Here is a 226,239-nt window from a genome sequence, read left to right on the forward strand (position 1 = left end):
CTGCATGTCACGTTCAATATAAATATCGAGGAACGAGGCCGTACGCCCCAGCGACATCGCCCCGCCATTTTGAGATTTCACCGCCGCCAGGTAGGCAAAGTAAACCCACTGCACAGCTTCCTGGGCATTCATCGCCGGACGAGAAATATCAAAGCCATAGTTCGCCGCCATCTGCTGGATCTGCAGCAGCGCACGCTTGTGTTCCGCCAGCTCTTCGCGCAGGCGGATCGTCGCCTCCAGATCTTCGCCGCGCTCCAGCCTACCCTGCAGATCCGCAAACTGAAGTTCGCGCTCGCGCACCAGATAAGCGATCCCGTACAACGCCACGCGGCGGTAATCGCCGATGATGCGTCCGCGTCCGTAACCGTCCGGCAAACCGGTCAACACGCCGGATTTACGGCAGCGCATCATCTCCGGCGAATAGACGTCAAACACCCCCTGGTTATGGGTTTTACGCAGGTCGGTAAACAGGTATTCAAACTGCGGATCCATTTCGCGGTCATAGGCTTCGAACGAGCTGCGGATCATGTTGATCCCGCCATATGGATGCAGGGCGCGTTTGAGCGGTTTGTCAGTCTGCAGGCCGACAATGGTCTCCAGATCCTGGTCGATATATCCAGGCCCATGCGCGGTAATTGTGGTGGCGATGTTAGTATCAAAATCCACCGGGGCATGGGTGGCATTCTCCAGGCGAATGCCGACCATTACCTTCTGCCAGAGCGCCGTCGTTGCAGGCGTCGCCTGCGCGAGGAAAGCTTCATCGCCTTCATAAGGGGTGTAGTTATGCTGAATAAAATCGCGCACGTTGACGGCGTTTTTCCATTCTTCACCGCGAAACCCGGCCCATGCGTCGCTGTATGGCGCGACGCCTGTATCAATTGTTACTTTCATTTGATTCTCGCTTTATCAGGCGTAAGCCGCAGCCGGAGTCACCTTCCCAAGACGGAGGGCATCCAGCGCGATCATTTTTTCTTCATTGGTAGGGATCACCGCGCAGACCACGCGGGACGAATCGGTGCTAATGACGCGCTCACCCGCACTGCCCGGCAGGGCGTTTTTAGCTTCGTCGAGGGTGATACCAAAGACCTTGAGATGGTCAGCCACCAGCGTACGGATGAGCCTGGAGTTCTCGCCAATACCGCCGGTGAACACCACGCCATCCAGACGATGCAGCGACGCTGCGTGACCCGCGATATGCCGCGCGATGCGGTGTACAAAAGTGTGTATTGCCAGTTGCGCCCGTTCATTGCCCTCGTGCCAGGCTTTTTCCAGCGCCCGCAGATCTGAGGAAATCCCGGAGATCCCCAGCAGACCGGACTCTTTGTTTACCACCCGCTCCAGATCCTCGAATGACTGACCCGTCTGCTGGGCAATCCACGCCATTGCGCCAAAATCCACATCGCCACAGCGCGTGCCCATCACCAGCCCCTCAAGCGGCGTCATCCCCATCGAGGTATCGACGCTTTCACCGTTGCGCACCGCGCAGATGGACGCCCCGTTGCCGAGATGGGCAATCACCAGGCCGCTGTCATCGGGGGACAGCCCGAGAAGCGTATGTGCCTGCCCGGCCACATAGCGATGAGAAGTGCCGTGGAAGCCGTAGCGACGCACGCCCAGCGCTTCAAAATAGCGGTACGGCAAACCATACAGATAGGCCTGCGGCGGCAGCGTCTGATGGAAGCTGGTATCGAACACTGCAACCTGCTGTATACCTGGGAACAGGCGCTCAGCGGCTTCTACACCGCTGAGATTGGCGTAGTTATGCAGTGGTGCCAGGGGAGAAACCTGACGGATCTGCTCAATCACCTTATCCGTAATCAGGGTCGACTCGCTGAAGAGGTCGCCGCCATGAGCAATACGATGGCCAATCAAGGCCACGCTGCTCATCAGGTCACGCTTCTCCAGTTCCAGGGCGATGGCAGCCAACGCCCCTTCGTAGTCATGGTGAGCCAGTGTGGTTGGCTCACCCCCATTCACGGAAATAAAGGCTTTTTCAGTGTTGATGCCGTCTGCAATCCCCGTCATCAGGGCATCGCAACTGCTGGCATCGAGCACCGAAAACTTAACAGAGGACGAACCGCAGTTAATAACCAGTACAACCGGAAACTCAATCATGGTGTTACTCCGCTCTTCCTGAGCAATGATTTAGAACAGTTTGTAAACGATATTCAGAATGGTCAGCAGGCCAACAACCGTAACGAAGATGTTCTCGGGTCTGCCCTTAAATTTCGCCATAGCCGGTGCTTTGCGGATGGCATACATCGGCAACAGACACAGCAGAGAGGCGATGATTGGCGCACCCATGGCTTCGATAAGGTCGAGAATGTTCGGGTTGGCGTAAGCCACAACCCAGGTGGAGCCCATGATGAATACCATGCTGATGGTGTTCAGCTTGCCTACAGAGACTTTCTTCTTATCGCCCTTGTAACCGAACTTGAGGATCAGACCGTTCAGCCCTTCCAGCGTGCCCAGGTAGTGACCGAAGAAAGATTTGAAGATAGCGACCAGCGCAATGATGGAAGCACCGTATTCCAGCACAGTAGCAAACGTCGATTTGGTTCCCGACATGGAGGCGAAGTGGTTCGCCAGGTATGAAAGCACCGGAATGTTCTGCGCTTTGGCATCCGCCATGTTCTGCGGAGAGAGCGTAAACAGGCAGCTAAAGGCGAAGAACATCACCACAGCGACCATCAGCATGCTGGCGCGACCGATGATTTTGGAGCATTTCTGCTCGGTAAATTCTTTACCGAACTCAGGTTCGTACTCTTCGCGTTTGGAAACCACGAATGAGGAGACAATCGGCGAGAAGTTAAAGGAGAAGACCATGATGGAGATCCCCAGCCACACCGTGACCAGAATGCCGTCATGCCCGGTGAAAGCAATATCGCTCAGGTTGACCTGGTCGATTACCGCTGAGTTCCAGTAAGGGATCAGCGACAGGGAGATCAGCACCAGACTGGCGATAAACGGGAACACCAGGAAGCTCATGACCTTCACCATCAGGTCTTTACCGAACCAGATAACAAAGGCCATCAACAGCAGCAGGAACAGCGCCACCACGCCGCGGTTAAGCGCAGGTAGCTGGAGCTGGTTTTCCCAGAAAGTCATAAAGGTGTTAGTTATGGTGACACCGTAAATCCACAGCAGCGGGCAAATGGCGAAGAAGTAAAGGAAAGTGATGACCACCCCGCCGGTCTTACCGAAATGCTCTTCCACCGTTTCGGTGATGTTGCCGGAGACGTTGCTGCCGGACAGACAGAGACGCGCCAGCGCGCGGTGGCAGTAAAACGCAATCGGGAACGCAAGAACCAGCATCAGCAGGATGGGGATCAACCCACCAAAGCCTGCGCGGATAGGGAAGAACAGCACGCCTGCGCCAATAGCGGTACCAAACAGGCCCAGGGTCCAGGTGGTATCAGACTTACGCCAGGAGGACGTCTTTGTCTGACCAACGATAATGCTTTCTGTGTTGCTCATAGGTCACCTTTATGCGTCAACGAAGCCGGTAATTTGGGAAACACGAGAGAGGTCGATATTGCCGCCGGAAATAATGCAGACGGTTTTACGACCCTGAATATAGTGGTCAAGTTTGCCGCTTAATAACGCGGCACAGGCCAGCGCGCCTGCGCCTTCCGTCACCACTTTATTTCGCTGAATAAGGGCTATCATGCTGTTACGAATATCATCTTCACTGACCAGCACAATGTCATCGACTAATTCACGAACAATTTCGAAGGTTAATTTACCCGGGCGAGAAACATCGCAACCGTCGGCTAATGTACCGGTGACGCGATGATTTATAATCTCTCCGGCCTGCCAGGAGGCCGCCATTCCGTGAACGTTTTCAGACTGTACGCCGATAATATTAATCGTCGGATTGATGGATTTAATCGCTGTCGCAATCCCGGCAATTAATCCGCCGCCGCCAATAGGAACAATCACGTTATCCACGTCGTACAAATCTTCGAGAATTTCCAGGCCGATGGTGCCCTGGCCGGCAATCACTTTCGGATCGTCGTAAGGCGGAATAAAAATACGCCCTTCCATCTCAACGATCTCACTGACTTTAGCGATGGTGTCGTTGAAATTATCACCGTGCAGCACGACTTCCGCCGAGTAGTCGCGCGTCGCGGCCACTTTGGATTTCGGCGCGCCCATTGGCATCACAACTTTGCCGTCGATGCCGAGCATGGCGCAGGAAAGAGATACCCCCTGTGCATGGTTTCCCGCGGAGCAGGCAACAACCCCTTTGCGTTTTTCAGCGTCAGTCAATGAGCTTAATTTGTTAAACGCGCCGCGGATCTTAAACGAACCGGTACGCTGCATGTTCTCAAACTTCAGGAATATTTCGCCCTTACAACGTTCACTGAGATAATTCGAACGCGGCATGCCGGTTTTATATATTTTACCTGCCAGTCGTTTTCTGGCGTCCTGAATATCTTCAATGGTTACCGGGAGATCGTAGGTAATGTGCATAATATCCTCGTTATAATAATTCATTCTTTTCGGGCAAAGTCAGGGTATCAGAGTATGAGTAAGACAAACTCTGGGTGCTTTAAAACAGGTTTAATACTTATCTGGATTTTATTAAATCATCGTCGTCTTTCACTGGTGAGTGAAGCATATTGTTTTGCCAGTTCCACTAATACTGACGCTGATTTTTTAATTCTGTAATTTTTCGACCACACGGCGGCATAACGCGCCACGGGTAATTCATCTTCCACTGGCAGGACAATAAACTGATCGGAGCCGAACGGTGCAATCATGTCGCGGGGAATGACCGTCAAATAATCGGCATTAAGCACAAGGTTATAAATGGTGACAACGGAATCGGTCTGGACGATGTTTTCAATGCTGATGTGATTGTCTTGCAGGGTGGTCAGGAGTTCTTTGTAGTAGCCCATATCGGTTTGCGGCATCACCCACTGCTCATGTGTGAGCGATGCCAGTGTTGTCGAACCGGTGCACGTTCGTGTTTTACTGGCGACGAGTACAAACTCAGACTCAAACAGTGGTTCAACGTGCAGATCCTGCAGAAGCATCTCATCGCTCAGCGTCCCGATGGCGAAATCCAGTCGACCGTCGCGAATGGCCGGGAGGAAGGATGACAGCTGCGCTTCATACATTGAGACACGCGCTTTCGGGAACACTTCCTTGAATTTTTTGATCATTTCGGAAAGGAAGGTAAAGCCGATCAGAGACGGATAGCCAAAGGAGACATCCATAACGGTGCTGAAACTCAGGCTGTTGATCTCGCTCACCATGTTTTTCATCTCACGCGTGATCGACTCTGAGTATGAGAGCAGAACCTGGCCTGCGGCAGTCAGTTTTACGCCGGTGTTTTTACGCACCATCACTTCCACGCCGAAGTAGGACTCGATATCGCTGATGATTTTGCTGACCGCGGGTTGTGTCAGACCCAGTTGTCTTGCCGCAGAACCTATGGAGCCACTTTTAATGACTTCCTGAAATACCACGAGGTGCTGTGTTTTCGGTAGAATAATAGTGTTCATAATATTCTGCGCTTATTTCCCTATGACGGGGTGGATTCTACTCAATATTGTTTAAAGGGGTATGTGCTGTTACTCACAATTTGCTTTCCAGGACCGCTAACCCTCCGTGCAAAACACCATCAAATAACTTAATTATCAATAAGTTAACACAAAAAAAATACGTCGATACGCTGATATTGATCAACAAAAATAGCGGTAATAAATTTATTTTATGGCGATAACCCTGATAAATTTCTTTGGTCTAAAAAAATCAATAAAGGCTATCTTTCAGGCAATTAAAGGGCAATTAATAACCATTATTTGGTTATAACATTCTTTCAATTTATCAAATTTTTCAGGGCTGAATTTTCGGGTTTCTGAAAAAGAGTGGAATGCATCACATATTCACGGGGTAAATGTATTTGATTTCTAAATACGCATATCAAATCAGAAAACATTAGAGATCATAATGACAATATTCATAACAAATCCATAACACTGAGAATTCAGAATTTCTTAGCGTGAAATTTTGTGATTTCGATCCTCTACCTAGCCAGGATTGAGTTATTAACCAATAAAATAGTGAAATGTGCTTAGCGTCGCAATTTTGAGAATTGATGTCATTTGTAAACATGACCAGGGTGGTACAGAAAGCAAAAACCCCGCCGAAGCGGGGTTTTAAAAGAAGTTGAAGCTGACCGATAAGCCGGCTTCGTTCAACCATATGTAAGGCATCTGCGGCGCTGGGGTTGTCGTGTGCCGTAGACTGTATCGCTGTTTGTGTTACAGTGCAAACTCACCGAATGAAGCACTTTTCACACCCAGCCATGCCTAATTGCTAACATTTGCAACACACCAATGATAAAAAACAACAGACTGACAACTGCCAAGTATATCTCCACGTAGAACGGGCCAATAAGCCGTTTTGGTAGCCCACGTATAAAGTCCTTGTCATCGTTTTTGGTCAGGATTGAGCTTTTATTCCACAACAGCGGCATGTATATAAAACTCACTTTTGTGCTGTATGCTACTTTGACATAAAGCGTGTTGACGTTCTCGAACAGCAATACAGCATCGGGCAGACTACCGTATTTTTCTTTGTACAGGATGCAGATCTCTTTAAATTTATCCCTGTTCAGAACTGAGGCTATGATACTGGCTATACCGAAGCCGAAAGCAAGTGCTCCGATGATTACTGTTGCCTTGGCACTAAGTAGATCATTAATGGTCATTGCTTATAACCTCATATAGAGATTCACCAACGAAGCCACCGAACGCAGATGTGGCTTTATCGCTCCCATATGCAATAGCGCCATTTACGCCGAGCGTACAAAGTAATGCTCCAGCACCTGCGGCTTCTATGGTTGCAGCTCCAAGCACTATCGCACAGACGGTATTTGCTGCGGCTGTACCCGCAATTTTTCCAGCTATAGCACCGCCGATCAGGCTACCGGAAAACTCACCAATGGAGGTAAACGAGGTTTTCGCACAATCTCGCCCCACGGTGCAGGCTTCAGTGATTTTCGCTGCGGTATCCAGAGCGGATAGACCGAGGCCAATCTTTCCGGTTGTTTCCATGAGCTTCACATACTTCGCCAGCTTTTCGATGTGGGTCGCGTAACCTTCAATATCGCGAACCCCTGTTTCATTCCAGCGATGGGGGATTGAACGACTGGACAGGCCAAGAGCGCTTTTTAGATCAGCATACTCGTTGAACATAAAACGGTGCTTCATGAACATTTTCAGCACGCTATCAAGTTGACCTAACAACTGACGCCGCTCAACGTAAAACTGTTCACCGATCAGAGTGCCACTGGTGATGTAATGGTTTTTATAGGTTTTCTCTATCTCGATAAGAATTTTCTCTACCTGTTCGAAATACCCCTTCGCGGCCTCGGTTGCTTGTCCTGAGTATCCATAAGTATCACTCGCCGTACTTGCTGCGGCAGAAAACATCTCAACAGTGTCTTTGTACTTGAAAAGAAAATTAGCTTGCTGGTGTGAGAGTGGAGCTAAAGCACTATCGATACGTTCTTTCGCTGCCTGCATATGGGCAATTTGTTCACTATCCTGCTTGTCCGGGTCAACAACTAACAGAATAGAACCGGCTTTGTATTCCTTACCTGCACCATTTAGAGCACGGTAAAGTTCGCGTGTGCCTGCCGGTGGCTCACTTTCGAATAACCAGGGCTCATATGCGCCAGTTTCAGCACCGTAAGGAAGTATGCAAAAACCAGCATCTACAGGTTCGCGTTTTGCTTCCTGCGGTTTTGGTTCTTCTTGTACATGTTTTTTAGCGGCCTGTGCGTGCTGCTCTGGCTCCGGAACGGTTTCTGTCGTTGATTTCACGGCTGCTGACACCGGGGCGGCTTTTGTTGATGCGACTGGATATGAACCATGCCATGCCCAGGTCTGCGAGGGAATGAAACGAGCCTTGCACGGACAGGTTGAGCGGCTATAAAGCGTGCTCGCAACATGCGTACCATCGACTATGTCACCAGGATGCCCCCCTGCTACGTGGAAGACTCCAGGGTGCTTTCCACAAGAGACTTTATGGCCATTCAGGGCTGCATAGTTACCAGCAAACTCTTTTCTTTTTGTTCCTTCGAGGATCTGTCCACCGCAAGTTGTCCTGTCCCCTTTGACTAACCAATGTCCCATTACTGGATCTCCTACAGTGCAACAGGGGTGAGAAAATTGGCAGGCATTGCGGGGCTGTTGTCCAGTTGGCACAGGAGAGCAAAATCTTGTGGGGTACTAATAATCACGTCACCGTTATCAAGCTGGCTTCCTACAAGAGCAAAAGAAACACCGTTTCCATTAGTTGCTGCTGATCCTGAGCCACTGATAATACGGGTGCGTGTTCCGTCCGGATAAACAACATAATCGCCAACCATTGCCCGATTAACCTTGCTCCCATCTTCAAGAGTAAATGAGTCGTTTGCGCTGGCTTGCTCAATCTTCCCACCGTTTCGAGTGAGCGATCCCGCAGTGGCAAAGCGCCAAATCGCCACTAAAGAACGGTCTTTCATTTCTTCAACATGAGAGTTGAAAATCTGGCGTTGTTCGGCGCTGAATGGATTCTTGAATGATGCGAGCACTGATGGCGTGAGTCCGTTGGTGTATTGCTGCATAAGTCCCTCTACTTGCTGTGAATTTATCTTCATACGTAAGCCATTGTACAAATAGCGCCCATGCTCAGGTAGTAGCTTTTCCTAAAAAATGAAACCGTATTTCAAATAATTCACATGGTGAATGTATTGGTGTTTTTCATTCACTATTTTCAGTATCAAAGGTCTCGCTGTATGGGCAGTGCTTCGATTTCATCAGGTAGGTAAACGTATAGATGCTATGGAATAAACGCACAGGGTTTGCCCATTTGCTGTGCTTGACTGTTACGGATTGCTCATCGTTATACGGGCCGCGTCAGCGTTGAATGCCGCCAACAGACCACAAAACATAACTGCGTAGCCTCGCATCTTCATCTCTCCTATGTCGGGGACGTTGGTGTATCAGTGGTGTAGTGCATAAATCTAGCGAACAGATGTCACCGGCAGAATATGAAAATCACTATTATCAACGGCTCGGAAGTGTCTAGATTACCCGTGGCAATTCTCTACCGCATAGTTGTTGGGATTTTTTTCACCGCAGCATAAAAGGTGGCCTGAACGCAAAGTAAATAATCATCAATGTCTTTTTGTTCTAATTTCTTCATTTTCTGCACTATGTCCAATAGTTGGGCTGGCTCTAGATTGGACGATTTTACAAAAGAAATGAACATAGAAAGGCGGGAAGATATAAATCTTGCTCTGCTGGCTAAATCGCAGCCCAGAGACACGCGGAACAAACCACCTGAGGGTAGTCTGAAATGAAGGCTGTAGCGATTGCCACGCTTTAGGATGTTGGGGATGGAACATCCGTTGGTGTGTCTCTTTTGTATCACAGTCTGTGTCACAGTTTTTCCTTAGAAAGCCTGAGACACACCAACGTATTGTTTTAAAATAAGTTGAAGCTGACCGATAAGCCGGGTTCTGTCGTGGACAGTCATTCATCTAGGCCAGCAATCGCTCACTGGCTCAAGCAGCCTACCCGGGTTCAGTACGGGCCGTACCATGTGAACCCCTATTTGGCCTTGCTCCGGGTGGAGTTTACCGTGCCACGGACTGTTACCAGCCGCGCGGTGCGCTCTTACCGCACCCTTTCACCCTTACCTGATCCCGCTTGCGCGGGCCATCGGCGGTTTGCTCTCTGTTGCACTGGTCGTGGGTTTCCCCCCCAGGCGTTACCTGGCACCCTGCCCTATGGAGCCCGGACTTTCCTCCCCTCCGCCCGTCTCCCCCGAAGGGGACGACGACGAAGCGGCGACTGTCTGGTCAGCTTCGGCGCGCAGTATAGAGGGTTTGCGCGCCGCTGTCACCCTCAGGTGTGGGCAAGATGTTATTAACGGGCGACTTCTACCTTCGCCAGTTTTTCGTAGTAGCACGCAATGGCACTGTGGTCGGCCGTCCCCATGCCATCGGCACGCAGGGCCTGCATCATTTCCATCACGGCGGCGGTCAGCGGCAGTTGCGCCCCAACACCGTGAGACGTATCCAGCGCGTTTGCCAGATCTTTAATATGCAGGTCGATGCGGAAACCAGGTTTGAAGTTACGATCCATCACCATCGGTGCTTTGGCATCCAGCACGGTACTCCCCGCCAGACCGCCACGGATTGCCTGGTAGACCAGGTCCGGGTTGACGCCCGCTTTAGTTGCCAGCGTCAGCGCTTCGGACATCGCAGCGATATTCAGCGCCACAATCACCTGGTTCGCCAGCTTAGTCACGTTACCCGCTCCGATGTCACCGGTGTGCACCACAGAGCCAGCCATCGCTTTCATCAGATCGTAGTATTTATCGAAGATCGCTTTATCGCCGCCGACCATCACCGACAGCGTGCCGTCGATCGCTTTCGGTTCACCGCCGCTGACCGGCGCATCCAGCATATCGACGCCTTTCACTTTCAACGCTTCGCTGATTTCACGGCTTGCGAGGGGGGCAATAGAGCTCATATCAATCAGTACCAGGCCTGGCTTCGCACCGTCGATAATGCCATTCTCACCCAGAGCGACCTCTTTTACATGTGGAGAGTTTGGCAGCATGGTGATGATGACATCGCACTGCTCAGCAATGGCTCTGGCTGTGGCGGCCGTTTCGGCACCCGCAGCAATGACCTCAGCCACAGCTTGCGGATTATGGTCTGAAACCACCAGTGAGTAACCCGCTTTGATGAGGTTCTTACTCATTGGTTTACCCATGATCCCCAGGCCAATAAAACCGACTTTCAGCGTCATAAACTGTTTCCTCAATGATGGTTATTTTTTAAAAGCGTCCGCTAATTTCTGCGTGGCTGAGCGGAATACGCCGAGGTCACTGCCGACAGCCACAAAGGTGGCGCCCCATTCCAGATAACGGCGAGCGTCAGCTTCAACCGGAGCCAGAATGCCGCACGGTTTGCCATGGGCTTTAGCGCGGGCAAAGATGTGTTGAATGGCATGCTGAACGTCCGGGTGACCCGCATTACCCAGGTGTCCCAACGCCGCAGCCAGGTCACTCGGGCCAACAAAGATGCCGTCGACACCATGTGTGGCAGCAATGGCGTCGACGTTATCAACACCCTGCTGGCTCTCAATCTGTACCAGGATGCTGATGTTGTTATTGGACTGCGCGAAGTAGTCCGGCACGGTGCCAAACATATTGGCGCGATGCGAAACGGATACACCGCGGATCCCTTCCGGGGGATAGCGCGTTGAGGCCACGGCTCGCGCCGCCTCTTCTTTCGTTTCCACAAACGGGATCAGGAAGTTGTAGAAACCGATATCCAGCAGACGTTTGATGATCACTGGTTCGTTGGTTGGCACACGCACCACCGGCGCGCTCTGGCTACCTTTGAGTGCCATCAACTGCGGAATAAAAGTATTGATATCGTTCGGCGCATGCTCACCGTCCAGTACCAGCCAGTCGAAACCGGCCAGGCCCAGCACTTCGGTGCTGATGGGATTTGCCAGCGCGGACCAGCAACCAATCTGGATCTGATGCGCCGCGAGGGACGCTTTAAACTTATTTGGGAAAATATCGTTATTCATCGCGTTTACCTTTTTAATTCCGCAGCCTTATTCCGTATATTTATTGCCAGCGTTATATTTATTTTCTGACTTAATTCCGGCGTTATAAAATCGTCATTCAGTATAATCCGCACATCACCGCGACACATTGTTTTAATGCTCAAGTATTGTTGTCCGTTTTGATAATATTTTGAGCATTTGCACGAATCACTGCGCGCTGATGCACAGAATCAGGCATTACGGGTTCTGGGGCGATCGAGATCACATTCTCGTTCCTTATCTCCTGACATGCTTTATTTCTGCCATAAGAAAATTGGCTGCATTTATTATCAGACTCTTGCTGGAGAATACTGAACAATGGCCGATATTGAAATTCGACAAGCGTCGCCGAGGGCGTTTTATATAAAAGTCCACGACACCGATAATGTGGCGATTATTGTCAACGACAATGGCTTAAAAGCGGGAACCCGTTTCCCGGACGGGCTGGAGTTGATTGAGCATATTCCGCAGGGACATAAAGTTGCGCTTGTGGATATCCCCGCTCACGGTGAAATTGTGCGTTACGGAGAGGTGATTGGTTATGCCATTCGCGCCATTCCTCAGGGTAGCTGGGTTGAAGAGTCGCTGGTCGAGCTGCCAAAAGCACCGCCCCTGAACACACTCCCGCTGGCAACCCGCGTGCCTGAACCACTCCCCCCACTGGACGGCTATACCTTCGACGGTTATCGCAATACTGACGGTAGCGTCGGCACCAAAAACCTGCTCGGCATTACCACCAGCGTGCACTGTGTGGCAGGCGTGGTGGATTATGTGGTGAAAATTATTGAACGCGACCTGCTGCCGAAATACCCGAACGTGGATGGCGTGGTCGGCCTGAATCACCTTTATGGCTGCGGTGTGGCCATCAATGCACCGGCGGCCGTTGTGCCTGTCCGTACCATTCACAATATCGCCCTAAACCCGAACTTCGGCGGCGAGGTGATGGTCATTGGCCTCGGCTGTGAAAAGCTTCAACCTGAACGCCTGCTGCAGGGGACCGAGGACGTGAAAGCTATCCCGGTCAGCGATGCCAGTATCGTGCGTTTGCAGGACGAGCACCACGTCGGTTTTAGATCGATGGTCGACGATATTCTTCAGGTGGCAGAACGCCATCTGGATAAGCTGAACAAACGCCAGCGTGAAACCTGCCCGGCCTCGGAGCTGGTGGTAGGAACGCAGTGCGGCGGCAGCGATGCGTTCTCAGGCGTGACCGCCAACCCGGCGGTAGGCTACGCGTCCGATCTGTTTGTTCGCTGTGGTGCCACGGTGATGTTCTCCGAAGTGACTGAAGTGCGTGACGCTATCCATCTGCTTACCCCTCGCGCCATCAATGAAGAGGTCGGTAAGCGTCTGCTTGAGGAGATGGCCTGGTACGATAACTATCTCGATATGGGCAAAACCGACCGTAGCGCCAACCCCTCTCCGGGGAACAAAAAAGGTGGACTGGCGAACGTGGTGGAAAAAGCCCTCGGCTCGATTGCGAAGTCTGGCCAGAGCGCCATTGTTGAAGTCCTTTCGCCGGGCCAGCGTCCAACCCGACGCGGCCTGATTTACGCGGCAACCCCGGCCAGCGATTTTGTTTGCGGCACGCAACAAGTCGCGTCTGGTATTACAGTGCAGGTCTTTACCACCGGACGCGGCACGCCGTACGGCCTGATGGCGGTTCCGGTGATCAAGATGGCAACCCGCACCGAACTGGCAAACCGCTGGTATGACTTAATGGATATCAACGCGGGTACTATCGCCACCGGGGAAGAAAGTATTGAGGATGTGGGCTGGAAGCTATTCCACTTTATTCTGGATGTGGCGAGCGGTCGCAAGAAAACCTTCTCTGACCAATGGGGATTACATAATCAGCTGGCGGTGTTTAACCCGGCACCCGTGACCTGATTAACATCGACCCTCTCCCCAATCGGGAGAGGGTCACAATTATTCCTTAACCAACACCACGTCTATCCCAATCTTGCGTAACCCTTCCAGACTTTCAGCCGGAATACCTTCGTCGACAATAATCATATCAATGCGTTGTGTATCAATGATTTTATGCAGGCTTGAGCGGTTAAATTTGCTGGAGTCAGTCACGACGATAATGCGTTCTGCCACTTCGCACATTTTGCGATTCAGACGGGCTTCATCTTCGTTATGCGTGCTTACGCCGCGATCGAGATCGATGGCGTCGACGCCCAGGAACAGCATATCAAAATGGTAATTCTGTAAGGATTGCTCCGCCTGGTCGCCATAAAAAGATTGCGACTGACGGCGTAAATGCCCACCGGTCATCAGCAATTCCACCCCTTCCGCTTCCAGCAACGCGTTCGCGACATTCATGCCGTTGGTCATAGCAATCACGTCCGTATGCTGACGCAGCATACGGGCGATTTCAAACGTCGTGGTACCGGAATCCAGAATGATACGGTGTCCTGGCTTCACCAGCTCAGCGGCCACCTGCGCAATACTGCGCTTTACGGCCGTATTCAATGAACTTTTATCTTCCACTGAAGGTTCAACACCTTGCGCATGACCTTCACAAATCAATGCACCACCGTAGGCACGCACGGCAATGCCCTGCTTCTCAAGGAAGGCCAGGTCGTTGCGGATCGTTACCGTCGAAACACCATATAAATGAGAAAGATCGTTAACCTGCACGCTTCCCTGCGCCCGCAACCGCTGAATAATTTGCTCTCGCCTTTCACTGGTGCCGGTGATGCGCTTTTCTGCGGATGAATCGGTGCTGCTCATGCGAGCTCCTTAATCAATAAACTTTCGTTTCATTTCGTTTTGCTTATTAAGGCCTTTCTTTTACGGGAATGCAAGCCCTGTCTGACGACCAGGGGAAAGCTCACCCGGCGCTGAAACCTTTCATTATGTTTCTTTTGTGAAACAGATCGGAAAACTATTATCTTTCGTTTTATTTTTATACCACCATGATGCAGGATTAAATGAAACAAAACGAAAGATTAATGCCATCACCATCCGAAATGGAGAGGAAAGTGAAACATCTGACAGAAATGGTGGAACAACATAAACGGGGGAATTCAAACGGGATTTATGCCGTCTGTTCCGCACATCCACTGGTACTTGAAGCTGCAATTCGTTACGCCCACTCGCATCAGACGCCGCTATTAATTGAGGCCACCTCCAACCAGGTGGATCAGTTTGGTGGCTATACCGGCATGACGCCCGCTGATTTTTACGGGTTTGTTTGTCAGCTTGCGGAATCCCTTAATTTCCCGACTTCACAGTTGATCCTCGGCGGGGATCATCTGGGGCCCAATCGCTGGCAAAATCTACCTGCGGAACAGGCGATGGCAAATGCCGACGATCTGATCAAAAGCTATGTTGCTGCCGGGTTCAAAAAGATCCACCTCGACTGCAGTATGTCTTGCGAAGACGATCCGGTACCTTTAACCGACGCAATCGTCGCAGAGCGTGCTGCACGTCTGGCGAAAATTGCCGAAGAGACCTGTCGTGAACAGTTTGGCGTGTCGGACCTGGTCTACGTTATCGGCACTGAAGTGCCTGTTCCCGGAGGGGCGCATGAAACCCTGAATGAACTCGACGTCACCACACCGGAAGCGGCACGCGCCACGCTTGAAGCACACCGTCACGCTTTCGAAAAAGAAGGTTTAAACGCTATCTGGCCGCGCATTATTGGCCTGGTCGTTCAGCCTGGCGTTGAGTTTGACCACGCCCATGTATGCGACTATCAACCACACAAGGCCGTCGCGCTGAGCAAAATGGTGAAAGCGTACGACACGCTGGTGTTTGAAGCGCACTCCACCGATTACCAGACGCCGCAAGCACTTCGCCAGCTGGTAAAAGATCACTTCGCGATCCTGAAAGTCGGCCCAGCTTTGACCTTCGCTCTGCGAGAAGCGTTGTTCTCACTGGCCGCCATCGAAGAAGAACTGCTGCCTGCCAAAGCCAGTTCTGGCCTGCGTCACGTACTGGAAAACGTGATGCTCGATCGCCCGGAATACTGGCAAAGCCATTACCACGGTGACGGCAATGCACGACGCCTGGCGCGCGGCTATAGCTACTCTGACCGCGTCCGCTATTACTGGCCAGACAGCCAGATTGACGATGCCTTTGAGCGACTGGTACGCAACCTGGCTGACGACCCTCTCCCGCTGCCACTGATTAGCCAGTACCTGCCGTTGCAGTACAGCAAAGTTCGCGAGGGTGCTCTCAAGTCAACGCCACGGGAACTCATCATCGACCACATTCAGGACATACTTCAGCAGTACCACGCCGCCTGCGAAGGCGTAACGACTCAACACGCATAATTAAAAAAGAGGAAAACGCTATGCCAAACATTGTTTTATGCCGTATCGACGAACGTCTGATCCACGGTCAGGTGGGTGTGCAGTGGGTGGGGTTTGCGGGGGCAAACCTGGTGCTGGTCGCTAACGATGAGGTTGCAGAAGATCCGGTTCAACAAAACCTGATGGAAATGGTGCTCGCGGAAGGGATTGCCGTGCGCTTCTGGTCGCTGCAAAAAGTGATCGACAACATTCACCGCGCTGCCGACCGCCAGAAAATTCTGCTGGTCTGTAAATCACCCGCTGATTTTCTGACGCTGGTGGAGGGCGGCGTACCTGTCACCCGTATCAATGTAGGCAACATGCACTATGCCAATGGCAAACAACAAATTGCCAAAACGGTCTCTGTCGACGCAAACGATATCACTGCGTTCAACGGTCTGAAATCTGCCGGAGTGGAATGCTTCGTTCAGGGCGTTCCAACAGAAACTGCTTTGGATCTCTTTAAACTGCTCTGAGGGATTCACAATGGAAATCAGTCTGTTGCAGGCACTGTCGTTGGGCGTTCTCGCCTTTATCGCCGGTCTGGATATGTTTAACGGCTTAACACACATGCACCGTCCGGTGGTACTCGGGCCGTTGGTTGGCCTGATTCTGGGCGATCTACACACCGGTATTTTGACCGGCGGTACGTTAGAACTGGTCTGGATGGGACTGGCACCGCTGGCAGGTGCACAGCCACCAAACGTGATTATCGGCACGATTGTAGGCACAGCGTTTGCTATCAGCACGGGCGTGAAGCCGGAAGTTGCCGTTGGCGTCGCCGTCCCGTTTGCCGTTGCGGTACAGATGGGGATCACGTTCCTCTTCTCGGTGATGTCCGGCGTGATGTCGCGCTGCGATCGCATGGCGGCCAATGCGGATACTAACGGTATTGAACGGGTCAACTATCTGGCACTGCTGGCCCTCGGTATCTTCTACTTCCTGTGTGCTTTCCTGCCGATTTACTTCGGTGCAGAACACGCGAAAACCGCCATTGATGTTCTGCCGGCACGGTTGATTGATGGTCTTGGCGTCGCGGGCGGCATCATGCCAGCTATCGGTTTTGCCGTACTGCTGAAAATCATGATGAAAAACGTCTACATCCCTTACTTCATTATCGGTTTTGTGGCCGCAGCCTGGCTCAAGCTTCCGGTACTGGCGATTGCCGCTGCCGCCCTGGCAATGGCACTTATCGACCTGATGCGTAAATCACCTGAACCGACAGCACCTGCGTCCCGGAAAGAGGAATTCGAAGATGGCATCTAATCAAACAACTTTGCCTGGCGTTTCTGAAAGCGAAGAGACCCTGCTCACTGGCGTGAATGAGAACGTCTACGAAGACCAAAGTATCGGTGCCGAGCTAACGAGAAAGGACATTAACCGCGTAGCCTGGCGTTCCATGCTGCTGCAGGCCTCGTTTAACTACGAACGTATGCAGGCCTCCGGCTGGCTGTATGGCTTACTGCCTGCGCTGAAAAAGATCCACACCAACAAGCGGGATCTGGCGCGTGCCATGAAAGGTCACATGGGCTTCTTCAACACCCATCCGTTCCTGGTGACCTTTGTTATCGGCATCATCCTGGCCATGGAGCGCTCCAAGCAGGATGTGAACAGCATCCAGAGCACCAAAATTGCCGTGGGCGCACCACTCGGCGGCATTGGTGACGCCATGTTCTGGCTAACTTTGCTGCCCATATGCGGTGGGATTGGCGCAAGCCTGGCGTTGCAGGGTTCCATTCTGGGCGCCGTGGTCTTTATCGTACTGTTTAACGTGGTGCATCTGGGCCTGCGTTTTGGTCTGGCGCATTACGCCTACCGGATGGGCGTCGCAGCGATCCCGCTGATTAAGGCCAACACCAAAAAAGTTGGTCACGCGGCCTCTATCGTCGGGATGACGGTGATTGGCGCGCTGGTGGCAACCTATGTCCGCCTTAATACCACGCTCGAAATAAAGGCCGGTGATGCCGTCGTCAAACTGCAGGCCGACGTTATCGACAAGCTGATGCCTGCCTTCCTGCCACTGGTCTATACCCTGACTATGTTCTGGCTGGTACGCCGTGGCTGGAGCCCACTGCGTCTGATTGGTATCACCGTGGTGCTCGGTGTTGTCGGTAAATTCTGTCACTTCCTGTAAAAGCAAAGAGGTTACGATGTTAGGCATTATTTTGACGGGTCACGGCGGTTTTGCCAGTGGGCTTGAGCAGGCGATGAAGCAGATCCTTGGCGAGCAACCGCAGTTTATCGCCATTGATTTTCCGGAGACCTCCACCACGGCGCGGCTGACCACCCAGCTTGAGCAGGCGTTGAGCGAGCTCAATGCAGAGCACGATATTGTATTTCTCACCGACCTGCTGGGCGGTACGCCGTTCCGCGTGGCGTCAACGCTCGCGATGCAAAGACCGGGCAGCGAAGTGATTACCGGCACCAACCTGCAGCTGCTGCTGGAGATGGTGCTGGAGCGCGACGGTTTAAGCAGCGAAGCATTTCGATTGCAGGCGCTGGAATGCGGACATCGTGGGCTGACAAGCCTGGTAGACGAGCTGGGGCGCTGCCGTGAGGAAGCGCCCGCTGAGGAAGGCATATGAGCCAGCTGTTACGCGCTCGCCGCGTGCTCACCGAACGGGGCTGGCTTGAAGACCACCAGCTACGTATTGAAAGTGGGATCATCACGGCGATTGAGCCAATCCCCGTGGGCATTGCGCCGCGCGATGCTGAGCTACTTTGCCCGGCCTATATTGATACGCACGTTCACGGCGGTGCGGGTGTGGATGTCATGGATGACGCACCCGACGTACTGGATACTCTGGCGATACATAAAGCGCGTGAAGGCGTGGGCGCATTTCTGCCCACTACCGTCACCGCGCCGCTGGAGGCCATACACGGCGCACTTATGCGTATCGCCCGGCGCACTCGCTCCGGCGGGCCCGGCGCGCAGGTTCTGGGTAGCTATCTCGAAGGTCCGTACTTTACGCCGCAAAACAAAGGGGCGCACCCGCCGGAGCTTTTCCGGGAGCTGGATATCACTGAGCTGAACGCACTGATTGAGGTTTCGCAAAACACACTACGCGTGGTGGCGCTTGCGCCGGAAAAACCTGGCGCAATACAGGCGATTCGCCACCTTAAACAGCACGGTTTACGCGTGATGCTGGGCCATAGCGCCGCCACTTACGATCAAACCCTTGCCGCTTTTGACGCAGGTGCTGATGGGTTGGTCCACTGCTACAACGGTATGACGGGGTTACATCACAGGGAACCCGGCATGGTTGGCGCTGGGCTGACAGACAAACGTGCATGGCTGGAGCTGATTGCCGATGGTCACCATGTCCACCCTGGAGCCATGCGTCTGTGCTGCTGCTGCGCGAAAGACCGCGTGGTGCTGATCACCGATGCAATGCAGGCTGCTGGTATGCCTGACGGGGACTATACCCTGTGCGGTGAAGAGGTCTGCATGCAAAATGGCGTCGTGCGTACCGCCACCGGTGGCCTGGCGGGGAGTACGCTCTCGCTGGATGCCGCCGTCCGCAATATGGTGGAGCACGCAGGCATCACCGCTGAAGACGCGATCCATATGGCCTCGCTGCACCCTGCAAGGCTGCTGGGTATTGATAACCAGCTCGGGTCGTTAGCATCAGGCAAACACGCCACGCTCATCGCGCTGGACGGTGGTTTACACCTCCAGCGGATCTGGATTCAGGGCCAGGCTCTTCCCCTTTAGCCCTTTCATTGTGTCTCCTGTTGGCCTTACGGCGCGAGATCGTAAGGCCTTTCTTTTCCTTTCCTTCTTCATTGCCTTTCCTTTTGCGATCACACTTTTCGTTTTATTTCTTTTATTTCATTGAACTTTCGATTTCTTTTCTATAGATTTTATTTAACTGCTCAAGTGAACAAGTGAAACGAAACGAAAGATAGCGACATATTTGCCAGCGTCTGATGTGGAATTCACACGACTAAGGACTGAGTTATGCCACAAATCACTACCGCCACAACCGGCACCTGGACCGAAGAAGAGATCCGTCAGCAACCAGCGAGCTGGATCCGATCGCTCAGCAACATTGATAGCCTGCGTTCGTCTATCGACGGTTTTCTGACTCCGCTGCTGCGCAAATCTGATCTGCAGATCGTTCTGACAGGGGCGGGCACATCTGCCTTTATCGGCGACATTATTGCGCCATGGCTTGCCAGCCACACCGGGAAAAACTTCACCGCCGTACCAACAACTGACCTGGTGACGAACCCAATGGATTACTTCAGCCCAGCGCATCCCTTGCTGCTGATTTCGTTTGCCCGCTCCGGCAACAGCCCGGAAAGCGTGGCGGCTGTAGAACTGGCTAATCAGTTTGTGCCGGAATGCTACCACCTGTCGATCACCTGCAATGAAGCAGGCAGTTTGTACCAGAATGCCGTCAACAGCGATAACGCCTTTGCCCTGCTGATGCCAGCCGAAACGCACGATCGCGGCTTCGCGATGACCAGCAGTATCACCACCATGATGGCAAGCTGTCTGGCGGTTTTCGCCCCGGAGACGATCAACAGCCAGACCTTCCGCGACGTAGCCGATCGCTGCCAGGCGATCCTGACGTCGCTCGGCGATTTCAGTCAGGATGTCTTTGGCAATGCGCCATGGAAGAGGATCGTCTACCTGGGAAGCGGTGGCCTACAGGGTGTTGCGCGTGAGTCAGCACTGAAGGTGCTGGAGCTGACAGCCGGGAAACTGGCGGCATTCTACGACTCCCCTACTGGTTTCCGTCATGGGCCGAAGTCGCTGGTGGATCACGAAACGCTGGTGGTGGTGTTTGTCTCCAACCATCCGTATACGCGTCAGTACGATCTCGATCTGCTGGCCGAACTGCGTCGCGATCGCCAGGCCCTGCGCGTGGTGGCTATCGCCGCTGAAACGGATCCGGTTATTGAAGCGGGTCCGCACATCCTGCTACCGCCTTCTCGTTCGTTTATCGATATGGAACAGGCGTTCTGCTTCCTGATGTATGCCCAGGTCTTTGCACTTTCCCAGTCGCTCAGCGTAGGCAACACCCCCGATACACCATCCGCCAGCGGCACGGTCAACCGTGTGGTTCAGGGCGTTGTTATTCATCCGTGGCAGGCTTAAGAGGATCTCATCATGAGCATTATCTCGACTAAATATCTTCTGCAGGACGCCCAGGCAAAAGGCTACGCCGTGCCGGCGTTCAATATCCATAACGCAGAGACGATCCAGGCGATCCTCGAAGTGTGTAGCGAAATGCGATCGCCGGTGATCCTTGCGGGCACGCCCGGGACGTTTAAACACATTGCGCTCGAAGAGATCTACGCCTTGTGCAGCGCTTATTCCGTCACTTATGACATGCCGCTGGCGCTGCATCTCGATCACCACGAATCACTGGACGATATTCGCCGCAAAGTGAATGCCGGTGTACGCAGCGCAATGATCGACGGAAGCCATTATCCATTTGAGCAGAACGTGAAGCTGGTGAAATCCGTGGTCGATTTTTGCCATCTCAACGACTGTAGCGTCGAGGCAGAATTGGGGCGTTTGGGTGGCGTGGAAGATGACATGAGCGTCGACGCCGAAAGCGCATTTCTCACCGACCCACAAGAAGCGAAGCGCTTTGTTGAGCTGACCGGCGTCGATAGCCTTGCTGTGGCCATCGGCACCGCGCACGGCCTCTATACCAAACGACCCAAAATCGACTTCCAGCGACTGGCCGAAATTCGCGAAGTGGTCACCGTACCGCTGGTGCTGCATGGCGCGAGCGATGTACCGGATGAGTATGTTCGCCGCACCATTGAGCTGGGCGTGTGCAAAGTCAACGTGGCAACCGAGCTGAAAATCGCCTTTTCTGACGCCGTCAAAGCCTGGTTTGCCGACAATCCGCAAGGTAACGATCCACGCTTCTATATGCGGGTCGGCATGGATGCCATGAAAGAGGTGGTCAGAAGCAAAATTACCGTTTGTGGCTCGGCAAATCGCTTGCTGCTGCCGGCAGAAGCCTGATTGAAAAGGATCTTACCCTGATGAAAAAAATCCTCTCCCTCTCAATGCTTGCCCTGTGTGTTTCTCATGTCGCGATGGCAGCAAACTACAGCCTTAATAACGACAATATTGCCCTGTCATTTGATGACGCAAACTCGACGGTCGTGGTTAAAGACACCAGGGCCAACCATCCTCTGACACCGCAGGAGCTGTTCTTTCTGACGCTGCCAGATGAGAAAAAAATCCACACGGCGGATTTTAAGATCAAGCATGTCGAAAAGCTGAACAACGGAATTGTCATCGACTTCACCCATCCGGACTTTAACGTCACGGTGAAGCTGAACCTGGTGAAGGGGAAATACGCCAGCATCGACTACACCATCGCAGCCGTCGGGCAGCCTCGTGAAGTGGCGAAAATCACCTTCTTCCCAACCAAAAAGCAGTCTCAGGCACCTTATGTAGACGGGGCAATTAACAGCTCGCCGATTATCGCAGACTCGTTCTTTATCCTGCCGGATAAACCCATCGTTAATACTTACGCCTATGAAGCGACGACCAACCTCAATGTGGAGCTGAAAACGCCCATTCAGCCGGCAACGCCAGTCAGCTATACCACCTGGTTCGGTACCTTCCCGGAAACCAGCCAGCTGCGACGTAGCGTAAACCAGTTTATTGATGCCGTCCGCCCGCGTCCGTATAAGCCTTATCTACACTACAACAGCTGGATGGACATCGGCTTCTTTACCCCTTACTCCGAGCAGGATGTGCTGGGGCGTATGGACGAATGGAACAAAGAATTTATCACCGGGCGGGGCGTAGCGCTGGATGCTTTCCTGCTTGACGATGGCTGGGATGATCTTACAGGGCGCTGGCTGTTTGGCCCGGCATTCAGCAACGGTTTTGGCAAGGTACGGGAGAAAGCTGACAGCCTGCACAGCTCCGTTGGCCTGTGGCTTTCGCCGTGGGGCGGATATAACAAACCGCGCGATACTCGCGTCTCACATGCAAAAGAGTATGGTTTCGAAACGGTCGACGGGAAGCTGGCGCTGTCAGGCCCGAACTACTTTAAAAACTTTAATGAGCAGATTAGTAAGCTGATAAAAAACGAGCATATTACTTCGTTTAAGCTGGACGGAATGGGTAACGCCAACTCGCACATTAAAGGCAGCCCGTTCGCCTCGGATTTTGACGCCTCTATTGCACTGCTGCATAACATGCGCAGCGCCAATCCGAATCTGTTTATCAATCTGACGACCGGAACCAATGCCAGTCCATCCTGGCTGTTCTACGCCGATTCCATCTGGCGTCAGGGTGATGACATAAACCTTTTTGGCCCTGGTACGCCGGTACAGCAGTGGATGACTTACCGCGACGCTGAAACGTACCGTTCCATTGTGCGCAAAGGCCCGCTCTTCCCACTGAACTCCCTGATGTATCACGGGATCGTCAGTGCAGAAAACGCTTATTACGGGCTGGAGAAAGTGCAAACGGACAGCGATTTTGCCGACCAGGTCTGGAGTTACTTCGCCACCGGCACGCAGTTGCAGGAGCTATACATCACCCCTTCAATGCTGAATAAGGCGAAGTGGGATACCCTGGCGCAGGCGGCGAAATGGTCGCGGGATAACGCCAGCGTGCTGGTGGATACGCACTGGATTGGCGGTGACCCAACTGCGCTTCAGGTTTACGGCTGGGCATCCTGGAGCAAGGACAAAGCAATTCTCGGCTTACGTAACCCGTCGGATAAGCCGCAAAGCTACTACCTGGATTTGACGAGAGATTTCGAAGTCCCGACAGGAAACGCGTCGCAGTTTAGTCTGAAGGCAGTGTATGGACGTAATTCAACCGTACCGGAGGCGTACAAAAACGCAGTGGTGATTACGCTGCAGCCGCTGGAAACGCTGGTGTTTGAAGCATTCCCAGAAAAATAAAAAGTGTTCAGTTGGCAGGTTAAACCATGACCTGCCAGCTTCCCCCTTTCCTTGCCCCCACGCGTTTTAATTTACCTTTTGATTGCAAAGAACGGAGATAACGTTCCGCAGTGCGGGAAGTTACGCCCAAAACAGATGCCAACATTACCGCAGTCATTTGCGGTTGAACGGTAAGAAGCTCAAGGATAGTATTTTCCTTTTCCGACAATTCTTCCGACATTTTTTCCGACAATACTGACGACATACCTATGCCTTCCCGCAAAGCTTCAGCCATATTTTGCAGCATAAACTCCACGAATGCCGTGCAATCACTGGCCCGATCGCATTGTCCTAATATCTGGTAATAGCGCGCCTGCTGAAAATGGATGAGTGTCTCGACGGGTAGCCATGCCAGTTCCGCACGCCACTGGCTTAAGATCAACGTTTGCCACAGCCGCCCCATGCGGCCATTTCCATCTGAAAAGGGATGAATAAACTCAAACTCGTAATGAAATACCGAACTGGCAATAAGCGGGTGGAGATCAGTTTGCTTAAGCCAGGACAGAAGATCGTCGATCAGACGGTTCATCTGGGAGGCAGGAGGAGCCATGTGGACTAACTGGTTTCCACGGTATACCCCTACATCTCCATTCCTGAGCTTTCCAGGGAGATCGACCAGACCAGTCATTAATAACCGGTGTGCATTGAGTAAGTCATTGAGCTTCCATGGCTTCCATTCAGACAATTTCTCATATGCCAGGATAGCATTGCGGACTTCCTGAATATCTTTTTCAGGCGCGAGCACGCGCTTGCCATCCATGATTGCCGTCACTTGCCCGGTAGTCAGCGAGTTGTGTTCAATGGCCAGCGATGCCTGGATAGTGCGGATACGGTTCTCTTTACGCAGTAAAGGAGATGTCCTTCCGGAATGAGCCGCCCAATGCCCCAGCAACTCACCAATCTCAACAACCTGATTGAGAATTGATGGCGTGATAGCGAATGGAGGCAGGTAGCGGCTCATACGTTTACTCCCCCTGCTGCTCCAGCGCATACTTATACAGCGCATTTTTCTTCACGCCGTGAATTTCCGCCGCTAGCGCCGCAGCTTTCTTCAGCGGCAGTTCCGCCTGCAGCAGCGCCAGCGTGCGCAGCGCGTCGGCTGGCAGCGCGTCTTCCTGCGCTTTATGTCCTTCGACAATCAGCACCATTTCACCTTTACGGCGGTTTTCATCTTCCTTCACCCACGCCAGCAGTTCACCCACCGGTGCACCGTGGATCGTTTCCCAGGTTTTGGTCAGTTCGCGCGCCAGCACCACGTAGCGGGCTTCTCCCCACACGGTCACCATATCTTCCAGGCTCTCAAGCAGGCGGTGCGTGGATTCGTAGAAAATCAGGGTGCGCGGTTCCGCTTCCAGGTCTTTTAACACGTCGCGGCGGCCTTTGGATTTGGCAGGCAGGAAACCTTCATAGCAGAAACGGTCAGACGGCAACCCCGCAGCGCTCAGCGCAGCAATTGCGGCGCAGGGGCCCGGTAAAGGTACTACCCGAATCCCTGCTTCACGGCAGGTACGCACCAGATGATAACCAGGGTCGTTAATCAGCGGGGTTCCTGCATCGGAAACTAACGCAATGTTCTGCCCCTCTTTCAGCTTCGCCACCAGCGTTTCGGCTTTTTGTTGCTCATTGTGATCGTGCAGGGCAAACAATCGGGCGGTGATCGCGAAATGTTGAAGCAGTAAACCGGTGTGCCGGGTATCTTCAGCAGCAATCAAATCAACAGCTTGCAACACGGTAAGCGCACGTTGGGTAATATCAGATAAATTCCCGATAGGAGTAGGTACAATATAGAGCTGGCCTTGAGAATTATCCGCCGTTTCGTGTTGTTTCATTGTTTAGTCCGTATTGCCGATTTAATATTGAGCATTGCGTAAAAAAAATCACTGGATACAGTATGGTACCGTTAACGTTTCTTCGAAAAAAAGCCACTCGCAGCGTGCCGCTTCTGCTGGCAGCGCTGATCTTTGCAGGCTGTGGCACCCAGGCACCTGACCAGAGCACTGCACATCTGCAGGGTTCCGATCAGGCTGATTCTGGTTTTTATCTGCAACAAATGTCGCAGAGTTCAAATGATACCAAGACCAACTGGCAATTACTCGCCATTCGTGCACTGTTGAAAGAGGGGAAAACCCAGCAGGCCGCCGAACTGTTCAATCAGTTACCGAAGGATCTTAACGACACCCAACGTCGTGAGCAGAGCTTGCTTTCCGCTGAGCTGAAAGTCGCACTGAAAGATTATGATGGCGCGAAAAAGATCCTGGGTAATATCGACGTCAGCGCGCTGGATAAAAATCAGCAGGCTCGCTTCTGGCAGGCAGGTATTGCCGCTGAGCAGGGTCGTCCTTCCCTGACACTGCTCCGTGCACTGATTGCCCAGGAACCGCTGCTCGGCGGTGCCGACAAGCAGAAAAATATTGATGCCACCTGGCAGGCGCTTGCCTCCATGACCCAGGAACAGGCGCAGGCACTGGTCATCAATGCCGATGAGAACGTACTGCAGGGCTGGCTGGATCTGCAGCAGATGTGGTTTAACAACCGCAACGATCCGAAGATGCTGAAAGCCGGTATTACTGACTGGCAAACCCGCTACCCGCAGAATCCGGGCGCGAAAATGCTGCCAACACAGCTGGTAAACGTGCAGAACTTTAAGCCCGCATCGACCAGCAAAATCGCCCTGCTTCTGCCGCTAAACGGTCAGGCGGCGGTATTTGGTCGCACTATCCAGCAGGGTTTTGAAGCGGCGAAAAACGGTACCACGCCGGTGACAGGCAGTGCCGTTCCAGCACAAGCAGCACAGGCAGCAAATGTGAACGATGTTGTCAGCCCGTCCGCAGCCGAAACCAGTGACCTGACCACCGCCCAAACCCCGGCGCAGGGCACGATGCAAAACCCGGTTACCGCACCAACGACACCTCCGGCAGCCGCAACTGCGCCTGCGCCTGCAACACAGGCTCCGGCTGAGACACAAGCGGCGCCAGCACCTGCGGCCACAGCACAACCGTCTGAACAGCAACCTGCGCAACCCGCAGCCCAACCTGCTGCACAGCCGCAAACCGTGGCAGCCTCCAGCGCCAACCCGGGTGCTGAGCTAAAAATCTACGACACCAGCTCACAGCCGCTTGACCAGGTTCTGGCGCAGGTTCAACAGGACGGTGCAAGCATCGTTGTCGGCCCGTTGTTGAAAAACAACGTGGAAGAGCTGATGAAGATCAATACCACGCTGAACGTGCTGGCGCTCAATCAGCCTGAGCAGGTTCAGAACCGCGCCAATATCTGCTACTTCGCACTTTCCCCTGAAGATGAAGCCCGCGATGCCGCACGACATATCCACGAGCAGGGTAAACAGGCTCCTCTGTTGCTCATCCCACGCAGTACGCTGGGCGATCGCGTCGCGAATGCCTTTGCCAATGAATGGCAGAAGCTCGGTGGCGGTATGGTACTGCAGCAGAAATTCGGTTCAGTCTCTGAACTGCGCGCTGGCGTAAATGGCGGAGCAGGCATCGCGCTGAACGGTAGCCCGGTAACCGCAAGCCTGCCGCAGCAGCAGGGCGTGACAATTGGCGGTCTGACAATCCCGGCCCCACCTACCGACGCACAAATCAGCGGTGGCGGTAAAGTGGATGCCGCCTATATTGTCGCCACGCCGCAAGAGATCGCCTTTATCAAACCGATGATTGCAATGCGTAACGGCAGCCAGAGCGGTGCAACGCTGTACGCGAGTTCACGCAGCGCGCAGGGCACTGCAGGCCCGGATTTCCGTCTGGAAATGGACGGTCTGCAGTACAGCGAAATCCCTATGCTGGCAGGCAGCAATCCGGCACTGATGCAGCAGGCGCTGGGGGCAGTACGTAACGACTACTCTCTGGCGCGTTTGTATGCGATGGGTGTCGATGCGTGGGCGCTGGCGAACCACTTTACCCAGATGCGTCAGGTGCCAGGCTTTGAGCTTAACGGCAACACCGGCGATCTGACCGCTACTCAGGATTGCGTGATCAACAGGAAGTTATCATGGCTCAAATACCAGCAGGGGCAAATCGTCCCGGCCAGTTAAGCCGTAAAGAGACCGGTGATGCGTGGGAGTTAAAGGCGCGTCGCTGGCTTGAAGGCAAAGGACTGCGCTTTATCGCCGCTAACGTCCGTGGGCGCGGCGGCGAGATTGACCTGATCATGAAAGAGGCTCAGGTCATTGTGTTTGTAGAAGTCCGTTTTCGACAGTCCTCCCGTTTTGGCGGCGCTGCCGCCAGCGTGACGCTCGCCAAACAACATAAATTATTACAGACTGCCCACTTGTGGCTTGCCCGCCATAATGGGAGCTTTGATACTGTGGATTGCCGGTTCGATGTGATAGCCTTCACCGGAAATGAGATCGAATGGCTTAAAAACGCTTTTGGCGAAGACGCATAATTAAGATTTAAAAGGGATAACGTGCTCGAAAGAATTAAAGTGTGCTTCACAGAAAGCATCCAGACTCAGATTGCCGCGGCGGAAGCGCTACCGGATGCGATCTCCCGTGCCGCGATGACGCTGGTGCAATCCCTGCTTAATGGCAACAAAATCCTCTGTTGTGGCAACGGAACGTCAGCCGCCAACGCACAGCATTTTGCTGCCAGCATGATCAATCGTTTTGAAACAGAACGTCCGAGTTTACCTGCCATTGCACTTAATACCGATAATGTGGTCTTAACAGCGATTGCTAACGATCGTCTGCATGACGAAATTTACGCTAAGCAGGTGCGAGCCCTCGGCCATGCCGGAGATGTACTGCTGGCAATATCCACACGCGGCAACAGCCGGGACATTGTTAAAGCCGTTGAAGCCGCCGTAACCCGGGACATGACTATCGTAGCTTTAACCGGCTATGACGGTGGTGAGCTGGCGGGTCTGCTGGGGCCGCAGGATGTGGAAATCCGCATTCCTTCTCACCGTAGCGCGCGTATTCAGGAAATGCATATGCTGACGGTAAATTGCTTATGCGACCTGATCGATAACACGCTTTTCCCTCACCAGGATGATTAAGGAGTTCTTATGAAGGCTTTATCGACCCTCGCAGTCCTTATGTCTGCATTACTGCTTCAGGGATGTATCGCTGCGGCTGTCGTGGGTACTGCTGCGGTAGGCACCAAAGCGGCAACCGATCCGCGTTCTGTCGGGACGCAGGTGGATGACGGTACGCTTGAGCTGCGCGTCAACAGTGCGCTGTCGAAAGACGAACAGATTAAGAAAGAAGCGCGCATCAATGTGACGGCTTATCAGGGCAAAGTGCTGCTTGCAGGCCAGGCCCCTAACATGGAACTCGCCTCCCGCGCCAAACAGATTGCGATGGGTGTAGAAGGTACGACAGAAGTCTTCAACGAAGTGCGCCAGGGACAGCCTGTCAGCCTGGGCACCGCATCGTCTGACACCTGGATCACCACCAAAGTGCGTTCCCAGCTGCTGGGTTCTGATCAGGTGAAATCTTCCAACGTGAAAGTGACGACGGAAAACGGTGAAGTGTTCCTGCTGGGTCTGGTAACCGACCGTGAAGGGAAAGCCGCGGCTGATATCGCCAGCCGGGTGAGCGGCGTGAAACACGTCACCACCGCGTTTACTTATATCAAGTAACAAAAAATACCCGGCAATGCCGGGTATTTTTTTGCCTTAAACCAATGCAAAACTTCCTACTACCACCCCACTCAACGCCACAAGCCCCGCAGTCAGCCACAGCGCTTTGGCCGGGAATGATTTACGCAGCATGATAAGCGACGGCAGGCTAATTGCAGGCAGTGTGATGAGCAGCGCCAGCGCCGGTGCGGTGCCCATGCCAGCCAGCATCATGGTCTGCACAATCGGGATCTCAGCCGCCGTTGGGATCACAAACAGGCAGCCTGCAACGGCCATCGCAATGACCCACATCAGCGTGTTGTCGATAGCGCCATCCGCATGTGGGAAAAGCCAGACGCGCGCAGCCCCCAGAACCAGTACCGCAAGGATATAGACCGGGATGGTGCTCCAGAAAAGCTGCCATAACGCCTGACCCCAGCGCATGAAGAAACTCCCCTGAGGCTCGCTGACGTTCAGCTCAACTGACGCCGGTTCAACGGCATTATCTTTCACCCATTTTTGTACCAGCGTCGCGACCACCAGCACCGTCAGCAATCCAGCCACCAGACGGATGAACGCAAAATGCCAGCCCAGAACAAAACCCATAAACACCAGCGTCGCTGGGTTTAACAGCGGGTTACCCATCCAGAAAGCCAGCGCGCCGCCCATCGAGACACGCTGGCGACGCATCCCCGCGGTAACAGGAGCCGCACAGCAGGAGCACATCATGCCCGGCAGAGAAAAAATTGTCCCCAGCAGCGTGCCCTGAAATCGCGACTGCCCAAGCGTTTTCACCAGCCAGTTACGCGGAATAAGTACCTGAATCAGTGACCCCAGAATGACGCCTAAAACGGCGGCTTTCCAGACGGCAAGGAAGTAGACCATGGCGTAATCCCACGCCGCCTGCAGCGGGCTGGCATCAGCCTGAGCGAGAATAGATTTACCGATACTGTGCGTTTCGGCGGCGGTGAAGGCTTTGCCGTAGTAGGGCTGCCATTTCACATACCAGAGGCCGATAATGACCTCAAGAAAGAAGAGCGCGGGCTTCCACCATTGAACAGGTGTTGCCGCCTGAGATGAAGACTGACCAGTCATAGCATTCCCCGGAGAGTAGTAGGTAATTAGCCGGGGGAGTTTACGCCTCGCCCTGCGCGATTTCACGCAGTTTTGCCGAAGGGATAATGTTTACCCCTTCCTTCGAAGGTGAAAGCGCCTCTTTCAGCATCGCGCGTGCGACATCCTGCGCCTCAATGGATTTCCAGTTCCCCGGAAGAATGCGGAATAGCGGTGCAAAAATAGATTCATTAAAACGCCGTTCGTCGCGGTGTCCCAGCAACATGGAGGGGCGAACAATCGTCAGGTAATCCCACCTCTGCGCAATCAGCGCGTCCTCCATTTTGCCCTTCACGTTGTTGTAGAAAAAAGGCGATCCGGCGCTGGCACCCAGCGCGCTGACCACCAGGAAATGTTTCGCCCCAAGCCTTTTGGCCGTGAGTGCCGTATCTACCACCAGTGTGTAGTCCGCATGCACAAACGCCTCTTTACTACCCGCCTCACGCCGGGTCGTGCCGAGACAACAAAATGCGATATCAATGGGGTCCTGCACCTGTGCCAGCGCGTCCGTCAGCTGCGGATCATGTGGGTTGAAGACGCCGGAGATATCTGCGAGCGGTCGCCGCGTCGGGGCGGCAATATAATTCACTTTGCGCTCCTGAATCAGCAGACGCAGTAAATACCCGCCCACCAACCCGGTTGCGCCTGTAAGCAGTACCTGGCTCATCTTTTCCCCTTTACAGAATTGTCCGTTTGCGAACTTAGCGTGGTCGACCACACTTAGATGTCTGTTACAGGTAAGTATTTACCACAAGCGGAGAAAAATCAGTCTGAAGCCAAAACAACGGAGGAAGCATGGGCAAAAAAATCGCAGTCTTGATTACCGACGAGTTTGAAGATTCAGAATTCACCTCTCCAGCCGAGGCGTTCCGCAAGGCGGGACATGAAGTCATCACCATTGAGAAAGAAGCGGGTAAAACGGTGAAAGGCCATAAGGGTGAGGCCAGCGTGACCATCGACGAGACTATCGATAACGTTAGCCCGTCAGATTTTGACGCCTTGCTGTTACCCGGCGGCCATTCACCGGATTCCCTGCGCGGCGACGAACGCTTCGTGACCTTCACACGGGACTTTGTCTCTACCGGCAAACCGGTCTTTGCCATCTGCCACGGCCCGCAACTGCTCATCAGCGCTGAGGTTGTACGCGGGCGTAAGCTCACGGCTGTGAAACCGATCGTTATCGATCTGAAAAATGCGGGAGCCGAGTTTTACGATCAGGAAGTGGTCAACGACAAAGACCAGCTGATCACCAGCCGAACCCCGGACGATCTTCCGGCATTTAACCGCGAAGCGCTACGCCTGCTCGGCGCGTAGCCAGTGCAGCTTCTTGCCAAAGCCCAGCGTGTTGTCGGTAAATTTCAGCTCATCAAGGCGGATTTCCCATACCGGGGCTTTTAGCGCAGCGGCAACCGGAAAGCGGCGCGTGTAAAGCTTACGACGCGCGTCGCTCTCTTCTCCGTCCAGACGACGGATTTCCCCTTTAAACTGCACCCCACGGATCAATGCGACCGTTTTAGGCTGGCCATTCACCGTGCCCGCGACCTCCGCCTGCTGGCCAGTCATCTGCGCATGACGTGTCTTATCTTCACTCATGATATAAAAGGCCACACGCTCCGGATCGTAGTAGTAAAACGCGTTTGCGCACCACATCTCACCCTCGCTGTACACGCACCAGGTGACGACATGCTGTTTCGCCAGCCAGCGGTTAATGGTGGCCAGTGTTTCCATTTTCATTCTCTCTCATGCTATGGTGCGTTCACCTTAACATACTGAATCTGTTTACCGTGTGCTGGTTTCTCTATCTTGTCCGAACCGCTGATAACGCACTCTACACCGGGATCACTACCGATGTGGCGCGGCGTTTTTTACAACATCAAACGGGAAAAGGGGCAAAAGCACTGCGGGGGAAAGGAGAACTACAACTCGCCTTTTCAGCACCTGTTGGTGACAGATCGCTGGCGCTAAGACTGGAATACCGTATTAAGCAGTTGACGAAGCGCCAGAAAGAGCGCCTCGTGAGCGGAGACGGCTCGTTTGAGGCGCTACGCGAGCACCTGATTAAAAGCGATTGAAATGGTCGTGGTACTCGACCAGGCCATTGACCCCGTTGAGCGCGTCGTCCGCCAGACGATGGACCTGGAAAGCAGATTCCGTACCCGGCCAGCGGCAGCGCAGATCGTAATGCGCGGCCTGCTCAAAGCCCAATCGTCCATAGAACGCCGGATCGCCCAGCGTGACAACGGCCGCATAACCAAACTCATTCAGCGAATCCAGCCCTTCATAGACCAGCTGACGTGCCAGCCCTTGCCCGCGATAGTTTTCATCTACCGCCAGCGGTGCCATTCCCACCCACTGAAGATCTTCGCCCTGAACGATGACCGGACTGAAGGCCACATAGCCGACCACCTGACCTTCGTCATCGGTAGCAACCAGCCCCAGCGTAATCAGGCCATCTTCACGGAGATCGTGGACCAGTTGGGCCTCGGCATCGCTCTCAAAAGAGCGGCGTAGCAACGCATCAATTCCCGGTGCATCAATCCCAATTTCAACTCGAATCAGCATGGCTCACCTACTGAAGTGTGTTTGCTTTCCGGCGGGCTTTTCAGCCCAGCCTCAACGAAATCTGCCATTTGCATCAACATGACACGCAGCGCTTTTGGCATCTGCTCCAGCTCAATGGCATCCATTAAATTCTTAACGTACAGGCCCAGCTCCGTATCGCCTTCAATGACCAGACGACGCTGGAAGAAGAGCGTATCCGGATCTTGCTTACGCGCGGCAATCATCAGCAGATCGCTGGCGTTGGCGCTAAAGCTCACATCCGCGTCAGCGGATTCACGTACGATCAGCTGATCATTCTCAACGGAGGTAAACCAGCGTAGCCCGATGTCACGCACTTCAATGCTTAGCCAGCGGCCTTCCAGGAACTCCAGCTCGCCGTCCTGCAGCGCCTGGCGGAACTGCCAGCTCAGGACCTGCTCCAGCACCTGTCGTTTAAGCGCGAACGGTGCCAGCTTGACCGGCACGCTCAGCATTGATGGACCAAATTGTACGAGACGTGAACGCAGTTTATCCAGCACGAGCTTTACTCCCTGATATCTATAGTCCTGCTATTTTGCCATATCCGAAGCGCAACATAGCGGCGTAAATCAACAAACCGTCGTCCGCCGTACCTCATTATTGGTGCCATCAATACGCCATTAGCTGCCTTAAATCAAAAATTGTCGCGTATGGGTTAATTAAAATCCCAGCTCGTTAACAATTTTGCGATCGACTACATCAGGATAAATTATGGAGCTGCTCTGCCCAGCCGGAAACCTTCCGGCGCTTAAGGCGGCCATCGAAAATGGGGCCGATGCGGTCTATATCGGGCTGAAAGATGACACCAACGCCCGCCATTTTGCTGGCCTCAACTTTACGGAGAAAAAGCTTCAGGAAGCCGTTAACTTCGTTCACCAGCACCGCCGCAAACTGCATATCGCCATCAATACTTTTGCCCATCCTGATGGCTATGCCCGCTGGCAGCGTGCGGTGGATATGGCGGCACAACTGGGTGCGGATGCGCTAATCCTGGCCGACCTCGCTATGCTTGAGTATGCGGCAGAACGCTATCCCCATATTGAGCGCCACGTCTCTGTTCAGGCATCTGCCACTAACGAAGAGGCCGTGCGTTTTTACCATCAACACTTTGACGTGGCCCGCGTGGTGTTGCCGCGCGTGCTCTCTATTCATCAGGTTAAGCAACTCGCGCGCGTCACGCCAGTGCCGCTTGAAGTTTTTGCTTTTGGTAGCCTGTGCATCATGGCTGAAGGCCGTTGCTATCTTTCCTCTTATTTAACCGGTGAATCGCCGAATACCGTCGGGGCCTGCTCCCCTGCCCGATTTGTTCGCTGGCAGCAGACGCCGCAGGGGCTGGAGTCTCGTCTGAATGAAGTACTGATCGATCGCTATCAGGACGGTGAAAACGCTGGCTATCCGACGCTGTGTAAAGGTCGCTATCTGGTCGATGGCGAGCGTTACCACGCGCTGGAAGAACCCACCAGCCTCAACACGCTGGAACTGCTGCCGGAACTGCTGGCGGCCAATATTGCCTCGGTAAAAATCGAAGGTCGCCAGCGCAGCCCGGCGTACGTGAGCCAGGTGGCGAAAGTCTGGCGTCAGGCCATCGACCGCTGCATGGCCGATCCGCAGAACTACGCCCCACAACCCGCCTGGATGGAGACGCTCGGCTCGATGTCCGAAGGCACGCAAACCACGCTTGGCGCGTATCACCGTAAATGGCAGTGAGATAACCATGAAATATTCATTAGGGCCGGTGCTCTACTACTGGTCAAAAGAGACGCTGGAAGATTTTTACCAACAGGCCGCCACCAGCAGCGCCGATGTGATTTATCTCGGTGAAGCCGTGTGTAGCAAACGCCGCGCCACTAAGGTCGGCGACTGGCTGGATATGGCAAAAAACCTGGCCGGAAGCGGCAAACAGGTAGTGCTTTCAACGCTCGCTCTGGTACAAGCCTCTTCCGAACTGGGGGAACTGAAGCGTTATGTTGAGAACGGCGAGTTCCTGCTGGAAGCGAGCGATCTGGGCGTGGTGAACATGTGCGCTGAACGCAAGTTGCCGTTTGTCGCGGGTCATGCGCTGAACTGCTATAACGCCGTCACCCTGCGTCTGCTGCTCAAACAGGGGATGACGCGCTGGTGCATGCCGGTAGAACTCTCCCGCGACTGGCTGGTAAACCTGCTGACTCAGTGCGAAGAGTTAGGCATTCGCAATCAGTTTGAAGTGGAAGTGCTCAGTTACGGCCACCTGCCGCTGGCCTACTCTGCCCGTTGCTTTACCGCGCGCTCGGAAGATCGCCCGAAAGACGAGTGCGAAACCTGCTGCATCAAGTACCCGAACGGGCGCAGCATGCTGTCTCAGGAGAATCAGCAGGTATTTGTTCTGAACGGTATTCAGACCATGAGCGGTTATGTCTATAACCTGGGCAATGAGCTGGCATCGATGAACGGGCTGGTAGACATGGTGCGTCTGTCGCCGCTGGATACCAGCGTGTTCGCAATGCTGGACGCCTTCCGCGCCAATGAAAACGGGACATCTCCGCTGCCGCTGACCGCTAACAGCGACTGCAACGGTTACTGGAAGCGCCTCGCCGGGCTGGAACTGCAGGCATAGCGATAAAGTGTAAAGGCTCACTTTGTTAACAACGGTTATTAATTTTTAATGCACTATTAAAAGATTCACCGTCGACAAAGTGAGCTGTTATGACTGATAAAACCATTCCGTTTTCGGTGCTGGATCTGGCGCCGATCCCACAAGGCTCCTCAGCGGGCGAGGCCTTTTCCCACTCTCTGGATCTTGCTCTTCTTGCCGAAAAACGTGGCTATCACCGCTACTGGCTGGCGGAACACCACAATATGGTGGGTATCGCCAGTGCCGCGACATCAGTACTGATTGGCTATCTGGCGGCGAACACTACCACGCTGCATCTCGGATCCGGTGGCGTCATGCTGCCGAACCATGCGCCCCTGGTGATTGCCGAGCAGTTTGGTACGCTCAATACCCTCTATCCAGGGCGCATTGATTTAGGGCTTGGCCGTGCGCCGGGCAGCGATCAGCCGACCATGCGCGCGCTACGTCGCCATATGAGTGGGGATATCGACAACTTCCCACGCGATGTGGCGGAACTGGTGGACTGGTTCGATGCGCGGGACCCGAACCCACACGTGCGCCCGGTTCCGGGCTACGGCGAGAAGATCCCGGTGTGGTTGCTGGGCTCAAGCCTCTACAGCGCACAGCTTGCCGCACAGCTGGGGCTGCCATTTGCGTTTGCCTCACACTTCGCGCCGGATATGCTGCATCAGGCGCTGCATCTCTACCGCACGAACTTCAAACCATCTGAACGTCTGGAAAAACCGTACGCGATGGTGTGTATCAACATCATTGCCGCCGACAGCAATCGCGACGCGGAATTCCTGTTCACCTCCATGCAGCAGGCGTTTGTGAAGCTGCGACGCGGCGAGACGGGTCAACTCCCGCCGCCGGTGGAGAATATGCATCAGCTGTGGTCCGCTTCCGAGCAGTATGGCGTGCAGCAGGCGCTGAGCATGTCTCTGGTGGGCGATAAGGCGAAAGTGCGTCACGGGCTTGAAGCGGTGCTGCGTGAAACGCAGGCGGATGAGATTATGGTTAATGGCCAGATTTTCGATCACCAGGCACGTTTGCATTCGTTTGAGCTGGCGATGCAGGTGAAAGAAGAAATGTAGGGAAGTGTGTTTTGTTACTCCGGCCCTCTCCCACAGGGAGAGGGTGAAAAGAGGCGTTTACTGATACACAGGCAGCAAGTTGAAGCTCGACAGTACATGCACCAGCGCGTTGCCAACACCGAACACCAGAATCAGCACAATCATCGGTTTGCCGCCCCAGACGCGGAATTTAGGGCTACCGAAGCGTTTACGTGATTTGCGCGCCAGCAGCGCCGGCACAATTGCCGCCCAGATGGTTGCCGCCAGTCCGGCATAGCCGATGGCGTACAGGAAGCCGTTCGGCCACAGCAGGCCACCCACAATCGGTGGCAGGAAGGTCAGCAGCGCAGTTTTGAAGCGCCCCATAGCAGAATCATCAAAGCCAAACAGATCCGCCAGGTAGTCAAACAGGCCCAGCGTTACGCCGAGGAAAGAGCTCGCCACGGCAAAGTTGGAGAACACCACTAGCAAGAGATCCAGACTACGGCTGTTCAGCACACCACTCAGCGCCTGCACCAGCACATCGATGTTACCGCCCTTCTGCGCAATGCCGATAAATTCCGGACGCGGGATATTACCCATCGTCCCCAGCAGCCAAATCACATACAGACCCAACGCCAGCAGCGTGCCGTAGACCAGGCATTTCACAATCGTACGCGGATCTTTGCCGTAGTACTTCATCAGGCTCGGCACATTGCCGTGGTAGCCGAACGACGCCAGACAGAACGGTAGCGTCATCAGCAGGTACGGCGTATAGGAGGTATTCACTTCAGCGACGTTAAACAGTGTAGCGGGAGTGACGTGCCCCAGCAGGCTGCCGAAGGTCAGGAAGAAGGTGATGACCTTCGCGCCCAGCACAATCGCCGTCATACGGCTCACCGCTTTGGTACTCATCCAGACGATAAACGCCACGCCAAGGGCAAAACACAGCCCCGCCAGACGCGCCGGAACGTTCAGCGACATCTCCGAAAAGGTGTGATGCAGAATCGAGCCGCTTGCTGAAATATACGCGTAGGTCAGGATGTAAAGCACAAACGCGATGGAGAGGCCGTTCACCAGGTTCCAGCCTTTACCTAAAAGATCTTTGGTAATGGTGTCGAAGCTCGAACCAATACGGTAGTTCAGGTTCGCTTCGAGGATCATCAGCCCGGAATGGAGCATACAGAACCAGGTAAAAACCAGCGCCGCCAGCGACCAGAAGAACCACGCACCGGACATGACCACGGGCAGGGAGAACATCCCGGCCCCAATAATGGTTCCGCCGATGATCACCACGCCGCCAAGCAGCGAAGGTGACGTTTGGGTGGTGGTTAGTGTCGCCATACAGCCATTTCTCCAGTCAATAATGCGGTGATGCATTTTAATGTGCAGCACTGTACCAGTACAGGAGTACAAAAGAAATAAAAAAAGCCCCGATAGCGTTTATCGGGGCTGTATATTTTACTTTACGTCAGTGGCGTAAGGCTTACGCGTCACGACGACGGCTTGAACCTTCGTCACGACGTGGGCCACGGTTTTCACGGCGCTCGCCGGAGAAACGACGACCTTCACCGCCACGACCTTCGCTGCGACCGCCTTCACGACGCTCACCACCGAAACCGCGACCACCGCCACGACGTTCGCCGCCACGGTCAGGACGTGGCTGTGCATCGCCCAGCAGCTGCATGTTCATCGGCTTGTTCAGGATGCGGGTGCGAGTAAAGTGCTGCAGTACTTCGCCCGGCATGCCTTTTGGCAGCTCAATGGTAGAGTGGGATGCGAACAGCTTGATGTTACCAATGTAACGGCTGCTGATGTCGCCTTCGTTAGCGATCGCGCCAACGATGTGACGAACTTCAACACCATCATCACGGCCCACTTCAATGCGGTACAGCTCCATGTCGCCCGCGTCACGACGCTCACGACGTGGACGGTCTTCACCACCGCGCTCTGGACGGTCACCACGTGGGCCACGATCGTTACGGTCGCCACGACGTTCGAAGCGATCGTCACGGTCACGGAATTCACGCTTAGGACGCATTGGTGCATCTGGTGGCACGATCAGGCTACGTTCGCCTTGCGCCATTTTCAGCAGTGCTGCAGCCAGAGTTTCCATATCCAGCTCTTCGCCTTCAGCGGTTGGCTGAATCTGCGACAGCAGTGCACGGTACTGATCCAGATCGCTGCTTTCCAGCTGCTGCTGAACTTTCGCGGCGAATTTCTCCAGACGGCGTTTGCCCAGCAGTTCTGCGTTTGGCAGGTCAGCTTCTGGAATGGTCAGCTTCATGGTGCGTTCGATGTTACGCAGCAGACGACGCTCACGGTTCTCAACGAACAGCAGCGCACGACCCGCACGACCTGCACGACCGGTACGGCCGATACGGTGAACGTAAGACTCGGAGTCCATCGGGATGTCGTAGTTAACAACCAGGCTGATACGCTCAACGTCCAGACCACGTGCTGCCACGTCGGTTGCAATCAGGATATCCAGACGACCGTCTTTCAGACGCTCCAGAGTCTGCTCACGCAGGGCCTGATTCATGTCGCCGTTCAGCGCTGCGCTGTTGTAGCCGCTACGCTCAAGCGCTTCAGCCACTTCCAGGGTCGCGTTTTTGGTACGAACGAAGATAATCGCCGCATCAAAATCTTCCGCTTCCAGGAAACGTACCAGCGCTTCGTTTTTGCGCATGCCGTATACAGACCAGTAGCTCTGGCTGATGTCCGGGCGAGTGGTGACGCTGGACTGAATACGCACTTCCTGCGGCTCTTTCATGAAGCGGCGGGTAATGCGACGAATCGCTTCTGGCATGGTTGCAGAGAACAGCGCGGTCTGATGACCGTCCGGGATCTGCGCCATGATAGTTTCTACGTCTTCGATGAAGCCCATACGCAGCATTTCATCTGCTTCATCCAGTACCAGGCCGCTCAGTTTAGAGAGGTCCAGAGTACCGCGCTTCAGGTGATCCAGCAGACGGCCAGGCGTACCGACAACAATCTGTGGGCCCTGGCGCAGGGCGCGTAACTGCACGTCATAACGCTGGCCGCCGTACAGGGCAACCACGTTTACGCCGCGCATATGTTTAGAGAATTCCGTCATTGCTTCAGCAACCTGAACAGCCAGTTCACGGGTTGGAGCCAGGACGAGGATCTGCGGTGCACGCAGGTCCGGATCAATGTTGTTCAGCAGCGGCAGCGAGAACGCCGCAGTTTTACCGCTACCAGTCTGGGCCATGCCCAGCACGTCACGACCAGAGAGCAGATGTGGGATACATTCTGCCTGGATCGGAGATGGTTTTTCGTAACCCAGATCGTTAAGGGCTTCAAGGATAGGAGCCTTCAGGCCCAGATCTGCAAAAGTGGTTTCGAATTCAGCCATGTAGTACGAGTGCCTCAATGTCAATGGCGGCCAGTCTACTTAGCTCATCGTGAAAATGATCTGCAATTTTCATTGAAAAGTGTGAACCGGCTCAAATTAGATGTATTGACGAACAACAACGCCCTCACCAGTTAAGGTGATGGCAATCAAAAGATTACGGGCTGATGTTTATGTCGTCAGCTATTGCTGGTCCGATTCTGCCAGGTCGTCTTGCTCCTGGCCCAAGAGCGATAATTCCAACAATGCATAACGGTGCTCAACGAAGTTGTGTACGTTGTTAGCAACCGCTAATTTGAACAGTGCCGTAGCGCTGTCCTTATCCCCCAGACTTAGGTAGTACTTACCTAAATAGAAGTTGGTTTCACTGAGATGCTCAGCGAGCGAGGTGTTATCCGTTGCGTCCGCCTTGAGGCGTTCCATCAGCGTTGCTTCGCTAATGTTGCCCAGGTAGAACTCGACAATGTTCCATCCCCACTGTTCCTTGTCCGATTTATCGAAGCGCTGTTTCAGTGCCTCTTTTGCCTGCTTCTCATCGAGCTTCCGCTCAACGATGTAAAGCCACAGGCTACGGAAAGGATCATTAGGATCGTCTTGATAAAACGCCAGCAGATCATCTTGCGCTAACTTGTCACGACCGCCGTAATATAATGCGATACCGCGATTCAAGTGCGCGTAGTTGTAAGTTGGATCAAGCTCAAGTACAGAATCAAACGCTTCATAGGCAGCATCAAAATTGCCTGCCTGCGTTAAATAAATGCCTAAGTAATTGAATACTTCAGGCATATCAGGTCGGATTGCCAGCGCTTGTGAAAAATCATTTCGCGCCAATGCCCTCAGACCGAGACTATCATACAACACTCCGCGCTCATATAAAAGCTGTGCGCGTTCGTCATCGGTTAAAGCCCGACTGGCAAGAATTTGTTCCATGCGTGCCAGAATCACTTCCTGCTGCAAAGTCGGTTGCAATGGCACTGCGAGGACTTCGCTCTTACGCCAGGCAGAGTTGCTGCATCCTGCCAGCGTTAGAGCTGTCGCAACGAAACACCAGCGCAAAAAAGGCTTCATTTCCCACTCCCGAAGACAACTATTGGATGAACGTCCTGTCCCCCGGCGGCTTAACAAGGCGTCCTGCCTGATAATAGGCCCTCCGCAAAGCGGAGGGCAAATGGCAACTTACTCGCCTTGCTGTTCTGCTGCCTGTGCTTCTGGCGCAGCAGCTGGCTGAGACTGCTCGGTTGCTTCTTTAATGCTCAGACGGATACGGCCCTGGCGGTCAACTTCCAGAACTTTAACCGGTACTTCCTGGCCCATCTGCAGGTAATCGGTCACTTTCTCAACGCGCTTGTCAGCGATCTGAGAGATGTGAACCAGACCTTCTTTACCGCCACCGATGGCAACGAACGCGCCAAAGTCAACGATACGGGTCACTTTACCAGCGTAGATACGGCCCACTTCGATTTCTGCGGTGATTTCTTCGATACGACGGATAGCGAATTTCGCTTTCTCGCCATCGGTTGCAGCAATCTTCACTGTACCGTCATCTTCGATTTCGATGGTGGTGCCAGTTTCTTCGGTCAGAGCACGGATAACAGAACCGCCCTTACCGATAACATCTTTGATCTTGTCTGGATTGATCTTGATGGTGTGAATACGTGGAGCGAACTGAGAAATATCGCCACGCGGTGCGTTAATCGCCTGTTCCATCACGCCCAGGATGTGCAGACGCGCACCTTTAGCCTGGTTCAGAGCAACCTGCATGATCTCTTTGGTGATACCTTCAATTTTGATATCCATCTGCAGTGCAGAGATACCGTCGCGGGAACCCGCTACTTTGAAGTCCATATCGCCCAGGTGATCTTCGTCGCCCAGAATGTCAGACAGAACAACAAAGTTGTCGCCTTCTTTCACCAGACCCATTGCGATACCCGCAACAGCGGCTTTGATTGGCACGCCTGCATCCATCAGCGCCAGAGAGGCACCACACACGGAAGCCATAGAAGAAGAACCGTTAGATTCGGTGATTTCAGAAACCACACGAACGGTGTACGGGAATTTGTCTGCGTCTGGCATCACTGCCAGCACACCGCGCTTCGCCAGACGACCGTGACCAATTTCACGACGCTTCGGTGAACCCACCATACCGGTTTCACCTACGGAGTACGGAGGGAAGTTATAGTGGAACAGGAAGCTGTCAGTACGCTCGCCCATCAGTTCGTCGATGATCTGTGCATCACGGGCAGTACCCAGAGTTGCCGTCACCAGCGCCTGAGTTTCACCACGGGTGAACAGTGCAGAACCGTGAGTACGTGGCAGTACGCCAGTACGAACGTCCAGACCACGGATCATGTCTTTTTCGCGGCCATCGATACGCGGCTCACCAGCCAGAACGCGGCTACGAACAACGTTTTTCTCGATTGCGTGCAGGATTTCGCCAATTTCGTTAGCGTCCAGCGTTTCGTCTTCAGCAACCAGGGCAGCGGTAACGTCAGATTTGATCACGTCAACCTGAGCGTAACGCTCCTGTTTGTCAGTGATACGGTACGCATCGCTCAGACGAGATTCTGCCAGTGCAGCAACGCGTGCATTCAGTGCGTCGTTTGCCGCTTCTGGCTGCCAGTCCCAACGTGGTTTACCCGCTTCTTTCACCAGGTCGTTGATGTTCTGGATAACAACCTGCTGCTGATCGTGACCGAAGACCACGGCACCCAGCATCTGGTCTTCGCTCAGCAGTTCAGCTTCGGATTCAACCATCAGGACAGCCGCTTCAGTACCTGCAACCACCAGGTCCAGCTTACTTTCTTTCAGCTCTTCCTGAGTTGGGTTCAGTACGTACTGGTCGTTGATGTAACCGACGCGCGCAGCACCGATTGGGCCATTGAATGGAATACCAGACAGTGACAGGGCAGCAGATGCACCAATCATCGCTACGATGTCCGGGTTAACCTGTGGGTTAACGGAAACAACGGTCGCGATAACCTGAACTTCGTTCACGAAACCTTCCGGGAACAGCGGACGAACTGGACGGTCAATCAGACGCGCGATCAGGGTTTCGCCTTCGCTTGGACGGCCTTCACGACGGAAGAAACCACCTGGGATTTTACCGGCAGCGTAAGTACGCTCCTGGTAGTTAACGGTCAGCGGGAAGAAGTCCTGACCTGGTTTTGCTTTTTTCTGGCCCACTACGGTCACGAATACCGCGGTGTCATCCATGCTTACCATAACGGCAGCAGTAGCCTGACGTGCCATCATGCCGGTTTCCAGCGTGACGGTATGTTGACCATACTGGAATTTACGAACGATCGGATTCAGCAAAGTTCTGTCCTTTCTTAAATGTTTGACAGCACACCCACGGCGTGCTGTCGATTTAACCCGACCTTCTTCGCATCCTCGCGACTAATGACAACCAACACCCTCATGGGTGAAGCCTCTCATTAGCCGCGCGAACCTCTGCAATGAAGATCATTTATAGCAACAATACAATAGTTTCCAGTGAATTGCTGCCGTCTGGTTGAAAAAAGGGGCCATCAGGCCCCCTTTTCTGAAACTCGCAAGACTTAGCGACGCAGACCCAGACGCTCGATCAGCGCGGTGTAGCGTGCAACATCTTTACGTTTCAGGTAGTCGAGCAGTTTACGACGCTGAGAAACCATGCGCAGCAGACCACGACGGCTGTGGTGATCTTTTTTGTGCTCTGCAAAGTGACCCTGCAGGTGGTTAATCTGTGCAGTCAGCAGTGCAACCTGAACTTCGGTAGAACCGCTGTCGTTAGTACCACGACCAAACTCAGAAACGATTTTAGCTTTAGCTTCAACGCTTAGAGACATTTTCAAACTCCAAAGTATAAAGAATGTAAGGATGCCGATCTCTAATTCAGCAATCCAATGTACGCCCCGCAAATTGTTAAACAATTTACCAGACGTTAAGCGGCAATATTCTACTCGCCTCCCCAGCTTATCGCAAGGTGAGCCGTTATCGCCGTCACGCTTCTACCGGGTATTCGACGACCAGACGGCGCGGCGCAACGCGCCCTTCACCATCCATTTCGCCCATCCCAATAAACTTGCCTTCATCACCTTCAGTCACGCGTACCAGACCTTCCAGCGGCGCATCAGCCGTACGAACGGGGTTTCCGTTCTTAAAGTAAACGGACGATGTTAAAGGAAGATTAACAACAGGGAAGTCCGCTGCCGGACTGTCCATCGGCATCAGCAATGGATCCAGTAAATCTGCCGGAGCAATCCCCTGGGCTTCAGCCTGTTCAACCAACGCGCGAAGATGTTCAAGGGTCACCATCCGCTCTACTGGATACTTACTCACCGCAAGGCGGCGCAGGTAGATAACACACGCGCCACAGCCCAGTTTTTCACCGAGATCGTCGATGATGGTACGAATATAGGTGCCTTTCGAACAGTGTACTTCCAGCTCCAGCTCATCCCCTTCATGGCGAATAAACAGCAGTTCATACACGGTTATGGGACGGGCTTCACGCGGGACTTCAATGCCCTGGCGTGCATATTCGTAGAGTTTTTTTCCCTGATATTTCAGCGCCGAATACATCGACGGCACCTGCATCGTGTCCCCACGGAAGCTCTCCAGCGCAGCATCAAGCTGTTCCGCGCTGAATGTCACCGGACGCTCTTCTACCACCTGACCATCTGCGTCGGAGGTATCCGTACGCTGTCCTAGTTTGGCAATAACGCGGTAACGCTTATCGGAGTCGAGCAGGTACTGGGAAAACTTTGTCGCCTCCCCCAGACAAACCGGCAGCATACCGGTTGCCAGAGGGTCCAGCGCACCCGTGTGGCCCGCACGGTTGGCGTTAAAAATACGCTTAACTTTTTGCAGCACGTCGTTGCTGGAAGCGCCCTGGGGTTTATCCAGCAGCAGCACACCATGCACGTCGCGACCACGACGACGAGGACGACTCATTAGTCCTCCTTGCTGTCGTCCGCTGGGTTAACACGACGTTCGTCGTCATGTTTCACCACGCTGGTTACCAGGTTAGACATACGCATACCTTCGACCAGCGAGTTGTCGTAGAAGAAGGTCAGCTCAGGCACGATACGCAGACGCATCGCTTTACCAAGCAGAGAGCGGATGAAACCAGAGGCTTCCTGAAGGGCTTTGATACCGTTTTTAACTGCGGCTTCATCCTGATCGTTCAGGAAAGTCACGAACACTTTGGCATACGCCAGGTCACGGGACATTTCTACGCCAGACACGGTGGTCATCATACCCACGCGAGGGTCTTTAATTTCACGTTGCAGAATGAGGGCGATCTCTTTCTGCATTTCCTGCGCTACGCGCTGAGGGCGACCAAATTCTTTCGCCATAATAAATTCTCCAGACAAAAAAGGGGCTAAAGCCCCTTTTTTAAATTATTGCCGGGTGGCGCGAGGCGATCCCGGCCTACAATCGGTCATTAAGCGATGGTACGCTGAATTTCGATGATCTCGAACACTTCGATCATATCGCCAACGCGAACGTCGTTGTAGTTCTTCACGCCGATACCACATTCCATACCGTTACGGACTTCGTTCACGTCATCTTTGAAGCGGCGCAGAGATTCCAGCTCGCCTTCATAGATAACCACGTTGTCGCGCAGGACACGGATTGGGTTGTGACGCTTGATGATACCTTCGGTAACCATACAGCCCGCGATCGCACCGAATTTCGGTGATTTGAACACGTCACGTACTTCAGCCAGACCGATGATCTGCTGTTTCAGCTCAGGAGACAGCATACCGCTCATCGCAGCTTTCACTTCGTCGATCAGGTTATAGATGACGGAGTAGTAACGCAGATCCAGGCTTTCCGCTTCGATCACGCGGCGAGCAGAAGCATCAGCACGCACGTTGAAGCCAACCAGGATGGCGTTGGACGCTGCAGCCAGGGTTGCGTCAGTTTCGGTGATACCACCTACACCAGAACCGATGATCTTCACTTTAACTTCGTCGGTGGACAGTTTCAGCAAGGAGTCGGAGATCGCTTCCACAGAACCCTGAACGTCGGCTTTCAGAACAACGTTCACTTCGTGAACTTCGCCCTCGGTCATGTTGGCAAACATGTTCTCGAGTTTAGATTTCTGCTGACGAGCCAGTTTAACTTCACGGAATTTGCCCTGACGATACAGTGCAACTTCACGCGCTTTCTTCTCGTCACGCACAACGGTCACTTCATCACCGGCAGCCGGAACACCGGACAGACCCAGGATTTCCACTGGAATGGACGGACCTGCTTCCAGGACTTCCTGACCCAGTTCGTTACGCATCGCACGAACACGACCGTATTCGAAACCACACAGGACGATATCGCCTTTATGCAGCGTACCTTCGCGAACCAGAACGGTAGCTACAGGGCCACGGCCTTTATCCAGGAAGGATTCGATAACAGCACCGCTCGCCATACCGTTACGGATCGCTTTCAGTTCCAGAACTTCAGCCTGCAGCAGGATCGCGTCCAGCAGCTCGTCGATACCGGTACCTGCTTTCGCAGACACGTGTACGAACTGGCTTTCACCGCCCCACTCTTCTGGCATGATGCCGTACTGGGACAGTTCGTTTTTAACACGATCCGGATCCGCTTCTGGCTTATCGATCTTGTTCACTGCAACCACGACCGGCACACCCGCCGCTTTCGCGTGCTGGATAGCTTCGATAGTCTGTGGCATAACGCCATCGTCAGCAGCAACAACCAGAACAACGATATCTGTCGCCTGAGCACCACGAGCACGCATTGAGGTAAACGCGGCGTGGCCTGGGGTATCCAGGAAGGTGATCATACCGTTGTCAGTTTCTACGTGGTAAGCACCGATATGCTGGGTAATACCACCCGCTTCACCGGAGGCCACTTTCGTAGAACGAATGTAGTCGAGCAGAGAGGTTTTACCGTGGTCAACGTGACCCATGATGGTCACCACTGGCGCACGCGGCTCAGCCGCTGCACCGGTGTCACGGTCGCTCATTACCGCTTCTTCCAGCTCGTTTTCACGACGCAGGATAACTTTGTGGCCCATCTCTTCGGCAACCAGCTGTGCGGTTTCCTGGTCGATAACCTGGTTGATGGTCGCCATTGCGCCCAGCTTCATCATCGCTTTGATGACCTGAGAGCCTTTAACTGCCATCTTGTTCGCCAGATCGCCAACGGTGATGGTTTCGCCAATCACAACGTCACGGTTAACGGCCTGAGCTGGCTTCTGGAAGCCCTGCTGCAGAGAAGAACCTTTACGCTGTTTGCCACCTTTACCACCACGTACCGCTGCACGCGCTTCTTCACGGTCAGCTTTAGACTCGGCGTGTTTATTGCCTTTTTTCGCCGGACGCGCTGCTTTCGCATTGCGACCACGACCACGACCGCCTTCAACTTCACGGTCGTTATCATCTTCAGCCTGACGTGCGTGCTGAGAAGTGGTCACATGATAGTCGCTGGTATCTTCAGACTGCTCAGCGGTATCAACACCGTTCTTCTCGTTTTCTTCTGCCATACGACGTGCTTCTTCAGCCACACGACGTGCTTCTTCTTCCAGCTTACGACGGGCTTCTTCTTCCGCTTTACGCTTCAGCTCGGCAGCTTCATTTTCACGGCGGGCTTTTTCAGCCTGGGCGGTTTTGGTCATTTCGTCTGTCTGTTGATTGCTCACTTTGTCTTTTTCCGCAGCGTCACGCTTCACTTTATCACTTGCGTCGCGTTTCGCTTTTTCTGCGGCCTCACGTTCAGCTTTTAATTCTGCTTCACGTTTAGCGGTTGCTTCCGCCTCACGCTGAGCTTGTTCTTCCGCTTCACGCTGTGCCTGCTCTTCCGCGGCAAGGCGTTCTGCCTCTTGCGGATCACGTTTTACAAAGGTGCGCGTCTTGCGGACTTCAATTTGTACCGATTTGCTTTTGCCGCCGGTACCTGGGATGTTTAACGTGCTACGCGTTTTGCGTTGCAGCGTTAACTTGTCAGGCGTCGAACCGTGTTCACGGTTCAGATGCGTTAACAAGGTTTGTTTTTCTTGCGCGGTCACCGAGTCATCAGCGGACTTCGGGATCCCTGCATCAGCAAATTGCTGTACCAGGCGGTCCACGGAGGTCTGAATCTCAGCAGCCAGCGATTTTACAGTTACATCAGTCATGCTGTTCCTTCCTGCTACAGTTTATTACGCTTCGTCGCCGAACCAGCAAATATTACGTGCGGCCATGATGAGCTCGCCGGCTTTCTCGTCGGTTAAACCTTCGATATCAGCCAGGTCATCAACGCCTTGCTCAGCGAGATCTTCCAGCGTACAAACACCACGGGCAGCCAGCTTGAACGCAATCGCACGATCAAGACCTTCCAGATTCAGCAGGTCATCAGCCGGCTTCTTATCGCCAAGGCTTTCTTCCTGAGCCAGTGCCAGGGTGGTCAGTGCGTTTTTAGCGCGTTCACGCAGGGCTTCAACGGTTGGCTCATCCAGACCGTCAATTTCCAGCAGCTCTTTCATTGGCACATAGGCCAGTTCTTCCAGCGTAGAGAAACCTTCTTCAACCAGAACAGTGGCGAAATCTTCGTCAATATCCAGGTACTTCGTGAAGGTATCGATCGCCGCGTGGGCTTCAGCCTGATGCTTAGCCTGCAGGTCATCAACGGTCATGACGTTGAGTTCCCAGCCGCTCAGCTGAGACGCCAGGCGAACGTTCTGACCATTACGGCCGATTGCCTGAGCCAGGTTGCCCGCTTCAACTGCGATATCCATGGTGTGTTTGTCTTCGTCAACAACGATAGACGCCACATCAGCTGGAGCCATTGCGTTGATCACGAACTGCGCCGGGTTATCGTCCCACAGAACGATATCAATACGCTCGCCGCCAAGCTCAGTAGAGACAGCCTGAACACGCGCACCACGCATACCGACGCAAGCACCGACTGGGTCGATACGCTTGTCGTTGGTTTTCACCGCAATTTTCGCACGAGAGCCCGGATCGCGAGCCGCTGCTTTAATCTCGATAACTTCTTCGCCGATTTCCGGTACTTCGATACGGAACAGTTCAACCAGCATTTCTGGTTTAGAACGGGTCACGAACAGCTGTGCACCACGCGCTTCAGGACGCACGGCGTACAGAACACCACGAATACGGTCACCTGGACGGAAGTTTTCACGCGGCAGCATATCTTCACGCAGAATTACCGCTTCAGCGTTACCCGGCATCCCTTCGGATTTGATTTCCAGAGAGATGTTGTCGCGGTTCACTTTCTTCACCACGCCAGTAATGATTTCGCCTTCCTGATCGCGGAACTGGTCAACAACCAGCGCGCGCTCGGCTTCACGCACTTTCTGCACGATAACCTGTTTCGCGGTTTGGGTCGTGATACGGTCGAAAGTCACAGATTCAATCTGATCTTCAACGTATTCACCCACGTTCAGACTTTCGTCTTCAAAACGTGCCGCTTCCAGGGTGATCTCTTTGGTCGGCTGGGTCACTTCTTCAACGATTACCCAACGACGGAATGTATCGAAGTCACCGCTTTTACGATCGATTTCTACGCGAACATCGATCTCTTGCTCGTATTTTTTCTTGGTTGCTGTAGCCAGTGCACTTTCCAGCGCTTCGAAAATCTTCTCACGCGGCAGTGATTTCTCATTGGAGACGGCTTCAACAACAGCCAAAATTTCTTTGTTCATCGCGGGCTTTTCACCTCAATCCAGACTGTTAAAAGTGGGGAACCAGGTTCGCCTTCTGGATATTACTCAGCGCGAACACTTCATCTTTGCCTTCGACTGTTACCGTGATCATTTCACCATCAACGGCTTTGATAATTCCCTGCCATTTACGGCGGTTCTGTACGGCCATACGCAGAACGAGAGCCACTTCTTCACCGGTAAAACGCACATAGTGTTCGGCCGTGAACATCGGGCGATCGAGGCCAGGTGAGGAAACTTCCAGGTTGTACGCAACGGTAATCGGGTCTTCAACATCAAGAACCGCACTCACCTGGTGGCTAACATCAGCACAATCATCAACATTGATGCCATCTTCACTATCAATATAGATGCGCAGCGTCGATGTACGGCCGCGAACGAATTCGATGCCGACCAGTTCGTAGCCCAGTGCTTCGACCGGTGCAGTAATCATCTCTGTTAATTTTTGCTCTAATGTGGACAAGCCCACCCCCAAGACATAAAAAAAGGGCGTAAAGCCCAGTTATTCTGTAGTCAGATAACAAAAAACCCCGATAAATCGGGGCTTTAGATAACTGAACCCTATAGCCACAACTGTGGCCTGGAGCACTTTCCGAAAGAATTTTTTCAAATCCAGCTACGAAGGCTCTAAGTCTTCACAGTATATTTGAAAAAGAACTTTATGGGAAAGTGGTTGCGGGGGCCGGATTTGAACCGACGACCTTCGGGTTATGAGCCCGACGAGCTACCAGGCTGCTCCACCCCGCGCCTGAAACGTGGCAAATTCTACGCGTTTTGGACAGAATTTGCAAATAATGCTGGGATTTGGTACCGAAGACGGGACGTAAAATCGGCGTTCAGTATATTGATAGTTGACCCCACCTGTCAAGGCGACTTCCGTCAGAGCAATCAGACCAAAATTTTTACAAAAAACGCAGGAGTCTCTTTCGGTCATCGACAAAAGATGATTAAATGAATACTCACTTATTTTGCATAAAAATGCACAGATAGCGAAAGCGGTCTCTAATCAGTCAATCAAGCAGGGTTTTATTATATGACGACGATTCTCAAGCATCTTCCGGTAGGACAACGTATTGGCATCGCTTTCTCAGGCGGCCTGGATACCAGCGCTGCACTGCTGTGGATGCGCCAGAAGGGAGCGGTTCCGTATGCATATACTGCGAACCTCGGTCAGCCAGATGAGGAAGATTATGATGCGATCCCTCGTCGTGCCATGGAATATGGCGCAGAGAACGCACGTCTGATTGACTGCCGTAAGCAACTGGTCGCTGAAGGTATCGCGGCTATTCAGTGTGGCGCGTTCCATAACACCACCGGTGGCCTGACCTATTTCAACACCACCCCACTGGGCCGTGCCGTGACCGGAACGATGCTGGTTGCGGCCATGAAAGAAGATGGCGTGAACATCTGGGGTGACGGTAGCACCTATAAAGGCAACGATATCGAACGTTTCTATCGTTATGGTCTGCTGACGAACGCTGAACTGCAGATCTACAAACCGTGGCTGGATACTGACTTCATCGACGAGCTGGGTGGCCGTCATGAGATGTCCGAATTCATGATCGCCTGTGGTTTTGACTACAAAATGTCAGTCGAGAAAGCCTATTCCACCGACTCCAATATGCTGGGTGCGACGCACGAAGCAAAAGACCTGGAGTTCCTTAACTCCAGCGTGAAGATCGTTAACCCAATCATGGGCGTGAAGTTCTGGGACGAAAACGTCAAAATCCAGGCAGAAGAAGTGACCGTGCGTTTCGAACGTGGTCATCCGGTTGCGCTGAACGGCAAAACCTTCTCTGACGATGTTGAGCTGATGCTGGAAGCAAACCGTATCGGTGGTCGTCACGGTCTGGGCATGAGCGATCAGATTGAAAACCGTATCATTGAAGCGAAAAGCCGCGGTATCTATGAAGCCCCGGGGATGGCGCTGCTGCATATCGCCTACGAGCGTCTGCTGACCGGTATTCACAACGAAGATACCATTGAGCAGTATCACTCTCATGGCCGCCAGCTGGGTAAACTGCTGTATCAGGGCCGCTGGTTCGATCCGCAGGCGCTGATGCTGCGTGATTCCCTGCAACGTTGGGTAGCGAGCGCCATCACTGGTGAAGTTACGCTGGAACTGCGTCGCGGTAACGACTACTCCATCTTGAACACCGTGTCTGACAACCTGACTTACAAAGCAGAACGTCTGACCATGGAGAAAGGGGAATCTGTGTTCTCTCCGGACGATCGTATTGGCCAGTTAACCATGCGTAACCTGGACATCACCGATACCCGTGCGAAGCTGTTTAACTATGTTGAGAATGGCCTGCTCTCAGCCAGTTCCGGTAATGGTCTGCCGCAGGTTGAAAACCTGGAGCACAGCGATAAGAAGTAATCGCTGACAAGAAATGCAAAAGGCGTCCGATGGACGCCTTTTTTATGCCTGTGAATCCACAGACCACAGACGAAAAAAAAGACGTCTTTCGACGTCTTTCTTCTGGAATATTGGTACCGAGGATGGGACTCGAACCCACAAGCCCGTTAGGGCACTACCACCTCAAGGTAGCGTGTCTACCAATTCCACCACCTCGGTACAGAATACTTAGTGCGGGATATCGCTGGTCGGCTTAGCCGGAGCAGCTGGTTGAGTTTGCTCAGTTTTTGCTGGCGCGCTCAGATTTTCCCACTCGCTTCCTTTGCTGGTCTTGTTGCTGTTGATATTGCCAAGCACCAGACTGATGATGAAGAACAGCGTAGCCAGAATCGCCGTTGTGCGGGTCATGAAGTTCGCAGAACCACTTGAACCGAACAGCGTACCGGAAGCGCCTGCTCCGAAGGAGGCTCCCATATCAGCGCCTTTACCTTGCTGCAGCATAATCAGCGCTACGAGAGCGATGGCTACAATAAGGAAAACAACTAAAAGAGCTTCGTACATAATCAACCTGTTCCTTGCGGATTTGCCGCATACCAATGCTTCGACCAATTAGCAGGATTTTTGTTTCCCACTGAAGCGGGTGTGAATACTAACCAAAGCGAATGACCTTCGCAAGGGCATTTTTGATGCATTGTATCAACTGCGGAAAAAAACAGCAAAAAGCCATTAATTGCTCAAAACAAAGGCGACAAAAGCCGCCTTTTTAAACATTTAGCGTGCAAGATTATGCAGCTTTTACGGCATCCGCGATACGGTGCGCAAATTCATTAACCTGCGCTTCGTCTTCACCTTCCACCATCACGCGAATCAATGGTTCAGTGCCGGACTTCCGCAGCAGTACACGCCCACGGTTGCCCAAAGCCGCTTCAACATCCGCCATCACCGCTTTCACGTTATCATTTTCCAGCGGATCGCCTTTACCGGCGGTAAAGCGTACGTTCACCAGGATCTGCGGGAACATTTTCATACCGCTGCAGAGATCGTGCAGGCTCATATGGTTGCGCGCCATGGCCGCAACCACCTGCAGTGCGGCGACGATACCGTCCCCGGTGGTGGTTTTGTCGAGCAGAATCACGTGACCGGAGTTTTCCGCGCCAATGCGCCAGCCCTTCTCCTGCAGTTTTTCCAGCACGTAGCGGTCACCCACTTTCGCGCGCACAAACGGAATACCGAGCTGTTTCAGCGCCAGTTCCAGGCCCATGTTACTCATTAAGGTACCGACTGCGCCGCCGCGCAGCTGACCCTGACGCAGACCTTCACGCGCGATGATATACAGGATCTGGTCACCATCGACCTTATTGCCTTCGTGGTCGACCATGATCACGCGGTCACCGTCGCCGTCCAGCGCAATGCCCAGATCGGCTTTTTCCGCCAGCACACGCGCCTGCAGGGCACGAACGTCTGTCGCGCCGACCTGCTCGTTAATGTTCAGACCATCCGGCTCACACCCAATGGTAATCACTTTTGCGCCCAATTCACGGAAGACATTCGGGGCAATGTGGTAGGTCGCACCGTTTGCGCAGTCCACCACAATTTTGAGATGCGCCAGACTCAGTTCGTTCGGGAATGTTCCTTTGCAGAATTCGATATAACGACCCGCGGCATCGACAATACGGTTAGCTTTACCCAGCTCTGCGGAATCGACACAGGTGATCTCTTTTTCCATTTCGGCTTCGATGGCTTCTTCCACTTCATCCGGCAACTTGGTGCCATCGATGGAGAAGAACTTGATACCGTTGTCATAGAACGGGTTGTGTGAAGCTGAAATAACAATCCCCGCTTCGGCACGGAAGGTACGCGTCAGGTACGCGACTGCAGGTGTTGGCATTGGCCCCGTAAAGGATGCTGATAGCCCGGCAGCTGCAAGACCCGCTTCCAGTGCAGATTCCAGCATATAGCCCGAAATACGGGTGTCTTTACCGATAATGATCTTACGGGATCCATGACGTGCCAGTACCTTGCCAGCAGCCCAGCCAAGCTTCAGGACAAAATCAGGAGTGATTGGAGCATCGCCTACACGCCCACGGATACCATCGGTACCAAAATATTTACGATTACTCATAGCGTTTGTTTTCCTTCGCTGCCAGTGTGGCTTCCACCACACGCATGGCTTCTACTGTTTCTTTGACGTCATGGACACGGATAATGTGCGCACCTTGCATCGCCGCAATCACCGCGCAGGCCAGACTACCGCTCAGGCGTTCCCCTGGCCCCACATTCAGTAACTGACCAATCATCGACTTTCTCGACATCCCCACCAGCAGCGGCAGGTTAAAGTGATGAAATTCCGATAAGCGCGCAAGCAATGCATAATTGTGGGAGAGATTTTTACCGAAACCGAACCCCGGGTCGAGCAGCAATTTCTCTTTTGCGATACCTGCACGTTCGCAGCGCGCAATATGCTCAATAAAGAAGCGATTCACATCGGCATACACATCATCATACTTTGGCGCTTCCTGCATGGTTTTCGGTTGCCCTTGCATATGCATCAGGCAAACCGGCAAGCCGGTTTCCGCAGCGGCTTCAAGTGCGCCAGGTTCAGTAAGCGAACGGATATCATTGATAATGTGAGCACCTGCTCTCGCCACTTCACGGATCACTTCTGGCTTGGATGTATCAACAGAGATCCAGACCTCAAATCGCTGTGCTATCGCTTCCACCACCGGTACTACGCGTGCCAGTTCCTCTTCCACAGAAACGTCCGCCGCACCAGGACGCGTCGATTCGCCGCCAACGTCAATGATCGTTGCACCTGCATTGATCATTAAATTCGCGTGCTTAACCGCTTCGATAAGCGTGTTATGCGTGCCACCGTCGGAGAAGGAGTCAGGGGTAACATTCAGGATCCCCATCACATGGGGATGTGAGAGATCGAGGTGCGAGTCCTGAGCGAATAGTTTCATGGCAAAATCCCTGGTATTTTCAAGGTTAAACAGAAAAGAAAAACCCCGGAGCAAGCTCCAGGGTTTGAGGTACAGACAAACGCGTCAACAGCAGTGACTTACTTATCGCCCAACTGTTCTGACATGGTGTTGCCCGGGTTTGGCGTACGCGGTTCATCAACCGGACGCGGCGCACGCGGGGTGCCATTGTTGTCAGAATTGTTGGAAGCACCAGGGTCTTCCCAGCCTGCTGGCGGACGCACTTCGCGGCGTGCCATCAGGTCGTCAATCTGCGGAGCATCGATGGTCTCATATTTCATGAGCGCATCTTTCATTGAATGCAGAATGTCCATATTGTCGTTCAGGATCTGACGTGCGCGACCGTAGTTACGTTCAATCAGCGCTTTCACTTCCTGGTCGATGATACGTGCAGTCTCATCGGACATATGTTTCGCTTTCGCCACAGAACGGCCCAGGAATACTTCACCCTCTTCCTCTGCATACAGCAGCGGACCGAGTTTGTCGGAGAAGCCCCACTGAGTCACCATGTTACGCGCCAGGTTTGTCGCGACTTTAATGTCGTTAGACGCACCGGTAGAAACATGTTCCGCACCGTAGATAATCTCTTCCGCCAGACGACCGCCGTACAGGGTTGAAATCTGGCTTTCCAGTTTCTGACGGCTGGCGCTGATCGCGTCACCTTCAGGCAGGAAGAAGGTCACACCCAGCGCACGACCGCGCGGAATAATCGTCACCTTATGCACCGGATCGTGTTCCGGTACCAGGCGGCCGATAATCGCGTGACCCGCTTCGTGGTACGCCGTGGACTCTTTCTGCGCTTCGGTCATCACCATGGAGCGACGTTCCGCACCCATCATGATTTTGTCTTTCGCTTTCTCGAACTCTACCATCGACACAACACGCTTGTTACCGCGAGCGGCAAACAGTGCTGCTTCGTTGACGAGGTTAGCCAGGTCCGCACCGGAGAAGCCCGGGGTACCGCGCGCAATAATTGCCGCGTCGATATCTGGCGCCAGCGGTACGCGACGCATATGGACTTTCAGAATCTGTTCACGACCGCGAACATCTGGCAGACCCACCACAACCTGACGGTCGAAACGGCCTGGACGCAGCAGCGCCGGGTCAAGTACGTCAGGACGGTTAGTCGCCGCGATAACGATGATACCTTCGTTACCTTCGAAACCGTCCATCTCAACCAGCATCTGGTTCAGCGTCTGTTCACGTTCATCGTGACCACCGCCCAGACCTGCGCCACGCTGGCGGCCTACGGCGTCGATTTCATCGATGAAGATAATGCACGGTGCCGCCTTCTTAGCCTGCTCGAACATGTCACGCACACGAGATGCACCGACACCCACGAACATTTCTACGAAGTCAGAACCCGAAATGGTAAAGAACGGCACCTTCGCTTCACCCGCGATAGCTTTCGCCAGCAGGGTTTTACCGGTACCCGGAGGGCCAACCATCAGGACGCCTTTCGGGATCTTACCGCCCAGTTTCTGGAAACGGCTTGGCTCGCGCAGGTATTCAACCAGTTCACCGACCTCTTCTTTCGCTTCGTCACACCCGGCAACGTCAGCGAACGTGGTCTTGATCTGGTCTTCCGTCAGCATACGCGCCTTGCTCTTACCGAACGACATGGCACCTTTGCCACCGCCGCCCTGCATCTGGCGCATAAAGAAGATCCAAACGCCGATAAGAAGCAGCATCGGGAACCAGGATATGAAGATAGAAGCCAGCAGGCTCGGCTCTTCTGGTGGCTCACCAACGACTTTAACGTTTTTGGTCAAAAGGTTATCAAGCAGCTTAGGATCGTTCACCGGGATGTAGGTCGTGTAACGGTTACTATCTTTCTTGGTAACGTTGATCTCACGTCCGTTGATACGCGCTTCGCGAACCTGGTCCTGATTGACCTCCTGCAGGAAGGTAGAATAATCCACCTTGCGGCCATTCGACTCGCTGGGCCCAAAGCTCTGGAATACTGACATCAGCACAACGGCAATGACCAGCCAGAGAATTAGGTTTTTCGCCATGTCACTCAAGGGATTAACCTCACATTACAACTGTGTTAAAAACAGCGTCAGGATACTCTATATCCAGTTTCATTCAAACTTTCGCCTGAAATCCACCGGTTATCATTTTCGCCCGGTCGCTACAATATACACTTCACGGGAACGCGCCCGGGAAGAGTCCGGTTTACGAACTTTGACCTTCGCAAACAGGGAGCGAATTTCCTTAAGATACTCCTCGAAACCTTCGCCCTGAAACACCTTCACAACAAAACTACCACCAGGCGCTAGTACATCACGACACATTTCTAACGCTAGCTCCACCAGATACATGGCGCGGGGGATATCCACCGCCGGTGTTCCACACATATTTGGTGCCATATCCGACATGACAACCTGGACCTTACTATCACCAACACGATCAAGTAACGCTTTCAGCACTAATTCATCACGAAAATCGCCCTGAAGGAAGTCGACACCGACGATGGGATCCATTGGTAAAAGATCGCACGCGATGATTCGGCCGGTTCCGCCGATCTGCGTTACCGCATACTGGGACCATCCGCCAGGTGCCGCACCGAGGTCAACAACCGTCATCCCCGGCTTAAAAAGTTTGTCACTTTGCTGTATTTCATCAAGTTTAAACCAGGCGCGGGATCGCAACCCCTTTTTCTGCGCCTGTTGAACATATTTATCGCTAAAGTGTTCCTGAAGCCAGCGGCTGGAGCTGGCAGAACGCTTTTTACCTGTCATTTAACATTTCCGTCCTGGTTCATCGTTGCTTGCCTGTGACGTAAATTTCTACGCAGCTATTTGGCGATATAAGGGAGATGGCGGTAGAATGAACCGTTTTCAATCCCAACGTAAGCAAAAATATACGATGAATCTGAGTACTAAACAAAAACAGCACCTTAAAGGTCTGGCACATCCGCTCAAGCCTGTAGTCATGCTTGGCAACAATGGTTTGACCGAAGGGGTGCTTGCCGAGATTGAACAAGCGCTGGAACACCACGAGCTGATCAAGGTGAAAATCGCCTCTGAAGACAGAGACACTAAAAACCTGATCGTGGAAGCCATCGTGCGCGAAACCGGCGCCTGTAATGTACAGGTCATCGGTAAAACGCTGGTGCTCTACCGCCCATCTAAAGAGCGTAAAATCTCGCTGCCACGCTAAGGATATCCTGAATCGAACACATTTACTGTGTAAAACGAGGGATTTCTGTCAGCAGGTGAGCAAAATGCCACGCTCCTTGAGTTGATAAAAGGCCGCTACGCGGCCTTTTTCTTTTCTTTACAATGTATCAACATCTTAGCAGAGAGGCGAATTACAGGTACTCGACCTTGATAATTTCGTACTCCACTTCACCACCTGGGGTGCGGATAGTCACAACATCATCCTGCTCTTTGCCAATCAGGCCGCGAGCGATTGGCGAGTTCACCGAAATCAGGTTCTGTTTAAAATCGGCTTCATCATCGCCCACGATGCGGTAAGTCTGCTCTTCGTCGCTGTCCAGGTTCAGCACAGTAACGCTTGAGCCGAAGATCACGCGGCCATTATTTGGCATTTTTGTGATGTCGATAACCTGCGCATTAGACAGCTTGGCTTCGATATCTTTAATACGCCCTTCGCAAAAGCCCTGCTGCTCACGCGCCGCATGATATTCAGCATTCTCCTTCAGGTCGCCATGCTCACGCGCTTCCGCGATAGCGGCGATAATTTCAGGGCGGCGAACGGATTTCAGGAAATCCAGCTCTTCGCGCAGTTTTTCGGCACCACGTAAGGTCATCGGAATAGCTTGCATTTGTTATACCTCTTAAACATTCCTGTTGGGAGCAGTGTTCCCTGCCCCAGCCGCATTAGCAGGCCAGAAGCAAAAAGAAAACCGACCCGGGGTCAGGCCCCAGGTCAGCAGCAATTTTCAATTTGATACGCATTTTACCCCGAAGTTCACTATGGGTCATCGTTTACTTTGCAGTGCTATGCACCGTAGTATGACGGTTTGTTTTCGGGTTGTTAGCGCGAGATTATGCGATTTTCCAGTTTTATCATCGGATTGACTACCAGTATAACGTTCAGCGTTCAGGCTGCGAATGTTGATGAGTATATTAATCAACTGCCCGCAGGTGCCAACCTTGCATTGATGGTGCAGAAGGTCGGAGCGCCGACGCCAGAAATTGACTACCACAGTCAACAAATGGCGCTGCCCGCCAGTACCCAGAAGGTGATCACTGCGCTCGCCGCCCTGCTTCAGCTCGGGCCTGATTTTCGTTTTACCACCACCCTTGAGACCAAAGGCAACGTCGTGGGCGGTGAACTGAAAGGCGATCTTATCGCCCGTTTCGGGGGTGACCCGACATTTAAACGCCAGGATATCCGCAATATGGTTGCGGTGCTGAAAAAATCGGGTGTGCAGAAGATTGATGGAAATGTGCTGATCGACACCTCCATTTTTGCCAGCCACGATAAGGCTCCTGGTTGGCCGTGGAACGACATGACGCAGTGCTTTAGCGCCCCGCCCGCCGCCGCGATTGTTGACCGTAACTGTTTCTCTGTTTCGCTTTACAGCGCACCAAAGCCAGATGATTTAGCGTTTATCCGCGTGGCGTCCTACTACCCGGTCACCATGTTTAGTCAGGTACGCACGCTGGCCAAGGGCTCACCGGATGCGCAGTATTGCGAACTGGACGTGGTACCAGGCGATCTTAACCGCTTCACGCTGACGGGCTGCCTCACACAGCGCGCCGATCCGCTGCCGCTGGCCTTTGCGATACAGGATGGGGCAAGCTATGCGGGTGCCATTCTGAAAGATGAGCTGAAACAAGCGGGAATAACATACTCCGGCACGCTGCTTCGTCAGACGCAGGTCAATCAACCCGGCACGGTCATCGCCAGCAAACAGTCGCCACCGCTGCACGATTTGCTGCGAATTATGCTGAAAAAGTCTGACAACATGATTGCCGACACCGTGTTCCGCATGATTGGTCACGCGCGCTTTGGCGTGCCAGGTACCTGGCGCGCGGGTTCAGATGCTGTTCGTCAGATCCTGCGACAACAGGCAGGGATCGACCTGGGTAATACCATCGCCGTCGATGGCTCCGGGTTATCACGCCATAATTTGATCTCCCCGGCCAGCATGATGCAAGTGCTTCAGTACATTGCACAACATGACACTGAGCTAAACTTTATTTCTATGCTGCCACTTGCCGGGCAGGACGGCACGCTGCAGTACCGCGCCGGGCTTCACGCAGCCGGTGTGGATGGTAAAGTATCCGCTAAGACAGGTTCATTGCAGGGGGTTTACAACCTTGCAGGCTTCATCACCACCGCCAGCGGACAACGCATGGCATTCGTGCAGTATCTTTCCGGCTATGCCGTCGAACCGACCGACCAGCGCAATCGTCGTATTCCGCTTGTTCGATTCGAAAGCAGGCTTTATAAGGACATCTACCAGAATAACTAGCGATGAAACTACTCATAGTTGAAGACGATCTGTTATTACAGGAAGGGCTGGCGCTGGGGCTGGCCAATGAAGGGTATGCCCTCGATTGTGCTGGCACAGCGGCGGAGGCGGATGCTCTGATCCAGAGCGGCGAATACAGTCTGGTGATCCTCGATTTGGGCTTACCTGATAAAGACGGTGCCACGCTGCTCAGTCAGTGGCGACGCCGCGGGATCGCTAATCCAGTGTTGATCCTGACAGCACGCGATGCCATTGAAGATCGTATCACCGGCCTCGATGCTGGCGCAGATGATTACCTGGTGAAGCCTTTTGCACTGGCAGAGCTTCAGGCTCGCGTCCGGGCGTTAATACGCCGTTATCAGGGTCATAGCGATAACTTACTGACTGATGGCGATATTACGCTGAATCTGCAAACCCAGCAGGTACTACGTCAGTCCCAGCCAATTGAGGTGACACCAAAAGAGTTTGCTTTGCTGACGCGCCTGATTATGCGCAGCGGGCAAACGGTACACAGAGAAACCCTGCAACAGGATATCTACTCCTGGCAGGACGATCCGGGGTCCAATACCCTTGAAGTCCACATTCACAACCTGCGTCGTAAGCTTGGCAAAGACCGGATCAAAACCGTCCGTGGCGTTGGCTACCGCCTGGAGAGTCAGAAATGAACAGCATGCGTCGGCGATTGATGGTGCTGCTGGCGGTCATTCTGTTATTTTTCCAACTGATAAGCGTGATCTGGCTGTGGCATGAAAGCCGTGAACAGATTGGTTTTCTGGTCAGTGAGACGTTGTCGGCAAAAGCGCGGAATAATCACGTTGAAAAAGAGATCCGTGAAGCGATTGCCTCTCTGCTGGTCCCTTCTCTGGTGATGGTTGGCTTTACGCTGCTTTTCTCTTTCTGGGCAGTAACCTGGATAACCCAACCCCTGAATAAACTGCGTGCCAGCCTGGCTAACCGTTCGGCAGATAACTTAACTCCGCTTCCAATGTATTCCGACATGGAAGAAATTGGTGCCGTCACCACCTCGCTGAATCAGTTGCTCGCCCGGCTGGATAATACCATCCAACAGGAGCGTCTTTTCACCGCAGACGCCGCACACGAACTGCGGACGCCCCTTGCCGGTATCAGACTCCATCTGGAACTGATGGCACAATCTGGTTCTCCTCAGGCCGCGACGTTAATTAGCCGTATTGATCAACTCATGCACACCGTTGAGCAACTGCTGATGCTGGCCCGAGCCGGGCAAGCAATGGCCAGCGGCCATTACGAAACGGTGAACTGGACAGACAATATCATCACCCCGCTCAGCCTTGAGCATGAAGCCAAAGAACATACCGTGATATGGCCTGCTAAAAGTGCGCTCACGGTTCAGGGAGACGCCGTGCTTCTGCGTCTGATGCTGCGTAACCTGCTGGAGAATGCCGGTCGTTACAGCCCGTCAGGAACAACCATTAAAGTGTCATTAAACGAGGTCGAGGGGGGTACCCAGGTCAGCGTTATCGACCAGGGACCGGGTATTGCTGAAGCGCACCGACAATCAATCACTGAACCGTTCCGGCGTCTTGATCAGCGTTTCGGTGGTAGCGGCCTGGGGCTGAGTATTGTTCAACGCATCGTGCAACTCCACCGCGGTAAGCTGACGCTTGATAACGGTGCTGAGGGCGGTTTAATCGCCAGCTGTTGGTTGCCCTCAACGCTGGAATAAAAAAAGCCCCTCGAACGAGGGGCTTTGAACTGATATTAGTGCTTGTAGATGAACTCGACGCCTTCTTCGTCGTCTTCATCCCAGTCATCATCCCAGTCTTCTTCCTCTTCCGCTTCCAGCTCTTCGAGCTGTTGACGGTGGTAGTCATCCCACATGAATTCGACTTTTTCAGGCTGTTTCGCTTCTTCGGCCTGAACAATTGGGTTCTCGATGATAAAGGTCATCACATCCCAGCAGAGGTCTTTCACACCAACCTGGCTTGCTGCAGAGATCAGGTAGTATTTCTCTTCCCAACCCATCGCTTCAGCAATCGCTTTAGCTTTCGCTTCCGCTTCGGCTTTGTCCATCAGGTCAATTTTGTTGAAGACCAACCAGCGTGGTTTATTCGCCAGTTTTTCGCTGTATTTTTCCAGCTCGCCGATGATGATTCGGGCGTTTTCAACCGGATCGGAACCGTCGATAGGATCGATATCAATGAGGTGCAGCAATACGCGGCAGCGCTCAAGGTGTTTCAGGAAGCGGATACCCAGACCGGCACCTTCAGCAGCACCTTCAATCAGGCCCGGAATATCGGCAACCACAAAGCTCTTCTCGTTATCCATGCGGACAACGCCCAGGCTTGGTACCAGTGTGGTAAACGGATAGTCCGCCACTTTAGGTTTCGCGGCAGACACGGCGCGAATAAACGTCGATTTACCGGCATTTGGCATACCCAGCATGCCCACGTCTGCCAGAAGCATCAGCTCCAGTTGCAGATCGCGCTTATCGCCAGGCGTCCCCATCGTTTTCTGACGTGGAGTACGGTTAACAGAAGATTTAAAACGGCTGTTACCCAGACCGTGCCAGCCACCTTTTGCGACCATCAGACGCTGGCCGTGTTTGGTCATGTCACCCATGGTCTCACCGGTACCCTGGTCGATAACACGCGTACCGACAGGAACCTTAATAGTGACATCTTTACCGCGTTTACCGGTACAGTCACGGCTCTGGCCATTCTGGCCACGTTCAGCGCGGAAGGATTTTTCGAAACGGTAGTCGATCAGCGTGTTGAGGTTCTCATCCGCCTCCAGCCAAACGTCACCACCATCCCCGCCGTCACCGCCATCAGGGCCACCACGTGGGATATATTTTTCACGGCGGAAGCTCACGCAACCGTTGCCGCCATCACCAGCCACGACCAGGATCGTCGCTTCATCAACAAACTTCATTTTACTCTCCGTAACTCATTCGCCTGAGCGGGGGACTACTACAACCGCTTCATTTTTGCGCCAACGTCCCCAAAGACGATGACCAATGGCGGAATACATCGCGCCCGCAACCACGACAAACGCACCGAGATAACCCAACAAGTTGAGCATCGGTCTGACGAAGACATCGGGCCAGGCCATTGATAACAAATCTGAAAATAACAGCGTAAACAGCGGAGTTAGCGTGATTAACGCGCTCACCTGTGCTGCCTGCCAGCGCGCCATCGCTTCGGCCAGCGCGCCATAACCGACCAGCGTATTCAGTCCACAAAAAATGAGACACGCCAGTTGCCAGTCGCTAAGCTGGGCAATCACACCCGGCTTTGCTAATGGCAGCAATGCTATTGTACACAAAGTGTACAGCAAAAAGAGGATCTGCTGTGAGGCAAGACGTCGCAATAACACCTTTTGCGCGACGCCATAACTCACCCAGACCGCTGCTGCTCCTACGCCGAAGATCACACCCCAGGTGTAATCCGTCAGCCGGGTAAAAATCTCTATCAGACTGGTGTTGAAGAACATCACCAGACCGCATAGCAGCATGCTCGCCCCGACAATCTGCGTACCGCGCATCTTCTCCTTGAGGATAAAGACGCTGGCAACCATCATGCCCACCGGTGAAAGCTGACCAATCACCTGCGACGCCGTGGGGCTGAGATATTGCAGGGAAGAGCTGAACAGGATGAAGTTACCGAACAGACCGCCCGTCGCGATAGCCAGCAACACCAGCCAGCGCGGTTTACGGAAGAGCCGCAAGGGAGGAAGCTTACCTTTGACAGCCAGGATGGCCCCGAGACCGATGCTTGCCATCAGAAAGCGATAAAAGACCACCGTAGGCGGCTCCATCACTTCCAGTACCTGCTTCATTGCAATTGGCAGGGCACCCCAGCACATTGCGGTGGTGAGCGCCAAAAGAATACCGATGCCGGCCTGCTGCTTCATGCCCGTTTTCCCTACAGAAAAAATTACCGGGTTTCCAATGTAAAAAGCCCCGCAACAGGGTGCGGGGCTTTAATCCGTTACCGGACCGAGAAAACCTTACTCAGCAACGATGCTGATGTATTTACGGTTGTTCGGGCCTTTAACTTCAAATTTCACTTTACCGTCTGCTTTAGCAAACAGAGTGTGGTCACGACCGCAACCTACGTTGTTGCCAGCGTGGAATTTGGTACCACGTTGACGAACGATGATGCTACCCGCCAGAACGGATTCGCCACCGAAACGCTTAACGCCCAGGCGTTTAGCTTCTGAATCGCGACCGTTACGTGTGGAGCCGCCAGCCTTTTTATGTGCCATTTAAATCTCTCCTCAGGTCTTAGGCGCTGATGCCAGTAATTTTCACATCAGTGAACCACTGACGGTGGCCCTGCTGCTTACGGTAGTGCTTACGACGACGAAACTTAACGATTTTAACTTTCTCGCCACGACCGTGTGCAACAACTTCAGCTTTGATAACGCCGCCATCAACGAAAGGAACGCCGATTTTGACTTCTTCACCGTTTGCGATCATCAGAACTTCAGCGAATTCAACAGATTCGCCAGTTGCGATGTCCAGCTTTTCCAGGCGAACGGTCTGACCTTCGCTTACTCGGTGTTGTTTACCACCACTTTGGAAAACCGCGTACATATAAACTCCGCTTCCGCGCACGTCCTCGTATGAATCAGAGTGCGCTATAAATATTCACAATAGGGCGCGAATATTACGCAAAACGCGAGCCTTTGACAAGTGCTACCGTCAATACATGAAGAAAAAAAACACAACACGTACGGTAACGTTTATCTGAGCCGTTTTTTCAGTACAATCAGCACTACTATTGATAAACCGAAACCCTTCGTTACCCCATTGAAGATGGGATCAACAGGATAAAAAGCCCGGCTTTTGCGATGAATTTAGAAAAAATCAACGAGTTAACCGCGCAAGATATGGCGGGTGTGAATGCAGCAATCCTGGAGCAACTCAACTCTGATGTTCAACTGATCAATCAGTTGGGCTATTACATCGTCAGCGGCGGCGGTAAACGCATTCGCCCGATGATTGCTATTCTGGCTGCCAGAGCCGTTGGCTATCAGGGAAATGCCCACGTGACTATCGCAGCACTTATCGAATTTATTCACACGGCGACGCTTCTGCATGACGACGTTGTGGATGAATCGGATATGCGTCGTGGTAAAGCCACGGCAAACGCTGCTTTCGGGAACGCAGCCAGCGTTCTGGTGGGGGATTTTATCTATACCCGCGCCTTCCAGATGATGACCAGCCTGGGCTCTCTGAAAGTACTGGAAGTGATGTCTGAGGCCGTTAACGTGATCGCTGAAGGCGAAGTGCTGCAGCTGATGAACGTCAACGACCCTGACATCACCGAAGAAAACTACATGCGCGTGATTTACAGCAAAACCGCGCGCCTGTTTGAAGCAGCTGCCCAGTGCTCCGGTATTCTGGCGGACTGTACCGAAGCACAGGAAAAAGGCCTGCAGGATTACGGTCGTTATCTGGGGACCGCATTCCAGTTAATTGATGATTTGCTGGACTACAGTGCTGACGGCGAAACGCTCGGCAAAAACGTGGGCGATGACCTGAACGAAGGCAAACCCACCCTGCCACTGCTGCATGCTATGCGCAACGGTTCAGCCGAACAGGCGAAAATGATCCGTGAAGCAATTGAGCAGGGAAATGGCCGTCATCTGCTGGAACCTGTGCTGGAAACCATGGCAATCTGCGGATCGCTGGAATGGACGCGCCAACGTGCGGAAGAAGAAGCCGACAAAGCCATCGAAGCTCTTCAGGTCATTCCCGACAGCCCATGGCGCGATGCACTGATTGCGCTGGCCCACATCGCCGTTCAGCGAGACCGTTAATCCTTCCAGCATCTCCCTGCGGCCATCGCGGGGAGATTCCAGCACACACCTGTAAATTCCGTGTTCATGTAAATTCATCGGTTTAAAGGCCGCATGAATAAAGCCATGCCTTATTCTGAATATCCCTTCCAGTAACGCGAACTTTTTAGAACAAGAGTTTGAAATGGGTATAGTAAGCCTGTCGTTTCAGAAGAAACGGCGTGAGTAAATCCGAACTTAAGGACAGCGTTATGGATACGAAATTTATCGACTGGCACACGGCAGATATCATTGCGGCACTGCGCAAAAAAGGCACTTCACTGGCAGCTGAATCTCGCCGCAATGGCCTGAGTTCTTCTACCCTGGCAAACGCCCTGACTCGTCCCTGGCCAAAGGGAGAATTAATTATCGCAACGGCGCTGGATACGCATCCGTGGGTGATCTGGCCCTCGCGTTACCACGATCCCATTACCCATGAATTTATCGACAGATCGCGCATGATTCGCCAGAAAAAAGCAAAGAAAAAACCGCAGGAATAATGCGATTTTTGACAGGAACAGCAACCCCCCGGTCATTGCTGGCAGGGGGCTGCCGGAACGATTACTCGCCCTTCACACGCTCGATATTGGCACCCAGCGCGCGCAGTTTATCTTCGATACGCTCATAGCCACGATCGATGTGGTAAATACGATCCACAACCGTCGTACCTTCCGCGATACACCCCGCCAGCACCAGGCTTGCGGACGCACGCAAATCGGTTGCCATCACCTGAGCACCGGACAGCTTCTCAACGCCATGGCAAATCACGGTATTACTTTCGATCTCAGCACGTGCACCCATACGGATCAGCTCCGGTACGTGCATAAAGCGGTTCTCGAAAATGGTTTCAGTGATGAAGCCAGTACCTTCAGCCACCAGGTTTAGCAACGTGAACTGAGCCTGCATGTCCGTCGGGAACGCCGGATGTGGTGCAGTACGCACATTCACCGCTTTTGGACGCTGACCATGCATGTCGAGGCTGATCCAGTCTTCACCGATCTCAATATCAGCACCCGCATCGCGCAGCTTCGCCAGCACCGCATCCAGCGTATCCGGCTGAGCGTTACGACAAACAATCTTACCGCCAGAGATCGCCGCAGCGACCAGGAAGGTACCGGTTTCGATACGGTCCGGCAGAACGCGATAGACACCGCCACCCAGACGCTCAACGCCTTCGATGGTGATACGGTCGGTACCCTGACCGGAGATCTTCGCACCCAGCGCGACGAGGAAGTTTGCGGTATCCACAATTTCCGGTTCGCGCGCGGCATTTTCAATAATGGTGGTCCCTTCTGCCAGCGTTGCCGCAGACATAATGGTGACCGTTGCGCCTACGCTCACTTTGTCCATGACAATGTGCGCGCCTTTCAGGCGACCATTCACGGACGCTTTAACGTAACCTTCTTCCAGTTTGATCTCTGCGCCCAGTTTCTCCAGACCAAAGATATGCAGGTCAACCGGGCGTGCGCCGATTGCACAGCCGCCAGGCAGTGAAACCTGCCCCTGTCCAAAACGCGCCACCAGCGGGCCAAGCGCCCAGATGGACGCACGCATGGTTTTCACCAGATCGTACGGCGCAGAGAAGTTGTTCACATTGCTGGCATCGATCCAGACGGAACCATTACGCTCAACTTTGGTTCCCAACTGGGTGAGCAGCTTCATGGTGGTGTCGATATCTTTCAGCTTTGGTACGTTCTGAATTTCTACCGGCTCTTCCGCGAGCAGCGCAGCAAAGAGGATTGGCAGAGCGGCGTTTTTCGCGCCAGAAATTGTGACTTCGCCCTGGAGACGCGTTGGCCCCTGTACACGAAATTTATCCATTGTGTGTTCTCTTATAAATTCAACCGTGCTGCGGGCCTGTCGCCCTCAGCTCAAAAACCGTTTAGTTTGCGATCGCGTGCCCACTCTTGCGGGGTGAACGCTTTAATCGACAGGGCGTGGATGCGGTTATCCGCAATATATTCCATCAGCGGCGCGTACACAGCCTGCTGCTTCTTCACACGGCTCATACCGTCGAACATCTCACCCACAGCAATAACCTGGAAGTGACTGCCATCGCCAGTGACGTGGGCTTCCTGAAGGGAAAGTGCATTCATCAGCACTGTCTGGATTTCATGATTTTCCATGGGCTCTTAATCATCTGATAGTGAAAACAAGCCCAACATCTTAGAGCAAAGTGACGTCGTCTTAAACAAGCAAAAAGCCCCGACGATGAAACTGTCAGGGCTTTCAGAAGTAACGCACTGAAAATACTAACGAGGCAGCACGTCGTGAGGGAGATTGTAGAGCTGCGCGAGGGTAACGACATTATCACTCGCGCCGTGAAGCTTGACGCTTTGCCCCTGCTTTTTCCCCACGGCAACCAGATGGGCGAGCAGCGCAATACCTGCTGTATCCACCCGTGTGACCTCGGTTAAGTCGATGAGCGTCACACCCTGCATCGCTTCATGACGTTTATCCCACAATGGGTTCAGCAGATCCTGATCAAGTTCACCGGACAGCTTTAATGTCTCGCCTTCACGCGACCAGCTGAGTTGCTGAGACATTACTTCTTCTCATCCAGTGTAATTTTCTGACGAGAAATAGACTGCAGCTGCGCGGTAAGGCCATCAATGCCTTTGGTACGCAGCAGGTCGCTCCACTCGTTCTGTTTGGTGGTGATCATGCTTACCCCTTCGGCAATCATGTCATACGCCTGCCAGTGCCCCGTCTGGCTGTTTTTACGCCACTGGAAATCCAGACGAACCGGCGGACGGCCGTTAGGATCGTTGATGGTCACGCGGATAGGTACGATGGTCGCATCGCCCAGCGGCTGCTCAGGCGCAATCTGATAGGTCTGACCATGGTACATCGCCAGCGCCTGGCCATAAGCCTGTTTCAGGTATTCACGGAACGCGGCAAAGTAAGCATCACGCTGCGCGGGGGTCGCGTCTTTGTAATAACGTCCCAGCACCAGCGCACCTGCATATTTGATCTGCACATACGGCAGCAGTTCCTGATCGACAACATCACGCAGATAATCAGGATTAGCACGAATTTTAGGTTGCTCGTTTTTAAGACGGTCGAAAGTCTTCTTGGCCGCTTCGTCCATCTGTTTGTACGGGTTACTCTGATCCGCAGCGTGGGCTGCGGTGAGAGGGGCAATGACCAGCATGGCAACCATTAACAGTCGTTTAAACATGAATGACTTCTCCTGAAATTAATTCGTCGTGCCAGATGTCGGTGCGACGTTGGTGTGATCTTCAGTCTGCGCAGGGGCAGCATCGGATTTTTTCTCATCCCCTTTACTGTTGTAAAGGAACTGACCAATCATATCCTCCAGCACCATTGCGGACTTCGTATCCTGGATAACACTGCCGTCTTTAAGGATAGTCGTTCCGAGCTCTGGGTCTTCAAAACCAACGTTAAGCGCCAGATATTGTTCACCCAGCAGGCCGGAAGTCCGGATCGAAAGAGAACTGGTGTCCGGAATATGGTTATAACGCTCTTCGATATCCATCGCGACGCGTGGGAGATAGGTTTTCTCATCAAGCGTAATGTCCGACACACGGCCGATCACCACGCCACCAATACGTACCGGTGAACGCGCCTTCAGCCCGCCGATATTATCGAAGGTGGCATAAATACGATATGTCGGCTCGGTGCGGACAGATGTGATATCCGCCGCTCGCAGGCAGATAAACAGCGCCGCCAGCAGTGCCAGTAACAGGAACACGCCGACCCAAATTTCATTTTTTCTCGTTTGCATGAACTCAATTCCCAAACATCAGTGCGGTGAGCACAAAATCCAGACCCAGTACGGCCAGCGACGAATGTACGACTGTACGCGTTGTTGCACGGCTAATGCCCGCCGACGTCGGGATGGCATCGTAACCATTGAACAATGCAATCCAGGTGACCGTAATAGCAAAGACCACGCTTTTAATCAGACAGTTGACCAGATCCATTCGCAGATCAATGGCGTCTTGCATGGCAGACCAGAAGAAACCGGCATCAATGCCTTTCCAGTGGACGCCAACCAGCGAGCCGCCCCAGATACCCACGGCGACAAACAGAATAGTCAGTAACGGTAACGAAATCACCCCAGCCCAGAAACGCGGCGAGATCACGCGACGCAGCGGATCAACCGCCATCATCTCCATGCTGGAAAGCTGCTCGGTCGCACGCATCAGGCCAATTTCAGCCGTTAATGCCGACCCCGCGCGCCCAGCGAACAACAGTGCCGCCACAACCGGCCCCAGTTCACGCAGCAGTGAGAGTGCCACCAGCATCCCGAGGCTGGTTTCTGCACTGTAGGTTGTCAGAACAAGGTAGCCCTGAAGCCCAAGCACCATACCGATAAACAGCCCGGAAACAATGATGATGAGCATCGACAGCACGCCGACATTATAGAGCTGACGCACCAGCAACGGTGCGTGCTTGCGGAATTCCGGCTTGCCGACCAGCGCGTTGAATAACATCAATCCGGCGCGCCCGAACGTCCTGATGGTTTTTATGCCACGGTGTCCGAGAGCGGCCAACGCATTTAACAGCATGAGTGGCTTAACTCCCTATTCCCAGTAAATCGTCACGATAGTCGCCCGCCGGGTAGCGGAACGGCACAGGGCCATCTGCAATACCGTCAAGGAACTGCCGCACGCGCGGATCGCAATTTTCCTGCAGCGCCTGAGCGCTACCGTGTGCGACGATCTTTTTGTCCGCCACGATATAGGCGTAATCGGCAATGCTCAATACTTCCGGTACATCGTGAGAAACCACGATACAGGTAACGCCGAGCGCGCTGTTCAGCTCAGAGATGAGCTTCACCAGCACACCCATCGTGATAGGATCCTGTCCGACAAACGGTTCGTCGAACATAATTAAATCAGGTTCTAAAGCAATCGCTCGCGCCAGTGCAGCGCGTCGCGCCATCCCACCGGACAGTTCCGAAGGCATCAGTTTTGCAGCCCCTCGCAAACCGACGGCTTCAAGCTTCATCATCACCGTGCTTTTCAGCAGCTCAGGCGGCAGGCTGGTATGCTCGCGCAACGGATAGGCCACGTTATCAAAGACGTTCATGTCGGTGAACAGAGCCCCCGACTGAAAGAGCATGCTCATGCGTTTACGGACAGTATACAGGCGCGAGCGCGACATCTCCGGGATGTTTTCGCCATCAAAGAGGATTTCACCGCTATCCGGTGGGATCTGCCCACCAATGAGGCGCAGCAGGGTCGTTTTACCGATCCCGGACGGCCCCATGATGGCAGTGATCTTGCCACGCGGTACGGTCAACGAAATATCATCAAATATCAATCGGTTGGCGCGAGAAAAACTCACACCGCGAACATCGACTAAATTCGCCATCGTTTGGCTCATTTATTGTTCCTTTCTTACCCTGCTCACATTAAGGCATGCAGCCTGAATCAGCCCCAAACTCAGCATTTTTACAGAATAATAGCCGTTGAGGTTAGCGAAAGCTGGCATTTGTTTTACTTTTCCGGCGCATAAAGTCAAAATTAGGAATTCGTTACGCCTCAGACAGTATGCAGTCCAGCCATTCCCGCGCGATGGACCGACGAGTATACCTGAAGAAAGGACTTTTGATGCTTTTAGCAACAGCACTGTTAATAATTGGTTTACTTTTGGTGGTCTACAGTGCTGACCGTTTAGTGTTTGCTGCATCTATCCTGTGTCGTCTGACTGGCGTACCGCCTGTTGTCATCGGGATGACCGTTGTCAGTGTTGGAACGTCGCTTCCTGAAATCATCGTCTCTGTTTCAGCATCGCTGCATGGTCAGGTAGACCTGGCTATTGGCACCGCGATTGGCTCGAACATTGTCAATATATTACTGATTTTAGGCCTGGCGGCACTGCTCCACCCATTTCGCGTACATTCCGATGTTCTGCGCCGTGAATTGCCGCTAATGTTAATCGTAAGCCTGCTGGCAGGGTGCGTATTTTATGATGGCGTACTGAGCTACAGCGACGGCATTTTCTTGCTGGCGCTGGCCGTCATTTGGCTGCTGTATAGTGTTAAAATCGCCCGCCAGGCTGAAAAGCTGGGTCAGGATAGCCTGACTCGGGAGCAGGTTGCCGAACTTCCGCGGGAGGGCACGCTGCCTGTAGCACTACTTTGGCTTGGCGTCGCGCTGATCATCATGCCAATGGCAACGCGCATGGTCGTCGACAACGCGACAGTACTGGCGAACTATTTTGCCATCAGTGAACTGACCATTGGCCTGACGGTCATTGCCATCGGCACCAGCCTGCCGGAGCTGGCCACGGCCATTGCGGGAGCACGTAAAGGTGAAGATGACATTGCCATTGGCAATATCATCGGTTCCAACATTTTTAATATCGCGATTGTGATGGGCCTGCCGGCCCTGATAACGCCCGGGCCTTTTAACCCCCTGGCGTTTTCACGCGATTACGGTGTGATGTTGCTGGTCAGCGTGATATTTGCCCTGCTCTGCTGGCGGCGGCAACGCCAGATCGGCAAAGGCGCAGGCGCGCTGTTGACGGGTGGATTTATCGTATGGATGGCGATGCTGTACTGGCTCTCGCCTCTTCTCTCTGGGTAAACGGAAACGCATTATGTCGCAAATAGAATTGCAGCCGGGTTTTGACTTTCAGAAAGCAGGCAAAGACGTTCTGGAGATTGAACGTGAAGGTCTGGCGCAGTTAGATCAGTACATTAATCAGGATTTTAGTCTGGCATGTGAGAAGATATTCTACTGTGCCGGTAAAGTCGTGGTAATGGGGATGGGCAAGTCCGGTCATATTGGCCGCAAAATGGCCGCGACGTTTGCCAGCACCGGAACCTCTTCTTTCTTTGTACACCCGGGGGAAGCCGCACACGGCGACCTGGGGATGGTCACACCGCAAGATATCGTCATCGCACTGTCAAATTCCGGTGAATCCAATGAGATCCTGGCGCTGATCCCGGTACTGAAGCGACTGCAGGTCCCCCTCATTTGCATGACCAGTCGCCCGGAAAGTAGCATGGCGCGGGCGGCCGATATTCACCTGTGCGTTAAGGTTCCCAAAGAAGCCTGCCCTCTGGGCCTGGCTCCGACCTCCAGCACCACCGCGGCACTGGTCATGGGTGATGCGCTTGCCGTAGCGCTGCTGGAAGCCCGCGGTTTTACCCCTGAAGATTTCGCACTTTCTCATCCCGGCGGTGCGCTTGGGCGCAAGCTGCTTCTGCGGGTCAACGATATTATGCACACCGGGGATGAAATCCCTCACGTCAGTAAAGCGGCCTCCCTGCGCGATGCGCTGCTGGAAATCACCCGCAAGAATCTGGGTATGACAGTCGTGTGCGATGATCTGATGAAAATTCAGGGGATCTTCACCGATGGGGACCTGCGTCGCGTGTTTGATATGGGTGTAGATGTCCGCACGCTTGGCATTGCCGATGTGATGACACCTGGCGGCATCCGCGTTCGCCCGGGTACGCTGGCAGTGGATGTGCTGAACCTGATGCAGTCCCGTCATATCACCTCCGTTATGGTTGCCGATGGCGACCAGTTGCTGGGTGTGGTACATATGCATGATCTGCTACGCGCAGGCGTAGTGTAATGAAGGATAAGACAATGAGTAATGCGGGTGCATCCCTTGCAACCTGTTATGGTCCGGTCAGTACCCATATGATGGCGAAGGCAGAAAAGATTCGCCTGCTCATCCTGGATGTGGATGGGGTTCTCTCCGATGGCCTGATTTACATGGGCAATAATGGTGAAGAGCTGAAAGCGTTTAACGTTCGCGACGGTTACGGTATCCGCTGTGCCCTTACCTCGGGGATCGAGGTTGCCATCATCACCGGGCGAAAAGCTAAACTGGTAGAAGATCGCTGTGAAACGCTGGGCATTACCCATCTGTATCAGGGACAATCCGATAAGATGGCGGCGTTCAATGATTTAGTGGGTAAACTGGCAATTGCACCGGAAAACGTGGCTTATGTCGGGGATGACCTGATTGACTGGCCAGTAATGACTGAGGTCGGCCTGAGCATCGCCGTTGCCGATGCGCATCCGCTGTTGCTCCCACGCGCTGACTACGTTACCCACATCAATGGCGGCCGCGGTGCCGTACGTGAAGTCTGCGATCTGCTTCTGCTGGCGCAAGGCAAGCTTGATGAGGCCAAAGGGCAATCAATATGAGTAAAACCAGACGTTGGGTTATCATTCTGCTTTCGCTTGTCGCACTGGTATTGATTGGCGTGAATATTGCCGATCGCGACGATACGCAAACGGAAGTGATCAACAATAACGATCCAACCTATAAAAGCGATCACAGCGACACCGTGGTCTACAGCCCGGAAGGGGCACTGAACTATCGCCTGATTGCCCAGCATGTTGAATATTTTTCAGATGACGGTATTTCGTGGTTTACCCAACCTGTCATGACGACGTTTGATAAGGACAAAGTCCCGACGTGGTCAATCAAGTCAGACCGGGCAAAACTGACAAATGACCGTATGCTTTATCTATATGGCCACGTTGAAGTCAACGCTCTGACGCCTGACTCGCAACTGCGAAAAATTACGACGGATAATGCCCAGATCAACCTGGTGACCCAGGATGTGACGTCGCAGGATCTGGTCACTCTGTATGGCACAACATTTAATTCCAGCGGTTTAAGAATGCGCGGGAACTTACGCAGCAAAAACGCCGAGCTGATTGAAAAGGTTAGAACCTCCTATGAAATTCAAAACAAACAAACTCAGCCTTAAAGTAATTATCGCCAGTGCGATGCTGGCGACCAGTCTCCCCGCGCTTGCTGTAACGGGCGATACCGACCAGCCGATCCATATCGAGTCAGACACGCAGTCTCTTGATATGCAGGGTAACGTCGTCACCTTTACGGGTAATGTCGTCATGACCCAGGGCACCATCAAAATCAACGCCGACAAAGTGGTCGTTACCCGTCCGGGTGGTGAGCAGGGCAAAGAGATTATTGATGGCTACGGCAACCCGGCAACCTTCTACCAGATGCAGGACAACGGCAAGCCGGTGAAGGGCCACGCCACGCACATGCACTATGAGCTGGCGAAGGATCTGGTCATCCTGACGGGTAATGCCTATCTGGAACAGCTGGACAGCAATATTACCGGCGACCAGATCACCTATCTGGTGAAAGAGCAAAAAATGCAGGCCTCCAGCGAGAAAGGCAAACGCGTAACCACCGTGCTGGTTCCGTCGCAGCTGCAGGACAAAGGTAAAGGCCAGGCCCCGGCACAGAAGAAGAGTAACTAATTCGTTATGGCAACATTAACTGCAAAAAATCTCGCGAAGGCCTATAAGGGCCGCCGTGTCGTAGAAGATGTCAGTCTGACCGTCAACTCCGGCGAAATTGTTGGCCTGCTTGGCCCTAACGGTGCGGGTAAAACCACAACCTTCTACATGGTCGTTGGCATTGTTCCGCGCGATGCCGGCAACATTGTTATTGACGATGAAGACATCAGTCTTCTGCCGTTGCACGCTCGCGCGCGTCGCGGAATCGGCTATCTGCCGCAGGAAGCCTCTATTTTCCGTCGTCTTAGCGTTTACGATAACCTGATGGCGGTTCTACAAATTCGTAACGACCTGACCAGCGAACAGCGACAGGATCGTGCCAACGAGCTGATGGAAGAGTTCCACATTGAGCACCTGCGTGACAGCCTCGGTCAGGCGCTCTCCGGGGGTGAACGTCGCCGCGTTGAAATCGCGCGTGCGCTGGCCGCAAACCCGAAATTTATCCTTCTGGATGAACCGTTTGCGGGCGTTGACCCCATCTCCGTTATCGACATTAAACGTATTATTGAACACCTGCGCGACAGCGGGCTTGGTGTACTGATCACTGACCACAACGTGCGTGAAACGCTGGCCGTGTGTGAACGCGCCTATATTGTGAGCCAGGGCAATCTGATCGCTCACGGTACGCCGCAGCAGATCCTCGAAGATGATCATGTTAAGCGCGTCTATCTTGGGGAAGACTTCAGACTCTGATAGGGTAGAGGTAACGTAACGCCGAACCGGAGAAAAATGCTCTGAACATGAAGCAAGGTTTGCAATTAAGGCTCAGCCAACAACTGGCGATGACGCCGCAGCTACAGCAGGCAATTCGCCTGTTGCAACTGTCCACGTTAGAACTCCAGCAGGAGCTCCAGCAGGCGCTGGACAGCAATCCGCTGCTGGAACAAACCGATCTTCATGACGAGGTAGATACCCAGCAGTCGCAGGATACAGAAGCGCTCGATACCGCTGATGCACTCGAACAAAAAGAGATGCCGGACGAGCTTCCGCTGGATGCCAGCTGGGATGAAATCTACACCGCCGGAACCCCTTCCGGTACGCGTGCAGACTACCAGGATGATGAGCTACCGGTCTATCAGTGTGAAACCACCCAGTCGCTACAGGATTATCTGATGTGGCAGGTGGAACTGACCCCCTTCTCCGATACCGACCGCGCGATTGCCACGTCAATTGTCGATGCCGTTGACGACACGGGCTATTTGACCGTCACGCTGGACGATATTCTGGAAAGCATGGGCGACGAAGAGATTGAACTCGAAGAGATTGAAGCGGTTCTGAAGCGTATCCAGCGTTTCGATCCGGTCGGTGTGGCGGCAAAAGATCTGCGCGACTGCCTGCTGATCCAACTTTCTCAGTTCAGCAAAGAGACGCCATGGATTGATGAGGCGCGCGTTATCATTAGCGATCATCTGGATCTGTTGGCTAACCACGATTTCCGCACCCTGATGCGCGTCACGCGCCTGAAAGAAGATGTGCTGAAAGAAGCGGTGAATCTGATCCAGTCGCTCGATCCACGCCCCGGACAGTCGATCCAGACCAGCGAACCCGAGTACGTGATCCCGGATGTGCTGGTCAGAAAACACAATGGCCGCTGGGTCGTTGAACTGAACTCTGACAGCATCCCTCGCCTGCAAATCAACCAGCAGTATGCCTCCATGTGCACCAGCGCACGAAACGACTCTGACAACCAATATATTCGTAGCAATCTGCAGGAAGCGCGATGGTTGATCAAAAGTCTGGAGAGCCGAAATGATACGCTGCTCCGCGTCAGCCGCTGTATTGTCGAACAGCAGCAGGCTTTCTTTGAGCAGGGCGAAGAGTATATGAAACCGATGGTACTGGCAGATATTGCCCAGGCCGTCGAGATGCATGAATCAACCATTTCCCGCGTCACCACGCAGAAGTATCTGCACAGTCCACGCGGTATTTTTGAGCTTAAGTATTTCTTCTCCAGTCATGTGAATACCGAGGGCGGCGGTGAAGCGTCGTCAACGGCAATTCGCGCACTGGTGAAGAAGTTGATCGCCGCGGAGAACCCCGCGAAGCCACTGAGTGACAGTAAGTTAACCACCATGCTGTCCGACCAGGGTATTATGGTGGCACGTCGTACTGTTGCGAAGTATCGAGAGTCTTTATCCATTCCGCCGTCCAACCAGCGTAAGCAGCTGGTTTGACACAACCGATAAGGAAGACACTATGCAGCTCAACATCACTGGACAAAACGTCGAAATTACTGAGGCTTTACGCGACTTCGTGAACGCGAAGTTTGCCAAACTCGAGCAGTATTTCGAAAGGATCAATCAGGTCTATATTGTGTTGAAAGTGGAGAAAGTGACTCATATCTCGGATGCAACCCTGCACGTCAACGGGGGTGAACTCCATGCCAGTGCGGAAGGGCAAGACATGTATGCGGCTATCGACGGCTTGATTGATAAGCTTGCGCGACAGCTTAATAAACATAAAGATAAACTGAAACAACACTAATTGTCCGGGCAGTTAACGGGTGCAGGACGGCCTGTTGTGAAACACAACGGGCCATTTGTACAGTTAGCGCTTAGGTGAAATTATGATGAACAACGATTCCGCTCTTCAACTGAGCAATGTCCTTAACCAGGAATGTACCCGCAGTGCAGTTCACTGCCAGAGCAAAAAGCGTGCGCTGGAGATCATCAGTGAACTGGCCGCAAAACAGCTGGGCCTGCCACCGCAGGTAGTGTTCGAAGCTATCCTGACCCGTGAAAAGATGGGCAGTACCGGCATCGGCAATGGCATCGCGATCCCGCATGGCAAACTGGAAGAAGACACCTTGCGTGCCGTCGGTGTGTTTGTGCAACTGGAAACCCCTATCGCCTTCGATGCCATTGATAACCAGCCCGTCGATCTCCTCTTCGCGCTGCTGGTGCCTGCTGACCAGACGAAAACCCACCTGCATACGCTTTCTCTGGTCGCAAAACGCCTGGCTGATAAAACCATTTGCCGTCGACTGCGCTCAGCCCAAAGTGATGAAGAGCTCTATCAAATTATCACTGAAGCAGAAGGCAATCAGGATGATGCATAACCAGGAGATGGCTTTCACATCTGTTGTCCTGAGGAGAAACGGAACATGGTACTGATGATTGTCAGTGGCCGTTCGGGGTCGGGGAAATCCGTTGCTCTGCGCGCGCTGGAAGACATGGGTTTTTACTGCGTAGATAACCTGCCGGTCGTGTTGTTACCCGATCTGGCTCGGACGCTTGCGGAAAGACAAACCTCTGCCGCCGTCAGTATCGACGTTCGTAATATGCCTGAATCGCCAGAAATTTTTGAGCAGGCGATGAGTAACCTGCCTGAGGAATTCTCACCTCAGTTGCTGTTCCTGGATGCAGATCGTAATACCCTGATCCGCCGCTACAGCGATACCCGTCGTCTGCACCCGCTTTCCAGTAAGAACCTCTCTCTGGAGAGCGCTATCGACGAAGAGAGCGATCTGCTGGAGCCGCTTCGTTCTCGTGCTGACCTGATCGTCGACACCTCTGAGATGTCCGTTCATGAGCTGGCGGAAATGCTGCGTACCCGTTTGTTGGGCAAGCGCGAGCGTGAACTGACGATGGTGTTCGAGTCCTTCGGCTTTAAGCACGGTATCCCCATTGATGCGGATTATGTTTTCGACGTGCGTTTCCTGCCGAACCCGCACTGGGATCCGAAACTGCGTCCAATGACAGGTCTGGATAAACCCGTCGCGGCCTTCCTCGACCGACACACAGAAGTTCACAATTTTATCTACCAGACGCGAAGCTACCTTGAGCTATGGTTACCTATGCTGGAAACAAACAATCGTAGCTACCTGACAGTGGCGATTGGCTGTACCGGCGGTAAACATCGTTCGGTCTACATCGCCGAACAGCTGGCCGATTATTTCCGTTCACGCGGAAAGAACGTTCAGTCCCGTCATCGCACGCTGGAAAAACGTAAAACATGACCGTAAAACAAACTGTTGAGATCACCAATAAGCTGGGCATGCACGCACGCCCGGCGATGAAGCTGTTTGAGCTGATGCAGGGGTTCGATGCAGAAGTTCTGCTGCGTAATGATGAAGGCACAGAAGCGGAAGCGAACAGCGTGATCGCACTGCTGATGCTGGACTCAGCCAAAGGACGCCAGATTGAAGTAGAAGCCACCGGCCCCCAGGAAGAGGAAGCGCTGGCGGCGGTGATTGCGCTGTTTAACGCCGGTTTTGACGAAGACTAACGTTCGTCCCTTCGGCGGGTGGCGCTGTGCTTACCCGCCCTACATGAGATTATTACGCTGCATAAAACCCTCCCCGCCCAGTTGATTCATCTGGCGCATAATCCACGCCTGTCGGCTTCGCACGTAGCCTGATGGGGCACTGGCTTTAAAACGGATGGGATTAGGTAAAACAGCGGCCAATAGCGCAGCTTCTGACATACTTAGACGGCTTGCAGGCTTATTGAAATAACGCTGCGCAGCGGCTTCCACACCAAATACGCCGTCGCCAAACTCAGCGATATTGAGATAGACGGTCAGAATGCGTCTTTTGCTCCAGACCGTTTCCATCCCCAGGGTCAACCCCGCTTCCAGCCCTTTTCGCACCCAGCTTCGACCATCCCATAAAAACAGGTTTTTGGCCGTCTGCTGCGACAACGTCGACGCGCCGCGCACGCGGTTTTCGTGGCGTTCGTTATGAGCAAGCGCCTTCTCAATGGCCGCCACGTCGAACCCCCAGTGCTCCGGGAATTTCTGATCCTCTGCCGCGATGACTGCCAGCCCCATGAACGGTGAGATCTCGTCCATGCTTACCCAGTCGGAATGTGCAACATAGCGGAAATCCCCAGAGAGCCATGCGCCAATCTGGCGCTCAACCATCACAGCAGAGAAAGGGACCGGTACAATGCTGAATAAAGCAATCCCGCCGCCCCAGAAGACCGCCAGTACGAGCAGAGCTCTCAGCAGGATACGCTTTAACCTTGCACCGGGACTGAACTTACGACTCATTCAGCAAGCACCAGCACTCTGTCCACCAGCTTTTCAATGCCCGTGGCTGCTTCAGCAATATTCTGCGCCAGCATGTATGCAGGCGTGGTAATAATTTTATTGTCTTCGTCCACCACGATGTCATCGACAGGACACGGCACATGTTCGCCGCCCATATCCTCAACAACTTCAGCAGTGTCGATGTCGGTCCCAATGGTCAGGCGCAGTGGGAAATCAAAAATTTTCGGCAGCATCGCCGGGGCAATACAGATAAAACCCAGCGGTTTACCCGCAGCGTGCATCGCACGTGACAGCGCTTTTAAATCCGGATCAACATGGCACTCTGCCCCCTGGGAAGCAAAGCTGCTCAGGTTTTTCGCTGCGCCAAACCCGCCTGGCACAATTAACCCATCAAGCTCTGAAGCATTAGCCTGATTAAGAGGGTGAATATCGCCGCGAACAATGCGTGCCGCTTCAATCAATACGTTACGAGTTTCCGCCATCGGCTCGCCGGTCAAATGATTAATTACATCAGTCTGGCTTTTATCCGGCGCGAAGCAGACAACATCAGCTCCGTTTCGGGAAAGCGCCAACAATGTGATGACGGCTTCATGTATCTCTGAACCGTCGTAAACACCGCATCCGCTCAGCACGACACCAATCTTTTTCATCATCAGGTTCCTTCTTTGCAACTCGCTGAAGCACATTAATAATTTTGATTAAAACGCTATGCTTCACACATTTCACTGATTCATGTAACAAACCATTTAAGATTTGCTATCTTATCTGCGTGCGGCCTAAATTTTTCAGGCGGCGCCCATTCGAAAATAACTTGAAAAAACAGGCGCAGCCAAGATTTCCCTGGTGTTGGCGCAGTATTCGCGCACCCCGGTTAAGCCGGGGTCATTTTTTTCTGGCGTCGACCCAGGCTTTAAGTACCGCAACATCGTTTTGCCACTCTTGTTTCATCTCTTCGACCCAATCACCCACGTTATCTTCCCATGCAGGTAAATCAGGCGACTGAATCTGTTGTCCCAGCTGTTGCAGGTGACGCAGGCCAACCGAGCCGGCCGCACCTTTGATTTTATGCCCTTCTTCCACAATACCTTTCTGGTCTCGTGCCGTCAGGTTTGATTCCAGCACACTCAGATAGCCAGGCATCATCTTTTCGAACACAGCCAGACCGTCGGTAATCAGTTTTGGACCAACCAGATCGATATACTGCTCCAGCATCGCGGTATCGAGTATCGTTTGGGCTTTTGCGCTATCAACAGACGTCATGGTGCTCTCCTCTTCATCACGGGTATCCCAGAACTTCTTGATCATGGCGGTCAGGGCAGGCACCGCCAGCGGTTTGCTAAGCACATCATCCATACCGGCATCGAGGTACTCTTTTTTGTCTTTCAGCACGTTCGCCGTCAGCGCGACCAGCGGCGGCAGATCGTCAGCGGCATACTTGCTCGTCAGTTCACGTGAGATATCCAGCCCGGTCATATCCGGCAGTTGAATATCCAGCAAGACGAGGTCATATTCACCCGGTTTAAACATCTCCAGCGCGGCTTTACCGGTCATTGCCACGTCCACACTGTTACCCAGTTTTTCCAGCACCGAGCGTGCCACAATCACGTTCAGCTCGATGTCTTCCACCAACAGGACGTGCAGCGCGGGCAGCGGCATATCGTCGTTTTCAAAGGTATCCTCAACCTCTTCAGCCACCGCTGGCGCATGTACCGTCAGCGTGAAGGTCGAGCCTTTGCCCGCCTGGCTGGTTACCGTAATGTCCCCGCCCATACTCTTCGCAAGCCGTTTAGATACCGCCAGGCCAATGCCTGTACCGGTGGCAGGTTTCCCGCCGTTGCTGTCTTTCACCTGGTAGTACATCGCGAAAATTTTGTCCTGCTCCTCCTGCGGAATACCAATCCCCGAGTCTTCCACCTCAAAGTGCAGCATGTCACCTTCGTCATAGCGGATGCGCACCGCAACCTGCCCCTTCTGGGTAAATTTCACAGCGTTACTGATAAGGTTCCACAGGATCTGGCGCAGGCGGGTACCGTCCGTGACCACTTTATGCGGCAGTGGCAGAGAGGGTTCCATCACAAAACTCAGCCCTTTCTGCTGCGCCTGCAGACCGGACAAGTTTTCCAGATCGGCCATAAAGCTGGTGAAATCAACCGGCTGGTTATCCAGTTGGACTTTACGGCGCTCCATCTTATCCATGTCGATAATATCATTGAAGATATTCCCCAGCGTGACCGCCGAGACATGGATCGTTTTGAGGTATTTTTCCTGCTCCGCGGTCAGATCGGTGTCCAGCAAAATACGGCTCAGACCGACAATGCCATTAAGCGGCGTACGCAGTTCGTGGCTGATGGTGGAGATAAAGGTGGTCTTATCGCGGCTGGCACGCTCCAGGGCATCCTGATAGCGCTTACGCTCGGTAATATCGCGACCAAAGCCCATCAGGCCATGACGTTTCCCGACGCGGTCGTAGTACGGCACTTTACGGATCTCAAAGCAGGCTTTGCGCCCGTCCGGGTAATCCAGCCACTGTTCATAGGTCAGCGAGACGTTGTGGCGGAAGACTTTTTCATCTGTCTCCATGACCTTGGCCGCCGCCTCCTCAGAATAGACATCCTGTGGTTTCAGGTGAATCAGCTGCTTTTCACTTTTCCCGGTCAGCAGCTCCATCGCCCGGTTACAGCCGGAGAACTCTTTGTCTTCGTTACGGTAGAAAACCAGATCCGGTGAAGCATCGAGGAACGAACGCAGGAAAGAGGATTGCTGCTCAAGCTGGATCTGCGTCACCTCACGCTCTTTCATTTCGATTTTAAGCTGCTCCAGCGTAGCCTGACGTTCGGCTTCCGCCTTCTCACGATCTGAAATCTCCTGGTTCAGCTGTGCAATGTTGTCTTTGAGCTGAACATTGAGCTTCAGGTCGCGCTCGCGCATCTCTTCCAGTTTATCCACCAGTTTTGACAAGCGCTGACGGGATTCTTCCAGCTGTTCAACCACCACGGAGAGGAAGTAGACCGCCCAGGGGGTAATGAGCAAGCCAAAGAAGATGGAGCGGATAACGTCGATACTCTCCACCTGACCATGCAAAACCATGGTGACGGCCATCTGCACAACGATGGCCAGAACGACCAGTGCCAGCGCAAGCAGCATGGAGAAACGCACCAGCCCGAGCTTCATCATCAGGTCGACGTAGTACTGGGCAAGCATTCGAATTTGCTTCATAGAGGATCCCTTCACGACTTTATCGCTCAATAATACTCAAATTCGCGGCGGGGCGTTGAAGGTTGTGAGAAAAAGTGCGGGATGAAACAGGAGATTAGCCCCGCTCCCGGTTAACCGGAAGCGAGGAGAGGTCAATCAGGAGCGTTTCAGAAGCAGCCAGAGGCTGATCAGGAGGAAACTGGCGCTTGGCAGCAACGCACCAATAATCGGTGGGATGCCGTAAACCAGCGTCAGCGGGCCGAAGATCTGGTCGAGCACGTAGAATACAAAGCCAAAGCTGATACCGGTTACCACACGTACACCCATCGGCACACTACGCAGGGGGCCGAAGATAAACGACAGCGCCATCAGCATCATCACCGCCACGGACATTGGCTGGAAGATCTTGCTCCACATGTTGAGCTGATAACGTCCGGCATCCTGGCCGCTCGACTTCAGGTATTTCACATAGTTGTGTAAACCGCTGATAGAGAGCGCATCTGGATCCAGTGCCACAACACCGAGCTTATCCGGCGTGAGGTTCGTCTTCCACGTGCCGGAAACCGTCTGAGAACCGGTGATCTGTTTCGGGTCTGTCAGGTCAGACTCATCTACCTGTGACAAACGCCACTGCTTATGTTCGGGATCAAACTTCGCCGATGAGGCGTGTTTGACAGACAGCAAACGGCGCTGGTCGTTGAAGGAGTAGATACTCACACCGCCTAACTCATCGTTGCCTTTTACACGTTCAATGTAGACGAAGCTTTTTCCGTCTTTCGCCCACAGACCTTGCTGAGTGGAAAGCAGAGAGCCGCCGTACATCGCCTGAGCACGGTAGTTACGCGCCGTTTGTTCACCTTGCGGTGCCACCCACTCGCCAATCGCCATGGTCAGCAGCACCAGAGGGATCGCGGTTTTCATTACCGACAGCGCAACCTGCATACGGGTGAAGCCCGATGCCTGCATGACGACCAGCTCGCTGCGCTGGGCCAGCATCCCCAGCCCCAGCAGCGCACCTAACAGTGCTGCCATCGGGAAGAAGATTTGCACATCTTTCGGCACGCTGAGCAGGGTGTACATCCCCGCGCCCATCGCGTCATAGCTCCCCTGCCCGGCTTTTTTCAGCTGATCGACAAATTTGATAATGCCGGAGAGCGACACCAGCATGAACAACGTCATCATGATGGTGGTAAAAATGGTTTTACCGATATAGCGATCAAGAACGCCAAACGCCTGCATTAGATGGCTCCTTTACGCGAGAATCGGGCACGTATGCGGCGCACTGGCACCGTATCCCACAGGTTTAATCCCAGCGCCAGTAAGATGTACAAGCTGTTGACGACCCATGTCCAGACCATGGGATCCAGCTTACCCTTAGCGCCGTTTGAGCGAATCGAGGTTTGCAGCAGGAAGTAGATCAGGTACAGCAACATCGCCGGCAGCATGGAGAGCACACGTCCCTGGCGAGGGTTGACCACGCTCAGCGGAACCACAATCAATGCCATCATAAACACCGTAAAGACGAGAGTAATTCGCCAGTGGAACTCAGCGCGCGCTCTGTCGGTATCGGTATTCCACAGCGTACGCATGTCCATTTGTTCGGTATCCGATGGGTCGAGCGCCACAGCCTGATGACCAATAATGGCCTGATAGTTCTGGAAGTCCGTGATACGGAAGTCCCGCAGCATCGCGGTACCTTCAAAACGGGTACCTGTATTCAGCGTCACAATCTGCGAACCATCTTTGCGTTGAGCAAGCTGGCCAGAGTCGGCGACGACCACAGACGGACGTGCGTTACCTTTCGTACGCAGCTGCGCCAGAAATACGTCGTTGAATTTACTGCCGTCTACGCTCTCAATAAACAGCACAGAGTTACCGTCAGTCGCCTGCTGGAACTGCCCCTGGGCTAATGCCGCCATGCCGGGGTTCGCTTTCGCTTCGGCCAGCACTTCGTCCTGATGACGGGAGGACATGGGACCTGCCCACATTACATTCACCGCCGCAACGATACCGGTGAACAGCGCCAGTATCATCGCGGCCTTCACCAGCACGGCTTTGCTCAGACCACAGGCATGCATCACCGTGATTTCACTCTCGGTGTAGAGCTTACCAAGCGTCATGAGCAGACCAAGGAAAAGACTTAGCGGCAGGATAAGCTGCGCCATTTCCGGGATCCCTAAACCAAGCAGGGAAAGCACCAGATTCGTTGGAATTTCGCCGTCAACGGCCGCACCGAGGATCTTAACCAACTTCTGACAGAAAAAAATCAGCAGCAGGATGAAGAGGATCGCCAGTTGGCTTTTGAGCGTCTCCCGCACCAGATATCTTATGATTATCACTTTAAATACGCCCGTAAAAACCCGTCTCTTTGCTGGAAAATCGCTTGTTTCATGGCTTAAACGTCATTTATTCTCTTGAGTCGTCGAAATCATCGCTAAGATTAAAACACCCGGCGGATTCACGCTTCAGGACTTTTTTCTGACGTGTCGAAACCGTAATAACGTAAGATTAACACGAAGTCACCACAACAGCGGACATGAGTTACGAAAGCTTTCAATTCTATCTGTAGCTGCCGCCGTTGTCTTTAAGATTCAGGAGCGTAGTGCATGGAGTTCAGTGTAAAAAGCGGTAGCCCGGAGAAACAGCGGAGTGCCTGCATCGTTGTGGGCGTCTTTGAACCACGCCGACTCTCCCCGATCGCCGAACAACTCGATAAAATCAGTGACGGCTACATTAGCGCCCTGCTGCGCCGTGGCGAACTGGAAGGCAAACCTGGGCAGACGCTGTTACTGCACCATGTTCCGAACGTACTGTCCGAGCGCATTCTGCTGATTGGCTGCGGTAAAGAGCGCGAGCTGGATGAACGCCAGTATAAGCAGGTGATTCAGAAAACGATCAATACGCTGAATGATACCGGTTCAATGGAAGCTGTCTGCTTCCTGACAGAACTGCACGTCAAAGGCCGTAATACCTACTGGAAAGTTCGCCAGGCTGTCGAAACAGCAAAAGAGAGCCTGTACAGCTTCGATCAGCTGAAGACCAATAAAAGCGAGCCGCGTCGCCCGCTGCGTAAAATGGTCTTCAACGTGCCAACCCGTCGCGAACTGACCAGCGGCGAACGCGCTATTCAGCACGGTCTGGCGATTGCGGCTGGCATTAAGGCGGCGAAAGATCTCGGTAACATGCCGCCTAATATCTGTAACGCCGCGTATCTGGCATCCCAGGCGCGCCAGTTGGCTGATACCTACAGCAAGAATGTCATCACCCGCGTTATCGGCGAACAGCAGATGAAAGAGCTGGGGATGCACTCATATCTGGCCGTCGGTAACGGCTCTCAGAACGAATCCCTGATGTCAGTCATCGAATACAAGGGCAACCCGTCCGAAGATGCACGTCCAATCGTGCTCGTCGGCAAGGGCCTGACTTTCGACTCCGGCGGTATCTCGATCAAACCTGCCGAAGGCATGGACGAGATGAAATACGACATGTGCGGCGCAGCGGCCGTATACGGCGTGATGCGTATGGTCGCAGAACTTCAGTTGCCGATTAACGTCACTGGCGTACTGGCAGGCTGCGAAAACATGCCTGGCGGTCGCGCTTATCGTCCGGGTGACGTCCTGACCACCATGTCTGGCCAGACGGTTGAAGTCCTGAACACTGACGCCGAAGGCCGTCTGGTGCTGTGTGACGTGCTGACCTACGTTGAGCGTTTCGAACCTGAAGCGGTCATCGACGTGGCTACCCTGACCGGTGCCTGCGTGATCGCGCTGGGCCATCACATTACCGGCCTGATGTCGAACCACAACCCGCTGGCACACGAACTGATTGGTGCCTCGGAACAAGCCGGTGACCGCGCATGGCGTCTGCCGCTGGGTGATGAGTATCAGGAGCAGCTGGAGTCTAACTTTGCGGATATGGCGAACATCGGCGGCCGTCCTGGCGGTGCTATCACCGCAGGTTGCTTCCTGGCACGCTTCACCCGCAAGTACAACTGGGCACACCTGGATATCGCGGGCACCGCATGGCGTTCCGGTAAAGCCAAAGGCGCAACCGGTCGTCCGGTCGCGTTACTCTCGCAGTTCCTGCTGAATCGCGCTGGGTTTAACGGCGACGAGTGATGTAAAACGCCGGGTGGCACTATGCTTACCCGGCTTTGCATTTAAATCCATGACAAGAAGCCCCATATATGAAGAATGCAACGTTCTACCTTCTGGACAACGACACCCATCAGGATGGCCTGAGCGCCGTCGAACAGCTGGTGTGTGAAATTGCCGCAGAACGTTGGCGAGCAGGCAAGCGCGTTTTGATTGCCTGCGAAGATGAACAGCAGGCTATACGGCTTGATGAAGCCTTGTGGGCACGCCCGCCTGAGAGTTTTGTGCCGCATAACCTGTCTGGCGAAGGTCCGCGCGGCGGTGCGCCAGTCGAAATTGCCTGGCCGCAAAAGCGCAACAGCAGCGCGCGCGATATTCTGATTAGCCTGCGGATAGATTTTGCAGATTTTGCCACCGCTTTCACAGAAGTGGTAGACTTTGTCCCTTACGAAGAATCTTTGAAACAACTGGCGCGCGAACGCTATAAAGCGTACCGCCTGGCTGGTTTTAACCTGAATACGGCAACCTGGAAATAATGGAAAAGACATATAACCCACGCGATATCGAACAGCCGCTTTACGAGCACTGGGAACAGCAGGGCTATTTCAAGCCTAACGGCGACGAAAGCAAAGAGTCCTTCTGCATCATGATCCCGCCGCCGAACGTCACCGGCAGTTTGCATATGGGTCATGCTTTCCAGCAGACCATCATGGACACCATGATCCGCTACCAGCGCATGCAGGGCAAAAACACCCTGTGGCAAGCGGGTACTGACCACGCGGGTATCGCGACCCAGATGGTGGTTGAACGTAAAATTGCCGCGGAAGAAGGTAAAACTCGCCACGACTACGGTCGCGACGCGTTCATCGACAAAATCTGGCAGTGGAAAGCGGAATCTGGCGGCACCATTACCCGTCAGATGCGTCGTCTTGGCAACTCCGTGGACTGGGAGCGTGAGCGCTTCACCATGGATGAAGGCCTGTCCAACGCCGTTAAAGAAGTCTTCGTCCGTCTGTATAAAGAAGACCTGATTTACCGTGGCAAACGCCTGGTAAACTGGGATCCGAAACTGCGCACCGCAATTTCTGACCTGGAAGTGGAAAACCGCGAGTCTAAAGGCTCCATGTGGCATATCCGCTATCCGCTGGCTGACGGTGCAAAAACCGCCGATGGTAAAGATTACCTGGTGGTCGCGACGACTCGTCCGGAAACCCTGCTGGGTGATACCGGCGTGGCTGTTAACCCGGAAGATCCACGTTATAAAGATCTGATCGGCAAATTCGTGGTGCTGCCGCTGGTTAACCGCCGTATTCCGATCGTGGGCGACGAACACGCCGACATGGAAAAAGGTACCGGCTGCGTGAAAATCACCCCGGCGCACGACTTTAACGACTACGAAGTCGGTCGTCGTCACGCCCTGCCAATGATCAACATTCTGACCTTCGACGGTGATATCCGTGAAAGCGCAGAAGTGTACGATACCAAAGGCGAAGAAACTGACGTTTACTCAAACGCTATCCCGGCAGAATTCCAGAAAATGGAACGTTTTGCCGCGCGTAAGGCGATTGTGGCTGCCGTTGACGCACTCGGCCTGCTGGAAGAGATCAAACCTCACGATCTGACCGTGCCGTACGGCGACCGTGGCGGTGTGGTTATTGAGCCAATGCTGACCGACCAGTGGTACGTGCGTGCTGACGTACTGGCGAAACCGGCTGTTGAAGCGGTTGAAAACGGCAGCATCCAGTTCGTGCCGAAGCAGTACGAAAACATGTACTTCTCCTGGATGCGTGATATTCAGGACTGGTGTATCTCCCGTCAGCTGTGGTGGGGTCACCGCATCCCGGCATGGTACGACAACGAAGGCAATGTCTACGTTGGCCGCACGGAAGAAGAAGTTCGTCAGGAAAATAACCTGAGCGCTGACGTTGCGCTGCGCCAGGACGAAGACGTGCTGGATACCTGGTTCTCTTCCGCGCTGTGGACCTTCTCCACCCTCGGCTGGCCAGAAAACACCGATGCGCTGCGTCAGTTCCACCCAACCAGCGTGATGGTTTCCGGCTTCGACATCATCTTCTTCTGGATTGCCCGCATGATCATGATGACCATGCACTTCATCAAAGATGAAGACGGTAAACCGCAGGTTCCGTTCCATACCGTCTACATGACCGGTCTGATCCGTGACGACGAAGGCCAGAAGATGTCTAAATCCAAGGGTAACGTTATTGACCCACTGGATATGGTTGACGGTATCTCCCTGGAAGAGCTGCTGGAAAAACGCACCGGTAATATGATGCAGCCGCAGCTGGCTGAGAAAATCCGCAAGCGTACCGAGAAACAGTTCCCGAACGGGATCGAGCCTCACGGTACTGACGCCCTGCGTTTCACCCTGGCGGCACTGGCTTCTACTGGCCGTGACATCAACTGGGACATGAAGCGTCTGGAAGGTTACCGTAACTTCTGTAACAAGCTGTGGAACGCCAGCCGCTTCGTGCTGATGAACACCGAAGATCAGGATTGCGGCTTCAACGGCGGCGAGATGACTCTGTCTCTGGCAGACCGTTGGATCCTCGCGGAATTCAACCAGACGGTGAAAGCGTTCCGCGAGGCGCTGGACAGCTACCGCTTCGATATCGCGGCAGGCATCCTGTACGAATTCACCTGGAACCAGTTCTGTGACTGGTACCTGGAGCTGGCGAAGCCAGTGATGAACGGCGGTTCTGAGGCGGAGCTGCGCGGCACGCGCAACACGCTGATTACCATGCTGGAAGGTCTGCTGCGTCTTGCGCATCCAGTCATTCCATTCATCACCGAAACCATCTGGCAGCGTGTGAAAGTGATTGCTGGCATCAACGCAGACACCATCATGCTGCAACCATTCCCGGAATTCGATGCGGCGAAGGTTGATGACGCTGCGTCAGCAGATACCGAATGGCTGAAACAGGCGATCGTTGCAGTACGTAACATTCGTGCAGAAATGAACATCGCCCCGGGTAAACCGCTGGAATTGCTGCTGCGTGGTTGCAGTGAAGCTGCTGTTCGTCGTGTCACCGAGAACAACACCTTCCTGAAAACCATGGCGCGTCTGGAAAGCATCACTGTGCTGCCTGCAGATGATAAAGGTCCGGTATCCGTGACTAAAATCATCGACGGCGCAGAGCTGCTTATCCCGATGGCGGGCCTGATCGACAAAGACGCCGAGCTGGCTCGTCTGGCGAAAGAAGTGGCGAAAGTCGACGTGGAAATCGGCAAAATCGAAAGCAAGCTGGCGAACGAAGGCTTTGTGGCCCGCGCGCCGGAAGCGGTCATCGCCAAAGAGCGTGAGCGTCTGGTTGCTTTCGCCGATGCGAAGACCAAACTGATTGAGCAGCAGGCAGTGATTGCCGCCCTGTAATGCTTTTACCCCTTACGCTTCAGGGCGTAAGGGGTAACCTTCCTGAAAACTCCTCGCTTGCACTCCCCTTTCTGCGGTGCTATTAACAGCAGTTATGTGTCAATTTTTGTAATGAGTAATGCTATGAGCGTGATTACCCCCGTCGCGACGACGATGCGTCGGATCACTGAGCAGGATAACCCGGCTATTGCCGCCGTTATCCGCACCGTTTCTGCCGAATATGGCCTGACGGCTGACAAAGGCTACACGGTTGCAGACCCAAATCTGGATGAGCTTTTTCAGCTCTACAGCCAGCCAGGGCATGCCTATTGGGTAATCGAGCAGAATGGTCTGGTTGTGGGCGGCGGCGGCGTGGCGCCACTCAGTTGTAGCGAGCCGGATATCTGCGAACTACAGAAAATGTATTTCCTCCCAACTGCACGCGGGCAAGGACTGGCGAAAAAGCTGGCACTGATCGCCCTGGAACACGCACGTAAGCAGGGTTTTACGCGCTGTTACCTCGAAACAACCGCCTTCCTCAAAGAGGCCATTGGCCTGTATGAACATCTGGGCTTTGAGCATATTGATGCACCGCTCGGTTGTACCGGCCACGTCGATTGCGAAGTCAGGATGCTGAAAAATCTGTAAATAATATTGCCGCCCTCTTCTGTTAAGCGGTGCTGAACTGAATGCTCTACACTCTCAGTTCACACCACAACGGGGGAAACACGATGTCGAAGATAAAAAGCTACGCCGCACCGCAGGCAGGTGCAGAACTTGAGCTTTACGAGTACGATGCGGGCGAACTAAAAGCAGAAGACGTCGAAGTACAGGTTGATTACTGCGGGATCTGCCACTCGGATCTCTCGATGATCGACAACGAATGGGGCTTCTCCAGCTACCCGCTGGTTGCCGGACACGAAGTGATTGGCCGCGTCGTGGCGCTCGGTAGCGCCGCGCAGGACAAAGGACTGAAAGTGGGTCAACGCGTGGGCATTGGCTGGACAGCACGCAGCTGTGGCCACTGCGATGCCTGTATCAGCGGTAATCAGATCAACTGCCTCGAAGGCGCCGTTCCTACCATACTTAACAAAGGTGGTTTTGCCGATAAGCTGCGCGCCGACTGGCAATGGGTCATTCCACTGCCGGACAGCATTGATATCGAATCCGCCGGTCCATTGCTGTGTGGTGGTATTACCGTCTTCAAACCTCTGCTGATGCACCATATCACTGCCACCAGCCGCGTGGGCGTCATCGGTATTGGCGGACTGGGGCATATCGCCATCAAACTGCTGCACGCGATGGGCTGTGAAGTCACAGCGTTCAGTTCAAACCCGGCGAAAGAGAAAGAAGTGCTGGCGATGGGTGCAGACAAGGTAGTGAACAGCCGCGATCCGCATGCGCTGAACGCGCTGGCAGGCCAGTTTGATCTCATCATCAACACCGTCAACGTCGATCTCGACTGGCAGCCGTATTTTGAAGCGCTGGCCTACGGCGGTAACTTCCACACCGTAGGTGCCGTGATGAAGCCGCTGCCCGTTCCGGCGTTTACCTTAATTGGCGGGGATCGCAGCGTGTCCGGCTCTGCCACCGGTACGCCATTCGAGTTGCGCAAACTGATGAAGTTTGCCGGACGCACCAAAGTGGCTCCGACTACTGAGCTGTATCCGATGTCAAAAATCAACGAAGCGATCCAGCACGTGCGTGACGGTAAAGCCCGTTACCGCGTGGTGTTGAAAGCGGATTTTTGATTTTCACGCGGACATCATGTTTTCAGGCCGGGTAAGGCGTAGCCGCCACCCGGCATTTCTACACTACCGAGCCAGCGCAGCAAACACCTCTGCCACCGCGACCGCCCCCGGATCCATTACTCCATCCAGATTCTCTTTATTCACATACGACGAACGCCCCGCTCCGGCTTTCCGCATTTTCGCGGTCGCTTCGGCACCCTGCCGCGCAGCCTGCGCCGCCGCGTGAAGATCGCCTTTCAGCAACGCCTCCAGCGCGGGCTGCAGCGCGTCGATCAGCGTACGATCGCCAAGATCAGCCCCACCGTACTGCTTCATCTGCGCCAGCCCACTCAGCAGGGCCTCCGGCAACGGCTTCCCGTCATGCAGCTTTTGTCCGGCCGCCGTAAAGAAGATCGACATCAGCACGCCACTCGATCCGCCCATCACCGTGGCCAACCGCTCGCCTACCAGCAACAGCAGCGTTGGGATATCATCCAGAGGCAGTTTGTGCTCCTCAAGGCGCTGCGCAATGTCTCGCGCTCCTTGCGCAAAGGTAGAGCCGGTATCGCCATCCCCCACTTTGGCATCCAGTGCATTGAGCCGATTTTCAAGCTTAATCAGCGTGGTTGTTACCTGGGAGACATACTCGCCCACCTCTGCGTTAGCAGATGGGGTATATTCCACGCGGTCATGCAGCGCGCTATGTTCCTGTACACGCAAGGGGGCAAACGCCACTGGTTTTTGCCAGCCCAGCGTCTCAACCTCTTCATGGAGCGCTTTTTCAAAGAGGTCGTTAAGCTTCAATAACGTCAGGGAAAAGCCCTTCATATCCAGGGCACTCACCAGCGGCGCGGGGCCAATCAGGTACGCGATATGCTCTTTCAGAGCCGAGTGCGCCAGCTCTTTGGTGAGCAGCGCCATCTCCAGCGCCGACACGCCGCCAAGATTGTTAATCAGCACTGCAAAGCGCCCCTCTCCCGCCTGCTCGCGTAACGGTGTTACCAGCGTGTCGATAATGGCTTTGCTGTTTTGCGTATCAACCACCGAAGCTCCCGGCTCCCCGTGAATACCGAGCCCCAGTTCCACATGACCTTGCTTAATTCGCCCTTCTCCATCATCACTGCCTGGCAGGTTACAGGTTTGCATCGCAACGCCCAGGCTCCAGAGATTATCGCAGGCCTGTTGCGCAATATCCCGCACTTCACTCAGTGATTTCCCGTGCTCCGCCGCATAACCTGCAATCTTATGTACCAGCGCCGTACCGGCAATGCCGCGCGGCTGCTTGTTATCCGGCAGCGCGATGTCATCGGCAACAATCACCATCTCCACCTTCAGGCCATAGCGTTTGGCCTTTTCCGCTGCCAGACCGAAGTTCAAGCGGTCGCCGGTATAGTTTTTGACGATCAGCAGACAACCGCGATCGCCCGTTACCGCCACAATGGCGTTCAGTACCGCATCCACGCTCGGCGAAGCAAACAGATCGCCGCACACCGCCGCCGTCAGCATGCCTTTGCCGACAAACCCGGCGTGTGCAGGCTCATGACCAGAGCCACCGCCGGAGATCACCGCCACGCGGCTTTTGTCCCAGTCGCCGCGCGCGACGATCCTGATGGCCGGATCGATATCAAGTTTGACGAGATTTGCATGTGGCGCAGAAAGCAGTATGCCTTCAATGGCATCGTTGACCAGCTGTTTGCGATCGTTAAAGAAGAATCTGGACATAGTTTCCCACTATTTTGTGAACCGTATGCAAAAGCATAGTCCGCGCTGGATAATGCGCCGCAAAGTCAGGAATTTACTCAACCAAATTGCGACCAGGTTGCCTATACTCCACCCAGGACTAAGAGAGGAAGCGCATTATGAGTACACCATTGTTAATTGCCAGGACGCTGGAAAAAGAGCTGTATTTACTGCCCGCGATGGCGAACCGCCACGGTTTGATCACCGGCGCGACCGGGACGGGGAAAACCGTGACCCTGCAAAAGCTGGCGGAGTCGCTTTCGGAGACTGGCGTGCCGGTCTTTATGGCTGACGTGAAAGGCGATTTAACCGGTGTCGCTCAGGAAGGGACGGCCTCTGAAAAACTGCTCGAACGGCTGAAGAATATTGGCATCACGGACTGGACGCCGCATAACAATCCGGTGGTGGTGTGGGATATCTTCGGTGAGAAAGGCCACCCGGTGCGCGCGACCGTCTCCGATCTCGGCCCGCTGCTGCTGGCCCGTCTGCTTAACCTCAACGACGTGCAGTCCGGCGTATTGAATATTATCTTCCGTATTGCCGATGACCAGGGGCTACTGCTCCTCGATTTCAAAGATCTGCGCGCCATTACCCAATACATCGGCGATAACGCTAAATCCTTCCAGAACCAGTACGGCAATATCAGCAGCGCCTCGGTGGGCGCCATTCAGCGTGGGTTGCTGACCCTGGAGCAACAGGGGGCCGAACACTTCTTCGGCGAGCCGATGCTGGATATCAAAGACTGGATGCGCACCGACAGCAACGGCAAAGGCATCATCAACATTCTGAGTTCTGAGAAGCTCTATCAGATGCCGAAGCTTTACGCCGCCAGCCTGCTGTGGATGCTCTCTGAGCTCTACGAACAGCTACCCGAAGCCGGTGACCTGGAAAAGCCCAAACTGGTGTTCTTCTTTGACGAAGCACACTTGCTGTTTAACGATGCCCCACAGGTACTACTGGACAAGATTGAACAGGTTATCCGCCTGATCCGTTCCAAAGGTGTTGGCGTCTGGTTTGTTTCGCAAAATCCGTCAGATATTCCGGACAACGTGCTCGGGCAACTTGGTAACCGCGTGCAGCACGCCCTACGCGCCTTTACGCCGAAAGATCAGAAAGCCGTTAAGGCCGCCGCGCAAACCATGCGCGCCAATCCGGCCTTTGATACCGAAGCGGCGATTCAGGCGTTAGGCACCGGTGAAGCGCTGATCTCGTTCCTGGATGCGAAGGGCAGCCCGTCCGTGGTGGAACGCGCCATGGTGATCGCGCCCTGCTCGCGCATGGGGCCGGTGACCGACGATGAGCGTAACGGTCTGATTAACCACTCTCCGGTTTACGGGAAGTACGAAGACGAGGTGGATCGCGAGTCCGCATTCGAGATGCTGCAAAAAGGGGTCCAGGCGACAACGGAATCGCAGGATGCGCCTGCCGCTAAAGGGCACGCCGTGGATGACGGTATTCTCGGGGGGCTCAAAGACATCCTGTTCGGCAGCACCGGGCCGCGCGGCGGCAAGCGCGATGGCGTGGTACAGACCATGGCGAAAAGCGCCGCGCGACAGGTCACTAATCAGATAGTGCGCGGCATGCTGGGAAGCCTGTTAGGCGGCCGTCGCCGGTAGACGGGGAACCCACGGGTGGCCAAGCGCCGAACCCTGTACACCGTTCTCCTGTAGATAGCGGTCGATTTCCACCATCCCCGTCCAGCGGTTCTCACACCATAGCGGTGCCAGAAGCGTTGGACGGCGAGCGCTGGCCGAAATACGGTGGTAGACAATTTCCGGCGGTGTGTGGCGAATCATCTCCCCCGCCGTCACCGTATAGTCCTCAAGCTCAATACCGCTTAACCGCCCGGCCTCCCAGGCTTTCGCCATAATGCTGCCCTTCACGATATGCAGCGGGTGCAGCTTAATGCCGTCAACGCCGGTCTCAACCACCTTTTCCAGCGTCTCCAGACCGTGCTGTCGCCCTTCCCCCGGTAAACCGACAATCAGGTGCGAACAGACCTTCAGCCCACGCTCACGGGCCAGCCGCGTGGTGCGCTGGTAGCAGGCAAAATCATGCCCACGGTTAATGCGATGCAGCGTTTTGTCATGTGCAGTTTGCAAGCCCAGCTCCAGCCAGATCTCGTAACCTTGTTCTTTGTACTCGCTGAGCAACTCCAGCACCGCGTCCGGTACACAGTCCGGGCGCGTGCCCACGCACAGCCCAACGATGTTAGCCTGACTGACGGCCTGCTGATACATAGAGCGCAGTACCTGCACCTCAGCCCACGTGCTGGTGTAGGCCTGGAAATAGGCCAGATATTGCTTAGCGCGGTTCACCAGGCTCGCCTGATGGGCAAGCTGTTCAGCGATAGATTTATGCTGCTGTGCTTCGTCAGCAAACGACGCAACGTTACAGAACGTGCAGCCACCCCGCCCGATGGTGCCATCGCGATTCGGGCAGCTAAAGCCGCCATGCAGCGTCAGCTTATGAACCTTTTGCCCATAGCGTTGCAAAAGATCCCCACCAAACATATTGACTAATTTCTGTAACTGCATAATCTGATAGACCGTCCCGGAGAAAGGGGACAAGCCTGCCATTTTTAGCCTCTGTCGGCGATGACCTGGATCAATCGCCCCGGACGGCCTTTATCTATATGAATAAATACTCAGGATTACTGCAATTTCATTCACAACCCTCGTGATTACTTTTCCTTATATTCTGATTGTTTTTTTCATTTATAGCGCCACCACTGAAAAACAGTGGCTTTATGCGGGTTTGCAGTCAATGCCAGATTATTATTCTGCTATAAAACTGCTATTCAGCACGCTACATTGATAATACCGCTTTCATATAGTGAGTCAGATCACACTCCGCTGCGTCCTGCCAGGGCATGCAATCAATGTAAAAATAGTTAAATACCCTTTAATTACAATCAGATAAACTCTCTTTAGCACATTTTTGTATAAATAAGATTGCCATTTGACCTGTGTACCAATTCCCGATAAGTTGGAAATCCGCTGGAAGCTTTCTGGATGAGCGGCCTGCTCATCATATTTATGCAGTAATTGAGATTCCCTCTGAAGCAAGTCCTCAAACTTGTTTACCTGCGCGAAAGGATGAAAAGAGGGCGAATGCGAGGTCCGCGTATGAAACGCAAACCCCGTCGCCATGCTCTTTCTGTGCCTGTGCGCCACGGTAAAGTTCAGTGGGAAGCCCGACGAGCCTGGGGAGGTTCACTGATATGTTGTACGATAAATCCCTTGAGAAGGATAACTGTGGTTTCGGCCTGATCGCCCACATAGAAGGCGAACCTAGCCACAAGGTAGTGCGTACTGCTATTCACGCACTGGCCCGTATGCAGCACCGTGGTGCCATCCTTGCTGATGGTAAAACCGGCGACGGTTGCGGTCTGCTGCTGCAAAAACCCGATCGTTTCTTCCGTATCGTTGCGGAAGAACGCGGCTGGCGTTTAGCCAAAAACTACGCTGTCGGTATGCTGTTCCTGAACCAGGATCCTGAAAAAGCTGCCGCCTCACGCCGCATCGTCGAAGAAGAACTTCAACGTGAAACCCTGTCGATTGTCGGCTGGCGCAATGTGCCAACCAACGAAGGGGTGCTCGGTGAAATCGCCCTCTCCTCGCTGCCTCGTATTGAACAGATTTTTGTTAACGCGCCTGCGGGCTGGCGTCCACGCGATATGGAACGCCGTCTGTTCATTGCCCGTCGCCGCATTGAAAAGCGTCTCCAGGACGATAAAGAGTTCTACGTCTGTAGCCTCTCGAACCTGGTGAACATCTATAAAGGTCTGTGTATGCCGGCTGACCTGCCGCGCTTCTACCTGGACCTGGCGGATCTGCGTCTGGAATCGGCCATTTGCCTGTTCCACCAGCGCTTCTCCACCAACACTGTTCCACGCTGGCCGCTGGCTCAGCCGTTCCGCTATCTGGCGCACAACGGCGAGATCAACACCATCACCGGTAACCGCCAGTGGGCCCGCGCCCGTACCTATAAGTTCCAGACGCCACTGATCCCTGACCTGCACGATGCCGCACCGTTCGTAAACGAAACCGGCTCGGACTCCAGCTCCATGGATAACATGCTGGAACTGCTGCTGGCAGGCGGTATGGACATCGTTCGCGCCATGCGTCTGCTCGTGCCACCAGCCTGGCAGAACAACCCGGATATGGATCCGGAGCTGCGCGCGTTCTTCGACTTTAACTCCATGCACATGGAGCCGTGGGACGGCCCGGCGGGCATCGTCATGTCCGACGGACGTTTCGCTGCCTGTAACCTGGACCGTAACGGTCTGCGTCCGGCGCGCTACGTCATCACCAAAGACAAGCTCATCACCTGCGCCTCTGAAGTCGGTATCTGGGATTACCAGCCTGACGAAGTGGTCGAAAAAGGCCGCGTCGGTCCGGGCGAGCTGATGGTTATCGACACCCGCGGCGGGCGTATTCTGCACTCAGCCGAAACCGATCACGATCTGAAAAGCCGCCATCCGTACAAAGAGTGGATGGAGAAAAACGTGCGTCGTCTGGTGCCGTTTGAAGATCTGCCAGACGAAGAAGTAGGCAGCCGCGAGATGGACGACGACACCCTCGCAAGCTTCCAGAAACAGTTTAACTACAGCGCGGAAGAGCTGGATTCCGTCATCCGCGTACTCGGTGAAAACGGCCAGGAAGCCGTGGGCTCCATGGGGGACGATACCCCGTTTGCCGTGCTCTCCAGCCAGCCACGCATCATTTACGACTACTTCCGTCAGCAGTTTGCGCAGGTCACCAACCCGCCAATCGACCCGCTGCGTGAAGCCCACGTGATGTCGCTGGCGACCAGCATTGGCCGCGAGATGAACGTCTTCTGCGAGGCCGAAGGCCAGGCGCACCGCCTGACCTTTAAATCGCCGATCCTGCTGTACTCCGATTTCAAACAGCTCACCACCATGAAAGAGGAGCACTACCGCGCTGACACGCTCGATATCACCTTCGACGTGGCCGAAGCGAGCCTTGAAGAGACGGTGAATGCCCTGTGTGACAAAGCCGAACAGATGGTGCGTAACGGTACCGTTCTGCTGGTGCTGTCTGACCGAAATATCGCGAAGAATCGCCTGCCGGTGCCTGCACCAATGGCAGTCGGTGCTATCCAGACCCGTCTGGTAGAGAAGAGCCTGCGCTGCGACGCCAACATCATCGTTGAAACCGCAAGTGCACGTGACCCGCACCACTTTGCCGTGCTGTTAGGCTTTGGTGCGACGGCGATTTATCCATACCTGGCCTACGAAACACTGGCACGTCTGGTCGATACCCGCGCGATCGACAAAGATTACCGCGCGGTGATGCTGAACTACCGTAACGGCATCAACAAAGGTCTGTACAAGATCATGTCCAAAATGGGCATCTCGACCATTGCCTCCTACCGCTGCTCGAAGCTGTTTGAAGCGGTCGGCCTGCATGACGAGGTCGCCAACCTCTGCTTCCAGGGCGTGGTCAGCCGCATCGGCGGTGCCGGGTTTGCTGACTTCCAGCAGGATCTGGTCAACCTGTCGAAACGCGCCTGGCTGGCACGTAAGCCATTGGATCAGGGCGGTCTGCTGAAATATGTTCACGGTGGTGAATACCACGCCTATAACCCGGACGTGGTGCGCACGCTGCAGCAGGCGGTTCAGAGCGGCGAATACAGCGATTATCAGCAATATGCTGAGCTGGTAAACAGCCGTCCGGCAGCGACGCTGCGCGATCTGCTGGCACTGAATCCAGGGGATGATGCAGTCAGTATTGATGACGTTGAGCCAGCCACTGAGCTGTTCAAACGCTTTGATACTGCAGCAATGTCTATCGGTGCTCTCAGTCCGGAAGCCCATGAAGCGCTGGCTGAAGCCATGAACAGCATCGGCGGAAACTCGAACTCCGGCGAAGGCGGCGAAGATCCTGCCCGTTACGGCACCAACAAAGTGTCCCGTATCAAGCAGGTGGCATCCGGTCGCTTTGGCGTCACGCCAGCGTACCTGGTCAACGCCGACGTTATTCAGATTAAAGTCGCTCAGGGTGCTAAACCGGGCGAAGGCGGTCAGTTACCAGGTGATAAAGTCACCCCGTACATCGCCAAACTGCGCTACTCCGTACCGGGCGTGACGTTGATCTCTCCGCCACCACACCACGATATCTACTCTATCGAGGATTTGGCACAGCTGATTTTCGACCTGAAACAGGTCAACCCGAAAGCGATGATCTCCGTGAAGCTGGTTTCCGAGCCGGGCGTCGGTACCATCGCAACGGGCGTAGCAAAAGCCTATGCGGATCTCATCACCATCGCCGGTTATGACGGCGGTACCGGTGCAAGCCCACTCTCCTCCGTGAAATATGCGGGTTGTCCGTGGGAGCTGGGGCTGGTAGAAACTCAGCAAGCGCTGGTGGCTAACGGTCTGCGTCACAAGATCCGTCTGCAGGTAGATGGCGGTCTGAAAACCGGCCTCGACATCATCAAGGCGGCGATTCTGGGTGCGGAAAGCTTCGGCTTTGGCACCGGTCCAATGGTTGCACTCGGCTGTAAATACCTGCGTATTTGCCACCTGAACAACTGCGCAACCGGCGTTGCAACCCAGGACGAGAAACTGCGTAAGAACCACTATCACGGTCTGCCGTTCAAAGTGACCAACTACTTTGAGTTCATCGCCCGCGAAACCCGCGAGCTGATGGCACAGCTGGGCGTGAAGCGTCTGGTAGACCTGATTGGCCGTACCGACCTGCTGAAAGAGCTGGAAGGCTTCACTGCCAAGCAGCAGAAGCTGGAGTTGAGCAAGCTGCTGGAAACCGCGCAGCCGCATCCTGGCAAAGCGGTCTACTGCACCGAGAACAACCCGCCGTTTGATAACGGCGTGCTGAACGCGCAACTGCTGCAGCAGGCGAAACCGTATGTTGACGACAAGCAGAGCAAAACGTTCTGGTTTGATATTCGCAACACCGACCGTTCCGTGGGTGCCTCCCTCTCCGGTTACATCGCGCAGTCGCACGGTGACCAGGGGCTGGCTGCTGATCCGATTACCGCGCACTTCAGCGGTACTGCGGGCCAGAGCTTCGGCGTGTGGAACGCAGGCGGCGTTGAGCTGTATCTGACCGGCGATGCCAACGACTACGTCGGTAAAGGCATGGCGGGTGGTCTGCTGGCGGTGCGTCCGCCTGTCGGTTCAGCTTTCCGCAGCCACGAAGCCAGCATCATCGGAAACACCTGTCTGTACGGCGCGACCGGCGGTCGTCTGTTTGCAGCGGGCCGTGCGGGCGAGCGTTTTGCGGTACGTAACTCCGGTGCAATCACCGTGGTGGAAGGCATTGGCGATAACGGCTGTGAATACATGACGGGCGGGATTGTTTGCGTTCTGGGTAAAACCGGCGTGAACTTCGGCGCAGGCATGACGGGTGGTTTTGCGTACGTCCTGGATGAAGACGGCGAGTTCCGCAAACGCGTGAACCCGGAGCTGGTGGAAGTGCTGGACGTTGACACGCTGGCTATCCACGAAGAACACCTGCGCGGTCTGATTACCGAACACGTGCAGCATACCGGTTCTTCGCGCGGCGAAGAGATCCTGGCGAACTGGCCGGCGTTCTCTGCGAAATTCGCGCTGGTTAAACCGAAGTCCAGCGATGTTAAAGCACTGTTGGGTCACCGTAGTCGTAGCTCAGCAGAGCTGCGTGTGCAGGCGCAGTAAGGAATTCAGATGAGTCAGAACGTATACCAGTTTATCGACCTGCAGCGTGTTGATCCGCCAAAGAAACCGCTGAAAATCCGTAAAATTGAATTTGTTGAAATCTATGAGCCGTTTTCAGAAGGCCAGGCCAAAGCACAGGCAGACCGCTGCCTGTCCTGCGGTAACCCTTACTGCGAATGGAAATGTCCGGTGCATAACTACATCCCGAACTGGCTGAAGCTAGCCAATGAGGGGCGTATCTTTGAAGCCGCCGAGCTGTCTCACCAGACTAACACCCTGCCGGAAGTGTGCGGCCGCGTGTGTCCTCAGGACCGTCTGTGTGAAGGCTCCTGTACGCTGAACGACGAGTTTGGCGCAGTGACCATCGGTAACATTGAGCGTTATATCAACGATAAAGCGTTTGAGATGGGCTGGCGTCCGGATATGACCGGCGTGAAGCAAACCGACAAGCGCGTGGCAATCATCGGCGCGGGCCCGGCGGGCCTGGCCTGTGCGGACGTGCTGACCCGCAACGGCGTGAAGGCGGTGGTCTTTGACCGTCATCCGGAGATCGGCGGTCTGCTGACCTTCGGTATCCCGGCTTTCAAGCTGGAAAAAGAGGTCATGACCCGTCGTCGTGAAATCTTTACCGGCATGGGTATCGAGTTCAAACTGAATGTGGAAGTAGGCCGCGATGTACAGCTCGACGATCTGCTGAAAGAATACGACGCCGTATTCCTGGGCGTGGGCACCTATCAGTCCATGCGCGGTGGTCTGGAGAACGAAGACGCGCCGGGCGTTTACGACGCTCTGCCGTTCCTGATTGCTAACACCAAGCAGATCATGGGCTACGGCGAAACCGCCGATGAGCCGTTCGTCAGCATGGAAGGCAAACGCGTTGTCGTACTGGGCGGTGGTGATACGGCGATGGACTGCGTGCGTACCTCCATTCGTCAAAATGCGGCACACGTGATCTGCGCCTACCGTCGTGACGAAGAGAACATGCCGGGCTCTAAACGCGAAGTGAAAAACGCGCGTGAAGAGGGCGTGGAGTTCCAGTTCAACATCCAGCCTCTGGGTATCGAAGTGAATGCCAACGGTAAAGTGAGCGGCGTGAAGATGGCGCGTACTGAGATGGGTGCGCCGGATGCGAAAGGCCGTCGTCGCGCCGAGATCGTAGCCGGTTCTGAGCATGTGATCCCGGCCGATGCCGTCGTGATGGCGTTCGGTTTCCGCCCTCACAGCATGGAGTGGCTGGCGAAGCACAGCGTGGAGCTGGACTCTCAGGGCCGCGTCATTGCACCTGAAGGCAGCGACAATGCTTTCCAGACCAGCAACCCGAAAATCTTCGCCGGTGGCGATATCGTTCGCGGTTCTGACCTGGTGGTCACCGCGATTGCCGAGGGTCGTAAGGCGGCAGACGGTATACTGAACTACCTGGAAGTGTAAAAAAACAGGCCCGATTGGGCCTGTTTTTTTATTTGACGACGCGAAGAGCCGGACGACCACCGCGCGGAGGCGGATCGTCATCAGGATCATTCTCGTCATGATGATCGGGTTTATCGCCATCAATAAGCGACATCACCGTGTCGCTTTCGCGCTCATCGGATGCGTTGTCATCATTCAGGCTGGCAACATCCTCGTCGTATGCTGCTTCCGGCTCAAACATCGTGCCTGCGCCGTTTTCACGCGCGTAGATCGCCAGTACCGCAGCCAGAGGAACGGACACCTGACGCGGCACACCGCCAAAGCGCGCATTAAAGCGCACTTCGTCGTTGGCCAGTTCCAGGTTGCCCACCGCGCGCGGCGCGATGTTCAGCACGATCTGTCCGTCACGCGCATATTCCATTGGAACCAGCACGCCCGGCAACGTCACATCCACAACCAGGTGCGGCGTGAGCTGGTTATCCAGCAGCCATTCATAGAAGGCGCGCAGCAGATACGGACGGCGTGGGGTAAGTTGTGACATTTCCACAGTCATTAGCCTCGGCCAAGACGCATTTCACGTTCAGGTTCAGTTAACGATGCCAGGAATGAATCACGTTCAAATACGCGAGTCATGTAGCCCTTCAGCTCTTTCGCACCCGGACCGCTGAACTCTACGCCCAGAGTCGGCAGACGCCAAAGCAGCGGTGCCAGGTAGCAATCCACCAGGCTGAACTCATCGCTCAGGAAGAATGGCTTCTGACCAAACACAGGGGCAATTGCCAGCAGCTCTTCACGCAGTTGCTTACGCGCTGCGTCGGCTTCAGAAGAGGAACCATTAACGATAACGTTCATCAGCGAGTACCAGTCTTTCTCGATACGCTGCATGTACAGGCGGCTTTCACCACGCGCGACAGGGTAAACCGGCATCAACGGCGGATGTGGGAAACGCTCATCCAGATATTCCATAATGATACGGGATTCCCACAGGGTCAGCTCGCGATCCACCAGCGTCGGTACGCTTTGGCTCGGGTTGAGATCGATCAGATCCTGAGGTGGGTTATCCTTTTCCACATGCTCGATCTCAAAACTGACACCCTTCTCGGCCAGCACGATACGAACCTGATGGCTATAAATGTCAGTAGGACCAGAAAACAGCGTCATTACCGAACGTTTGTTGGCAGCGACAGCCATGAAAACCTCCAGGTATATTCAGAATTTTTACTGCTACCGGCCCAACAGGGGCCAGCCAGATGTTGTATCGCCCATCCCAGAGAAAACACATTGTTCAAGAATCGAACAAAAATCGAGTATTCACCGATATTTGGGCAGAAAATTGGATGATAGTTTACCAGATTTTGATGGCTTTGTGGTGAGGGGATTCTGGAAATGTGGAAAAAGAGGAGATATATGAATTTATATTGTGGATAACCTGCACATTATCCATAAAAAAACCCGCCGAAGCGGGTTTTTCGCCAATCGTTCTGCGTAAGCAGAAAATGATTAACGTTTGGAGAACTGTGGACGACGACGTGCTTTACGCAGACCCACTTTCTTACGTTCAACCTGACGAGCGTCACGAGTAACGAAGCCAGCTTTACGCAGTTCAGAACGCAGGGATTCGTCGTACTCCATCAGAGCGCGGGTGATACCGTGACGGATCGCACCTGCCTGACCGGAGATACCACCACCTTTAACGGTGATGTACAGATCCAGTTTTTCTACCATGTCAACCAGTTCCAGCGGCTGGCGAACTACCATGCGGGCAGTTTCGCGACCGAAGTATTGTTCCAGAGAACGCTGGTTGATTACGATTTTACCACTGCCCGGTTTGATGAAAACGCGAGCTGCGGAACTTTTGCGGCGACCAGTGCCGTAGTATTGATTTTCAGCCATTGCCTATAATCCCGATTAGATGTCAAGAACTTGCGGTTGCTGTGCCGCGTGGTTGTGCTCGTTACCTGCGTAAACTTTCAGTTTACGGAACATAGCACGACCCAGCGGGCCTTTTGGCAGCATGCCTTTAACCGCGATTTCAATCACACGCTCAGGACGGCGAGCAATCATCTCTTCAAAGGTCGCTTCTTTGATACCACCGATGTGGCCGGTGTGGTGGTAGTACATTTTGTCAGTACGCTTGTTGCCGGTTACAGCAACTTTATCAGCGTTCAGAACGATGATGTAATCACCGGTATCAACGTGCGGAGTGTATTCCGCTTTATGCTTACCGCGCAGGCGACGAGCCAGTTCAGTAGCCAGACGGCCCAGAGTTTTACCGGTCGCGTCAACAACATACCAGTCGCGCTGTACGGTTTCTGGTTTAGCTGTAAAAGTTTTCATTAAAAGCTTACCCAAATAATAAGTTACACGTTGGTGAACACCCAAACGTTTAGTCAGTTGAGGTTCACACGACAAAGTCCGGCAAACCTACCCCTTCGAATAGCACATGCCGACACATAGAAAGTTTCGGGAAAAAAACCTTCTCGTAACGTGGGGTCGCAAGATTATAGAGAAGTTGAGGTCAAAGATCGACCCTTAAATGTGATTTGGAATGGGTTTTTCGGGGGGAGGTATTGCGCGGTCTGGTACCCTCCCCCCGTTCCTCTCCCACCGGGAGAGGCTGGCATTTATGGCATATGCTCAAGCTTGAGGTATTCCTCGCTCTGCATCTCCTGCAGACGCGAGAGGCAACGCTGGAACTCGAACTTCAGCCGCTCTCCCTGGTAGATCTCATATAAAGGTACCTCAGCGCTAATCACCAGCTTGACGTGCCGCTCATAAAATTCATCCACCAGCGCAATGAAGCGTCGTGCTTCACTCTCCATCAACCGCGTCATGACCGGAACGTCCAGCACCATCACGGTATGGAACAGGCGTGAAAGCGCAATATAGTCGTGCTGGCTGCGGGCATCCACACAAAGTGTTGTGAAGGAGACGGCCAGCGTTTGATTCTCTACGCCAAGCGTGGGCAACGGGCGGTGGTTAATCTCAAGCTCCGGAGCGTTTTCACGTTTTGCCCCCGCCAGCGCCAGCCAGAGTGTATCCATTTGATGGGTAGTCTCGGCGTTCAGCGGTGAGAGCCACAGGTGCGCCTGGGTCAACGTACGCAGCCGGTAATCCACCCCGGCATCCACATTCATAATGTCACAATACTGCTTGATGGCGTCGATGGCAGGCAGGAAACGTGCGCGCTGCAGACCGTTGCGGTACAGCTCGTCCGGCGGGATGTTCGATGTGGCAACCAGCGTAATCCCGCGCGCAAACAGCGCTTTCATCAGGCCACCTAACAGCATGGCATCGGTGATGTCAGAAACAAAAAATTCGTCAAAGCAAAGCACGTCCGTTTCCGCCTTAAACCTGTCGGCCACAATCTCAAGCGGATCGCTTTTGCCCTGCAGTGCAGTTAGCTCTTCATGCACCCGCAGCATAAAACGATGGAAATGCAGACGCTGCTTACGTTCGCCCGGCAGACTCAGATAAAACAGATCCATCAGCCAGGTTTTTCCGCGCCCTACGCCGCCCCACATATATAAGCCGCGTACAGGAGCATGAGCCTGTGGTGCTTTTTTACCGAGCAACCGCCCAAATGCCGCCTTTAGCCCACCATTCTGTTCGACTTCAGCAGGTTTTGCAGTGAGTTCCTGATAAATCATCTCCAGACGGCTTACCGCCTCACGTTGAACGTCATCCGCTTGATGAGTGCCGTCGTTAAGGGCCAGTTGATAACGCGATGCAGGGGACAGGTTTTGCATAATCTTATTGTTATTCCTTCAATTAAACCTCACCAGCAGCCGTGACTGATGAAAAAAAGGCCGTTCTACACTACGCGATGATACGTCAGGATTCCACTTCTACAGAAATAGCGGTTATAGTGGCATTATCAGGCACAGGCAGGAGCCGAGCCAACACCCTACGGAACAACAAGACAACGGGAGAAGTTCATGACCTGGGAATATGCGCTAATCGGTTTAGTCGTCGGCATCGTCATCGGTGCTGTGGCCATGCGTTTCGGTAATCGCAAATTGCGTCAGCAGCAGTCACTGCAGTACGAACTGGAAAAGAACAAAGCGGAACTGGAAGAGTATCGTGAAGAGCTGGTCAGCCACTTTGCCCGTAGCGCCGAGCTGCTGGACAACATGGCGACCGACTATCGTCAGCTGTATCAACATATGGCAAAAAGCTCCAGCAGCCTGCTGCCGGAAATGACCGCGGAAACCAATCCGTTCCGCAACCGTCTGGCAGACTCTGAAGCCGGTAACGATCAGGCGCCCGTTCAGATGCCTCGTGACTATTCAGATGGCGCGTCAGGCCTGCTGCGTGGCGGTGTAAAACGCGATTAATCGCACAACCTGAATTTATTTTACGGGCGCAGCGATTGCGCCCGTCCTTTCTTCATGACCCCAGCTATCATTTAGTTAAGCACCTCATTGTTCAGCGGTTTAAAATTCAATAACATCAACGTGTTTTTGGGGCCGTTTTTCCTTTATTCCAGGTTACGAGAGTCAACATCGATGAAGAAAAAAAACCAGCTGTTGAGCGCTATCGCGTTAAGTGTCGGGTTATCTCTCTCGGCGTCCTTCCCTGCCCTTGCCGCCATCCCCTCTCAGGTGCCCGGTCAGGCAGCCATTCCAAGCCTCGCACCGATGCTGGAAAAAGTGTTGCCTGCGGTCGTCAGCGTACAGGTTGAGGGTACGGCTGTACAAAGCCAACGCGTACCGGAAGAACTGAAAAAATATTTTGGCGATGAAGCTCCCGACCAGCAGGCTCAGCCTTTTGAAGGTCTGGGTTCAGGCGTCATTATTGATGCGGCCAAAGGCTATATTCTGACCAACAACCATGTCATCAGCCAGGCCGATAAAATCAGCGTACAGCTTAATGATGGACGTGAATTTGATGCCAAACTGATTGGCGGCGATGACCAGAGCGATATCGCGCTGTTGCAGGTGCAGAACCCGAGCAACCTGACTCAGATTACCATTGCGGACTCCGACAAACTGCGTGTCGGTGATTTTGCCGTTGCCGTGGGCAACCCCTTTGGTTTAGGGCAGACCGCCACCTCCGGGATCGTCTCGGCGCTGGGACGTAGCGGCCTGAATCTGGAGGGGCTGGAAAACTTTATTCAGACGGATGCCTCCATCAACCGTGGGAACTCCGGCGGGGCATTGCTCAACCTGAATGGCGAGCTGATTGGGATTAACACGGCTATTCTGGCCCCTGGCGGCGGCAGCATTGGAATTGGTTTTGCCATCCCCAGTAACATGGCCAAAACGCTTGCCCAGCAGCTGATCCAGTTCGGTGAAATCAAGCGCGGGCTGTTGGGGATCAAGGGAATGGAGATGAGCGCGGATATCGCCAAAGCGTTCAACATCAACGTGCAGCGGGGCGCATTTGTGAGTGAAGTCCTGCCAAACTCCGGTTCGGCAAAAGCCGGCGTGAAATCGGGCGATGTGATCGTCAGCCTGAATGACAAGCCGTTGAGCAGCTTCGCAGAGCTACGTTCACGCATTGCCACGACAGAACCTGGCGCCAAAGTGAAGCTGGGCCTGATTCGTGACGGCAAGCCGCTGGACGTTGAAGTCACGCTGGATAAGAGTACCTCGTCTTCTGCCAGTGCGGAGCTTATCGCCCCTGCGTTACAAGGGGCAACGTTAAGCGATGGGCAACTGAAAGACGGTACGAAGGGTATTAGCATCGACACCGTTGAGAAGAGCAGCCCTGCCGCGCAGGCCGGATTACATCAGGATGATGTCATCATTGGCGTAAACCGTAATCGCGTGCAATCCATTGCCGAGCTGCGCAAGGTGCTGGAAAGTAAACCGGCGGTTATTGCCCTGCAGGTTATGCGTGGCAATGAATCTATCTATATTCTGTTGCGCTAAGCATTTGCGATGCCGGACATCACCGCTGCGTGTGATGTCCGGATAACTCATGTTATGCTGCAAATCGTCCCTTTTTTAACGACACGCGCATCATGCTTTTAAAGCTCTTACGTTCAATTGTCATCGGTTTGATTGTCGCTGGCCTGCTGCTGGCGGCAATGCCGTCTTTACGTCAGTTTAATAAACTGACGGCTCCCCAGTTCGACAGTACGGATGAAACGCCGGCCACCTACAACCAGGCCGTTCGCCGTGCCGCACCTGCCGTGGTGAATGTCTATAACCGCGGCCTTAATAGCTCAACCCATAACCAACTGGAGATCCGCACCCTCGGCTCTGGGGTGATTATGGACGAGCGCGGCTACATTATTACCAACAAGCACGTGATTAACGATGCCGACCAGATTATCGTTGCCCTGCAGGATGGCCGCGTGTTTGAGGCGTTACTCGTGGGGTCTGACAGCCTGACCGACCTGGCCGTCCTGAAAATCAACGCCACGGGAGGTTTGCCTATCATTCCCATCAATCGCAAACGTACCCCTCACATTGGCGACGTCGTCCTGGCTATCGGTAACCCTTATAACCTGGGTCAGACGATTACCCAGGGAATTATCAGTGCGACGGGTCGTATTGGCCTCAACCCCTCCGGGCGGCAGAACTTCCTGCAAACCGATGCGTCGATCAACCGCGGTAACTCCGGCGGTGCGCTGGTTAACTCACTGGGTGAGCTGATGGGTATCAATACCCTCTCGTTCGACAAGAGCAACGACGGCGAGACACCGGAAGGGATCGGCTTTGCCATTCCGTTCCAGCTGGCGACCAAAATTATGGATAAACTGATCCGTGATGGACGGGTGATCCGTGGTTATATCGGAATAGGTGGCCGTGAAATTGCACCAATGCATAACCAGGGCGGCGGTATTGATCAGATTCAGGGCATCGTGGTCAACGAGGTATCACCTGGCGGCCCGGCAGACAACGCGGGAATTCAGGTTAACGATGTCATTGTGTCAGTTAATGGTACGCCAGCGGTCTCGGCACTGGAGACCATGGACCAGGTCGCAGAGATCCGACCGGGCTCTATTATCCCTGTTGAAGTCATGCGCAATGATAAGAAACTCACGCTGCAGGTGACGGTTCAGGAATACCCGGCAACAAACTGACAGCCATAAAAAAACCGAAGCCAGTGAGTGCTTCGGTTTTTTTTGCCGGGTGGCGCTAACGCTTACCCGGCCTACGAGAGACGGTTCGTTTTACTTGTTAACGAACTCTTCGCCCAGGGTGATATCTTTCTTCAGGGTATCCAGCATGCCTTCCATCGCGTGTTGTTCAAACGCGCTCAGTTTGCCGATAGGCTGACGTTCTTCGATACCATTTTTACCCAGCAGCAGCGGTTGAGAGAAGAGGCGAGCGTGTTCGCCGTCGCCTTCAACGTAAGCGCATTCAACAACGCCTTTCTCACCCTGCAGAGCGCGAACCAGTGACAGACCGAAACGTGCAGCCGCCTGGCCCATAGACAGAGTTGCAGAACCGCCACCCGCCTTCGCTTCCACCACTTCGGTGCCCGCGTTCTGGATACGTTTGGTCAGGTCAGCCACTTCCTGCTCGGTGAAGCTTACGCCTGGGATCTGCGACAGCAGAGGCAGAATGGTGACGCCTGAGTGGCCACCAATAACCGGAACTTCCACTTCTGTTGGCTGTTTGCCTTTCAGCTCAGCAACAAAGGTGTTGGAACGGATAATATCCAGCGTGGTCACGCCGAACAGTTTGTTTTTATCGTAAACACCGGCTTTCTTCAGCACTTCTGCCGCGATAGCAACAGTGGTGTTCACCGGGTTAGTGATGATACCGATGCACGCTTTCGGGCAGATTTCAGCAATCTGCTGCACCAGGTTTTTCACAATGCCTGCGTTGACGTTGAACAGGTCTGAACGATCCATACCAGGCTTACGTGCCACACCTGCAGAAATCAGCACCACGTCGGCACCCTGCAGTGCAGGACGCGCGTCTTCACCGGAGAAGCCTTTGATTTTAACAGCTGTCGGGATGTGGCTCAGGTCAACCGCCACACCAGGGGTTACCGGAGCAATATCGTACAGGGAGAGTTCTGAGCCTGAAGGCAGTTGGGTTTTCAGTAGTAGGGCAAGCGCCTGGCCGATACCACCAGCAGCGCCGAGGACTGCGACTTTCATCCTAAACTCCTTATTATGGTTAACTTAAGTATCTGTAACTCCGTTGCGGCGACCATAATTCAGCGAGTAAATAATTACAATTTTCGTAGCTAAAGAATTTGAGGTCACGCGACTTTATCTCTCACCAGAAGACTATCTGACAACAGACGGCAACGAATTAAGAGGTGGTTACAATACACCCTGCCCTGCCACCAAAACAACATCATTTTGATAACATTTAATTTACTTTTAAGCTTATTTGCGCGGCGTGACCCAGGCATGTTTTCTGATAACGAAATCTGATAAAATCACTCCCTTTCATAACATTATTTCAGACTACCTCCCGGTAGATAATTTGCATAAAAATTCATCCACATGCATAATAATGTTGTTTCTATCGTCATATTCCGGGTGACTTATGCGAAGCTCGTCTAAGCAAGAAGAATTAGTAAAGGCGTTTAAAGCGCTACTCAAAGAAGAGAAATTCAGTTCTCAGGGAGAAATTGTTCAGGCGTTACAGGAACAAGGTTTCGATAACATCAATCAGTCGAAAGTCTCCCGCATGTTAACCAAATTTGGCGCGGTGCGTACCCGTAACGCCAAAATGGAGATGGTCTATTGCCTGCCAGCTGAACTTGGCGTGCCGACAACCTCCAGCCCGCTGAAGAATTTGGTTCTGGATATCGACTATAACGACGCCGTGGTGGTGATCCACACCAGCCCTGGTGCTGCGCAGTTGATTGCTCGCCTGCTGGATTCCTTAGGTAAAGCGGAAGGTATTCTCGGCACAATCGCCGGGGACGACACCATCTTTACCACTCCGGCAAATGGTTTCTCCGTCAAAGACCTCTACGAGGCAATTCTGGTTCTGTTCGAACAGGAACTCTAATCCCCTCTCCCCGTAGCACCGCTGCGGGGATCGTTCTGCTCCCGCTGCGTTTCCCTCTCGATTCCACTGCCCTGACTTTGACAAATAGTGCTTTTTACTACCTATTAACATTCATCTGGTGAATGCCAAATCAAAAAACCGCACAAAAAATCAAAATCCTATATCCATATGATTTAATTAGAGATCAATGCATAAACAGGACAAAAAACACCCAACATTATGCAGTTTGGTTATAAAAAACGCATTGGTTAACACGTAATAACAACCGGAACAATTAGCCTGGTATTAATTTTTACCGTTATTAGTGTATACTTGATTTTGTGATGAGGGTCACGAAACAAGACCCCACTAAAAAATTCGACGAGGTAAAAATCATGAACATTAAAACTACTGTAGCGGCGCTGAGCGTCCTGTCTGTCCTGTCATTCGGTGCTTTCGCTGCTGATTCAATCAATGCTGACCAGGCGCAATCCCGCCAGGCAATCGGTACGGTTTCTGTCGGTGCAATCGGTACGTCCCCGATGGACATGCATGAGATGCTGAACAAGAAAGCGGAAGAACAGGGTGCATCATCCTACCGCATCATTGAAGCTCGTTCAGGTGACCACTGGCACGCTACTGCTGAGCTGTACAAATAAGTTTTAGCAATAACTGAAGACATAAATCTCCACTCAACGGCACCAGGCATAAAAATAGCTGTTTAACCCTTCTCGCCGTTGAGCAACAACCCTATTCAGGAGTAAAGACTATGAAAACCAAATTGATCATCGCAACCCTCGGTCTGGCCTCAGTTCTCTCTTTCGGCGCAAGTGCAGCCGTACAGCAAGTGAATGCCGACCAGGCACAAAATCTGCAGCCTATGGGCAGTGTATCCGTAACGTCTGTCACTGGTTCACCAATGGATATTCGTCACGAACTGGCCGCAAAAGCTGAAAAAGCAGGTGCCAGCAGCTATCGTGTCACCGAACTGAATCAGGGTGACCACTGGCATGCTACGGCAGAACTGTATAAATAAACCCTCGTCGTATTTCATCATACGACTTGCCCCTGACCAGCTGGTCAGGGGCTTTTTTTATGTCATTCAATGGCGCGCGTTAAAACGCAGTTGCCCTTCCAGCTCTTCTTCCGCTTCATCGAACAGTAATATCAGTGCGCCAAAACGTCTGCGCAGCTTATCGGGTAAATGAATGAACTCAATCTCCAGCGGGAGTGGCAACAGACTGCCGGTCACCACGTCCCACAGGGTATCCAGATTCGTCACGCTTTCCCGTTCAAGATCAAACACGCGGATAAATTCACGATAGAAGTCTTCCTGACTGTCGATCTCGTCAAAATCAAACGTATAGGTTTTCATTGCCAGCCACCCAGTCCAGGCGAGCGGCAGTTGCCGCCCGGTCTATTATAATCCCCCGATATGCAGGGTTTTGACTTCCAGATATTCTTCCAGCCCCAGCACGGAGCCCTCGCGTCCAAGGCCTGACTCTTTTACCCCGCCAAAAGGCCCCAGTTCCGTAGAGACGGCGCACTCGTTAATGCCAATCATCCCGCTCTCGATGGCCTGAGAAACACGGAAAACGCGTGAAAGGTTTTGGGTGTAGAAGTAAGCCGCCAGGCCATAAGGCGTGTTGTTGGCACGCTGGATGACCTCATCTTCTGAAGTGAAACGGAAGCACGCCGCAACCGGTCCAAACGTCTCTTCTTCTGCCAGCTTCATGCCTTCATGGCAGTCACCCAGTACGGTTGGCATCCAGAAATTCCCGCCAAGCGAATGGGGTTTCCCCCCTGCCAGCACGGTTGCCCCGCGGGCAACGGCATCGTCGACATGCTCACGCACCTTGTTGACCGCAGCAGGTTCAATCAGCGGTCCGACGACAACGCCCTCTTCAAGACCATTCCCCACCTTCAGCGCCTTCACCGCATCGGCAAGTTTATTCACAAACTTGTCGTAGACGGTTTCCTGAATATAGAAACGGTTAACGCTCACGCAGACCTGCCCGGCATTGCGGAATTTGTTGGCGATAGCACCCTTAACCGCTGCGTCGATATCCGCATCCTCAAAAACGATATATGGGGCATTTCCCCCCAGCTCCATTGAGACTTTTTTCATGGTGTCTGCGGCGTTACGCACCAGCGTTTTGCCGACGGAGGTAGAACCGGTAAAGGAGATTTTACGCACGTCGCGGCTGGCCATGATCGCATCGCTGATTTCATGGGTATTCCCGGCCACGGCGTTGAGAACACCGTCGGGCACACCGGCCTGTTTAGCCAGGGTAAGCAGCGCAAAAGCACTGAGCGGCGTGTTATTGGCCGGTTTGATCACCCCGGTACAGCCCGCAGCAAGCGCCGGGCCTAATTTACGGGTGAGCATCGCCATCGGGAAGTTCCATGGTGTAATCGCCGCGACCACACCAATGGGCTCGCGGGTTGCCAGAATGCGGGAACCGGGTTTGATCGGCGGAATAATTTCCCCGTTAGCGCGCTTGGCCTCTTCGGCAAACCACTGGATAAAGCTGGCCGCGTACTCCACCTCTCCTTCCGCTTCTTTCAGAGGCTTGCCCTGCTCGGTGGTCATTAACCGCCCGAGCCAGCTTTTATTTTCAATAATCAGTTCGTACCAGCGGTAAAGGATGGCCGAGCGTTCTTTCGCGGTTTTGGCTCGCCATGCCGGGAAAGCGTTGGTGGCTGCGGCAATCGCAGCTTCGGTTTCCGCTTTACCCGCTTTCGCGACTTTAGCGATGACCTCGCCGGTCGCCGGGTTAAGTACATCAAACGTCGTGTCCAGCGTTTTCCAGATACCATTAACCAGATACCCGGTCTGAAAAAGGATGTGGTCCTGAAGCGTCTCAGTCGTCATGTGTCCTCCCTTTCTGAATGTAAGAACGTGCTGGAATTAAGTATAGCCACAAAAAAACCGACGCTTTGGCGTCGGCTTTTTTACTTCAGTCAGTTATCTGTGAGGGCATTCTGGTAGCGGTGCAGCATAAACACCAGCCGTCCTACTGGCTCGGTTACCTGAGGCGGAGCTTCCCAGACTTTAAGCTTCTCCTGGTAGATATCGAGCTCTTCAAGCAGTTGCGTAAAGTAACGACGGCGTTTGTCATCGCTGGTCGCGGAAAGTACATGGTCGGCAGTGCGGCGTAGCTGACGGTGGAAAGCCGACAGATCGTCGTTGATCGGCACAGGCGCGTTACGCAGACGCTGGTGCGCGATGATCATGGTTAATGCCAGCCGGAACTTAGCGATGTCACCCGGGAACTTATTAAGCAGTAAAAACAGCTGCTGATAGAGCGCCGGTAAGTGGTTTTCTTTGCGGCGTGCGGTATTGGTGGTCATCGACGACACGGCAGCGGAAACAAACTGGTTCAACAATACACGGCCCGTTCTTGCCTGTGAGTTATCGCGCACCAGCAGAATAACCATCATTGCCAGGAAACACCCCACCAGCTGACCCAATGCGCTGTCGAGGAACTGGCTGAAATGGAAGGTCATCGGGTTATCCAGCACAATGATGTTAATCGTACTGGCCAGCGCCCCCAACGATCCCAGACGGCGCTTTTGCACTTCTATACCGATAAAGAACGCCATCACCGCCAGGCTTATGCAGAGCAGCAACATGCTCTGTTGCGTGGACGGGATGATCACCAGGAAATAGAGCGCGCCTATCGGCAGGGCGGCAATGGTGCCGTACAGGAAATCAATGGCGACCATACGCGGGTTGGGCAGACGCATCGCCAGGGCAGTCACAACGGCAATCATCACCATTGCACCGCTGCCGGACGTCCAGCCTGTCCACAACCAGAACAGCGTACCGAGCATGCAGGCGAGCGTCGTGCGCCAGAAGTTGACCATCGCGTGATGACGCTCGGCAGATTCCGCCTTAATCACCACTTCTCCCTGCAGCACCTCTTCTTCCGTAGCGCTGATTTTGGTATTGCTAACCACGCCGCGTTTCAGCAGCAGGTAACGCGTCGCGGACCCGCCCCAGGTGTAGATGGTCACTGGTGTGTCGCGTTCCCCTGTCCAGGCAATGACCCGCCGCATGCGCTTAAGCTGCTTATGCACGTCCTGCACGGTTTCCACCGGCTCGGCAAACAGCTCGCGGAACGTATCGGTCACCACTTCCGGACGGGTGTTCTGGATCAGATAGGTTTCGCACGCCTGGGTAATCAGCGTTAAGGAGACCGTATTGAGGGCTTTAAGGCGACGGTTAGCCCGGGCCCAGCGCGAAGACTCTATATTAAGGTTACTGCGCATCCCTTCCAGCGCCTGCGTGCGACGTACCAGCCCGCTCCAGGCCTTATCCACCTCTTCACTGTCACCATGCTTGATGCAGAGCTGCATCAGCTGGTACTGGGCAACAATCAACGCATCCAGCTCGCGATCCACCTCTTGCTTGATAGAGCGAGGGGAGAAAAGCAGGTCAGCAACAATCGCGCAAACAATACCAATCACAATCTCACTGCAACGCTCCACGGCGAACTGTGGCGCAAGCAGCGGCTCGCTTTGGATAGTAATGACGATAATCAGCGCGGTGTAACCCGCCAGTCCCCAGGCGTAGGAGTTTTCCACTTTCACCAGAGACGAGACCCAGGTACAGAAGCCCGCCCAGATACAGCACACCATCAGCATCAGCAGTGGGGTGCGGATCATCAAAATAATAATGGTCAGCGCCGCGAAACAGCCGATAAACGTCCCAATGATACGCAGCATCCCGCGATAGCGGATCGCACCAGAGTAAGGTTCACCACCGGCCGCAAATGCTGGACCAGCCGCGACAATTGCCGCCGTCAGCACCGCCCAGCGCGGGGTTTCAAGCTGGAAGTGGAAGCCAACAAACAGTGCCAGCACGATGGCACACGCCAGCTTCACGGCGAAGCGAATGTGTTGGTTGGCGATGGAGAAGATACCCATAGCGATTAGCCAAACTCGCGCAGACGGTGGGCAATTTTACGGAAGATCGACTCCTGGCTGGCATCCCGGTCTTTAGCGCCGGTAATCACCACCGTCGCCGTGGTACCCGCAGGCCACACATTCCCCTGCTGTTCGTCCAGATGGATACGCACCGGCACACGCTGAGCCAGACGCACCCATTCCAGGTTGGAGTCCACTGTCGCCATCCCTTTTGCATCCTTAGAACTGCTGGCGTTGGTCACCCCTGCCGCGACGCTGTCGACGGTACCTTTAAAGACGCGGTTACTGCCAAGCGGTGTAATTTCGGCACGATAACCCGGACGTACGCCTTCCAGCTTGGTCTCTTCCATATAAGCGAGCACGTAGAAGGAGTTCTGTTTAACCAGCGCCACGGCCGTTGAGCCACGAGTGATAAATTCACCGGCATAGACATTAAGGTTAGTGACCCAGCCATCGGCTGGCGCGCGGATCACGGTGCGCTCCAGATCGAGCTTTGCCAGATCGCGCGTCGCTTGCGCTTTGGCCATCTGGTGCAGCACGGTTTGCAGCACGTTATTGGACTGGTCGATCTCTTCGCGGGACATGGCCTGAATACCTAACTGGTTACGGCGGCCTGCCTCACGGCGTTTCTCTGCCGCCAGCGCCTGATAATAGGCCACGTCAGCTTCCGCTTCTTCCAGTGCTTTCTGGTAGCGAGGCTGGTCGATGGTGAACAGAACCTGATTTTTTTTCACCAGCTGGTTATCGTGAACGTTGACCGCCGTGATAAGACCGGCCACGTCGGGGGCTATGGCCACGACATCGGCGCTGAAACGCGCATCGCGTGTCCACGGTGACTCCGTGTAATAGACCCAGGCCCGAAAAATAGCGATGAAGGCGAGGATAACCAGTGCCATTGTGATGGCGGTTCGGGAGATTTTTCTTGTTAGTGTTTTCACATCAACCTCAGACAAACATGCGCGATATCAGGTAAAACAGGCAGCAATACAGCGCGGTATTGAACAATGCAGGGTGCCAGACGAAATCGTAGATCCCGGTAGGAACCAGCACCTTGCGCACCAGCCAGAAGATCGCCAGTGATAAAAGAAGCTCGAAAAATATCGGTGGGAACGACAGACCGAACACCACGATAACGGGAAACAGACTCATGTTGACCTTGATAAGAGAGAGTGCAGGCTACAGAATTTTTTAGCGCACGCCATCGCAGAAGAGCAAGAAATGCCGGGCGAGAATGGCGCAGCCGTTAAGTAATTAATAATATATTAACGTAACTGTTATGCTGTTATCTATAATATGTGATCTAAATCACTTTTAAGCCAGAGTGAACAATGGAACGTTTAAAACGCATGTCAGTCTTCGCCAAAGTGGTTGAACTGGGCTCTTTTACCGCTGCTGCACGCCAGCTTCAGATGAGTGTCTCTTCAATCAGCCAGACGGTGTCCAAACTGGAAGATGAGCTTCAGGTCAAGCTGCTCAATCGCAGTACCCGCAGCATCGGGCTGACAGAAGCGGGTAAAATTTACTATCAGGGTTGTCGCCGCATGCTGCTTGAAGTGCAGGATGTCCACGAACAACTCTATGCTTTCAACAACACACCTATCGGCACACTGCGCATTGGTTGTTCTTCAACTATGGCACAAAATGTCCTCGCTGCCATGACAGCGGACATGCTGAAAGAGTATCCAGGATTAACCGTGAATCTGGTGACGGGTATCCCTGCGCCGGACCTGATTGCTGACGGGCTGGACGTGGTGATCCGCGTTGGGGCATTGCAGGATTCCAGCCTTTTCTCGCGCAGGCTGGGCAGTATGCCGATGGTCGTTTGCGCCTCGAAAAGCTATCTGGCGCAGTACGGTGTCCCTGAGAAACCCGCCGATCTCACCAACCACTCATGGCTGGAATACAGCGTTCGACCCGACAATGAATTTGAACTGATTGCTCCGGAAGGGCTCTCCACCAGACTGCTGCCAGAAGGCCGGTTTATCACCAACGATCCAATGACCATTTCGCGTTGGTTAGTGGCAGGAGCCGGGATCGCCTACGTGCCGTTGATGTGGGTGATCAACGAGATCAACAGCGGTGTACTGGAGATCCTGTTCCCTCGCTACCAGTCCGATCCGCGCCCGGTATACGCCCTGTACACAGAAAAAGACAAGCTACCACTCAAGGTGCAGGTGTGTATTAACTATCTGACAGACTATTTTGTGGACGTGGCTGAGCTGTTTCAGGGGATGCGAGGAAGAAGTAAGGAATAATTGATTATCGCGGATAAGCATATATTATATGAATATGTCCTGGATGAGATGCACATTCATTCAGGAATATTCCCTCACCACTATCAGTAATAGCTAATTGACACTTCCGTTACCCTCCCCTTACCTTATTAGTAGTCTGGCACTCAGACTGTTATTAATTTGTTACTGATATGAATAATAAAATGTATTCCGCAGGATGACATTGAACAAGGAAAAGAAATGAATATATTTGAACAAACACCACCTTCTCGCAGGCGCTATGGACTCGCCGCGTTCATTGGTTTAATCGCAGGGATTGTCTCTGCATTCGTGAAATGGGGAGCGGAGGTGCCACTTCCGCCACGTAGCCCTGGTGATTTATTCACTGCCGCATGCGGACCAGAGCAATTAATAAGAGCCGCAAGTCAGATTGACTGCTCGCGTAATTTTCTCAATCCGCCTTATGTATTTTTACGCGACTGGCTGGGCGTTGTCGATCCTAACGCGGCGGTTTATACATTCGCCGGACATATATTTAACTGGGTCGGCGTAACACATATTATTTTCTCAATCGTCTTCGCCGTAGGGTATTGTGTAGTTGCGGAAGTCTTCCCGAAAATTAAACTCTGGCAAGGTTTGCTGGCGGGTGCGTTAGCCCAGCTTTTTGTCCACATGATCTCCTTCCCGCTGATGGGTCTGACACCGCCGCTGTTCGAACTTCCATGGTACGAACACGTCTCAGAAATCGTGGGTCATTTAGTCTGGTTCTGGTCGATCGAAATCATTCGTCGTGATTTGCGTAACCGCATCACGCACGAGCCCGATCCGGAAATACCGCTGGGTAACTTACGTTAAAAAAAAGGCGCTACCTCTGTAGCGCCATTTTTTTATGCATCGTCAGATCAGGCAGTGCCGCCCACCGTCAAATTGTCGACTTTCAGCGTCGGCTGGCCTACGCCAACCGGCAGGCTCTGCCCCTCTTTACCGCAGACGCCCACACCGTTATCCAGTTTCAGATCGTTACCGACCATGGAAATCTGCTGCATGGCTTCAATACCGGAGCCAATCAGCGTCGCACCTTTCACCGCTTTGGTCACTTTACCCTTCTCAATCAAGTACGCTTCTGAGGTAGAGAAGACAAACTTACCGGAGGTGATGTCCACCTGACCGCCGCCAAAGTTTGGCGCGAAGATGCCGTAATCGACGGATTCGATAATCTCCTGCGGTGTAGATTTGCCCGGCAGCATATAGGTGTTAGTCATACGCGGCATCGGCAGATGTGCATAGGACTCACGACGGCCGTTACCCGTTGGCGCGACGCCCATCAGGCGCGCGTTGAGTTTGTCCTGCATGTAGCCTTTCAGCACACCGTTTTCGATCAGCACATTGTATTGGCCAGGCGTACCTTCATCGTCGATAGCCACCGAGCCACGGCGATCGCGCATGGTTCCATCATCCACCACCGTGCAAAGCTCAGACGAGACAAGCTGCCCCATCTGGCCGCTGAATACGGATGTACCACGACGGTTAAAGTCACCTTCCAGACCGTGGCCCACCGCTTCGTGCAGCAGAACACCCGGCCAGCCAGCCCCCAGAACGACCGGGAATGTCCCCGCCGGCGCCGCGACGGCATTCAGATTCACCAGCGCCATGCGCACGGCTTCTTTTGCCCACGCGTCAGCGCGTGCTTCACCGTCAACATCGCCCAGGAACCAGTCATAGCCGAAACGGCCGCCACCGCCGCTTGAGCCGCGCTCGCGTTTGCCGTCGTCATCGACCTGCACGCTGATGGAGAGACGGACCAGTGGACGAACATCCGCGGCCAGAGTACCGTCCGTCGCCGCAACGAGAATCAGCTCATAGACGCCGCTCAGGCTGGCAGAGACTTCCTGCACACGCTTATCGGCAGCACGCGCCACTTTGTCCACGCGGCGCAGGATATCCAGCTTCTCTTCGCGGCTCATGCTCTGCAGCGGATCAATGCTGGTATAGAGCGCAGAGTGCTGCACTTCACCCAGCGTTTTCACACGACCATCGCCGGTATCACGCACAATGGTACGCGCAGCCTGAGCACTCTGCTCCAGCGCGGCCAGGCTAATCTGATCGGCATAAGCAAAACCGGTTTTCTCGCCGCTAACGGCACGGACACCGACGCCCTGGTCGATGTTATAAGAGCCGTCTTTGATGATGCTGTCTTCTAAAACCCAGGATTCGTGATAGCTCGACTGGAAATAGAGATCGCCGTAGTCGAGACGGCGTTCGGTCAGTTGACCAAGAATGGAGAACAGGTCCTGATGGCTCAGGCCGTTCGCTGCGAGCAAATGTTCACTTACCAGGTTCAGACTCATCGTATTGCTACTCGTTCGTTGCCGCCTGTGGCGGTATAAAGATCGTATTTATTGAGAGTGAGGCAATTACCTGCCCACGTCAAATCATTGCTGCGCTTCTTTGCGCGGCTGGCGCAGCACTTCATTAATCTGCGGTTTATCTACCGGGCCGGTAATGTGGTAGCGCAGAATGGAGACCTTACTCCATAGCGGACCCAGCACTTTACTGGCGGCAAACACCGCCGCACCAACAATCGGGTTCACCACAAAGGCTGCTGCCACGCCAACGCTCGCGGAAATTTCCGGCGCCACCACGGCTTCCATATCCAGCTCTCGACGCACGAGATTGACCGAGCCTTTCATCGCGATATCCGCTTCCAGGCCGTCCACCAGCGTGTCGTCCGTATGCAGAACGCCATCCTTGATCCACGCCGTGCTGCGAATGGAATCGTAGTAGAAACCTTCGCTGAATGTGTCGCTGAAATCGAAGCGCAGCTTGCGCAGCAGCGCATCAAAACTCAGCAGACGCAGGATCTGCCCGGCGCGCCCCGTGCTCACGTCGGCGATTTCACCTTTACCGAAGCGGGTTTTCAGAATGCCATTGAGCGAGGCTTCATCCGGCGTCCACGGCGCGGCACGCCAGTGAAGATCGTAATCAACATCAAATGACGAACCGCGAAGCGGCGTGGTAATGCCAAAGAAATTGGCCGCGGCATCCAGCTTGTTGCCTTTAATGTCACCCTTCAGGGAGGTACGCTGCTCGCCCGGGTTATTCACCCATTCGCCTGCGGCCGTCATGCGTCCAAAACCGGTATCGACCAGGCCACCGGTGAGCGTGAGCGTATTTCCCTGAATGGCGAAATCACCGTCGATACGGCCATATTTTTGTCCCCACAGCCAGCATTCAGCACAGCGCAACTGGAGATCGGGCCAGCCGTTAAAATCGACGCGAGCGGTTTTACTCAGCGGTGACGTCTCTGCCGGTTTATCTTTCCCGATCGTGGTGCTTGCCGGGTTGTAGTAGAGATAGCGGATCGCCGCCTGCCACGGCGCATGATTGCGCATGGTCAGTGCGCCATTGATCTCTCTGCCCTGAGCCTCGACTTTCGTGCCGTTAGGCGTTGGCTGAGAGACAATACTCAGGTTGTTCCACTGCTGTCCCCCCAGCATTAGTGACGGCGTGCGTACGGTAATGGTCTGCGGGAACTGAGCTGTTTCATCAACGTTTTGTCCAACACCTTTCTGGAACAGCGCCAGCCACTCAGCACCGTCCAAAGGCGGGAGATTCAGCTCAATACCAGTCTGCTCCGGCAGCGGCGGTGTCGAGCGGCTATCAGTTGTCCAGATGGCTTTGTCGAGAGTGAGTTTGCGGTTGAGCAGCCAGCGGCTGTTGAAGTGGTTTGTCCCGCCCGCGCTTCCGGTCAGCTCGAAGCTGTTCAGGTTACCATCGACGTTAAGCTTTACTGGCAGCGGCAGTCCAGCCTGTTTATCCAGCGGCGCAGGTAGCTGGCTATGAAGGTTTTTCAGGTCTCCCGTAATGTCGACCTTATAATGCGCGCCAGCGTGATAAGGCAGTTCGATTGCCACGTTCCCCTTCCAGGATGCCGAGCCATCCACTGACCCTTCAATCGGTTTCGGCAGGACATCCATACGCGCTGGCTGCCAGTTACCGTCGAGATTGACAGCCACCTGATACGCCTTTTCACCCTCGGTGGTCGTAAAGTCGATATTTACGGGCTGATTAAACCAGCTGGCAGTGAGCGGCTCGCTCTTCAGGTTACCGTTCACAAAGCTGAACTGCCCACTGAGATTTTTCAGCGTACTTTCAAGAGGTTTGATATACAGGCTGTTATTCTTCAGACGGACATCACCTTTGGCGGTGGTCATCTCACCGTCCAGCGGGATATCGAGATGTAAGCGAGCATTCACATCACCATCAAGCTGCAGTTGCTGAAGCGTCGCCGCCAGCGACTCTTTCAACGGCGTCTCCTCAAAGTACGGTCCTACGGCTTTGCCCGGGCCGTTGATGTCGGCATCAATCAGCAGTTTCTCTTTTGAATAATCCGGGATGTTTGCCGTCAGATTGCTGGCCGTCACACCACCCAGCGCGACGCTGTCTGACTTCATCCATAATCCGTCATTGAGGAAGTTAAGTTCGATATCCAGGTTTTTCAGCGCGGGCCAGCCCGGCTGGAACGCAAAGGTGGCATTGTGCAACGGCACCAGTACCTGGAACTGACCTTCATTATGTTTGTACGGGAAAAGATGTGGGTTACCGCCATAGACCAGCGTGGCGTTCTCCGCCTGTCCGCCCTGGATCGCGCCGCTCAGATAGTCCACAAGCGCTTTCCCCATCAGGTTTTCCGGGAAATAGCGCCAGGCCTGAGAACCATCGTTGGTACTGATCCCGGCCAGAATACCCAACCACGGCTCATCACCTTCTGGTTGCAGATAGCGAAAATCACCGCGCGCATGCACGGCTTTGGCTTTTACGTCGATATGGCGGCCATCAAGCTGGAAGCCCTTATCGTTATTGAGCCAGTTAAGTACCGCACTGCCTTGTTCAATTTCCAGTGGCGCGCGGAAGACCGTCTCGTAAGGCATTTTGGCGTCATGCATATCGACCGTCAGCCTGCCGTTTTCTACGCTGCCTTCCAGCTTGCCGCTAAAGTGCTCCGCGCCCGGCAGTAACTTCCACTGCTTCCAGGCAAGATCTTTCCAGGTTGCCTGAAAACGGGTTTTTTCCGTCGACTGGAGCGGAATATCCAACGCCAGCGTATCGATCTTTCCGCTCGGCTGCGTGGCCAGCCAGATTTCCCCGAGATCTGAAGAGAGCTTCGTCGCCATTGAGCGCAGGCCTTCTATTGCGGCCAAATCCAGGTTACTGGCGCGAATACGCAACTCATCGCTACGTTTACTTTCCACACCGCCGACATCCTGCTCAGGCATCCAGGCAAGCGTCAGCGCGCCGCGCGGCCACGGTTTGTTGTCCATGGTGATGCGCGTGTCTGGAATGGCAAACTGCCAGCCCCCTTTCTCCTGCGTCACGTGCGCGGTGAGGTTATCAACGGAAAGCTGATGCTGCTGTTTTTCTCCCTTCCAGCTCGCTCCCCCCTGCTTCAACCAGATATCACCGCTGGCAAATTCGCCTTTCGTCAGGGTCATCCAGCCTTCAAGGCTGAAACGGGCGGTTTCCAGCTGCATATTTTGCTGAAGCCAGTCTCCCAGCCACGGTTTTACATCCACATCGTCGGCCTGAAGCCATACCTTGCCGTTGTTGAGCAAGCCATCGTCGTCTCGCAGATCCATGCGCACCTGCATCACGCCGTGTTGACCGTTCAGACTGGAGAGATTCACCTGCCCCTCGGCGCGGTGACGTTCTTTACCGTTGAGCCAGGTCAGCTGGGGGATCGCCAGTTCGGCGCGCTGGCCAGAAAGGGTAATAAAGCTCACTTCACTGTCACGAAGATCGAAATGATCGAACTGACGCAGGAAGAGATCGCTGAAACGGTTGGCTTCAAGACCCTGGCTACTGTCACCACCCGACAGCGGCGTATTGGTCAAAAACTGGAGTTGATAAAAGGTGAGATCGCGAAACTGCCAGCGAAGATGCAGCAGGCTTTGCCAGACGTCCAGCGCCAGGGTCACGCGTTTGATTTTCAGGTAGCCGCCATCTTTCAGGCTGGCGTTGATATCCCGGACATCGAGCGTCGGGCCAAAATTCTGCCAGTTAGCACTGATCTGGCTTACATCCACCGGCACGCCGGTGGTGGATTCGATTTTCGCCAGCAGCTGCGGACGCCAGCTGTCCAGATGCGGTAATACGAGGCGTAGCCCGCTCACGAGCAACGCGACAATCACGACCAGCGTTGCCCCTGTAAGCAATAAAATCCCCGGCAATCGCCTCACGCATCTCTCCTTGTCAGCATTCGTCACGCAGCGTACTGCGCTTACATCATCACGACGTCAAACTGCTCCTGGTTATAGAGCGGTTCAATTTGTACTTTTACCTGTTTGCCGACAAAGATTTCCACTTCCGCCAGCGCGTGCGACTCTTCGCCTTTCAACGCTTCAGCCACCGCAGGGGAAGCATAGACCAGAAAACGATCGGAGTCGTAGGCATGATGAACACGCACGACTTCGCGCATGATTTCGTAGCAGACGGTCTCAACCGTCTTTACCGTTCCGCGTCCATGGCAGGTTGGACATTCATTACACAGTACATGTTCAACGCTTTCACGGGTACGCTTACGCGTCATTTCCACCAGCCCGAGCTGCGAGAAACCGTTGATGCTGGTTTTCACACGATCTTTACTCAGCGCCTGCTCCAGCGAGTGCAGCACGCGGCGGCGATGGTCTTCATTACTCATATCGATAAAGTCGATGATGATAATGCCGCCCAGGTTGCGCAGACGAAGCTGGCGCGCAATCGCCTGCGTCGCTTCGATGTTGGTATTGAAGATAGTGTCATCCAGGTTACGGTGACCAACAAACGCCCCGGTATTGATATCAACGGTGGTCATCGCTTCGGTCTGATCGATGATCAAATACCCACCAGACTTCAGTTCAACCTTGCGCTCAAGCGCACGCTGGATCTCGTTTTCGACATCATAGAGATCGAAGATCGGCTGACGCCCAGAGTAATGCTCCAGCAGGCCAGGCATCTCGGGGATGTATTCAGCGGTAAACTCCAGCAGGGCTTCATAGGTCAGGCGGGAATCCACGCGAATACGGTCGAGCTGTGCATCGGCAAAATCACGCAGAACACGTTGAGCAAGCGCCAGCTCACCATAGAGCTGGTAGCGGGTCTGGTTGCGTTTTTTACGCTCCATCACCTTGGTCCAGACGCGCTTCAGGTAAGCCGCATCAGACGCCAGGTCTTCTTCGCTGATCCCTTCCGCTGCGGTACGGATGATAAACCCACCCTGTTCATCGCAGTAGGCGCTGACCACTTTCTTCAGACGCTCGCGCTCGGTTTCACTCTCAATACGCTGCGAAACGCCTACGTGCGATGCGCCGGGCATAAAGACCAGATAACGGGAAGGTAAAGTGATGTCGGTGGTCAGACGGGCACCTTTGGTGCCGAGGGGATCTTTCACCACCTGTACCATCAGATCCTGACCCTGACGCACCAGTTCAGAAATATCGCGGACGGCAAATTGCTTTTGCTCTTCACCTGCAACGCACTCGGTGTGCGGCATGATATCGGAGGCATGTAAAAATGCCGCCTTATCCAGTCCAATATCTACAAAAGCCGCCTGCATACCCGGTAGTACACGACTGACACGACCTTTGTAGATATTGCCTACTATTCCGCGTCGCGCTTCGCGCTCAATATGAATTTCCTGAAGAATGCCACCATCAATGTAGGCCACACGGGTTTCCGATGGCGTTACGTTTACCAACAATTCAGCCGTCATAATTATCCCTTCCCTCACGCAGTGAGTTAAAATTGCTCAGCAACTCATACGTTTCCACCAGCGGTAAGCCGACTACGGCGTGATAGCTGCCATTAATCTTCCTGACAAAACAGCCACCCAGCCCCTGAATACCGTATGCACCTGCCTTATCCATCGGTTCACCGCTGGCAATGTAAGCGGTGATCTCGTCGTCGGTAAGTACTCTGAATGTCACATCCGTCACGACCAGGCAATCCAGCACGTTCTGGCTGTCTGCCAGTGCGACGGCCGTCATCACCTGATGCGTTTGTCCGGACATTTTGCGCAGCATACGCGCCGCATGATCGGCGTCGCGCGGTTTCTCAAGCACTTCACCGTTAAGAATAACGATGGTATCTGCCCCCAGCACCGGAAGGTCACGTGGCACACTGGCTACGCCAGCCTGCGCTTTCTCGCGCGCAAGGCGAGACACGTACTGTTGAGCACTTTCGCCCTCAGCACGTTTTTCTTCAATGCCGGTCACGATGCGTTCAAAAGATACCCCTAACTGCGTCAGGAGTTCCTGACGGCGCGGGGAGCCAGAAGCGAGATACAAAGACGTCATAGAAACCTTTTATTGCACGGCAAACTGCTGGCGAATCTTACGCATCAGCAGGAATAACCACGGCCAGAGCACACCGTTTACTACACTACTCCAGAACACTTCCGGTCGGAAAGAGACGTTGATCACTAAAAACTCTGCCCAGAAAACAACAATATCCGCAGCAAGCGACAACAACATCACCACCAGGGCCTGTTGCCAGAGCGCGAGGTTACGAAAGAGCTGGAATTTAAGTGCGACGAGGTACGCAATTATGCTCATGGACAACGCGCGCACGCCAAGCGTAGAGCCACTAATGAGATCCAGTATGGCACCCATCACAAAACCTGTTCCGACATTTACGCGATGCGGCAGGGCAAGGATCCAGTAGAGCAAAATGAGTAACACCCAGTTTGGCCGGAAAACAAGAATGTCATCCGGCCAGGGCATAACCTGCAGTAACAGCGCAATGAGAAACGAGAGCCAGATGACCCAGCGTCCCTGGCTACGATAACTTGCCACTACTGCCCTCCCGAAGAGAGTTTAGGCGGTGGTGGCGCATCCGGCAGCGGCTGCGTTAATCCTGTTGCTGGCGCCGGGACTGGCGCAGGCGGCCCCATGGAATCTGCAGGCGGGAGAACCTGCGGCATCATCTGCATCAGACGCTCATTCGCCACACGATGCACCTCTTCAGGCGTCATCGGATTAGCACCATTACGATCGGCGCCCCACAGCAGCAGCAGATAGCGCAGACGCTGTAAACCTGCGGTTGGACGTGCCTGAATCACGGTATAGGCACGCTGAGTATCGAGCTTCACCGAAGAAACCACCGCAACCGGATAGCCTTCAGGGAAACGTCCACCCAGACCGGAGGTCACCAGAACATCACCGACACGGATATCCGTGTTCGCTGGCAGGTGTTCCAGTTGCAGATCGTCCGTACAACCGTTACCGGCGGCGATCACGCGAATGTCATTACGCAGGACCTGAATCGGCAGCGCATGGGTAGCATCGCAAATCAGCAGAACGCGGCTGGTCAGTTTGGCCACGGCAACAACCTGGCCCACAACGCCTTTATCACTGATGACTGGCTGACCTTCATACACACCGTTCACGCTACCTTTGTCGATCACAACCTGATCGCTGTAAGGATCGTTTACGGTGGAGATCACCTGCGTCACCATCTTCTGCTCATCCTGACGCAGCGGCGAGCCGAGCAGTTCACGCAGACGCGCGTTTTCCTGCTTGTATTGCCCCAGCATCAGCAGCTCGCTGTTTTTCAGCAGCAGTTCCTGGCGTAGCGCCCGGTTTTCGAGTTCGAGTTGGTCACGCGAAGACAGCGTTTGAGAAACGGAGTCGAGTAGTTCGCGGGGACCATTTGATACAAAGTAGAAAGGACTGACGGCGGTATCCATGTACGTTCTGATCTGACTGAACGTACCGAGGCGGCTATCGGCAATAATGACCCCAAGCGCCACCAGAACCGCCAGAATGAGGCGAAACTGTAGCGATGGGCCACGGCTAAAAATTGGCTTCATAGGCTATGCGTATTCTCGCGTCAGAGAGAAAGGGTAGCGATGCGCTACCCTTTCACAATGACTACTCTTCGCTGAACAAGTCGCCGCCGTGCATGTCGATCATTTCCAGCGCCTTGCCACCACCACGGGCGACGCAAGTCAGTGGATCTTCTGCAACTACGACAGGAATACCTGTCTCTTCCATTAACAGGCGGTCGAGGTTACGCAGCAGCGCACCACCACCGGTCAGAACCATACCGCGCTCGGAGATATCGGACGCCAGTTCTGGCGGGCACTGTTCCAGCGCAACCATTACCGCGCTTACGATGCCGGTCAGCGGTTCCTGCAGTGCTTCCAGAATTTCGTTGGAGTTCAGGGTGAAACCACGTGGAACACCTTCAGCCAGGTTACGGCCGCGTACTTCAATCTCACGCACTTCATCGCCCGGATACGCAGAGCCGATTTCGTGTTTGATACGCTCTGCAGTGGCTTCACCGATCAGAGAGCCGTAGTTACGGCGCACATAATTAATGATGGCTTCATCGAAGCGGTCACCGCCGATACGTACAGAAGAGGAGTAGACCACACCGTTCAGAGAGATAACGGCGACTTCAGTGGTACCACCACCGATATCCACCACCATTGAACCCGTTGCTTCAGACACAGGCAGACCTGCACCAATTGCCGCAGCCATTGGCTCTTCAATCAGGAACACTTCACGAGCACCTGCACCCTGGGCAGATTCACGGATTGCGCGACGCTCAACCTGGGTTGCGCCAACCGGCACACACACCAGAACACGCGGGCTTGGGCGCATGAAGCTGTTGCTGTGAACCTGCTTGATGAAGTGCTGAAGCATTTTTTCAGTCACGAAGAAGTCAGCGATAACGCCGTCTTTCATTGGGCGAATGGCGGCGATGTTGCCAGGGGTACGACCCAGCATCTGCTTCGCGTCATGACCCACTGCAGCGACGCTTTTCGGCGAGCCTGCACGATCCTGACGAATGGCCACAACAGAAGGCTCATTCAATACGATGCCTTGTCCTTTTACATAAATAAGGGTATTCGCGGTACCCAGGTCAATGGACAGGTCATTGGAAAACATGCCACGAAATTTTTTCAACATACTAAGGGATAATCCTGAAAGCTGGGGCGGAAAACAAAATCCGCTTACTTTACCAACCACACGCAGCAGCGACAAGGCGCAAAAATCATCTGCAACGGTGAAAATTTGTGCAGTACGTTTCCTGATGTTACAAAATTGATCCCTGATTCCCTCAGGGCTGAGTCAACAGCAGCGTCCCTCACTGACATTTGTAACCCGTTAAAGGTCGTTCACTGGCTTTTTGCTCGACATACTCAAAGCTACAGGCGCGATATTCTACGTGAAAACAGCGTAAACGGCAGGTCAAACAGAGTATCTTTGCAAATATTTTTTCACGTTGGTGTCAAGCGGCTGAGAGGCGGCAAAAAAATCCCCCTGACCACCGGTAACACCGCGCTCTGTTAACATCTGCCATTCGCCTCTGGAGCGCACACCTGTGGCAAATACTTGCGTTCGCGTTCCCTTGCACGCTTCAACCAGACTCTGTACCAGCAGCTGGTTTTCCGTGCGCTTCTCAATATTCCTCACCAACCCCGGATGTAGCTTTAATAACTCCACATCCAGCTCTTTGATCCAGTTAGTACTGACCAGCGTTAACCCGGCATGCGTAACGGCTACACGCGAGCCGAGCGCATTGATCAAACGTACCACCGGGCGCAACCGGCTGATGTGTTGACCTACATCCGCCTCAGCAAGTTCAAAAATAATATGTTTGCGTTGCGATTTTTCGCATTGCATTAATGTATCACGCAGCCAGCGCTGAAAACGTGGGCGTATTAACGACTCTACGGTGACCTGTAACGCCAGGGTTTCTTCAGACCAGAAGGATAAAAAAGGAATCAAGCGGCTAATTTGCTGCCGGTCATACTCTTCGGATAGCCCAAACTGCAGTACCATCGGCAGATATTCCGCAGAGATGACTTCTTCTGTGCCGTCAAAAATACGGCACATCAATTCACGATGATGAACATGACCGTTTTTCATGACTGCAGGTTTTTGATAAATACGTGGCCCGCCGCGGCTTAGCATTTGCTCGATCAGCGTTCGCCAACGCACATTGCCACGCCCTTTTTCCGGCAGCGAGTCGTCATAAACCGCCCATCCGTTCGCCCCTTGTAACACGGCGTTGCGGGTCGCCGCTTCCGCGTGTTCCATCACTTGTTCTGTTGATTGCCCGCCGCGCCAGGCACAGATCCCCATATGCACCATATCGTCCCTGTCGAGCATTTTGCTCTGCGGCAGCGCATCCACCGCCTTCAGCAGCTGGCTGGCGATGCTTTCCGACTCCTTCAACGTGCGATGCGGCAACAATACGGCAAAATCGCTGCGGTGATATCGGGCCAGTAGCGCCCCCGGGTAACGCATAATAAAGGTGGAGAGCAGGTTGATTAGCGTAAAGAGATTTTCTTCCGCAACCCGCTGTCCCCAGGTGTCGCGCAGGAGATCGAAGTCAGGCAGGCGAATCATCATTACCACCCCGTGCGTCCCCACCTTTTCCGGGTCCTCAAGCAACGTGGCCAGTTGGTTGTCAAAGAACAGGCGGTTGTTAAGGCCGGTTTTATTATCCTGGGCGGCATAGGAGCGGATCAGCGTATCCATACGGCTGCGCTGGTCACTGGCGAACTGGATTTCTGAGAGCAGCGTATCCAGCGCGCTACTGGCGCGTGCAGGCCATTCATGGACTGAACCACGCACCTGCGGGCCGCGTTCACCGTTAAGGATCCGCACGGAGCGCACCTCCAGCAGTTCCTGACCGGAGAGCTGGCGGCGCAGCCAGCGGACAGCAAGAAAAATAAGCAGGACGATAAACGCAACAGCAACGGTGAGTGGCGCAGTGGTCATCATGGAGCGGAAATAACTGGCCATCGGATCAAGGTAGACCATGTGCAGAGTCATCCCAGGATTTTTAAGCGAGTGCACAGTCACTTCCCGATACTGGCTCACCACACCTGCCGGCCGATAACTTTCCTGCCGTATATGGCTAAAAACCCGATGCTTTCCCTGCTGAATGTCTATCTGAACAATATCAACAGGTGCCATCAACTCATCCAGTTCACGGGAAAGTGCCGGCAGCGGCGTCGTCAGCAGACGAACATCAATCACCGAAGCAACAGCCTGGACCCGGTTGACCAGCTTGTCCTGAATGGCGTTATAAAAGCTCAGAGAGCAGCCAAGCAGTGTGACAAAAATGGTAAGCCCCGTCAGCAAGGTGATAAAAGCTGAGAACTTCGTCGTTAATCGCATCCTTGAGATTACTCCGTAGGTTGATGGGGTAGCGAGTAAGCGCTAACTTGCATTTCAAATGCGGCATACTATCAAATCGGCTGTAACTGGCAATTTATTGCGTTAAATCGACATTGCTTTTCCCTGAGCGAGTATAGTCTTCAGAAATTATTTTCCAATCATCCGAGTCATGAGGACCCCGTATGCAGGCTTTGATCTTAGAACAGCAGGACGGCAAAACGCTTGCCTCAGTGCAACCCGTTGAAGAGAGTCGCTTACCGGAAGGCGAAGTCACCGTCGACATCGACTGGTCCAGTTTAAATTATAAAGATGCACTGGCTATCACCGGCAAAGGGAAAATCATCCGAAATTTCCCTATGGTACCCGGTATTGATTTTGCTGGCCGGGTTCATACCAGCGAAGATCCGCGTTTCCATACCGGCCAGCAGGTATTGCTCACCGGCTGGGGCGTAGGTGAAAACCACTGGGGTGGTCTGGCAACGCAGGCGCGTGTTAAGGGTGACTGGCTGGTCCCCATGCCGAAGGGGATGGATGGCCGCAAAGCAATGATCATTGGTACAGCAGGCTTTACCGCCATGCTGTGCGTGATGGCGCTGGAAGATGCGGGCATCCGCCCGGAATCGGGTGAAATTGTCGTGACCGGCGCCAGCGGTGGCGTGGGTAGCACAGCAGTCACGCTGCTGCACAAACTGGGTTATCAGGTCGCAGCTGTTTCTGGTCGTGAAAGCACCCACGATTACCTGCGCCAGCTCGGCGCTAACCGCATACTTGGCCGCGACGAGTTTGCCGAAACCCGCCCACTGGAAAAACAGGTCTGGGCAGGGGCGGTGGATACCGTCGGTGACAAAGTGTTGGCGAAAGTGCTGGCGCAGATGAATTATGGCGGCTGCGTTGCAGCTTGCGGTCTGGCAGGAGGATTTGCCCTGCCAACGACGGTGATGCCATTCATTTTGCGTAACGTTCGCCTGCAGGGGATCGATTCCGTGATGACGCCAGCGGCCCGTCGTCATGAAGCCTGGGAACGCCTGGTGCGCGATCTGCCTGAATCCTTCTATACCCAGAGCGCAACGGAAATTAGCCTCAGCCAGGCACCGGAATATGCCAGTAAGATCATGGACAACCAGTTCCACGGTCGCGCGCTGGTGAAAATTGCCTAATCTTCAAATTTTCGTGACATATTCGCGCGAATCCTTCTCCTCCGTCATGCTTAGAAAAACGCATGACGGAGGATGCCATGAAAAATAGAAAACTGACGGAAGCAGACGTAACGTCTGAATCTGTCTTTATGTTACAGCGCCGCCAGATCCTGAAAATGCTCGGTATCAGCGCTACCGCACTGACGCTTTCCCCAACGGCACACGCCGACCTGCTGGACTGGTTTAAAGGCAACGACAGGCCGAAAGCCCCTTCCGGCGCACCACTCACCTTTACCAAACCGGCCCAGTGGCAAAACACGTTGACGCTCACACCGGAAGATAAAGTCACCGGCTATAACAACTTCTACGAATTCGGCCTCGACAAGGCCGATCCTGCCGCCAATGCGGGAAGCCTCAAAACCGATCCGTGGACGTTGAAAATTGAAGGTGAAGTGGCAAAACCCCTGACGCTGGACCATCACGAACTCACCACCCGCTTCCCGCTCGAAGAGCGTATCTACCGCATGCGGTGTGTGGAAGCCTGGTCTATGGTGGTGCCGTGGATCGGCTTCCCGCTGCATAAACTGCTGGCAATGGCGGAGCCCACCAGCAACGCAAAATATGTCGCTTTCCAGACACGTTATGCTCCTGACGAGATGCCTGGGCAGAAAGACCGGTTTATCGGCGGCGGGCTTGATTATCCTTATGTAGAAGGGTTACGCCTCGACGAAGCGATGCATCCGCTTACCCTGCTGACCGTTGGCGTTTACGGCAAAGCGCTTCCACCGCAAAACGGTGCCCCCATTCGTTTAACCGTACCGTGGAAATATGGTTTCAAAGGGATTAAATCTATTGTCAGCATTAAGCTCACCCGCGAACGTCCGCCAACCACCTGGAATCTGGCCGCCCCGGGCGAATACGGTTTCTTCGCCAATGTGAATCCGCATGTGGATCATCCACGCTGGTCCCAGGCAACCGAGCGTTTTATCGGTTCCGGCGGTGCGCTGGACGTGAAGCGCCAACCGACGCTGCTGTTTAACGGTTATGCGGATGAAGTGGCTTCACTTTACCGTGGTCTCAATTTACGGGAGAACTTCTGAGTGCGTTTAACAACAAAGCAGATAACCTGGCTGAAAGTGCTGCTCCACTTAGCCGGGTTGCTTCCTTTTATCTGGCTGTTCTGGGCCGTCAGCCAGGGACTCTTTAGTGCCGACCCGGCAAAGGATATTCAGCACTTTACGGGTAGGATGGCTCTGAAATTCTTGCTGGCAACCTTGCTCGTCTCGCCGCTGGCGCGCTACGCTAAACAGCCATTATTGATACGAACTCGTCGGCTTTTGGGGCTATGGTGTTTTGCCTGGGCGACGCTGCATCTCACCAGCTACGCCCTACTGGAACTGGGAATTAACAATCTGACACTGCTTGGCCGTGAACTGGTGACGCGTCCTTATCTGACGCTGGGTATCGTGAGCTGGCTGGTTTTACTGGCGCTAGCACTGACATCCACGCAGTATGCACAGCGAAAACTGGGCAGACGCTGGCAACTGCTGCACAACTTCGTCTATCTTGTCGCGATCCTCGCACCCATCCATTATCTGTGGTCGGTGAAGATCCTCTCACCCCAGCCAATCCTGTATGCGCTGGCGGCCGTGGCGCTTTTAGCATGGCGTTACAAGAAGTTCCGCCAGTGGTTGCGATAGTTCGCGAAACTGTGCGTTTTCCCGCAGATTCCCCGTCAACCGCAAATCTTTTTCGGATAGCGGTTGATAATCTTCCCTGATAAGACCAGTATTTAGCTGCCAAATGCTACGAAATCGTTATAATGTGCGACTTTGGTTCCCCCGACAGCAGGTTTAGGCCTCTGAAAAGGTGACAATTGCGTTTCGAAGGTATATTTTGTTTTTTACCGGAAAATCGCAGGAGATAGCAGCACAATGGCTGATAAATTCCATATCTTAGTTTTAAACGGACCGAACCTGAACATGCTCGGTACCCGCGAGCCTGAGAAGTACGGCACGCTGACATTGGATGAAATTGTTAACCGTCTGGGAACGGAAGCAGTGTCACTCAATGTGGATTTGGATCATTTTCAGTCAAACGCGGAGTACGCACTCATCGACCGTATTCATCAGGCTAAAGACAATGTGGACTATATCCTGATCAATCCGGCCGCGTTTACGCACACCAGTGTTGCTATCCGCGACGCACTGCTCGCGGTGAGTATCCCGTTTATCGAGATCCACCTGAGTAACGTGCACGCCCGAGAGCCGTTCCGCCACCATTCGTATCTGTCGGATATCGCTGCCGGCGTTATCTGCGGACTGGGTGCTGACGGCTATTCATACGCTTTACAGACAGCGGTAAAACGCTTGTCACAATCAAACTAAACAAGAGTACGGAACCCACTCATGGATATTCGTAAGATTAAAAAACTGATCGAGCTGGTTGAAGAATCAGGCATCTCCGAACTGGAAATTTCTGAAGGCGAAGAGTCTGTACGCATCAGCCGTGCAGCACCAGCCGCTAGCTTCCCGGTAATGCAGCAAGCTTATGCTGCGCCAGTGCAGCAGCCTGCGCTTTCCGCAGCCGTTGCGCCAGCAGCTGAAGCCGCACCTGCCGCTGCAGCAGAAATCAGTGGTCACATCGTACGTTCCCCAATGGTTGGTACTTTCTACCGCACCCCGAGCCCGGACGCGAAGGCGTTCATCGAAGTGGGTCAGAAAGTCAACGTAGGCGATACCCTGTGCATCGTTGAAGCGATGAAAATGATGAACCAGATCGAAGCAGACAAATCAGGTACTGTGAAAGCGATTCTGGTCGAAAGTGGTCAGCCGGTTGAATTTGACGAGCCGCTGGTCGTCATCGAGTAACGAGGCGAACATGCTGGATAAAATTGTTATCGCCAACCGCGGCGAGATCGCACTGCGTATTCTTCGTGCCTGTAAAGAACTGGGCATCAAGACTGTCGCTGTGCACTCAAGCGCGGATCGCGATTTAAAACACGTATTGCTGGCGGATGAGACGGTCTGTATTGGCCCGGCTCCGTCCGTAAAAAGCTATCTGAACATCCCGGCTATCATCAGCGCCGCTGAAATCACCGGCGCGGTGGCAATTCATCCGGGTTACGGCTTCCTCTCTGAGAATGCCAACTTTGCTGAGCAGGTTGAACGCTCTGGCTTTATCTTCATCGGCCCGAAAGCTGACACCATTCGCCTGATGGGCGACAAAGTGTCTGCCATCACCGCAATGAAAAAAGCCGGTGTTCCAACCGTACCAGGTTCTGACGGCCCTCTGACCGACGATATGGATGCTAACCGTGCTCATGCTAAACGCATTGGCTACCCGGTGATCATCAAGGCGTCCGGCGGCGGCGGCGGTCGCGGTATGCGCGTTGTGCGCAGCGACGCTGAACTGGCTCAGTCCATCTCCATGACCAAAGCTGAAGCGAAAGCCGCTTTCAGCAACGACATGGTGTACATGGAAAAATACCTGGAAAACCCACGCCACATCGAAATTCAGGTGCTGGCTGACGGTCAGGGTAACGCAATCTATCTGGCAGAACGTGACTGTTCCATGCAGCGTCGTCACCAGAAAGTGGTCGAAGAAGCACCCGCACCGGGTATTACCCCGGAACTGCGTCGCTACATCGGCGAGCGTTGCTCCAAGGCGTGTGTCGATATCGGCTATCGCGGTGCAGGTACCTTCGAGTTCCTGTTCGAAAACGGCGAGTTCTACTTCATTGAGATGAACACCCGTATTCAGGTTGAACACCCGGTTACCGAAATGATCACCGGCGTTGACCTGATCAAAGAACAGCTGCGTATCGCTGCAGGCCAGCCGCTGTCCATCAAGCAGGAAGAAGTTGTGGTGAAAGGCCATGCGGTAGAATGCCGTATCAACGCCGAAGACCCGAACACCTTCCTGCCAAGCCCGGGTAAAATCACGCGTTTCCACGCGCCGGGTGGCTTTGGTGTACGCTGGGAGTCACATATCTACGCTGGTTACACCGTACCGCCGTACTATGACTCAATGATCGGCAAGCTTATCTGCTACGGCGAAAACCGTGACGTGGCGATTGCCCGCATGAAAAATGCCCTGCAGGAGCTGATCATCGACGGTATCAAAACCAACGTTGATCTGCAGATGCGTATCATGAGCGACGAGCACTTCCAGAATGGTGGAACCAACATCCACTATCTGGAGAAGAAACTCGGTCTGAACGAGAAGTAATACAGCATCTTTGCAAAAAGGCCGGATTATCCGGCCTTTTTTATTTCTGGGGCCTGGAAAGCCTCATCATGTACAATCCCCGCTTTCTTCATCCACAAGGGACAAAAAATGGACAAACGTTTTGTTCAGGCCCATAAAGAAGCGCGCTGGGCGCTGTGGCTGACCCTTCTTTATCTCGCAGCATGGTTAGTAACCGCTTACTTACCAGATTCAACAGCAGGTATTACCGGCCTGCCGCACTGGTTTGAAATGGCGTGCCTGCTGGTACCACTGATTTTCATTCTCCTCAGTTGGTTTATGGTGCGCTTTATCTTCCGCGATTTCCCGCTGGAGGATAGTGATGCAAACTGAAATCATCACCGTGCTGGTTGTCTATTTGATCGTCGTGTTTGGCCTCTCTTTCTATGCCATGCGCAAACGCAGTACCGGATCGTTTCTGAGCGAATATTTCCTCGGCAGCCGTTCGATGGGCGGGTTTGTGCTGGCGATGACGCTGACCGCGACTTACGTGAGCGCCAGTTCGTTTATCGGCGGGCCAGGAGCCGCATACAAATATGGCCTGGGCTGGGTATTACTGGCCATGATTCAGGTGCCCACCATCTGGTTGTCGCTGGGCGTTCTGGGCAAAAAATTTGCCATCCTTGCCCGTCGCTATAACGCCATAACGCTGAACGACATGCTGCAGGCACGTTATCAAAGCCGCGCGGTGGTCTGGATTGCCAGTATCAGCCTGATTGTCGCCTTCGTTGGCGCCATTGCCGTTCAGTTTATTGGCGGCGCGCGCCTGCTGGAAACGGCAGCGGGTATCAAGTACGAGACTGGCTTGCTCATCTTCGGGATCACGATTGCGCTGTACACCGCGTTTGGCGGTTTCCGCGCCAGCGTGCTGAACGACACGATGCAGGGCATGGTGATGTTGATAGGCACTCTGGTGCTGCTGGTTGGCGTCATCTACGCGGCAGGCGGCTTACACAATGCGGTAGAAACGCTTGAGCAGATTGACCCGAAACTGGTCAGCCCCCACGGTGCTGATGATATTCTGACGCCCGCGTTTATGACCTCCTTCTGGGTGCTGGTCTGCTTTGGCGTGATCGGTTTGCCGCACACCGCCGTGCGCTGTATCTCCTATAAAGACAGCAAAGCCGTTCATCGGGGGATTGTGATTGGTACCGTCGTTGTCGCCCTTCTGATGCTGGGTATGCATCTGGCGGGCGCGCTCGGACGGGCCGTATTACCTCACCTGACCGTGCCGGATCAGGTGATCCCAACGCTGATGGTACAGGTTCTGCCGCCGTGGGCCGCCGGGCTGTTCCTTGCGGCACCGATGGCAGCGATCATGTCCAACGTTAACGCGCACCTGCTTCAGGCTTCCGCTACCATCATCAAAGATCTGTGGCTTAGCGCGCGTCCGGCTAAAATGCATAATGAGCAGAAGCTGAAACGCATCTCAACCTGGACCACGCTGGTGCTCGGCATTCTGATGATGCTCGCCGCATGGCGCCCGCCGGAGATGATCATCTGGCTGAACCTGCTGGCATTTGGTGGGCTTGAAGCCGTATTCCTGTGGCCGCTAGTGTTAGGGCTCTACTGGGAACGTGCAAACGCCGCGGGCGCGCTGAGCGGCATGATTGTCGGCGGTGTGCTGTATGCCGTCCTCGCAACGTTTAAGATTCAGTACCTGGGCTTCCATCCGATTGTGCCTTCGTTACTGCTAAGTTTACTGGCGTTTGTGGTGGGGAACCGTTTTGGTCAGCCCGTCCCACAACCCGCTATGATTTCTACTGATAAATAAAGAGTTTTGCCATGCCGTGGATCCAACTAAAACTGAATACAACTGGCGCAAACGCCGAAGAGCTGAGCGATGCGTTGATGGAGGCCGGCTCGGTTTCCATCACCTTCCAGGACACGCATGACACGCCTGTCTTCGAGCCACTGCCGGGCGAAACCCGCCTGTGGGGTGATACCGACGTTATTGGCCTGTTTGATGCCGAAACCGACATGAAAGAGGTCGTCGCAATTCTGGAAAACCATCCTCTGCTCGGCGTGGGTTTTGTGCACAAAATCGAACAGCTGGAAGACAAAGACTGGGAACGCGAGTGGATGGATAACTTCCACCCTATGCAGTTCGGCAAACGTTTGTGGATCTGCCCAAGCTGGCGCGACGTTCCGGATGAGAACGCGGTTAACGTGATGCTCGATCCGGGCCTGGCATTTGGTACCGGCACTCACCCAACCACCTCCCTGTGCCTGCAGTGGCTGGATGGTCTGGATCTGGACGGCAAGACGGTGATCGACTTCGGTTGCGGATCCGGGATCCTGGCCATTGCGGCACTGAAACTGGGTGCAGCAAAAGCCATCGGGATCGATATCGATCCGCAGGCCATTCAGGCCAGCCGTGATAACGCCGAGCGTAACGGTGTCTCCGATCGTCTGGAACTGTATCTGCCGGATGCGCAGCCAGAAGCCATGAAAGCCGATGTGGTGGTCGCAAACATTCTGGCAGGCCCATTACGCGAACTGGCTCCGTTAATCAGCGTGCTGCCCGTTGAGGGCGGTCTGCTTGGACTTTCGGGTATCCTGGCAAGCCAGGCGGACAGCGTTTGCGAAGCCTATGCCGATCTCTTTGCACTCGACCCGGTGGTGGAGAAAGAAGAGTGGTGTCGTATTACCGGCCGTAAAAAATAAGCCCTGGGCGTGGTCATCAGGCCACGCCTTATCTCGTTTTGCTGCATAAAACCGCCTCCCCCGTCTCTGAATATCTTGTCCTAAAATGAGAGCCAGATCTCAAAGATGGCGGTAAAACTGTTGCTAAAAACAGCAGATTATCCCGCTTCAGCGAGGCATTTATTCAGAAATGATGAGAAGTTACGGGAAATTGTAAGCGTACATAAAACAAGCATTATCGCATAACACAATGATTTACATGGTGAATAATTTTTAACAGAGCGATTGAGCGGCGATTCCTTGATCTACAACAGAGGATTGTTCAAAGTTTGGCCTTTCATCTCGTGCGAAAAATGCGTAATATACGCCGCCTTGCAGTCACAGTATGGTCATTTCTTAACTCATGCGCATCGGACACCACCAGCTTAGAAATCGCCTGATCGCAGCCCCTATGGCAGGTATTACCGACCGGCCGTTCAGGACGCTGTGCTATGAGATGGGAGCCGGTTTAACCGTATCCGAGATGATGTCGTCTAACCCGCAGGTATGGGAAAGCGATAAATCCCGCCTTCGGATGGTGCACATTGATGAACCAGGTATCCGCACCGTGCAAATTGCCGGAAGCGTGCCTGAAGAGATGGCAGATGCCGCGCGTATTAACGTGGAAAGTGGTGCCCAGATTATTGATATCAATATGGGTTGCCCGGCCAAAAAAGTGAATCGCAAGCTTGCAGGTTCAGCCCTTCTGCAATACCCCGACCAGGTGAAATCTATCCTGACGGCGGTTGTCAGCGCAGTGGACGTTCCTGTTACGTTGAAGATTCGCACGGGTTGGTCGCCGGAACACCGTAACTGTGTAGAGATTGCCCAACTGGCCGAAGACTGTGGCATTCAGGCCCTGACCATTCATGGACGCACTCGCGCCTGTTTGTTCAATGGTGAAGCTGAATACGACAGCATTCGGGCAGTTAAGCAGAAAGTTTCCATTCCGATTATCGCGAATGGCGACATAACTGACCCGCTTAAAGCCAGGGCTGTACTCGACTATACGGGAGCTGATGCTCTGATGATAGGACGTGCAGCTCAGGGAAGACCCTGGATCTTCCGGGAAATCCAGCATTATCTGGACACTGGGGAGCTGCTTGCCCCGCTGCCTCTGGCAGAGGTTAAGCGCTTGCTTTGTTCGCATGTTCGGGAACTGCATGACCACTACGGTCAGGCAAAAGGGTACCGAATTGCGCGTAAACACGTCTCCTGGTATCTCCAGGAGCACGCTCCAGATGACCAGTTTCGGCGCACATTCAACGCCATAGAGGATGCCAGCGAACAGCTGGAGGCGTTGGAGGCATACTTCGAAAATCTTGCGTAATGAAATAAAGAGCTGACAGAACTATGTTCGAACAACGCGTAAATTCTGACGTACTGACCGTTTCTACCGTTAACTCTCAGGACCAGGTAACTCAAAAGCCCCTGCGTGACTCGGTTAAACAGGCACTGAAGAACTATTTTGCTCAACTGAACGGTCAGGATGTTAATGACCTGTATGAGCTGGTACTGGCTGAAGTTGAACAGCCACTGTTGGACATGGTGATGCAATACACCCGCGGTAACCAAACCCGCGCTGCGCTGATGATGGGTATCAACCGTGGTACTCTGCGTAAGAAACTGAAAAAATACGGCATGAACTAATTCCGATTAGCGAAATGCATGTTTAAAAAGGCGCTACCTGGCATGGGGATGCGCCTTTTTTATTGCCCGCACCTGTGACCGTCAACGCTTTGTAAACCTTCACTTATCCCGCTTTTAAACCGCGACGTTTCGTGTATATTTCCACCACATTACTGACTCTCTTCTCGCGGAATGACACAATGATTCGTAAATACTGGTGGCTGGTTGTCTTCGCAATCTCCATTTTCATTTTCGATGCACTCCTGATGCAGTGGATTGAACTGATGAGCACCGAAACCGATAAGTGTCGCAATATGAACTCCGTCAATCCGCTGAAATTAGTGAACTGTTCAGAACTCGACTAAGCCTCTTTCCCCACCAGCCTCCCTGTTATTACACACTAAAAACAGGGATTTAAATCCCTTTGAGCCATTACCTTCCGATGATAATGTCTCGCCCTTCTCAACCGCTCTGGCGTAACGTCAAACTCGAGTAGAACCGACCATGCTGGTTAGCCAATACAACCATATCCTTGTAGTCCTCTCCTTTGTTGTTGCTATCCTTGCCGCGTATACCGCGCTGAATATGGCCGCGCGCGTTGCCGGGAGCCAGGGTGTCGCAGCCCGTATCTGGCTGGCTGGTGGCGGGATTGCCATGGGTATTGGCGTGTGGGCGATGCATTTCATCGGCATGCTGGCGATGGACCTCTCCATGAGCATGAGTTACAACGCCAATCTGACGGTGTTATCCATGATCATAGCGGTGGGTTCGTCACTGTTTGCGCTGTGGCTCGTCAGCTGCGAGCAATTGCGTTTGCGCCGTCTGTTGCCCGGGGCGTTAGTGATGGGAAGTGGCATCGTGGCCATGCATTACACCGGTATGGCAGCGCTGGAGGTCACACCGGGTATTATCTGGGACAAGCTATGGGTCGCCATTTCGGTCGCCATTGCACTTGCCGCTTCACTCGCGGCATTGTGGCTGACGTTCCGCTTGCGCCAGGAAGCCGCTCAGGTCGTACTGATGCGCATGGGTGCAGCCATCACCATGGGGATTGCCATTGCCGGTATGCACTACGCCGGAATGAAAGCCGCACAGTTTCCAATGTCGACGATGGTGCACCATGACGGCATTAACGGGAGCTGGCTGGCGGTGCTGGTCAGCGTTGTTGCTCTCTCTATTCTTGGGATCAGCCTGCTGGTGTCGATGCTGGATGCCCGCCTTCAGGCACGTACCGCCCTTCTTGCCTCATCACTTGCAGAGGCTAACCGGGAACTCGCGCAGCTGGCGCTGCAAGATACGCTAACGCGTCTGCCCAATCGCGTACTGCTGGAAGACCGACTCGATCAGGCCATCTGCAAAGCCGCTCGTGAAGGCAGCAATTTTGCCTTGATGTTCATGGATCTTGACGGTTTTAAAGCCATCAATGACGCCTACGGCCATGATATCGGTGACAAGCTGCTGGTCGCCGTGACGCAGCGTCTGTTGCTTCCCCTGAAAGGCCAGTTCACCCTTGCACGTATCGGAGGTGATGAGTTTGTTCTGCTGGCAGAAGGAGAAGGTCCGGACGATGCGGCTTCTCTGGCAAACTCACTGGTTCACGCGATAGATCGCCCGTTCAATCTCGATCCCTATGAACTGATGGTGACACTCAGCATTGGTATCGCATTGTATCCTCACGACGGCAAAACCGAACGTGAGCTGATGTTTAATGCGGATGCAGCGATGTACCACACCAAACATATGGGACGAAATGGCTACCACTTCTTCCAGCCCTCCATGAACACTCTGGCGCAGACCCATCTCCAGTTAATGAACGACCTGTGGATGGCTATTAATCGTGATGAGCTCCGCCTTGTTTATCAGCCAAAATTTCACGCGCCAGCTGGCCCTGTCCTCGGTTTCGAGGCGTTACTGCGCTGGCAACACCCGAAACAAGGATTACTGACGCCAGACCTTTTTCTGCCGCTGGCGGAAAAAACGGGGCTCATCATTCCCATCGGTAACTGGGTAATCAATGAAGCCTGTCGCCAGTTGAGGGAATGGCATCTTCAGGGCCATCAAAGCTGGTCGATGGCCGTAAACCTCTCGACATTGCAGTTTGAACAACCGTCACTGGTAAAAACCGTTCTCGACTGTCTGGCGCACCACAATGTGCCACCGGAAAAGTTGATCCTCGAAGTGACGGAAACCACGGCAATGAGTAACCCGGATGAGAGTGTACGGGTGTTGACGGAGCTGACCGATGCGGGTGTGAAAGCCTCCATTGATGACTTTGGTACCGGATATTCGAGCCTGCTGTATCTCAAGCGTTTACCGGCCTGTGAATTGAAGATCGACAAAGCATTTGTGAAAGAGTTAAGTGGGGAAAGCGGAGATGCAACCATTGTCTCGGCGATTGTGGCTCTCGCAAAAACACTCAACCTGAAAGTCGTGGCTGAAGGTGTAGAAACCGAAGCACAGCAAACCTTTTTGACAGAGCTAGGCTGTAACACCCTTCAGGGTTATCTGTTAGGTAAACCTGTCAGCGCACAGACCATAGAGGCGCTTTGTGCCAGGGGAGAAATGTTACCTGACGCTGAGCAGTAAGCATCATCGGGCGATACCCGGATGACAGGGAGTGTCGCCAGAATGCTATCGACCAGTGCCGGAGCCTGCTGATATAGATTAAAACTGTCGTTATTCATTAACCAGTTTTTAATTATTCCGCTAAAAAAACCGTGAAATACAATCAAAGTAAGATCAACATTTACCTGTGCCGAAATGCTTTTTCGCGCAATACATGCCTCCAGCGTGGTACGTAAATAATCATAATTAAATCCAATGCGTTTCCTGATTTCACTCTCTTGAGTCATATCATTGCTGAATTCACACTTATGATACAAAATTTGTAAAAGCGCACATTGTCGGGGCTCACGCGCAATATATTGCAATGCAGTAATAAATTGCTCACGAAGTATTAACAACGGATCATCGTTTTCAGAAACAGAAAGTCTGTCGCGAATAATGTCGCGAAGTGGTAATTGCTGTTCCCAGATGGCATTAAATATTTCTGATTTACTGGTAAAGTGCCAGTAGATCGCACCGCGCGTAACCTTAGCGGCATCAGCGATATCCGTCAGCGTCGTGTTGGCCACGCCACGCATCGCAAACTGTTCAATAGCCGCTTCGATCAGCTGCTGTCGGGTTTGTTGAGCCTCTTCTTTCTTTTTACGCGCCATAGATAACTACTCGTTACTCACAAGATTTGTACGTCATACCGGGTTCAGTTGAAGGAAAGTATTCACCAAAATCAGTTTTAATTTTGCACAAAAAAAGTCAATTAACTTAATTTATAATTAAGACAAATACATAAGCACTATTAAATTCACCAAATGAATAGCATGAGAAATTAAACCCTATTTATCTGATTAACACGCCAGAAGTATAACGCTGATTACACCGGGTCTGATTCTGATTTTTCCAACATAGTTGGTCATTCGCACTTATAAATTAAAAAACATTAAATACCCTCATTATTATACGCAGCTACATTTTATTTTTATCCCTCTGCCCCAGCTACCGAGCCACGGCAAATATCGGTTAATGGGTATTTAAAGGAACAGTAATGACGAATCATTTCAGACGCTTGCCCTTATCCGGTTTCATTGTCTGTGCGGTACTGCTCACTGGATGCGATGGACAGGAAAATCATCAACCACATCCACAAGCACCTCAGGTCAGCGTCCATGTAGTGAAAAGCGCCCCTCTGGCTGTCACCACTGAACTCCCGGGCAGAACAGATGCATTTCGCGTTGCGGAGGTTCGCCCGCAGGTTAGCGGCATAATCCTGCGTCGCAATTTCACGGAAGGGAGCGATGTTAAAGCAGGTGAGTCACTTTACCAGATTGATCCCGCGACCTGGCAGGCAGCCTATGACAACGCCAAAGCCGAACTGTTGAAGTCTCAGGCAGCAGCGAATATCGCGCATCTGACGGTGAAGCGTTATCTCCCGCTGGTTGGCACACAATATGTGAGCAAACAGGAATACGATCAGGCAGTGGCGACGGCTCAACAGGCAGACGCCAGCGTTGCCGCCGCCCAGGCAGGTGTGGAATCTGCACGTATCAATCTTGCCTATACCAAAGTGACGTCACCTGTCGCTGGTCGCATCGGTAAATCCAGCGTAACCGAGGGAGCGCTTGTTACGAGCGGACAGGCCACCGCACTGGCAACAGTCCAGCAGCTTGATCCGATTTATGTCGATGTCACACAGTCCAGCAATGATTTCATGCGACTGAAACAGACCAGCCTGCAGAAAGGCGATGCCACCAGCACCGTTGAGTTGCTGATGGAGAATGGTCAGCCCTATCCGCTGAAAGGCACATTGCAATTCTCTGATGTTACCGTCGACGAAAGTACCGGTTCGATTACCCTGCGTGCCATTTTCCCCAATCCTCAACACCTGCTGCTACCCGGTATGTTTGTTCGCGCCCGCATTGATGAAGGCATACAACCGGATGCCATTCTGGTTCCACAACAAGGTGTGACACGCACACCACAGGGCGACGCTATCGTACTGCTGGTTAACGACAAAAACCAGGTGGAGTCGCGTACCGTTGTTGCGCCTCAGGCGATTGGCGATCGGTGGCTGGTGACAGGAGGTTTAAAAAACGGTGACCGTGTGATTGTCAGCGGTTTACAGAAAATCAGACCGGGGGCTACCGTCGTCGCCACGCCGGATACCACCACGACACCAGCCGGTTAAGGGACGACGACATGGCTAATTTCTTTATTCAGAGGCCTGTTTTCGCCTGGGTACTTGCCATCATTTTGATGATTGCAGGCGGGCTGGCCATTCTCAAACTTCCCGTCGCGCAGTATCCAACCATCGCCCCTCCCGCCGTGGCCATATCCGCAACTTACCCGGGAGCAGATGCTCAAACGGTGCAGGATACCGTGACCCAGGTTATCGAACAGAACATGAACGGTATTGATAACCTGATGTATATGTCCTCCACCAGCGATTCAGCGGGTAACGTCACTATCACCCTGACTTTCCAGTCAGGAACCGATCCGGACATCGCCCAGGTGCAGGTACAAAACAAGCTGCAGCTCGCCATGCCGCTGCTGCCGCAAGAGGTGCAGCAGCAAGGGATTGGCGTTGAGAAATCCAGCAGCAGCTTCCTGCTGGTCGCCGGTTTTGTATCAGACAATAAAAACCTTACGCAGAATGACATCTCCGACTATGTCGCTTCGAACGTCAAAGATGCCATCAGCCGAACGTCTGGTGTCGGTGACGTGCAGCTGTTTGGCGCCCAATATGCTATGCGCATCTGGCTCGACAGCAATGCGATGAACAAATACCAGCTGACGCCGCTGGATATTATCAACCAGTTGAAAACGCAGAACGACCAGATAGCAGCAGGTCAGTTGGGCGGGACGCCATCCATCCCAGGACAGCAGTTGAATGCCTCGATCATCGCACAAACCCGTCTGAAATCACCGGAAGAGTTTGGCCGCGTGACGCTCAAGGTGAACCAGGACGGTTCCATGGTTCACCTGAAGGATGTGGCTCGCATTGAGCTGGGTGGCGAAAACTACAATATGGTGACCAAAATCAACGGGCAGGCGGCAACAGGTCTGGGGATTAAACTGGCAACCGGGGCAAACGCGCTGGATACGGCAGCAGCCATCAAGAGCAAACTGGCGCAGTTGCAACAATTCTTCCCGCAAGGTCTGAAGGTTGTCTACCCGTATGACACCACGCCGTTTGTGAAAATCTCCATCCACGAAGTGGTGAAGACCCTGTTTGAAGCGATCGTTCTCGTCTTCCTGGTCATGTACCTGTTCCTGCAAAACCTGCGGGCGACGCTCATCCCGACTATCGCGGTGCCGGTCGTCCTGCTGGGCACTTTTGCGGTGCTGGCAGCATTCGGCTTCTCAATCAATACCCTCACGATGTTCGGGATGGTGCTGGCGATAGGTCTGCTGGTTGATGACGCTATCGTGGTTGTCGAGAACGTTGAACGTGTCATGGTTGAGGACAAACTGCCGCCAAAAGAGGCAACGCAGAAATCAATGGGGCAGATCCAGGGGGCACTGGTGGGTATAGCCATGGTGCTCTCGGCGGTCTTTATTCCAATGGCCTTTTTTGGTGGCTCGACGGGGGCGATCTATCGCCAGTTCTCACTGACTATCGTCTCGGCGATGGCGCTGTCTGTGCTTGTCGCGCTGATCCTTACGCCAGCGCTGTGTGCAACATTGCTTAAGCCAGTCTCCAGAGGCCACCATGAAAAAAAAGGGGGCTTCTTTGGCTGGTTTAATGCGCGCTTTGATCAGAGCGTGGAACACTACAGCAACAGCGTGAGCGGTATTTTGCGTAAGACCGGGCGCTATCTGGTGGTGTACGTCATTATTGTCGGTGGGATGGCGGTGCTCTTCCTGCGTTTACCCACCTCCTTCCTGCCCGAAGAGGATCAGGGGGTGTTTATGACGATGGTTCAACTCCCGGCAGGTGCGACCCAGACGCGGACTCAGCAGGTTCTCGATCAGGTTCAGGACTACTATCTGAATAAAGAGAAGGCAAATGTTGAGTCCGTCTTTACCGTTAACGGCTTTAGCTTCAGCGGCCAGGGTCAGAACTCCGGTATTGCGTTCGTCAGCCTGAAGCCCTGGGAGGAGCGCCCGGGGGAGAAAAATGGCGTCGAGGCCATTGTCGGTCGCGCGACGAAAGCCTTCAGTCAGATTAAAGACGGCCTTGTGTTCCCGTTTAACCTGCCTGCCATTATTGAGTTAGGTACCGCAACGGGCTTCGACTTTGAGTTGATTGATCAGGCTAACCTGGGGCATACCCAACTGACACAGGCACGCAATCAACTTCTCGGCATGGTGAAAGAGCACCCTGACCTGCTGGTGCGCGTGCGTCCTAACGGTCTGGAAGATACCCCTCAGTTCAAACTGGATGTTGACCAGGAGAAAGCCCAGGCATTAGGTGTCAGCCTTTCTGACGTTAACCAGACGATCTCGACTGCGTTGGGTGGCACCTATGTGAACGACTTTATCGATCATGGTCGCGTGAAAAAGGTTTACGTGCAGGCCGATGCCCGATTCCGTATGTTGCCAGGGGACATTAACAGCCTCTACGTACGCAGCGCGAATGGGGAAATGGTCCCGTTCTCAGCCTTTAGCAACGCTCACTGGGTGTATGGTTCACCTCGCCTGGAGCGCTATAACGGAATGCCTTCCATGGAGATCCTCGGTGAGTCGGCACCGGGTAAAAGTACCGGTGAAGCGATGGCTATGATGGAGAGCCTCGCGGCAAAATTGCCTTCCGGCATCGGCTATGACTGGACGGGAATGTCATACCAGGAGCGGCTTTCCGGTAACCAGGCGCCTGCGCTATACGCCATTTCACTGATCGTGGTGTTCCTGTGTCTGGCAGCCCTGTACGAAAGCTGGTCCATTCCCTTCTCCGTCATGCTGGTAGTGCCGCTGGGTGTCATTGGGGCACTTCTCGCAGCATCATTGCGTGGGCTAAACAATGACGTCTATTTCCAGGTCGGCCTGCTGACGACGATCGGTTTATCGGCGAAAAACGCCATTCTGATCGTCGAATTTGCTAAAGACCTGATGGATAAAGAAGGTAAAGGCCTCATTGAAGCCACGCTAGAAGCCTCAAGAATGCGCCTTCGACCGATTCTGATGACGTCCCTTGCCTTTATTCTGGGTGTCATGCCGCTGGTGATCAGCACCGGGGCCGGGAGCGGCGCGCAAAATGCCGTCGGTACGGGCGTTATGGGAGGTATGCTTTCTGCAACCCTTCTGGCGATTTTCTTCGTGCCGGTCTTCTTTGTGGTTGTCCGGCGAAGATTTACTCGCCATAAGGATTAATGTTTCCCTGAAAGGCACCTCTGGTGCCTTTTTTATTTTTAACGTAAACAATGAATTAGGCATTAAAAAATAACCCTCTAAAAAAACGATTATTTGCATTAAGTAAAAACAGCTTCTTGCAACTCCACAATTCCTCCATTAATTCACCTTGAAAATGACTTTTCTCCACGATTTTTACAAACTACATAATTTGAGATTATTCCTCGTGTAACGAGGGCTTACCCTGGTGGTAAAATAACATCCAGTTCGTTAATAGCCCTCCTGGCTTTATAGCGGATGAGAAATAATACTGAGGTAACATCATGAAAAGATTCATTTCCGTTGCACTACTCGCTGCGCTGCTTGCTGGTTGCGCGCACGATTCTCCATGTGTACCGGTTTACGACGACCAGGGCCGACTGGTTCATACCAATACCTGTATGAAAGGCACCACCCAGGATAACTGGGAAACAGCAGGCGCTATCGCCGGCGGTGCTGCCGCAGTCGCGGGCTTGACGCTGGGTATTGTTGCCCTGACTAAGTAACATCTGTTCAAAAAGCGCGGCCAAAGCCGCGCTTTTGCTTTTAATTAGTGCACTATTTTCAAATAAGTAAAAAAATAGCCCCGTATTTATCCTCGCGATTAATTCAAGCCTGAAGGCAATCACATCTTTTTAGTGAATCCATTTAAATTGCACACCCTATCGTGATGATTTTCACATATTAATAGCATTTAATACCCTGCCAATATTCACCCCTGAAACTATCTACTCTTCCAATCCAAATAGCATTGAAACTTTTGCTCCGATTTGTGGCACAGGTTGTAATTTTGCACCGTTTCGGGGCGCTCGTTTTATTTAAGCCTGTCTACACTCAGCATTAAGCGTTCACTCGTCTCTTATTTTGTCGAACGCAAAACTGGCATTACGTTTGCTTTATAAACGTTGGCCAAAGCCACAGACAGGTAAAGCGTTTAAAAACGCCTCTATAACGATAAATTTCGCCACACAGGATGCATTATGAAAAAGACGATGATAGCCAGCCTGGCCGCTGCAGGCATGATGTTTGCCGTAGCCGGTCAAGCCCATGCGGGAACGACACTGGATGCCGTTAAAAAGAAAGGTTTTGTTCAATGTGGTATCAGTGACGGTTTGCCTGGCTTCTCTTATGCCGATGCTAATGGCAAATTTACCGGGATTGATGTGGATGTCTGCCGTGGCGTCGCCGCCGCCGTTTTTGGCGATGACAGCAAAGTAAAATATACCCCGCTGACGGCGAAAGAACGCTTTACGGCGCTGCAGTCCGGCGAGGTCGACATGCTCTCCCGTAATACGACCTGGACCTCTTCCCGTGATGCAGGTATGGGGATGTCATTTACCGGTGTAACCTATTATGACGGCATCGGCTTCCTGACCCACAATAAAGCTGGCCTGAAAAGCGCGAAGGAACTGGATGGTGCCACGGTTTGTATTCAGGCGGGTACCGATACCGAGCTGAACGTCGCGGATTATTTCAAAGCCAATAACATGAAATACACCCCTGTCACATTTGACCGCTCCGATGAATCAGCTAAAGCGCTGGAATCTGGTCGTTGTGACACACTGGCCTCTGACCAGTCACAGCTGTATGCGTTACGTATTAAGCTGAGCAATCCGGCAGAATGGATTGTCCTGCCTGAAGTAATCTCGAAAGAACCTCTTGGACCGGTTGTCCGTCGTGGTGATGAAGACTGGTTCTCCATCGTTCGCTGGACGCTGTTTGCCATGCTGAACGCGGAAGAGATGGGCATCAACTCGAAAAACGTCGATGAGAAAGCGGCTAAGCCATCCAACCCGGATATGGCACACCTGCTTGGTACAGAAGGTGATTTCGGCAAGGATCTGAAGCTGGATAACAAGTGGGCCTACAACATCATCAAACAGGTGGGCAACTACTCTGAGATCTTTGAACGCAACGTGGGATCGGAAAGCCCGCTGAAGATCAAACGCGGCCAGAACAATCTCTGGAACAACGGCGGTATTCAGTACGCGCCACCTGTACGTTAAGTCATAGCTGTAACGGGCACTGTTCCGGCAGTGCCCACTCCAGAGTCATGGTTACTGAGGTTTCTTTATGTCCCATCGCCGCTCAGCCGTAAAAGGATCGCTATCCTTTTCTCATCCCGCGGTCCGCGCCTGGCTATTCCAGATTATTGCTATTGTTGCGGTTGTTCTCATCGCCGTGTATCTCATCCATAACACCATCTCCAACCTGAATAATCGCGGTATTACCTCCGGTTTCGCGTTTTTAGATCGCAGCGCGGGGTTTGGCATTGTTCAGCACCTTATTGATTACCAGGAAGGTGACACGTACGGACGCGTGTTCGTGGTCGGTTTACTGAATACTCTGTTGGTATCGGCGCTTTGTATCGTCTTCGCGTCGATACTGGGCTTCTTTATTGGTCTGGCGCGTCTTTCTGAAAACTGGCTCCTGCGGAAGCTTTCAACTGTCTACATCGAGACGTTCCGCAATATCCCCCCGTTGCTGCAGATTTTCTTCTGGTATTTCGCCGTACTGCGTAACCTTCCCGGTCCCCGCCAGGCCGTTGACGCGTTTGATCTGTTTTTCCTGAGTAACCGAGGGTTGTCTATTCCTTCACCTCTGCCAGGCGAAGGACTTTACGCTTTCATTGGCGCGATAGTGATAGCGCTTGCCCTTTCTGTTGCAGTATTCCGCTTTAACCGCAAGCATCAGATCAAAACCGGCCAGCTTCGTAAAACCTGGCCAACGGCTGCTGCCTTGGTTATCGGCCTGCCGCTTTTGACACACTGGCTCTTTGGTGCCGCACTACACTGGGATGTTCCACATCTGCGTGGTTTTAACTTTCAGGGCGGGATGGTATTGATCCCTGAACTGGCATCCCTGACGCTGGCACTTTCGATTTATACGTCCGCATTTATCGCTGAGATTATCCGTTCAGGGATCCAGGCCGTACCGCATGGACAACACGAGGCAGCACGCTCTCTGGGGTTGCCCCATACCGTGACGCTTCGCCAGGTCATCATACCTCAGGCATTAAGGGTCATCATTCCGCCCCTGACCAGCCAGTACCTCAACATTGTCAAAAACTCATCGCTGGCCGCTGCCATTGGTTACCCCGATATGGTGTCACTGTTCGCCGGAACCGTGCTTAACCAGACAGGGCAAGCCATTGAAACCATCGCCATCACCATGTCTGTCTATCTGATCATCAGCCTGGTGATTTCATTGCTGATGAACCTCTATAACCGTCGTATAGCACTGGTCGAGCGCTAAGGAACTATGATGACAAAAGCGATACTGTCGCACTCCTCGCGCCCTGCCCACTCGACAGGTGGACGTTTCATTCTCTGGGCGCGTAAGAATCTGTTCTCCAGCTGGAGTAACAGCCTGTTGACGATTGTCTGCCTGTGGCTCATGTGGGAATTGATTCCTCCACTGCTGAACTGGGCGTTTTTACAGGCCAACTGGGTCGGTTCAACCCGTGCAGACTGCACAAAATCCGGTGCCTGCTGGGTGTTTATTCATGAGCGTTTCGGGCAATTCATGTATGGATTGTATCCGCACGAACAGCGCTGGCGGATTAATCTTGCGCTGGTTATTGGCCTGCTCTCAATCGCTATCATGTTCTGGAAAAAGCTGCCTCATCGTGGACGCTATATTGCCGTCTGGGCCGTGGTCTATCCGATTATTGTCTGGGTGCTGTTGTATGGCGGTTTCCTGGGGCTGGAACGCGTTGAAACCCGCCAGTGGGGCGGTCTAACGTTAACGCTAATTATCGCTTCAGTGGGAATAGCCGGTGCTCTGCCGTGGGGGATTTTACTTGCCCTGGGACGGCGTTCAAAAATGCCTGTCGTGCGTGTCCTTTCCGTTATCTTCATTGAGTTCTGGCGCGGTGTACCGCTCATTACCGTTCTGTTTATGTCCTCGGTCATGCTGCCGCTGTTTATGGCAGAAGGTACAACGATCGACAAACTGATCCGCGCCCTGGTCGGTGTGATTCTCTTCCAGTCCGCCTATGTCGCTGAAGTTGTGCGCGGTGGTCTGCAGGCGTTGCCTAAAGGCCAGTACGAAGCAGCGGAATCACTGGCGCTCGGTTATTGGAAAACGCAGGGGCTGGTCATTCTTCCCCAGGCACTCAAGCTGGTTATCCCGGGTCTGGTTAACACGATCATTGCCCTCTTCAAAGATACCAGCCTGGTAATCATTATCGGATTGTTCGATCTCTTTAGCAGCGTGCAGCAGGCCACCGTAGACCCCGTCTGGCTGGGGATGTCCACCGAAGGATATGTCTTTGCTGCCCTAATCTACTGGATCTTTTGTTTTAGCATGTCGCGCTATAGCCAGCATCTGGAAAAGCGCTTTAACACCGGGCGTACACCGCACTGAGGAAATTATGAGCCAAATTACTATGACACCCGCCGACGCGATGATTACGCTGGAAGACGTAAATAAATGGTACGGACAGTTTCATGTCCTGAAAGACATCAACCTGAAGGTTAAACAGGGCGAACGCATCGTACTTTGTGGACCTTCAGGTTCAGGTAAATCCACGACTATTCGCTGTATTAACCATCTGGAAGAACATCAACAGGGACGTATTGTTGTTGATGGTATTGAGCTGAATGAAGATATCCGCAATATCGAACGTGTTCGTCAGGAAGTAGGAATGGTGTTTCAACACTTTAATTTGTTCCCACATCTAACCGTCCTGCAGAACTGCACGCTGGCACCAATCTGGGTTCAAAAGTTGCCCAAAAAGGAGGCCGAAGCACTGGCGATGCACTATCTGGAACGCGTCCGCATTGCCGAACATGCCAATAAATTTCCAGGCCAGATATCGGGTGGTCAACAGCAGCGTGTGGCTATCGCCCGCTCGCTTTGTATGAAGCCCAAAATCATGCTGTTTGATGAACCTACCTCAGCACTGGACCCTGAAATGGTGAAGGAAGTCCTGGATACTATGATTGGGCTGGCACAATCCGGGATGACCATGTTGTGCGTGACACATGAAATGGGATTTGCCAGAACCGTAGCAGACCGGGTGATCTTCATGGATCGTGGCGAGATTGTCGAGCAGGCACCGCCAGATGAGTTCTTTGCTCATCCGAAGTCAGAACGCACACGGACCTTCTTGTCACAGGTGATTCATTAGTCGTTTTCTCTGCCGGGTGGGGGTTGCGCCTTGCCCGGCCTACCGTTTTTTCTGCACATAAACGCAAAAAGGCCATCCTTTCGGATGGCCTTTTCACTTGTTTGATGTCTGGCAGTTCCCTACTCTCACATGGGGAGACCCCACACTACCATCGGCGCTACGGCGTTTCACTTCTGAGTTCGGCATGGGGTCAGGTGGGACCACCGCGCTAAAGCCGCCAGACAAATTCTTTTACTTCTTGCCGAACTTTAACCTAAGTATAAAGTGGTGCTGATACCCAGAGTCGAACTGGGGACCTCACCCTTACCAAGGGTGCGCTCTACCAACTGAGCCATATCAGCACGCTAAATTTGATGCCTGGCAGTTCCCTACTCTCACATGGGGAGACCCCACACTACCATCGGCGCTACGGCGTTTCACTTCTGAGTTCGGCATGGGGTCAGGTGGGACCACCGCGCTAAAGCCGCCAGGCAAATTCTGTTAAATCTGTATCAAGGCTGAAATTTGATTGTCTGTCTCTTCGCCGAAACAGCTTCGGCGTTGTAAGGTTAAGCCTCACGGTTCATTAGTATCGGTTAGCTCAACGCATCGCTGCGCTTACACACCCGACCTATCAACGTCGTAGTCTTCAACGTTCCTTCAGGACCCTTAAAGGGTCAGGGAGAACTCATCTCGGGGCAAGTTTCGTGCTTAGATGCTTTCAGCACTTATCTCTTCCGCATTTAGCTACCGGGCAATGCCATTGGCATGACAACCCGAACACCAGTGATGCGTCCACTCCGGTCCTCTCGTACTAGGAGCAGCCCCCCTCAATTCTCCAGCGCCCACGGCAGATAGGGACCGAACTGTCTCACGACGTTCTAAACCCAGCTCGCGTACCACTTTAAATGGCGAACAGCCATACCCTTGGGACCTACTTCAGCCCCAGGATGTGATGAGCCGACATCGAGGTGCCAAACACCGCCGTCGATATGAACTCTTGGGCGGTATCAGCCTGTTATCCCCGGAGTACCTTTTATCCGTTGAGCGATGGCCCTTCCATTCAGAACCACCGGATCACTATGACCTGCTTTCGCACCTGCTCGAGCCGTCACTCTCGCAGTCAAGCTAGCTTATGCCATTGCACTAACCTCCTGATGTCCGACCAGGATTAGCTAACCTTCGTGCTCCTCCGTTACTCTTTGGGAGGAGACCGCCCCAGTCAAACTACCCACCAGACACTGTCCGCAACCCGGATTACGGGTCTACGTTAGAACACCAGCCATTAAAGGGTGGTATTTCAAGGTCGGCTCCACGCAGACTGGCGTCCACGCTTCAAAGCCTCCCACCTATCCTACACATCAAGGACCAGTGTTCAGTGTCAAGCTATAGTAAAGGTTCACGGGGTCTTTCCGTCTTGCCGCGGGTACACTGCATCTTCACAGCGAGTTCAATTTCACTGAGTCTCGGGTGGAGACAGCCTGGCCATCATTACGCCATTCGTGCAGGTCGGAACTTACCCGACAAGGAATTTCGCTACCTTAGGACCGTTATAGTTACGGCCGCCGTTTACCGGGGCTTCGATCAAGAGCTTCGCGTTACCGCTAACCCCATCAATTAACCTTCCGGCACCGGGCAGGCGTCACACCGTATACGTCCACTTTCGTGTTTGCACAGTGCTGTGTTTTTAATAAACAGTTGCAGCCAGCTGGTATCTTCGACTGATTTCAGCTCCACCCGCAGGGGCTTCACCTACATATCAGCGTGCCTTCTCCCGAAGTTACGGCACCATTTTGCCTAGTTCCTTCACCCGAGTTCTCTCAAGCGCCTTGGTATTCTCTACCTGACCACCTGTGTCGGTTTGGGGTACGATTTGATGTTACCTGATGCTTAGAGGCTTTTCCTGGAAGCAGGGCATTTGTTACTTCAGCACCGTAGTGCCTCGTCATCACACCTCAGCGTTAATAAACGACCGGATTTACCTAATCGTTCCGCCTACATGCTTAAACCGGGACAACCGTCGCCCGGCTAACATAGCCTTCTCCGTCCCCCCTTCGCAGTAACACCAAGTACAGGAATATTAACCTGTTTCCCATCGACTACGCCTTTCGGCCTCGCCTTAGGGGTCGACTCACCCTGCCCCGATTAACGTTGGACAGGAACCCTTGGTCTTCCGGCGTGCGGGCTTTTCACCCGCATTATCGTTACTTATGTCAGCATTCGCACTTCTGATACCTCCAGCACCCCTCACAGGACACCTTCAACGGCTTACAGAACGCTCCCCTACCCAACAACACATAGTGTCGCTGCCGCAGCTTCGGTGCATGGTTTAGCCCCGTTACATCTTCCGCGCAGGCCGACTCGACCAGTGAGCTATTACGCTTTCTTTAAATGATGGCTGCTTCTAAGCCAACATCCTGGCTGTCTGTGCCTTCCCACATCGTTTCCCACTTAACCATGACTTTGGGACCTTAGCTGGCGGTCTGGGTTGTTTCCCTCTTCACGACGGACGTTAGCACCCGCCGTGTGTCTCCCGTGATAACATTCTTCGGTATTCGTAGTTTGCATCGGGTTGGTAAGCCGGGATGGCCCCCTAGCCGAAACAGTGCTCTACCCCGAAGATGAGTTCACGAGGCGCTACCTAAATAGCTTTCGGGGAGAACCAGCTATCTCCCGGTTTGATTGGCCTTTCACCCCCAGCCACAAGTCATCCGCTAATTTTTCAACATTAGTCGGTTCGGTCCTCCAGTTAGTGTTACCCAACCTTCAACCTGCCCATGGCTAGATCACCGGGTTTCGGGTCTATACCCTGCAACTTAACGCCCAGTTAAGACTCGGTTTCCCTTCGGCTCCCCTATACGGTTAACCTTGCTACAGAATATAAGTCGCTGACCCATTATACAAAAGGTACGCAGTCACACCACGAAGGTGCTCCCACTGCTTGTACGTACACGGTTTCAGGTTCTTTTTCACTCCCCTCGCCGGGGTTCTTTTCGCCTTTCCCTCACGGTACTGGTTCACTATCGGTCAGTCAGGAGTATTTAGCCTTGGAGGATGGTCCCCCCATATTCAGACAGGATACCACGTGTCCCGCCCTACTCTTCGAGTTCACAACCTGTGCATTTTCGTGTACGGGACTATCACCCTGTACCGTCGGACTTTCCAGACCGTTCCACTAACACACAAGCTGATTCAGACTCTGGGCTGCTCCCCGTTCGCTCGCCGCTACTGGGGGAATCTCGGTTGATTTCTTTTCCTCGGGGTACTTAGATGTTTCAGTTCCCCCGGTTCGCCTCGTTAACCTATGTATTCAGTTAACGATAGTGTGACGAATCACACTGGGTTTCCCCATTCGGACATCGCCGGGTCAAAGGTTCATATCACCTCGCCGGCGCTTTTCGCAGATTAGCACGTCCTTCATCGCCTCTGACTGCCAGGGCATCCACCGTGTACGCTTAGTCGCTTAACCTCACAACCCGAAGATGTTTCTTTCGATTCACCATCGACTTGCGAAAATTTGAGAGACTCGAACACACCATTAAGATGTGTCGTTTCAATTTTCAGCTTGATCCAGATTTTTAAAGAGCAAATATCTCAAACATGACTCGCAAGTCAGTTTTGAGATATGACGGCAGGTGACTTTCACTCACGAACCAGCAAGTGGCGTCCCCTAGGGGATTCGAACCCCTGTTACCGCCGTGAAAGGGCGGTGTCCTGGGCCTCTAGACGAAGGGGACGTATAAGTCTCAATCGCAAGACGCCTTGCTATTTACTTTTCATCAGACAATCTGTGTGAGCACTACAAAGGCAGGTTCTTTAAGGTAAGGAGGTGATCCAACCGCAGGTTCCCCTACGGTTACCTTGTTACGACTTCACCCCAGTCATGAATCACAAAGTGGTAAGCGCCCTCCCGAAGGTTAAGCTACCTACTTCTTTTGCAACCCACTCCCATGGTGTGACGGGCGGTGTGTACAAGGCCCGGGAACGTATTCACCGTAGCATTCTGATCTACGATTACTAGCGATTCCGACTTCATGGAGTCGAGTTGCAGACTCCAATCCGGACTACGACGCACTTTATGAGGTCCGCTTGCTCTCGCGAGGTCGCTTCTCTTTGTATGCGCCATTGTAGCACGTGTGTAGCCCTACTCGTAAGGGCCATGATGACTTGACGTCATCCCCACCTTCCTCCAGTTTATCACTGGCAGTCTCCTTTGAGTTCCCGGCCGGACCGCTGGCAACAAAGGATAAGGGTTGCGCTCGTTGCGGGACTTAACCCAACATTTCACAACACGAGCTGACGACAGCCATGCAGCACCTGTCTCAGAGTTCCCGAAGGCACCAAAGCATCTCTGCTAAGTTCTCTGGATGTCAAGAGTAGGTAAGGTTCTTCGCGTTGCATCGAATTAAACCACATGCTCCACCGCTTGTGCGGGCCCCCGTCAATTCATTTGAGTTTTAACCTTGCGGCCGTACTCCCCAGGCGGTCGATTTAACGCGTTAGCTCCGGAAGCCACTCCTCAAGGGAACAACCTCCAAATCGACATCGTTTACGGCGTGGACTACCAGGGTATCTAATCCTGTTTGCTCCCCACGCTTTCGCACCTGAGCGTCAGTCTTTGTCCAGGGGGCCGCCTTCGCCACCGGTATTCCTCCAGATCTCTACGCATTTCACCGCTACACCTGGAATTCTACCCCCCTCTACAAGACTCTAGCCTGCCAGTTTCGAATGCAGTTCCCAAGTTGAGCCCGGGGATTTCACATCCGACTTGACAGACCGCCTGCGTGCGCTTTACGCCCAGTAATTCCGATTAACGCTTGCACCCTCCGTATTACCGCGGCTGCTGGCACGGAGTTAGCCGGTGCTTCTTCTGCGAGTAACGTCAATTGCTGAGGTTATTAACCTCAACACCTTCCTCCTCACTGAAAGTACTTTACAACCCGAAGGCCTTCTTCATACACGCGGCATGGCTGCATCAGGCTTGCGCCCATTGTGCAATATTCCCCACTGCTGCCTCCCGTAGGAGTCTGGACCGTGTCTCAGTTCCAGTGTGGCTGGTCATCCTCTCAGACCAGCTAGGGATCGTCGCCTAGGTGAGCCATTACCCCACCTACTAGCTAATCCCATCTGGGCACATCTGATGGCAAGAGGCCCGAAGGTCCCCCTCTTTGGTCTTGCGACATTATGCGGTATTAGCTACCGTTTCCAGTAGTTATCCCCCTCCATCAGGCAGTTTCCCAGACATTACTCACCCGTCCGCCGCTCGTCACCCGAGAGCAAGCTCTCTGTGCTACCGCTCGACTTGCATGTGTTAGGCCTGCCGCCAGCGTTCAATCTGAGCCATGATCAAACTCTTCAATTTAAAAGTTTGATGCTCAATGAATTAAACTTCGTAATGAATTACGTGTTCACTCGTTGAGACTTGGTATTCATTTAGTGTCCGAAGACATTAAGAATCCATGTCACTTTGAGTGCCCACACAGATTGTCTGATAAATTGTTAAAGAGCAGTTGCAACGCGGCTTTCAGCTCACCGTTGCGAGGTGGCGTATATTACGCTTTCCTCTTTCAGAGTCAACCCGTTATTTCAGGATTTTTTCTCTTCAACCGACCGGGTTGTTTGTGAAGTGATTCACATCCGCCGTGTCGATGGAGGCGCATTATAGGGATCCCATTTTTTAGCACAAGTACTTTTTGGATCTTTTTTTCCGACTGACGATTTTCCGCGCTTTTCGCTGAAAACCCACCCGATCTGCTTAAATATTGACGCATTTTACCTTGCCTCGATCCAATATTATGATCAAAGTCTTCTATATAGCGCTCATCCATAGAGGTAGATATGCCCTCAGTATTACGTCCCTATAAAGATCTGTTCCCCAAAAAAGGCGATCGCGTGATGATCGATGCCAGCAGCGTGGTCATTGGTGATGTGCGAATAGCCGCTGATGTCAGTATTTGGCCACTTGTCGCCATCAGGGGGGATGTCAACTATGTGTCGATTGGTGCCCGTACCAATATTCAGGATGGTAGCGTTCTGCACGTCACACACAAATCCTCATACAACCCTGAGGGCAATCCGCTCATCATTGGAGAGGATGTCACTATCGGCCATAAAGTGATGCTTCACGGCTGCACTATCGGTAATCGGGTGCTTGTGGGGATGGGCTCGATTTTGCTGGATGGTGTGATAGTAGAAGATGATGTAATGATTGGCGCTGGAAGTCTTGTCCCGCAAAACAAACATCTGGAAAGCGGTTATCTCTATTTAGGTAGCCCGGTGAAACAGATCCGCCCCTTAAAAGAGGCGGAAATAGAAGGGTTGAGATACTCAGCGAATAACTATGTGAAATGGAAAGATGAGTATTTGGCTCAGGACAACCAGACCCAGCCCTGATAGTCTTCCTGCTGATCGCGGATCAAATCGCTGGCTTCCTCTTCGAGATCCCAGCGATTCTCACAAAATACGTCTAGTGGATGAGAACCGCCAAAGCGACTCAGCAGCGTTTCTCCGCCGATCGCACAGGTCAATTGCATCCCGTGCACCAGCACCGGAAAGCAGACAGCCTGTTTGCTCTCATCCCAGACTTCTCTATCAGGAAAATGAATTGCCTGGTTCACTCAGTCAATTCCTGCTTCAGCTTTTCAATCACCGGTTCGACCGCAGGTAACACTCCGTGCCAGAGCAGCACCGCATGTGCCGCCTGCCCCACCAGCATACCCAGTCCATCCGCCAGATGCTTCGCGCCGTGTTGCTCACACCAGTTCAGGAAAGGTGTCTTCCCTTTCTGATAAAACATGTCGTAGAAATAGATGTGGTGACTCACCAGTGCAGAAGGGATCGCCGGAACTTCGCCACCAATACCGCTAGAGGTGGCATTAATGATCAGATCGAACTCGTGACCCGCCAGATCATCAAGCGCAACTGCGCTTACACTGCCGGTATGTGCGAACAACCCCGCTAACGCTTCTGCTCTGGAAAACGTGCGGTTGGTAATTGTCACAGCACAATCAAAAGATAAGAGAGGAAGCAGTACGCCACGAGAAGCCCCGCCCGCACCTATCAGTAGAATTCGAAAACCCGGTTTAATAAATGACAGTCTTTCCAGGTCGCTAAGCAACCCGATACCATCCGTGTTATCGCCAAGTAACCGCCCATCCTCAAGCCGTTTTAGCGTATTCACGGCACCGGCAAGAGAAGCACGTTCAGTCAGTTCATCTGCGCGTTCAAAAGCTTCTTCTTTGAAAGGTACCGTCACATTTGCACCTTTACCGCCCGCGTCGAAAAAAGCATTCAGGGTCGGAACAAATGCGTCAACAGGTGCCAGCACGCGGCCATAGGGATGAACTATCTGGAGCTGGTCAGCAAACTGCTGATGGATCCAGGGTGACTTACTGTGCGCTATCGGATTACCAAAAACAGCATAAGCTTCCATCATATTACCCCTGGCGAAAACGTTCGCCGGTCAAAGCGTCGCGGATTTCCGACGGATTCAGTCGACCACCCGTTTCACCCAATGCTACCGGGAAATCGCTCCCGAACTGCGCCAGTACTTCTTCAGTTGTTCGGCACGGAGGCAGCCCGGTCAGGTTGGCACTGGTTGAGACCAGTGGTTTGCCAAACGCCAGGCACAGTTCCACCACCAGCGGATGGTCGGTGACGCGGACGGCGAGGGAATCAAACTTTCCGGTTAACCAGTGCGGTGTCGAAGGTTGCGCCGGAAAAACAAAGGTCACAGGCCCTGGCCACGCGGAGAAGACAGTCTCCCGCTGAGCCGGTGTTAACATGGAATCATCAATATAAGGCTTTAGTTGTTCATAATTGGCAGCGATTAAAATCAGCCCTTTTTCGACGGGCCTCTGTTTGAGTGCCAGTAATCGGCCAACGGCCGTCTCGCTGTCAGGATCGCAACCGACCCCAAAGACAGCTTCAGTTGGATAGGCGATGACTTCTTCATTTTTCAGGACATCCACCGCATGCGCAATGGAGCCTGATGGCAGGTTATTATTCACTATTTTGATCCGCCGAAACCGGCTTTCCACATTGTTTACTGGCGCAAAAGCGTTTCATACCTTGCGCCGTTTTCTTCTCAATAAGTAGCGGATAATTGCAATGAGTGCAGACGCCCGCTACCGGTTTGAAATTGATAACGAACTGGCATTCAGGATAGCGATCGCAAGAATGGAAGGTCTTACCAAAACGAGAACGACGCTGTACCAGTTGCCCACGCTGGCATTGAGGACAAGCAATAGCCGTTTCATCCGGTTTATCAATTTGTTCTGTATGTTCGCATTCAGGGTAACGGCTACATCCAATGAACATGCCGAAACGCCCCTGACGCAGCGCTAACTCACCGCCGCAGAGAGGGCAAAGCTGCCCCTCCAGAATTTTAACGATATGTCCGTCCGCCTGGCTTTTCAGGGGACGGACATAATCACATTCCGGATACTGTGAACAACCGAGAAACGGGCCGTGTTTCCCGGACCGAATAACAAGTTCAGCCCCGCACTGCGGACAGGGCTCATTTTTATGCACCGTGAATAGTGCTGATTTGGCCATAACAACTCTTGGTGCTGCATATTGAATTAATGCAGCATACCTTCATTCACTTCAAAGAGTAATTCTTCCATCTGCTGATAGGCATTTTCACAGCCTGGAATATTAAACAGAACCATCAGGATCACCCATTTGAGGTCTTCCAGTTCAAATTCTGCTGTATCCAGCGCCATGACGCGCTCTATCACCATTTCTCTCGTTTCGAGGTTTAGCACCTGAATCTGCTCAAGGAATAAAATGAATCCCCGGCAGCTGGCGTCCAGCCTTTCACACTCTTCAGCGGTATAGATGCGTACAGACAATGGGTCAGAAGCAAGCTGCATAGGTTCGGCTAGGCCTTCCTGATAATCAGCTAACTTTTCCAGCCACATCAACGCATTATAGATATCTTCCCGCTCAAACCCCGCATCGGTAAGATCCTGTGTCAATTTGTCCTGATCCACTCGCATTTCTGCTTCGTTATGGATGTAAGTCTCAAACAAATACATCAGTACGTCGAACATGGCATGCCCTCCTTAATCGGACATAGCCGCCGGGTACAGCTGCGATCCACCCTGCTAACTCCAGTTCGAGTAGCTGTGCTACCGTTACTGGCACAGGTTGGCCGGCACGTTCAGCGACAACGTCAACAGGTGTTACCTCATCTCCTACGTTAGCCAGGAGCTTGGGAAATGGCAATGCCACCTTTCCCTGATCTGATGAATATTGTCGCTTTTCGGGATCTTCCTGCAGCCATTGCAACCCATATTGCAAATTTTCAAGAATGTCCCCTACTTCCGTTACCGGTGTTGCCCCTTGCTTAATCAGCCAGTGGGGCCCCTCGCATCCGGGATTGCCTATCGGACCAGGCAGGGCGAAGACTTCTCGCCCCTGTTCGAGCGCGCATCGAGCTGTGACCAGTGAACCGCTTCTCCGCGCCGCTTCAACGACCAGTACGCCTCTGCTAAGCCCGCTGATAATTCGATTACGACGCGGAAAGTTTGCTGGTCTGGGCTGCGCCGAAAGGGGGAACTCAGACACTATCGCACCGCCAGATTCGATGAGACGTATAGCCAAAGCCTGATGCCGACGGGGATAAATGCTAAAAAGACCGTTCCCCAACACGGCTACACTACGACCTTTTACTGACAGCGCAGCGTTGTGGGCAACGCCATCAATACCACAGGCCAGCCCGCTGGTGATCGTGAACCCGCTTTGAGAAAGCTGCTCGCACAGAATTTTCCCCCATCGCTCTCCGTACCATGACGGTGCGCGGCTACCTACAACAGCCAACTGGATAGTGTTAAGCGCCTCAGGGTTGCCTTTTACAAATAACGCCCCCGGATAATCAGGAATAGTTCGAAGCAAGGGGGGATAAAGCGGATCATGTGCCGTTAATAATTGATTGTCCGGCTGCTCAAGCCACATCAGGCTGCGTTCCAGCTCATTTTCATCTGGAGCAAAGAACCTTTCAGCTTGCTTTGCTGTCAGCCCGGCGTTTCTGAGAACAGGAACATCTATGCTTTTCTGATTCTGTAGCCGTGCGACGGCGTCCAGCATTGCATCACCACAAAGAGACCCTGTATGTATTAACCGTAACCATATCTCGGTAGATGTCATCCTTTCCCCTGCCATAAGCGGCCTCCGCAATCATTGCGATTGGTCACTGATGCTGTCAATCAATGGGGGATTTGTCTAGAATAGAGGTATTATTGTTATCAACTCCTGAACACGACTCTGGAAATTTATGGCAGTTTTGCAAGTGTTACATATTCCGGACGAGCGCCTTCGCATCGTCGCTGAACCGGTTAAAGAAGTGAATGCAGAAATTCAGCGTATCGTAGATGATATGTTCGATACCATGTACGCCGAAGAAGGCATTGGCCTTGCGGCGACTCAGGTGGACATTCACAAGCGCATTATCGTGATCGACGTTTCTGAAAATCGCGATGGTCGTCTGGTGCTGATCAATCCTGAGTTGCTTGAGAAAAGTGGCGAAACCGGTATTGAGGAAGGCTGTCTTTCCATTCCGGAACAGCGCGCTTTAGTGCCGCGTGCCGAAAAAGTGAAAATTCGCGCTCTGGATCGTGACGGTAATCCGTTCGAGCTGGAAGCAGACGACCTGCTGGCGATTTGTATTCAGCATGAGATGGATCACCTGGTCGGTAAACTGTTTATCGATTACCTCTCACCGCTGAAACAGCAGCGTATTCGCCAGAAAGTAGAGAAACTGGATCGTATGCGTTCTCGTGCATAACATCCCGGGATACAAGGAATAACGTGTCTAAATCGCTACGTATTATCTTTGCAGGAACACCTGATTTTGCAGCGCGTCATCTTGACGCGCTGTTGTCTTCTGATCACCAGATTGTGGGTGTATTTACTCAACCAGATCGTCCGGCTGGCCGCGGCAAAAAGTTGATGCCAAGCCCGGTAAAAGTGCTGGCAGAAGAGCATGGATTACCGGTATTCCAGCCAGCCTCCCTGCGTTCACCGGAAAATCAGCAACTTGTTGCTGACCTGAATGCCGACGTGATGGTGGTAGTGGCTTACGGTTTAATTCTGCCAAAAGCTGTGCTTGATATGCCTCGCCTGGGCTGTGTAAATGTGCACGGTTCTCTGCTGCCTCGCTGGCGTGGCGCCGCGCCTATCCAGCGTTCTTTATGGGCAGGTGATGCAGAGACTGGCGTCACTATCATGAAGATGGACGTAGGTTTAGACACTGGCGACATGCTCTATAAACTCGCCTGCCCGATTACCGCGGAAGACACCAGCGCAACGCTGTACGACAAGCTGGCGGACCTTGGCCCTCAGGGTCTCATCGAGACGCTGCAACAGCTTGCGGATAATACGGCGCAACCTGAAGTTCAGGATGAATCGCTTGTTACCTATGCCGAAAAGCTAAGCAAAGAAGAAGCGCGGATCGACTGGTCCCTGTCAGCTGCTCAACTCGAACGCTGCATTCGTGCGTTTAATCCATGGCCAATGAGCTGGATGGAGATCGATGAGCAGCCAGTGAAAGTCTGGAAAGCCTCGGTCATTAGCGGCAATACCACGGCTGAACCCGGTACGATTATTGATGTCAGCAAGAACGGTATCCAGGTAGCGACCGCCCAAGGGATCTTGAATCTTGAAGCGCTGCAACCGGCCGGTAAGAAAGCCATGAGTGCTCAGGATCTGTTAAATTCCCGTCGCGAATGGTTTATCCCAGGCAATCGCCTTGCCTGAACAAATTTATTCTTAAGGCCCGGAGTTTCCGGGCATTTTTATTTTTACGGTTATGAAAAAACAAAATCTACGCAGTATGGCGGCCCAGGCCGTTGAGCAGGTTATCGAGCAGGGCCAGTCTTTGAGTAACGTCCTGCCTCCGCTGCAACAAAAAGTCTCTGATAAAGACAAAGCCCTGCTTCAGGAGCTCTGCTTTGGCGTCCTGCGCACACTCTCTCAGCTTGAGTGGTTGATCAATAAGTTGATGTCGCGGCCAATGACCGGCAAGCAACGTACCGTACATTATTTGATTATGGTAGGTTTCTATCAGCTTCTTCATACCCGTATTCCACCTCATGCCGCTCTGGCTGAGACAGTGGAAGGTGCTGTTGCGATCAAACGTCCCCAACTGAAAGGTCTGATCAACGGAGTACTGCGTCAGTTCCAGCGACAGCAGGAAGAGCTTCTTACTGAGTTTGCTCAAAGTGAAACACGTTTCCTGCACCCGGAATGGCTTCTTAATCGCCTGAAAAAAGCTTATCCGCAGCAGTGGCAGGACATTGCCGAAGCCAATAACCAGCGCCCACCAATGTGGTTGCGCGTGAATCGTAATCATCATTCTCGCGATGCCTGGCTGGCCTTGCTTGAAGAGGCTGGAATGAACGGCTTCACACATGACGCCTATCCTGATGCCGTACGTTTAGCATCGCCTGCACCGGTGCATGCATTACCCGGTTTTGACGAAGGCTGGGTAACTGTACAGGATGCCTCTGCCCAGGGTTGCATGACCTGGCTTGAACCACAAAATGGAGAGCAGATCCTCGATCTCTGCGCCGCGCCAGGCGGCAAAACCACGCATATTCTGGAAGTTGCGCCTCAGGCCAGCGTATTGGCAGTGGACGTTGATGAACAACGTCTTTCACGCGTCTACGACAATCTTAAACGTCTGGGTATGAAGGCGCAGGTTAAACAAGGTGATGGACGCAAACCCGCAGAATGGTGTGGCGAGACGAAATTTGATCGGATTTTGCTGGACGCCCCCTGCTCGGCAACCGGTGTTATTCGCCGTCATCCGGATATTAAGTGGCTGCGTCGTGACCGTGATATTAAGGAACTTGCCCAGCTGCAATCCGACATTCTTGACGCCATTTGGCCGCATCTTAAACCAGGCGGAACGCTGGTCTATGCAACCTGTTCCGTACTGCCGGAAGAAAACAGTCAGCAAATCGCGGCCTTCCTTAAACGAACTCCAGACGCTGCATTAAGAGATACGGGGACGCCTGAACGCCCCGGTCAGCAGAACCTGCCAGGTGCAGAAGAGGGTGATGGTTTCTTTTACGCTAAGCTAATCAAAGAGTGATGTTGAGAACAGGTCACGAGATATGAAAATTATCATTCTGGGCGCAGGACAGGTTGGTGGAACGCTGGCGGAAAACCTGGTTGGTGAAAACAATGACATCACTATTGTTGATACCAACGGCGATCGGCTGCGCGTGTTGCAGGACAAGTTTGACCTTCGTGTTGTGCAGGGTCACGGCTCGCATCCACGGGTCCTTCGTGAAGCGGGTGCCGATGATGCCGACATGCTGGTTGCTGTAACCAGCTCTGACGAAACCAATATGGTTGCTTGTCAGGTGGCTTACTCACTTTTCAACACACCAAACCGAATCGCGCGCATCCGCTCTCCTGACTATGTCCGCGATGCAGAGAAACTGTTTAATTCCGAAGCGGTCCCGATTGATCATCTCATCGCGCCAGAGCAACTGGTTATCGACAATATCTATCGCCTGATCGAATATCCTGGCGCACTGCAGGTGGTGAATTTTGCCGAAGGTAAAGTGAGTCTTGCAGTGGTTAAGGCCTATTACGGTGGGCCATTAATCGGCAATGCGCTCTCCACAATGCGTGAGCATATGCCGCACATTGATACTCGTGTCGCAGCCATTTTCCGTCACGACAGACCGATTCGTCCGCAAGGCTCCACCATTGTCGAAGCCGGTGATGAGGTCTTCTTTATTGCGGCCTCTCAGCATATTCGCGCAGTAATGAGTGAGCTTCAGCGTCTCGAGAAGCCATATAAACGTATTATGTTGGTCGGTGGTGGCAATATCGGTGCTGGCCTGGCGCGTAGACTGGAAAAAGATTACAGCGTGAAATTGATCGAACGCGATCAGCAACGAGCTTCTGAACTGGCAGAAAAGTTGCAGAACACGATCGTATTTTATGGCGATGCGTCGGATCAGGAACTACTGGCTGAAGAACATATTGATCAGGTTGATCTGTTTATTGCCGTCACCAACGACGATGAAGCAAATATCATGTCGGCCATGCTCGCCAAACGAATGGGGGCAAAAAAGGTGATGGTGCTTATTCAGCGCCGGGCTTATGTTGACCTTGTTCAGGGGAGTGTCATTGATATCGCCATTTCGCCACAGCAAGCGACCATTTCCGCCCTCCTGAGCCATGTTCGCAAAGCGGATATTGTCGGCGTTTCATCTCTGCGTCGCGGTGTGGCAGAAGCCATTGAAGCCGTAGCTCATGGTGATGAAACCACATCACGCGTTGTGGGACGCGCCATTGATGAGATTAAACTTCCCCCGGGGACAATTATCGGGGCCGTAGTACGGGGGAATGATGTCATGATTGCCAATGATAATTTACGTATCGAGCAAGGGGACCACGTTATTATGTTCCTTACCGATAAAAAATTTATTACCGATGTCGAACGCCTGTTCCAGCCAAGTCCATTCTTCCTGTAATCATTCAGGTGCTCCTCAAAGAGCACCTGAACATAATCCCTCTATTTAACATGCCTTTTATTTTTCATAACGATTATTTATCCCCAATGGCAAATAGCTAATCATTTGTTAAACTTATAATCGTCAGCTGGCACAAGGAGAGCATAATGAGTTTTATTAAAGAGTTTCGCGAATTTGCGATGCGCGGGAATGTGGTGGATTTGGCAGTGGGTGTCATTATTGGTGCGGCGTTCGGTAAGATCGTCTCATCATTAGTTGCCGACATTATCATGCCACCGTTGGGGTTATTAATCGGGGGCATTGATTTCAAACAATTTGCCGTCACACTCCGGGATGCGCAGGGCGATGTCCCGGCGGTCGTAATGCATTACGGTGTGTTCATTCAGAACATATTCGACTTCGTGATTGTGGCGTTTGCCATTTTTATGGCCATAAAGCTTATCAACAAGTTAAATCGTAAAAAAGAAGAGCCTGCAGCAGCACCAGCACCAGCACCAACAAAAGAAGAAGTATTGCTGGCAGAAATTCGCGATCTGTTAAAAGAGCAGAATAATCGCTCTTGATCAGAAACTAAAAGCAAGAAGGCCAGTGGTAAAAAAGCGATCCGCTTGTTTGCCACTGGCCTCCCAGTTACCCCGTTTTGCATGCTTGTCTTTACGCAGATAACTTCCTTTCCCTTTTTTACTTTTCTCGACGCGCTGTCTGAAGAGCGGGTCATGTAGTAAAGCTTCAATAGCGTTATCTTTAATTTGTCCCTTCGTATGCTGATAGCGGCTCATCATTTCTCCTGAGCATGGTTTATGTCGACGGAAGTCTAGACCCGGGCGGACAAAAAATCAACTGCCCTCCATTTCTCCACTGGCCCCCTGTTCAAGGGCTTCCAGAATTGAACAATAGATACTGCTGTGCGCCGTACCACAGCAGGCGTCATTCAGCCTTTGTAAAGAACGCTGCATAGTCTGCAACTCCTGAATGCGCGCTTCAACCTCATCCAGGCGGGCCTGAACAATACTCTTCGACTCCTGGCAGGTATGATGTTCCGGATCAATACGGATCGATAATAACTCGCGGATCGAATCCAGTGTGAAACCAAGCTGACGCGCATAACGAATAAAGCGCAGACGTTGTAGATCGTTATCGGTATAAAGGCGAAAACCGCCTTCAGTGCGTACTTCATGATCAATCATCTGCTGCTTTTCATAGTATCGGATGGTATCCGGCGTTACGTTCGCGAGCTTTGCAAGTTCACCGATACGGTACATAACTATTCCTCGTTTATTTTATGCATCAATCTTTCGCCGTATTCACCGCGCAGAAAGTCAGTATTCATTCCAGCCTGGCGAAGCTTGAGTTCAATCAGGGCGAGCCGACGGGAAAGTTCAGAATGTCGAGGATCGTCCTGACGGATACCTCTGAGTAGATCAGCAAGCTCAACCGCCTCCCTGCGCTGTTCGAGTTCAGGAGGAAGACAACCTGCATTTTTCAGTAATCGGTATCCTGCACGTAATTCTGGCGCGATGTGCGAATCGTCTTCCAGCACAAGGGGAGCGCCACTTCCTGGAAGATCATCAAATTCACCTTTTTTTTGGGCATCGCGAATATGGCGTTCTGCCCACTGATCGAGCAACCACATTATCAGCTCCAGAGAAAGAACAGATTTGATACAGACATTTTAGAGAAGTTGGGGATCTACCGGATATAAAAAAACCCGCCGAGGCGGGTTTTTTTACGTTACTACAGATTACTCTGCAGCAGCTTCTGCTTTCTCTGAACGATCAACCAGCTCGATGTAAGCCATCGGCGCGTTGTCGCCTGCACGGAAGCCACACTTCAGAATGCGAGTGTAACCACCGGCACGGCTCGCGAAACGCGGGCCCAGTTCGTTAAACAGTTTTGCCACGATCTCGTTATCACGAGTACGGGCGAATGCCAGACGACGATTAGCAACGCTGTCAGTCTTGGCAAGAGTAATCAGCGGCTCAACTACGCGACGCAGCTCTTTCGCTTTAGGCAGGGTCGTCTTGATGATCTCATGACGAACCAGTGAACCTGCCATGTTGCGGAACATAGCCTGGCGATGGCTGCTGTTGCGGTTCAGTTGACGACCACTCTTACGATGGCGCATGACCTTATCCTTCTCAGTAAAACCTTAACCTGTGATCCGGTTACTCGTCAGCAATACTAGCTGGTGGCCAGTTTTCCAGGCGCATGCCCAGAGACAAACCACGTGAAGCCAGCACGTCTTTAATCTCAGTAAGAGATTTTTTACCCAGGTTCGGCGTTTTCAGCAACTCAACCTCGGTACGCTGTACCAGATCACCGATATAGTGGATAGCTTCTGCCTTGAGGCAGTTAGCAGAGCGGACAGTCAATTCGAGATCGTCAACAGGGCGCAGCAGGATCGGATCGAATTCTGGTTTCTCTTCTTTCACTTCCGGCTGACGTACATCACGTAAGTCAACGAAAGCTTCCAGTTGTTCTGCCAGGATGGTTGCCGCACGACGAATCGCCTCTTCAGGATCGATTGTGCCGTTGGTTTCCATTTCGATGACCAGCTTGTCCAGGTCGGTACGCTGTTCTACACGCGCTGCTTCAACATTGTAGGCAATACGCTCTACAGGGCTGTAGCATGCGTCGACCAGCAGACGGCCGATTGGGCGCTCATCTTCTTCCGAATGAATTCGGGCAGAAGCCGGCACATAACCACGACCGCGCTGAACTTTGATACGCATGCTAATCGCTGCGTTCTCATCGGTCAGGTGGCAGATCACGTGCTGCGGCTTGACGATTTCAACATCACCGTCGTGGGTGATGTCGGCTGCAGTCACAGGGCCAATGCCAGATTTATTCAGAGTAAGAATAACTTCATCTTTACCCTGAACTCTCACCGCCAGCCCTTTCAGGTTGAGCAGGATTTCAAGGATATCTTCCTGAACGCCTTCTTTGGTGCTGTACTCATGAAGTACACCATCAATCTCAACCTCGGTCACCGCGCAACCCGGCATCGATGAGAGCAGAATACGGCGCAGTGCGTTACCCAGAGTATGGCCAAAGCCACGCTCTAAAGGCTCAAGGGTCACCTTGGCGTGCGTCGAACTCACTTGCTCGATATCTACCAGGCGCGGTTTTAGAAACTCTGTCACAGAACCCTGCATTGTGTCCTCTCTTTGGTACTAAGCTTTACTTGGAGTAAAGCTCGACGATCAGGTGTTCGTTAATGTCCGCAGACAGATCAGAACGTTCTGGCTGACGCTTGAACGTACCTTCCATCTTGCCAGCATCAACTTCCAGCCAGGTTGGCTTTTCACGCTGCTCAGCCAGCTCCAGAGCGGCCTTCACGCGAGATTGCTTTTTCGCTTTCTCACGAATGCTAACAACGTCATTCGCTTTAACCTGATAAGAAGCGATGTTAACAACACGACCGTTTACCATGATTGCTTTGTGGCTAACCAGCTGACGTGATTCAGCACGAGTAGCGCCGAAGCCCATACGGTATACAACGTTGTCCAGACGACCTTCCAGCAGAGCCAGCAGGTTTTCACCCGTGTTGCCTTTCAGACGTGCTGCTTCTTTATAGTAGTTACGGAACTGACGCTCCAGCACACCGTACATACGGCGAACTTTTTGCTTTTCACGCAACTGCACACCATAGTCAGACAGACGCGGTTTACGCGCACCGTGCTGGCCAGGAGCTTGTTCAATTTTACACTTGGTATCGATCGCGCGAACGCCAGACTTAAGGAATAAGTCGGTGCCCTCACGACGGCTCAGCTTGAGCTTAGGACCCAAATATCTTGCCATTTTCTATCTCCAACTAACCTAAAAAACGAGCGTTATACGCGACGTTTTTTCGGCGGACGACAACCGTTATGAGGGATCGGAGTCACATCAGTAATATTCGTGATGCGGAAACCAGCGGCGTTCAGAGCGCGAACAGTAGATTCACGACCCGGACCCGGACCTTTAACCATAACTTCCAGATTCTTGATGCCGTATTCTTTTACGGCTTCAGCGCAACGCTCTGCTGCAACCTGAGCTGCGAACGGAGTGGATTTGCGAGAACCACGGAAACCGGAACCACCGGCTGTTGCCCAACCCAATGCGTTACCCTGACGATCAGTAATAGTAACGATGGTGTTGTTGAAAGAAGCATGGATATGAGCCACGCCGTCAGAGACTTGTTTTCTTACACGTTTACGTGCACGAACTGGTGCCTTTGCCATTATTCAATCACCCCGATTATTTCTTGATCGGTTTGCGCGGACCCTTACGGGTACGTGCGTTGGTCTTAGTACGCTGACCGCGCACTGGCAGACCACGACGATGACGCAAACCGCGATAGCAACCAAGATCCATCAGGCGCTTGATGCTCATGCTGATTTCACGGCGCAGATCACCTTCAACGACAAATTTGGCAACTTCGTCACGCAGCGTGTCGATTTGTTCTTCAGACAGCTCACTGATCTTAACATCTTCAGCGATACCCGCTGCAGCCAGAATGGCTTTAGAACGGGTCTTGCCGACGCCGTAGATCGAAGTTAATGCGATCACAGCATGTTTCTGATCAGGAATGTTAATGCCTGCTATACGGGCCACTATGCACTCCTACTATTTAATATGTACGCACCATGCTGAAAAGCCCGTTTTCAGGATACTCAAATGGAAACGTACAGACATACAAAAGATTGGCTGGCTAATCTAGCCAGCTCAACCCAACTTTGCAAGAAAAATATGCGAAATAATCAGCCTTGGCGCTGTTTATGCTTCGGCTCGGCACTGCAAATCACACGGATGACACCATCACGCTTAACGATTTTGCAGTTACGGCATAATTTCTTGACGGAAGCACGAACTTTCATTTTTACTCTCCGTAACTTCTCAGGCGACCAATTAGCGGCCGTAGCCTTTCAGGTTCGCCTTCTTCAATGCAGACTCATACTGACTGGACATCATCAGAGTTTGCACTTGAGCCATAAAGTCCATAATCACGACAACAACGATAAGCAGTGAGGTTCCACCGAAGTAGAACGGTACTTTCATTGCATCACGCATGAACTCCGGGATCAGGCAGATAAAAGTAATATAAAGCGCACCAACCAAAGTCAGGCGGGTCATTACCTTATCGATATACTTCGCCGTTTGCTCTCCCGGACGAATTCCTGGTACAAATGCACCGGACTTCTTCAGGTTATCTGCTGTTTCACGCGGGTTGAAGACCAACGCCGTGTAGAAGAAACAGAAGAAGATGATCGCAGACGCATAGAGTAACACATAAAGTGGTTGCCCAGGCTGCAAATACAGCGAAATTGTTGTCAGCCAGTTCCAACCAGTCCCGCCCCCGAACCATGACGCGATGGTCGCCGGGAACAGAATAATACTGGAAGCGAAGATCGCCGGGATTACCCCTGCCATATTCACTTTCAGCGGTAAATGTGTGCTCTGTGCAGCATAGACACGACGACCTTGCTGACGTTTAGCGTAGTTCACCACAATGCGGCGTTGACCACGTTCAACGAAGACAACAAAGAACGTCACTGCAAATACTAATACTGCAACCAACAGCAACAGGAGGAAGTGCAGGTCGCCTTGACGCGCTTGCTCAATAGTATGGGCGATGGCTGGCGGGAGGCCCGCAACAATACCGGCGAAGATAATGATTGAGATACCGTTACCGATACCACGTTCAGTAATCTGTTCGCCGAGCCACATCAGGAACATTGTCCCTGTGACCAGACTAACAACAGCGGTGAAATAGAATGCAAAGCCTGGGTTTAATACCAGGCCCTGCATACCAGGCATATTCGGAAGACCGGTAGCAATACCGATCGACTGGAATATTGCCAGCACCAGAGTACCGTAACGGGTGTACTGACTAATCTTACGACGTCCAGACTCCCCTTCTTTCTTCAACTCTGCCAGGGCCGGATGAACGACCGTCAGCAGCTGGATAATAATAGATGCCGAAATGTACGGCATAATACCCAGAGCGAAGATAGAAGCACGGCTGAGAGCACCACCAGAGAACATGTTGAACATTTCAATGATGGTGCCTCGCTGTTGCTCAAGCAGTTTGGCAAGTACAGCGGCATCGATACCAGGGATCGGAATAAAAGAGCCAATACGGAACACAATCAGCGCGCCGATAACAAACAGCAATCTGCGTTTCAGCTCGCCAAATCCACCTTTGGCACTTTGAAAATCTAATCCCGGTTGCTTAGCCATCTGCTACTTATTCCTCAATTTTACCGCCAGCAGCTTCGATAGCAGCACGAGCACCTTTAGTAACACGCAGGCCACGAACAGTTACCGGAGTAGAAACTTCACCAGCCAGGATCACTTTCGCGAACTCGATCTGGATACCGATAATGTTTGCTGCTTTCAGCGTGTTCAGGTCTACAACGCCGCCTTCAACTTTCGCCAGGTCAGACAGACGGATTTCCGCTGTGATCGCTGCTTTGCGAGAGGTGAAGCCGAACTTCGGCAGACGACGGTACAGTGGCATCTGGCCACCCTCGAAACCGCGACGTACGCCACCGCCAGAACGAGAGTTCTGACCTTTGTGACCACGACCACCGGTTTTGCCGAGGCCAGAACCGATACCACGACCCAGGCGTTTACCCGCCTTTTTAGAGCCTTCGGCCGGAGACAGAGTATTTAAACGCATCTCTTACTCCTCAACTTTAACCATGAAGTAAACCGCGTTGACCATACCGCGAACAGCAGGAGTATCCTCGCGCTCAACGGTATGACCAATACGACGCAGACCCAGGCCAAGCAGCGTTGCCTTGTGTTTCGGCAGACGACCGATTGCACTGCGGGTTTGAGTGATTTTAATAGTCTTTGCCATGGTCAATTACCCCAGAATTTCTTCAACGGATTTACCACGCTTGGCAGCGACCATTTCTGGAGAATTCATATTTTCCAGGCCATCAATAGTTGCACGAACCACGTTGATCGGGTTGGTGGAACCATATGCTTTAGCCAGTACGTTATGAACCCCAGCAACTTCCAGAACGGCGCGCATTGCACCACCGGCGATGATACCGGTACCTTCTGAAGCTGGCTGCATGAATACACGAGACCCCGTGTGAACACCTTTAACTGGGTGCTGCAGGGTGCCGTTGTTCAGCGCGACGTTAATCATGTTGCGACGGGCTTTTTCCATCGCTTTCTGGATCGCTGCTGGAACTTCACGCGCTTTACCGTAACCAAAACCAACGCGACCATTACCATCACCCACTACAGTCAGAGCTGTGAAGGAGAAAATACGACCACCTTTAACGGTTTTAGATACGCGGTTTACCGCGATCAGCTTTTCCTGCAGTTCGCCAGCCTGTTTTTCGATGTGAGCCATCTTACACCTCTACCTTAGAACTGAAGGCCAGCTTCACGGGCAGCATCTGCCAGTGCCTGGACACGACCATGATATTGGAACCCGGAACGGTCAAAGGAAACATTGCTGATGCCTTTTTCCAGAGCGCGTTCAGCAACAGCTTTACCTACAGCTGCAGCGGCGTCTTTGTTACCGGTGTACTTCAATTGTTCTGCAATAGCTTTTTCTACAGTAGAAGCAGCTACCAGAACTTCAGAACCGTTCGGTGCAATTACCTGTGCGTAAATATGACGCGGGGTACGATGTACCACCAGGCGAGTTGCACCCAGCTCTTTGAGCTTGCGGCGTGCGCGGGTCGCACGACGGATACGAGCAGATTTCTTATCCATAGTGTTACCTTACTTCTTCTTAGCCTCTTTGGTACGCACGACTTCGTCGGCGTAACGAACACCCTTGCCTTTGTAAGGCTCAGGACGACGGTAGGCGCGCAGATCTGCTGCAACCTGACCGATCAGCTGTTTATCAGCGCCTTTCAGCACGATTTCAGTTTGAGTCGGACATTCTGCAGTGATACCGGCCGGCAGCGGATGCTCAACAGGGTGTGAGAAGCCCAGAGACAGGCCTACTGCATTCCCTTTGATAGCTGCACGATAACCTACACCAACCAGCTGAAGCTTTTTAGTGAAGCCTTCGGTAACACCAACAACCATTGAGTTCAGCAGGGCACGCGCGGTACCAGCCTGAGCCCATCCATCCACGAAACCATCACGTGGACCGAAGGTCAGAGCGTTATCTGCATGTTTAACTTCAACAGCTTTGTTGAGGGTACGAGTCAGCTCGCCGTTTTTACCTTTGATCGTAATAACCTGACCGTCGATTTTTACATCAACGCCGGCAGGAATAACGACCGGTGCTTTAGCAACACGAGACATTCTTTCCTCCGATTAGGCTACGTAGCAGATAATTTCGCCACCAAGACCAGCCTGGCGCGCTGCACGATCAGTCATAACACCTTTAGAGGTAGAAACAACTGCGATACCAAGACCAGCCATAACTTTTGGCAGCTCATCTTTTTTCTTATAGATGCGCAGGCCTGGGCGGCTGACACGCTGAATGCTTTCTACAACAGCTTTACCCTGGAAATACTTGAGAGTAAGTTCCAGTTCCGGCTTGGTGTCGCCTTCAACTTTAAAATCTTCGATAAAACCTTCTTCCTTCAGCACGTTGGCAATTGCCACTTTCAGCTTGGCGGAAGGCATGGTGACCGCAACTTTGTTCGCGGCCTGACCGTTACGGATACGGGTCAGCATATCCGCGATCGGATCTTGCATGCTCATCTGTCTTTACTCCCGTGATTCAATTGGTAATTACCAGCTAGCCTTTTTCAAGCCTGGTACTTCACCGCGCATGGCGGCTTCACGCAGTTTGATACGGCTCAACCCAAACTTGCCCACATAACCATGTGGACGACCTGTTTGACGACAGCGGTTACGCTGACGAGACGGGCTGGAATCACGCGGCAGAGACTGCAGCTTGAGAACCGCATTCCAACGATCTTCGTCGGAAGCGTTCACATCAGAAATGATCGCTTTCAGTTCAGCGCGTTTAGCGAAGAATTTATCAGCTAAAGCTACGCGCTTTACTTCGCGTGCTTTCATTGATTGCTTAGCCATTCAGTAACCCTACCTTACTTGCGGAACGGGAAGTCAAAGGCAGCCAGCAGAGCACGGCCTTCTTCGTCAGATTTCGCAGTAGTGGTAATGGTAATATCCAAACCACGCACGCGGTCGACTTTATCGTAGTCGATTTCTGGGAAGATGATCTGCTCACGGACACCCATGCTGTAGTTACCACGACCGTCGAAAGACTTAGCGGACAAGCCACGGAAGTCACGGATACGTGGAACAGCAATAGTGATCAGGCGCTCAAAGAACTCCCACATGCGTTCGCCACGCAGAGTTACTTTACAGCCGATCGGATAGCCCTGACGGATTTTGAAGCCTGCAACAGATTTGCGTGCTTTGGTGATCAGCGGTTTTTGACCGGAGATTGCTGTCAGGTCAGCTGCTGCGTTATCCAGCAGTTTCTTGTCAGCGATCGCTTCACCAACACCCATGTTCAGGGTGATCTTCTCGACCCGAGGGACTTGCATGACAGAATTGTAGTTAAACTCAGTCATGAGTTTTTTAACTACTTCGTCTTTGTAGTAATCATGCAGTTTCGCCATCGTACTACTCCAAATTACTTGATAGTTTCGCTGTTAGACTTGAAGAAACGGACTTTTTTACCGTCTTCGAATCTAAAGCCTACACGGTCAGCCTTGCCGGTAGCCGCATTGAAGATTGCAACGTTAGAAACCTGAATAGCAGCTTCTTTTTCAACGATGCCGCCTGGTTGGTTCAGGGCCGGAACCGGCTTCTGATGTTTCTTAACCAGGTTGATACCTTCAACGACGAGTTTGCCGGAAGACAGAACATTTTTTACTTTACCGCGTTTACCTTTATCTTTACCGGTTAACACGATAACTTCGTCATCACGACGGATTTTCGCTGCCATGATTCGCTCCTTAGAGTACTTCTGGTGCCAGAGAGATAATTTTCATGAACTTCTCAGTACGAAGTTCACGAGTTACCGGCCCAAAGATACGCGTGCCGATAGGCTGCTCGCTGTTATTGTTTAAAATAACGCATGCATTACCATCGAAGCGAATGACAGAACCGTCAGGGCGACGAACACCCTTCTTGGTGCGCACCACTACCGCCTTCAGCACATCACCTTTTTTGACCTTACCACGTGGAATTGCTTCCTTGATGGTGATCTTGATGATGTCGCCTACGCCTGCGTAGCGACGGTGCGAGCCACCCAGAACCTTGATACACATTACGCGACGTGCACCGGAGTTGTCGGCGACGTTCAGCATAGTCTGTTCTTGGATCATTTTAGTGCTCCGCTAATGTCAACTACTACCTGAGACTCTAAAATCAGAGCCGTTAAAAAGCCCCATATCGAGGGCGCGGCATTATAACACCGCTTCTGCAATATGGGTAGAAAAAATAAACGGCTCATCGCTGAGCCGTTTATTCGTATCGAGAATGCGTACTGTATTACAGAACCGCTTTCTCTACAACGCGAACCAGCGTCCAGGACTTAGTCTTGGACAGTGGACGGCATTCACGGATTTCAACCTTGTCGCCGATACCACATTCGTTGTTCTCGTCATGTACGTGCAGTTTGGTCGTACGCTTGATGAATTTACCGTAGATCGGGTGTTTCACAATACGTTCGATAGCTACAACAATGGATTTCTCCATTTTGTCGCTAACAACACGACCTTGCAGAGTACGGATTTTATCGGTCATTACGCACCCGCCTTCTGAGTCAGTAAAGTCTTAACGCGTGCAACATTGCGACGCACTTGCTTCAGCAGGTGAGTCTGTTGCAGCTGGCCACTTGCAGCCTGCATACGCAGGTTGAACTGCTCACGCAGCAGGTTCAGCAGCTCAGCGTTCAGCTCTTCAACGCTTTTTTCACGCAGCTCTTTTGCTTTCATTACATCACCGTCTTAGTTACAAAGGTGGTTTTGATAGGCAGTTTCGCTGCTGCCAGGCCGAAGGCTTCACGGGCCAGCTCTTCCGGAACACCGTCCATTTCATACAGGACTTTGCCCGGTTGGATCAAGGCAACCCAGTACTCCACGTTACCTTTACCTTTACCCATACGAACTTCCAGCGGCTTCTCGGTAATTGGTTTGTCCGGGAATACACGGATCCAAATTTTACCTTGACGCTTAACTGCACGGGTCATTGCACGACGTGCTGCTTCGATCTGACGTGCAGTCAGACGACCACGGCCAACAGCTTTCAGACCGAAAGTGCCGAAGCTAACATCCGTACCCTGCGCCAGACCACGGTTGCGGCCTTTGTGCACTTTACGGAATTTTGTACGCTTTGGTTGTAACATCAGCGACGCTCCTTATTTACGGCCTTTACGCTGCTGCTTTTTAGGTTGAGCAGCCGGTTTTTCCGGTTGTTCAACAGCAGCCATACCACCCAGGATCTCACCTTTGAAGATCCATACCTTAACGCCGATTACACCGTAAGTGGTGTGCGCTTCAGAGGTGTTGTAGTCGATGTCAGCACGCAGAGTGTGCAGCGGTACGCGACCTTCACGGTACCATTCGGTACGTGCGATTTCCGCGCCGCCCAGACGGCCGCTAACTTCAACTTTGATACCTTTAGCGCCCAGACGCATTGCGTTCTGTACAGCACGCTTCATAGCACGACGGAACATAACACGACGTTCCAGCTGTGAAGTGATGCTGTCAGCAACCAATTTAGCGTCCAGTTCAGGCTTACGAACTTCAGCGATATTGATCTGTGCAGGAACGCCAGCGATATCCGCTACGACCTTGCGCAGTTTTTCTACGTCTTCGCCTTTCTTACCGATAACGATGCCAGGACGAGCAGTGTGGATAGTCACACGGATGCTCTTAGCTGGACGCTCGATAACGATACGAGATACAGACGCTTTAGCCAGTTCCTTAGTCAGGTACTGACGTACTTTAAAATCGCTGTCCAGGTTGTCAGCGAATTCTTTGGTGTTCGCAAACCAGGTAGAGTTCCATGGTTTTACAATACCCAGGCGAATACCATTAGGATGTACTTTCTGACCCATTGCTAGTCTCCAGAGTCTCAGCGATCGGACACAACCACAGTAATGTGGCTGGTGCGCTTCAGGATGCGATCTGCACGACCTTTCGCACGCGGCATAATGCGCTTCATGCTTGGGCCTTCATCTACGAAAATTTTCGCGACTTTCAGATCGTCGATGTCAGCGCCATCGTTGTGTTCAGCGTTAGCAATGGCAGATTCCAGTACTTTCTTGACCAATACCGCAGCTTTCTTGTTGGTATAGGTCAGGATGTCCAGGGCCTGCGACACTTTCTTACCGCGAATCAGGTCAGCAACAAGGCGAACCTTCTGTGCAGAAGAACGAGCATGGCGATGTTGAGCTAAAGTTTCCATCTCTTCCTCCTACCTTATTTCTTCTTCGCTTTTTTATCAGCAGCGTGGCCGCGATAAGTACGAGTCGGTGCGAATTCACCCAGTTTGTGACCAACCATTTCGTCGGTAACAAAGACTGGAACGTGCTGACGACCATTATGGACAGCGATGGTCAAACCGATCATGTTAGGAAAGATCGTTGAACGACGGGACCAAGTGCGCAGGGGCTTCTTGTCTCCGCTTTCCACCGCTTTCTCTACCTTCTTCAGCAAGTGCAGGTCAATAAAAGGACCTTTCTTGAGAGAACGTGGCATGGCTTATCCTCTAAAATTATTTGCTACGGCGACGTACGATAAATTTATCAGTACGCTTGTTGCTGCGGGTCTTCTTACCTTTGGTCTGAACGCCCCACGGAGTTACCGGGTGCTTACCAAAGTTACGACCTTCACCACCACCATGTGGGTGGTCGACTGGGTTCATCGCAGTACCGCGAACGGTAGGACGAACACCACGCCAGCGTGCAGCACCTGCTTTACCCAGAACGCGCAGCATATGCTCAGCATTGCCAACTTCGCCCAGGGTTGCACGGCAGTCTGCTTCGACTTTACGCATTTCACCAGAACGCAGACGCAGGGTGACATAAGCACCATCACGAGCAACGATCTGAACGTAAGTACCAGCGGAACGTGCCAGCTGACCGCCCTTACCTGGTTTCATTTCTACGTTATGAACGGTAGAACCAACCGGGATATTGCGCATCGGCAGGGTGTTACCTGCTTTGATTGCAGCATCAACGCCAGACTGAATCTGGTCGCCAGCTTTCAGGCCTTTAGGGGCCAGGATGTAACGGCGTTCGCCGTCTTTGTACAGAACCAGCGCGATGTTCGCGGAACGGTTCGGATCGTACTCAAGACGTTCAACAACTGCTGGGATACCGTCTTTGTTGCGTTTGAAGTCAACAATACGATAAGCCTGCTTGTGGCCACCACCGATGTGACGAGTGGTGATACGGCCATTGTTGTTACGACCACCGGATTTGCTGTTTTTTTCCAGCAACGGAGCAAAAGGTTTGCCCTTGTGCAGCTCAGGGTTAACCACTTTAACTACGTGGCGACGACCCGGAGATGTCGGTTTACATTTAACAACTGCCATTGTATTACTCCTCCGACTTACTCAGCGCCGCCAACGAAGTCCAGATTCTGGCCTTCTTTCAGGGTGACGTAAGCTTTTTTCCAGTCGCTACGACGACCGATACGCTGTCCGTGACGTTTAACTTTCCCTTTAACTACCAGGGTGTTAACGACTTCGACTTCGACTTCAAACAGTTTCTGCACAGCAGCTTTGATCTCTGCTTTGGTCGCGTCTTTAGCAACTTTGAGAACGATGGTGTTTGTTTTTTCCATCGCAGTAGACGCTTTTTCAGAAACGTGCGGTGCGCGAAGCACCTTCAGCAGACGTTCTTCACGAATCATGCCAGCATCTCCTCAACTTGCTTAACAGCATCAGCAGTCATTACGACTTTGTCGAAGGCGATCAGGCTAACCGGGTCGATACCAGTCGCATCGCGTACGTCAACCTTGTGCAGGTTACGTGCGGCCAGGAACAGGTTCTCGTCCAGCTCACCGGTGATGATCAGCACATCTTCCAGAGCCATGTCTTTCAGTTTCTGTGCCAGCAGCTTAGTTTTAGGCGCTTCTACAGAGAACTTCTCGACAACGATCAGACGATCCTGACGTACCAGTTCGGACAGGATGCTTTTCAGCGCGCCGCGGTACATCTTTTTGTTAACTTTTTGACTGTGGTCCTGTGGACGCGCAGCGAAGGTCACGCCACCTGAACGCCAGATCGGGCTCTTGATAGAACCTGAACGCGCACGGCCGGTACCTTTCTGGCGCCATGGCTTTTTGCCGGAACCAGTTACTTCAGCACGAGTCTTCTGAGCACGAGTACCCTGACGAGCACCAGCTGCATAAGCAACAACAACCTGGTGAACCAGCGCTTCGTTGAAATCACGACCGAAGGTAGTTTCGGAAACAGTCAGCGCGCTCTGCGCGTCTTTCAATACTAATTCCATTGCTATCCCCTTACGCCTTCACAGCTGGTTTAACGATCAGGTCGCTACCGGTTGCACCCGGAACTGCACCTTTAACCAGCAGCAGGTTGCGCTCAGCGTCAACACGTACTACGTCCAGGCTCTGAACGGTTACACGTTCGTTACCCAGCTGACCTGCCATTTTCTTGCCTTTGAACACTTTGCCCGGAGTCTGGTTCTGACCGATAGAACCCGGAACGCGGTGAGACAAGGAGTTACCGTGGGTAGCGTCCTGGGTACGGAAGTTCCAGCGCTTAACGGTACCAGCAAAACCTTTACCTTTAGAGGTACCGGTTACGTCAACTTTTTTAACGTCAGCAAACAGCTCAACGCTAATGTCCTGACCTACGGTGAACTCTTCGCCTTCAGCAAGACGGAATTCCCACAGACCACGGCCAGCTTCTACGCCAGCTTTAGCGAAGTGACCCGCTTCTGGTTTGGTTACACGGTTAGCTTTTTTAGCACCAGTGGTAACCTGAATAGCGCGGTAGCCATCGTTAGCCAGATCTTTAACCTGAGTAACGCGGTTTGCTTCAACTTCGATTACGGTTACTGGGATAGAAACGCCATCTTCAGTGAAGATGCGGGTCATACCCACTTTTTTACCGACTAAACCAATCATTGTTTCAACCTCTCAATCGCTCGATGACCTGATTAACCCAGGCTGATCTGCACGTCTACACCGGCAGCCAGATCCAGACGCATCAGAGCATCAACGGTTTTCTCAGTTGGCTCAACGATGTCAACCAGACGCTTGTGAGTGCGGATTTCGTACTGATCACGCGCGTCTTTGTTAACGTGCGGGGAGATCAGAACGGTGAAGCGCTCTTTGCGGGTCGGCAGCGGGATCGGACCACGGACTTGCGCACCAGTGCGCTTAGCAGTCTCGACGATTTCCGCGGTTGATTGATCGATCAGACGATGATCAAACGCTTTAAGGCGGATACGGATTCTTTGGTTCTGCATGAGACCAGAGCTCCAATTATTTTATAAACGAAAATGATTACTCCTCAAACCCATTACGATTGATGGGAGAGTGTAACCGTTCTTACGTAGCTCCCCAATTGGGAGCATTGTTGAGTAACAAAATGAGCTACTCTGGTTCTGATTGAACCCGCCGTCAATTACGACAAGCCCGCGCATTATACGTAAATCTGGGCAAGACGCAAGTGCCGTTTAGAAATTAAGCGCCAAAGACGCAGCTTGCGCAAGGGCGCGCAACTTTTTATGCAATGTATTCCTTGTCGAATCTTTGTCTGAACCCGCTACGCAATTGCTGCTTTTGTGTATTGCCGGTTAAGCAGGTTACAACGAGTATGCGCTCAAACCCCTTTGAGGCCTTTTCGATGTTAACCACCCTCACCTTTTTGCTGATCTATTCTTCGCTGACTGCCTTTCTTGTTCATGCTGATATTCGCTACGGACTGCTTCCCGATAAATTTCTCTGTCCGCTGCTATGGGTAGGCCTGCTCTTTCAGCTTTGTATCCATCCTGATTTTTTGGCGAGTGCGGTGGTGGGGGCAATGGCCGGATATTTTGGCTTTGCCGTTATTTACTGGGGCTATCGATTTATCTGCCGGCGTGAAGGGATGGGATATGGCGATGTTAAATACCTGTCTGCGCTTGGCGCCTGGCATGGTTGGTGCGTACTGCCAACCCTGGCATTACTCGCTGCGCTTATGGCATTACTTAGCCTTCTTGTTTTTTCATTACTCACCTCTGATAAAGAGGCAATAAAAAACCCGCTGCCTTTTGGGCCATTTCTGGCAGCTGCGGGTTTATGCGTTGGCTGGAAGACGCTGGTTACTCTTCCACTTTAATCTGCGACTGAAGGTAGTTTTGCAGGCCAATCTTAGCGATGAGATCCAGCTCAGTTTCCAGCCAGTCAATATGACCCTCTTCGTCGGCCAGGATCTGGATCATCATGTCGCGGCTGACGTAATCATGGACGCTATCCGCATAGGCAATAGCTTCACGGAGATCTTTGGCGCCTTCAAGTTCGAGCCTGAGGTCAGAACGCAGCATCTCTTCGACATCTTCTCCGATGCCCAGCTTTCCGAGATCCTGCAGGTTTGGAATGCCTTCAAGGAATAAAATACGCTCGATATATTTATCAGCGTGCTTCATTTCATCGATCGATTCATGGTACTCAACGTCGTTCAGACGTTTAAGCCCCCAGTTTTTGAACATTCTCGCGTGAAGAAAGTACTGGTTAATTGCGACAAGCTCATTTCCCAATAATTTATTGAGATAACTTATGATTTTAACATCACCTTTCATTATATAGTCCCTCCGCTTCCACTCATTGAAGCGTAGATCGGGCTACAGGGATGTCAAAAAAAAGATGGGCGCTTACGCGATCTCTTTGTATTCCGGGATCTGCATCAATTCGTCCTGCATGATCTCTCGCGCAGCACGTACACATTTACCACATTGATTTCCCACCGGAACAAATTTGCGTAGCTGCTGAAATGACTGAGGCTGAAACTGGCGAACGGCCTGACGTATTTTCTTGTCGCTTACACCATTACATAAACAAACGTACATAGAGACTCCCGTTCAAATTATGCGCAAAGTGTAAGTGAGAATGGTTATGATTACAATAGCACAAACGCCACAATACGGGGCGGGAGCAGGCAAAAAATGCGAAATTTTGTGACAGTGCCTGAGTGGCAGAAAACAAAAAAGGACGCCGAAGCGTCCTTTTTTATTCGGGGATAATTAATTAGCCCAGAACTTTAGCAACAACGCCCGCGCCAACGGTACGGCCGCCTTCACGGATTGCGAAACGCAGACCGTCGTCCATCGCGATTGGGTGGATCAGAGTCACAACCATCTTGATGTTGTCGCCTGGCATTACCATCTCTACGCCTTCTGGCAGTTCGATGGTACCGGTCACGTCAGTAGTACGGAAGTAGAACTGTGGACGGTAGCCTTTGAAGAACGGAGTATGACGGCCGCCTTCGTCTTTGGACAGAATGTACACTTCAGATTCGAACTTGGTGTGTGGCTTGATTGAGCCTGGCTTCGCCAGAACCTGACCACGTTCGATTTCTTCACGTTTGATACCACGCAGCAGAACACCAACGTTCTCACCAGCACGGCCTTCGTCCAGCAGTTTGCGGAACATTTCAACGCCAGTACAGGTAGACTTCGCAGTCTCTTTGATACCAACGATTTCAACTTCTTCACCAACTTTGATGATACCGCGCTCTACACGACCGGTAACAACGGTACCACGACCGGAGATGGAGAATACGTCTTCGATTGGCAGCAGGAATGGCTTGTCAATCGCACGCTCTGGTTCTGGGATGTAAGAATCCAGGAAGCCAGCCAGTTCGATGATTTTCGCTTCCCACTCTGCTTCGCCTTCCAGCGCTTTCAGAGCAGAACCACGAACGATTGGAGTATCGTCGCCTGGGAAATCGTACTGAGACAGCAGTTCACGAACTTCCATCTCTACCAATTCCAGCAGCTCTTCGTCATCAACCATGTCGCACTTGTTCAGGAACACGATGATGTAAGGAACGCCTACCTGACGACCCAGCAGGATGTGCTCACGAGTCTGAGGCATTGGGCCGTCAGTCGCAGCAACAACCAGGATCGCGCCGTCCATCTGCGCAGCACCGGTGATCATGTTTTTAACATAGTCGGCGTGGCCTGGGCAGTCTACGTGTGCGTAATGGCGAGTCGGGGTGTCGTACTCAACGTGAGAGGTGTTGATGGTGATACCACGAGCTTTTTCTTCTGGTGCGTTATCGATCTGGTCGAATGCACGAGCAGAACCACCGTAGGTTTTAGCCAGAACGGTAGTGATTGCAGCGGTCAGGGTAGTTTTACCATGGTCAACGTGGCCGATAGTACCAACGTTGACGTGCGGTTTTGTACGTTCAAATTTTTCTTTAGACACGGCTATATTCCTTACTATAGTGCTCTCCCCTTTGGAGAGAGCACGGGACTTAGGTTTTAATCCTGTGGATTACTTACCACGGGCTTCAATAACGGCCTGAGCAACGTTGTTAGGCGCATCATCATACTTCAGGAATTCCATGGTGTATGATGCACGACCTTTGGTCAGAGAACGCAGCTGAGTTGCATATCCGAACATTTCAGACAGTGGAACTTCAGCGTGGATCTTAACGCCAGTTACTTCGGATTCCTGACCACGCAGCATACCGCGACGACGGCTCAAGTCACCGATAACGTCACCGGTGTTCTCTTCAGGAGTTTCTACTTCAACCTTCATGATTGGCTCAAGCAGAACTGGTTTTGCTTTCTTAAAGCCTTCTTTAAAGGCAATAGACGCAGCCAGTTTAAACGCCAGTTCAGAGGAGTCAACGTCGTGGTAAGAACCGAAGTGTAGACGGATACCCATGTCAACAACCGGATAGCCAGCCAGAGGGCCCGCTTTCAGCTGTTCCTGGATGCCTTTATCAACGGCTGGGATGTATTCACCAGGAATTACACCACCTTTGATGTCGTTGATGAACTCGTAACCTTTAGGGTTAGAGCCCGGCTCCAGTGGGTACATGTCGATCACAACGTGACCGTACTGACCGCGACCACCAGACTGCTTAGCGTGTTTACCTTCAACATCGGTAACTTTCGCGCGAATCGCTTCGCGGTAAGCAACCTGAGGTTTACCCACGTTCGCTTCAACGTTGAATTCACGCTTCATACGGTCAACGATGATGTCCAGGTGCAGTTCACCCATACCAGCGATGATGGTCTGGTTAGATTCTTCATCAGTCCATACGCGGAATGATGGGTCTTCTTTCGCCAGACGGCCCAGAGCCAGACCCATTTTTTCCTGGTCAGCTTTGGTTTTTGGTTCAACTGCGATGGAGATTACCGGCTCAGGGAATTCCATACGCTCCAGAATGATTGGGTGATCTGGGTCACACAGGGTGTCACCAGTGGTCACGTCTTTCAGACCGATAGCTGCAGCGATGTCGCCCGCACGAACTTCTTTGATCTCTTCACGTTTGTTAGCGTGCATCTGTACGATACGGCCAAAACGTTCACGCGCCGCTTTCACGGAGTTCAGAATGGTGTCACCGGAGTTAACCACACCAGAGTAAACGCGGAAGAAGGTCAGGTTACCCACGAATGGGTCGGTAGCAATTTTGAACGCCAGTGCAGAGAATGGCTCTTCGTCGCTTGCGTGACGCTCAGCCGGAGTATCTTTACCGTCGTCCAGGATGCCGTTGATCGCAGGAACGTCAACCGGGGATGGCAGGTAGTCAACTACCGCATCCAGCATCGCCTGCACACCTTTGTTCTTGAACGCAGAACCACAGGTTACCAGGATGATTTCGTTGTTCAGAACACGCTGACGCAGAGCTTTTTTGATCTCTTCTTCAGTCAGTTCTTCACCACCCAGGTATTTCTCCATCAGCTCTTCAGAAGCTTCAGCAGCGGATTCGATCAGGTTCTGGTGCCATTCGTCAGCCAGGTCCTGCATTGCAGCTGGGATATCTTCGTATTCGAAGGTAACGCCCTGGTCTGCATCGTTCCAGTTGATGGCTTTCATTTTCACCAGGTCGATTACGCCGGTGAAGCCTTCTTCAGCACCAATTGCCAGCTGCAGCGGAACAGGGTTCGCGCCCAGACGGGTTTTGATCTGGCCAACAACTTTCAGGAAGTTAGCACCCATACGGTCCATTTTGTTAACGAACGCGATGCGTGGAACTTTATATTTGTTCGCCTGACGCCATACGGTTTCAGACTGTGGCTGAACACCACCAACTGCGCAATAAACCATTACCGCGCCGTCAAGAACACGCATGGAACGTTCTACTTCGATGGTGAAGTCAACGTGCCCTGGGGTGTCGATGATGTTTACGCGATGCGGTTCGTACTGCTTAGCCATACCTGACCAGAATGCAGTAGTCGCTGCGGAGGTGATAGTAATACCACGCTCCTGCTCCTGTTCCATCCAGTCCATGGTGGCAGCGCCGTCATGAACTTCACCGATTTTATGGTTTACACCGGTGTAGAACAGAATACGTTCGGTAGTAGTGGTTTTACCGGCGTCGATGTGCGCACTGATACCGATGTTACGGTAGCGTGCGATGGGTGTTGTACGAGCCATTTGATTCCTCGTTATATCTTTAGGCGTTCAGTTAAGTTACCCAGAGCGGGCGGCTTCTCTGAAGCGCCCGCCTGGTGACTAATACTCCGAAGGGATTACCAACGGTAGTGTGCGAACGCCTTGTTGGCTTCTGCCATACGGTGAACGTCTTCACGTTTCTTAACTGCAGTACCTTTGTTGTCTGCAGCATCAGAAAGTTCGTTCGCCAGACGCAGAGCCATGGATTTATCACCGCGTTTACGAGCAGCTTCAACGATCCAACGCATTGCCAGAGCATTACGACGAACCGGACGAACTTCAACTGGAACCTGATAAGTAGAACCACCAACGCGGCGGGACTTAACTTCTACAGTTGGGCGAACGTTGTCGAGAGCGACTTCGAAAGCTTCCAGTTCATTTTTACCAGAACGCTGAGCCAGGGTCTCAAGCGCGCTGTATACGATTGCTTCTGCAGTAGATTTTTTACCATCTACCATCAGGATATTTACAAATTTTGCCAGCAGTTCTGATCCGAATTTCGGATCTGGAAGAATTTTACGCTGACCAATGACGCGACGACGTGGCATGGGAATACTCCGTTGTTAATTCAGGATTGTCCAAAACTCAAAGAGTTTAGTGTGACATTAAGATAAATCAGTTTGGCCTTACTTAACGGAGAACCATTAAGCCTTAGGACGCTTCACGCCGTACTTGGAGCGAGCCTGCTTACGGTCTTTAACACCTGAGCAGTCCAGCGCACCACGAACGGTGTGGTAACGAACACCCGGAAGGTCTTTAACACGACCGCCACGGATCAGGATCACGGAGTGTTCCTGCAGGTTGTGACCTTCACCACCGATGTAGGAAGTCACTTCGAAACCGTTAGTCAAACGCACACGGCATACTTTACGCAGTGCGGAGTTTGGTTTTTTTAGGAGTGGTGGTATATACACGAGTACATACGCCACGTTTCTGCGGGCAGGCTTCCAGCGCAGGCACGTTGCTTTTCGCAACTTTGCGTGCACGTGGTTTGCGTACCAGCTGGTTAACTGTTGCCATTAAATAGCTCCTGGTTTTAGCTTTTGCTTCGTAAACACGTAATAAATCGACCTCATACAATATGAGGACGCGAAATTTTAGGGCTACGTCGAAAAGGTGTCAAGAAATATACAGCGATCTCAAATCACCAGTTCATTTGACTGGCATGCTTCACAGTAAGATTGACGAAATCAGTATAGCCAACTACGTCAATTTTGGCTGAAATTTGACCAGAAAGACCCCGCGCATCCAGATCGTCTTTCAGCGCAGAGACTGTTATGGGGGCATTCGTGAGAATTTCAACGAAACGACTGCCTTCCAGTGCGGCAAGTACGCCATCCTGAATCAGCAGCAGGTCATCACCTTCGCGCAGCATACTCAGTAACGCGTCGATATCACATTGCCACGGTGAATGGCTCAGAGTATGGAGCATGGCAGCCTCAGAAAGTCAGAACGGTGTCGTAGTGGGAAAGGTGCTCGCGCAGTGCGGTGGAAGACAGGCACGTCACATCCAGCACGAAAGGCGTTGCCTCGTTTAAACCACGCGCGGCCAGAGAGTCGGCACAGACATAGAACGTTTCTATATCGTACAGCGGTAACACTTTGAACGTCGCGATGTAATCGCGCACCAGAATGGTTTGCGGCTGTTGCCCCGCCAGAAGCTGGAACACCCCGTCTCCCAAAAAAAAGACGCCAATATCTTCGCTCAATGCTGATGTCGCGAGCAACGCATCCAGCCCTTCTCTGCCAGACGCACTACCGTGCGGCGCTGAAGAAAAAACAAACGCGATACGCTTCATCAGAATTGCACCACTCTGTCGCAGGTTAATGCTGCCTGTGCCAGTGCACCCAGACCACTCAACAAAAAACCGGGCTGCAAGTTAGAACCCGATAAACCCAGGCGCTCAGCTTCGGTTGCATCAGTCACACCGCGGCGCAGGGCCGCCGCCACGCAGATATGCAGTTCTACGCCCTGCTTTTCGTTTAATGCCTGCCATGCGCGCACCAGATCAAACTCATCACTCGCCGGTGACGTAAACTGGTTCGCGTTATATACCCCTTCCCGATTAAAGAAGACGCTCGCCAGTTCATGTCCGGCCGCCAGTAGCGCATGCGCAAACTGCAACGCACTACTGGCTTGCTGAGTACCGTACGCCGGGCCTGTCACCATTAACGCAAAACGCATTACTTGTCTTGCCCCAGGAAATCACCGCTCTTGAACTGGCGAATATAGAGGTAAACCGTGTGCTTGGAGATATTCAGACGATCGGCAACCTGGTTGATGGCGTCTTTAATATCAAAAATCCCTTTCTCATAGAGATTCAGCACTATCTGGCGATTCTTGGCGTTGTTCGATACGTTGCGGTCGGCGTTCACCTCTTCAATGGTGAACTCAAGCGTCTGAGTCACAAGATCTTCAACAGAAGAGGCAAAGTTAACGGAAGAGCCAACATCTGGCGTTTCTGGTGGAATAAAGGTGCTCATGATTTGCGAGAATGGCACATCAAGGTTCATGTTGATGCACAGCAATCCAATCACACGATGCTCGCGGTTTCGAATCGCGATGGTTTCTGATTTCATCAGCACGCCACTTTTGGCGCGGGTGAAATAGCATTTGGAGACGCTGCTGTCCGCGCCGGTCATGTCATGCAACATACGCAATGCAAGGTCGGTGATTGGTGAACCAATTTTACGGCCAGTATGCTCACCATTAGCAATGCGGATGGCGGAACACTTCAGATCTTGCAGGGAGTGCAATACGATTTCGCAGTGGGAGCCAATGAGCATCGCTAACCCGTCCACCACCGCTTCATACGATTTCAGAATATCGAAGTCGGTCTGGTCAAAAGGACGTTGATCCAGCAAATCAAGTTCACTGGTTTCGTTGGTTAAAAGCGACCTGGACATGAAAAAAACACTCCTTTTCAGGAGCCTGTCGTTAGGTTTTCAGGGCAGGCTCATTATCTACACGGACAACTAAATTAATACAGCGGGTATAACGCTTTCCAGTGTTAATTATATCTGCCCCATAATAAAAAAACCGCCGCCTTAAAGGCGGCGGTTTTTTTTCAGGATTACTTCTTAGCAGCAGCGGCTTTATCGTCAGCCGGTGCATCTGCTTTAGCATCCGCTTTCGGTGCCGGTTTGATATCCAGCAGCTCTACGTCAAAGACCAGTGTAGAGTTGGCAGGGATACCCGGGACGCCAGTTTTGCCGTACGCCAGATCTGGTGGGATAACCATCTTGATCTTGCCGCCTTTCTTGATGTTTTTCAGGCCTTCAGTCCAGCCAGGGATCACACCATCCAGACGGAAGGAGAGCGGCTCACCGCGGGTGTAAGAGTTATCGAACTCTTTACCGTCGATCAGCGTACCTTTGTAGTTCACGACTACAGTGTCGCTGTCTTTAGGTGCATCGCCGGTGCCTTCTTTCTCAACTTTGTACACCAGGCCAGTAGAGGAGGTTTTCACACCTTTCTCTTTAGCAAAGGTATCGCGATAGGCTTTGCCTTTGGCTTCGTTTTCTTTAGCGTCCGCGTCCATCTTAGTCTGAGCGGCACCTTTCACACGCGCTTCGAACGCCTGCAGAGTCTGTTCGATCTCCTGGTCAGACAGCTTGCTCTTATCAGCAAATGCGTCCTGAACACCCGCGATCAGCTGAGCTTTATCCAGTTTGATGCCCAGTTTCTCTTGTTCTTTCAGAGAGTTTTCCATGTAACGACCCAGAGATGCGCCGAGTGCGTAGGCAGATTTCTGGTCGTCATTTTTGAACGCCGCTTTGCTGTCTGCAGTGGCAGCAGGCTTCGCAGCAGTATCAGCAGCGAATGACAGTGGCGCGTTCAGCGCAACAGCCATCGTCGTCGCCAGCAGCGTTACTTTAAACAGTGATTTCATCCATATCTCCAGGGCCTGGGGACTCTCACCCCAGCGTTAAACGTAAATGAGTTACGTACTATAAAACGTTGCGGAAGAAATCTACAGACAGACACTTCCAATTCTCGCCACTTTTCAGACTATTTTTGTTTAAATAAGTTTCCTGCCAAAGGGATGCAGACTGTACTTCAGGATAAACTCAGTTAAACTGCGCCGCCGCTGGGCCATTATGGTGAATCTGAAATAAACGAGGTGAATGATGAAGGATACAACAATAGAAGCGAGAATGGCTGAGCTGGAAAGCCGCCTGGCTTTTCAGGACATCACCATCGAAGAGCTAAACCAGACCGTGACTGCACATGAACTCGAAATGGCAAAACTGCGGGATCATATGCGCCTGCTGACAGAAAAGCTGAAGGCCACGCAGCCGTCGAACATTGCCTCTCAGTCAGAAGAGACGCCACCACCTCATTATTGAGGCGTAAAAAAAGCGGGATAATCCCGCTTTTTTTTATTTTCCGCATGGCGGAATTAGTGGCAACCGCAGCCACCGTTGCCGCAACCACCTTTACCGTGATCGTGGTCGTGACCATGGTCGTGGCCGTGACCACCGCAGCAGCCGTCGTGGCCGTGATCGTGGTCATGGTCGTGACCGTGCGCACCGTGAACGTGGCCATGAGCCAGCTCTTCTTCGGTTGCTTCACGGATCGCAACAACTTCTACGTTGAACTTCAGGTTCTGACCAGCCAGCATGTGGTTACCGTCAACCACAACGTGGTCGTCTTCCACTTCAGTGATTTCGACAGGAACCGGACCCTGGTCGGTTTCCGCCAGGAAGCGCATGCCAACCTGCAGTTCGTCAACGCCCATGAACACGTCTTTAGGAACGCGCTGAACTAGGTTGTCATCATACTGACCATAAGCGTCGTTCGCGCCTACAGCAACATCAAATTTGTCGCCAACTTCATGACCTTCCAGCGCGTTTTCCAGGCCGGAAATCAGGGAACCGTGACCATGCAGGTAGTCAAGCGGCGCACTCACCGGAGACTCATCAACCAACACACCGTCTTCTGTACGTACCTGATAGGCCAGGCTGACCACCAGGTCTTTTGCTACTTTCATGATATCTCCTGAGCGTGGGAAAATTGCTGGCGCAGATTGTAGCGGAAATCTGCACCCGTGTACCCTTTAGCTTAAAAAAACTCAGGACATATCGCTAGTCCGGATGAAAAATCCCGATCACTTGCTCTTCTTTGCGAACGTGATCGCGGGCCTCTTTATCAGCCTCACGCATCTGGTGACCGCACTTAACACACTCAACAACATCAATATTATTTTCCCGCCACATCGCCAGAGTATCTTGCGCCTGGCAGGTCGGGCATTTTGCACCCGCAATAAAGCGTTTACGTACAGCCATCTTTCGTTACCCTTTATTCAAATTCATCCCAGCCATCAAGCTGGCGTCGTTCCAGTTGCATCTCTCGCTGGAAAATCTCCTCCAGCTCGCGACGCGCTTCCCGCACGCGTGAGATCTGCGCGGTATCCGTATGTACCGGCATCAGCTCACGCAGCATTCGCATATCCAGCCGGCGGAAGTGCATTTGCGCACGCTGCGCCTGATGTGGATGCATACCGAGCGAGATCAGCGCCTTGCGGCCCAGCTCCAGCGCACTGGAGAACGTCTCACGGGAGAAGTGTTTCACACCCGCCTGCAACAGTTCGTGAGCTTCAACACGTCCCCGCGCACGCGCCAGAATATGCAGATGCGGGAAATGCTGCTGACACAGCTCCACCAGCTTCATCGTGTCTTCCGGATCGTTACAGGTAATCACGATGGACTCTGCCGCTTCCGCCCCCGCCGAACGCAGCAGCTCAAGCTGGGTCGCATCGCCGTAGTAAACCTTATAGCCATATTTGCGCATCAGGTTGACCGCGCTGATATCACGCTCCAGCACCGTAATGCGCATTTTGTTCGCCATCAGCAAACGTCCGATAACCTGTCCGAAACGGCCAAAGCCCACCACAATCACCTGCGGCTTGTCGTCTTCCACCCACGGCGCTTCGTCTTCATCGTCCGTCGGGTTCAGGCGGCGCGACAGCAGTTTATCCACCAGCTTCATCAGCAGCGGCGTGGTCATCATAGACAGCGTGACCGTCACCAGCAAAAGCGCCATCTGATCGTCTTTAAACAGCTTCTGGGAGGATGCGGTCGAGAACAGCACAAACGCGAACTCGCCCCCCTGGCTTAACACGCTGGCAAACTGCATGCGTTCCGAACTGCGCAGCCCGTAAATACGTGACATGACGTACAGCACCAGCATCTTCACCGCCACCAGGATGGCGACGCTCACGACCACCCACAGCAGATGGGTATAAAGAACGCCCAGATTCAGTGCCATACCCACCGAAATAAAGAACAACCCTAACAGCAGCCCTTTGAAGGGATCGATGGCAATTTCCAGCTCGTGACGGTATTCACTTTCCGCCAGGAGCACCCCGGCGATAAAGGTCCCGAGCGCCATCGACAGCCCCAGCGCATCCATAAACAACGCTGACCCCAGCACCAGCAGCAGCGTCGCAGCGGTGAACACCTCCCGCACGCCCGACGCGGCAATAAAGCGGAACACAGGGCGTAACAGGAAACGTCCGCCAATCAGCATACCGGCGAAGGCCAGCACCTTCATGGCGATTTTTGCCCAGTCAAAGTGATCGTCGCCGGAGCCTGCCAATAGCGGCACCAGAGCCAGCGCAGGGATCACCGCCAGATCCTGAAACAGCAGCACCGAAAAACCCAGTTGCCCTGCTTCGTTGCGGTTCATCCCTTTGTCGCGCATTAACTGAAGCGCCATTGCCGTCGACGACATCGCAAGACCTATCCCACCGATCACCGCCGCCTGCCAGGAGAAGTTGGTCAGCATTAACAGGCCACCCAGAATCGCGGCGCTGAACAGCACCTGCGCAGCACCCACACCGAAGATAGAGCGTCTGAGTTGCCACAATTTAGAGGGGTTCAGCTCAAGGCCGATGATGAACATCAGGAACACCACGCCCAGCTCGGAGAAATGGAGAATTTCATCCACATCGCTGATGAATCCAAGTCCCCAGGGGCCAATCGCGATCCCTGCCAGCAGATAGCCCAGCACTGCACCTATTCCAATACGTGCAGCAAGCGGAACCGCGACGACGGCCGCAAATAAAAACAGCACTCCGGCAAGGAGCAGATTCGATCCTTCCATTAACGTCCTCCTGCCGGAATCGGTGACGCCAGCCATTCACCATAGGCTCTGGCGTGGCTTGCCAGTTCTTTCGGATCCTGACGACGTGCCCAGTAGATAATAATCGGGCTCATCCAGTGCATACGGCACATCGCTGCCGTCAGTTCGAATGGACGCAGGATGTCACTCATCGGATAGCGGTTCAGCCCGTCATAACGGTATGCGCTTTCCGGTTCACCGGTAGTAATAACGCTACGCCAGTACTTTCCCGCCAGTTGGTTGCCCCCTACCCCACTGGAGAATCCCCTGCTCAGCACGCGGTCCAGCCACTCTTTTAGCAGCGCCGGGCAGCTGTAGGTATAAAGCGGATGCTGGAACACAATGACGTCGTGCTGACGCAGCAGTTCCTGCTCGTAAGGGATATCAATAAAGAAATCAGGATAGTGCGCGTAAAGATCGTGCACCGTCACGTTACTGAGCTGTGTGGCCGGCTTAAGCAGCACCCGGTTTGCCACCGAGTCCTGAGATTCCGGATGGGCATACAGCAGCAGCACTTTTGCTGTCTGAGACATCATTCCCCTCCCGGTCTTGTTTCTGTTTTTGTGTATCGTCGTTGTTTTGGGCTACCATGGCGGCCCGGTGCGGAAAATAGCCCACACCTTACATTATCATAATGACAAATTAACATAGTCGGAACATACGGCGCTTCTATGATTGTTTTCTCCTCGTTACAAATTCGTCGCGGCGTGCGCGTCCTGCTGGATAACGCCACTGCAACCATCAACCCTGGCCAAAAAGTGGGTCTGGTCGGCAAAAACGGCTGTGGTAAATCCACTCTGCTGGCGCTGCTGAAAAACGAGATTAGCGCGGATGGCGGTAACTTTACCTTCCCGGGGAACTGGCAGCTCGCCTGGGTGAACCAGGAGACGCCCGCCCTGAGCGAACCGGCTCTCGACTATGTTATCGACGGTGACCGTGAATACCGTAAGCTGGAAGCGGAACTTAACGCCGCCAACGAGCGCAACGACGGTCACGCCATCGCCACCGTTCACGGCAAGCTGGACGCCATCGACGCATGGACCATTCGCTCCCGCGCCTCCAGCCTGCTGCACGGCCTGGGCTTCAGCAATGAACAGCTGGAACGCCCGGTCAGCGACTTCTCGGGCGGCTGGCGTATGCGCCTCAACCTGGCGCAGGCACTGATCTGCCGCTCCGATCTACTGTTGCTCGATGAACCGACGAACCACCTGGATCTCGATGCGGTTATTTGGCTGGAGAAGTGGCTCAAGAGCTATCAGGGCACTCTGATTCTGATCTCCCACGACCGCGACTTCCTCGACCCGGTGGTGGATAAAATCATTCATATCGAACAGCAAACGATGTTCGAGTACACCGGCAACTACAGCTCCTTCGAGCGCCAGCGCGCGACGCGTCTTGCCCAGCAGCAGTCCATGTATGAAAGCCAGCAGCAGCGCGTGGCGCATCTGCAAAGCTTTGTGGATCGCTTCAAGGCCAAAGCGTCAAAAGCGAAACAGGCCCAGAGCCGCATCAAAATGCTGGAACGCATGGAGATGATTGCCCCGGCGCACGTGGATAACCCGTTCCACTTCAGCTTCCGCGCGCCGGAAAGCCTGCCAAATCCACTGCTGAAGATGGAAAAAGTCAGCGCGGGCTACGGCGAACGCACTATTCTCGACTCCATCAAGCTCAACCTGGTGCCGGGTTCGCGCATTGGCCTGCTGGGACGCAACGGTGCAGGTAAATCAACGCTGATCAAACTGCTGGCGGGCGAGCTTAACCCGGTCAGCGGTGAAATCGGCCTCGCGAAGGGCATTAAGCTGGGTTACTTCGCCCAGCATCAGCTGGAATTTTTGCGCGCGGATGAGTCCCCGATTCAGCACCTCGCGCGTCTGGCGCCGCAGGAGATGGAGCAGAAGCTACGTGACTACCTCGGCGGTTTTGGCTTCCAGGGTGATAAGGTCACCGAAAACACCGAGCGCTTCTCCGGTGGCGAAAAGGCCCGTCTGGTGCTGGCACTGATCGTCTGGCAGCGTCCGAACCTGCTGCTTCTTGATGAACCGACTAACCACCTGGATCTCGATATGCGTCAGGCGCTAACTGAAGCGCTGATTGAGTTTGAAGGCGCGCTGGTTGTCGTCTCGCACGATCGCCACCTGATCCGCTCCACCACCGACGATCTCTACTTAGTGCATGACGGCAAAGTTGAACCATTCGACGGTGACCTGGAAGACTACCAGCAGTGGCTGACCGACGTGCAGAAGCAGGAAAACCAGCCGGAGGAGTCCGCGAAAGAGAACGCCAACAGCGCGCAGGCGCGTAAAGACCAAAAGCGCCGCGAAGCGGAACTTCGCACCCAGACACAGCCGCTACGCAAAGAGATCGCCCGTCTCGAAAAAGAGATGGAAAAACTTAATGCGACACTCGCTACCGTTGAAGAGAAGCTGGGCGATAGCGGTCTGTATGACCAGAGCCGCAAAGCTGAGCTGACTGACTGTCTGCAAACTCAGGCCAAAACGAAATCCAGCCTCGAAGAGTGCGAGATGGCGTGGCTGGACGCTCAGGAACAGCTGGAAGCGATTATAGTAAATAACTGACAAGAATTAGCATCGCATCGTTATGACCCAAATCATTCCATCAGACTTCGACATAGCTACTGAAGAGAGCGCTGAGTTCGTGCCCATGCGCGGCGTGTCCAATCGCCACCTACAGACCATGCTGCCACGGCTTATCCGTCGCAAGGTTCAGTTCACCCCGCACTGGCAACGGCTGGATTTACCGGACGGAGACTTTCTGGATCTCGCCTGGAGCGAGGAACCGGAACAGGCTCACCATAAGCCGCGTCTGGTGGTCTTTCACGGTCTGGAAGGCAGCCTGCACAGTCCGTATGCGCACGGTTTAATTGAGGCGGCAAAAGCGCGTGGCTGGCTCGGTGTGGTGATGCATTTTCGCGGCTGTAGCGGCGAGCCAAATCGCCAGAAACGCATTTATCACTCGGGTGAAACCGAGGACGGTACGTGGTTTTTACACTGGCTGCGGGAAAACTATGGCACCGTGCCAACGGCAGCCGTGGGCTACTCGCTGGGCGGGAATATGCTGGCTTGTTTGCTGGCCAAAGAGGGCGAAAGCGTCCCGCTGGATGCCGCCGTCATTGTCTCTGCACCATTTATGCTGGAGCAGTGTAGCTACCATATGGATAAAGGTTTTTCCCGCGTCTATCAGCGCTACCTGCTTAACCTGCTGAAAGCAAACGCGGCGCGCAAACTGAAAGCCTACCCGGAGACGCTTCCGATAAGTCTGCGTCAGTTAAAAAAGGTGCGTCGCATTCGCGAGTTCGACGATCTGATCACCGCAAAAATCCACGGCTTTGCCGACGCGATTGACTACTATCGTCAGTGCAGCGCCATGCCGCTGCTCAGCAAGATTACGCAGCCGACGCTGATCATTCATGCCAAAGATGACCCGTTTATGGATCATCATTCTATTCCCGCTCAGGAATTCCTGCCCGACAACGTTCACTATCAGTTGACGGAGCATGGCGGCCACGTCGGGTTTATCGGTGGCACACTGCGTCGCCCGAAAATGTGGCTTGAGACGCGTATTCCTGACTGGTTAACCCCGTATCTGGACGGTGCAAAATGATCATTCCCTGGCAGGATCTGGCTCCCGAAACGCTCGATAATCTGATTGAAAGCTTTGTATTACGCGAAGGCACAGATTATGGTGAACAAGAACGCTCGCTCGAGCAAAAGGTCAACGATGTAAAGCGCCAGCTCAAAAGCGGCGACGTGGTGCTGGTATGGTCAGAACTGCATGAGACGGTCAATATCATGCCCCGCAACGCGTTTCACGGCTGATCTTTCAACCTTTCCAGTCAGGGAGTTGCTATGTCTGCCAGACATCCGGTTATTGCCGTTACGGGGTCGAGTGGTGCGGGAACCACCACCACCAGCCTCGCATTTCGCAAGATTTTCGCCCAGCTGAATCTCCGTGCGGCGGAGGTCGAAGGCGACAGCTTTCACCGCTATACGCGCCCGGAGATGGACATGGCCATCCGTAAAGCGCGCGATCTGGGTAAACACATCAGCTACTTTGGCCCGGAAGCCAATGACTTCGGCCTGCTGGAGCAAACCTTCGTCGAATATGGCAAGAGCGGCACAGGGCAATCCCGCAAGTATCTGCATACTTACGATGAAGCCGTGCCATGGAACCAGGTACCGGGCACCTTTACACCCTGGCAACCCCTGCCGGAACCCACCGACGTGCTGTTTTATGAAGGGCTGCATGGCGGCGTGGTAACTCCCCATCACGACGTAGCGCGCCATGTGGATCTGCTGGTTGGCGTGGTACCGATCGTGAACCTGGAGTGGATCCAGAAGCTGACGCGTGACATGAGCGAGCGCGGCCATTCACGAGAAGCGGTGATGGACTCCGTGGTGCGCTCCATGGAGGATTACATTAATTTCCTGACGCCGCAGTTCTCCCGTACCCATATTAACTTCCAGCGAGTACCGACAGTCGATACCTCCAACCCATTCGCGGCCAAAAGCATCCCGTCGCTGGATGAGAGCTTTGTGGTGATCCATTTCCGCAACCTCGAAGGCATTGATTACCCCTGGCTGCTGGCCATGCTGCAGGGCTCGTTTATTTCGCACATGAATACATTAGTGGTGCCGGGCGGAAAAATGGGGCTGGCGATGGAGCTCATCATGACGCCGCTGGTACAGCGGTTGATGGAAGGGAAGCAGATCGCGTGATCATATTCCCTCTCCCGGTGGGAGAGGGTTAGGGTGAGGGCATCAACACGCACGATGCCCCATCAATCACGCCTCGATCACTTCATACGAATGTGTAATTTTTACCGCTTTCTCCAGCATTAACGCCACAGAGCAGTATTTCTCCGCAGACAAGTCCACCGCGCGTGAAACGGCCGCGTCTTTCAGGTCTTTACCGGTGACCACAAAGTGCAGGTTAATATGGGTGAACAGGCGTGGCGCCTCTTCACGACGTTCCGATGTGAGTTTAACTTCGCAATCCGTTACATCATGACGGCCTTTTTGCAGAATCGACACCACATCAATCGCGCTGCATCCACCGGCAGCCATCAATACCATCTCCATCGGGCTTGGTGCTTTATCGCCGGAGTTACCATCCATCAAAACCTGGTGCCCTGAAGCGGACTCGCCCAGGAACGTTAAACCTTCAACCCATTTCACGCGCGCTTGCATATTCATTAACTCCAACGTTGCATTTTTGGTGACAGATTACGCGTGCGTTACATTTCTCGCAATGGAAGGCGACCTGCATCATGCTGAAGCGAGACACCAGGAGACACGCGGCGAAAGCTATGCTAAAACACTCAGGATGCTACAGTAATACATTGACGTTACACATGTATGCAGAGGACATCAAACTTTACTGGCTGCGAAACGTTACGATAGCCGACTTCCCAGGGTATGGGTAAGAATTCGATTGCAACCCCAGAGTCCGGATGCATCTGATGACTCTGGTGACAGCTTATAACAGAGGATAACAGCGCATGGTGCTTGGCAAACCGCAAACAGACCCGACTCTCGAATGGTTCTTGTCTCATTGCCACATTCATAAGTACCCATCGAAGAGCACGCTGATTCACCAGGGTGAAAAAGCGGAAACGTTGTATTACATCGTAAAAGGCTCGGTGGCAGTGCTGATCAAAGATGAAGAAGGGAAAGAGATGATCCTTTCTTATCTGAACCAGGGCGATTTCATCGGTGAACTGGGCCTGTTTGAAGAAGGCCAGGAACGTAGTGCCTGGGTTCGTGCAAAGACAGCATGTGAAGTGGCTGAAATTTCTTACAAGAAATTCCGTCAGTTGATTCAGGTTAACCCTGATATCCTGATGCGTCTTTCTTCCCAGATGGCTCGCCGTCTGCAGGTTACATCTGAGAAAGTGGGTAACCTCGCCTTCCTGGACGTTACCGGTCGTATCGCGCAGACTCTGCTTAACCTGGCAAAACAACCCGATGCGATGACCCACCCTGACGGCATGCAGATTAAAATTACCCGTCAGGAGATCGGCCAGATCGTCGGCTGCTCCCGTGAAACAGTGGGCCGTATTCTGAAAATGCTGGAAGATCAGAACCTGATCTCCGCCCACGGTAAAACCATCGTGGTCTACGGAACGCGTTAATTCCACTCAAACGGCGTGCCATCGCAAGGTGTCACGCCGTTTTTGTCTCTCTTCCCCATGTGGCGCAGGCTGATTTATCACCCGGAAGTTAACTATGCACTGCGACAAACGCTGGTGTTGTGTCTTCCTGTGGCCATCGGTCTGATCCTCGGACATCTTCAGCAAGGTCTGCTGTTTTCTCTCGTGCCCGCCTGCTGCAACATTGCTGGCCTGGACACACCGCATAAGCGCTTTTTTAAACGTCTGATTATTGGCGGCTCGCTGTTTGCTGGCTGTAGCCTCGCCGTGCAGCTCTTACTCGCCCGCGATATTCCTCTGCCGTTAATCCTGACCGTGCTGGCGATGACGCTCGGCGTCACCGCTGAAATCAGTTCCCTTCATGCGCGCCTGCTTCCCGCCTCACTGATAGCGGCCATCTTCACGCTGAGCCTCGCGGGTAACATGCCGGTGTGGGAGCCGCTACTGATCTACGCCCTGGGTACGCTGTGGTATGGGCTGTTTAACTGGTTCTGGTTCTGGCTGTGGCGGGAACAGCCCCTGCGTGAATCATTGAGCCTGCTCTATGTGCAACTTGCGGATTACTGCGAGGCCAAATACACCCTGCTCACCCAGCATACCGATCCGGAAAAATCGTTACCGCCGCTGCTGACGCGCCAGCAAAAGGTGGTGGATCTGATAAGCCAGTGTTATCAGCAACTACATATGCTCGCCGCCAACAAGAATCACGAATACAAACGGCTGCTGCGTATCTTCCAGGTGGGGCTGGATCTGCAAGAACATATCTCCGTGAGCCTGCATCATCCTCAGGAGGTGCAAAAGCTGGTCGAGCGCAGCCATGCCGAAGCGGTGATCCGCTGGAATGCGCAAACCGTCTCTGCGCGTCTGCGGGTGCTGGCTGATGACATTTTATATCACCGCTATCCCACGCGTTTTAACATGGACAAACAACTCGGCGCGCTGGAGAAAATCGCCCGCCAGCATGAGGACAACCCGGTGGGCCAGTTTGCCGCCTGGCATTTCAGCCGTATCGCCCGCGTGTTGCGCACCCAACGCCCGCTTTATCCCCGCGATCTCATGGCGGATAAACAAAAACGTCTGCCGTTATTGCCGGCGCTCAGAAGCTATCTGTCTCTTAAATCGTCCGCTCTGCGCAACGCCGCACGGATTAGCGTCATGCTCAGTACCGCCAGCCTGATGGGCATGGCGCTGCATCTACCTAAACCCTACTGGATCTTAATGACCGTGCTGTTTGTCACCCAGAACGGCTATGGCGCCACGCGCGTGCGTATTCTGCACCGGGCGGGGGGAACTATGGCCGGGCTGATTATTGCGGGCGTCACGCTGCACTTTCACGTGCCGGAAGGTTATACCCTGGCGGGAATGCTGATAATTACGCTGGTGAGCTACCTGATTATCCGCAAAAACTATGGCTGGGCGATGGTGGGCTTTACGGTAACGGCGGTATACACCCTGCAACTGCTCACGCTCAATGGCGAACAATTTATTGTCGCCAGACTGATCGATACCCTGATTGGCTGTCTGATTGCCTTTGGCGGCATGGTCTGGCTGTGGCCGCAATGGCAAAGCGGACTGTTGCGCCAGAACGCCCACGACGCGCTGGAGGCCGACCAGCAGGCCATTCGTCTGATCCTGAGCGACGATCCGCAACCCTCCCCGCTGGCGTATCAGCGGATGAAGGTAAACCAGGCGCACAACGCCCTGTTTAACTCGCTCAACCAGGCAATGCAGGAACCAGGCTTTAACTCGCACTATCTGGCAGATATGAAGCTCTGGGTGACGCACAGCCAGTTTATCGTCGAACACATTAACGCCATGACCACGCTGGCGCGCGAGCACACGATGCTGACGCCGGATCTGGCGCAGCGCTATTTGCAGTCGTGTGAAATTGCCTTACAGCGGTGTCAGCAGCGCCTAGAGTATGACGCGCCGGGCGAGTCGGGCGACTCGAATATTCTGGAAGCGCCGGAGACGTTAACCCACGGGCCAATGAGCACGCTGGAGCAGCATTTACAGCGCATTCTGGGGCATCTGAACACCATGCACACCATTTCGTCGGTGGCATGGCGTCAGCGTCCGCATCACGGGATTTGGTTAACGCGGATATTAAAGCGGACGGAGTATTAACCTTTTACGATTTTCTCGACTGCCGCGGCAAAACGGGTTAATCCATCTTCAATGTCTTTGTCTTCTACCACCAGCGACGGTGCAAAACGCATCACATCCGGTCCCGCGTTCAGCACCATCACCCCTTCGCGGGCGGCGGCATGCAGGAAATCGCGCGCGCGACCTTTGTACTGCGGTTTCAGCTCGGCACCGATCAGCAGCCCCATCCCGCGGATCTCGCTGAACACGTCAAACCGATCGTCAATCTGCTGCAGGTGTTTCACAAACAGCTCGCGCTTGGCGCTGACGCCGTTCAGAACCTCAGGTGTATTGATAATATCAAATGCCGCGCCCGCCACGGCACTCGCCAGCGGATTCCCGCCATAGGTGGAACCGTGAGAACCAACGTGGAACGCGGAGGCAATCTCCTGAGTCGTCAGTACCGCACTCACCGGGAAACCACCGCCGAGCGCTTTGGCGCTGGTGAGAATATCCGGCGTCACGCCGTAGTGCATATAGGCAAACAAATCGCCGGTACGTCCCATCCCGCATTGCACTTCATCAAACACCAGCAGCGCCTGATGCTCATCGCACAGCGCACGCAGGCCTTTCAGGAATTCCGGCGTCGCCGCCGTCACGCCGCCTTCACCCTGGATCGGCTCGACAACAACCGCGCAGGTGTGGTCGTCCATCACCGCTTTCACCGCATGCAGATCGTTAAACGGCACATGGACGATGTCGGCCGGTTTCGGGCCAAATCCGTCGGAATACTTCGGCTGGCCGCCGACGGAGACGGTAAAGAAGGAGCGTCCGTGGAAGGCATTGTGGAAGGCAATGATTTTGGTTTTGTACGGGCTGTGGCGCGTGGTTGCGTAGTAGCGCGCCAGCTTGAAGGCGGTTTCGTTTGCTTCGGTGCCCGAGTTCATGAACAGCACGCGCTCGGCAAACGTCGCATCAATAATCTTGCGGCCGAGGCGTAACGCCGGCTCGTTGGTAAAGACGTTGCTGGTGTGCCAGAGCGTTTCGCCCTGGGTTTTCAGCGCCTCAACCAGGGCAGGATGGCAATGGCCCAGCGCCGTCACTGCAATACCGCCCGCGAAATCAACATACTCTTTGCCTTGCTGATCCCAGACGCGGCTGCCTTTTCCTTTTACCGGGATAAACTCAGCCGGTGCATAAATCGGCAGAATCACTTCATCAAATGTTGCGCGGGTAATTGCAGGTTGTTCAGTTGCCATGTCATGACCATCCATTTTATGTCACAGTGATTGTGAAAATATAATCACAAAATATGCATAAAAAATCACGACAAGGCAATCAATATTCAGCGTTTAAGGAAATTTGCCAGCAGCGCGTGGCCCTGTTCGCTGAGGATGCTTTCCGGGTGGAACTGTACGCCTTCGAGATCCCATTCGCGGTGACGGATCCCCATGATCTCCTGCGTATCGCTCCAGGCGGTCACCTCAAAGCAGTCAGGCAGCGTCGACGGGTCAATCACCAGTGAATGGTAGCGCGTCACGGTTAACGGATTATTGAGCCCGGTGAATACCCCAACGCCAGTGTGGGTGACCGGAGAGGTTTTACCGTGCATCACTTTCGCGGCGCGCACGATAGTGGCACCAAACACCTGCGCAATGGCCTGATGGCCAAGACAGACGCCGAGGATCGGCAGCTTGCCGGCATAGTGCTGGATAACCTCCAGCGAAATACCAGACTCCGACGGGGTGCAGGGGCCAGGTGAAATCACGATTTTCTGCGGAGCCAGTGTTTCAATATCCGCCAGGCTAATGTCGTCGTTGCGGCGGACAACCACCTCTGCACCCAGCTCGCAAAAATACTGGTAAAGGTTCCAGGTGAAGGAATCGTAGTTATCAATCAGCAGAATCATGGCGGCTCCCGAAAAAATGCCGCCCTATTCTACTCAGTTTCCCGTGCTTCGCTCACTACTTTGGCAAAGATAGTATTCAGAGCCGTCAAATCCCCCATTGCGCCATTCTGGTTGGCCACCACCCATTGCTCCGGATCGATATCACGCCAGTCCAGCGTGTAACCGGCGTGGATCGCCAGCTGCTCGAAGAAAACGCGTTGGGCAATACCGTTGCCGCGCATAAACGGATGCAGCATGTTGATTTCGCAGTAATAGTGGCTAACTCTGTCAACAAACGCCGCTTTCTCAAGACCCACGAGATACTTTTCGATTTCCAGCGCCGCCATCAGCTCGTTACCCATCTTCTCGATGTATTCGAAATGGCAGAAAGGAATGTCACCCTTAAAAATATCGTCGGTACGTAACTCGCCTGCCCGCTTCATCTCGCTGCGGTACAAATGGCGATGAATATGGCACAGATGGGGCAAACCGGGGGCAGAAGGCCCCAGTTCCAGCATCTCAATGTGAGGCTCTGAAGGACCATTACCTTTTTCAAGGAGGCAACTGGCCTGAAAATTGACGTTACGCTGCTGTTCCCAGAGACGGGATTTTCGCTTATCGGTGAGTTTTTTCACTTAACGCCTCCCTGAATAGTCCGTTTGCCACAAGTATAAGCAGCAAAACGCGCTTTCGCAGGGAGGGGCAAAACACGGGCGGGGGACGCCCGTGTCAAAAAACGTTATGGCAGAACTTTTGCGGAGAGGATAACGACAGGTTTTGACGGCACATTCTGGTATGGGCCGACATCATGGGTAGGCACCTGAGAGATCTTGTCCGCCACATCCATCCCTTTCACAATTTTACCGAAGACGGCATAACCGAAGTCACGCTGGCCGTGGTCGAGGAAGGCGTTATCCGCCACGTTGAGGAAGAACTGGCTGGTCGCGCTGTCTTTATCTGCTGTACGCGCCATGGAAATGGTACCGCGCTTGTTCAGCAGACCGTTGTCCGCTTCGTTTTTAATAGGCGGGTTCGGCTGCTTCTGCTGCATTTGCTCATTGAAGCCGCCACCCTGAACCATAAAGCCCGGGATCACGCGGTGGAAAGTGGTGTTGTTATAGAAACCACTGTTCACGTAGTCGAGGAAGTTTTTCACGGAAACAGGGGCTTTCTGGCTATTCAGCTCCAGCTCAATGTTCCCGGCGGAGGTGGTCAGCAGGACGTGAGGATCTCCTTTTGCTGCCAGCGCAGCAGGGGAAACGGCAGAAAGAGCAAACACAGCTGCGACAGCCGCCAGTGTTGATTTGAGCATGAGAATTCCTTAACAAAGCGCAGTATAAAAAGCGAATGGCATGATTCTAAAGAGCAGTATGAACGGAGACCAGCCTTTTACCTAATTTTACGAAATTGAAACAGTTGTAACCACGCAAACGGTTGGCTTTAGCGCCATATTTTGTGATCGCCATCACACAAAATCATGCAATGAAGTTCTAATTTCTCTTAAAAGATATGAATGTATCACTTTAATGTCTAAAATCTGCCCGCTCTCAGCGCCCCCTGGGCGCTTTTCTTTTTTGAACAGGCCAGACATGACTAACAGCAATCGCATCAAGCTCACATGGATCAGCTTCTTCTCCTACGCCCTGACCGGCGCGTTGGTGATCGTCACCGGGATGGTGATGGGGAATATCGCAGACTACTTCCAGCTGCCCGTATCCAGCATGAGTAACACTTTCACCTTCCTCAACGCGGGGATCCTGATTTCTATCTTCCTGAATGCCTGGCTGATGGAAATTGTTCCGCTGAAAACGCAGCTGCGTTTTGGCTTTGTGCTGATGGTCGCCGCCGTGGCGGGTCTGATGTTGAGCCACAGCATCGCCCTGTTCTCCGCCGCCATGTTTGTGCTCGGTCTGGTCAGCGGGATCACCATGTCGATCGGTACGTTCCTCATTACCCATATGTATGAAGGCCGTCAGCGCGGCGCACGTCTGCTGTTTACTGACTCCTTCTTCAGCATGGCCGGGATGATTTTCCCGATGGTTGCCGCCGTTCTGCTGGCACGCAGCATTGAGTGGTACTGGGTATATGCCTGCATCGGGCTGGTCTACGTGGCGATCTTTATTCTGACCTTCGGCTGTGAATTCCCGGTGCTGGGTAAAAAAGCGCAGACCACGGCAGAACCTGTCGCGAAAGAGAAATGGGGTATCGGCGTGCTGTTCCTCTCTATTGCCGCCCTGTGCTACATCCTGGGTCAGTTGGGCTTTATCTCCTGGGTACCGGAATACGCTAAAGGTCTGGGCATGAGCCTGAACGATGCGGGCAAACTGGTGAGCGATTTCTGGATGTCTTATATGTTCGGCATGTGGGCGTTTAGCTTCATCCTGCGCTTCTTCGACCTGCAGCGCATTCTGACCGTGCTGGCAGGCCTGGCAACCGTGCTGATGTACCTGTTCATTAACGGGTCGCCGGAACATATGCCGTGGTTCATTCTGACCCTGGGCTTCTTCTCCAGCGCGATTTACACGTCCATCATTACCCTGGGCTCGCTGCAGACGAAAGTGGCCTCGCCAAAACTGGTAAACTTCGTGCTGACCTGCGGCACCATCGGCACCATGCTGACCTTCGTCGTCACGGGCCCGATTGTAGCGCACAGCGGTCCTCTGGCAGCGCTGCACACCGCGAACGGTCTGTATGCCGTGGTGTTTATCATGTGCCTCGTCCTGGGCTTCGTGACCCGCCACCGCCAGCATAACGTGGCGGCAGCTTCTCACTAATCGCCTTGCCCCTTTGCTTAAGCAGAGGGGCTGTTTCTGGCAAAGCTCACCTCTTCCCCACCACTGTCCATCTGGATCCACGTCTGCGCCAGCTGCGTGGTGGCAATAATCCGCCCCTGACGAATCGACCAGCGCACCGGCACCTGGCAGCGCACCGCTTCAAATCCGCTCTCTGCCGGCAGGATTATCAGGTTTGCCGGATTCCCCGTTGCGATACCGTAATCACTCAGACCAAAGGTTCTGGCACTGTTGTGTGTAATCAAGTTCAGCCCGCTGTCGATTTGCGGATAGCCCATCATCTGGCAAACATGGAGTCCCATATGCAGCACCTGCAGCATGTTGCCGGTGCCGAGCGGGTACCACGGGTCAAACACATCATCATGGCCGAAGCAGACGTTGATGCCCGCTTCCTGCAGCTCCTTCACCCTGGTGATGCCGCGACGCTTCGGATAGTCGTCAAAGCGTCCCTGCAGATGAATGTTCACCAGCGGATTCGCCACAAAGTTAATGCCCGACATCTTCAGCAGTCGGAACAGCCGCGAGGTGTATGCACCGTTGTAAGAGTGCATAGCGGTGGTATGGCTGGCCGTTACCTGCGCACCAATACCGGCCTCATACGCCAGCGTGGCGACCGTCTCCACAAAGCGGGACTGCTCGTCGTCGATTTCATCACAGTGGATATCCAGCGGGCGGTCATATTTCTTCGCCAACTCGAAGGCGATATGCAGAGACTGCACGCCATATTCCCGGGTGAATTCGAAGTGCGGGATCGCCCCCACCACGTCAGCCCCCAGTTTTAACGCCTCTTCCAGCAGCGCCGCGCCGTTCGGGTACGAAAGAATACCTTCCTGCGGGAACGCGACAATTTGCAGCGTCACCCACGGGGCAACCTCCTGTTTCACCTCCAGCATCGCCTTAAGAGCGGTAAGCGTCGGGTCGGAGACATCCACATGGGTGCGAACAAACTGAATGCCGTTGGCAATTTGCCACTTCAGCGTTTTCCAGGCACGCGCTTTGACATCGTCATGACTGAGCAACGCCTTACGCTCCGCCCAGCGCTCAATCCCTTCAAACAGCGTGCCGGACTGGTTCCAGTTCGGCTCGCCTGCCGTCTGGGTTGTATCAAGATGAATATGCGGCTCAATAAACGGCGGAATCGCCAGCCCTCCACGGGCATTTAAGACTTCATAACTTTCGACGTGGGTATCATCCATTGGGGTAATGTCACCAAATCGCCCGTTCTCAATGGCGAGTTGCCACAGCCCTTCCCGACCCGGTAAACGAACATTCTGAACTAGCCATAACGGTGTTGTAGACATACCTTTCCCCTAAAAAACGCAGCTGATATTCAGGCGTACCGATTTTTCAACGATCGTCCCTGAGTTGTACACAAATTCAACGACAACGAAAAGCCTTCGATTTCCGCCACTTATAAAAACCCTGACAAATCAGTCGCATACCACCTAAGGAGTAGGCGAAGACGTATTTGATTTGCATCAATAATCGCCATAGCTGAATCGTTAAGGTAGGCAGTAATAGAAAAGAAATCGAGGCAATAATGAGCAAAGTCAGACTCGCTATCATCGGTAACGGCATGGTCGGCCACCGCTTTATTGAGGATCTTCTCGATAAAGCTGACGCTGCCCAGTTCGACATTACCGTGTTCTGTGAAGAACCCCGCAAGGCGTACGACCGTGTGCACCTCTCTTCCTACTTCTCACATCATACCGCTGAAGAGCTCTCCCTGGTGCGTGAGGGTTTCTACGAGAAGCATGGCGTAAAAGTACTGGTGGGAGAACGCGCTATCACCATCAACCGCCAGGAAAAAGTGATCCACTCCAGCGCCGGACGCACGGTTTTTTACGACAAGCTGATCATGGCGACAGGCTCCTATCCGTGGATCCCGCCAATCAAAGGCTCGGAAACCCAGGATTGCTTCGTCTACCGTACCATTGAAGACCTCAAAGCCATTGAAAGCTGTGCACGTCGCAGCAAATGCGGTGCAGTAGTTGGTGGCGGCCTGCTGGGTCTGGAAGCCGCAGGCGCACTGAAAAACCTCGGCGTTGAAACTCACGTCATCGAATTTGCCCCGATGCTGATGGCCGAGCAGCTGGACCACATGGGTGGTGACCAGTTACGTCGTAAAATCGAAAGCATGGGCGTGAAGGTTCACACCAGCAAAAACACCAAAGAGATCGTCCAGGAAGGCACTGAAGCGCGCAAAACCATGCGTTTTGCCGACGGCAGCGAGCTTGAAGTGGACTTTATCGTCTTCTCCACCGGGATACGTCCGCGCGACAAGCTGGCTAACCAGTGTGGACTGGCCGTTGCTCAGCGCGGCGGTATCATGATTAACGATACCTGCCAGACCTCTGACCCGGACATCTACGCAATTGGCGAGTGCGCCAGCTGGAACAACCGCGTGTACGGGCTGGTCGCCCCCGGCTACAAAATGGCGCAGGTTGCCGTTGACCATATCCTTGGAACGGAGAACGCCTTCGAAGGCGCAGACATGAGCGCCAAGCTGAAGCTGCTGGGCGTAGACGTTGGCGGTATTGGCGATGCGCACGGTCGTACCCCGAACTCGCGCAGCTACGTCTACCTCGACGAAAGCAAAGAGGTCTACAAACGACTCATCGTCAGCCAGGATAATAAAACTCTTCTCGGCGCGGTGCTGGTGGGTGACACCAGCGATTACGGCAACCTGCTGCAACTGGTGCTGAATGCCATCGAACTGCCGGAAAACCCGGACGCCCTGATCCTGCCGGCTCATGCCTCCAGCGGCAAGCCGTCTATCGGTGTCGATAAACTGCCGGACAGCGCGCAAATTTGCTCCTGCTTCGACGTCACCAAAGGCATGTTGATTTCCGCTATCAACAAAGGTTGCCACACCGTGGCGGCGCTGAAAGCAGAAACCAAAGCCGGTACCGGCTGCGGCGGTTGTATTCCACTGGTCACCCAGGTGCTGAACGCCGAACTGGCGAAACAGGGCATCGAAGTGAACAACAATCTGTGCGAACACTTCTCTTACTCTCGCCAGGAGCTTTACCATCTGATCCGCGTGGAGGGCATCAAATCCTTCGACGAACTGCTGGCAAAACACGGCCAGGGTTATGGCTGCGAAGTGTGTAAACCGACCGTCGGTTCTCTGCTGGCCTCCTGCTGGAATGAGTACGTTCTCAAACCAGAACATACGCCGCTTCAGGACACCAACGACAACTTCCTGGCAAATATCCAGAAAGACGGGACCTATTCCGTTATCCCACGCTCTGCCGGTGGTGAAATCACCCCGGAAGGGCTGGTCGCCGTAGGTCGCATCGCACGTGAATTTAACCTGTACACCAAAATCACCGGTTCCCAGCGTATCGGCCTGTTTGGTGCGCAGAAAGACGACCTGCCAGAAATCTGGCGTCAGCTGATTGAAGCGGGCTTCGAGACCGGCCACGCGTATGCCAAAGCGCTGCGTATGGCCAAAACCTGCGTGGGCAGCACCTGGTGCCGTTACGGCGTCGGCGACAGCGTGGGCTTCGGCGTGGAGTTGGAAAATCGTTACAAAGGCATCCGCACGCCGCACAAAATGAAGTTCGGCGTCTCCGGCTGTACTCGTGAATGCGCAGAAGCACAGGGTAAAGACGTGGGTATTATCGCTACCGAGAAAGGCTGGAACCTGTACGTGTGCGGTAACGGCGGGATGAAACCCCGTCACGCAGACCTGCTGGCAGCGGATCTCGACCACGATACGCTGATTCAGTACCTCGACCGCTTCATGATGTTCTACATCCGTACCGCCGACAAGCTGACCCGTACCGCATCCTGGCTGGACAACCTGGAAGGCGGCATCGACTACCTGAAGTCAGTCATCATCGACGACAAACTGGGCCTAAACGAACAGCTTGAAGCCGAGATGGCTCGCCTGCGCGACGCGGTGATTTGCGAATGGAATGAAACCGTGAACACCCCGGCGGCACAGACGCGCTTCAAACACTTTATCAACAGCACCCAGCGCGACCCGAACGTACAGGTTGTGCCGGAGCGTGAACAGCATCGTCCGGCGACACCGTATGAACGTATTCCGGTGACTCTGGTGGAGGAAAACGCATGAGCCAGTGGGTAAACATCTGCAATATTAATGACATCCTGCCTGCCACCGCCGTTTGCGCGCTGCTGGGTAAAGAGCAGGTCGCGATTTTCCGCCCTCGTCACGACGAACAGGTTTTTGCCATCAGCAATATCGATCCGTTCTTCGAGGCCAGCGTGCTCTCCCGCGGGTTGATTGCCGAGCACCAGGGCGAGCTGTGGGTCGCCAGCCCGTTGAAAAAGGAGCGTTTCCGCTTAAGCGATGGGTATTGCATGGAAGATGAGAGCCGCTCTGTGAAGCACTACGACGCCCGCGTGAAGGATGGCATGGTGCAGCTGAAAGGCTAACCTCCGCCCTTTTAGGGATAACGGCAGGAAATTCGTATGTTCCTTACGATCCCTGCTGTTATCCTGACGTCATTTCTTACCCCTTCCATAAATGCTGCGAGGTAACGTCGTGGATCACCTGCCGATTTTTTGTCAATTACGCAACCGCGACTGCCTGCTCGTGGGCGGCGGCGATGTGGCCGAACGCAAAGCGCGCCTGCTGTTAGAAGCGGGTGCCCGTTTGACCGTCAACGCCCTCGACTTTGCCCCACAGTTTGAGGTCTGGGCCCAGGCAGGAATGCTCACGCTGGAGCAGGGTGAGTTTAATGAATCCCTGCTGGATACCTGCTGGCTGACGATTGCCGCAACGGACGACGATGAAGTGAACCAACGCGTGAGCGATGCCTGTGAGGTACGCCGTATCTTCTGCAACGTGGTGGATGCGCCGAAAGAAGCCAGCTTCATCATGCCGTCGATTATCGACCGTTCCCCGCTGATGATTGCAGTGTCGTCCGGTGGCCGCTCGCCGGTACTTGCTCGCCTGCTGCGGGAAAAACTGGAGGCTGTGCTGCCACAGCATCTTGGTCAGATTGCGCATTATGCCGGGCAGCTGCGTTCACGCGTGAAGCAAACCTTCGCAACCGTAGCTGAGCGACGTCGGTTCTGGGAAAAATTCTTTGTCAACGACAGGCTGGCGCAGTCGCTGGCGAATCAGGACACGAAAGCCGTTGAAGAGACGACCGAACAGTTGCTGACCGAACCGCTGGATCACCGCGGTGAAGTGGTGCTGGTGGGTGCAGGGCCGGGAGATGCAGGCTTGCTGACGCTGAAAGGCCTCCAGCAGCTCCAGCAGGCCGATACTGTGGTTTACGATCGCCTGGTCTCCGATGACATCATGAACCTGGTTCGCCGCGACGCCGACCGTGTTTTCGTGGGCAAACGCGCGGGCTACCATTGCGTGCCGCAGGAAGAGATTAACCAGATCCTGCTGCGCGAGGCGCAAAAGGGAAAACGCGTGGTGCGTCTGAAAGGTGGTGATCCGTTTATCTTTGGCCGTGGCGGTGAAGAGCTGGAAACCCTGTGTGACGCGGGTATTCCGTTCTCTGTCGTGCCCGGCATTACGGCGGCATCCGGTTGCTCAGCCTACTCAGGCATTCCGCTGACACACCGGGACTACGCTCAGAGCGTGCGTCTGGTGACGGGCCATCTGAAAACCGGCAGCGAGCTGGACTGGCATAACCTGGCCGCAGAAAAACAGACGCTGGTGTTCTATATGGGGCTGAACCAGGCAGCTACAATTCAGGCGAAACTGCTTGAGCACGGCATGGATGCAGATATGCCTGTCGCACTGGTGGAAAACGGTACCGCCATTACGCAGCGCGTGGTAAATGGCGTGCTGACGCAGCTTGGTGAACTGGCGCAACAGGTTGAAAGCCCGGCGCTGATTGTAGTGGGTCGCGTGGTGGAACTGCGCGGTAAACTCAACTGGTTCTCCAACCACTAACGCATATTATTCCTTCCCTGAGTAGTCTTTAAGCGGACTACTCCCCTCTTACTGCTGTCGATAACATACCGCCCCGAAGTGGAACTTTCCCCTTTATTCCCTTGAGTTACATCTCATTTTCGTTTTCAGACAAGGAATGCGTATGTTTAAACTGGCAAAAGCCGCCGTTCTGGTCGGCCTGTTATCGACTCTGACGGCTTGCACCGGTCGTGTAGAAAACACGAAAAATAACTGCAGCTACGATTATCTGCTGCACCCGGCGATCTCCATTTCGAAAATCATCGGTGGTTGCGGCCCGGCGGCACAGCAGTAAGCGTTTTTCAGGCGTAAAAAAACCGGGAATTTCCCGGTTTTTTATTTAGTCGATTTTTTGTCAGGTGGCGACAAAGCAAGCTTAAGGCTTACCCACAAACCCAATCGCTTCATACACCGCTTTCAGGGTTTCAGATGCGCGCGCACTGGCTTTTTCCGCGCCGTCTTTCATCACCTTCTGCAGGAAAGCTTCGTCATTACGATAGCGGTTATAGCGCTCCTGCAGCTCAGTCAGCATGCCAGAAACGGCATCCGCCACTTCACCTTTCAGGTGGCCGTACATCTTGCCTTCAAAATGCTGTTCCAGCTCAGGAATGCTCTGACCAGTAACCCCGGAGAGAATATCCAGCAGGTTGGACACGCCCGCTTTGTTCTGCACGTCGTAGCGCACGACAGGCGGCTCGTCGGAATCAGTTACCGCACGCTTAAGCTTTTTCACGACCGATTTCGGATCTTCCAGCAGGCCGATAACGTTGTTGCGGTTATCGTCAGACTTGGACATCTTTTTGGTCGGTTCCAGCAGTGACATCACGCGTGCGCCAGATTTCGGAATGAATGGCTCTGGTACCTTGAACACATCGCCATAAATCGCATTAAAGCGCTGGGCAATATCACGGCTCAGCTCCAGGTGCTGCTTCTGGTCTTCACCAACAGGAACCTGGTTAGTCTGATACAGCAGAATGTCTGCAGCCATCAGTACCGGATAGTCAAACAGACCGGCGTTGATGTTTTCAGAATAGCGTGCAGATTTATCCTTGAACTGAGTCATGCGGCTCAGCTCACCGAAGTAGGTGTAGCAGTTCAGCGCCCAGCCCAGCTGAGCGTGCTCTGGCACGTGAGACTGAACGAAAATGGTGCTCTTCTCAGGATCGATGCCGCAGGCCAGATACAGCGCCAGGGTATCCAGCGTGGCTTTACGCAGTTTCTCAGGATCCTGACGCGCGGTAATCGCATGGAGATCGACGATGCAATAAATGCAATGGTAGTCATCCTGCATGCTGACCCACTGACGTAACGCACCCATGTAGTTACCAATGGTCAATTCACCTGAAGGCTGTGCGCCACTAAAAACGATGGGCTTAGTCATTATTCAATTCCTGATGTTCACTGTGTGAAAGCCCGAGTGCGGGCAACAAATCTTTGAAGTGGTCGAACACGACGTCCGGCTCACTTAGCGTGATGGCCTCACCGTAGTTGTAGCCGTAGGTTAACCCGACGGAAGGACACCCAGCCGCCCGGGCAGCCAGAATATCATTGCGTGAATCACCAACAAAGAGCAGCTCCGCAGGCGTTAAGGATAATTTACCTGCCACCAGCAGAAGCGGTTCCGGATGCGGCTTTTTGTTTTGCACGTCATCACCGCCGACAATGACGGTGAAATACTTCGCGATATCCAGCGCTTCAAGCAGAGGTGCAACAAACGGCGTTGGCTTGTTGGTTACCAGCCCCAGCGGGATGCCTTTCGCATGCAGTGTGCTCAGGGTTTCCTGGACGTCCGGGAACAGGAAACTCCCTTCCTCGACGGTCTCTTCATAGAAACGATCGAACAGTTTGCGCAGAATACGCAGTTGCTCGTCCTTCGGGATGTCGGCATGATCGACGCTCGGTTTACCCTGCGCCGAACGCTGCGACGCACGCTCCTGGCGAGCCCACGTCAACGCACGCTCCATCAGCACGTCAGCGCCGTTGCCGATCCACGTTACCACGCGCTCTTCACCCGCAACGGGGAGTTCAAGCGCATACAGCGCCTGATCAACGGCGCTTGTTAAGCCCGGCGCGCTGTCGACCAGCGTGCCGTCGAGGTCGAATGCCACACCCCGAATTGTCTGCAATTTATCCATGACTTACCTTTGCCAGTTCACGGCGCATTTCATCAATGACTTTTTTGTAATCCGGTTGGTCGAAAATTGCCGAACCTGCAACAAACATATCCGCGCCCGCTGCCGCAATTTCACCAATGTTATTCACTTTCACACCGCCATCCACTTCCAGACGAATGTCGTAGCCTGATTCATCAATACGACGACGCACTTCACGCAGCTTATCCAGCGTGTGAGGAATGAACGACTGGCCGCCAAAGCCTGGGTTAACGGACATCAGCAAAATTACGTCCAGCTTATCCATCACATAATCAAGATAGCTCAGCGGCGTTGCCGGGTTAAACACCAGACCCGCCTTACAGCCGTTCTCTTTGATCAGCTGCAGCGTGCGATCCACATGTTCAGAGGCTTCCGGGTGGAAGGTGATGATGCTGGCTCCCGCTGCGGCAAAATCCGGCACGATGCGGTCAACAGGTTTCACCATCAGGTGTACGTCGATCGGGGCGGTAATGCCATAGTTACGCAGCGCCTTGAGCACCATCGGACCGATGGTCAGGTTAGGAACGTAATGATTATCCATCACGTCGAAATGGACGACATCCGCGCCTGCCGCCAGTGCGTTGGCAGTGTCTTCACCCAGGCGGGCAAAATCGGCCGACAGAATTGAGGGAGCAATCAAAAACTGTTTCATCCGCTTCTCCTTGAAATGTGTTTACCGGCGGGCAAAACGGCTCAGGGGCGATAAAGAGCCAGGAGTTCGTCCACCTTTTTACGTGTGCCGCCGTTGCTGCTGATGCTACGCCGCACCTTAACCTGAAAATGCTTCGCGGCTTTGTACCATTCGCGCGTATCAGGCGTGTCGTGATTCGAAATTAACACCGGAATTCTTTTGCTGACCAGCTTTTCCGCCATCTCAGCCAGGCGCGCCTGCTCGGCAGGGCTGAAGCTGTTGGTGTGATAGGCAGTGAAATTCGCCGTCGCAGACAGCGGCGCGTAAGGGGGGTCACAGTAAACCACCGAGTTTACGCCTGCCAGTTCCATACACTCTTCATAGGAGAGGCAGTGAAACTCAGCATTCTGTGCTTTTTCAGCAAAGTGATACAGCTCGTCCTGTGGGAAATACGGCCGCTTATAGCGTCCAAAAGGCACGTTAAATTCACCACGAAGATTATACCGACACAGGCCGTTGTAGCCATGTCGGTTAAGATAGAGGAACAACAACGCCCGGCGGAACGAATCATCACTCTGATTGAACTCCGCGCGGAACTGGTAGTAAATGTCCGGGTTATTGTTCTCAGGCGTAAACAGTTTACGCGCCTCTGCGACATACTCATCGGTACGCAGTTTGACGATGTTATAGAGGCTGATAAGGTCGCTGTTGATATCCGCCAGGATATAACGAGAAAAATCGGTGTTCAGGAACACCGATCCCGCGCCCACGAAGGGCTCGATAAGACACTCACCTTTCGGCAGGTGCTTTTTAATATCATCGAGCAGGGGGTATTTCCCCCCTGCCCATTTCAGAAAAGCGCGATTTTTTTTCATGCTGACTAACTGATTACACCTTCTCCGGCTGTGGAGAAAGCTCCGACAGCATCCTGCGCTTTAAACATTACTTCAGATCGGCCTGAACCTGATGAATCGGCTTCGCCCACGGGTTTTTCGCCTGAACATCAGCAGGCAACGTCGCCACGGCACGCTTCGCTTCATCTTTAGACGTATAAACGCCGCTGACCAACACATACCACGGCTGACCGTTACGGGTCGTCTGATAAACCACGTAGTTTTTCAGATTGGATTTCTTCGCCCAACTGTTGAGGTTGTCATAGTTAGACGAACTGCTCAGCTGCAGCGTGTAGTTGCTGGAAGGTGCAGATTTCAGCGAACCTACGTTACCTGCTGTTTTGCCCGCTGCGGTGCTGGAAGCTGTAGCAGACGCTGCAGGTGCAGCTGTCGTCGTCGGTGCTGTCGTGCTCGCCGTTGCTTTCGGCGCAGTCTGTGTGACTGGCGCTTTTGCTGGCTCGCTCACCGCAGCCGTTTCAGTATGTTTCGGCTGCGCCGGAACAGCTTTCACTTCAGGCGCTTTCACCACTGCCTGAGGTTTAGTTTCGCGTTTAGGCTCAATCACCGCCTGCTTACGTTCAGGACGTGTTGCAGTCTGCGTCTGGCGCGGCTTGGTTTCAGTCGCAGCAGTTTGCGGCTGAGCGTTACCACCGCGAACCGGGGCAACGGTTGCAGGTTCAGTTGGCAGCGTAGAGTTAACCACGGCGTTATCCATCTGCTGCTGGTTTTGCGGCTGCGTCAGTGCATTATTCAGGTCTCCCTGAACTTCTACACGCTGCTGGCCTTCAGGCGTAACAGGTGCCTGACTCTGAGCTGGGTTTGAGGAAACGGGCGGCAGAGAAACATCCTGTGGTGCTGTGGTGTTTCCTGCGGTCTGCTCTGCAGGGGTAGTACCCGGTGCAGGCTGCGCGCCATTTGCCTGATTAGCCGCATCGTTACCGGAGAGGTTGATGCTCTTCTCAGCGGAAGCGGTTTGCTCGGTTGAGTTCGTTGATGGTGCTTTAAGTGCAGAACCAATGCCGACAATCAGCAGCACAAGTACCAACACGCCAAGCCCCATCATAAGATACTGGCGGGAAGCCGGTTTTGGTGCAGCGGCTTTCTTACGTTTACGCGGGCGACGCTCTACAGGCTCTTCGTCCATTGAATCTTCTTCGGACTCATAATCCTCTTCTGCTCGCTCATCGTGCGCGTTGCGGCTGCGCGAGGGGCGACGATCGTCTGCATCCAGATCAACATCGTCAAAATTGATCTGCGGCTCGTTATCACGTTCTGAAGATTGACGAGAACGACCAGTACGACGATCGCTGGGATCGGGTTTCAGCTCGTCTTCTGGTTTGAATTCATCCATTTAACACCCCACTCAAAGGCTTATGCCAACGACTTTGCATTTCACCTGAAGCTAAACGACCACCTGCAACAGTGGCCTGACCTTTCTAGTTGTTACGCCTGCTGACAATCAGCGATAGCGCCAAGAACGACATCGTGCGGCACTCCGCCGCGCACTTCACTCTTCCCTATTGCAAGCGGGAGTACAAGACGCATCTCACCTGCCAATACTTTTTTATCGCGCATCATGTGGGGTAAATACGCTTGTGCCGACATCTCTTGCGGCCCGGTCACCGGCAAGCCTGCACGCTCAAGCAGCGCGATGATGCGCGCCGTTTCATCCGGTTTAAACTGCCCCAGACGTTCAGAGGTGCGAGCAGCCATCACCATTCCGGCAGCAACCGCTTCGCCGTGAAGCCAGTTACCGTAACCCATTTCGGCTTCAATCGCGTGACCAAACGTATGCCCAAGATTCAGTAAAGCACGTAAGCCCGTTTCACGCTCGTCTGCTGCGACAACTTCCGCTTTCAGCTCACAACAACGACGGATGCAATATGCCAGTTTAGCCTCATCCAGGCGCAGCAACGCATCCATATTCTCTTCAAGCCAGTCAAAGAACTCGCCATCCAGAATAATGCCGTATTTGATCACTTCAGCAAGACCCGAAGCCAGCTCGCGCTTCGGCAGCGTTTTCAGACAGTCGAGATCCACCACCACCGAAGCGGGCTGGTAGAATGCGCCAATCATGTTTTTGCCAAGCGGATGGTTGACCGCAGTTTTGCCGCCAACAGAAGAGTCGACCTGAGACAGCAACGTAGTCGGAATCTGAATAAAACGGACACCACGTTGATAGCTTGCAGCCGCAAAGCCGGTGAGATCGCCCACAACACCGCCGCCCAGGGCAAGCAATGTTGTATCGCGACCATGCGGTTTTTGCAGCAATGCGGTAAAGACGGTATCCAGTACCGTCAGACTTTTATACTGCTCGCCATCGGGCAGAATGACACTGTCGACTTTTACGCCCGCCTGCTCTAGCAGGTAGCGTACACGGTCAAGATAAAGCGGAGCCAGCGTCTCGTTGGTGACCAGCATCGCCTGATCACCCGCTTTCAGTGGTAAAAAGGAAGCTGGGTCGTTAAACAAACCAGCCGCGATGGTGATAGGGTAACTACGTTCCCCGAGAGTAACTGTAATCCTCTCCATGACGCGACATCCACCTTTAATGCTTTTACCCGCAGGCGAGTGTATATAAAGCCAGAATCAGTTGCTTTCCAGCATATGAATAATCTGGTTTGCAACCACTTTAGCGCTCTGATCGTCAGTACGAATGGTCACATCAGCAATCTCTTCGTACAGCGGATTGCGTTCATCGGCCAACGCTTCCAGAACTTCGCGTGGTGGCGTTTCAACCTGCAGCAGCGGGCGCTTTTTATCACGCTGCGTACGTGCCAGCTGTTTCTCGATGGTCGTTTCAAGATAGACCACTACGCCACGGGCGGAGAGACGGTTGCGGGTTTCGCGAGATTTTACAGAGCCGCCGCCTGTTGCCAGCACAATGCCCTGTTTTTCCGTGAGTTCGTTGATCACTTTTTCTTCTCGGTCACGGAAACCTTCTTCGCCTTCTACGTCGAAAACCCAGCCCACATCAGCTCCGGTTCGTTTCTCAATCTCTTGATCAGAATCGTAAAATTCCATATTGAGTTGTTGAGCTAACTGACGCCCAATAGTGCTTTTGCCGGCACCCATAGGCCCAACCAGAAAGATATTGCGTTTCTCTGCCATTTTATCGGTACTACTAAGACTATTCGTTAATGGTAATCCCCGCTTCGCAGACACCCAGCGTAGCAGGACATGAACTGAAACCTCATATGCAATAGAGCGAGAGTCAGACTAAAAATTATCTCAATACTCCGGCTTGTTTGGCAACTGATTAAATCACCGCGCCGGGCGCATAAGGTAATAAGACGTAAGTCCAACTCAAATCGGTACTCCTTGTATGCTAATTCATGCCCCACGTCAAACATCTGCAACAAACTGAATGCAAAATCATTGCGGGGATCGTTACCCGTCAGTGAATACCGACCAGACGTGGTGTAATAAACACCACTAACTCACGTCGTTCGTTGTCTTTTCCATCATGACGAAAAAGCTGTCCAAGCCATGGGATTTTCCCCAGCCCCGGCACGCTGTCGCTGCCGGTTTTGTTCTTCTGCGAAAAAATTCCACCCAGCGCCAGTGTTTCTCCGCTTTTTACCTCCACCTGCGTTTCGATCTCCTGTTTGTCGATCGCCAGCGTTTCACCGTCAGCCTGCTGAAGCACCTGCCCCGGCATATTTTCACTGATGTGTAATTTCAGACGCACGCGTCCCCCCGGCAATACCACGGGCGTCACCTCCATCCCTAATACCGCCTCTTTAAACTCAACGGAGGTCGCCCCGCTTTCACCGCTTGAAACCTGATACGGGATCTCACTCCCCTGTTTGATGCTGGCCGGTTGCATGTGCGAGGCCAGCAGTCGCGGGCTGGCGATGATATCAACCTGCTGTTTTTGCTCCAGTGCTGACAACTCCAGATCCAGCAGCCGACCATTAATTCGCCCGATATTAAAACCCACGTGGCTGGTGGCGCTGGCTACGGAAAGATCGCTGCCAAGAGTGGTGAGCTGACCAACTTTGCCCGCGTCGGTGGCGTCGGCAAGATTCCACTTCACCCCTAGCTCACGCAGGCTTTTTTCATTGATGGTCACAATATGCGCCGCAAGCTCTACCTGCTCGACGGGAATATCCATCTGAGCGGCCCAGCGCTGCAGCGTATCCACCACCGTCTTATTATCCCGAACCAACAGGCGGTTAGTGCGCTTGTCGAGTGATAAACTTCCCTTTGGGCTCAGGAGTTTTTCGGCGGCTTTTTGTAGCTCCCCGGCATCGGCGTAAGAAAATGAGAGACTTTGTGAGACCAGCGGGGCATCCAGCTGCCGGCGCGTCCGCTCCTGCTCTGAACGCTCCCGCTGTTCGCGCTGCCAGGCCGTAGTATGGACATAAAAAATGCCACCCTCCTCCCGTATAACAAGTCCGGCGCTGGTGACCACCGTCTGTAGCGCTTGTCGCCAGGGGACGCGCGTCAGGTTAAGTGAAAGCGAGCCGCTAACATCCGGTGATACCACCAGATTACGGTTCTCCTGCGCGACCAGTGCCTGTAGCACCTGAACCACAGGAACATCATCCACCACCAGCGTGACGGGTTTTGGTACGGTGGCCCACAGCGGTTGGCAGAACGCCAGCAGCAACAGCATTATCCTTAAGTTCATTTTTAATCGTTCCTTCTCGTTGCCACGTCCATTGTCCAGGTTCACATGTGTCACCCACATCAACAACCAGTGCTGACTCATTGATGGCTTTTACCTGCCAGCCCACCGGGAAGTGCTGATGCGTTTTCAGGCGATACCAGCGCTTTTGCCCATCCTGTAAGATGCCAACCGTTTCATGACCCGCCACCATACCGCGGTAGTGCCACTGCAACAGTTGACCACGACTGCAAGGATCGTCCGGCGGGCGAAACGGATCGCGCATACCGGTCAATGTCAGCACCGAACAAACCAGCAAGCAACGCACACTATTTCGCATGATCTGACTCCAGCTCCAGCCGCAGGCGTAACAACGCATCCTGTGGCGCAATCGCGAAAGCCGCGACCTGCACATCCCGCTGTGCCAGCAGGGAAAAAATGGTCGGGATCGCCGGCCATTCAGCATCCAGCGTCAGTTCTCCTCCCCTTTGCGACGGCTTCCAGTGAACCAATTTCATACCGTCCCCCTGAAAATCGAGCGGTGAAAAGGGCTGCATCTCCTGCACTTTCGGAGAGGCTGGGCTAAAAGGTATCTTACTGGCTGCGGGCCATAGCGATGCATTAGCCCGCGCATCCTGCATCAATTGCCGCTGGAGTTCAGCACTCAGCCTGTCTACTGGGCGGAGCAACATGCTCCATGCGGCCAGCCCGGCAAAGAGAATACTCAGACACCAGCAAAGCACCCGATGCCATGGACGGTTTTCGCACCAGCGTTCCAACAGGGTGTCCACACGTTACCTCTCACTTTTCAGATTAAATGTGAACATCCAGTGTCCCTGGCTATCCTGGCGGATCTCCCCTGCGGGTCCTGTCGTGAACCCGTCGAGTTGTCCAGGTACATCACGCAGCGCAGAAAGAGCTGGCAGGGTAGTGGCATACCCGATGAGCATCAGAGCAGGAGGCTGGTAACGCAGTTCAGTCAGCCAGACCTGCGACGGCATGACGCTGGCAAGTGATTCCAGCACCGGTTGCCATGCGTGTCGTTGACGTTTCAGTGCAGGCATCGG

Annotated in this window: 234 protein-coding genes, 4 tRNA genes, 4 rRNA genes, 1 other RNA gene and 2 pseudogenes (2 of these 245 only partly in view); 92 read left to right on the forward strand and 153 right to left on the reverse strand. The window is 53.2% G+C overall.

Going from position 1 to position 226,239, the window contains the following annotated elements; genetic code table 11:
* The 13 genes and pseudogenes from pflB to garL all read right to left on the reverse strand — a co-directional run.
* Positions 1 to 891, reverse strand: partial view of a formate C-acetyltransferase gene (gene pflB, locus ACLHV9_RS21555; RefSeq protein WP_407221063.1) — the 5' end (the start) only. It extends 1,404 nt beyond the left edge of the window; the window shows 891 of its 2,295 coding nt (coding positions 1-891); the start codon lies at positions 889 to 891; the stop codon falls past the left edge of the window.
* Positions 892 to 906: 15 nt separating this feature from the next.
* Positions 907 to 2,115, reverse strand: a complete 1,209-nt coding sequence (tdcD, locus tag ACLHV9_RS21560; RefSeq protein WP_108090518.1) for a propionate kinase — start codon at positions 2,113 to 2,115, stop codon at positions 907 to 909.
* 30 nt (positions 2,116 to 2,145) lie between these two features.
* Positions 2,146 to 3,477 (reverse strand): threonine/serine transporter TdcC, encoded by a 1,332-nt coding sequence (gene tdcC / locus ACLHV9_RS21565; protein ID WP_028017082.1) that lies wholly within the window; start codon positions 3,475 to 3,477, stop codon positions 2,146 to 2,148.
* A gap of 9 nt (positions 3,478 to 3,486) precedes the next feature.
* Positions 3,487 to 4,476 carry a bifunctional threonine ammonia-lyase/L-serine ammonia-lyase TdcB gene (gene tdcB, locus ACLHV9_RS21570; protein ID WP_028017081.1) on the reverse strand — a complete coding sequence of 330 codons (990 nt, stop codon included), beginning with the start codon at positions 4,474 to 4,476 and terminating at the stop codon, positions 3,487 to 3,489.
* Positions 4,477 to 4,592: 116 nt separating this feature from the next.
* Positions 4,593 to 5,513, reverse strand: a complete 921-nt coding sequence (tdcA, locus tag ACLHV9_RS21575) for a transcriptional regulator TdcA (RefSeq protein ID WP_028017080.1) — start codon at positions 5,511 to 5,513, stop codon at positions 4,593 to 4,595.
* Positions 5,514 to 6,307: 794 nt separating this feature from the next.
* Entirely contained in the window at positions 6,308 to 6,724 is a 417-nt protein-coding gene (locus ACLHV9_RS21580; RefSeq protein WP_256125022.1) for a hypothetical protein, read from the reverse strand.
* A complete protein-coding gene (locus ACLHV9_RS21585) occupies positions 6,714 to 8,153 on the reverse strand; it encodes a PAAR domain-containing protein (protein ID WP_407221064.1) in 1,440 nt (479 codons plus the stop codon). Before ACLHV9_RS21585 ends, ACLHV9_RS21580 begins: the two co-directional genes overlap by 11 nt.
* 11 nt (positions 8,154 to 8,164) lie before the next feature.
* The gene (locus ACLHV9_RS21590; RefSeq protein ID WP_108091063.1) at positions 8,165 to 8,659 is read right to left on the reverse strand and encodes a PAAR domain-containing protein; all 495 of its coding nucleotides are present in this window, start codon (positions 8,657 to 8,659) and stop codon (positions 8,165 to 8,167) included.
* A 103-nt stretch (positions 8,660 to 8,762) separates the two neighbouring features.
* Positions 8,763 to 8,971 (reverse strand): annotated as a pseudogene (locus tag ACLHV9_RS21595) (hypothetical protein).
* A gap of 137 nt (positions 8,972 to 9,108) precedes the next feature.
* Complete coding sequence (locus ACLHV9_RS21600) at positions 9,109 to 9,447, reverse strand: hypothetical protein (protein ID WP_241697874.1); 339 nt, start codon at positions 9,445 to 9,447, stop codon at positions 9,109 to 9,111.
* A gap of 49 nt (positions 9,448 to 9,496) precedes the next feature.
* Positions 9,497 to 9,873: RNase P RNA component class A (rnpB, locus tag ACLHV9_RS21605), an RNA gene on the reverse strand.
* A gap of 59 nt (positions 9,874 to 9,932) precedes the next feature.
* A complete protein-coding gene (garR, locus tag ACLHV9_RS21610; RefSeq protein WP_108091064.1) occupies positions 9,933 to 10,823 on the reverse strand; it encodes a 2-hydroxy-3-oxopropionate reductase in 891 nt (296 codons plus the stop codon).
* 21 nt (positions 10,824 to 10,844) lie between these two features.
* Positions 10,845 to 11,615, reverse strand: a complete 771-nt coding sequence (garL, locus tag ACLHV9_RS21615; RefSeq protein WP_108091065.1) for a 2-dehydro-3-deoxyglucarate aldolase — start codon at positions 11,613 to 11,615, stop codon at positions 10,845 to 10,847.
* Positions 11,616 to 11,951: 336 nt separating this feature from the next.
* Here garL and garD point away from each other — a divergent pair, with 336 nt between their 5' ends.
* The gene (gene garD / locus ACLHV9_RS21620) at positions 11,952 to 13,523 is read left to right on the forward strand and encodes a galactarate dehydratase (RefSeq protein ID WP_108091066.1); all 1,572 of its coding nucleotides are present in this window, start codon (positions 11,952 to 11,954) and stop codon (positions 13,521 to 13,523) included.
* A 39-nt stretch (positions 13,524 to 13,562) separates the two neighbouring features.
* Here garD and ACLHV9_RS21625 read toward each other — a convergent pair whose 3' ends face one another.
* Positions 13,563 to 14,372 (reverse strand): DeoR family transcriptional regulator, encoded by an 810-nt coding sequence (locus ACLHV9_RS21625; RefSeq protein WP_028017075.1) that lies wholly within the window; start codon positions 14,370 to 14,372, stop codon positions 13,563 to 13,565.
* Positions 14,373 to 14,611: 239 nt separating this feature from the next.
* Between ACLHV9_RS21625 and kbaZ the strand changes: the two genes are divergently transcribed.
* From kbaZ to ACLHV9_RS21670, 9 genes are all read left to right on the forward strand, one after another.
* Positions 14,612 to 15,919 carry a tagatose-bisphosphate aldolase subunit KbaZ gene (gene kbaZ / locus ACLHV9_RS21630; protein ID WP_108091067.1) on the forward strand — a complete coding sequence of 436 codons (1,308 nt, stop codon included), beginning with the start codon at positions 14,612 to 14,614 and terminating at the stop codon, positions 15,917 to 15,919.
* Positions 15,920 to 15,939: 20 nt separating this feature from the next.
* Positions 15,940 to 16,413, forward strand: a complete 474-nt coding sequence (gene agaV, locus ACLHV9_RS21635) for a PTS N-acetylgalactosamine transporter subunit IIB (protein WP_028017073.1) — start codon at positions 15,940 to 15,942, stop codon at positions 16,411 to 16,413.
* 10 nt (positions 16,414 to 16,423) lie between these two features.
* On the forward strand, positions 16,424 to 17,203 hold the full coding sequence (agaW, locus tag ACLHV9_RS21640) for a PTS N-acetylgalactosamine transporter subunit IIC (protein WP_108091068.1): 780 nt from the start codon (positions 16,424 to 16,426) through the stop codon (positions 17,201 to 17,203).
* Complete coding sequence (gene agaE, locus ACLHV9_RS21645) at positions 17,193 to 18,071, forward strand: PTS N-acetylgalactosamine transporter subunit IID (RefSeq protein ID WP_028017071.1); 879 nt, start codon at positions 17,193 to 17,195, stop codon at positions 18,069 to 18,071. The genes agaW and agaE overlap by 11 nt, the downstream gene beginning before the upstream one ends.
* Positions 18,072 to 18,087: 16 nt before the next feature.
* Positions 18,088 to 18,522, forward strand: coding sequence for a PTS galactosamine/N-acetylgalactosamine transporter subunit IIA (gene agaF, locus ACLHV9_RS21650; RefSeq protein ID WP_108091069.1), 435 nt, complete (start codon positions 18,088 to 18,090; stop codon positions 18,520 to 18,522).
* Positions 18,519 to 19,652 carry an N-acetylglucosamine-6-phosphate deacetylase gene (gene nagA, locus ACLHV9_RS21655; RefSeq protein ID WP_108091070.1) on the forward strand — a complete coding sequence of 378 codons (1,134 nt, stop codon included), beginning with the start codon at positions 18,519 to 18,521 and terminating at the stop codon, positions 19,650 to 19,652. The genes agaF and nagA overlap by 4 nt, the downstream gene beginning before the upstream one ends.
* A 246-nt stretch (positions 19,653 to 19,898) precedes the next feature.
* Entirely contained in the window at positions 19,899 to 21,044 is a 1,146-nt protein-coding gene (locus ACLHV9_RS21660) for an SIS domain-containing protein (RefSeq protein WP_108091071.1), read from the forward strand.
* A 12-nt stretch (positions 21,045 to 21,056) separates the two neighbouring features.
* A complete protein-coding gene (gene kbaY, locus ACLHV9_RS21665; RefSeq protein ID WP_028017067.1) occupies positions 21,057 to 21,929 on the forward strand; it encodes a tagatose-bisphosphate aldolase subunit KbaY in 873 nt (290 codons plus the stop codon).
* Positions 21,930 to 21,949: 20 nt separating this feature from the next.
* On the forward strand, positions 21,950 to 23,839 hold the full coding sequence (locus ACLHV9_RS21670) for an enterotoxin (RefSeq protein WP_108091072.1): 1,890 nt from the start codon (positions 21,950 to 21,952) through the stop codon (positions 23,837 to 23,839).
* A gap of 19 nt (positions 23,840 to 23,858) precedes the next feature.
* On the opposite strand, the gene ACLHV9_RS21675 is transcribed toward ACLHV9_RS21670, so the two are convergent.
* Entirely contained in the window at positions 23,859 to 24,839 is a 981-nt protein-coding gene (locus ACLHV9_RS21675) for a Fic family protein (protein ID WP_108091073.1), read from the reverse strand.
* Positions 24,840 to 24,843: 4 nt separating this feature from the next.
* The gene (gene rsmI, locus ACLHV9_RS21680; protein ID WP_108091074.1) at positions 24,844 to 25,707 is read right to left on the reverse strand and encodes a 16S rRNA (cytidine(1402)-2'-O)-methyltransferase; all 864 of its coding nucleotides are present in this window, start codon (positions 25,705 to 25,707) and stop codon (positions 24,844 to 24,846) included.
* 62 nt (positions 25,708 to 25,769) lie between these two features.
* Here rsmI and ACLHV9_RS21685 point away from each other — a divergent pair, with 62 nt between their 5' ends.
* Genes ACLHV9_RS21685 through dolP form a run of 4 tightly spaced genes read left to right on the forward strand, consistent with a single transcriptional unit; the run spans position 25,770 to position 29,476 of the window.
* Positions 25,770 to 27,926: a penicillin-binding protein activator gene (locus ACLHV9_RS21685; protein WP_108091075.1), complete on the forward strand. Its 2,157-nt coding sequence runs from the start codon at positions 25,770 to 25,772 to the stop codon at positions 27,924 to 27,926.
* On the forward strand, positions 27,884 to 28,279 hold the full coding sequence (locus ACLHV9_RS21690; RefSeq protein WP_028017062.1) for a YraN family protein: 396 nt from the start codon (positions 27,884 to 27,886) through the stop codon (positions 28,277 to 28,279). The genes ACLHV9_RS21685 and ACLHV9_RS21690 overlap by 43 nt, the downstream gene beginning before the upstream one ends.
* A 21-nt stretch (positions 28,280 to 28,300) precedes the next feature.
* Entirely contained in the window at positions 28,301 to 28,891 is a 591-nt protein-coding gene (gene diaA / locus ACLHV9_RS21695; RefSeq protein ID WP_003861754.1) for a DnaA initiator-associating protein DiaA, read from the forward strand.
* Positions 28,892 to 28,900: 9 nt separating this feature from the next.
* Positions 28,901 to 29,476 (forward strand): division/outer membrane stress-associated lipid-binding lipoprotein, encoded by a 576-nt coding sequence (dolP, locus tag ACLHV9_RS21700; protein ID WP_028017061.1) that lies wholly within the window; start codon positions 28,901 to 28,903, stop codon positions 29,474 to 29,476.
* A gap of 36 nt (positions 29,477 to 29,512) precedes the next feature.
* Here dolP and ACLHV9_RS21705 read toward each other — a convergent pair whose 3' ends face one another.
* The gene (locus tag ACLHV9_RS21705) at positions 29,513 to 30,550 is read right to left on the reverse strand and encodes a permease (protein WP_407221065.1); all 1,038 of its coding nucleotides are present in this window, start codon (positions 30,548 to 30,550) and stop codon (positions 29,513 to 29,515) included.
* A gap of 40 nt (positions 30,551 to 30,590) precedes the next feature.
* Positions 30,591 to 31,235: an NAD(P)H-binding protein gene (locus ACLHV9_RS21710; protein ID WP_108091076.1), complete on the reverse strand. Its 645-nt coding sequence runs from the start codon at positions 31,233 to 31,235 to the stop codon at positions 30,591 to 30,593.
* 128 nt (positions 31,236 to 31,363) lie between these two features.
* On the opposite strand from ACLHV9_RS21710, the gene ACLHV9_RS21715 reads away from it, so the two are divergent.
* The gene (locus ACLHV9_RS21715; RefSeq protein WP_008501486.1) at positions 31,364 to 31,882 is read left to right on the forward strand and encodes a type 1 glutamine amidotransferase domain-containing protein; all 519 of its coding nucleotides are present in this window, start codon (positions 31,364 to 31,366) and stop codon (positions 31,880 to 31,882) included.
* Here ACLHV9_RS21715 and ACLHV9_RS21720 read toward each other — a convergent pair.
* On the reverse strand, positions 31,862 to 32,296 hold the full coding sequence (locus ACLHV9_RS21720; protein WP_028017058.1) for a YhbP family protein: 435 nt from the start codon (positions 32,294 to 32,296) through the stop codon (positions 31,862 to 31,864). The genes ACLHV9_RS21715 and ACLHV9_RS21720 overlap by 21 nt on opposite strands.
* A gap of 14 nt (positions 32,297 to 32,310) precedes the next feature.
* On the opposite strand from ACLHV9_RS21720, the gene ACLHV9_RS21725 reads away from it, so the two are divergent.
* Positions 32,311 to 32,640 (forward strand): GIY-YIG nuclease family protein, encoded by a 330-nt coding sequence (locus ACLHV9_RS21725; RefSeq protein ID WP_108091077.1) that lies wholly within the window; start codon positions 32,311 to 32,313, stop codon positions 32,638 to 32,640.
* On the opposite strand, the gene ACLHV9_RS21730 is transcribed toward ACLHV9_RS21725, so the two are convergent.
* Both ACLHV9_RS21730 and ACLHV9_RS21735 read right to left on the reverse strand, forming a co-directional pair.
* Positions 32,627 to 33,130, reverse strand: a complete 504-nt coding sequence (locus ACLHV9_RS21730; protein WP_028017056.1) for a GNAT family N-acetyltransferase — start codon at positions 33,128 to 33,130, stop codon at positions 32,627 to 32,629. The two genes, ACLHV9_RS21725 and ACLHV9_RS21730, sit on opposite strands and share 14 nt — an antisense overlap.
* Positions 33,124 to 33,648, reverse strand: coding sequence for an SCP2 domain-containing protein (locus ACLHV9_RS21735; RefSeq protein ID WP_028017055.1), 525 nt, complete (start codon positions 33,646 to 33,648; stop codon positions 33,124 to 33,126). Before ACLHV9_RS21735 ends, ACLHV9_RS21730 begins: the two co-directional genes overlap by 7 nt.
* A 211-nt stretch (positions 33,649 to 33,859) precedes the next feature.
* Here ACLHV9_RS21735 and ACLHV9_RS21740 point away from each other — a divergent pair, with 211 nt between their 5' ends.
* The 3 genes from ACLHV9_RS21740 (at position 33,860) to ACLHV9_RS21750 (ending at position 36,832) form a co-directional block, all read left to right on the forward strand.
* On the forward strand, positions 33,860 to 34,855 hold the full coding sequence (locus ACLHV9_RS21740; protein ID WP_028017054.1) for a peptidase U32 family protein: 996 nt from the start codon (positions 33,860 to 33,862) through the stop codon (positions 34,853 to 34,855).
* Positions 34,856 to 34,862: 7 nt separating this feature from the next.
* Positions 34,863 to 35,741 (forward strand): U32 family peptidase, encoded by an 879-nt coding sequence (locus ACLHV9_RS21745; RefSeq protein ID WP_108091078.1) that lies wholly within the window; start codon positions 34,863 to 34,865, stop codon positions 35,739 to 35,741.
* A gap of 89 nt (positions 35,742 to 35,830) precedes the next feature.
* Positions 35,831 to 36,832, forward strand: coding sequence for a luciferase-like monooxygenase (locus tag ACLHV9_RS21750; RefSeq protein ID WP_108091079.1), 1,002 nt, complete (start codon positions 35,831 to 35,833; stop codon positions 36,830 to 36,832).
* Between the two features lie 57 nt (positions 36,833 to 36,889).
* Here the strand turns inward: ACLHV9_RS21750 and mtr are convergent, their stop codons facing one another.
* The 12 genes from mtr to ACLHV9_RS21810 form a co-directional block, all read right to left on the reverse strand.
* Positions 36,890 to 38,134 (reverse strand): tryptophan permease, encoded by a 1,245-nt coding sequence (gene mtr / locus ACLHV9_RS21755; RefSeq protein ID WP_108091080.1) that lies wholly within the window; start codon positions 38,132 to 38,134, stop codon positions 36,890 to 36,892.
* Positions 38,135 to 38,276: 142 nt separating this feature from the next.
* Positions 38,277 to 40,166, reverse strand: coding sequence for a DEAD/DEAH family ATP-dependent RNA helicase (locus ACLHV9_RS21760; protein WP_028017050.1), 1,890 nt, complete (start codon positions 40,164 to 40,166; stop codon positions 38,277 to 38,279).
* A complete protein-coding gene (yrbN, locus tag ACLHV9_RS21765; protein ID WP_097533792.1) occupies positions 40,159 to 40,239 on the reverse strand; it encodes a protein YrbN in 81 nt (26 codons plus the stop codon). The genes ACLHV9_RS21760 and yrbN overlap by 8 nt, the downstream gene beginning before the upstream one ends.
* Before the next feature lie 107 nt (positions 40,240 to 40,346).
* Positions 40,347 to 41,231, reverse strand: a complete 885-nt coding sequence (gene nlpI, locus ACLHV9_RS21770) for a lipoprotein NlpI (RefSeq protein ID WP_008501476.1) — start codon at positions 41,229 to 41,231, stop codon at positions 40,347 to 40,349.
* A gap of 108 nt (positions 41,232 to 41,339) precedes the next feature.
* On the reverse strand, positions 41,340 to 43,478 hold the full coding sequence (pnp, locus tag ACLHV9_RS21775; protein WP_028017049.1) for a polyribonucleotide nucleotidyltransferase: 2,139 nt from the start codon (positions 43,476 to 43,478) through the stop codon (positions 41,340 to 41,342).
* Between the two features lie 242 nt (positions 43,479 to 43,720).
* A complete protein-coding gene (gene rpsO, locus ACLHV9_RS21780) occupies positions 43,721 to 43,990 on the reverse strand; it encodes a 30S ribosomal protein S15 (protein ID WP_003861789.1) in 270 nt (89 codons plus the stop codon).
* Between the two features lie 154 nt (positions 43,991 to 44,144).
* A complete protein-coding gene (gene truB, locus ACLHV9_RS21785; RefSeq protein ID WP_108091081.1) occupies positions 44,145 to 45,095 on the reverse strand; it encodes a tRNA pseudouridine(55) synthase TruB in 951 nt (316 codons plus the stop codon).
* The gene (gene rbfA / locus ACLHV9_RS21790; protein WP_003024988.1) at positions 45,095 to 45,499 is read right to left on the reverse strand and encodes a 30S ribosome-binding factor RbfA; all 405 of its coding nucleotides are present in this window, start codon (positions 45,497 to 45,499) and stop codon (positions 45,095 to 45,097) included. The genes truB and rbfA overlap by 1 nt, the downstream gene beginning before the upstream one ends.
* A gap of 89 nt (positions 45,500 to 45,588) precedes the next feature.
* Positions 45,589 to 48,279, reverse strand: coding sequence for a translation initiation factor IF-2 (infB, locus tag ACLHV9_RS21795; protein ID WP_028017047.1), 2,691 nt, complete (start codon positions 48,277 to 48,279; stop codon positions 45,589 to 45,591).
* Between the two features lie 24 nt (positions 48,280 to 48,303).
* A complete protein-coding gene (gene nusA, locus ACLHV9_RS21800; protein ID WP_028017046.1) occupies positions 48,304 to 49,806 on the reverse strand; it encodes a transcription termination factor NusA in 1,503 nt (500 codons plus the stop codon).
* A gap of 28 nt (positions 49,807 to 49,834) precedes the next feature.
* Positions 49,835 to 50,287, reverse strand: coding sequence for a ribosome maturation factor RimP (gene rimP, locus ACLHV9_RS21805; RefSeq protein ID WP_014833432.1), 453 nt, complete (start codon positions 50,285 to 50,287; stop codon positions 49,835 to 49,837).
* Between the two features lie 207 nt (positions 50,288 to 50,494).
* Positions 50,495 to 50,571, reverse strand: a tRNA-Met gene (locus tag ACLHV9_RS21810).
* 286 nt (positions 50,572 to 50,857) lie between these two features.
* Here ACLHV9_RS21810 and argG point away from each other — a divergent pair.
* Positions 50,858 to 52,204 carry an argininosuccinate synthase gene (argG, locus tag ACLHV9_RS21815; protein WP_028017045.1) on the forward strand — a complete coding sequence of 449 codons (1,347 nt, stop codon included), beginning with the start codon at positions 50,858 to 50,860 and terminating at the stop codon, positions 52,202 to 52,204.
* A 111-nt stretch (positions 52,205 to 52,315) separates the two neighbouring features.
* Here argG and ACLHV9_RS21820 read toward each other — a convergent pair.
* The 6 genes from ACLHV9_RS21820 to rlmE all read right to left on the reverse strand — a co-directional run bounded on the left by ACLHV9_RS21820 (position 52,316) and on the right by rlmE (position 57,908).
* Positions 52,316 to 52,402 (reverse strand) — tRNA-Leu (locus ACLHV9_RS21820).
* A 9-nt stretch (positions 52,403 to 52,411) separates the two neighbouring features.
* Complete coding sequence (secG, locus tag ACLHV9_RS21825) at positions 52,412 to 52,744, reverse strand: preprotein translocase subunit SecG (RefSeq protein ID WP_023309338.1); 333 nt, start codon at positions 52,742 to 52,744, stop codon at positions 52,412 to 52,414.
* Positions 52,745 to 52,967: 223 nt separating this feature from the next.
* Positions 52,968 to 54,305: a phosphoglucosamine mutase gene (gene glmM, locus ACLHV9_RS21830; RefSeq protein ID WP_028017044.1), complete on the reverse strand. Its 1,338-nt coding sequence runs from the start codon at positions 54,303 to 54,305 to the stop codon at positions 52,968 to 52,970.
* Entirely contained in the window at positions 54,298 to 55,146 is an 849-nt protein-coding gene (gene folP / locus ACLHV9_RS21835) for a dihydropteroate synthase (RefSeq protein ID WP_108091082.1), read from the reverse strand. Before folP ends, glmM begins: the two co-directional genes overlap by 8 nt.
* Before the next feature lie 98 nt (positions 55,147 to 55,244).
* Complete coding sequence (gene ftsH / locus ACLHV9_RS21840; RefSeq protein WP_014833437.1) at positions 55,245 to 57,179, reverse strand: ATP-dependent zinc metalloprotease FtsH; 1,935 nt, start codon at positions 57,177 to 57,179, stop codon at positions 55,245 to 55,247.
* Between the two features lie 102 nt (positions 57,180 to 57,281).
* Positions 57,282 to 57,908 carry a 23S rRNA (uridine(2552)-2'-O)-methyltransferase RlmE gene (gene rlmE, locus ACLHV9_RS21845; RefSeq protein ID WP_003861812.1) on the reverse strand — a complete coding sequence of 209 codons (627 nt, stop codon included), beginning with the start codon at positions 57,906 to 57,908 and terminating at the stop codon, positions 57,282 to 57,284.
* A 127-nt stretch (positions 57,909 to 58,035) separates the two neighbouring features.
* Here rlmE and yhbY point away from each other — a divergent pair, with 127 nt between their 5' ends.
* A complete protein-coding gene (yhbY, locus tag ACLHV9_RS21850) occupies positions 58,036 to 58,329 on the forward strand; it encodes a ribosome assembly RNA-binding protein YhbY (protein WP_003861814.1) in 294 nt (97 codons plus the stop codon).
* A 151-nt stretch (positions 58,330 to 58,480) separates the two neighbouring features.
* Here yhbY and greA read toward each other — a convergent pair whose 3' ends face one another.
* A complete protein-coding gene (gene greA, locus ACLHV9_RS21855) occupies positions 58,481 to 58,957 on the reverse strand; it encodes a transcription elongation factor GreA (RefSeq protein WP_028017041.1) in 477 nt (158 codons plus the stop codon).
* 225 nt (positions 58,958 to 59,182) lie between these two features.
* On the opposite strand from greA, the gene dacB reads away from it, so the two are divergent.
* The 3 genes from dacB to pmrB are packed head-to-tail and all read left to right on the forward strand — an operon-like array spanning position 59,183 to position 62,321.
* Positions 59,183 to 60,616, forward strand: coding sequence for a serine-type D-Ala-D-Ala carboxypeptidase (gene dacB, locus ACLHV9_RS21860; protein ID WP_028017040.1), 1,434 nt, complete (start codon positions 59,183 to 59,185; stop codon positions 60,614 to 60,616).
* A gap of 2 nt (positions 60,617 to 60,618) precedes the next feature.
* On the forward strand, positions 60,619 to 61,281 hold the full coding sequence (pmrA, locus tag ACLHV9_RS21865) for a two-component system response regulator PmrA (RefSeq protein WP_028017039.1): 663 nt from the start codon (positions 60,619 to 60,621) through the stop codon (positions 61,279 to 61,281).
* The gene (gene pmrB, locus ACLHV9_RS21870) at positions 61,278 to 62,321 is read left to right on the forward strand and encodes a two-component system sensor histidine kinase PmrB (RefSeq protein ID WP_028017038.1); all 1,044 of its coding nucleotides are present in this window, start codon (positions 61,278 to 61,280) and stop codon (positions 62,319 to 62,321) included. Before pmrA ends, pmrB begins: the two co-directional genes overlap by 4 nt.
* Positions 62,322 to 62,356: 35 nt before the next feature.
* On the opposite strand, the gene cgtA is transcribed toward pmrB, so the two are convergent.
* The 4 genes from cgtA to rplU all read right to left on the reverse strand — a co-directional run bounded on the left by cgtA (position 62,357) and on the right by rplU (position 65,195).
* Positions 62,357 to 63,529 (reverse strand): Obg family GTPase CgtA, encoded by a 1,173-nt coding sequence (gene cgtA, locus ACLHV9_RS21875; protein ID WP_028017037.1) that lies wholly within the window; start codon positions 63,527 to 63,529, stop codon positions 62,357 to 62,359.
* A gap of 15 nt (positions 63,530 to 63,544) precedes the next feature.
* Entirely contained in the window at positions 63,545 to 64,510 is a 966-nt protein-coding gene (locus ACLHV9_RS21880; RefSeq protein WP_028017036.1) for a DMT family transporter, read from the reverse strand.
* Between the two features lie 96 nt (positions 64,511 to 64,606).
* On the reverse strand, positions 64,607 to 64,864 hold the full coding sequence (gene rpmA / locus ACLHV9_RS21885) for a 50S ribosomal protein L27 (RefSeq protein WP_004385076.1): 258 nt from the start codon (positions 64,862 to 64,864) through the stop codon (positions 64,607 to 64,609).
* A 19-nt stretch (positions 64,865 to 64,883) separates the two neighbouring features.
* The gene (gene rplU / locus ACLHV9_RS21890) at positions 64,884 to 65,195 is read right to left on the reverse strand and encodes a 50S ribosomal protein L21 (protein WP_003025032.1); all 312 of its coding nucleotides are present in this window, start codon (positions 65,193 to 65,195) and stop codon (positions 64,884 to 64,886) included.
* Positions 65,196 to 65,452: 257 nt separating this feature from the next.
* Between rplU and ispB the strand changes: the two genes are divergently transcribed.
* Together ispB and sfsB are read left to right on the forward strand one after the other, a co-directional pair.
* A complete protein-coding gene (gene ispB, locus ACLHV9_RS21895; RefSeq protein WP_028017035.1) occupies positions 65,453 to 66,424 on the forward strand; it encodes an octaprenyl diphosphate synthase in 972 nt (323 codons plus the stop codon).
* A gap of 230 nt (positions 66,425 to 66,654) precedes the next feature.
* Positions 66,655 to 66,942: a DNA-binding transcriptional regulator SfsB gene (gene sfsB, locus ACLHV9_RS21900; RefSeq protein WP_028017034.1), complete on the forward strand. Its 288-nt coding sequence runs from the start codon at positions 66,655 to 66,657 to the stop codon at positions 66,940 to 66,942.
* Positions 66,943 to 67,003: 61 nt separating this feature from the next.
* Here the strand turns inward: sfsB and murA are convergent, their stop codons facing one another.
* The 7 genes from murA to mlaF all read right to left on the reverse strand — a co-directional run bounded on the left by murA (position 67,004) and on the right by mlaF (position 71,797).
* Positions 67,004 to 68,263: a UDP-N-acetylglucosamine 1-carboxyvinyltransferase gene (gene murA / locus ACLHV9_RS21905; RefSeq protein ID WP_028017033.1), complete on the reverse strand. Its 1,260-nt coding sequence runs from the start codon at positions 68,261 to 68,263 to the stop codon at positions 67,004 to 67,006.
* A 50-nt stretch (positions 68,264 to 68,313) separates the two neighbouring features.
* Positions 68,314 to 68,568 carry a BolA family iron metabolism protein IbaG gene (gene ibaG / locus ACLHV9_RS21910; protein WP_008501458.1) on the reverse strand — a complete coding sequence of 85 codons (255 nt, stop codon included), beginning with the start codon at positions 68,566 to 68,568 and terminating at the stop codon, positions 68,314 to 68,316.
* Positions 68,569 to 68,694: 126 nt separating this feature from the next.
* Complete coding sequence (gene mlaB / locus ACLHV9_RS21915) at positions 68,695 to 68,988, reverse strand: lipid asymmetry maintenance protein MlaB (RefSeq protein ID WP_049007565.1); 294 nt, start codon at positions 68,986 to 68,988, stop codon at positions 68,695 to 68,697.
* Positions 68,988 to 69,623 (reverse strand): phospholipid-binding protein MlaC, encoded by a 636-nt coding sequence (gene mlaC / locus ACLHV9_RS21920; RefSeq protein WP_028017031.1) that lies wholly within the window; start codon positions 69,621 to 69,623, stop codon positions 68,988 to 68,990. The genes mlaB and mlaC overlap by 1 nt, the downstream gene beginning before the upstream one ends.
* Before the next feature lie 18 nt (positions 69,624 to 69,641).
* Positions 69,642 to 70,190 carry an outer membrane lipid asymmetry maintenance protein MlaD gene (mlaD, locus tag ACLHV9_RS21925; RefSeq protein ID WP_049007571.1) on the reverse strand — a complete coding sequence of 183 codons (549 nt, stop codon included), beginning with the start codon at positions 70,188 to 70,190 and terminating at the stop codon, positions 69,642 to 69,644.
* A gap of 4 nt (positions 70,191 to 70,194) precedes the next feature.
* Positions 70,195 to 70,977 carry a lipid asymmetry maintenance ABC transporter permease subunit MlaE gene (gene mlaE / locus ACLHV9_RS21930; protein ID WP_010436044.1) on the reverse strand — a complete coding sequence of 261 codons (783 nt, stop codon included), beginning with the start codon at positions 70,975 to 70,977 and terminating at the stop codon, positions 70,195 to 70,197.
* Between the two features lie 7 nt (positions 70,978 to 70,984).
* Positions 70,985 to 71,797 (reverse strand): phospholipid ABC transporter ATP-binding protein MlaF, encoded by an 813-nt coding sequence (mlaF, locus tag ACLHV9_RS21935; RefSeq protein ID WP_024906354.1) that lies wholly within the window; start codon positions 71,795 to 71,797, stop codon positions 70,985 to 70,987.
* A 227-nt stretch (positions 71,798 to 72,024) separates the two neighbouring features.
* On the opposite strand from mlaF, the gene ACLHV9_RS21940 reads away from it, so the two are divergent.
* The 11 genes from ACLHV9_RS21940 to npr all read left to right on the forward strand — a co-directional run bounded on the left by ACLHV9_RS21940 (position 72,025) and on the right by npr (position 79,944).
* Positions 72,025 to 73,002, forward strand: coding sequence for a calcium/sodium antiporter (locus ACLHV9_RS21940; RefSeq protein ID WP_028017029.1), 978 nt, complete (start codon positions 72,025 to 72,027; stop codon positions 73,000 to 73,002).
* A 13-nt stretch (positions 73,003 to 73,015) separates the two neighbouring features.
* Positions 73,016 to 74,002 carry an arabinose-5-phosphate isomerase KdsD gene (gene kdsD / locus ACLHV9_RS21945; RefSeq protein WP_025756696.1) on the forward strand — a complete coding sequence of 329 codons (987 nt, stop codon included), beginning with the start codon at positions 73,016 to 73,018 and terminating at the stop codon, positions 74,000 to 74,002.
* Positions 74,003 to 74,016: 14 nt separating this feature from the next.
* Entirely contained in the window at positions 74,017 to 74,583 is a 567-nt protein-coding gene (kdsC, locus tag ACLHV9_RS21950) for a 3-deoxy-manno-octulosonate-8-phosphatase KdsC (RefSeq protein ID WP_108091086.1), read from the forward strand.
* Positions 74,580 to 75,155: an LPS export ABC transporter periplasmic protein LptC gene (lptC, locus tag ACLHV9_RS21955; protein WP_028017027.1), complete on the forward strand. Its 576-nt coding sequence runs from the start codon at positions 74,580 to 74,582 to the stop codon at positions 75,153 to 75,155. Before kdsC ends, lptC begins: the two co-directional genes overlap by 4 nt.
* Positions 75,124 to 75,678, forward strand: coding sequence for a lipopolysaccharide ABC transporter substrate-binding protein LptA (gene lptA, locus ACLHV9_RS21960; RefSeq protein ID WP_024906352.1), 555 nt, complete (start codon positions 75,124 to 75,126; stop codon positions 75,676 to 75,678). Before lptC ends, lptA begins: the two co-directional genes overlap by 32 nt.
* Positions 75,679 to 75,684: 6 nt before the next feature.
* Positions 75,685 to 76,410 carry an LPS export ABC transporter ATP-binding protein gene (lptB, locus tag ACLHV9_RS21965; RefSeq protein ID WP_025756692.1) on the forward strand — a complete coding sequence of 242 codons (726 nt, stop codon included), beginning with the start codon at positions 75,685 to 75,687 and terminating at the stop codon, positions 76,408 to 76,410.
* Positions 76,411 to 76,457: 47 nt separating this feature from the next.
* Entirely contained in the window at positions 76,458 to 77,891 is a 1,434-nt protein-coding gene (rpoN, locus tag ACLHV9_RS21970; RefSeq protein WP_410376029.1) for an RNA polymerase factor sigma-54, read from the forward strand.
* 22 nt (positions 77,892 to 77,913) lie between these two features.
* Positions 77,914 to 78,201, forward strand: coding sequence for a ribosome hibernation promoting factor (gene hpf, locus ACLHV9_RS21975; protein ID WP_008501444.1), 288 nt, complete (start codon positions 77,914 to 77,916; stop codon positions 78,199 to 78,201).
* 82 nt (positions 78,202 to 78,283) lie between these two features.
* Positions 78,284 to 78,775 carry a PTS IIA-like nitrogen regulatory protein PtsN gene (gene ptsN / locus ACLHV9_RS21980; RefSeq protein WP_008501443.1) on the forward strand — a complete coding sequence of 164 codons (492 nt, stop codon included), beginning with the start codon at positions 78,284 to 78,286 and terminating at the stop codon, positions 78,773 to 78,775.
* Positions 78,776 to 78,820: 45 nt separating this feature from the next.
* Positions 78,821 to 79,675: an RNase adapter RapZ gene (gene rapZ, locus ACLHV9_RS21985; protein WP_028017025.1), complete on the forward strand. Its 855-nt coding sequence runs from the start codon at positions 78,821 to 78,823 to the stop codon at positions 79,673 to 79,675.
* Positions 79,672 to 79,944: a PTS phosphocarrier protein NPr gene (npr, locus tag ACLHV9_RS21990; RefSeq protein ID WP_003861872.1), complete on the forward strand. Its 273-nt coding sequence runs from the start codon at positions 79,672 to 79,674 to the stop codon at positions 79,942 to 79,944. The genes rapZ and npr overlap by 4 nt, the downstream gene beginning before the upstream one ends.
* Before the next feature lie 39 nt (positions 79,945 to 79,983).
* Here the strand turns inward: npr and mtgA are convergent, their stop codons facing one another.
* The 5 genes from mtgA to lptF all read right to left on the reverse strand — a co-directional run bounded on the left by mtgA (position 79,984) and on the right by lptF (position 86,243).
* A complete protein-coding gene (gene mtgA / locus ACLHV9_RS21995; RefSeq protein WP_028017024.1) occupies positions 79,984 to 80,709 on the reverse strand; it encodes a monofunctional biosynthetic peptidoglycan transglycosylase in 726 nt (241 codons plus the stop codon).
* Positions 80,706 to 81,359 carry an isoprenoid biosynthesis glyoxalase ElbB gene (elbB, locus tag ACLHV9_RS22000; RefSeq protein WP_028017023.1) on the reverse strand — a complete coding sequence of 218 codons (654 nt, stop codon included), beginning with the start codon at positions 81,357 to 81,359 and terminating at the stop codon, positions 80,706 to 80,708. The genes mtgA and elbB overlap by 4 nt, the downstream gene beginning before the upstream one ends.
* A gap of 232 nt (positions 81,360 to 81,591) precedes the next feature.
* On the reverse strand, positions 81,592 to 83,925 hold the full coding sequence (gene arcB, locus ACLHV9_RS22005; RefSeq protein ID WP_028017022.1) for an aerobic respiration two-component sensor histidine kinase ArcB: 2,334 nt from the start codon (positions 83,923 to 83,925) through the stop codon (positions 81,592 to 81,594).
* Positions 83,926 to 84,060: 135 nt separating this feature from the next.
* Positions 84,061 to 85,143, reverse strand: coding sequence for an LPS export ABC transporter permease LptG (gene lptG / locus ACLHV9_RS22010; RefSeq protein ID WP_028017021.1), 1,083 nt, complete (start codon positions 85,141 to 85,143; stop codon positions 84,061 to 84,063).
* Positions 85,143 to 86,243 (reverse strand): LPS export ABC transporter permease LptF, encoded by a 1,101-nt coding sequence (gene lptF, locus ACLHV9_RS22015; protein ID WP_028017020.1) that lies wholly within the window; start codon positions 86,241 to 86,243, stop codon positions 85,143 to 85,145. Before lptF ends, lptG begins: the two co-directional genes overlap by 1 nt.
* 267 nt (positions 86,244 to 86,510) lie before the next feature.
* Here lptF and pepA point away from each other — a divergent pair, with 267 nt between their 5' ends.
* From pepA to ACLHV9_RS22040, 5 genes are all read left to right on the forward strand, one after another.
* Complete coding sequence (gene pepA / locus ACLHV9_RS22020; RefSeq protein WP_028017019.1) at positions 86,511 to 88,022, forward strand: leucyl aminopeptidase; 1,512 nt, start codon at positions 86,511 to 86,513, stop codon at positions 88,020 to 88,022.
* A 68-nt stretch (positions 88,023 to 88,090) separates the two neighbouring features.
* A complete protein-coding gene (holC, locus tag ACLHV9_RS22025; protein ID WP_008502815.1) occupies positions 88,091 to 88,534 on the forward strand; it encodes a DNA polymerase III subunit chi in 444 nt (147 codons plus the stop codon).
* Positions 88,534 to 91,389: a valine--tRNA ligase gene (locus tag ACLHV9_RS22030; protein WP_407221067.1), complete on the forward strand. Its 2,856-nt coding sequence runs from the start codon at positions 88,534 to 88,536 to the stop codon at positions 91,387 to 91,389. The genes holC and ACLHV9_RS22030 overlap by 1 nt, the downstream gene beginning before the upstream one ends.
* A gap of 123 nt (positions 91,390 to 91,512) precedes the next feature.
* Entirely contained in the window at positions 91,513 to 92,016 is a 504-nt protein-coding gene (locus ACLHV9_RS22035; RefSeq protein WP_028017017.1) for a GNAT family N-acetyltransferase, read from the forward strand.
* Positions 92,017 to 92,099: 83 nt separating this feature from the next.
* Positions 92,100 to 93,119, forward strand: coding sequence for an NAD(P)-dependent alcohol dehydrogenase (locus ACLHV9_RS22040; protein WP_028017016.1), 1,020 nt, complete (start codon positions 92,100 to 92,102; stop codon positions 93,117 to 93,119).
* Positions 93,120 to 93,182: 63 nt separating this feature from the next.
* Here ACLHV9_RS22040 and ACLHV9_RS22045 read toward each other — a convergent pair whose 3' ends face one another.
* Positions 93,183 to 94,820 carry a dihydroxyacetone kinase subunit DhaK gene (locus ACLHV9_RS22045; RefSeq protein WP_108091089.1) on the reverse strand — a complete coding sequence of 546 codons (1,638 nt, stop codon included), beginning with the start codon at positions 94,818 to 94,820 and terminating at the stop codon, positions 93,183 to 93,185.
* Between the two features lie 137 nt (positions 94,821 to 94,957).
* Between ACLHV9_RS22045 and ACLHV9_RS22050 the strand changes: the two genes are divergently transcribed.
* Positions 94,958 to 96,454, forward strand: coding sequence for a helicase HerA-like C-terminal domain-containing protein (locus ACLHV9_RS22050; RefSeq protein WP_407221068.1), 1,497 nt, complete (start codon positions 94,958 to 94,960; stop codon positions 96,452 to 96,454).
* Here ACLHV9_RS22050 and ACLHV9_RS22055 read toward each other — a convergent pair.
* Positions 96,434 to 97,375 (reverse strand): TIGR01212 family radical SAM protein, encoded by a 942-nt coding sequence (locus tag ACLHV9_RS22055; protein WP_108091103.1) that lies wholly within the window; start codon positions 97,373 to 97,375, stop codon positions 96,434 to 96,436. The two genes, ACLHV9_RS22050 and ACLHV9_RS22055, sit on opposite strands and share 21 nt — an antisense overlap.
* Positions 97,376 to 98,061: 686 nt before the next feature.
* Here ACLHV9_RS22055 and gltB point away from each other — a divergent pair.
* On the forward strand, positions 98,062 to 102,522 hold the full coding sequence (gene gltB / locus ACLHV9_RS22060) for a glutamate synthase large subunit (RefSeq protein ID WP_108091091.1): 4,461 nt from the start codon (positions 98,062 to 98,064) through the stop codon (positions 102,520 to 102,522).
* Between the two features lie 9 nt (positions 102,523 to 102,531).
* The gene (gltD, locus tag ACLHV9_RS22065; RefSeq protein ID WP_108091092.1) at positions 102,532 to 103,950 is read left to right on the forward strand and encodes a glutamate synthase subunit GltD; all 1,419 of its coding nucleotides are present in this window, start codon (positions 102,532 to 102,534) and stop codon (positions 103,948 to 103,950) included.
* A gap of 28 nt (positions 103,951 to 103,978) precedes the next feature.
* Here the strand turns inward: gltD and sspB are convergent, their stop codons facing one another.
* The 5 genes from sspB to zapE all read right to left on the reverse strand — a co-directional run bounded on the left by sspB (position 103,979) and on the right by zapE (position 107,678).
* A complete protein-coding gene (sspB, locus tag ACLHV9_RS22070; protein ID WP_028017011.1) occupies positions 103,979 to 104,476 on the reverse strand; it encodes a ClpXP protease specificity-enhancing factor in 498 nt (165 codons plus the stop codon).
* A 5-nt stretch (positions 104,477 to 104,481) separates the two neighbouring features.
* Complete coding sequence (gene sspA / locus ACLHV9_RS22075; RefSeq protein WP_003860438.1) at positions 104,482 to 105,120, reverse strand: stringent starvation protein SspA; 639 nt, start codon at positions 105,118 to 105,120, stop codon at positions 104,482 to 104,484.
* 309 nt (positions 105,121 to 105,429) lie between these two features.
* A complete protein-coding gene (gene rpsI / locus ACLHV9_RS22080) occupies positions 105,430 to 105,822 on the reverse strand; it encodes a 30S ribosomal protein S9 (RefSeq protein ID WP_003860436.1) in 393 nt (130 codons plus the stop codon).
* Positions 105,823 to 105,837: 15 nt separating this feature from the next.
* Positions 105,838 to 106,266, reverse strand: coding sequence for a 50S ribosomal protein L13 (gene rplM, locus ACLHV9_RS22085; protein ID WP_003860434.1), 429 nt, complete (start codon positions 106,264 to 106,266; stop codon positions 105,838 to 105,840).
* A 287-nt stretch (positions 106,267 to 106,553) separates the two neighbouring features.
* Entirely contained in the window at positions 106,554 to 107,678 is a 1,125-nt protein-coding gene (gene zapE, locus ACLHV9_RS22090) for a cell division protein ZapE (protein WP_108091093.1), read from the reverse strand.
* 189 nt (positions 107,679 to 107,867) lie between these two features.
* Between zapE and zapG the strand changes: the two genes are divergently transcribed.
* From zapG to degS, 3 genes are all read left to right on the forward strand, one after another.
* A complete protein-coding gene (gene zapG / locus ACLHV9_RS22095; RefSeq protein ID WP_008502832.1) occupies positions 107,868 to 108,266 on the forward strand; it encodes a Z-ring associated protein ZapG in 399 nt (132 codons plus the stop codon).
* Between the two features lie 171 nt (positions 108,267 to 108,437).
* On the forward strand, positions 108,438 to 109,805 hold the full coding sequence (gene degQ / locus ACLHV9_RS22100) for a serine endoprotease DegQ (RefSeq protein WP_028017008.1): 1,368 nt from the start codon (positions 108,438 to 108,440) through the stop codon (positions 109,803 to 109,805).
* A gap of 92 nt (positions 109,806 to 109,897) precedes the next feature.
* The gene (degS, locus tag ACLHV9_RS22105) at positions 109,898 to 110,965 is read left to right on the forward strand and encodes an outer membrane-stress sensor serine endopeptidase DegS (RefSeq protein ID WP_028017007.1); all 1,068 of its coding nucleotides are present in this window, start codon (positions 109,898 to 109,900) and stop codon (positions 110,963 to 110,965) included.
* Between the two features lie 90 nt (positions 110,966 to 111,055).
* Here degS and mdh read toward each other — a convergent pair whose 3' ends face one another.
* Positions 111,056 to 111,994, reverse strand: a complete 939-nt coding sequence (gene mdh, locus ACLHV9_RS22110; protein ID WP_407221069.1) for a malate dehydrogenase — start codon at positions 111,992 to 111,994, stop codon at positions 111,056 to 111,058.
* A gap of 397 nt (positions 111,995 to 112,391) precedes the next feature.
* On the opposite strand from mdh, the gene argR reads away from it, so the two are divergent.
* The 3 genes from argR to yhcN (ACLHV9_RS22125) all read left to right on the forward strand — a co-directional run bounded on the left by argR (position 112,392) and on the right by yhcN (ACLHV9_RS22125) (position 113,877).
* A complete protein-coding gene (gene argR / locus ACLHV9_RS22115) occupies positions 112,392 to 112,862 on the forward strand; it encodes a transcriptional regulator ArgR (RefSeq protein WP_003860428.1) in 471 nt (156 codons plus the stop codon).
* A 374-nt stretch (positions 112,863 to 113,236) separates the two neighbouring features.
* On the forward strand, positions 113,237 to 113,500 hold the full coding sequence (gene yhcN / locus ACLHV9_RS22120) for a peroxide/acid stress response protein YhcN (protein ID WP_032666799.1): 264 nt from the start codon (positions 113,237 to 113,239) through the stop codon (positions 113,498 to 113,500).
* A 110-nt stretch (positions 113,501 to 113,610) separates the two neighbouring features.
* Positions 113,611 to 113,877, forward strand: coding sequence for a peroxide/acid stress response protein YhcN (yhcN, locus tag ACLHV9_RS22125; RefSeq protein WP_024906332.1), 267 nt, complete (start codon positions 113,611 to 113,613; stop codon positions 113,875 to 113,877).
* A gap of 66 nt (positions 113,878 to 113,943) precedes the next feature.
* On the opposite strand, the gene ACLHV9_RS22130 is transcribed toward yhcN (ACLHV9_RS22125), so the two are convergent.
* The 5 genes from ACLHV9_RS22130 to aaeX form a co-directional block, all read right to left on the reverse strand.
* Positions 113,944 to 114,216, reverse strand: coding sequence for a barstar family protein (locus ACLHV9_RS22130; RefSeq protein ID WP_008502839.1), 273 nt, complete (start codon positions 114,214 to 114,216; stop codon positions 113,944 to 113,946).
* A 45-nt stretch (positions 114,217 to 114,261) separates the two neighbouring features.
* Positions 114,262 to 115,716 carry an NAD-dependent succinate-semialdehyde dehydrogenase gene (locus ACLHV9_RS22135; RefSeq protein WP_028017003.1) on the reverse strand — a complete coding sequence of 485 codons (1,455 nt, stop codon included), beginning with the start codon at positions 115,714 to 115,716 and terminating at the stop codon, positions 114,262 to 114,264.
* An 89-nt stretch (positions 115,717 to 115,805) separates the two neighbouring features.
* Positions 115,806 to 117,773, reverse strand: coding sequence for a p-hydroxybenzoic acid efflux pump subunit AaeB (gene aaeB, locus ACLHV9_RS22140; protein ID WP_407221070.1), 1,968 nt, complete (start codon positions 117,771 to 117,773; stop codon positions 115,806 to 115,808).
* Between the two features lie 5 nt (positions 117,774 to 117,778).
* Positions 117,779 to 118,711 carry a p-hydroxybenzoic acid efflux pump subunit AaeA gene (gene aaeA, locus ACLHV9_RS22145; protein ID WP_028017001.1) on the reverse strand — a complete coding sequence of 311 codons (933 nt, stop codon included), beginning with the start codon at positions 118,709 to 118,711 and terminating at the stop codon, positions 117,779 to 117,781.
* Between the two features lie 7 nt (positions 118,712 to 118,718).
* A complete protein-coding gene (gene aaeX, locus ACLHV9_RS22150; protein ID WP_003860416.1) occupies positions 118,719 to 118,922 on the reverse strand; it encodes a p-hydroxybenzoic acid efflux pump operon protein AaeX in 204 nt (67 codons plus the stop codon).
* 179 nt (positions 118,923 to 119,101) lie between these two features.
* On the opposite strand from aaeX, the gene aaeR reads away from it, so the two are divergent.
* Positions 119,102 to 120,028 carry an HTH-type transcriptional activator AaeR gene (gene aaeR, locus ACLHV9_RS22155; protein ID WP_028017000.1) on the forward strand — a complete coding sequence of 309 codons (927 nt, stop codon included), beginning with the start codon at positions 119,102 to 119,104 and terminating at the stop codon, positions 120,026 to 120,028.
* Positions 120,029 to 120,247: 219 nt separating this feature from the next.
* Complete coding sequence (locus ACLHV9_RS22160; RefSeq protein ID WP_049007549.1) at positions 120,248 to 120,862, forward strand: YagU family protein; 615 nt, start codon at positions 120,248 to 120,250, stop codon at positions 120,860 to 120,862.
* Positions 120,863 to 120,909: 47 nt separating this feature from the next.
* Here ACLHV9_RS22160 and tldD read toward each other — a convergent pair whose 3' ends face one another.
* The 8 genes from tldD to csrD form a co-directional block, all read right to left on the reverse strand.
* Entirely contained in the window at positions 120,910 to 122,355 is a 1,446-nt protein-coding gene (gene tldD / locus ACLHV9_RS22165) for a metalloprotease TldD (protein WP_028016998.1), read from the reverse strand.
* Between the two features lie 84 nt (positions 122,356 to 122,439).
* Positions 122,440 to 126,243: an AsmA2 domain-containing protein YhdP gene (gene yhdP, locus ACLHV9_RS22170; protein ID WP_407221071.1), complete on the reverse strand. Its 3,804-nt coding sequence runs from the start codon at positions 126,241 to 126,243 to the stop codon at positions 122,440 to 122,442.
* A gap of 41 nt (positions 126,244 to 126,284) precedes the next feature.
* On the reverse strand, positions 126,285 to 127,754 hold the full coding sequence (gene rng / locus ACLHV9_RS22175) for a ribonuclease G (protein WP_028016996.1): 1,470 nt from the start codon (positions 127,752 to 127,754) through the stop codon (positions 126,285 to 126,287).
* A complete protein-coding gene (locus ACLHV9_RS22180; RefSeq protein WP_028016995.1) occupies positions 127,744 to 128,337 on the reverse strand; it encodes a Maf family protein in 594 nt (197 codons plus the stop codon). Before ACLHV9_RS22180 ends, rng begins: the two co-directional genes overlap by 11 nt.
* A gap of 9 nt (positions 128,338 to 128,346) precedes the next feature.
* Positions 128,347 to 128,835: a rod shape-determining protein MreD gene (mreD, locus tag ACLHV9_RS22185; protein WP_028016994.1), complete on the reverse strand. Its 489-nt coding sequence runs from the start codon at positions 128,833 to 128,835 to the stop codon at positions 128,347 to 128,349.
* The gene (gene mreC, locus ACLHV9_RS22190) at positions 128,835 to 129,851 is read right to left on the reverse strand and encodes a rod shape-determining protein MreC (protein ID WP_023309400.1); all 1,017 of its coding nucleotides are present in this window, start codon (positions 129,849 to 129,851) and stop codon (positions 128,835 to 128,837) included. The genes mreD and mreC overlap by 1 nt, the downstream gene beginning before the upstream one ends.
* Before the next feature lie 61 nt (positions 129,852 to 129,912).
* Positions 129,913 to 130,956 (reverse strand): rod shape-determining protein MreB, encoded by a 1,044-nt coding sequence (gene mreB / locus ACLHV9_RS22195; protein WP_000913396.1) that lies wholly within the window; start codon positions 130,954 to 130,956, stop codon positions 129,913 to 129,915.
* A 282-nt stretch (positions 130,957 to 131,238) separates the two neighbouring features.
* The gene (gene csrD / locus ACLHV9_RS22200) at positions 131,239 to 133,179 is read right to left on the reverse strand and encodes an RNase E specificity factor CsrD (RefSeq protein WP_407221072.1); all 1,941 of its coding nucleotides are present in this window, start codon (positions 133,177 to 133,179) and stop codon (positions 131,239 to 131,241) included.
* Between the two features lie 182 nt (positions 133,180 to 133,361).
* Between csrD and ACLHV9_RS22205 the strand changes: the two genes are divergently transcribed.
* The 13 genes from ACLHV9_RS22205 to ACLHV9_RS22265 all read left to right on the forward strand — a co-directional run bounded on the left by ACLHV9_RS22205 (position 133,362) and on the right by ACLHV9_RS22265 (position 145,463).
* Positions 133,362 to 134,336, forward strand: a complete 975-nt coding sequence (locus ACLHV9_RS22205; RefSeq protein WP_129324204.1) for an MDR family oxidoreductase — start codon at positions 133,362 to 133,364, stop codon at positions 134,334 to 134,336.
* Between the two features lie 77 nt (positions 134,337 to 134,413).
* Positions 134,414 to 135,415, forward strand: a complete 1,002-nt coding sequence (msrP, locus tag ACLHV9_RS22210; RefSeq protein ID WP_028016991.1) for a protein-methionine-sulfoxide reductase catalytic subunit MsrP — start codon at positions 134,414 to 134,416, stop codon at positions 135,413 to 135,415.
* Positions 135,416 to 136,015 carry a protein-methionine-sulfoxide reductase heme-binding subunit MsrQ gene (msrQ, locus tag ACLHV9_RS22215; RefSeq protein WP_407221073.1) on the forward strand — a complete coding sequence of 200 codons (600 nt, stop codon included), beginning with the start codon at positions 135,416 to 135,418 and terminating at the stop codon, positions 136,013 to 136,015.
* A gap of 234 nt (positions 136,016 to 136,249) precedes the next feature.
* Positions 136,250 to 136,702: a type II 3-dehydroquinate dehydratase gene (gene aroQ / locus ACLHV9_RS22220; RefSeq protein ID WP_407221074.1), complete on the forward strand. Its 453-nt coding sequence runs from the start codon at positions 136,250 to 136,252 to the stop codon at positions 136,700 to 136,702.
* Positions 136,703 to 136,723: 21 nt separating this feature from the next.
* Entirely contained in the window at positions 136,724 to 137,185 is a 462-nt protein-coding gene (gene accB, locus ACLHV9_RS22225) for an acetyl-CoA carboxylase biotin carboxyl carrier protein (RefSeq protein WP_010436174.1), read from the forward strand.
* 10 nt (positions 137,186 to 137,195) lie between these two features.
* Positions 137,196 to 138,545, forward strand: a complete 1,350-nt coding sequence (accC, locus tag ACLHV9_RS22230) for an acetyl-CoA carboxylase biotin carboxylase subunit (RefSeq protein ID WP_023333644.1) — start codon at positions 137,196 to 137,198, stop codon at positions 138,543 to 138,545.
* Between the two features lie 108 nt (positions 138,546 to 138,653).
* Positions 138,654 to 138,896 (forward strand): YhdT family protein, encoded by a 243-nt coding sequence (locus tag ACLHV9_RS22235; RefSeq protein ID WP_028016988.1) that lies wholly within the window; start codon positions 138,654 to 138,656, stop codon positions 138,894 to 138,896.
* Positions 138,886 to 140,337: a sodium/pantothenate symporter gene (gene panF / locus ACLHV9_RS22240; RefSeq protein ID WP_028016987.1), complete on the forward strand. Its 1,452-nt coding sequence runs from the start codon at positions 138,886 to 138,888 to the stop codon at positions 140,335 to 140,337. The genes ACLHV9_RS22235 and panF overlap by 11 nt, the downstream gene beginning before the upstream one ends.
* Positions 140,338 to 140,348: 11 nt before the next feature.
* A complete protein-coding gene (gene prmA, locus ACLHV9_RS22245; protein WP_028016986.1) occupies positions 140,349 to 141,230 on the forward strand; it encodes a 50S ribosomal protein L11 methyltransferase in 882 nt (293 codons plus the stop codon).
* Between the two features lie 382 nt (positions 141,231 to 141,612).
* Entirely contained in the window at positions 141,613 to 142,578 is a 966-nt protein-coding gene (gene dusB / locus ACLHV9_RS22250) for a tRNA dihydrouridine synthase DusB (RefSeq protein ID WP_014885445.1), read from the forward strand.
* A 23-nt stretch (positions 142,579 to 142,601) separates the two neighbouring features.
* Positions 142,602 to 142,898, forward strand: a complete 297-nt coding sequence (gene fis, locus ACLHV9_RS22255) for a DNA-binding transcriptional regulator Fis (protein ID WP_000462905.1) — start codon at positions 142,602 to 142,604, stop codon at positions 142,896 to 142,898.
* A 179-nt stretch (positions 142,899 to 143,077) separates the two neighbouring features.
* The gene (locus ACLHV9_RS22260) at positions 143,078 to 143,242 is read left to right on the forward strand and encodes a DUF2556 family protein (RefSeq protein WP_028016985.1); all 165 of its coding nucleotides are present in this window, start codon (positions 143,078 to 143,080) and stop codon (positions 143,240 to 143,242) included.
* 139 nt (positions 143,243 to 143,381) lie between these two features.
* The gene (locus tag ACLHV9_RS22265; protein WP_407221075.1) at positions 143,382 to 145,463 is read left to right on the forward strand and encodes a putative bifunctional diguanylate cyclase/phosphodiesterase; all 2,082 of its coding nucleotides are present in this window, start codon (positions 143,382 to 143,384) and stop codon (positions 145,461 to 145,463) included.
* On the opposite strand, the gene envR is transcribed toward ACLHV9_RS22265, so the two are convergent.
* Positions 145,379 to 146,095: an acrEF/envCD operon transcriptional regulator gene (gene envR / locus ACLHV9_RS22270; protein ID WP_049007528.1), complete on the reverse strand. Its 717-nt coding sequence runs from the start codon at positions 146,093 to 146,095 to the stop codon at positions 145,379 to 145,381. The genes ACLHV9_RS22265 and envR overlap by 85 nt on opposite strands.
* 386 nt (positions 146,096 to 146,481) lie before the next feature.
* On the opposite strand from envR, the gene ACLHV9_RS22275 reads away from it, so the two are divergent.
* The 7 genes from ACLHV9_RS22275 (at position 146,482) to ACLHV9_RS22305 (ending at position 155,898) form a co-directional block, all read left to right on the forward strand.
* The gene (locus tag ACLHV9_RS22275) at positions 146,482 to 147,621 is read left to right on the forward strand and encodes an efflux RND transporter periplasmic adaptor subunit (protein ID WP_407221076.1); all 1,140 of its coding nucleotides are present in this window, start codon (positions 146,482 to 146,484) and stop codon (positions 147,619 to 147,621) included.
* 11 nt (positions 147,622 to 147,632) lie between these two features.
* The gene (locus tag ACLHV9_RS22280; RefSeq protein ID WP_407221077.1) at positions 147,633 to 150,746 is read left to right on the forward strand and encodes an efflux RND transporter permease subunit; all 3,114 of its coding nucleotides are present in this window, start codon (positions 147,633 to 147,635) and stop codon (positions 150,744 to 150,746) included.
* A gap of 302 nt (positions 150,747 to 151,048) precedes the next feature.
* Entirely contained in the window at positions 151,049 to 151,270 is a 222-nt protein-coding gene (locus ACLHV9_RS22285) for a lipoprotein (RefSeq protein ID WP_008502867.1), read from the forward strand.
* A gap of 474 nt (positions 151,271 to 151,744) precedes the next feature.
* The gene (locus ACLHV9_RS22290; RefSeq protein WP_047071242.1) at positions 151,745 to 152,770 is read left to right on the forward strand and encodes an amino acid ABC transporter substrate-binding protein; all 1,026 of its coding nucleotides are present in this window, start codon (positions 151,745 to 151,747) and stop codon (positions 152,768 to 152,770) included.
* A gap of 67 nt (positions 152,771 to 152,837) precedes the next feature.
* Complete coding sequence (locus ACLHV9_RS22295; protein ID WP_407221078.1) at positions 152,838 to 154,019, forward strand: amino acid ABC transporter permease; 1,182 nt, start codon at positions 152,838 to 152,840, stop codon at positions 154,017 to 154,019.
* A 9-nt stretch (positions 154,020 to 154,028) separates the two neighbouring features.
* Positions 154,029 to 155,132: an amino acid ABC transporter permease gene (locus tag ACLHV9_RS22300; RefSeq protein WP_049007524.1), complete on the forward strand. Its 1,104-nt coding sequence runs from the start codon at positions 154,029 to 154,031 to the stop codon at positions 155,130 to 155,132.
* A gap of 7 nt (positions 155,133 to 155,139) precedes the next feature.
* Positions 155,140 to 155,898 (forward strand): amino acid ABC transporter ATP-binding protein, encoded by a 759-nt coding sequence (locus ACLHV9_RS22305; RefSeq protein ID WP_028018574.1) that lies wholly within the window; start codon positions 155,140 to 155,142, stop codon positions 155,896 to 155,898.
* Between the two features lie 106 nt (positions 155,899 to 156,004).
* Here the strand turns inward: ACLHV9_RS22305 and rrf (ACLHV9_RS22310) are convergent.
* From rrf (ACLHV9_RS22310) to ACLHV9_RS22335, 6 genes are all read right to left on the reverse strand, one after another.
* Positions 156,005 to 156,120 (reverse strand): 5S ribosomal RNA (gene rrf, locus ACLHV9_RS22310).
* A gap of 43 nt (positions 156,121 to 156,163) precedes the next feature.
* A tRNA-Thr gene (locus ACLHV9_RS22315) sits at positions 156,164 to 156,239 on the reverse strand.
* A gap of 14 nt (positions 156,240 to 156,253) precedes the next feature.
* Positions 156,254 to 156,369 (reverse strand): 5S ribosomal RNA (rrf, locus tag ACLHV9_RS22320).
* Positions 156,370 to 156,442: 73 nt separating this feature from the next.
* Positions 156,443 to 159,346 (reverse strand): 23S ribosomal RNA (locus ACLHV9_RS22325).
* A gap of 192 nt (positions 159,347 to 159,538) precedes the next feature.
* A tRNA-Glu gene (locus ACLHV9_RS22330) sits at positions 159,539 to 159,614 on the reverse strand.
* An 85-nt stretch (positions 159,615 to 159,699) separates the two neighbouring features.
* Positions 159,700 to 161,239, reverse strand: a 16S ribosomal RNA gene (locus ACLHV9_RS22335).
* The 16S, 23S and 5S rRNA genes sit together here with 2 tRNA genes alongside, the layout of an rRNA operon.
* Positions 161,240 to 161,715: 476 nt before the next feature.
* On the opposite strand from ACLHV9_RS22335, the gene ACLHV9_RS22340 reads away from it, so the two are divergent.
* A complete protein-coding gene (locus ACLHV9_RS22340) occupies positions 161,716 to 162,270 on the forward strand; it encodes a gamma carbonic anhydrase family protein (protein WP_028018478.1) in 555 nt (184 codons plus the stop codon).
* Here the strand turns inward: ACLHV9_RS22340 and ACLHV9_RS22345 are convergent.
* The 6 genes from ACLHV9_RS22345 to dprA are packed head-to-tail and all read right to left on the reverse strand — an operon-like array spanning position 162,246 to position 166,029.
* Complete coding sequence (locus ACLHV9_RS22345) at positions 162,246 to 162,494, reverse strand: DUF1488 domain-containing protein (protein ID WP_407221079.1); 249 nt, start codon at positions 162,492 to 162,494, stop codon at positions 162,246 to 162,248. The genes ACLHV9_RS22340 and ACLHV9_RS22345 overlap by 25 nt on opposite strands.
* Positions 162,491 to 163,309, reverse strand: coding sequence for a shikimate dehydrogenase (aroE, locus tag ACLHV9_RS22350; protein WP_028018480.1), 819 nt, complete (start codon positions 163,307 to 163,309; stop codon positions 162,491 to 162,493). The genes ACLHV9_RS22345 and aroE overlap by 4 nt, the downstream gene beginning before the upstream one ends.
* A 4-nt stretch (positions 163,310 to 163,313) precedes the next feature.
* Positions 163,314 to 163,886, reverse strand: a complete 573-nt coding sequence (gene tsaC / locus ACLHV9_RS22355; protein ID WP_407221080.1) for an L-threonylcarbamoyladenylate synthase type 1 TsaC — start codon at positions 163,884 to 163,886, stop codon at positions 163,314 to 163,316.
* On the reverse strand, positions 163,879 to 164,433 hold the full coding sequence (locus tag ACLHV9_RS22360; protein ID WP_028018482.1) for a type I DNA topoisomerase: 555 nt from the start codon (positions 164,431 to 164,433) through the stop codon (positions 163,879 to 163,881). The genes tsaC and ACLHV9_RS22360 overlap by 8 nt, the downstream gene beginning before the upstream one ends.
* Before the next feature lie 26 nt (positions 164,434 to 164,459).
* Positions 164,460 to 164,933, reverse strand: a complete 474-nt coding sequence (gene smg / locus ACLHV9_RS22365) for a DUF494 family protein Smg (protein ID WP_008503477.1) — start codon at positions 164,931 to 164,933, stop codon at positions 164,460 to 164,462.
* Positions 164,905 to 166,029 carry a DNA-protecting protein DprA gene (gene dprA / locus ACLHV9_RS22370; RefSeq protein WP_134708765.1) on the reverse strand — a complete coding sequence of 375 codons (1,125 nt, stop codon included), beginning with the start codon at positions 166,027 to 166,029 and terminating at the stop codon, positions 164,905 to 164,907. The genes smg and dprA overlap by 29 nt, the downstream gene beginning before the upstream one ends.
* 127 nt (positions 166,030 to 166,156) lie before the next feature.
* Here dprA and def point away from each other — a divergent pair, with 127 nt between their 5' ends.
* The 5 genes from def (at position 166,157) to mscL (ending at position 170,938) form a co-directional block, all read left to right on the forward strand.
* Positions 166,157 to 166,666, forward strand: coding sequence for a peptide deformylase (def, locus tag ACLHV9_RS22375; RefSeq protein ID WP_028018484.1), 510 nt, complete (start codon positions 166,157 to 166,159; stop codon positions 166,664 to 166,666).
* A gap of 23 nt (positions 166,667 to 166,689) precedes the next feature.
* Positions 166,690 to 167,637: a methionyl-tRNA formyltransferase gene (gene fmt, locus ACLHV9_RS22380; RefSeq protein ID WP_128348920.1), complete on the forward strand. Its 948-nt coding sequence runs from the start codon at positions 166,690 to 166,692 to the stop codon at positions 167,635 to 167,637.
* A 52-nt stretch (positions 167,638 to 167,689) separates the two neighbouring features.
* Positions 167,690 to 168,976, forward strand: a complete 1,287-nt coding sequence (gene rsmB, locus ACLHV9_RS22385; protein WP_407221081.1) for a 16S rRNA (cytosine(967)-C(5))-methyltransferase RsmB — start codon at positions 167,690 to 167,692, stop codon at positions 168,974 to 168,976.
* Positions 168,977 to 168,998: 22 nt separating this feature from the next.
* Positions 168,999 to 170,375, forward strand: a complete 1,377-nt coding sequence (gene trkA, locus ACLHV9_RS22390; RefSeq protein ID WP_013099016.1) for a Trk system potassium transporter TrkA — start codon at positions 168,999 to 169,001, stop codon at positions 170,373 to 170,375.
* Between the two features lie 146 nt (positions 170,376 to 170,521).
* The gene (gene mscL, locus ACLHV9_RS22395) at positions 170,522 to 170,938 is read left to right on the forward strand and encodes a large-conductance mechanosensitive channel protein MscL (protein ID WP_407221082.1); all 417 of its coding nucleotides are present in this window, start codon (positions 170,522 to 170,524) and stop codon (positions 170,936 to 170,938) included.
* Here the strand turns inward: mscL and ACLHV9_RS22400 are convergent, their stop codons facing one another.
* From ACLHV9_RS22400 to rpsJ, 31 genes are all read right to left on the reverse strand, one after another.
* On the reverse strand, positions 170,939 to 171,154 hold the full coding sequence (locus ACLHV9_RS22400; protein WP_028018488.1) for an alternative ribosome-rescue factor A: 216 nt from the start codon (positions 171,152 to 171,154) through the stop codon (positions 170,939 to 170,941).
* Between the two features lie 57 nt (positions 171,155 to 171,211).
* Positions 171,212 to 171,637, reverse strand: a complete 426-nt coding sequence (zntR, locus tag ACLHV9_RS22405) for a Zn(2+)-responsive transcriptional regulator (protein WP_028018489.1) — start codon at positions 171,635 to 171,637, stop codon at positions 171,212 to 171,214.
* Between the two features lie 2 nt (positions 171,638 to 171,639).
* Positions 171,640 to 172,008, reverse strand: coding sequence for a DUF1992 domain-containing protein (locus ACLHV9_RS22410; RefSeq protein WP_049006555.1), 369 nt, complete (start codon positions 172,006 to 172,008; stop codon positions 171,640 to 171,642).
* Between the two features lie 108 nt (positions 172,009 to 172,116).
* Positions 172,117 to 172,500, reverse strand: a complete 384-nt coding sequence (gene rplQ, locus ACLHV9_RS22415; RefSeq protein ID WP_001216368.1) for a 50S ribosomal protein L17 — start codon at positions 172,498 to 172,500, stop codon at positions 172,117 to 172,119.
* 40 nt (positions 172,501 to 172,540) lie between these two features.
* Entirely contained in the window at positions 172,541 to 173,530 is a 990-nt protein-coding gene (locus ACLHV9_RS22420; protein WP_002919219.1) for a DNA-directed RNA polymerase subunit alpha, read from the reverse strand.
* Between the two features lie 25 nt (positions 173,531 to 173,555).
* Positions 173,556 to 174,176: a 30S ribosomal protein S4 gene (gene rpsD, locus ACLHV9_RS22425; RefSeq protein ID WP_004868345.1), complete on the reverse strand. Its 621-nt coding sequence runs from the start codon at positions 174,174 to 174,176 to the stop codon at positions 173,556 to 173,558.
* Positions 174,177 to 174,208: 32 nt separating this feature from the next.
* Complete coding sequence (rpsK, locus tag ACLHV9_RS22430) at positions 174,209 to 174,598, reverse strand: 30S ribosomal protein S11 (RefSeq protein ID WP_003863312.1); 390 nt, start codon at positions 174,596 to 174,598, stop codon at positions 174,209 to 174,211.
* A gap of 16 nt (positions 174,599 to 174,614) precedes the next feature.
* Complete coding sequence (gene rpsM, locus ACLHV9_RS22435) at positions 174,615 to 174,971, reverse strand: 30S ribosomal protein S13 (RefSeq protein ID WP_003863308.1); 357 nt, start codon at positions 174,969 to 174,971, stop codon at positions 174,615 to 174,617.
* A 146-nt stretch (positions 174,972 to 175,117) separates the two neighbouring features.
* On the reverse strand, positions 175,118 to 175,234 hold the full coding sequence (gene rpmJ / locus ACLHV9_RS22440; RefSeq protein ID WP_000868187.1) for a 50S ribosomal protein L36: 117 nt from the start codon (positions 175,232 to 175,234) through the stop codon (positions 175,118 to 175,120).
* A gap of 31 nt (positions 175,235 to 175,265) precedes the next feature.
* Positions 175,266 to 176,597, reverse strand: coding sequence for a preprotein translocase subunit SecY (gene secY, locus ACLHV9_RS22445; RefSeq protein ID WP_003863305.1), 1,332 nt, complete (start codon positions 176,595 to 176,597; stop codon positions 175,266 to 175,268).
* Between the two features lie 7 nt (positions 176,598 to 176,604).
* Entirely contained in the window at positions 176,605 to 177,039 is a 435-nt protein-coding gene (rplO, locus tag ACLHV9_RS22450) for a 50S ribosomal protein L15 (protein WP_003863304.1), read from the reverse strand.
* A gap of 3 nt (positions 177,040 to 177,042) precedes the next feature.
* Entirely contained in the window at positions 177,043 to 177,222 is a 180-nt protein-coding gene (gene rpmD / locus ACLHV9_RS22455; RefSeq protein WP_003863301.1) for a 50S ribosomal protein L30, read from the reverse strand.
* Between the two features lie 6 nt (positions 177,223 to 177,228).
* Entirely contained in the window at positions 177,229 to 177,729 is a 501-nt protein-coding gene (gene rpsE / locus ACLHV9_RS22460) for a 30S ribosomal protein S5 (RefSeq protein ID WP_003863299.1), read from the reverse strand.
* A gap of 14 nt (positions 177,730 to 177,743) precedes the next feature.
* Positions 177,744 to 178,097 (reverse strand): 50S ribosomal protein L18, encoded by a 354-nt coding sequence (gene rplR / locus ACLHV9_RS22465; RefSeq protein WP_013099023.1) that lies wholly within the window; start codon positions 178,095 to 178,097, stop codon positions 177,744 to 177,746.
* Positions 178,098 to 178,106: 9 nt separating this feature from the next.
* Entirely contained in the window at positions 178,107 to 178,640 is a 534-nt protein-coding gene (gene rplF, locus ACLHV9_RS22470; RefSeq protein WP_003863296.1) for a 50S ribosomal protein L6, read from the reverse strand.
* 12 nt (positions 178,641 to 178,652) lie between these two features.
* Positions 178,653 to 179,045, reverse strand: coding sequence for a 30S ribosomal protein S8 (gene rpsH, locus ACLHV9_RS22475; RefSeq protein ID WP_006178918.1), 393 nt, complete (start codon positions 179,043 to 179,045; stop codon positions 178,653 to 178,655).
* 30 nt (positions 179,046 to 179,075) lie between these two features.
* Positions 179,076 to 179,381 (reverse strand): 30S ribosomal protein S14, encoded by a 306-nt coding sequence (gene rpsN / locus ACLHV9_RS22480; protein ID WP_003863291.1) that lies wholly within the window; start codon positions 179,379 to 179,381, stop codon positions 179,076 to 179,078.
* Positions 179,382 to 179,395: 14 nt separating this feature from the next.
* The gene (rplE, locus tag ACLHV9_RS22485) at positions 179,396 to 179,935 is read right to left on the reverse strand and encodes a 50S ribosomal protein L5 (protein ID WP_001096202.1); all 540 of its coding nucleotides are present in this window, start codon (positions 179,933 to 179,935) and stop codon (positions 179,396 to 179,398) included.
* Between the two features lie 14 nt (positions 179,936 to 179,949).
* A complete protein-coding gene (rplX, locus tag ACLHV9_RS22490; protein WP_003863287.1) occupies positions 179,950 to 180,264 on the reverse strand; it encodes a 50S ribosomal protein L24 in 315 nt (104 codons plus the stop codon).
* 10 nt (positions 180,265 to 180,274) lie between these two features.
* Entirely contained in the window at positions 180,275 to 180,646 is a 372-nt protein-coding gene (rplN, locus tag ACLHV9_RS22495) for a 50S ribosomal protein L14 (protein ID WP_002919748.1), read from the reverse strand.
* A gap of 166 nt (positions 180,647 to 180,812) precedes the next feature.
* Positions 180,813 to 181,067, reverse strand: coding sequence for a 30S ribosomal protein S17 (gene rpsQ, locus ACLHV9_RS22500; protein ID WP_008503489.1), 255 nt, complete (start codon positions 181,065 to 181,067; stop codon positions 180,813 to 180,815).
* Entirely contained in the window at positions 181,067 to 181,258 is a 192-nt protein-coding gene (gene rpmC / locus ACLHV9_RS22505; RefSeq protein ID WP_003863282.1) for a 50S ribosomal protein L29, read from the reverse strand. The genes rpsQ and rpmC overlap by 1 nt, the downstream gene beginning before the upstream one ends.
* Entirely contained in the window at positions 181,258 to 181,668 is a 411-nt protein-coding gene (rplP, locus tag ACLHV9_RS22510; protein WP_002919759.1) for a 50S ribosomal protein L16, read from the reverse strand. Before rplP ends, rpmC begins: the two co-directional genes overlap by 1 nt.
* 12 nt (positions 181,669 to 181,680) lie before the next feature.
* The gene (rpsC, locus tag ACLHV9_RS22515; protein ID WP_000529945.1) at positions 181,681 to 182,382 is read right to left on the reverse strand and encodes a 30S ribosomal protein S3; all 702 of its coding nucleotides are present in this window, start codon (positions 182,380 to 182,382) and stop codon (positions 181,681 to 181,683) included.
* Between the two features lie 17 nt (positions 182,383 to 182,399).
* Positions 182,400 to 182,732 (reverse strand): 50S ribosomal protein L22, encoded by a 333-nt coding sequence (gene rplV / locus ACLHV9_RS22520; RefSeq protein ID WP_002919773.1) that lies wholly within the window; start codon positions 182,730 to 182,732, stop codon positions 182,400 to 182,402.
* Between the two features lie 14 nt (positions 182,733 to 182,746).
* On the reverse strand, positions 182,747 to 183,025 hold the full coding sequence (gene rpsS / locus ACLHV9_RS22525; protein ID WP_001138117.1) for a 30S ribosomal protein S19: 279 nt from the start codon (positions 183,023 to 183,025) through the stop codon (positions 182,747 to 182,749).
* Positions 183,026 to 183,041: 16 nt separating this feature from the next.
* On the reverse strand, positions 183,042 to 183,863 hold the full coding sequence (rplB, locus tag ACLHV9_RS22530) for a 50S ribosomal protein L2 (RefSeq protein WP_000301859.1): 822 nt from the start codon (positions 183,861 to 183,863) through the stop codon (positions 183,042 to 183,044).
* A 17-nt stretch (positions 183,864 to 183,880) separates the two neighbouring features.
* The gene (rplW, locus tag ACLHV9_RS22535; protein ID WP_000617546.1) at positions 183,881 to 184,183 is read right to left on the reverse strand and encodes a 50S ribosomal protein L23; all 303 of its coding nucleotides are present in this window, start codon (positions 184,181 to 184,183) and stop codon (positions 183,881 to 183,883) included.
* Complete coding sequence (gene rplD / locus ACLHV9_RS22540) at positions 184,180 to 184,785, reverse strand: 50S ribosomal protein L4 (protein ID WP_000424395.1); 606 nt, start codon at positions 184,783 to 184,785, stop codon at positions 184,180 to 184,182. Before rplD ends, rplW begins: the two co-directional genes overlap by 4 nt.
* 10 nt (positions 184,786 to 184,795) lie before the next feature.
* Positions 184,796 to 185,425, reverse strand: a complete 630-nt coding sequence (gene rplC / locus ACLHV9_RS22545) for a 50S ribosomal protein L3 (protein WP_003863274.1) — start codon at positions 185,423 to 185,425, stop codon at positions 184,796 to 184,798.
* Between the two features lie 32 nt (positions 185,426 to 185,457).
* Positions 185,458 to 185,769: a 30S ribosomal protein S10 gene (gene rpsJ, locus ACLHV9_RS22550; protein ID WP_001181005.1), complete on the reverse strand. Its 312-nt coding sequence runs from the start codon at positions 185,767 to 185,769 to the stop codon at positions 185,458 to 185,460.
* 380 nt (positions 185,770 to 186,149) lie between these two features.
* Between rpsJ and ACLHV9_RS22555 the strand changes: the two genes are divergently transcribed.
* A complete protein-coding gene (locus ACLHV9_RS22555; RefSeq protein ID WP_407221083.1) occupies positions 186,150 to 186,623 on the forward strand; it encodes a prepilin peptidase in 474 nt (157 codons plus the stop codon).
* On the opposite strand, the gene bfr is transcribed toward ACLHV9_RS22555, so the two are convergent.
* From bfr to fkpA, 11 genes and pseudogenes are all read right to left on the reverse strand, one after another.
* Positions 186,607 to 187,083, reverse strand: a complete 477-nt coding sequence (gene bfr / locus ACLHV9_RS22560; protein ID WP_008503492.1) for a bacterioferritin — start codon at positions 187,081 to 187,083, stop codon at positions 186,607 to 186,609. The genes ACLHV9_RS22555 and bfr overlap by 17 nt on opposite strands.
* Before the next feature lie 72 nt (positions 187,084 to 187,155).
* Positions 187,156 to 187,350, reverse strand: a complete 195-nt coding sequence (gene bfd, locus ACLHV9_RS22565; RefSeq protein WP_008503493.1) for a bacterioferritin-associated ferredoxin — start codon at positions 187,348 to 187,350, stop codon at positions 187,156 to 187,158.
* Positions 187,351 to 187,528: 178 nt separating this feature from the next.
* Positions 187,529 to 188,713: an elongation factor Tu gene (gene tuf, locus ACLHV9_RS22570; protein ID WP_023326212.1), complete on the reverse strand. Its 1,185-nt coding sequence runs from the start codon at positions 188,711 to 188,713 to the stop codon at positions 187,529 to 187,531.
* Positions 188,714 to 188,782: 69 nt separating this feature from the next.
* Positions 188,783 to 190,897 carry an elongation factor G gene (gene fusA, locus ACLHV9_RS22575; RefSeq protein WP_028017992.1) on the reverse strand — a complete coding sequence of 705 codons (2,115 nt, stop codon included), beginning with the start codon at positions 190,895 to 190,897 and terminating at the stop codon, positions 188,783 to 188,785.
* 95 nt (positions 190,898 to 190,992) lie between these two features.
* Positions 190,993 to 191,463, reverse strand: a complete 471-nt coding sequence (rpsG, locus tag ACLHV9_RS22580; protein ID WP_004106370.1) for a 30S ribosomal protein S7 — start codon at positions 191,461 to 191,463, stop codon at positions 190,993 to 190,995.
* A gap of 96 nt (positions 191,464 to 191,559) precedes the next feature.
* Positions 191,560 to 191,935 (reverse strand): annotated as a pseudogene (gene rpsL, locus ACLHV9_RS22585) (30S ribosomal protein S12).
* 124 nt (positions 191,936 to 192,059) lie between these two features.
* A complete protein-coding gene (gene tusB, locus ACLHV9_RS22590) occupies positions 192,060 to 192,347 on the reverse strand; it encodes a sulfurtransferase complex subunit TusB (protein ID WP_028017993.1) in 288 nt (95 codons plus the stop codon).
* A 7-nt stretch (positions 192,348 to 192,354) separates the two neighbouring features.
* Positions 192,355 to 192,714, reverse strand: coding sequence for a sulfurtransferase complex subunit TusC (gene tusC, locus ACLHV9_RS22595; protein ID WP_407221084.1), 360 nt, complete (start codon positions 192,712 to 192,714; stop codon positions 192,355 to 192,357).
* Positions 192,714 to 193,100: a sulfurtransferase complex subunit TusD gene (tusD, locus tag ACLHV9_RS22600; RefSeq protein WP_407221085.1), complete on the reverse strand. Its 387-nt coding sequence runs from the start codon at positions 193,098 to 193,100 to the stop codon at positions 192,714 to 192,716. Before tusD ends, tusC begins: the two co-directional genes overlap by 1 nt.
* Complete coding sequence (locus ACLHV9_RS22605) at positions 193,100 to 193,822, reverse strand: transcriptional regulator (protein ID WP_003861697.1); 723 nt, start codon at positions 193,820 to 193,822, stop codon at positions 193,100 to 193,102. Before ACLHV9_RS22605 ends, tusD begins: the two co-directional genes overlap by 1 nt.
* 167 nt (positions 193,823 to 193,989) lie before the next feature.
* Positions 193,990 to 194,808 (reverse strand): FKBP-type peptidyl-prolyl cis-trans isomerase, encoded by an 819-nt coding sequence (gene fkpA, locus ACLHV9_RS22610; RefSeq protein WP_028017996.1) that lies wholly within the window; start codon positions 194,806 to 194,808, stop codon positions 193,990 to 193,992.
* Positions 194,809 to 195,046: 238 nt separating this feature from the next.
* On the opposite strand from fkpA, the gene ACLHV9_RS22615 reads away from it, so the two are divergent.
* Positions 195,047 to 195,265 (forward strand): protein SlyX, encoded by a 219-nt coding sequence (locus tag ACLHV9_RS22615; RefSeq protein WP_008503009.1) that lies wholly within the window; start codon positions 195,047 to 195,049, stop codon positions 195,263 to 195,265.
* 53 nt (positions 195,266 to 195,318) lie between these two features.
* Here the strand turns inward: ACLHV9_RS22615 and slyD are convergent, their stop codons facing one another.
* The 4 genes from slyD to kefG form a co-directional block, all read right to left on the reverse strand.
* On the reverse strand, positions 195,319 to 195,909 hold the full coding sequence (gene slyD, locus ACLHV9_RS22620; RefSeq protein ID WP_024907947.1) for a peptidylprolyl isomerase: 591 nt from the start codon (positions 195,907 to 195,909) through the stop codon (positions 195,319 to 195,321).
* Between the two features lie 94 nt (positions 195,910 to 196,003).
* The gene (locus ACLHV9_RS22625) at positions 196,004 to 196,204 is read right to left on the reverse strand and encodes a YheV family putative zinc ribbon protein (RefSeq protein ID WP_010436300.1); all 201 of its coding nucleotides are present in this window, start codon (positions 196,202 to 196,204) and stop codon (positions 196,004 to 196,006) included.
* Positions 196,205 to 196,217: 13 nt separating this feature from the next.
* On the reverse strand, positions 196,218 to 198,023 hold the full coding sequence (gene kefB, locus ACLHV9_RS22630; protein WP_028017997.1) for a glutathione-regulated potassium-efflux system protein KefB: 1,806 nt from the start codon (positions 198,021 to 198,023) through the stop codon (positions 196,218 to 196,220).
* Complete coding sequence (kefG, locus tag ACLHV9_RS22635) at positions 198,023 to 198,577, reverse strand: glutathione-regulated potassium-efflux system ancillary protein KefG (RefSeq protein ID WP_065422678.1); 555 nt, start codon at positions 198,575 to 198,577, stop codon at positions 198,023 to 198,025. Before kefG ends, kefB begins: the two co-directional genes overlap by 1 nt.
* Positions 198,578 to 198,712: 135 nt before the next feature.
* On the opposite strand from kefG, the gene ACLHV9_RS22640 reads away from it, so the two are divergent.
* Genes ACLHV9_RS22640 through ACLHV9_RS22655 form a run of 4 tightly spaced genes read left to right on the forward strand, consistent with a single transcriptional unit; the run spans position 198,713 to position 202,777 of the window.
* Positions 198,713 to 200,617 carry an ABC transporter ATP-binding protein gene (locus ACLHV9_RS22640; protein WP_407221086.1) on the forward strand — a complete coding sequence of 635 codons (1,905 nt, stop codon included), beginning with the start codon at positions 198,713 to 198,715 and terminating at the stop codon, positions 200,615 to 200,617.
* A 22-nt stretch (positions 200,618 to 200,639) separates the two neighbouring features.
* Positions 200,640 to 201,662: a hydrolase gene (locus ACLHV9_RS22645; protein WP_208594550.1), complete on the forward strand. Its 1,023-nt coding sequence runs from the start codon at positions 200,640 to 200,642 to the stop codon at positions 201,660 to 201,662.
* Entirely contained in the window at positions 201,659 to 201,877 is a 219-nt protein-coding gene (locus ACLHV9_RS22650) for a YheU family protein (protein WP_008503016.1), read from the forward strand. Before ACLHV9_RS22645 ends, ACLHV9_RS22650 begins: the two co-directional genes overlap by 4 nt.
* A 30-nt stretch (positions 201,878 to 201,907) precedes the next feature.
* Positions 201,908 to 202,777 carry a phosphoribulokinase gene (locus ACLHV9_RS22655; protein WP_028018000.1) on the forward strand — a complete coding sequence of 290 codons (870 nt, stop codon included), beginning with the start codon at positions 201,908 to 201,910 and terminating at the stop codon, positions 202,775 to 202,777.
* Positions 202,778 to 202,843: 66 nt separating this feature from the next.
* Here the strand turns inward: ACLHV9_RS22655 and ACLHV9_RS22660 are convergent, their stop codons facing one another.
* Complete coding sequence (locus ACLHV9_RS22660) at positions 202,844 to 203,248, reverse strand: OsmC family protein (protein ID WP_028018001.1); 405 nt, start codon at positions 203,246 to 203,248, stop codon at positions 202,844 to 202,846.
* A gap of 311 nt (positions 203,249 to 203,559) precedes the next feature.
* Between ACLHV9_RS22660 and crp the strand changes: the two genes are divergently transcribed.
* Both crp and ACLHV9_RS22670 read left to right on the forward strand, forming a co-directional pair.
* Positions 203,560 to 204,192: a cAMP-activated global transcriptional regulator CRP gene (crp, locus tag ACLHV9_RS22665; protein WP_000242758.1), complete on the forward strand. Its 633-nt coding sequence runs from the start codon at positions 203,560 to 203,562 to the stop codon at positions 204,190 to 204,192.
* 57 nt (positions 204,193 to 204,249) lie between these two features.
* Positions 204,250 to 206,337 (forward strand): YccS/YhfK family putative transporter, encoded by a 2,088-nt coding sequence (locus ACLHV9_RS22670; protein ID WP_049007352.1) that lies wholly within the window; start codon positions 204,250 to 204,252, stop codon positions 206,335 to 206,337.
* On the opposite strand, the gene ACLHV9_RS22675 is transcribed toward ACLHV9_RS22670, so the two are convergent.
* From ACLHV9_RS22675 to ppiA, 4 genes are all read right to left on the reverse strand, one after another.
* The gene (locus tag ACLHV9_RS22675; RefSeq protein ID WP_028018003.1) at positions 206,334 to 207,554 is read right to left on the reverse strand and encodes an aspartate aminotransferase family protein; all 1,221 of its coding nucleotides are present in this window, start codon (positions 207,552 to 207,554) and stop codon (positions 206,334 to 206,336) included. The genes ACLHV9_RS22670 and ACLHV9_RS22675 overlap by 4 nt on opposite strands.
* Before the next feature lie 86 nt (positions 207,555 to 207,640).
* A complete protein-coding gene (pabA, locus tag ACLHV9_RS22680) occupies positions 207,641 to 208,204 on the reverse strand; it encodes an aminodeoxychorismate synthase component 2 (RefSeq protein WP_108091112.1) in 564 nt (187 codons plus the stop codon).
* Positions 208,205 to 208,233: 29 nt separating this feature from the next.
* Positions 208,234 to 208,818 (reverse strand): putative adenosine monophosphate-protein transferase Fic, encoded by a 585-nt coding sequence (locus ACLHV9_RS22685; protein WP_407221087.1) that lies wholly within the window; start codon positions 208,816 to 208,818, stop codon positions 208,234 to 208,236.
* 104 nt (positions 208,819 to 208,922) lie between these two features.
* Complete coding sequence (gene ppiA, locus ACLHV9_RS22690; RefSeq protein ID WP_023309471.1) at positions 208,923 to 209,495, reverse strand: peptidylprolyl isomerase A; 573 nt, start codon at positions 209,493 to 209,495, stop codon at positions 208,923 to 208,925.
* Positions 209,496 to 209,772: 277 nt separating this feature from the next.
* Between ppiA and tsgA the strand changes: the two genes are divergently transcribed.
* Positions 209,773 to 210,957 (forward strand): MFS transporter TsgA, encoded by a 1,185-nt coding sequence (gene tsgA / locus ACLHV9_RS22695; RefSeq protein WP_028018006.1) that lies wholly within the window; start codon positions 209,773 to 209,775, stop codon positions 210,955 to 210,957.
* A gap of 17 nt (positions 210,958 to 210,974) precedes the next feature.
* Here tsgA and ACLHV9_RS22700 read toward each other — a convergent pair whose 3' ends face one another.
* The gene (locus tag ACLHV9_RS22700) at positions 210,975 to 212,276 is read right to left on the reverse strand and encodes a cytosine deaminase (RefSeq protein ID WP_407221088.1); all 1,302 of its coding nucleotides are present in this window, start codon (positions 212,274 to 212,276) and stop codon (positions 210,975 to 210,977) included.
* A gap of 239 nt (positions 212,277 to 212,515) precedes the next feature.
* Between ACLHV9_RS22700 and nirB the strand changes: the two genes are divergently transcribed.
* The 4 genes from nirB to ACLHV9_RS22720 all read left to right on the forward strand — a co-directional run bounded on the left by nirB (position 212,516) and on the right by ACLHV9_RS22720 (position 217,178).
* Positions 212,516 to 215,059, forward strand: coding sequence for a nitrite reductase large subunit NirB (nirB, locus tag ACLHV9_RS22705; RefSeq protein WP_407221089.1), 2,544 nt, complete (start codon positions 212,516 to 212,518; stop codon positions 215,057 to 215,059).
* A complete protein-coding gene (gene nirD / locus ACLHV9_RS22710) occupies positions 215,056 to 215,382 on the forward strand; it encodes a nitrite reductase small subunit NirD (protein WP_407221090.1) in 327 nt (108 codons plus the stop codon). The genes nirB and nirD overlap by 4 nt, the downstream gene beginning before the upstream one ends.
* A 109-nt stretch (positions 215,383 to 215,491) precedes the next feature.
* Positions 215,492 to 216,865 carry a siroheme synthase CysG gene (gene cysG / locus ACLHV9_RS22715; RefSeq protein ID WP_407221091.1) on the forward strand — a complete coding sequence of 458 codons (1,374 nt, stop codon included), beginning with the start codon at positions 215,492 to 215,494 and terminating at the stop codon, positions 216,863 to 216,865.
* 142 nt (positions 216,866 to 217,007) lie between these two features.
* Positions 217,008 to 217,178 (forward strand): YhfL family protein, encoded by a 171-nt coding sequence (locus ACLHV9_RS22720; RefSeq protein ID WP_028018011.1) that lies wholly within the window; start codon positions 217,008 to 217,010, stop codon positions 217,176 to 217,178.
* Between the two features lie 81 nt (positions 217,179 to 217,259).
* Here ACLHV9_RS22720 and trpS read toward each other — a convergent pair whose 3' ends face one another.
* The 11 genes from trpS to ACLHV9_RS22775 form a co-directional block, all read right to left on the reverse strand.
* On the reverse strand, positions 217,260 to 218,264 hold the full coding sequence (gene trpS / locus ACLHV9_RS22725; RefSeq protein WP_028018012.1) for a tryptophan--tRNA ligase: 1,005 nt from the start codon (positions 218,262 to 218,264) through the stop codon (positions 217,260 to 217,262).
* Positions 218,257 to 219,018, reverse strand: a complete 762-nt coding sequence (gene gph, locus ACLHV9_RS22730; protein WP_049007360.1) for a phosphoglycolate phosphatase — start codon at positions 219,016 to 219,018, stop codon at positions 218,257 to 218,259. Before gph ends, trpS begins: the two co-directional genes overlap by 8 nt.
* A complete protein-coding gene (gene rpe / locus ACLHV9_RS22735) occupies positions 219,011 to 219,688 on the reverse strand; it encodes a ribulose-phosphate 3-epimerase (RefSeq protein WP_008503032.1) in 678 nt (225 codons plus the stop codon). Before rpe ends, gph begins: the two co-directional genes overlap by 8 nt.
* A gap of 41 nt (positions 219,689 to 219,729) precedes the next feature.
* Positions 219,730 to 220,542 (reverse strand): adenine-specific DNA-methyltransferase, encoded by an 813-nt coding sequence (gene dam / locus ACLHV9_RS22740; RefSeq protein ID WP_108091118.1) that lies wholly within the window; start codon positions 220,540 to 220,542, stop codon positions 219,730 to 219,732.
* Between the two features lie 67 nt (positions 220,543 to 220,609).
* The gene (gene damX, locus ACLHV9_RS22745) at positions 220,610 to 221,911 is read right to left on the reverse strand and encodes a cell division protein DamX (protein ID WP_129324605.1); all 1,302 of its coding nucleotides are present in this window, start codon (positions 221,909 to 221,911) and stop codon (positions 220,610 to 220,612) included.
* A 92-nt stretch (positions 221,912 to 222,003) separates the two neighbouring features.
* Positions 222,004 to 223,092 carry a 3-dehydroquinate synthase gene (gene aroB / locus ACLHV9_RS22750; protein ID WP_407221092.1) on the reverse strand — a complete coding sequence of 363 codons (1,089 nt, stop codon included), beginning with the start codon at positions 223,090 to 223,092 and terminating at the stop codon, positions 222,004 to 222,006.
* Positions 223,093 to 223,149: 57 nt separating this feature from the next.
* Entirely contained in the window at positions 223,150 to 223,671 is a 522-nt protein-coding gene (gene aroK, locus ACLHV9_RS22755) for a shikimate kinase AroK (RefSeq protein ID WP_003861630.1), read from the reverse strand.
* 286 nt (positions 223,672 to 223,957) lie between these two features.
* Positions 223,958 to 225,181, reverse strand: a complete 1,224-nt coding sequence (hofQ, locus tag ACLHV9_RS22760) for a DNA uptake porin HofQ (RefSeq protein ID WP_374936475.1) — start codon at positions 225,179 to 225,181, stop codon at positions 223,958 to 223,960.
* Entirely contained in the window at positions 225,108 to 225,512 is a 405-nt protein-coding gene (locus ACLHV9_RS22765; protein WP_407221093.1) for a HofP DNA utilization family protein, read from the reverse strand. The genes hofQ and ACLHV9_RS22765 overlap by 74 nt, the downstream gene beginning before the upstream one ends.
* A complete protein-coding gene (locus ACLHV9_RS22770) occupies positions 225,502 to 225,963 on the reverse strand; it encodes a HofO (RefSeq protein WP_407221094.1) in 462 nt (153 codons plus the stop codon). Before ACLHV9_RS22770 ends, ACLHV9_RS22765 begins: the two co-directional genes overlap by 11 nt.
* Positions 225,964 to 225,966: 3 nt before the next feature.
* A protein-coding gene (locus ACLHV9_RS22775) for a PilN domain-containing protein (protein WP_028018020.1) crosses the window boundary here: on the reverse strand, positions 225,967 to 226,239 show its 3' portion. It continues 222 nt past the right edge of the window; only the last 273 of its 495 coding nucleotides appear in the window; its start codon lies beyond the right edge, outside the window; it ends in the stop codon at positions 225,967 to 225,969.

Origin of the sequence: Enterobacter sp. CPE_E890 (genome assembly GCF_046521475.1) — a bacterium.
Classification (GTDB): Bacteria; Pseudomonadota; Gammaproteobacteria; order Enterobacterales; family Enterobacteriaceae; genus Enterobacter; species Enterobacter adelaidei.

Bases quoted from the DNA above. Each gene is read 5' to 3' on its own strand.
- crp (WP_000242758.1), top strand. From the start codon at position 203,560: ATGGTGCTTGGCAAACCGCAAACAGACCCGACTCTCGAATGGTTCTTG.
- csrD (WP_407221072.1), bottom strand. From the start codon at position 133,179: ATGCGATTAACGACGAAGTTCTCAGCTTTTATCACCTTGCTGACGGGG.
- glmM (WP_028017044.1), bottom strand. From the start codon at position 54,305: ATGAGTAATCGTAAATATTTTGGTACCGATGGTATCCGTGGGCGTGTA.
- ppiA (WP_023309471.1), bottom strand. From the start codon at position 209,495: ATGCTCAAATCAACACTGGCGGCTGTCGCAGCTGTGTTTGCTCTTTCT.
- tdcA (WP_028017080.1), bottom strand. From the start codon at position 5,513: ATGAACACTATTATTCTACCGAAAACACAGCACCTCGTGGTATTTCAG.
- kbaY (WP_028017067.1), top strand. From the start codon at position 21,057: ATGAGCATTATCTCGACTAAATATCTTCTGCAGGACGCCCAGGCAAAA.
- ACLHV9_RS22670 (WP_049007352.1), top strand. From the start codon at position 204,250: ATGTGGCGCAGGCTGATTTATCACCCGGAAGTTAACTATGCACTGCGA.
- agaW (WP_108091068.1), top strand. From the start codon at position 16,424: ATGGAAATCAGTCTGTTGCAGGCACTGTCGTTGGGCGTTCTCGCCTTT.
- msrP (WP_028016991.1), top strand. From the start codon at position 134,414: ATGAAAAATAGAAAACTGACGGAAGCAGACGTAACGTCTGAATCTGTC.
- infB (WP_028017047.1), bottom strand. From the start codon at position 48,279: ATGACTGATGTAACTGTAAAATCGCTGGCTGCTGAGATTCAGACCTCC.
- ACLHV9_RS22640 (WP_407221086.1), top strand. From the start codon at position 198,713: ATGATTGTTTTCTCCTCGTTACAAATTCGTCGCGGCGTGCGCGTCCTG.
- rpsN (WP_003863291.1), bottom strand. From the start codon at position 179,381: ATGGCTAAGCAATCAATGAAAGCACGCGAAGTAAAGCGCGTAGCTTTA.
- mlaC (WP_028017031.1), bottom strand. From the start codon at position 69,623: ATGTTTAAACGACTGTTAATGGTTGCCATGCTGGTCATTGCCCCTCTC.
- ptsN (WP_008501443.1), top strand. From the start codon at position 78,284: ATGATGAACAACGATTCCGCTCTTCAACTGAGCAATGTCCTTAACCAG.
- tdcC (WP_028017082.1), bottom strand. From the start codon at position 3,477: ATGAGCAACACAGAAAGCATTATCGTTGGTCAGACAAAGACGTCCTCC.
- mlaD (WP_049007571.1), bottom strand. From the start codon at position 70,190: ATGCAAACGAGAAAAAATGAAATTTGGGTCGGCGTGTTCCTGTTACTG.
- ACLHV9_RS22135 (WP_028017003.1), bottom strand. From the start codon at position 115,716: ATGACGACTGAGACGCTTCAGGACCACATCCTTTTTCAGACCGGGTAT.
- rpsQ (WP_008503489.1), bottom strand. From the start codon at position 181,067: ATGACCGATAAAATCCGTACTCTGCAAGGTCGTGTTGTTAGCGACAAA.
- ACLHV9_RS22235 (WP_028016988.1), top strand. From the start codon at position 138,654: ATGGACAAACGTTTTGTTCAGGCCCATAAAGAAGCGCGCTGGGCGCTG.
- rplF (WP_003863296.1), bottom strand. From the start codon at position 178,640: ATGTCTCGTGTTGCTAAAGCACCGGTCGTTATTCCTGCCGGCGTTGAT.
- slyD (WP_024907947.1), bottom strand. From the start codon at position 195,909: ATGAAAGTAGCAAAAGACCTGGTGGTCAGCCTGGCCTATCAGGTACGT.
- ACLHV9_RS21745 (WP_108091078.1), top strand. From the start codon at position 34,863: ATGAAATATTCATTAGGGCCGGTGCTCTACTACTGGTCAAAAGAGACG.
- rpsI (WP_003860436.1), bottom strand. From the start codon at position 105,822: ATGGCTGAAAATCAATACTACGGCACTGGTCGCCGCAAAAGTTCCGCA.
- ACLHV9_RS22555 (WP_407221083.1), top strand. From the start codon at position 186,150: ATGTTAACCACCCTCACCTTTTTGCTGATCTATTCTTCGCTGACTGCC.
- tusD (WP_407221085.1), bottom strand. From the start codon at position 193,100: ATGCGTTTTGCGTTAATGGTGACAGGCCCGGCGTACGGTACTCAGCAA.
- aaeB (WP_407221070.1), bottom strand. From the start codon at position 117,773: ATGGGTATCTTCTCCATCGCCAACCAACACATTCGCTTCGCCGTGAAG.
- accB (WP_010436174.1), top strand. From the start codon at position 136,724: ATGGATATTCGTAAGATTAAAAAACTGATCGAGCTGGTTGAAGAATCA.
- rpsK (WP_003863312.1), bottom strand. From the start codon at position 174,598: ATGGCAAAGGCACCAGTTCGTGCACGTAAACGTGTAAGAAAACAAGTC.
- pabA (WP_108091112.1), bottom strand. From the start codon at position 208,204: ATGATTCTGCTGATTGATAACTACGATTCCTTCACCTGGAACCTTTAC.
- rpsH (WP_006178918.1), bottom strand. From the start codon at position 179,045: ATGAGCATGCAAGATCCGATCGCGGATATGCTGACCCGTATCCGTAAC.
- dprA (WP_134708765.1), bottom strand. From the start codon at position 166,029: ATGACATCTACCGAGATATGGTTACGGTTAATACATACAGGGTCTCTT.
- yhcN (WP_032666799.1), top strand. From the start codon at position 113,237: ATGAACATTAAAACTACTGTAGCGGCGCTGAGCGTCCTGTCTGTCCTG.
- mlaE (WP_010436044.1), bottom strand. From the start codon at position 70,977: ATGCTGTTAAATGCGTTGGCCGCTCTCGGACACCGTGGCATAAAAACC.
- aroE (WP_028018480.1), bottom strand. From the start codon at position 163,309: ATGGAAGCTTATGCTGTTTTTGGTAATCCGATAGCGCACAGTAAGTCA.
- ACLHV9_RS21625 (WP_028017075.1), bottom strand. From the start codon at position 14,372: ATGAGCAGCACCGATTCATCCGCAGAAAAGCGCATCACCGGCACCAGT.
- rplR (WP_013099023.1), bottom strand. From the start codon at position 178,097: ATGGATAAGAAATCTGCTCGTATCCGTCGTGCGACCCGCGCACGCCGC.
- nagA (WP_108091070.1), top strand. From the start codon at position 18,519: ATGAGCCAGCTGTTACGCGCTCGCCGCGTGCTCACCGAACGGGGCTGG.
- ACLHV9_RS22360 (WP_028018482.1), bottom strand. From the start codon at position 164,433: ATGGCCAAATCAGCACTATTCACGGTGCATAAAAATGAGCCCTGTCCG.
- trpS (WP_028018012.1), bottom strand. From the start codon at position 218,264: ATGACTAAGCCCATCGTTTTTAGTGGCGCACAGCCTTCAGGTGAATTG.
- dusB (WP_014885445.1), top strand. From the start codon at position 141,613: ATGCGCATCGGACACCACCAGCTTAGAAATCGCCTGATCGCAGCCCCT.
- greA (WP_028017041.1), bottom strand. From the start codon at position 58,957: ATGCAAGCTATTCCGATGACCTTACGTGGTGCCGAAAAACTGCGCGAA.
- ACLHV9_RS22160 (WP_049007549.1), top strand. From the start codon at position 120,248: ATGAATATATTTGAACAAACACCACCTTCTCGCAGGCGCTATGGACTC.
- rpsC (WP_000529945.1), bottom strand. From the start codon at position 182,382: ATGGGTCAGAAAGTACATCCTAATGGTATTCGCCTGGGTATTGTAAAA.
- holC (WP_008502815.1), top strand. From the start codon at position 88,091: ATGAAGAATGCAACGTTCTACCTTCTGGACAACGACACCCATCAGGAT.
- rplW (WP_000617546.1), bottom strand. From the start codon at position 184,183: ATGATTCGTGAAGAACGTCTGCTGAAGGTGCTTCGCGCACCGCACGTT.
- kdsC (WP_108091086.1), top strand. From the start codon at position 74,017: ATGAGTAATGCGGGTGCATCCCTTGCAACCTGTTATGGTCCGGTCAGT.
- ACLHV9_RS22650 (WP_008503016.1), top strand. From the start codon at position 201,659: ATGATCATTCCCTGGCAGGATCTGGCTCCCGAAACGCTCGATAATCTG.
- ACLHV9_RS21880 (WP_028017036.1), bottom strand. From the start codon at position 64,510: ATGAAGCAGCAGGCCGGCATCGGTATTCTTTTGGCGCTCACCACCGCA.
- garL (WP_108091065.1), bottom strand. From the start codon at position 11,615: ATGAATAACGATATTTTCCCAAATAAGTTTAAAGCGTCCCTCGCGGCG.
- rplU (WP_003025032.1), bottom strand. From the start codon at position 65,195: ATGTACGCGGTTTTCCAAAGTGGTGGTAAACAACACCGAGTAAGCGAA.
- agaE (WP_028017071.1), top strand. From the start codon at position 17,193: ATGGCATCTAATCAAACAACTTTGCCTGGCGTTTCTGAAAGCGAAGAG.
- zapG (WP_008502832.1), top strand. From the start codon at position 107,868: ATGACCTGGGAATATGCGCTAATCGGTTTAGTCGTCGGCATCGTCATC.
- mlaB (WP_049007565.1), bottom strand. From the start codon at position 68,988: ATGTCTCAGCAACTCAGCTGGTCGCGTGAAGGCGAGACATTAAAGCTG.
- ACLHV9_RS21590 (WP_108091063.1), bottom strand. From the start codon at position 8,659: ATGAAGATAAATTCACAGCAAGTAGAGGGACTTATGCAGCAATACACC.
- rplQ (WP_001216368.1), bottom strand. From the start codon at position 172,500: ATGCGCCATCGTAAGAGTGGTCGTCAACTGAACCGCAACAGCAGCCAT.
- dam (WP_108091118.1), bottom strand. From the start codon at position 220,542: ATGAAAAAAAATCGCGCTTTTCTGAAATGGGCAGGGGGGAAATACCCC.
- garD (WP_108091066.1), top strand. From the start codon at position 11,952: ATGGCCGATATTGAAATTCGACAAGCGTCGCCGAGGGCGTTTTATATA.
- rpmC (WP_003863282.1), bottom strand. From the start codon at position 181,258: ATGAAAGCAAAAGAGCTGCGTGAAAAAAGCGTTGAAGAGCTGAACGCT.
- ACLHV9_RS21730 (WP_028017056.1), bottom strand. From the start codon at position 33,130: ATGCTGATTCGAGTTGAAATTGGGATTGATGCACCGGGAATTGATGCG.
- ACLHV9_RS22180 (WP_028016995.1), bottom strand. From the start codon at position 128,337: ATGACGTCTTTGTATCTCGCTTCTGGCTCCCCGCGCCGTCAGGAACTC.
- gltD (WP_108091092.1), top strand. From the start codon at position 102,532: ATGAGTCAGAACGTATACCAGTTTATCGACCTGCAGCGTGTTGATCCG.
- secY (WP_003863305.1), bottom strand. From the start codon at position 176,597: ATGGCTAAGCAACCGGGATTAGATTTTCAAAGTGCCAAAGGTGGATTT.
- mtgA (WP_028017024.1), bottom strand. From the start codon at position 80,709: ATGAGTCGTAAGTTCAGTCCCGGTGCAAGGTTAAAGCGTATCCTGCTG.
- sspA (WP_003860438.1), bottom strand. From the start codon at position 105,120: ATGGCTGTCGCTGCCAACAAACGTTCGGTAATGACGCTGTTTTCTGGT.
- degS (WP_028017007.1), top strand. From the start codon at position 109,898: ATGCTTTTAAAGCTCTTACGTTCAATTGTCATCGGTTTGATTGTCGCT.
- secG (WP_023309338.1), bottom strand. From the start codon at position 52,744: ATGTACGAAGCTCTTTTAGTTGTTTTCCTTATTGTAGCCATCGCTCTC.
- rplN (WP_002919748.1), bottom strand. From the start codon at position 180,646: ATGATCCAAGAACAGACTATGCTGAACGTCGCCGACAACTCCGGTGCA.
- ACLHV9_RS22265 (WP_407221075.1), top strand. From the start codon at position 143,382: ATGCTGGTTAGCCAATACAACCATATCCTTGTAGTCCTCTCCTTTGTT.
- lptC (WP_028017027.1), top strand. From the start codon at position 74,580: ATGAGTAAAACCAGACGTTGGGTTATCATTCTGCTTTCGCTTGTCGCA.
- ACLHV9_RS22605 (WP_003861697.1), bottom strand. From the start codon at position 193,822: ATGTCCAGGTCGCTTTTAACCAACGAAACCAGTGAACTTGATTTGCTG.
- ACLHV9_RS22765 (WP_407221093.1), bottom strand. From the start codon at position 225,512: ATGCGAAATAGTGTGCGTTGCTTGCTGGTTTGTTCGGTGCTGACATTG.
- rplC (WP_003863274.1), bottom strand. From the start codon at position 185,425: ATGATTGGTTTAGTCGGTAAAAAAGTGGGTATGACCCGCATCTTCACT.
- lptG (WP_028017021.1), bottom strand. From the start codon at position 85,143: ATGCAGGCGTTTGGCGTTCTTGATCGCTATATCGGTAAAACCATTTTT.
- aroK (WP_003861630.1), bottom strand. From the start codon at position 223,671: ATGGCAGAGAAACGCAATATCTTTCTGGTTGGGCCTATGGGTGCCGGC.
- ACLHV9_RS21715 (WP_008501486.1), top strand. From the start codon at position 31,364: ATGGGCAAAAAAATCGCAGTCTTGATTACCGACGAGTTTGAAGATTCA.
- rplB (WP_000301859.1), bottom strand. From the start codon at position 183,863: ATGGCAGTTGTTAAATGTAAACCGACATCTCCGGGTCGTCGCCACGTA.
- ACLHV9_RS21940 (WP_028017029.1), top strand. From the start codon at position 72,025: ATGCTTTTAGCAACAGCACTGTTAATAATTGGTTTACTTTTGGTGGTC.
- npr (WP_003861872.1), top strand. From the start codon at position 79,672: ATGACCGTAAAACAAACTGTTGAGATCACCAATAAGCTGGGCATGCAC.
- rplX (WP_003863287.1), bottom strand. From the start codon at position 180,264: ATGGCAGCGAAAATCCGTCGTGATGACGAAGTTATCGTGTTAACCGGT.
- aaeR (WP_028017000.1), top strand. From the start codon at position 119,102: ATGGAACGTTTAAAACGCATGTCAGTCTTCGCCAAAGTGGTTGAACTG.
- nirD (WP_407221090.1), top strand. From the start codon at position 215,056: ATGAGCCAGTGGGTAAACATCTGCAATATTAATGACATCCTGCCTGCC.
- mdh (WP_407221069.1), bottom strand. From the start codon at position 111,994: ATGAAAGTCGCAGTCCTCGGCGCTGCTGGTGGTATCGGCCAGGCGCTT.
- lptB (WP_025756692.1), top strand. From the start codon at position 75,685: ATGGCAACATTAACTGCAAAAAATCTCGCGAAGGCCTATAAGGGCCGC.
- lptA (WP_024906352.1), top strand. From the start codon at position 75,124: ATGAAATTCAAAACAAACAAACTCAGCCTTAAAGTAATTATCGCCAGT.
- ACLHV9_RS21580 (WP_256125022.1), bottom strand. From the start codon at position 6,724: ATGACCATTAATGATCTACTTAGTGCCAAGGCAACAGTAATCATCGGA.
- rpoN (WP_410376029.1), top strand. From the start codon at position 76,458: ATGAAGCAAGGTTTGCAATTAAGGCTCAGCCAACAACTGGCGATGACG.
- panF (WP_028016987.1), top strand. From the start codon at position 138,886: ATGCAAACTGAAATCATCACCGTGCTGGTTGTCTATTTGATCGTCGTG.
- bfr (WP_008503492.1), bottom strand. From the start codon at position 187,083: ATGAAAGGTGATGTTAAAATCATAAGTTATCTCAATAAATTATTGGGA.
- ACLHV9_RS22645 (WP_208594550.1), top strand. From the start codon at position 200,640: ATGACCCAAATCATTCCATCAGACTTCGACATAGCTACTGAAGAGAGC.
- ACLHV9_RS22030 (WP_407221067.1), top strand. From the start codon at position 88,534: ATGGAAAAGACATATAACCCACGCGATATCGAACAGCCGCTTTACGAG.
- fkpA (WP_028017996.1), bottom strand. From the start codon at position 194,808: ATGAAATCACTGTTTAAAGTAACGCTGCTGGCGACGACGATGGCTGTT.
- ACLHV9_RS22300 (WP_049007524.1), top strand. From the start codon at position 154,029: ATGACAAAAGCGATACTGTCGCACTCCTCGCGCCCTGCCCACTCGACA.
- ACLHV9_RS22285 (WP_008502867.1), top strand. From the start codon at position 151,049: ATGAAAAGATTCATTTCCGTTGCACTACTCGCTGCGCTGCTTGCTGGT.
- tusC (WP_407221084.1), bottom strand. From the start codon at position 192,714: ATGAAGCGTATCGCGTTTGTTTTTTCTTCAGCGCCGCACGGTAGTGCG.
- rpmJ (WP_000868187.1), bottom strand. From the start codon at position 175,234: ATGAAAGTTCGTGCTTCCGTCAAGAAATTATGCCGTAACTGCAAAATC.
- rpsO (WP_003861789.1), bottom strand. From the start codon at position 43,990: ATGTCTCTAAGCGTTGAAGCTAAAGCTAAAATCGTTTCTGAGTTTGGT.
- ACLHV9_RS22305 (WP_028018574.1), top strand. From the start codon at position 155,140: ATGAGCCAAATTACTATGACACCCGCCGACGCGATGATTACGCTGGAA.
- ACLHV9_RS21720 (WP_028017058.1), bottom strand. From the start codon at position 32,296: ATGGAAACACTGGCCACCATTAACCGCTGGCTGGCGAAACAGCATGTC.
- fis (WP_000462905.1), top strand. From the start codon at position 142,602: ATGTTCGAACAACGCGTAAATTCTGACGTACTGACCGTTTCTACCGTT.
- ftsH (WP_014833437.1), bottom strand. From the start codon at position 57,179: ATGGCGAAAAACCTAATTCTCTGGCTGGTCATTGCCGTTGTGCTGATG.
- ibaG (WP_008501458.1), bottom strand. From the start codon at position 68,568: ATGGAAAATCATGAAATCCAGACAGTGCTGATGAATGCACTTTCCCTT.
- ACLHV9_RS21685 (WP_108091075.1), top strand. From the start codon at position 25,770: ATGGTACCGTTAACGTTTCTTCGAAAAAAAGCCACTCGCAGCGTGCCG.
- ACLHV9_RS21585 (WP_407221064.1), bottom strand. From the start codon at position 8,153: ATGGGACATTGGTTAGTCAAAGGGGACAGGACAACTTGCGGTGGACAG.
- nlpI (WP_008501476.1), bottom strand. From the start codon at position 41,231: ATGAAGCCTTTTTTGCGCTGGTGTTTCGTTGCGACAGCTCTAACGCTG.
- ACLHV9_RS21670 (WP_108091072.1), top strand. From the start codon at position 21,950: ATGAAAAAAATCCTCTCCCTCTCAATGCTTGCCCTGTGTGTTTCTCAT.
- yrbN (WP_097533792.1), bottom strand. From the start codon at position 40,239: ATGAAAATTGCAGATCATTTTCACGATGAGCTAAGTAGACTGGCCGCC.
- ACLHV9_RS22055 (WP_108091103.1), bottom strand. From the start codon at position 97,375: ATGCAGTTACAGAAATTAGTCAATATGTTTGGTGGGGATCTTTTGCAA.
- rpe (WP_008503032.1), bottom strand. From the start codon at position 219,688: ATGAAACAGTTTTTGATTGCTCCCTCAATTCTGTCGGCCGATTTTGCC.
- ispB (WP_028017035.1), top strand. From the start codon at position 65,453: ATGAATTTAGAAAAAATCAACGAGTTAACCGCGCAAGATATGGCGGGT.
- tldD (WP_028016998.1), bottom strand. From the start codon at position 122,355: ATGAGTCTGAACCTGGTAAGTGAACATTTGCTCGCAGCGAACGGCCTG.
- rplE (WP_001096202.1), bottom strand. From the start codon at position 179,935: ATGGCGAAACTGCATGATTACTACAAAGACGAAGTAGTTAAAAAACTC.
- ACLHV9_RS22625 (WP_010436300.1), bottom strand. From the start codon at position 196,204: ATGGCTGTACGTAAACGCTTTATTGCGGGTGCAAAATGCCCGACCTGC.
- rbfA (WP_003024988.1), bottom strand. From the start codon at position 45,499: ATGGCGAAAGAATTTGGTCGCCCTCAGCGCGTAGCGCAGGAAATGCAG.
- rpsD (WP_004868345.1), bottom strand. From the start codon at position 174,176: ATGGCAAGATATTTGGGTCCTAAGCTCAAGCTGAGCCGTCGTGAGGGC.
- ACLHV9_RS21660 (WP_108091071.1), top strand. From the start codon at position 19,899: ATGCCACAAATCACTACCGCCACAACCGGCACCTGGACCGAAGAAGAG.
- gph (WP_049007360.1), bottom strand. From the start codon at position 219,018: ATGGATAAATTGCAGACAATTCGGGGTGTGGCATTCGACCTCGACGGC.
- ACLHV9_RS21750 (WP_108091079.1), top strand. From the start codon at position 35,831: ATGACTGATAAAACCATTCCGTTTTCGGTGCTGGATCTGGCGCCGATC.
- rng (WP_028016996.1), bottom strand. From the start codon at position 127,754: ATGACGGCTGAATTGTTGGTAAACGTAACGCCATCGGAAACCCGTGTG.
- mtr (WP_108091080.1), bottom strand. From the start codon at position 38,134: ATGGCGACACTAACCACCACCCAAACGTCACCTTCGCTGCTTGGCGGC.
- zntR (WP_028018489.1), bottom strand. From the start codon at position 171,637: ATGTACCGTATCGGTGAACTTGCAAAGCTCGCGAACGTAACGCCGGAT.
- ACLHV9_RS21740 (WP_028017054.1), top strand. From the start codon at position 33,860: ATGGAGCTGCTCTGCCCAGCCGGAAACCTTCCGGCGCTTAAGGCGGCC.
- ACLHV9_RS22040 (WP_028017016.1), top strand. From the start codon at position 92,100: ATGTCGAAGATAAAAAGCTACGCCGCACCGCAGGCAGGTGCAGAACTT.
- rpsJ (WP_001181005.1), bottom strand. From the start codon at position 185,769: ATGCAGAACCAAAGAATCCGTATCCGCCTTAAAGCGTTTGATCATCGT.
- ACLHV9_RS22720 (WP_028018011.1), top strand. From the start codon at position 217,008: ATGTTTAAACTGGCAAAAGCCGCCGTTCTGGTCGGCCTGTTATCGACT.
- ACLHV9_RS22205 (WP_129324204.1), top strand. From the start codon at position 133,362: ATGCAGGCTTTGATCTTAGAACAGCAGGACGGCAAAACGCTTGCCTCA.
- rsmI (WP_108091074.1), bottom strand. From the start codon at position 25,707: ATGAAACAACACGAAACGGCGGATAATTCTCAAGGCCAGCTCTATATT.
- rplD (WP_000424395.1), bottom strand. From the start codon at position 184,785: ATGGAATTAGTATTGAAAGACGCGCAGAGCGCGCTGACTGTTTCCGAA.
- tusB (WP_028017993.1), bottom strand. From the start codon at position 192,347: ATGCTCCATACTCTGAGCCATTCACCGTGGCAATGTGATATCGACGCG.
- ACLHV9_RS22260 (WP_028016985.1), top strand. From the start codon at position 143,078: ATGATTCGTAAATACTGGTGGCTGGTTGTCTTCGCAATCTCCATTTTC.
- ACLHV9_RS22675 (WP_028018003.1), bottom strand. From the start codon at position 207,554: ATGGCAACTGAACAACCTGCAATTACCCGCGCAACATTTGATGAAGTG.
- accC (WP_023333644.1), top strand. From the start codon at position 137,196: ATGCTGGATAAAATTGTTATCGCCAACCGCGGCGAGATCGCACTGCGT.
- aroQ (WP_407221074.1), top strand. From the start codon at position 136,250: ATGGCTGATAAATTCCATATCTTAGTTTTAAACGGACCGAACCTGAAC.
- rplV (WP_002919773.1), bottom strand. From the start codon at position 182,732: ATGGAAACTTTAGCTCAACATCGCCATGCTCGTTCTTCTGCACAGAAG.
- elbB (WP_028017023.1), bottom strand. From the start codon at position 81,359: ATGAAAAAGATTGGTGTCGTGCTGAGCGGATGCGGTGTTTACGACGGT.
- argR (WP_003860428.1), top strand. From the start codon at position 112,392: ATGCGAAGCTCGTCTAAGCAAGAAGAATTAGTAAAGGCGTTTAAAGCG.
- ACLHV9_RS21725 (WP_108091077.1), top strand. From the start codon at position 32,311: ATGCTATGGTGCGTTCACCTTAACATACTGAATCTGTTTACCGTGTGC.
- ACLHV9_RS21675 (WP_108091073.1), bottom strand. From the start codon at position 24,839: ATGAGCCGCTACCTGCCTCCATTCGCTATCACGCCATCAATTCTCAAT.
- tdcB (WP_028017081.1), bottom strand. From the start codon at position 4,476: ATGCACATTACCTACGATCTCCCGGTAACCATTGAAGATATTCAGGAC.
- envR (WP_049007528.1), bottom strand. From the start codon at position 146,095: ATGGCGCGTAAAAAGAAAGAAGAGGCTCAACAAACCCGACAGCAGCTG.
- dacB (WP_028017040.1), top strand. From the start codon at position 59,183: ATGCGATTTTCCAGTTTTATCATCGGATTGACTACCAGTATAACGTTC.
- yhbY (WP_003861814.1), top strand. From the start codon at position 58,036: ATGAATCTGAGTACTAAACAAAAACAGCACCTTAAAGGTCTGGCACAT.
- agaF (WP_108091069.1), top strand. From the start codon at position 18,088: ATGTTAGGCATTATTTTGACGGGTCACGGCGGTTTTGCCAGTGGGCTT.
- rpsE (WP_003863299.1), bottom strand. From the start codon at position 177,729: ATGGCTCACATCGAAAAACAGGCTGGCGAACTGCAGGAAAAGCTGATC.
- kdsD (WP_025756696.1), top strand. From the start codon at position 73,016: ATGTCGCAAATAGAATTGCAGCCGGGTTTTGACTTTCAGAAAGCAGGC.
- rpsS (WP_001138117.1), bottom strand. From the start codon at position 183,025: ATGCCACGTTCTCTCAAGAAAGGTCCTTTTATTGACCTGCACTTGCTG.
- ACLHV9_RS21705 (WP_407221065.1), bottom strand. From the start codon at position 30,550: ATGACTGGTCAGTCTTCATCTCAGGCGGCAACACCTGTTCAATGGTGG.
- ACLHV9_RS22035 (WP_028017017.1), top strand. From the start codon at position 91,513: ATGAGCGTGATTACCCCCGTCGCGACGACGATGCGTCGGATCACTGAG.
- bfd (WP_008503493.1), bottom strand. From the start codon at position 187,350: ATGTACGTTTGTTTATGTAATGGTGTAAGCGACAAGAAAATACGTCAG.
- ACLHV9_RS22400 (WP_028018488.1), bottom strand. From the start codon at position 171,154: ATGAGCCGCTATCAGCATACGAAGGGACAAATTAAAGATAACGCTATT.
- damX (WP_129324605.1), bottom strand. From the start codon at position 221,911: ATGGATGAATTCAAACCAGAAGACGAGCTGAAACCCGATCCCAGCGAT.
- ACLHV9_RS21690 (WP_028017062.1), top strand. From the start codon at position 27,884: ATGGCTCAAATACCAGCAGGGGCAAATCGTCCCGGCCAGTTAAGCCGT.
- nusA (WP_028017046.1), bottom strand. From the start codon at position 49,806: ATGAACAAAGAAATTTTGGCTGTTGTTGAAGCCGTCTCCAATGAGAAA.
- ACLHV9_RS22420 (WP_002919219.1), bottom strand. From the start codon at position 173,530: ATGCAGGGTTCTGTGACAGAGTTTCTAAAACCGCGCCTGGTAGATATC.
- murA (WP_028017033.1), bottom strand. From the start codon at position 68,263: ATGGATAAATTTCGTGTACAGGGGCCAACGCGTCTCCAGGGCGAAGTC.
- ACLHV9_RS22615 (WP_008503009.1), top strand. From the start codon at position 195,047: ATGAAGGATACAACAATAGAAGCGAGAATGGCTGAGCTGGAAAGCCGC.
- def (WP_028018484.1), top strand. From the start codon at position 166,157: ATGGCAGTTTTGCAAGTGTTACATATTCCGGACGAGCGCCTTCGCATC.
- folP (WP_108091082.1), bottom strand. From the start codon at position 55,146: ATGAAACTATTCGCTCAGGACTCGCACCTCGATCTCTCACATCCCCAT.
- ACLHV9_RS22050 (WP_407221068.1), top strand. From the start codon at position 94,958: ATGAGTACACCATTGTTAATTGCCAGGACGCTGGAAAAAGAGCTGTAT.
- hpf (WP_008501444.1), top strand. From the start codon at position 77,914: ATGCAGCTCAACATCACTGGACAAAACGTCGAAATTACTGAGGCTTTA.
- trkA (WP_013099016.1), top strand. From the start codon at position 168,999: ATGAAAATTATCATTCTGGGCGCAGGACAGGTTGGTGGAACGCTGGCG.
- tdcD (WP_108090518.1), bottom strand. From the start codon at position 2,115: ATGATTGAGTTTCCGGTTGTACTGGTTATTAACTGCGGTTCGTCCTCT.
- agaV (WP_028017073.1), top strand. From the start codon at position 15,940: ATGCCAAACATTGTTTTATGCCGTATCGACGAACGTCTGATCCACGGT.
- rpsG (WP_004106370.1), bottom strand. From the start codon at position 191,463: ATGCCACGTCGTCGCGTCATTGGTCAGCGTAAAATTCTTCCAGATCCG.
- nirB (WP_407221089.1), top strand. From the start codon at position 212,516: ATGAGCAAAGTCAGACTCGCTATCATCGGTAACGGCATGGTCGGCCAC.
- aaeX (WP_003860416.1), bottom strand. From the start codon at position 118,922: ATGAGTCTGTTTCCCGTTATCGTGGTGTTCGGTCTGTCGTTCCCACCG.
- rplP (WP_002919759.1), bottom strand. From the start codon at position 181,668: ATGTTACAACCAAAGCGTACAAAATTCCGTAAAGTGCACAAAGGCCGC.
- pmrA (WP_028017039.1), top strand. From the start codon at position 60,619: ATGAAACTACTCATAGTTGAAGACGATCTGTTATTACAGGAAGGGCTG.
- fusA (WP_028017992.1), bottom strand. From the start codon at position 190,897: ATGGCTCGTACAACACCCATCGCACGCTACCGTAACATCGGTATCAGT.
- pmrB (WP_028017038.1), top strand. From the start codon at position 61,278: ATGAACAGCATGCGTCGGCGATTGATGGTGCTGCTGGCGGTCATTCTG.
- ACLHV9_RS22045 (WP_108091089.1), bottom strand. From the start codon at position 94,820: ATGTCCAGATTCTTCTTTAACGATCGCAAACAGCTGGTCAACGATGCC.
- prmA (WP_028016986.1), top strand. From the start codon at position 140,349: ATGCCGTGGATCCAACTAAAACTGAATACAACTGGCGCAAACGCCGAA.
- argG (WP_028017045.1), top strand. From the start codon at position 50,858: ATGACGACGATTCTCAAGCATCTTCCGGTAGGACAACGTATTGGCATC.
- smg (WP_008503477.1), bottom strand. From the start codon at position 164,933: ATGTTCGACGTACTGATGTATTTGTTTGAGACTTACATCCATAACGAA.
- aroB (WP_407221092.1), bottom strand. From the start codon at position 223,092: ATGGAGAGGATTACAGTTACTCTCGGGGAACGTAGTTACCCTATCACC.
- ACLHV9_RS21760 (WP_028017050.1), bottom strand. From the start codon at position 40,166: ATGGCTGAATTCGAAACCACTTTTGCAGATCTGGGCCTGAAGGCTCCT.
- sfsB (WP_028017034.1), top strand. From the start codon at position 66,655: ATGGATACGAAATTTATCGACTGGCACACGGCAGATATCATTGCGGCA.
- kbaZ (WP_108091067.1), top strand. From the start codon at position 14,612: ATGGAGAGGAAAGTGAAACATCTGACAGAAATGGTGGAACAACATAAA.
- mreC (WP_023309400.1), bottom strand. From the start codon at position 129,851: ATGAAGCCAATTTTTAGCCGTGGCCCATCGCTACAGTTTCGCCTCATT.
- pepA (WP_028017019.1), top strand. From the start codon at position 86,511: ATGGAGTTCAGTGTAAAAAGCGGTAGCCCGGAGAAACAGCGGAGTGCC.
- ACLHV9_RS22280 (WP_407221077.1), top strand. From the start codon at position 147,633: ATGGCTAATTTCTTTATTCAGAGGCCTGTTTTCGCCTGGGTACTTGCC.
- dolP (WP_028017061.1), top strand. From the start codon at position 28,901: ATGAAGGCTTTATCGACCCTCGCAGTCCTTATGTCTGCATTACTGCTT.
- degQ (WP_028017008.1), top strand. From the start codon at position 108,438: ATGAAGAAAAAAAACCAGCTGTTGAGCGCTATCGCGTTAAGTGTCGGG.
- mlaF (WP_024906354.1), bottom strand. From the start codon at position 71,797: ATGAGCCAAACGATGGCGAATTTAGTCGATGTTCGCGGTGTGAGTTTT.
- truB (WP_108091081.1), bottom strand. From the start codon at position 45,095: ATGAGTCGTCCTCGTCGTCGTGGTCGCGACGTGCATGGTGTGCTGCTG.
- ACLHV9_RS22655 (WP_028018000.1), top strand. From the start codon at position 201,908: ATGTCTGCCAGACATCCGGTTATTGCCGTTACGGGGTCGAGTGGTGCG.
- ACLHV9_RS22700 (WP_407221088.1), bottom strand. From the start codon at position 212,276: ATGTCTACAACACCGTTATGGCTAGTTCAGAATGTTCGTTTACCGGGT.
- tsgA (WP_028018006.1), top strand. From the start codon at position 209,773: ATGACTAACAGCAATCGCATCAAGCTCACATGGATCAGCTTCTTCTCC.
- kefG (WP_065422678.1), bottom strand. From the start codon at position 198,577: ATGATGTCTCAGACAGCAAAAGTGCTGCTGCTGTATGCCCATCCGGAA.
- rpmD (WP_003863301.1), bottom strand. From the start codon at position 177,222: ATGGCAAAGACTATTAAAATCACTCAAACCCGCAGTGCAATCGGTCGT.
- ACLHV9_RS22290 (WP_047071242.1), top strand. From the start codon at position 151,745: ATGAAAAAGACGATGATAGCCAGCCTGGCCGCTGCAGGCATGATGTTT.
- rplM (WP_003860434.1), bottom strand. From the start codon at position 106,266: ATGAAAACTTTTACAGCTAAACCAGAAACCGTACAGCGCGACTGGTAT.
- rplO (WP_003863304.1), bottom strand. From the start codon at position 177,039: ATGCGTTTAAATACTCTGTCTCCGGCCGAAGGCTCTAAAAAGGCGGGT.
- kefB (WP_028017997.1), bottom strand. From the start codon at position 198,023: ATGGAAGGATCGAATCTGCTCCTTGCCGGAGTGCTGTTTTTATTTGCG.
- cgtA (WP_028017037.1), bottom strand. From the start codon at position 63,529: ATGAAGTTTGTTGATGAAGCGACGATCCTGGTCGTGGCTGGTGATGGC.
- garR (WP_108091064.1), bottom strand. From the start codon at position 10,823: ATGACGCTGAAAGTCGGTTTTATTGGCCTGGGGATCATGGGTAAACCA.
- mscL (WP_407221082.1), top strand. From the start codon at position 170,522: ATGAGTTTTATTAAAGAGTTTCGCGAATTTGCGATGCGCGGGAATGTG.
- ACLHV9_RS22130 (WP_008502839.1), bottom strand. From the start codon at position 114,216: ATGAAAACCTATACGTTTGATTTTGACGAGATCGACAGTCAGGAAGAC.
- rpmA (WP_004385076.1), bottom strand. From the start codon at position 64,864: ATGGCACATAAAAAGGCTGGCGGCTCCACACGTAACGGTCGCGATTCA.
- ACLHV9_RS22660 (WP_028018001.1), bottom strand. From the start codon at position 203,248: ATGCAAGCGCGCGTGAAATGGGTTGAAGGTTTAACGTTCCTGGGCGAG.
- hofQ (WP_374936475.1), bottom strand. From the start codon at position 225,181: ATGCTGTTGCTGCTGGCGTTCTGCCAACCGCTGTGGGCCACCGTACCA.
- rapZ (WP_028017025.1), top strand. From the start codon at position 78,821: ATGGTACTGATGATTGTCAGTGGCCGTTCGGGGTCGGGGAAATCCGTT.
- rlmE (WP_003861812.1), bottom strand. From the start codon at position 57,908: ATGACAGGTAAAAAGCGTTCTGCCAGCTCCAGCCGCTGGCTTCAGGAA.
- ACLHV9_RS22410 (WP_049006555.1), bottom strand. From the start codon at position 172,008: ATGTGGTTGCTCGATCAGTGGGCAGAACGCCATATTCGCGATGCCCAA.
- yhcN (WP_024906332.1), top strand. From the start codon at position 113,611: ATGAAAACCAAATTGATCATCGCAACCCTCGGTCTGGCCTCAGTTCTC.
- ACLHV9_RS22340 (WP_028018478.1), top strand. From the start codon at position 161,716: ATGCCCTCAGTATTACGTCCCTATAAAGATCTGTTCCCCAAAAAAGGC.
- zapE (WP_108091093.1), bottom strand. From the start codon at position 107,678: ATGCAAAACCTGTCCCCTGCATCGCGTTATCAACTGGCCCTTAACGAC.
- arcB (WP_028017022.1), bottom strand. From the start codon at position 83,925: ATGAAGCAAATTCGAATGCTTGCCCAGTACTACGTCGACCTGATGATG.
- gltB (WP_108091091.1), top strand. From the start codon at position 98,062: ATGTTGTACGATAAATCCCTTGAGAAGGATAACTGTGGTTTCGGCCTG.
- ACLHV9_RS22295 (WP_407221078.1), top strand. From the start codon at position 152,838: ATGTCCCATCGCCGCTCAGCCGTAAAAGGATCGCTATCCTTTTCTCAT.
- rsmB (WP_407221081.1), top strand. From the start codon at position 167,690: ATGAAAAAACAAAATCTACGCAGTATGGCGGCCCAGGCCGTTGAGCAG.
- ACLHV9_RS22275 (WP_407221076.1), top strand. From the start codon at position 146,482: ATGACGAATCATTTCAGACGCTTGCCCTTATCCGGTTTCATTGTCTGT.
- ACLHV9_RS21710 (WP_108091076.1), bottom strand. From the start codon at position 31,235: ATGAGCCAGGTACTGCTTACAGGCGCAACCGGGTTGGTGGGCGGGTAT.
- mreB (WP_000913396.1), bottom strand. From the start codon at position 130,956: ATGTTGAAAAAATTTCGTGGCATGTTTTCCAATGACCTGTCCATTGAC.